The organism is Nocardia sp. NPDC004123, assembly GCF_053603795.1.
The window spans coordinates 55,729-226,972 of the sequence record NZ_JBSGGG010000018.1 but is presented as its reverse complement, the minus strand read 5'-3'; the positions used below and the strand labels follow the sequence as shown (position 1 = coordinate 226,972).

The 171,244-nt window shown below is 68.7% G+C and carries 153 protein-coding genes and 1 pseudogene (1 of these 154 cut by a window edge); 72 read left to right on the top strand and 82 right to left on the bottom strand.

The window, feature by feature from the left end; translation table 11 throughout:
* Positions 1 to 100: 100 nt before the first annotated feature.
* Both ACWEQQ_RS26865 and ACWEQQ_RS26860 read left to right on the top strand, forming a co-directional pair.
* Entirely contained in the window at positions 101 to 1,057 is a 957-nt protein-coding gene (locus tag ACWEQQ_RS26865) for an alpha/beta hydrolase (RefSeq protein WP_452350169.1), read from the top strand.
* Between the two features lie 36 nt (positions 1,058 to 1,093).
* Entirely contained in the window at positions 1,094 to 1,510 is a 417-nt protein-coding gene (locus ACWEQQ_RS26860; RefSeq protein ID WP_452350168.1) for a nuclear transport factor 2 family protein, read from the top strand.
* An 8-nt stretch (positions 1,511 to 1,518) separates the two neighbouring features.
* On the opposite strand, the gene ACWEQQ_RS26855 is transcribed toward ACWEQQ_RS26860, so the two are convergent.
* From ACWEQQ_RS26855 to ACWEQQ_RS26835, 5 genes are all read right to left on the bottom strand, one after another.
* On the bottom strand, positions 1,519 to 4,737 hold the full coding sequence (locus ACWEQQ_RS26855) for a BTAD domain-containing putative transcriptional regulator (RefSeq protein WP_452350167.1): 3,219 nt from the start codon (positions 4,735 to 4,737) through the stop codon (positions 1,519 to 1,521).
* 120 nt (positions 4,738 to 4,857) lie between these two features.
* The gene (locus ACWEQQ_RS26850; protein ID WP_452350166.1) at positions 4,858 to 5,445 is read right to left on the bottom strand and encodes a DUF308 domain-containing protein; all 588 of its coding nucleotides are present in this window, start codon (positions 5,443 to 5,445) and stop codon (positions 4,858 to 4,860) included.
* Positions 5,446 to 5,494: 49 nt separating this feature from the next.
* A complete protein-coding gene (locus ACWEQQ_RS26845) occupies positions 5,495 to 5,635 on the bottom strand; it encodes a hypothetical protein (RefSeq protein WP_452350165.1) in 141 nt (46 codons plus the stop codon).
* Positions 5,636 to 5,640: 5 nt separating this feature from the next.
* On the bottom strand, positions 5,641 to 6,549 hold the full coding sequence (locus ACWEQQ_RS26840) for an alpha/beta fold hydrolase (RefSeq protein WP_452350164.1): 909 nt from the start codon (positions 6,547 to 6,549) through the stop codon (positions 5,641 to 5,643).
* Complete coding sequence (locus ACWEQQ_RS26835; protein WP_452350163.1) at positions 6,549 to 6,977, bottom strand: hypothetical protein; 429 nt, start codon at positions 6,975 to 6,977, stop codon at positions 6,549 to 6,551. Before ACWEQQ_RS26835 ends, ACWEQQ_RS26840 begins: the two co-directional genes overlap by 1 nt.
* A 129-nt stretch (positions 6,978 to 7,106) precedes the next feature.
* Between ACWEQQ_RS26835 and ACWEQQ_RS26830 the strand changes: the two genes are divergently transcribed.
* Entirely contained in the window at positions 7,107 to 9,821 is a 2,715-nt protein-coding gene (locus ACWEQQ_RS26830) for an ATP-binding protein (RefSeq protein WP_452350162.1), read from the top strand.
* Between the two features lie 83 nt (positions 9,822 to 9,904).
* Positions 9,905 to 10,954: an alpha/beta fold hydrolase gene (locus tag ACWEQQ_RS26825; RefSeq protein ID WP_452350161.1), complete on the top strand. Its 1,050-nt coding sequence runs from the start codon at positions 9,905 to 9,907 to the stop codon at positions 10,952 to 10,954.
* 99 nt (positions 10,955 to 11,053) lie between these two features.
* Here the strand turns inward: ACWEQQ_RS26825 and ACWEQQ_RS26820 are convergent, their stop codons facing one another.
* From ACWEQQ_RS26820 to ACWEQQ_RS26795, 6 genes are all read right to left on the bottom strand, one after another.
* The gene (locus tag ACWEQQ_RS26820; protein ID WP_452350160.1) at positions 11,054 to 12,496 is read right to left on the bottom strand and encodes an aldehyde dehydrogenase; all 1,443 of its coding nucleotides are present in this window, start codon (positions 12,494 to 12,496) and stop codon (positions 11,054 to 11,056) included.
* The gene (locus ACWEQQ_RS26815; RefSeq protein ID WP_452350159.1) at positions 12,493 to 13,968 is read right to left on the bottom strand and encodes a dihydrolipoyl dehydrogenase family protein; all 1,476 of its coding nucleotides are present in this window, start codon (positions 13,966 to 13,968) and stop codon (positions 12,493 to 12,495) included. Before ACWEQQ_RS26815 ends, ACWEQQ_RS26820 begins: the two co-directional genes overlap by 4 nt.
* A 22-nt stretch (positions 13,969 to 13,990) precedes the next feature.
* Positions 13,991 to 14,437 (bottom strand): VOC family protein, encoded by a 447-nt coding sequence (locus tag ACWEQQ_RS26810; protein WP_452350158.1) that lies wholly within the window; start codon positions 14,435 to 14,437, stop codon positions 13,991 to 13,993.
* A gap of 34 nt (positions 14,438 to 14,471) precedes the next feature.
* The gene (locus ACWEQQ_RS26805) at positions 14,472 to 15,323 is read right to left on the bottom strand and encodes an alpha/beta fold hydrolase (RefSeq protein WP_452350157.1); all 852 of its coding nucleotides are present in this window, start codon (positions 15,321 to 15,323) and stop codon (positions 14,472 to 14,474) included.
* 1 nt (position 15,324) lies between these two features.
* Complete coding sequence (locus ACWEQQ_RS26800) at positions 15,325 to 15,531, bottom strand: hypothetical protein (protein WP_452350156.1); 207 nt, start codon at positions 15,529 to 15,531, stop codon at positions 15,325 to 15,327.
* A 165-nt stretch (positions 15,532 to 15,696) separates the two neighbouring features.
* Positions 15,697 to 16,536: a helix-turn-helix domain-containing protein gene (locus tag ACWEQQ_RS26795; protein ID WP_452350155.1), complete on the bottom strand. Its 840-nt coding sequence runs from the start codon at positions 16,534 to 16,536 to the stop codon at positions 15,697 to 15,699.
* 136 nt (positions 16,537 to 16,672) lie between these two features.
* Between ACWEQQ_RS26795 and ACWEQQ_RS26790 the strand changes: the two genes are divergently transcribed.
* Positions 16,673 to 17,374, top strand: a complete 702-nt coding sequence (locus tag ACWEQQ_RS26790; RefSeq protein ID WP_452350154.1) for an SDR family NAD(P)-dependent oxidoreductase — start codon at positions 16,673 to 16,675, stop codon at positions 17,372 to 17,374.
* Positions 17,375 to 17,535: 161 nt separating this feature from the next.
* Here the strand turns inward: ACWEQQ_RS26790 and ACWEQQ_RS26785 are convergent, their stop codons facing one another.
* Positions 17,536 to 19,134 carry a GMC family oxidoreductase gene (locus ACWEQQ_RS26785; protein ID WP_452350153.1) on the bottom strand — a complete coding sequence of 533 codons (1,599 nt, stop codon included), beginning with the start codon at positions 19,132 to 19,134 and terminating at the stop codon, positions 17,536 to 17,538.
* Between the two features lie 141 nt (positions 19,135 to 19,275).
* Complete coding sequence (locus ACWEQQ_RS26780) at positions 19,276 to 20,181, bottom strand: LysR family transcriptional regulator (RefSeq protein WP_452350152.1); 906 nt, start codon at positions 20,179 to 20,181, stop codon at positions 19,276 to 19,278.
* Positions 20,182 to 20,261: 80 nt separating this feature from the next.
* Between ACWEQQ_RS26780 and ACWEQQ_RS26775 the strand changes: the two genes are divergently transcribed.
* The 4 genes from ACWEQQ_RS26775 to ACWEQQ_RS26760 all read left to right on the top strand — a co-directional run bounded on the left by ACWEQQ_RS26775 (position 20,262) and on the right by ACWEQQ_RS26760 (position 24,920).
* The gene (locus ACWEQQ_RS26775; protein ID WP_452350151.1) at positions 20,262 to 22,616 is read left to right on the top strand and encodes a hypothetical protein; all 2,355 of its coding nucleotides are present in this window, start codon (positions 20,262 to 20,264) and stop codon (positions 22,614 to 22,616) included.
* A gap of 160 nt (positions 22,617 to 22,776) precedes the next feature.
* Entirely contained in the window at positions 22,777 to 23,658 is an 882-nt protein-coding gene (locus tag ACWEQQ_RS26770) for a sulfite exporter TauE/SafE family protein (protein WP_452350150.1), read from the top strand.
* Positions 23,659 to 23,918: 260 nt separating this feature from the next.
* Complete coding sequence (locus ACWEQQ_RS26765) at positions 23,919 to 24,218, top strand: hypothetical protein (RefSeq protein ID WP_452350149.1); 300 nt, start codon at positions 23,919 to 23,921, stop codon at positions 24,216 to 24,218.
* A gap of 111 nt (positions 24,219 to 24,329) precedes the next feature.
* Positions 24,330 to 24,920 carry a DUF4291 domain-containing protein gene (locus ACWEQQ_RS26760; RefSeq protein WP_452350148.1) on the top strand — a complete coding sequence of 197 codons (591 nt, stop codon included), beginning with the start codon at positions 24,330 to 24,332 and terminating at the stop codon, positions 24,918 to 24,920.
* On the opposite strand, the gene ACWEQQ_RS26755 is transcribed toward ACWEQQ_RS26760, so the two are convergent.
* The gene (locus ACWEQQ_RS26755; RefSeq protein ID WP_452350147.1) at positions 24,894 to 25,145 is read right to left on the bottom strand and encodes a hypothetical protein; all 252 of its coding nucleotides are present in this window, start codon (positions 25,143 to 25,145) and stop codon (positions 24,894 to 24,896) included. The two genes, ACWEQQ_RS26760 and ACWEQQ_RS26755, sit on opposite strands and share 27 nt — an antisense overlap.
* 2 nt (positions 25,146 to 25,147) lie before the next feature.
* Between ACWEQQ_RS26755 and ACWEQQ_RS26750 the strand changes: the two genes are divergently transcribed.
* Both ACWEQQ_RS26750 and ACWEQQ_RS26745 read left to right on the top strand, forming a co-directional pair.
* On the top strand, positions 25,148 to 26,497 hold the full coding sequence (locus tag ACWEQQ_RS26750; protein WP_452350146.1) for a carboxylesterase/lipase family protein: 1,350 nt from the start codon (positions 25,148 to 25,150) through the stop codon (positions 26,495 to 26,497).
* Positions 26,498 to 26,795: 298 nt separating this feature from the next.
* Positions 26,796 to 27,809 carry a fatty acid desaturase family protein gene (locus ACWEQQ_RS26745; protein WP_452340482.1) on the top strand — a complete coding sequence of 338 codons (1,014 nt, stop codon included), beginning with the start codon at positions 26,796 to 26,798 and terminating at the stop codon, positions 27,807 to 27,809.
* A 108-nt stretch (positions 27,810 to 27,917) separates the two neighbouring features.
* Here the strand turns inward: ACWEQQ_RS26745 and ACWEQQ_RS26740 are convergent, their stop codons facing one another.
* Entirely contained in the window at positions 27,918 to 28,403 is a 486-nt protein-coding gene (locus ACWEQQ_RS26740; protein WP_452350145.1) for an FKBP-type peptidyl-prolyl cis-trans isomerase, read from the bottom strand.
* A 116-nt stretch (positions 28,404 to 28,519) separates the two neighbouring features.
* On the opposite strand from ACWEQQ_RS26740, the gene ACWEQQ_RS26735 reads away from it, so the two are divergent.
* On the top strand, positions 28,520 to 29,410 hold the full coding sequence (locus ACWEQQ_RS26735; RefSeq protein ID WP_452350144.1) for a DUF5995 family protein: 891 nt from the start codon (positions 28,520 to 28,522) through the stop codon (positions 29,408 to 29,410).
* 66 nt (positions 29,411 to 29,476) lie between these two features.
* Here the strand turns inward: ACWEQQ_RS26735 and ACWEQQ_RS26730 are convergent, their stop codons facing one another.
* On the bottom strand, positions 29,477 to 29,896 hold the full coding sequence (locus ACWEQQ_RS26730; RefSeq protein ID WP_452350143.1) for a hypothetical protein: 420 nt from the start codon (positions 29,894 to 29,896) through the stop codon (positions 29,477 to 29,479).
* Between the two features lie 141 nt (positions 29,897 to 30,037).
* On the opposite strand from ACWEQQ_RS26730, the gene ACWEQQ_RS26725 reads away from it, so the two are divergent.
* Entirely contained in the window at positions 30,038 to 30,835 is a 798-nt protein-coding gene (locus tag ACWEQQ_RS26725) for an IclR family transcriptional regulator (protein WP_364614864.1), read from the top strand.
* A gap of 71 nt (positions 30,836 to 30,906) precedes the next feature.
* Positions 30,907 to 34,263 (top strand): annotated as a pseudogene (locus ACWEQQ_RS26720) (NAD-glutamate dehydrogenase); the annotation flags it as partial.
* A gap of 4 nt (positions 34,264 to 34,267) precedes the next feature.
* Here the strand turns inward: ACWEQQ_RS26720 and hutC are convergent.
* On the bottom strand, positions 34,268 to 35,023 hold the full coding sequence (gene hutC, locus ACWEQQ_RS26715) for a histidine utilization repressor (RefSeq protein ID WP_452350175.1): 756 nt from the start codon (positions 35,021 to 35,023) through the stop codon (positions 34,268 to 34,270).
* 197 nt (positions 35,024 to 35,220) lie between these two features.
* Between hutC and hutU the strand changes: the two genes are divergently transcribed.
* The 5 genes from hutU (at position 35,221) to hutH (ending at position 42,222) form a co-directional block, all read left to right on the top strand.
* Positions 35,221 to 36,891: a urocanate hydratase gene (gene hutU, locus ACWEQQ_RS26710; protein ID WP_452340487.1), complete on the top strand. Its 1,671-nt coding sequence runs from the start codon at positions 35,221 to 35,223 to the stop codon at positions 36,889 to 36,891.
* A 6-nt stretch (positions 36,892 to 36,897) separates the two neighbouring features.
* The gene (gene hutI, locus ACWEQQ_RS26705; protein WP_452350142.1) at positions 36,898 to 38,085 is read left to right on the top strand and encodes an imidazolonepropionase; all 1,188 of its coding nucleotides are present in this window, start codon (positions 36,898 to 36,900) and stop codon (positions 38,083 to 38,085) included.
* On the top strand, positions 38,082 to 39,041 hold the full coding sequence (gene hutG / locus ACWEQQ_RS26700) for a formimidoylglutamase (RefSeq protein WP_452350141.1): 960 nt from the start codon (positions 38,082 to 38,084) through the stop codon (positions 39,039 to 39,041). Before hutI ends, hutG begins: the two co-directional genes overlap by 4 nt.
* A gap of 117 nt (positions 39,042 to 39,158) precedes the next feature.
* Positions 39,159 to 40,568 (top strand): amino acid permease, encoded by a 1,410-nt coding sequence (locus tag ACWEQQ_RS26695; RefSeq protein ID WP_452350140.1) that lies wholly within the window; start codon positions 39,159 to 39,161, stop codon positions 40,566 to 40,568.
* Between the two features lie 64 nt (positions 40,569 to 40,632).
* Positions 40,633 to 42,222 carry a histidine ammonia-lyase gene (gene hutH, locus ACWEQQ_RS26690; protein ID WP_452350139.1) on the top strand — a complete coding sequence of 530 codons (1,590 nt, stop codon included), beginning with the start codon at positions 40,633 to 40,635 and terminating at the stop codon, positions 42,220 to 42,222.
* An 8-nt stretch (positions 42,223 to 42,230) separates the two neighbouring features.
* Here the strand turns inward: hutH and ACWEQQ_RS26685 are convergent, their stop codons facing one another.
* The 6 genes from ACWEQQ_RS26685 to ACWEQQ_RS26660 all read right to left on the bottom strand — a co-directional run bounded on the left by ACWEQQ_RS26685 (position 42,231) and on the right by ACWEQQ_RS26660 (position 52,734).
* On the bottom strand, positions 42,231 to 43,460 hold the full coding sequence (locus tag ACWEQQ_RS26685; protein ID WP_379383748.1) for an acyl-CoA dehydrogenase family protein: 1,230 nt from the start codon (positions 43,458 to 43,460) through the stop codon (positions 42,231 to 42,233).
* Positions 43,461 to 43,536: 76 nt separating this feature from the next.
* Complete coding sequence (locus tag ACWEQQ_RS26680; RefSeq protein ID WP_452350138.1) at positions 43,537 to 45,096, bottom strand: alpha/beta fold hydrolase; 1,560 nt, start codon at positions 45,094 to 45,096, stop codon at positions 43,537 to 43,539.
* A gap of 205 nt (positions 45,097 to 45,301) precedes the next feature.
* Entirely contained in the window at positions 45,302 to 46,135 is an 834-nt protein-coding gene (locus ACWEQQ_RS26675; protein ID WP_452350137.1) for a class I SAM-dependent methyltransferase, read from the bottom strand.
* Between the two features lie 185 nt (positions 46,136 to 46,320).
* A complete protein-coding gene (locus tag ACWEQQ_RS26670; protein ID WP_452350136.1) occupies positions 46,321 to 48,921 on the bottom strand; it encodes a DNA translocase FtsK in 2,601 nt (866 codons plus the stop codon).
* A 216-nt stretch (positions 48,922 to 49,137) separates the two neighbouring features.
* On the bottom strand, positions 49,138 to 51,990 hold the full coding sequence (locus ACWEQQ_RS26665) for a BTAD domain-containing putative transcriptional regulator (protein ID WP_452350135.1): 2,853 nt from the start codon (positions 51,988 to 51,990) through the stop codon (positions 49,138 to 49,140).
* Between the two features lie 126 nt (positions 51,991 to 52,116).
* Complete coding sequence (locus ACWEQQ_RS26660; RefSeq protein WP_452350134.1) at positions 52,117 to 52,734, bottom strand: TIGR03085 family metal-binding protein; 618 nt, start codon at positions 52,732 to 52,734, stop codon at positions 52,117 to 52,119.
* Between the two features lie 247 nt (positions 52,735 to 52,981).
* Here ACWEQQ_RS26660 and ACWEQQ_RS26655 point away from each other — a divergent pair, with 247 nt between their 5' ends.
* Both ACWEQQ_RS26655 and ACWEQQ_RS26650 read left to right on the top strand, forming a co-directional pair.
* The gene (locus tag ACWEQQ_RS26655; protein ID WP_379398493.1) at positions 52,982 to 53,371 is read left to right on the top strand and encodes a DUF4189 domain-containing protein; all 390 of its coding nucleotides are present in this window, start codon (positions 52,982 to 52,984) and stop codon (positions 53,369 to 53,371) included.
* Between the two features lie 38 nt (positions 53,372 to 53,409).
* Positions 53,410 to 53,970 carry a hypothetical protein gene (locus tag ACWEQQ_RS26650; protein ID WP_364614829.1) on the top strand — a complete coding sequence of 187 codons (561 nt, stop codon included), beginning with the start codon at positions 53,410 to 53,412 and terminating at the stop codon, positions 53,968 to 53,970.
* A 202-nt stretch (positions 53,971 to 54,172) separates the two neighbouring features.
* On the opposite strand, the gene ACWEQQ_RS26645 is transcribed toward ACWEQQ_RS26650, so the two are convergent.
* Both ACWEQQ_RS26645 and dapA read right to left on the bottom strand, forming a co-directional pair.
* Positions 54,173 to 56,188: a ribonuclease J gene (locus ACWEQQ_RS26645; protein WP_452350133.1), complete on the bottom strand. Its 2,016-nt coding sequence runs from the start codon at positions 56,186 to 56,188 to the stop codon at positions 54,173 to 54,175.
* Positions 56,185 to 57,093, bottom strand: coding sequence for a 4-hydroxy-tetrahydrodipicolinate synthase (dapA, locus tag ACWEQQ_RS26640; protein WP_452340498.1), 909 nt, complete (start codon positions 57,091 to 57,093; stop codon positions 56,185 to 56,187). The genes ACWEQQ_RS26645 and dapA overlap by 4 nt, the downstream gene beginning before the upstream one ends.
* Positions 57,094 to 57,239: 146 nt before the next feature.
* Here dapA and ACWEQQ_RS26635 point away from each other — a divergent pair, with 146 nt between their 5' ends.
* On the top strand, positions 57,240 to 57,689 hold the full coding sequence (locus ACWEQQ_RS26635) for a hypothetical protein (RefSeq protein ID WP_379383735.1): 450 nt from the start codon (positions 57,240 to 57,242) through the stop codon (positions 57,687 to 57,689).
* Positions 57,690 to 57,693: 4 nt separating this feature from the next.
* Here the strand turns inward: ACWEQQ_RS26635 and ACWEQQ_RS26630 are convergent, their stop codons facing one another.
* The 4 genes from ACWEQQ_RS26630 to ACWEQQ_RS26615 all read right to left on the bottom strand — a co-directional run bounded on the left by ACWEQQ_RS26630 (position 57,694) and on the right by ACWEQQ_RS26615 (position 61,240).
* Complete coding sequence (locus ACWEQQ_RS26630; RefSeq protein ID WP_452340500.1) at positions 57,694 to 58,740, bottom strand: hypothetical protein; 1,047 nt, start codon at positions 58,738 to 58,740, stop codon at positions 57,694 to 57,696.
* Positions 58,727 to 60,016 carry a sensor histidine kinase gene (locus ACWEQQ_RS26625; protein WP_452340501.1) on the bottom strand — a complete coding sequence of 430 codons (1,290 nt, stop codon included), beginning with the start codon at positions 60,014 to 60,016 and terminating at the stop codon, positions 58,727 to 58,729. Before ACWEQQ_RS26625 ends, ACWEQQ_RS26630 begins: the two co-directional genes overlap by 14 nt.
* Positions 60,013 to 60,711, bottom strand: a complete 699-nt coding sequence (locus ACWEQQ_RS26620) for a response regulator transcription factor (RefSeq protein WP_354839345.1) — start codon at positions 60,709 to 60,711, stop codon at positions 60,013 to 60,015. Before ACWEQQ_RS26620 ends, ACWEQQ_RS26625 begins: the two co-directional genes overlap by 4 nt.
* 76 nt (positions 60,712 to 60,787) lie before the next feature.
* Positions 60,788 to 61,240, bottom strand: a complete 453-nt coding sequence (locus ACWEQQ_RS26615) for a flavodoxin family protein (RefSeq protein WP_357006853.1) — start codon at positions 61,238 to 61,240, stop codon at positions 60,788 to 60,790.
* Between the two features lie 568 nt (positions 61,241 to 61,808).
* On the opposite strand from ACWEQQ_RS26615, the gene ACWEQQ_RS26610 reads away from it, so the two are divergent.
* Positions 61,809 to 62,996, top strand: a complete 1,188-nt coding sequence (locus tag ACWEQQ_RS26610; protein ID WP_452350132.1) for a cytochrome P450 — start codon at positions 61,809 to 61,811, stop codon at positions 62,994 to 62,996.
* 28 nt (positions 62,997 to 63,024) lie between these two features.
* Here the strand turns inward: ACWEQQ_RS26610 and ACWEQQ_RS26605 are convergent, their stop codons facing one another.
* Entirely contained in the window at positions 63,025 to 63,867 is an 843-nt protein-coding gene (locus ACWEQQ_RS26605) for an NAD(P)H-binding protein (protein ID WP_452350131.1), read from the bottom strand.
* A gap of 178 nt (positions 63,868 to 64,045) precedes the next feature.
* Between ACWEQQ_RS26605 and ACWEQQ_RS26600 the strand changes: the two genes are divergently transcribed.
* On the top strand, positions 64,046 to 64,525 hold the full coding sequence (locus tag ACWEQQ_RS26600) for a MarR family transcriptional regulator (protein ID WP_452340505.1): 480 nt from the start codon (positions 64,046 to 64,048) through the stop codon (positions 64,523 to 64,525).
* A 183-nt stretch (positions 64,526 to 64,708) separates the two neighbouring features.
* On the opposite strand, the gene ACWEQQ_RS26595 is transcribed toward ACWEQQ_RS26600, so the two are convergent.
* Positions 64,709 to 65,188: a DnaJ family domain-containing protein gene (locus ACWEQQ_RS26595; RefSeq protein ID WP_452350130.1), complete on the bottom strand. Its 480-nt coding sequence runs from the start codon at positions 65,186 to 65,188 to the stop codon at positions 64,709 to 64,711.
* 71 nt (positions 65,189 to 65,259) lie between these two features.
* Positions 65,260 to 65,907, bottom strand: coding sequence for a TetR/AcrR family transcriptional regulator (locus ACWEQQ_RS26590; RefSeq protein ID WP_452350129.1), 648 nt, complete (start codon positions 65,905 to 65,907; stop codon positions 65,260 to 65,262).
* A gap of 99 nt (positions 65,908 to 66,006) precedes the next feature.
* On the opposite strand from ACWEQQ_RS26590, the gene ACWEQQ_RS26585 reads away from it, so the two are divergent.
* Positions 66,007 to 67,419 carry a flavin-containing monooxygenase gene (locus ACWEQQ_RS26585; RefSeq protein WP_452350128.1) on the top strand — a complete coding sequence of 471 codons (1,413 nt, stop codon included), beginning with the start codon at positions 66,007 to 66,009 and terminating at the stop codon, positions 67,417 to 67,419.
* Positions 67,419 to 68,360 (top strand): alpha/beta hydrolase, encoded by a 942-nt coding sequence (locus ACWEQQ_RS26580; RefSeq protein WP_452350127.1) that lies wholly within the window; start codon positions 67,419 to 67,421, stop codon positions 68,358 to 68,360. Before ACWEQQ_RS26585 ends, ACWEQQ_RS26580 begins: the two co-directional genes overlap by 1 nt.
* 10 nt (positions 68,361 to 68,370) lie before the next feature.
* On the opposite strand, the gene ACWEQQ_RS26575 is transcribed toward ACWEQQ_RS26580, so the two are convergent.
* On the bottom strand, positions 68,371 to 68,841 hold the full coding sequence (locus tag ACWEQQ_RS26575; protein WP_452350126.1) for a VOC family protein: 471 nt from the start codon (positions 68,839 to 68,841) through the stop codon (positions 68,371 to 68,373).
* A gap of 70 nt (positions 68,842 to 68,911) precedes the next feature.
* Between ACWEQQ_RS26575 and ACWEQQ_RS26570 the strand changes: the two genes are divergently transcribed.
* The 3 genes from ACWEQQ_RS26570 to ACWEQQ_RS26560 are packed head-to-tail and all read left to right on the top strand — an operon-like array spanning position 68,912 to position 70,943.
* On the top strand, positions 68,912 to 69,568 hold the full coding sequence (locus tag ACWEQQ_RS26570) for a TetR/AcrR family transcriptional regulator (RefSeq protein WP_452350125.1): 657 nt from the start codon (positions 68,912 to 68,914) through the stop codon (positions 69,566 to 69,568).
* Between the two features lie 42 nt (positions 69,569 to 69,610).
* Entirely contained in the window at positions 69,611 to 69,898 is a 288-nt protein-coding gene (locus ACWEQQ_RS26565) for a hypothetical protein (protein WP_452350124.1), read from the top strand.
* 40 nt (positions 69,899 to 69,938) lie between these two features.
* A complete protein-coding gene (locus ACWEQQ_RS26560) occupies positions 69,939 to 70,943 on the top strand; it encodes a PHP domain-containing protein (RefSeq protein WP_452350123.1) in 1,005 nt (334 codons plus the stop codon).
* Positions 70,944 to 71,046: 103 nt separating this feature from the next.
* On the opposite strand, the gene ACWEQQ_RS26555 is transcribed toward ACWEQQ_RS26560, so the two are convergent.
* From ACWEQQ_RS26555 to ACWEQQ_RS26545, 3 genes are read right to left on the bottom strand one after another with little or no spacing between them, the layout of a single operon-like run.
* Positions 71,047 to 72,204 (bottom strand): lipase family protein, encoded by a 1,158-nt coding sequence (locus ACWEQQ_RS26555; protein WP_452350122.1) that lies wholly within the window; start codon positions 72,202 to 72,204, stop codon positions 71,047 to 71,049.
* Between the two features lie 51 nt (positions 72,205 to 72,255).
* Positions 72,256 to 72,840 carry a DUF6817 domain-containing protein gene (locus ACWEQQ_RS26550; RefSeq protein ID WP_452350121.1) on the bottom strand — a complete coding sequence of 195 codons (585 nt, stop codon included), beginning with the start codon at positions 72,838 to 72,840 and terminating at the stop codon, positions 72,256 to 72,258.
* A gap of 4 nt (positions 72,841 to 72,844) precedes the next feature.
* Positions 72,845 to 74,329 (bottom strand): DHA2 family efflux MFS transporter permease subunit, encoded by a 1,485-nt coding sequence (locus tag ACWEQQ_RS26545; RefSeq protein ID WP_452350120.1) that lies wholly within the window; start codon positions 74,327 to 74,329, stop codon positions 72,845 to 72,847.
* Positions 74,330 to 74,415: 86 nt separating this feature from the next.
* Between ACWEQQ_RS26545 and ACWEQQ_RS26540 the strand changes: the two genes are divergently transcribed.
* From ACWEQQ_RS26540 to puuE, 6 genes are all read left to right on the top strand, one after another.
* The gene (locus ACWEQQ_RS26540; RefSeq protein ID WP_452350119.1) at positions 74,416 to 74,862 is read left to right on the top strand and encodes a MarR family winged helix-turn-helix transcriptional regulator; all 447 of its coding nucleotides are present in this window, start codon (positions 74,416 to 74,418) and stop codon (positions 74,860 to 74,862) included.
* 88 nt (positions 74,863 to 74,950) lie between these two features.
* Positions 74,951 to 75,685, top strand: a complete 735-nt coding sequence (locus ACWEQQ_RS26535; RefSeq protein WP_379383699.1) for a GntR family transcriptional regulator — start codon at positions 74,951 to 74,953, stop codon at positions 75,683 to 75,685.
* A 75-nt stretch (positions 75,686 to 75,760) separates the two neighbouring features.
* A complete protein-coding gene (locus ACWEQQ_RS26530; protein ID WP_452340517.1) occupies positions 75,761 to 76,507 on the top strand; it encodes an aspartate/glutamate racemase family protein in 747 nt (248 codons plus the stop codon).
* Positions 76,504 to 77,718: a DUF6986 family protein gene (locus tag ACWEQQ_RS26525; RefSeq protein ID WP_452350118.1), complete on the top strand. Its 1,215-nt coding sequence runs from the start codon at positions 76,504 to 76,506 to the stop codon at positions 77,716 to 77,718. Before ACWEQQ_RS26530 ends, ACWEQQ_RS26525 begins: the two co-directional genes overlap by 4 nt.
* On the top strand, positions 77,715 to 78,746 hold the full coding sequence (alc, locus tag ACWEQQ_RS26520) for an allantoicase (protein ID WP_452350117.1): 1,032 nt from the start codon (positions 77,715 to 77,717) through the stop codon (positions 78,744 to 78,746). Before ACWEQQ_RS26525 ends, alc begins: the two co-directional genes overlap by 4 nt.
* Positions 78,747 to 78,819: 73 nt before the next feature.
* Positions 78,820 to 79,737, top strand: coding sequence for an allantoinase PuuE (puuE, locus tag ACWEQQ_RS26515; RefSeq protein WP_452340520.1), 918 nt, complete (start codon positions 78,820 to 78,822; stop codon positions 79,735 to 79,737).
* Positions 79,738 to 79,997: 260 nt separating this feature from the next.
* Here puuE and ACWEQQ_RS26510 read toward each other — a convergent pair whose 3' ends face one another.
* The 4 genes from ACWEQQ_RS26510 to ACWEQQ_RS26495 all read right to left on the bottom strand — a co-directional run bounded on the left by ACWEQQ_RS26510 (position 79,998) and on the right by ACWEQQ_RS26495 (position 82,554).
* On the bottom strand, positions 79,998 to 80,645 hold the full coding sequence (locus ACWEQQ_RS26510; protein WP_357006906.1) for an SRPBCC family protein: 648 nt from the start codon (positions 80,643 to 80,645) through the stop codon (positions 79,998 to 80,000).
* A 55-nt stretch (positions 80,646 to 80,700) separates the two neighbouring features.
* A complete protein-coding gene (locus tag ACWEQQ_RS26505; RefSeq protein ID WP_452350116.1) occupies positions 80,701 to 81,207 on the bottom strand; it encodes a hypothetical protein in 507 nt (168 codons plus the stop codon).
* Positions 81,204 to 81,959 (bottom strand): 4-hydroxy-tetrahydrodipicolinate reductase, encoded by a 756-nt coding sequence (gene dapB / locus ACWEQQ_RS26500; RefSeq protein ID WP_452350115.1) that lies wholly within the window; start codon positions 81,957 to 81,959, stop codon positions 81,204 to 81,206. Before dapB ends, ACWEQQ_RS26505 begins: the two co-directional genes overlap by 4 nt.
* A 139-nt stretch (positions 81,960 to 82,098) precedes the next feature.
* Positions 82,099 to 82,554, bottom strand: a complete 456-nt coding sequence (locus tag ACWEQQ_RS26495; RefSeq protein WP_452350114.1) for a MarR family winged helix-turn-helix transcriptional regulator — start codon at positions 82,552 to 82,554, stop codon at positions 82,099 to 82,101.
* A gap of 97 nt (positions 82,555 to 82,651) precedes the next feature.
* Between ACWEQQ_RS26495 and ACWEQQ_RS26490 the strand changes: the two genes are divergently transcribed.
* A complete protein-coding gene (locus ACWEQQ_RS26490; RefSeq protein ID WP_452350113.1) occupies positions 82,652 to 83,908 on the top strand; it encodes an alpha/beta hydrolase in 1,257 nt (418 codons plus the stop codon).
* 160 nt (positions 83,909 to 84,068) lie between these two features.
* On the opposite strand, the gene ACWEQQ_RS26485 is transcribed toward ACWEQQ_RS26490, so the two are convergent.
* Positions 84,069 to 86,222 (bottom strand): ArnT family glycosyltransferase, encoded by a 2,154-nt coding sequence (locus tag ACWEQQ_RS26485; protein WP_452350112.1) that lies wholly within the window; start codon positions 86,220 to 86,222, stop codon positions 84,069 to 84,071.
* A 73-nt stretch (positions 86,223 to 86,295) separates the two neighbouring features.
* Positions 86,296 to 87,291 (bottom strand): AraC family transcriptional regulator, encoded by a 996-nt coding sequence (locus ACWEQQ_RS26480; protein WP_452350111.1) that lies wholly within the window; start codon positions 87,289 to 87,291, stop codon positions 86,296 to 86,298.
* Between the two features lie 166 nt (positions 87,292 to 87,457).
* On the opposite strand from ACWEQQ_RS26480, the gene ACWEQQ_RS26475 reads away from it, so the two are divergent.
* The 8 genes from ACWEQQ_RS26475 (at position 87,458) to ACWEQQ_RS26440 (ending at position 97,688) form a co-directional block, all read left to right on the top strand.
* Entirely contained in the window at positions 87,458 to 87,808 is a 351-nt protein-coding gene (locus ACWEQQ_RS26475; RefSeq protein WP_452340543.1) for a carboxymuconolactone decarboxylase family protein, read from the top strand.
* A gap of 46 nt (positions 87,809 to 87,854) precedes the next feature.
* Complete coding sequence (locus tag ACWEQQ_RS26470) at positions 87,855 to 88,904, top strand: 3-keto-5-aminohexanoate cleavage protein (protein WP_452350110.1); 1,050 nt, start codon at positions 87,855 to 87,857, stop codon at positions 88,902 to 88,904.
* A gap of 118 nt (positions 88,905 to 89,022) precedes the next feature.
* Positions 89,023 to 90,360, top strand: a complete 1,338-nt coding sequence (locus ACWEQQ_RS26465; RefSeq protein WP_452350109.1) for an MFS transporter — start codon at positions 89,023 to 89,025, stop codon at positions 90,358 to 90,360.
* Positions 90,361 to 90,427: 67 nt separating this feature from the next.
* Positions 90,428 to 91,981 carry a long-chain-fatty-acid--CoA ligase gene (locus ACWEQQ_RS26460; protein WP_452350108.1) on the top strand — a complete coding sequence of 518 codons (1,554 nt, stop codon included), beginning with the start codon at positions 90,428 to 90,430 and terminating at the stop codon, positions 91,979 to 91,981.
* A gap of 64 nt (positions 91,982 to 92,045) precedes the next feature.
* Positions 92,046 to 92,870 (top strand): SDR family NAD(P)-dependent oxidoreductase, encoded by an 825-nt coding sequence (locus ACWEQQ_RS26455; protein ID WP_452350107.1) that lies wholly within the window; start codon positions 92,046 to 92,048, stop codon positions 92,868 to 92,870.
* 44 nt (positions 92,871 to 92,914) lie between these two features.
* Complete coding sequence (locus ACWEQQ_RS26450; protein ID WP_452350106.1) at positions 92,915 to 93,517, top strand: RBBP9/YdeN family alpha/beta hydrolase; 603 nt, start codon at positions 92,915 to 92,917, stop codon at positions 93,515 to 93,517.
* 16 nt (positions 93,518 to 93,533) lie between these two features.
* Positions 93,534 to 94,301: a hypothetical protein gene (locus tag ACWEQQ_RS26445; RefSeq protein ID WP_452350105.1), complete on the top strand. Its 768-nt coding sequence runs from the start codon at positions 93,534 to 93,536 to the stop codon at positions 94,299 to 94,301.
* A gap of 150 nt (positions 94,302 to 94,451) precedes the next feature.
* Complete coding sequence (locus ACWEQQ_RS26440; protein ID WP_452350104.1) at positions 94,452 to 97,688, top strand: protein kinase domain-containing protein; 3,237 nt, start codon at positions 94,452 to 94,454, stop codon at positions 97,686 to 97,688.
* A gap of 21 nt (positions 97,689 to 97,709) precedes the next feature.
* On the opposite strand, the gene ACWEQQ_RS26435 is transcribed toward ACWEQQ_RS26440, so the two are convergent.
* Entirely contained in the window at positions 97,710 to 98,825 is a 1,116-nt protein-coding gene (locus ACWEQQ_RS26435) for an alcohol dehydrogenase catalytic domain-containing protein (RefSeq protein WP_452350103.1), read from the bottom strand.
* 75 nt (positions 98,826 to 98,900) lie between these two features.
* Here ACWEQQ_RS26435 and ACWEQQ_RS26430 point away from each other — a divergent pair, with 75 nt between their 5' ends.
* Positions 98,901 to 99,557, top strand: a complete 657-nt coding sequence (locus tag ACWEQQ_RS26430; RefSeq protein WP_452350102.1) for a class I SAM-dependent methyltransferase — start codon at positions 98,901 to 98,903, stop codon at positions 99,555 to 99,557.
* A gap of 6 nt (positions 99,558 to 99,563) precedes the next feature.
* On the opposite strand, the gene ACWEQQ_RS26425 is transcribed toward ACWEQQ_RS26430, so the two are convergent.
* From ACWEQQ_RS26425 to ACWEQQ_RS26415, 3 genes are all read right to left on the bottom strand, one after another.
* The gene (locus ACWEQQ_RS26425; RefSeq protein WP_452350101.1) at positions 99,564 to 100,313 is read right to left on the bottom strand and encodes a hypothetical protein; all 750 of its coding nucleotides are present in this window, start codon (positions 100,311 to 100,313) and stop codon (positions 99,564 to 99,566) included.
* Positions 100,314 to 100,401: 88 nt separating this feature from the next.
* The gene (locus ACWEQQ_RS26420; RefSeq protein ID WP_452350100.1) at positions 100,402 to 101,838 is read right to left on the bottom strand and encodes a pentapeptide repeat-containing protein; all 1,437 of its coding nucleotides are present in this window, start codon (positions 101,836 to 101,838) and stop codon (positions 100,402 to 100,404) included.
* A gap of 370 nt (positions 101,839 to 102,208) precedes the next feature.
* Positions 102,209 to 103,453 (bottom strand): MFS transporter, encoded by a 1,245-nt coding sequence (locus ACWEQQ_RS26415; RefSeq protein WP_452350099.1) that lies wholly within the window; start codon positions 103,451 to 103,453, stop codon positions 102,209 to 102,211.
* Between the two features lie 93 nt (positions 103,454 to 103,546).
* Here ACWEQQ_RS26415 and ACWEQQ_RS26410 point away from each other — a divergent pair, with 93 nt between their 5' ends.
* Positions 103,547 to 104,008, top strand: a complete 462-nt coding sequence (locus tag ACWEQQ_RS26410; RefSeq protein WP_452346301.1) for an ArsR/SmtB family transcription factor — start codon at positions 103,547 to 103,549, stop codon at positions 104,006 to 104,008.
* Positions 104,009 to 104,123: 115 nt separating this feature from the next.
* On the opposite strand, the gene ACWEQQ_RS26405 is transcribed toward ACWEQQ_RS26410, so the two are convergent.
* The 7 genes from ACWEQQ_RS26405 to ACWEQQ_RS26375 form a co-directional block, all read right to left on the bottom strand.
* Positions 104,124 to 104,285 carry a hypothetical protein gene (locus ACWEQQ_RS26405; RefSeq protein WP_452350098.1) on the bottom strand — a complete coding sequence of 54 codons (162 nt, stop codon included), beginning with the start codon at positions 104,283 to 104,285 and terminating at the stop codon, positions 104,124 to 104,126.
* Positions 104,255 to 105,970 (bottom strand): protein kinase domain-containing protein, encoded by a 1,716-nt coding sequence (locus ACWEQQ_RS26400; RefSeq protein WP_452350097.1) that lies wholly within the window; start codon positions 105,968 to 105,970, stop codon positions 104,255 to 104,257. Before ACWEQQ_RS26400 ends, ACWEQQ_RS26405 begins: the two co-directional genes overlap by 31 nt.
* A gap of 84 nt (positions 105,971 to 106,054) precedes the next feature.
* Positions 106,055 to 107,395, bottom strand: a complete 1,341-nt coding sequence (locus tag ACWEQQ_RS26395) for a M16 family metallopeptidase (protein WP_452350174.1) — start codon at positions 107,393 to 107,395, stop codon at positions 106,055 to 106,057.
* Between the two features lie 85 nt (positions 107,396 to 107,480).
* Positions 107,481 to 109,742 (bottom strand): polyribonucleotide nucleotidyltransferase, encoded by a 2,262-nt coding sequence (locus ACWEQQ_RS26390; RefSeq protein WP_452345378.1) that lies wholly within the window; start codon positions 109,740 to 109,742, stop codon positions 107,481 to 107,483.
* Positions 109,743 to 110,161: 419 nt separating this feature from the next.
* Complete coding sequence (gene rpsO, locus ACWEQQ_RS26385; RefSeq protein WP_040859570.1) at positions 110,162 to 110,431, bottom strand: 30S ribosomal protein S15; 270 nt, start codon at positions 110,429 to 110,431, stop codon at positions 110,162 to 110,164.
* Between the two features lie 131 nt (positions 110,432 to 110,562).
* Positions 110,563 to 111,522: a bifunctional riboflavin kinase/FAD synthetase gene (locus tag ACWEQQ_RS26380; RefSeq protein WP_364614723.1), complete on the bottom strand. Its 960-nt coding sequence runs from the start codon at positions 111,520 to 111,522 to the stop codon at positions 110,563 to 110,565.
* An 84-nt stretch (positions 111,523 to 111,606) separates the two neighbouring features.
* Positions 111,607 to 112,200 (bottom strand): hypothetical protein, encoded by a 594-nt coding sequence (locus ACWEQQ_RS26375; protein WP_452350096.1) that lies wholly within the window; start codon positions 112,198 to 112,200, stop codon positions 111,607 to 111,609.
* A gap of 212 nt (positions 112,201 to 112,412) precedes the next feature.
* Between ACWEQQ_RS26375 and ACWEQQ_RS26370 the strand changes: the two genes are divergently transcribed.
* The 4 genes from ACWEQQ_RS26370 to ACWEQQ_RS26355 all read left to right on the top strand — a co-directional run bounded on the left by ACWEQQ_RS26370 (position 112,413) and on the right by ACWEQQ_RS26355 (position 116,817).
* Positions 112,413 to 113,957: an HD domain-containing phosphohydrolase gene (locus tag ACWEQQ_RS26370; protein WP_452350095.1), complete on the top strand. Its 1,545-nt coding sequence runs from the start codon at positions 112,413 to 112,415 to the stop codon at positions 113,955 to 113,957.
* Positions 113,958 to 114,016: 59 nt separating this feature from the next.
* Positions 114,017 to 114,754: a hypothetical protein gene (locus ACWEQQ_RS26365; protein WP_452350094.1), complete on the top strand. Its 738-nt coding sequence runs from the start codon at positions 114,017 to 114,019 to the stop codon at positions 114,752 to 114,754.
* A 120-nt stretch (positions 114,755 to 114,874) separates the two neighbouring features.
* Positions 114,875 to 115,981 carry a sulfite oxidase gene (locus ACWEQQ_RS26360; RefSeq protein ID WP_452350093.1) on the top strand — a complete coding sequence of 369 codons (1,107 nt, stop codon included), beginning with the start codon at positions 114,875 to 114,877 and terminating at the stop codon, positions 115,979 to 115,981.
* An 83-nt stretch (positions 115,982 to 116,064) separates the two neighbouring features.
* On the top strand, positions 116,065 to 116,817 hold the full coding sequence (locus tag ACWEQQ_RS26355; protein ID WP_452345383.1) for a metal-dependent transcriptional regulator: 753 nt from the start codon (positions 116,065 to 116,067) through the stop codon (positions 116,815 to 116,817).
* Between the two features lie 27 nt (positions 116,818 to 116,844).
* Here ACWEQQ_RS26355 and ACWEQQ_RS26350 read toward each other — a convergent pair whose 3' ends face one another.
* The 8 genes from ACWEQQ_RS26350 to npt (ACWEQQ_RS26315) all read right to left on the bottom strand — a co-directional run bounded on the left by ACWEQQ_RS26350 (position 116,845) and on the right by npt (ACWEQQ_RS26315) (position 123,536).
* Positions 116,845 to 117,144 (bottom strand): protealysin inhibitor emfourin, encoded by a 300-nt coding sequence (locus ACWEQQ_RS26350; protein WP_379398379.1) that lies wholly within the window; start codon positions 117,142 to 117,144, stop codon positions 116,845 to 116,847.
* A 25-nt stretch (positions 117,145 to 117,169) separates the two neighbouring features.
* Entirely contained in the window at positions 117,170 to 118,216 is a 1,047-nt protein-coding gene (locus ACWEQQ_RS26345; RefSeq protein ID WP_452345384.1) for a M4 family metallopeptidase, read from the bottom strand.
* Positions 118,217 to 118,235: 19 nt separating this feature from the next.
* Positions 118,236 to 119,183: a trypsin-like serine peptidase gene (locus tag ACWEQQ_RS26340; protein WP_452345385.1), complete on the bottom strand. Its 948-nt coding sequence runs from the start codon at positions 119,181 to 119,183 to the stop codon at positions 118,236 to 118,238.
* 249 nt (positions 119,184 to 119,432) lie between these two features.
* A complete protein-coding gene (locus ACWEQQ_RS26335; protein WP_452350092.1) occupies positions 119,433 to 120,167 on the bottom strand; it encodes an SDR family oxidoreductase in 735 nt (244 codons plus the stop codon).
* A 203-nt stretch (positions 120,168 to 120,370) separates the two neighbouring features.
* Positions 120,371 to 121,264, bottom strand: a complete 894-nt coding sequence (locus ACWEQQ_RS26330) for a LysR substrate-binding domain-containing protein (protein ID WP_452350091.1) — start codon at positions 121,262 to 121,264, stop codon at positions 120,371 to 120,373.
* Between the two features lie 75 nt (positions 121,265 to 121,339).
* Positions 121,340 to 121,735: an ester cyclase gene (locus tag ACWEQQ_RS26325; RefSeq protein ID WP_452350090.1), complete on the bottom strand. Its 396-nt coding sequence runs from the start codon at positions 121,733 to 121,735 to the stop codon at positions 121,340 to 121,342.
* A 173-nt stretch (positions 121,736 to 121,908) separates the two neighbouring features.
* The gene (truB, locus tag ACWEQQ_RS26320) at positions 121,909 to 122,862 is read right to left on the bottom strand and encodes a tRNA pseudouridine(55) synthase TruB (protein ID WP_452350089.1); all 954 of its coding nucleotides are present in this window, start codon (positions 122,860 to 122,862) and stop codon (positions 121,909 to 121,911) included.
* Complete coding sequence (gene npt / locus ACWEQQ_RS26315; RefSeq protein ID WP_452350173.1) at positions 122,862 to 123,536, bottom strand: 4'-phosphopantetheinyl transferase Npt; 675 nt, start codon at positions 123,534 to 123,536, stop codon at positions 122,862 to 122,864. Before npt (ACWEQQ_RS26315) ends, truB begins: the two co-directional genes overlap by 1 nt.
* Positions 123,537 to 123,773: 237 nt before the next feature.
* On the opposite strand from npt (ACWEQQ_RS26315), the gene ACWEQQ_RS26310 reads away from it, so the two are divergent.
* From ACWEQQ_RS26310 to ACWEQQ_RS26300, 3 genes are read left to right on the top strand one after another with little or no spacing between them, the layout of a single operon-like run.
* Complete coding sequence (locus ACWEQQ_RS26310; protein ID WP_452350088.1) at positions 123,774 to 124,319, top strand: (2Fe-2S)-binding protein; 546 nt, start codon at positions 123,774 to 123,776, stop codon at positions 124,317 to 124,319.
* Positions 124,316 to 125,323, top strand: coding sequence for an FAD binding domain-containing protein (locus ACWEQQ_RS26305; protein ID WP_452350087.1), 1,008 nt, complete (start codon positions 124,316 to 124,318; stop codon positions 125,321 to 125,323). Before ACWEQQ_RS26310 ends, ACWEQQ_RS26305 begins: the two co-directional genes overlap by 4 nt.
* A complete protein-coding gene (locus tag ACWEQQ_RS26300) occupies positions 125,320 to 127,566 on the top strand; it encodes a xanthine dehydrogenase family protein molybdopterin-binding subunit (protein ID WP_452350086.1) in 2,247 nt (748 codons plus the stop codon). Before ACWEQQ_RS26305 ends, ACWEQQ_RS26300 begins: the two co-directional genes overlap by 4 nt.
* Before the next feature lie 68 nt (positions 127,567 to 127,634).
* On the opposite strand, the gene ACWEQQ_RS26295 is transcribed toward ACWEQQ_RS26300, so the two are convergent.
* The 3 genes from ACWEQQ_RS26295 to ACWEQQ_RS26285 form a co-directional block, all read right to left on the bottom strand.
* Positions 127,635 to 128,588: a metallophosphoesterase family protein gene (locus ACWEQQ_RS26295; RefSeq protein WP_452345393.1), complete on the bottom strand. Its 954-nt coding sequence runs from the start codon at positions 128,586 to 128,588 to the stop codon at positions 127,635 to 127,637.
* An 85-nt stretch (positions 128,589 to 128,673) separates the two neighbouring features.
* On the bottom strand, positions 128,674 to 131,070 hold the full coding sequence (locus ACWEQQ_RS26290; protein ID WP_452350085.1) for an Ig-like domain repeat protein: 2,397 nt from the start codon (positions 131,068 to 131,070) through the stop codon (positions 128,674 to 128,676).
* Positions 131,071 to 131,097: 27 nt separating this feature from the next.
* Complete coding sequence (locus ACWEQQ_RS26285) at positions 131,098 to 132,780, bottom strand: Hsp70 family protein (protein WP_452350084.1); 1,683 nt, start codon at positions 132,778 to 132,780, stop codon at positions 131,098 to 131,100.
* Between the two features lie 49 nt (positions 132,781 to 132,829).
* On the opposite strand from ACWEQQ_RS26285, the gene ACWEQQ_RS26280 reads away from it, so the two are divergent.
* The 3 genes from ACWEQQ_RS26280 to ACWEQQ_RS26270 all read left to right on the top strand — a co-directional run bounded on the left by ACWEQQ_RS26280 (position 132,830) and on the right by ACWEQQ_RS26270 (position 135,371).
* Positions 132,830 to 133,354, top strand: coding sequence for a nucleotide exchange factor GrpE (locus ACWEQQ_RS26280; protein ID WP_452350083.1), 525 nt, complete (start codon positions 132,830 to 132,832; stop codon positions 133,352 to 133,354).
* Positions 133,355 to 133,417: 63 nt separating this feature from the next.
* Positions 133,418 to 134,206 carry an SDR family NAD(P)-dependent oxidoreductase gene (locus ACWEQQ_RS26275; protein WP_452345397.1) on the top strand — a complete coding sequence of 263 codons (789 nt, stop codon included), beginning with the start codon at positions 133,418 to 133,420 and terminating at the stop codon, positions 134,204 to 134,206.
* 19 nt (positions 134,207 to 134,225) lie between these two features.
* Positions 134,226 to 135,371, top strand: coding sequence for a Rieske 2Fe-2S domain-containing protein (locus tag ACWEQQ_RS26270; RefSeq protein ID WP_452350082.1), 1,146 nt, complete (start codon positions 134,226 to 134,228; stop codon positions 135,369 to 135,371).
* A gap of 69 nt (positions 135,372 to 135,440) precedes the next feature.
* Here the strand turns inward: ACWEQQ_RS26270 and ACWEQQ_RS26265 are convergent, their stop codons facing one another.
* Positions 135,441 to 136,859, bottom strand: a complete 1,419-nt coding sequence (locus ACWEQQ_RS26265; protein ID WP_452350081.1) for an MATE family efflux transporter — start codon at positions 136,857 to 136,859, stop codon at positions 135,441 to 135,443.
* A gap of 404 nt (positions 136,860 to 137,263) precedes the next feature.
* Between ACWEQQ_RS26265 and ACWEQQ_RS26260 the strand changes: the two genes are divergently transcribed.
* Positions 137,264 to 138,838: a DUF4139 domain-containing protein gene (locus ACWEQQ_RS26260; protein WP_452350080.1), complete on the top strand. Its 1,575-nt coding sequence runs from the start codon at positions 137,264 to 137,266 to the stop codon at positions 138,836 to 138,838.
* Positions 138,839 to 138,961: 123 nt separating this feature from the next.
* Here ACWEQQ_RS26260 and ACWEQQ_RS26255 read toward each other — a convergent pair whose 3' ends face one another.
* The 7 genes from ACWEQQ_RS26255 to rimP all read right to left on the bottom strand — a co-directional run bounded on the left by ACWEQQ_RS26255 (position 138,962) and on the right by rimP (position 146,187).
* Positions 138,962 to 139,948, bottom strand: coding sequence for a DHH family phosphoesterase (locus ACWEQQ_RS26255; protein ID WP_452350079.1), 987 nt, complete (start codon positions 139,946 to 139,948; stop codon positions 138,962 to 138,964).
* A gap of 7 nt (positions 139,949 to 139,955) precedes the next feature.
* The gene (gene rbfA / locus ACWEQQ_RS26250) at positions 139,956 to 140,408 is read right to left on the bottom strand and encodes a 30S ribosome-binding factor RbfA (RefSeq protein WP_452345401.1); all 453 of its coding nucleotides are present in this window, start codon (positions 140,406 to 140,408) and stop codon (positions 139,956 to 139,958) included.
* Between the two features lie 20 nt (positions 140,409 to 140,428).
* Complete coding sequence (locus ACWEQQ_RS26245) at positions 140,429 to 140,719, bottom strand: DUF503 domain-containing protein (RefSeq protein WP_040859602.1); 291 nt, start codon at positions 140,717 to 140,719, stop codon at positions 140,429 to 140,431.
* Between the two features lie 109 nt (positions 140,720 to 140,828).
* Positions 140,829 to 143,954 (bottom strand): translation initiation factor IF-2, encoded by a 3,126-nt coding sequence (gene infB, locus ACWEQQ_RS26240; RefSeq protein ID WP_452350078.1) that lies wholly within the window; start codon positions 143,952 to 143,954, stop codon positions 140,829 to 140,831.
* A 108-nt stretch (positions 143,955 to 144,062) separates the two neighbouring features.
* A complete protein-coding gene (locus ACWEQQ_RS26235; RefSeq protein ID WP_354839708.1) occupies positions 144,063 to 144,368 on the bottom strand; it encodes a YlxR family protein in 306 nt (101 codons plus the stop codon).
* Positions 144,369 to 144,520: 152 nt separating this feature from the next.
* Positions 144,521 to 145,570 (bottom strand): transcription termination factor NusA, encoded by a 1,050-nt coding sequence (gene nusA / locus ACWEQQ_RS26230; RefSeq protein ID WP_452345818.1) that lies wholly within the window; start codon positions 145,568 to 145,570, stop codon positions 144,521 to 144,523.
* The gene (gene rimP, locus ACWEQQ_RS26225) at positions 145,567 to 146,187 is read right to left on the bottom strand and encodes a ribosome maturation factor RimP (RefSeq protein WP_452345819.1); all 621 of its coding nucleotides are present in this window, start codon (positions 146,185 to 146,187) and stop codon (positions 145,567 to 145,569) included. Before rimP ends, nusA begins: the two co-directional genes overlap by 4 nt.
* A gap of 312 nt (positions 146,188 to 146,499) precedes the next feature.
* Between rimP and ACWEQQ_RS26220 the strand changes: the two genes are divergently transcribed.
* The 3 genes from ACWEQQ_RS26220 to ACWEQQ_RS26210 all read left to right on the top strand — a co-directional run bounded on the left by ACWEQQ_RS26220 (position 146,500) and on the right by ACWEQQ_RS26210 (position 149,175).
* The gene (locus ACWEQQ_RS26220) at positions 146,500 to 147,084 is read left to right on the top strand and encodes a hypothetical protein (protein ID WP_452350077.1); all 585 of its coding nucleotides are present in this window, start codon (positions 146,500 to 146,502) and stop codon (positions 147,082 to 147,084) included.
* Positions 147,081 to 147,515 carry a ferritin-like domain-containing protein gene (locus ACWEQQ_RS26215; RefSeq protein WP_452350076.1) on the top strand — a complete coding sequence of 145 codons (435 nt, stop codon included), beginning with the start codon at positions 147,081 to 147,083 and terminating at the stop codon, positions 147,513 to 147,515. Before ACWEQQ_RS26220 ends, ACWEQQ_RS26215 begins: the two co-directional genes overlap by 4 nt.
* A 229-nt stretch (positions 147,516 to 147,744) precedes the next feature.
* Complete coding sequence (locus tag ACWEQQ_RS26210) at positions 147,745 to 149,175, top strand: three-helix bundle dimerization domain-containing protein (protein ID WP_452350075.1); 1,431 nt, start codon at positions 147,745 to 147,747, stop codon at positions 149,173 to 149,175.
* 620 nt (positions 149,176 to 149,795) lie between these two features.
* Here ACWEQQ_RS26210 and ACWEQQ_RS26205 read toward each other — a convergent pair.
* Entirely contained in the window at positions 149,796 to 150,452 is a 657-nt protein-coding gene (locus tag ACWEQQ_RS26205; RefSeq protein ID WP_452350074.1) for a TetR/AcrR family transcriptional regulator, read from the bottom strand.
* Positions 150,453 to 150,542: 90 nt separating this feature from the next.
* Here ACWEQQ_RS26205 and ACWEQQ_RS26200 point away from each other — a divergent pair, with 90 nt between their 5' ends.
* On the top strand, positions 150,543 to 152,045 hold the full coding sequence (locus tag ACWEQQ_RS26200) for an MFS transporter (protein WP_452350073.1): 1,503 nt from the start codon (positions 150,543 to 150,545) through the stop codon (positions 152,043 to 152,045).
* A 128-nt stretch (positions 152,046 to 152,173) separates the two neighbouring features.
* Here ACWEQQ_RS26200 and ACWEQQ_RS26195 read toward each other — a convergent pair whose 3' ends face one another.
* Positions 152,174 to 153,277, bottom strand: a complete 1,104-nt coding sequence (locus tag ACWEQQ_RS26195; RefSeq protein WP_452350072.1) for a protein kinase family protein — start codon at positions 153,275 to 153,277, stop codon at positions 152,174 to 152,176.
* 221 nt (positions 153,278 to 153,498) lie between these two features.
* On the opposite strand from ACWEQQ_RS26195, the gene ACWEQQ_RS26190 reads away from it, so the two are divergent.
* Positions 153,499 to 154,179: a class I SAM-dependent DNA methyltransferase gene (locus ACWEQQ_RS26190; RefSeq protein ID WP_452350172.1), complete on the top strand. Its 681-nt coding sequence runs from the start codon at positions 153,499 to 153,501 to the stop codon at positions 154,177 to 154,179.
* A gap of 421 nt (positions 154,180 to 154,600) precedes the next feature.
* On the opposite strand, the gene ACWEQQ_RS26185 is transcribed toward ACWEQQ_RS26190, so the two are convergent.
* Positions 154,601 to 155,509, bottom strand: a complete 909-nt coding sequence (locus tag ACWEQQ_RS26185; RefSeq protein ID WP_452350071.1) for a LysR family transcriptional regulator — start codon at positions 155,507 to 155,509, stop codon at positions 154,601 to 154,603.
* Positions 155,510 to 155,580: 71 nt separating this feature from the next.
* On the opposite strand from ACWEQQ_RS26185, the gene ACWEQQ_RS26180 reads away from it, so the two are divergent.
* A complete protein-coding gene (locus ACWEQQ_RS26180) occupies positions 155,581 to 156,186 on the top strand; it encodes a carboxymuconolactone decarboxylase family protein (protein ID WP_452350070.1) in 606 nt (201 codons plus the stop codon).
* Positions 156,187 to 156,218: 32 nt separating this feature from the next.
* Positions 156,219 to 156,641 carry a tautomerase family protein gene (locus ACWEQQ_RS26175; protein ID WP_452350069.1) on the top strand — a complete coding sequence of 141 codons (423 nt, stop codon included), beginning with the start codon at positions 156,219 to 156,221 and terminating at the stop codon, positions 156,639 to 156,641.
* A gap of 174 nt (positions 156,642 to 156,815) precedes the next feature.
* Here ACWEQQ_RS26175 and ACWEQQ_RS26170 read toward each other — a convergent pair whose 3' ends face one another.
* Positions 156,816 to 157,070: a hypothetical protein gene (locus ACWEQQ_RS26170; protein ID WP_452350068.1), complete on the bottom strand. Its 255-nt coding sequence runs from the start codon at positions 157,068 to 157,070 to the stop codon at positions 156,816 to 156,818.
* Positions 157,071 to 157,349: 279 nt separating this feature from the next.
* Between ACWEQQ_RS26170 and ACWEQQ_RS26165 the strand changes: the two genes are divergently transcribed.
* Positions 157,350 to 157,895 carry a nitroreductase/quinone reductase family protein gene (locus ACWEQQ_RS26165; protein ID WP_452350067.1) on the top strand — a complete coding sequence of 182 codons (546 nt, stop codon included), beginning with the start codon at positions 157,350 to 157,352 and terminating at the stop codon, positions 157,893 to 157,895.
* 295 nt (positions 157,896 to 158,190) lie between these two features.
* Here ACWEQQ_RS26165 and ACWEQQ_RS26160 read toward each other — a convergent pair whose 3' ends face one another.
* Entirely contained in the window at positions 158,191 to 158,799 is a 609-nt protein-coding gene (locus ACWEQQ_RS26160) for a helix-turn-helix domain-containing protein (protein WP_452350066.1), read from the bottom strand.
* 111 nt (positions 158,800 to 158,910) lie between these two features.
* On the opposite strand from ACWEQQ_RS26160, the gene ACWEQQ_RS26155 reads away from it, so the two are divergent.
* Together ACWEQQ_RS26155 and npt (ACWEQQ_RS26150) are read left to right on the top strand one after the other, a co-directional pair.
* On the top strand, positions 158,911 to 159,729 hold the full coding sequence (locus tag ACWEQQ_RS26155) for an MBL fold metallo-hydrolase (RefSeq protein ID WP_452350065.1): 819 nt from the start codon (positions 158,911 to 158,913) through the stop codon (positions 159,727 to 159,729).
* 314 nt (positions 159,730 to 160,043) lie between these two features.
* Entirely contained in the window at positions 160,044 to 160,712 is a 669-nt protein-coding gene (npt, locus tag ACWEQQ_RS26150) for a 4'-phosphopantetheinyl transferase Npt (RefSeq protein WP_452350064.1), read from the top strand.
* A 171-nt stretch (positions 160,713 to 160,883) separates the two neighbouring features.
* Here the strand turns inward: npt (ACWEQQ_RS26150) and ACWEQQ_RS26145 are convergent, their stop codons facing one another.
* Positions 160,884 to 161,372, bottom strand: coding sequence for a DinB family protein (locus ACWEQQ_RS26145; RefSeq protein WP_452350063.1), 489 nt, complete (start codon positions 161,370 to 161,372; stop codon positions 160,884 to 160,886).
* 384 nt (positions 161,373 to 161,756) lie between these two features.
* Between ACWEQQ_RS26145 and ACWEQQ_RS26140 the strand changes: the two genes are divergently transcribed.
* From ACWEQQ_RS26140 to ACWEQQ_RS26130, 3 genes are all read left to right on the top strand, one after another.
* Entirely contained in the window at positions 161,757 to 162,437 is a 681-nt protein-coding gene (locus ACWEQQ_RS26140) for an SDR family oxidoreductase (protein ID WP_452350062.1), read from the top strand.
* Positions 162,438 to 162,463: 26 nt separating this feature from the next.
* Positions 162,464 to 163,078 carry an SDR family oxidoreductase gene (locus tag ACWEQQ_RS26135; protein WP_452350061.1) on the top strand — a complete coding sequence of 205 codons (615 nt, stop codon included), beginning with the start codon at positions 162,464 to 162,466 and terminating at the stop codon, positions 163,076 to 163,078.
* Between the two features lie 402 nt (positions 163,079 to 163,480).
* Positions 163,481 to 164,401, top strand: a complete 921-nt coding sequence (locus tag ACWEQQ_RS26130; protein WP_452350060.1) for a helix-turn-helix domain-containing protein — start codon at positions 163,481 to 163,483, stop codon at positions 164,399 to 164,401.
* 84 nt (positions 164,402 to 164,485) lie between these two features.
* Here the strand turns inward: ACWEQQ_RS26130 and ACWEQQ_RS26125 are convergent, their stop codons facing one another.
* Positions 164,486 to 164,695: a DUF397 domain-containing protein gene (locus ACWEQQ_RS26125; RefSeq protein ID WP_379384162.1), complete on the bottom strand. Its 210-nt coding sequence runs from the start codon at positions 164,693 to 164,695 to the stop codon at positions 164,486 to 164,488.
* A 1,159-nt stretch (positions 164,696 to 165,854) separates the two neighbouring features.
* Positions 165,855 to 167,846: an NAD-dependent DNA ligase LigA gene (gene ligA, locus ACWEQQ_RS26120; protein WP_452350059.1), complete on the bottom strand. Its 1,992-nt coding sequence runs from the start codon at positions 167,844 to 167,846 to the stop codon at positions 165,855 to 165,857.
* A 254-nt stretch (positions 167,847 to 168,100) separates the two neighbouring features.
* Between ligA and ACWEQQ_RS26115 the strand changes: the two genes are divergently transcribed.
* Positions 168,101 to 168,427, top strand: coding sequence for a YciI family protein (locus tag ACWEQQ_RS26115; protein ID WP_452350058.1), 327 nt, complete (start codon positions 168,101 to 168,103; stop codon positions 168,425 to 168,427).
* Positions 168,428 to 168,496: 69 nt separating this feature from the next.
* Entirely contained in the window at positions 168,497 to 169,273 is a 777-nt protein-coding gene (locus ACWEQQ_RS26110) for an SDR family oxidoreductase (RefSeq protein ID WP_452350057.1), read from the top strand.
* Positions 169,274 to 169,775: 502 nt separating this feature from the next.
* Here the strand turns inward: ACWEQQ_RS26110 and ACWEQQ_RS26105 are convergent.
* Together ACWEQQ_RS26105 and ACWEQQ_RS26100 are read right to left on the bottom strand one after the other, a co-directional pair.
* Positions 169,776 to 170,213, bottom strand: a complete 438-nt coding sequence (locus ACWEQQ_RS26105) for a GNAT family N-acetyltransferase (protein WP_452350056.1) — start codon at positions 170,211 to 170,213, stop codon at positions 169,776 to 169,778.
* Positions 170,214 to 170,478: 265 nt separating this feature from the next.
* On the bottom strand, positions 170,479 to 171,244 hold the 3' portion of the coding sequence (locus ACWEQQ_RS26100) for a wax ester/triacylglycerol synthase family O-acyltransferase (protein WP_452350055.1). Its footprint extends 698 nt past the window's final position; 766 of the gene's 1,464 nt are visible here — the last part of the coding sequence; its start codon lies beyond the right edge, outside the window; its stop codon occupies positions 170,479 to 170,481.

Here is a 171,244-nt window from a genome sequence, read left to right as displayed (position 1 = left end):
TTTCGAGCCTCGACAACAGGCAAAACCCGATCAGCTACACCCCACCGCCCTGGGCATCCAGGGCACCAACCCCAGACACCTACAAACTTAGGGAACCTCGATGACCACGGCACAGCGATTCCTGCAGGCCGATCCCGCCCGGCGTGAGCCGGTCCGATTCGCCAGTGGGACCGCGACCCTGGCCGGCCACCTGTACCGGCCGCCGGCCGCCGCACCCGGCGAGCGCACGCCGGGTGTGGTGATGTGCGGGCCGATCAGCAGCGTCAAGGAACAGACACTGCCGCATTACGCCGAGCGGTTCAGCGACGCCGGATACGCGGTGCTGACCTTCGATCCCCGCAATTTCGGTGAGAGCGAAGGGGAACCACGCCATCGCTACGACCCCAATCTGGTCATCGCCGACTATGCGAACGCCATCAGCTATCTACTCACGCGGCCGGATGTGGATCCGGAACGGATTGCGGCCGTGGGTGTCTGCATGGGCGGCGGCTATGCCGTCTCCGTCGGGGCCCGGGACAAGCGGCTGAGGGCCGTGGTGAGCATCGCCGGCGGGTACAACATCGGCGGGACCTTTCAGCAGGGCCTCGGCATCGAAGGCTTCGCGGCCTACTTCCGGCGGGTCAACGATCTGGTCCAGCACCAGTACGAGACCGGCGAAATCGCTTACATACCAACCATTGCCGAGGAGCTGACCGAGCAGATTCCGGTGGCGGTCATGCCGAACCCGGAGGCGTACGGCTACTACGACCGCACCAGCAGGACCGAAGCACCCAATTGGCCCCGCATGCTGACCGCGGATTCGCTCGAACCGTATTTCATCTACAACTCGATCGTGCACGCCCCGCTGGTCGCGCCCACCCCGCTGCAGATCATCCATGGCACCGGGGATACCGCACTGCTGCCGGAATATGCCCGCCAGGTCCACGATGCCGCCCTCGGGGTGAAGGAACTGGTCTGGATCGAGACCAGCAATCACATCGAACTCTACGACCAGGACCCTTACGTCTCCGAGGCCGTCGGCCACGCCCTGCGCTGGCTCGACCGCCACCTCGTCTGAGACGAATCATCCACCACGACAGGAGAACTCGACATCATGAATGCTGTGCAGGATCGGCTCGACATCATCGCGACCTGCTCCCTCATGGCCTGGCTCGCCGATCACCGGGACTGGGACCGGCTGGGCGAGGTCTTCACCCAGGAGGCCGTCCTGGACTACACCAGTCTCAACGGCGGCGAGCCGGTGACGCTGACACCCACACAGATCGGCGCCGCGTGGTCGCAGGTGCTAGGCAAGTTCGATGCGACCCAGCACGTGATCACCAACCATCTGGTGACCGTGGACGGCGACACCGCCGTCTGCACCGCCTACTTCCAGGCCACGCACGTCCTCGCCGATCGATTCGGCGCGCCGACATGGACATTGGGCGGAACCTATCGCTTCGACCTGACCCGCGGCGGGCGACTGGCGGATCCGCGCGGTCGTGATGACCGCGACCTGGGGCCGGGGTAACCGGGGGCTCATCGCGTAGCGTCCGCAATGGCGAGCGCGGCGTGTTCGGCCTCTATGAGCAGCGCCTCCAACGCGGTGGCGTCCCCTTCGCCCGAAATCCTCTCGAATGCCGTGTCGCCGAGCATGTTCCGGGCCAGGGCCACCGCGCGCTCGCCGTCCGGTCCGAGCACCGTGCGGCCCTCGCGCTGGTACTCCCGTCGCAGGATGCCGGTGATCCGCGCGGCCAGTTCGGGCAGGCCCGAGGCGAGAGCCGCCAGCGCATGCCCGAACGCCACGTCCAACAGCATCAACGGGGTCACGGAGACCGCATACTCGCGACAGATCCGCAGATGGTGCGCGGCGAACTCTGTCCGGCCCGCCTCGAGCAATACGTTCGCGTACGTGACACGCCAGTAGACCGGCGAATACATTCGCATGACGTTGCGGTGGTCGGTGATCAGCGGTGTGGCCGCGAAAACCGGCCCGAAGAGCTCGAGTGCGCGGTCGGTCCGCCCTTCCCGCCATGCCAGGTGGGCCTGGACAAGGCATCGGCTGTGTCCCAGGCGGTCGGTCAGCTCCGCGGGGTCGATGCGCTCGGCGCGGGCGAGATAGCCGGCGGCGCCCGCGACATCGCCATCGGCAAGATGCAGGTTCGCGGCGGCGGCCAATGTCCGGTACAGGACATCGGCACTGAGTTCGGCGGTCAGCAGTTCCGTCGCACGGCTGATCAACGGTGCGGCGCAGCCGACTCCATGCCAGATGGCACGCATTTGCGCCAGTGTGAGCAGCGCCGTGCTCAGCGTGCGCGGATCACCGGATTCGGTCAAGCAGTCCACGGCCGCTTCGAGATCGGTGAAGATGTGCGCGATCGGCTTGGCGTCGACATCCTCGAACGCCCGCAGTATCAGCGCATGGCCGCGTAGTCCGGCATCCTCGTCGATCGCGCAGCGGTCGAGCAGACTCGGATGGCCGCGGTGATGCTCCCGCAAGGCCAGGATCAGCACGAAGAACGGATGCACACCGCGTGGTTCGGCCATCGACACCCGGATCAGTTGTTCGAACTCGACGGAGGCGTCGGCAATCGACTCCGATACGACAGTCACTGTCGGTTCCGGGAATTCCTCGGCGTACCGGCACATCAGAAACGATCCCGTGCAGCCGGGCGGTATCCGCGCGCCTGCGACGCCGAGCACCTCGGATCGCCAGGCCGACACCTGGGCTCGCTGCCCGCGCAGCAACCAGTACAAGGCCAGATCACCGAACAGCCGGACCGCGAATTCCGGTGCCCGATGCCGCACCGCCCAGCCCAGAGCCGCTTCACAGTTGCCGTGTTCGGCGGCGAATCGGTGCAGCCATTCGTGCTGGGCAGGCCCACGCAATTCCCGCGCGCCGACCTCGCTGAAGTCGACGTACCACGCGGCATGCGCGCGTTCCCACCGCTCGGTCTCACCCACCCGGGCCAGTTCCTCCGCCGCGTAGGCGCGAATGGTGTCGAGCATCCGATAGCGGCGGCCGTCGAATTCCACCAATGACATCGCGACCAATCCGGCCAGCCGATCCGCGACGGCCTCGGCATCGTCGAAGTCTGTTCCGCACACCCCCACGACAGCCTCCAAGGTCGCGCCGCCGACGAAAACCGAAACGCGGCGGGCCAACTCGGCATCGGCGGCGGGCAGCAGCCCCCAGCTCCAGGCGACCATTGCCCGCAGCGAGCGATGCCGAGGCGCCGCCCCACGGGATCCGTTGGCCAGCAGGGCGAAACGATCGTCGAGCCGGTCGGCGAGCGCCCGCGGTGACAGGCCGTGCAGGCGGGCGGCGGCGAGCTCGAGCGCCAGCGGCACCCCGTCGAGTCTGCGGATGACGGCCGCGACCGCACGGCAATTGTCCTCGGACAGGTGGAAATCCGGCCGGACCGCGACAGCACGATCCATGAACAGCCGGACGGCGGTGCTGGCGGCGGCCTCCTCGACCGTCACATCCGCCGCGGGTACCGGCAGGGCCCGCAGCGGGTACAACTGTTCACAATCCACCGCCAGCAGCTGACGGCTGGTCGCGAGAACAGTCAGCAGCGGAAGCCGATCCAGCAGACTCACCACCAGATCGGCCGCCGCGGCGATCAGGTGCTCGCAATTGTCCAGAATGAGCAGCATCCGCCGCTGCCCCAGCATACGGACCAGCAGATCGATCCAGTCCTGGCCGGGCTCATCGGTGATCACGCCCGGTGCGACGGCGGCGAAAACCGCTGCCGCAACCGCATTCCGGACTCTGGCGCCCGGGCGTTCCGGCGTGACCGCCGACAGTTCGGCGAATGCGACTCCGTCCGGCCATTGTTCGGGACGTGCGAGTACCAGTTCGGTGGCCAGCCTGGTCTTGCCGATACCGCCGGGGCCGACCAGCGTCACCAGCCGGTGTCGCTCGAGCATCCCGGCGATCTCGGGGACCTCCGTGACGCGTCCGACGAAACTGGTGAGCCGTCGAGGCGACGCCGGCACGTCGCGGGGGACGCGGGGCGGTTCGGGTGGCAGATCGAGGTCCGCGACCGCGCGGCGCAGCACCGGCGACGGTTCGACCCCGCGTTCGGTGCGCAGCAACCGCTCGATGCGGCGGAACTCCTGCAGCGCATCGGATGTGCGACCGGCGGCGGCCAGCGCCGTCACCAGGCGAGCCGCCAGCGACTCCCGGAACGGGTGCGCGGCCGACTCGGCGGCCAGCCCGCGCACGACCTCCGCGGCCCGTCCGAGCGCGAGGAAGGCATCGGCGTGTGACTCGATCGCCGTCAACCGCCGTTCGGCGAGCACCTCGGCCGCGACGCGCAGCGCCGCGGTCTCGACGGCATCGCCGAGCGCCGGTCCGCGGCAGAGTCCCAGCGCCCGTTCCAACGCCCCCACGGCATCGTCCGGCCTGCCCTCCGACAGCGCATCGCGCCCGGCGTCGAGCAATCGCGCGAACCGAATCGCGTCCACCGCTTCGGGTTCGACCGCCAGCAGGTATCCCGGTTCCACCCACACCACGGCATCCTGCCCGGTGATCGCCCGCAGCCGTTTCACCAAGCTTTGCAGCGAATTCTCGGGTGAAACAGGCAGCTGCTCACCCCACACCGCATCGATCAGCCTCGATACCGGGACCACATTCCCGGCCTCGAGCGCCAGCATGGCCAGCAGCGCCGACAGCCGCGTCCCGCGCACCCCGGCAACCACCCCATCGCCGGAGATCACCTCCACCGCCCCCAGCAGCCTGATCCGAATCACCCTGTGCCACCTTCTGTTCCCGTTCGCCCGCCGACGGCGTCCAGGATGCGTTCCCCCGCTGGCAATCAGCCGTCAGTGTCGTATCAGCCGCAGATCGCAGAGGTGCACCGATGACATCGCCTATACCTGTCCGGTCATTCCCTGGGAGCGCGACTTCCAGACCAGTAGTGCGGCTTGGGCTATGAAGAAGATGCCGCCGCCGGTGGCGTAGACGGATAAGACATTCAGGGATGGGGAGGGGGCGGTGGCCTGGGCGACGTAGACGGCGCCGACCAGGAAGGACAGGCCGCCGGAGATGAGGGTGGGCCATTGTTTGCCCAGGGTGGGACCGCGCCGGTAGAGGCCGACCGCGATTTGAGCCGCACCGGATATCGTTGCCCAGATACCGAATACGGCCAGGACGGCGGCCACGCCGCCGGCGGTTCCGGCGATGCCCAGGGCGATGGCGGCCACGGTGCTCAGGGTGCCGTTGAGGGCGGTCACGCGGCGTTCGGAGCCCTCCGGTACCGCGAGCCAGTCGATGGCGGAGGACACCGCGTCGATGAGGGGGTAGGCGATCAGCAGGGTGAGCGCGACGGCGTTCAGGGGGTCGTGGGCCGCGGCGAAGGCCAGGGCCCATGCAATGGCCAGGAGGCCGCGGACCAGGGACAGGCGGATCAGCGACGAGCGCCCGGACATCGAAACAGGCTGTACCGCAGTGGTGTTCATGGAAACTCTTCCATTCGATCGGGGTGAGGCAGGAAAGGCGGTGGGATCGCTAGCCGATGAGATCCCGTGCGGTGGGTCCCCGCCCGTGCAGTACCGCGAGCTCGGCCCAGCTCCAGAGCGCCGCCGGACCAGCGAAAACCGTTGCCGCACTGACTTGCTCGCCCGAGCGGAACGCACGAAACGGAGACATGTCGATCACTCCTTGGGTGAGAAGACGAATTCCCGGACCGCGTGGTCGAAGCGCTGGGGTTCTTCCAGATGCCCCATGTGCCCGCTGTGCTCCAGGACGGCCAGTCGTGAATTGGGGATCAGTTCGTGCAGTTCCAGTCCCCAGCGCGGTCCGCAGATGACGTCGTGGCGGCCCACGATGACCAGGGCGGGGATGGTCAGGTTCGGCAGATCGGCGCGGTCGTCGACGAGATCGGGAGTCAGGTCCGCGTCCAGTCCCGAGATGTAGGTGGCCCGCAGCCCTTTCCGGAAGGCGGCCCACCGTTGTTCGCCGGCCCAGTAGTCGGCGAAATAGGACGGCAGGATGCCGCGCGCGACCGCGAGGGTCTGGTCGTCGCTCGAAATGGCCTGCATCGCTTCGAAGGCCGCGAGCACCTCACCCAGTTCGGGCCGGTCCGCGTGCGCGGCGGCGAACTCCTGGAGGCGGCGTCCGGCCTCGGCCCCGTGTTCGGGCCCGGTGACCGGTGCGCCCTCGTACAGGACGACACCCGCGACCCCGTCCGGCCGGTGCAGTGCGTGGTACGCGGCGACGAACGCCCCGTGCGAGTGCCCGAGCAGATATACCTCGGGCACGTCCAGGTGGTCGATCAGCCGTTGCAGTGCAAGGCTGTACCGCTCGCGGGTGTAGCCGTGCGGATGGGTGGGGAGGCGGCCGGATGAGCCGGTGCCGAGCGCCTCGACGTACACCATGGTCAGGTGTTCCTCGAGCGCGGGCATGCGCAGGTACTCCCAGAAGATCCCGGGGCCGCCGGGGTGAGCGATGCAGACAGGCCCACTCCCGTAGACGTGATACCGCTGGAGAATGCCGTCGGAATCGACGGTGTGGACGCCCGGCGCGAGCCGTCCGGTGCCTCGGATCGAGTGCGGCGCGGACATCACGCTGCCTGCAGCGGGCCGGCGAAGGACTTGCGCAGCGAGGACGGTCCGACCAGGGGCAGCAGTGCCGCCAGCAGCTTGCCCTTGAAGGCCTGCGGAGTCCGGGTCAGTTCGACATCGACCCGGGTGCCGCCCGCTTCCGGCGTGGCGCGGAAGACCCAGCCGCCGCCCGCGCCGAAGAGCTTGGAGTCCAGGGTGGTGATGGTGACGGTGTCGCCGTCCGGATCCCACTGGTAGCGGGCGCGTTCCCAGGCGGCGGCGGTGCCTTCGGTGACCTCGGCCCAGGTCTCGCCGCGGTCGTGGACGACGAAATGCTCGGCGTCGATGCTCGGCCACGCCTCGGTGCGGGTGGGGCCGAAGTCGGTGAGCACCCGCACGACCTCGGCGGGAGTCAGTGTGGACAGGAGATGAAAACGTACCGTAGCCATGGAAGAACCTTCGCCGCCACGGGCATGCCGCCGAATCAGTCAGTTGACGCTGGGGTGACGTAATCCTGTTTCGGTAGGGTCGCGACCGGTCCCGTACGTCGTCACGGGTCCGGGAGGAGAGCACCACCCATGCCGATGGTCGGACGAGACACCGAGCTGAAAGCCCTGGCCGCACTCGTGGACGGCCCCGGCGACCGGAGCGGCATCCTGATCGAAGGGGAACCCGGAATCGGCAAGTCATCGCTCGTCGAGGAGACGGTCGCCATCGCGGCCGCCACGGGGCTGCGGGTGCTTCGGACCGCGGGTGCGGAAGCCGAACACGGCCTCGACTACGCCGGGCTGCAGCGGCTGCTGTACCCGCTGCGCCGCGCGTTCGATGCCCTGCCGGCGCGCCAGTTCGAGTCGCTGACAACCGCCCTGGGCATGTCGGATGCCGTCGGCGAGCCCAGCCCCCACCTGGTGGGGCTCGCCGCCCTGACACTGCTGGCCGATCTGGCGGCCGAACAGCCGCTGCTGGTCGTCGCCGAGGACGTGCACTGGCTCGATCCCGCCAGCGCCGAGGTCCTCGCCTTCGTCGCACGCCGCATCGACTCCGAGCCCGTCGCCCTGGTCGCTACCGTGCGCGACGGCACGAACTCGCCGCTGCGCGAGGCCGAGCTGACCGCCATGCGGCTCGGCCCGCTGTCCGATGCGGACGCGAACGCCGTGCTCGACAGCACCGCACCGGAGCTGTCCGCCCAGGTCCGCCGCCGGGTGCTCGCCGAGGCGCACGGCAATCCGCTCGCCCTGAGCGAACTGCCCACGGCCGTCGGGGATCTCGCCGAACCGGTGCCGACCCTCCCGCTGACCGAACGCCTCGAACGAGCGTTCTCGGCGCGCAGTGCTGCGTTGCCCGAGCGCACCCGGTCGGCATTGCTGGTCGCGGCGCTCGACGACGGCGATTCGGTCGCCGAAACACTCGCTGCCGCAGCGATTCTCCTGGGGTCCGAGGTCGGGGCCGACATTCTCGCCCCCGCCGTGGCGGCCCGGTTGATCGATATCGGTTCCGGCACAGTGACTTTCCGCCATCCACTGGTCCGCTCGGCCCTCGTGGCGGCCGCCACGGCCGAGGAGCGCCGCCGCGCGCATCTGGCGCTCGCCGACCTGCTCACCGCGTCTCCGGATCGCCAGGTGTGGCATCGGGCGGCGGGTACCGCCGGAGCCGACGAGGAGGTGGCCGCGGCGCTCGAGGATGTCGCCGAACGGTCCCGGCACCGCGGCGGTGCGGTCGCGGCGCTGGAGCGGGCCGCCGCGCTCAGCGCCACCCCGGGCCGGCGCGCGGATCGCCTGTTGCGTGCGGCCGAACTGGCCGTCGACTCCGGTCACCGCGACACGGCCGACCGACTGGTCGACGCCGCGCGCACCCTCCCCCTCACCCCCGCACAGGAGGCCACCGCGAAGTGGCTGCTGAGCGGATTCGAGGACGGCATGCGCGAAAGTCCTTCGCGCATCGGCGAACTGGCCGCGCTCGCGGCCTCCGTCGCCGCCGACGGGTATCCGGATCCCGCGCTGCGGATCCTGTGGGGTGCGGCCATGCGGTGCTTCTGGTCCGAACCCGGGCCCGAGACCCGGCGCGCGGTCCTCGCGGTCGCCGACACCTTCGGCATTCCCGACGGTGACCCGCGCAAGCTGGCGATCGACTCGATCGTGGCCCCGTTCGAACGCGGCGAACAGGTGCTGCGCCACCTGCGGGCGCTGGCCGCGACCACGGGCCGCGATCCGGAGGTCGATCACTTTCTCAGCAGCGCGGCATACCAGGTCGGCGCCTTCGACCTCGCGGCGCAGTTCGCCGGCGCCGCCGCACCCGGATTCCGTTCCGCCGGACGGCTGGGGCTGCTGACCCGGGCCCTCGCGATCCAGGCCTGGAGCCTGGCCCGGCTCGGTGACCTCGCCGCCGCCGCGCCCATCGCGGCCGAGGCCGCGGCCTTCGCCCGCGAGACCGCGGCGCCGTTCATGCATGCGGTGGTCATCGCGGTACAGGCCGAAATCGCGGCTCTGCGTGGCGATTACTTGCAGGCCGCCGAGCTCACGGCGGACGCCGAACGGACCGGACTGGCCGCCGGTGCGCGGCCCGTGCTGGCCACCGTGCAGCTCACCCGGGGGCTGATCGCGCTCGGTGAGGGCCGATTCGACGACGCGTTCACCGATCTGGCCCGCCTCCACGATCCGCGCGACCCGTCGTATTCGCCGGCGCTGCGCGCGTGCTTCCTCACCGAACTCGCCGAGGCCGCGGTCCGCGCCGGGCAGACCGACGCGGCGGCGGAACTGTTGCGTGGCCTGGAACCGGTGGCGGAGTCCACGTCGTCGCCCGCCCTGCACATCGGAATGCGGTATGCCCGAGCGGTGCTCGCCGGTGACTCGGCCGGCAAGCTGTTCACCGCCGCGCTGGAGGCGGATCTCACCGGGTGGCCCGCCGAACGCGGCCGCCTGCATCTCGCCTATGGCGAGTGGCTGCGGCGGCAGCGCCGGGTGGTGGAGTCCCGCACCCATTTGCGCACGGCCCGAGAGACTTTCGATGCGCTGGGCTTCACGGCGTGGAGCGAGCGGGCCCGCCTGGAACTGCGCAGTGCGGGCGAATCGAGCCCGAACCGCGATCCGGATGCCCGCGAGCGGCTCACCCCGCACGAGCTGAGCATCGCGCAGCTGGCGGCGCAGGGGCTGACGAATCGGGAGATCGGGCAGCGGCTGTACCTGTCGCACCGGACCGTCAGCACGCACCTGCATCGCATCTTCCCGAAGCTCGGGATCAGTTCGCGCGGTGACCTCGCGGCGCTACTGCCGACCGGGGACGAAATGCCGCGATAGGCCGGTCGCAGTCGCTCATCCGACACCGATTACGTCATTCGACGCTCGCGACGGCGACCTCGCGCTACCTAGCGTCTGGTGACATGAATATCAGCAGACGATTTTTCGGTGGTGCGCTCGCAGCGGGCGCGGCAAGCCTGGCCGCGGCCTCGCTGAGCGCCTGCGCCACGGATTCCGCGACCGCGCCGGCGACCACGACTCCGGTCGGTACGGATCTGCGGAAGGGCTCGGGCGCGAATACGACACTGGGACCGATCAAGCAGATCGACGCCGGTGTCCTCAGTGTCGGCTACGCGGAATTCGGGCCCAGCACCGGGCAGCCCGTGATCCTCTTGCACGGCTGGCCCTACGACGCCTACAGCTACGCCGATGTCGGGCCGCTGCTGGCGGCGGCCGGGTACCGGGTCCTCATCCCGTTCCTGCGCGGCTACGGACCGACCACCTTCTTGTCCGCGCAGACCGTCCGCAACGGCCAGCAGTCGGCGATCGCGCGCGACATCGTCGACTTCATGGACGCGCTGCACATCGACCAGGCCGTGCTCGGTGGATTCGATTGGGGCGCACGCACGGTCGACATCATCGCCGCGCTGTGGCCGCAGCGGGTCAAGGCGATGGTCGCGGTGAGCGGGTACATCGTCACGCAGCAGGCGGCACAGCAGCAGCCGCTGCCGCCGGAGGCCGAACTCGGCTGGTGGTACCAGTACTACTTCGCCACCGAACGCGGCCGCCTCGGCTACACCCGCCATCGGCACGACTTCAACAAACTGATCTGGAAGCGCGCGTCCCCGGTATGGAATTTCGACGACGCGACCTACGACCGCACCGCGGCCGCCTTCGACAATCCCGACCATGTCGACATCGTCATCACCAACTATCGGTGGCGCTTGAGCCTGGCCCCGGGCGAGCCGCAATACGACGCCTACGAACAGCAGCTCGCCACCGGACCGGCCATCACCGTGCCCGCGATCACCATCGGCAGCGACTTCGACGGAGCGGCCAAGGACGGAAAGCCCTACGCCGCCAAGTACACCGGTAAACATGAGCACCGCGTCCTCGACGGCATCGGGCACAACGTCCCGCAGGAGGCGCCACATCCGTTCGCGCAGGCGATCATCGACGCCGACCACCTCTGAACAACCCGTGCACCGCCGGGCCCGGCAGCTGCCGCTGGGCCCGGCGGTTCGCTGTCCGGTCTCGCCGGACTCGATCGCACGCACCGCCTTACCAGGGTGTCAGACGGTGATCGTCTGATACTCGGTGTACTGACCCAAACCGACCGCGCCGTACTCGCGGCCGATGCCGCTGGTCTTGAATCCGCCGAAGGGGCCGTCGAATCCGATCGGCGCACCGTTGATGGTGACCGTGCCGGTCCGGATGCGGCGGGCAACGGCCAGCGCGGCGGCCTCGTCCGCCGACCAGACGCCACCGGAGAGTCCGTAGTCGGAGTCGTTGGCGATGCGCACCGCGTCGTCGATGTCGTCGTAGGCGAGCACGACCAGGACCGGGCCGAAGATTTCCGCACGGGCGATGCGCATGTCCGGGGTGACGTCGGCGAAAACAGTTGGGGTGACATAGAAGCCGTCCCGCAGTCCGGGCGGGACCTGCGGACCGCCACACACCAGGCGCGCGCCTTCGGCAATACCGGCCTCGATGTAATCGCGGACCCGCTGTTGCTGATCGCCGCGCACCATGGGCCCGATGAAGGTTTCCGGGTCGCGCGGATCACCGACCGGCAAGGACTCGACCAGCGCCGCCAGCGCCGCGACCACCTCCTCGTAGCGGGAGCGCGGGGCGAGGATCCGCGTCTGGGCGATACAGGACTCTCCATTGTTCAAGAGCGAGCCGAATTTCAAGCCGTTCATCACCGCCGTCAGATCCGCATCGGGCAGGATCACCGCCGGCGATTTGCCGCCCAGTTCGAGACTCACCCGTTTGAGCTGGGTGCCAGCGATGGACGCGATCCGGCGACCGGCCCCGGTCGAGCCGGTGAACGCGATCTTGTCCACGCGCGGATGGGAGATCAGGTACTCGCTCGTTTCCCGATCCGCGGGCAGCACGCTGATCACGCCCTCCGGCAGGCCGATTCGATCCACCAGCTCGGCCAGCAGACCCATGCTCAGCGAATTCTCCGGAGACACCTTCAACACCACCGAATTTCCGGCGAGCAGGGCGGGCAGGATCTTCGACGTCGCCGAGGAGAAAGGCGAATTCCACGGGATCACCGCCGCCACCACGCCGACCGGTTCGCGCCGGGCCACGCTGCGCACACCGATATCCGGGTCCGACGGGGTGAGCGTGTGCTCCCAGTCGAGATTCTCGGCGGCCGCGAGGTAGGCATTCGCCTGCCGGGTCAGACCGGCCTGGCCGGCCTTGGTGAACCATGCGGCGGAACCGTTTTCGTCGGTGATGAGCGCGGCGATCCGGTCGGCCTGCTCCTCGCGCAGCTTGTTGAACCGTCGCAGCGCCGCGATTCGCTCGGCGGGCGGGGTGTCACGCCAGACGCGACCCTCGAAGGCCGCGTGCGCCGCCGCCACCGCGCGGTCCACATCGGCGGGTTGCGCCTGCGCCGCCCAGCCGATGACCGATCGATCGTGCGGCGAGAGGATCTCCAGCAGTGCCGGTTCGCTGGGTTCGGTCCACGAACCGCCGACGTAGAGCCGATCGTAGGTGATCATCTGGTTTCTCCTGCGGTCGGCGAATGCTGTTGGTCGCGATAGGTTTCCAGCAGCCGGAGCCAGACTTCACTGATGGTGGGGAAGGACGGCACCGCATGCCAGAGGCGGTCGAGGGGGACCTCGCCGGCGATGGCGATGGTGGCCGAGTGCAACAGTTCGGCGACGCCCGGTCCGGCGAAGGTCGCGCCCACGATGACCCGGCGGTCCGGGTCGATCAGGACTCGGGCCCGGCCCCGATAGCCGGGATCGTGCTGGATCGCCCCGGCGACCCGGCCGATGTCGTAGTCGACGACGTCCACGTCGCGCCCGGCGCGCGCGGCGTCGTCGGTGGTGAGACCCACCGCCGCGATCTCCGGGTCGGTGAACACGACCTGCGGCACCGCTTCGAGGTCGGCGGTTCCCGCGTGGCGGCCCCAGCGTCCGGTGTCCAGTGCCAGCCCGCGTGCGCGGGCGGCGATGACCGTCCCGGCGATGCGGGCCTGGTACTTGCCCTGATGGGTCAGCAGCGCACGGTGATTCACGTCCCCGACCGCGTACAGCCACTCCCCGTCGACCGCGGTCACGGTGAAGGCGTCGTCGGTGGTGAGCCACTGGCCGGGTGTCAGGCCGATCGTGTCGAGGCCGAGGTCGTCGGTCCGGGGTGCGCGTCCGGTCGCGAGCAAGAGTTCATCGGCGACCAGCCGGGTGCCGTCGGCGAGGGTGAGGTGGATGCTGTCGTCGGGTCCGCCCGCGCGCTCGGCGGCGGTGATGGTGGTACCGAACCGCAGGTCCACTCCGGCGTCCTGGAGCTGCTCGGCGACCAGGTCCGCGGCGAAGGCTTCGACACGGCCCAGCAGCCGGGATTCGCGGGCGATGAGGGTGACCCGCGCGCCCAATGCCTGCCAGGCGGCGGCCATCTCGGTGGCGACGACTCCGGCTCCCAGAATCGCGAGCCGGTCCGGTACCGCCCGGGCGCTGGTGGCTTCGCGACTCGTCCACGGCCGCACGGCATCCAGGCCGGGCAGTGGCGGCAGAGCGGCCGACGTGCCGGTGCACACGGCCACCGCATACCGGGCGGCGAGCCGCACGGTCTCGCCCTCCGGCGTCTCGACCGTCACCCGCCGGGGTCCCGCGAGCCGGCCGTGGCCACGGATGAGTTCGACATCGACCGAGGCGAGCCAGTCGAGCTGGTCCCGGTCGTCCCAGTCGGCCACCATCCGGTCGCGATGCTTCAGCACCGCGGCCGCGTCGAGGGGTCCGGTGACCGCCTCCCCGACACCGGGGAAGCGGGCGGCCTCGCGGTAGAGCAGCGCGGGGCGCAGCAGCGCCTTGCTGGGTTCGCATGCCCAGTACGAGCATTCGCCGCCCACCAGTTCGGATTCGACGATCACGGTGCTCAACCCGGCGGCGCGGGTGCGGTCGGCGACATTCTCACCGACCGGCCCGGCCCCGACGACCACGACGTCGTAGGTACGAACTTCCTTGTCGGACATGAGGTTCCCTTCGATGGCCGAGTCAGCGGCCGGGTGCGCGCTGCGTGATTTCCTGCAGGAACCAGTCGTTGCCGTCCGGATCGGTGAACGCGGCGAACGATCCGTAACTGCGGCGCTGCGGATCCGCTCCGGGGACCCGGCTTTCGGTTCCGGCGTGGTGGAACACGCCGGTGGCATCGCGGAACGGTCCGTCCACGGCGATCCCGCGTCCGGTCAACTCCGCGACGGCCTTCTCGATATCGGTGACGATCAGATGCAGACCCCGCAGGGATCCGGGCGCGGCCGCGGTGACGCCGGTGCCGAAGATGATCGAGCACTCCGAGCCGGGCGGGGTGACCTGCACGACGCGATAACCGTCGTCCACGGGGAAATCGGCGTCGAGACGGAAGCCGAGGCCCTCGGTGTAGAAGACCTTGGCGCGGTCGACGTCGGCGACGGGCAGGACGACGACTTCCAGTTTCATATCCATGATTCGTGTTCTCCTCGAACGTCTTTCGCGATTGTCAGTGGGCGGAATGCTTGGCGGCCCGCTCGATCACCTCGGCCACCCGCTCGGGGTGCGAGACGGCCACCGAGTGCGAGGCCGCGATCTCGGTGACCTGTGCGTGCGCCCGCTCGGCCATGAACCGTTGTGCCGCAACGGGGATGTTGAGGTCCTGGGTGGTGATCACGTCCCAGCTGGGCTTGTCGGTCCAGGCGGCGACGGTGGCCTTCTCCTCGAGCGCGGCCTGCAGGATCGGGCGCTGGGCGGCGGCGGCCAGGGCGGCGCGGTCGGCGGGGACGTCGGCGGCGAACTGGTCGTGGAACTTGGCCTGCTGGATGTACAGGTCGGTGCCGCTGCTGCCGTCGGGATTGGTGAACGGGACCGGGTCGAGCGTGCCGGGCAGGGTGGACCCGGGGAACTTGTTGGTCAGCTCCAGCGCGGTCTCGCCGGGTGCGGGCAGGAACGCCGCCACGTACACCAGGGCCTTGACCTGATCGCTGCCTGCCGCGGCGGCGCTGATGACCGATCCGCCGTAGGAGTGCCCGACCAGCACGACGGGTCCGTTGATGTGGCTGACCAGCCCCCGCAGGGTGGTGGCGTCGGCGGCGGGCCCGCGCAGCGGATCGGCTGCCGCGACAACCGGATAGTGGTCCTTGCGGAGTTGGTCGATGACATCGTTCCAGCTCGATCCGTCCGCGAACGCGCCGTGCACCAGCACGATGGTCGGCTTCGGCGCGTCCTCGGTCGGTCCGGCATGGGTGGTGGTGCTCGCGGTGCAGGCGACGGCGAGGCTACCGGCCGCGACCGCCGCCGTGACCGCCGCGATCGCCCGGCCCGCGCGCCGCATCCGGGGGTGTCGAATGTCGACCATGTCATTGTCCTTTCGAGGTGAAGCACGTTGCGCGGCTTCCACTCTGGTTTCCGCTCCCCCACCGCCACATCTGTCGGCTGACGCCGACCATGACGTAGTCGTCACCCGGCGATCGATGCAGCGGCCAGGCCGGCGAGACCTGTGCGGGTGTGGCGCCGACCTCGGCCACCGGGCCGTCGGCGACGGCGTACTGGGATGTGGCTGTCATCGGTGGGACCCCCTTCCTCTTCGCGAGCCGTGAATCGCGGGCGCGAGCGTCCGCGTCGAGGAAGATAGCTTTCGCGGGAATGCCGCGGCGAGCGTCGGATGACGTAATTACTGTCGGTCAGGCCGAGTTCGGGTGATGTAGTCCGACGCCGTCCGGCCCGGATGATCAGCCGATGGCGGTTGCGGTTCCGAGGGCGGTGAGCAGGGAAAGGCGTTCGGCGTCCGCGCTGCCGGGCTCGGCGGTGTCGATCATGATTCGCAGGTCGCAGCCCGCCACCGTGAGGACAGCGCAGTCCAGGGTCAGGGCGCCCGCTGTCGGGTGGTCGATGGTCTTGACCGTGATGTCGTAGCCGGCGACGGCGCCGGACTCCCACCGTGCGGCGAAGCGGGGGCTGTGGGTGCGCAGGTCGGCGATGAGGTGGCGCAGGCGCTGGTCGGCGGGGTAGCGGGCCTCGGCGGCGCGCAGGTCGGATACCAGTGCGGTTTCGAGGGATTCGAGGGTGTCCGGTGCGTAGCGGCCGAGGGAGCCGGGGCCGATGAAATGCCGCCACACCCGGTTGCGTTCGTTGCCCCGCCAGGTCGTGGAATCGCCCAGCAGCGCCGCGCATGCCGGATTCGCTTGCAACAGTGTCCAGGACGCGTCGAAGACGGCGACCGGGATGCCGACCAGCCGATCCAGCATGCGTTGTACCGCGGGCGGGATAGAGGTCGGGACGGTTCCGGGCTCGGGCAGTACCAGTCCGGCCAGCCGATACAGATGCGCACGCTCGTCGGCCGACAAGCGCAAGGCCCGCGCCAGCGCCTCGACCACCTGGGGCGAGGGGTTGGATGCCCGGCCCTGTTCGAGCCGGGTGACGTAGTCGACGGAGATACCGGCCAGCAGCGCCAGTTCCTCACGGCGCAGGCCCGGCGCACGGCGCGCGCCATTCGCCGACAGCCCTACGGCGTCGGGCGATACCTGATCGCGCCAGCGCCGCACCGCTACTCCGAATTCCGCTGTGGCCATGGGATTCATTCTGCCCGTTCGCCGATCCGCTCACCGTCGGCGGATTGCGCGGAATCGACCGTCCCAGCCTGGTATCGACAGTCCCAGGAAGATCAGGCGACTGGCTGATGCCGCCGGGCGGCGCGAATCTGAGGACATGACAACAACACTCATCACCGGCGCCAACAAGGGGCTGGGTTTCGAAACCGCCCGTCGGCTCGTCGCGGCGGGCCACACGGTGTATGTCGGCAGCCGCGACGCCGAACGTGGGCGGCTCGCCGCGGCGGAAATCGGGGCACGCTCCGTCCAGCTGGATGTCACCGACGACGCGTCCGTCGCCGCGGCCGCGAAGATCATCGAGGCGGACGGCGGACTCGACGTCCTGGTCAACAACGCGGGCATCGATATCGAGGGCAATGGCGCGGTCGACCTGGCCGAGGTCACAGCCGACATGATGCGAACGGTATTCGACACCAATGTTTTCGGTGTCGTGCGCGTCGTGCACGCGTTCCTGCCGCTACTACGGCAATCCACCGCACCGGTCATCGTCAATGTCAGCAGTTCCCTGGCCTCGATGGCACGCGGCACCACCCCGGGCACCCATACCTACGCCTATCCCGGACTGTCCTATCCCGCATCGAAAACCGCACTGAACAGAATCACCGTGCAATACGCGAAAGCATTCCCCGATATTCGGATCAACGCGGTGGAGCCCGGATACACCGCGACCGACCTCAACGCCCACGCAGGCAACCAGACCGTCGAAGAGGGTGCCGAGATCATCGTACGGATGGCCCGCGTTCCCCAAAACGGCGCCACCGGAGGCTATTTCGATGCCTCCGGAACTTTGCCCTGGTAGCGCCCGAGGTCCCCGCGGCCTCGGCGATGACCGTCAGCGGCAAACTGTCCGGGTAGCCATCGACAGTAGAGGGAACCACACCGACAACTACGAATTCCTCGACGGCCGGTGGCAGGTGGTGTGGTCACAAGCCACACAGATCCGCTGAATTCCACACGGGCTCAGGCCAGGATGATCGAGGCGGCGTGTTCGCCGATCATCATGGTGGACGCGTTGGTGTTGCCGCCGACGATGCTCGGCATGATCGAGGCGTCGGCGACGCGCAGTCCGTCTACTCCGCGCACCCGGAGCGTCGGGTCTACGACTGCGCGGTCGTCTACACCCATGCGGCAGGTACCGACGGGGTGGTAGACGGTGGTTGCGCGGTTGGGGACTTCGGCGGCCAGCTCGGGGCGGGCGGGGTATTGCGGGCCCGGAGAGATCTCGGTGTCCACCGCGCCGATGATCGACTTCGCGGCCATGACCTCTCGGGTCAGCTCCATGCCGTACACGAGCGTGTCCACGTCGCGCTGCTCGGCGAGATAGTTGGGGTCGATGGCGGGCGCCGCGGTGGGGTCGGCCGAGGTCAGGCGCAGCGTGCCCCGGCTCTGCGGGTAGATCATCGTCACCAGGACGGTCAGTGACCGGCGCGGATCGGGGGTGTGGCGGATCGGGGCATCCTGATTGGGGCCGGGATAGCTCCACGGCAGCACGTGCAGTTGCAGATCGGGCGCCCCGGCCGCATGGGGGGTACGCAGGAAGGCGACGACTTCGAACACGCTGCGCGCCAGCCAGGTGCTGTTGTTGCGCAACGACTCCCGCAGAAACGCCCGGGCGAAATAGCCCGCGGACGAACGGCGCACGGCGGTCGGCATGGCGAAGGTCATCGGCACGAACAGGTGGTCGTGCAGGTTGTCGCCCACCGGGAGGTCGGCGACGACATCGATGCCGAAGGCGCGGAGATGGTCGGCCGGTCCGATGCCCGAGAGCATGAGCAGCTGCGGGGAGCCGAATGTGCCTGCGCTGACGATGATCTCACGCTCGGCACGCAGTACTTCATTGCCCTGCTCGGTCCGGTATTCCACACCGGTCGCCCGGCCGTTCTCGATCACAATGCGCGTCACGTGCGTATTCGGCAGCACGGTGAGGTTTTTCGGGCGATCGTCGAGATAACCGACCGAGGTGCTGTAGCGCAACCCGTTGCTGTTGCTCTGCTGGAAGATCGAGACGCCTTCCTGCTCGGCGCCGTTGTAGTCGGGGTTGCGCGGCAGATCGGTGGTTTCGGCCAGCGCCTCCATGAACGACTCCGACGCGGGCGTCAGATCGCGCGCCCGGATCACCTTGATCGGACCTGCGCCACCGCGGAACTCGCTGGCGCCGTCCTCGAACGACTCGAATTTCTTGAAGCTCGGCAGCACGTCCTCATACGACCAGCCGCTGTTGCCCTCGCCGGCCCAGTCGTCGAAGTTCCGCCGGTTGCCGCGCACGAACACCATGCCGTTGACCGAGCTCGAACCGCCGACCACCCTGCCGTGCGTCTGCGGGATGGTTCGGCCCAGGGCATGCTTCTGCTCGACGGTGTAGTGGCCCCAGTCGATCCGCTTCTTCAGCTGCGGCACGCTGTGCATCGGGCCGATCATGCCGGGCTTGCGCACCAGCCGGCTGTTGTCACGACCGCCCGCCTCGAGCAGCGTGACAGCGGCGCCGGTATCGGCCAGCCTGCGGGCAATAATGGCCCCGGCGCTCCCGGAACCGATGATGATGTAGTCCGTCGCCGCCATGACCAGCCCTTCTGTCCGCACAGGTCTCGCCGCGAGTCACCGACGAAACTGGAACATGTTGCGAAAGTACTCGAAAGCGGCCGCCCAGGAACCCGTTTCGGAGCACGGATAGGCGGAGTTGGCCCGGTTGGTGTCCGGGCATCACCGCGAGTGCACGGCGCTGAGCACGAATTCGTTCACGCACCGGACGAACGCCTGGCAAGCGGCCGAGACCGGGGCTCGGGGCGCCACCAGGTTGACCTGCCGCCGCAGTGCGGCGTCGGATACTTGCCGCAGCACCAGGCTCGCGTCCCGGTCGGCGTGCGACCGGGCGACGGACTCCGGCAGCAACGCCACGCCCAGACCCTGACGGACGAACTGGGCCACCTGCTCGACTCGGGTCACCTCGAACGCGACATGCCTTGTCACACTGGTGAATCCGCGGTCGGTCTCGTGGCGCAGGCCGTAGCCGGGCGGGAAGTCGATGAACGGGCAGGCCGCCAGGTCGTGCACGGAAACCGACGCGCCCGCCGACGCCGGATGATCGACCGGCAGCACCGCGACCAACGGCTCGCTCAGCAGCGGGGTGAATTCCACGTGCGCCATGGCCGATTCGACGGCCAGTCCCACGATCGCGACATCGAGTTTCCGGTCGCGCACCGCACCGACCAGCAGGTCGCTGCCGCCGCTGCGCAGTGTCACGCTCACTTCCGGATAGCGGGCATGGAAGGCCGCCATGAGCGCGGCGACGTCCAGCAGCTCCGGCGGCACCTCCATCAGCCCCACGGTCAACCGGCCGCGCACGGCGCCGTGCAGCGCTTGCGCGTCGATGAGGAGCCGGTCCACTCCGGCGAGCACCTGCCGGATCTGCGGGAGCAGCGCCTCCCCCTCCGGGGTCGGGACGACCGACCGGGTGGTGCGCGCGAACAGCCGCACCCCGAGTTCGTCCTCGAGTTTGCGCACCTGCTGGCTCAGCGCCGACTGCACGACGAACAGATCGGCGGCCGCCTTGGTGAAACTGCCGAGCTCGGCCACGGCGACCACATAGCGCAACTGCTGAAGGTTCATCCGATCAATCACTCTCGATGATGAATACGATCATATTTATACCTTGGACTGGATAGTTCGGGCGGCCCAGAATCATCGGCATGCCCACGCACCCCGATCTCCGACTCTCCCCGACGGCCCCGGTGCCGCTGCGCCCGCACGGCGGCCCGCGAGTCAACGATTGCTCGGATCCCGCTGTGCGCGAGCGCACTACCGGCGAGATCACGGCCCTGCCGTTCCTGGGAACGCTGACCTGCTCGGCCCACACCCTGACCGCGGGCGCGACGGAGGAACTGGTGCTGACCTACACCGTCGGCAGCTCCGGGATCGCCGACAGCGGATGGCTCAAGCTCTGCTTCCGGTACTACTCGGACTGGGACCTCCAGGTCGGTGACCCCGCCGGACGCGACTATGCCAGCGCGCGGCTGATACACCGCTCACTGATCGGCGGCGCGTCACCGGACAGCGCTGCCACCGCACAACGCCTGGACGTGCGCTACGACGTGAAGGGCGGCGAGCGCCCCTTCCAGAAATCCGTCCTCGTCCATGTGGTGGACGGGTACCTGCGGCCCGGTGATGTGATCGAAATCCGGCTCGGAGACCGGCGTTTCGGTGGTCCAGGTACGCGGGTGCAGACCTTCGTGGAGGATGCCTTCGCCTTCCATCTGTTCGTGGATCCGCTCGGCACCTCCCGCATGGCACACGCCGGCGCCTGCCGTCTCGCTATCGTGCCCGGCCCGCCCGAACGCCTGGTCGTGCACGGCCCCCGGCTGGTGCGCGCCGATGCCTGGGCGGTCGACCTGCACGCGCATCTGCAGGACCGCTGGGGCAACGCCTGCCGTGACCTGCCCGTCCGGCTGCGCGCCACCCGCGCGGACCGCACCGTCGCGACCGCGACCACGCCTGCGACGGGCTGGGCGCGCGCCACCCTCACCGTGCCGCCGGTCGGCGACATCGACGAGATCCTGGTGACGGCCGAATTCGACGGCGGCGCAGTCGCATCCGCGCGCTGCCACCTCGATACCATCGCCGACCTGCCGGCACCGCGCGCGTTCTTCGCCGACCTGCACGTGCACTCCGACGACACCGTCGGAACCCAGGACACCGCATGGAATCTCGCCTACGGACGCGAGATCGGCGCTTTGGATGTGCTCGGCTACACCGCCAACGACTTCCAGATCACCGACGAAACCTGGGACGAGGTGGTCGCCGCCTGCCGCCGCGCCGGGGAGGACGGCCGGTTCGTCTGCTATCCGGGTGTGGAATGGTGCGGCACCGCGGGCGTCGGCGGCGACCACAATGTCGTATTCCTCGGCGAGGACACCACTCTCGCCCGCTCGCTCAGCTGGCATGCGAACATGTCGAGCACCACGCCCGTGCCCGAAACCTGGCCCATCACCGAGCTGTACGCGGCCTACGACAAGGACCCCGACTCCTACTTGCTCATCCCGCACGTCGGCGGTCGGCGCGCCGTCCTCGACTGGCATCACCCGGAATTGGAGCGGCTGATCGAGGTCCACTCCACCTGGGGCTCGAGCCCCTGGTTCCTCGAGGACGCCCTCGCCCGCGGGCTGCGCCTGGGCGCCAGCGCCGCCAGCGACGAGCACCGCGGACGGCCCGGCAGCGGTGCGCCCGGCGCCAATATCTTCGGGGCGGCCGGCGGCCTGACCGGCGTGCTCGCACCCGAACTGACCGCCGCCGAGGTCGGCCGGACCCTGCGCGCCCGGCGCACCTGGGCCACCACCGGCGCCCGCGCCGTCGCCCTGCTGCGCTCCGGCGATCGGTGGATGGGTGACGATATCGTCTCCGCCGCAACCGAACTCGATGCCGAGTACGCCGTGTACGGCACCACCGGGTGGGAGGAGATACGGCTCTTCGACACCACCGGCGAGGTCTGGCGGCGCGACCTGCACGCCGAAACCGGCATGTCGGACACGCTCGTTCGCGTGCGCTGGGGCGGGGCCCGCCATCGCGATCGGTATCGCTGGGCGAGCTGGACCGGACGAATGCGGATCACCGGCACCGACGTCGTGGCCGCCGAGCCCTGGGCGGCCCTGCATCCCGAACAGCAGATCGTTGCAACCGGCGACGAGGTCACTTGGCACACAAAAACTTACGGCGCGGATATCGGCGTGGTCCTGACCCTCGGAGCGCTTGCCACCGCCCGCTTCGAGCTGGAGACGACCGTGCGCGAGGACGATCGGCGCGGCACGCTCGAGGTGACCGGTGCCGAGCTGATCCGGTCGGGCCACCGGGAACTCGCCATGGGCGGGCTCGATCTCCGGCTCCGGATCGAACGCCTCGCCGACCCGGCCGGGCTCCCGGTCAGCGTGCGCGGCGCCGTTACTCTCGCGGTGCCGCCGCGCGACAGTGCCGTCTACCTTCGCGCCCGCCAATTCGACGGCCACCAGGCGTGGACCAGTCCGCTGTTCCTCACGCGCACCGAAAACCTCTGAACCCCATGGCGATTCCCGCCCGCATCAGGCTGATCCGCCGCCTGCACATCGACCTGATGCGCATCACCACCGCATCGTGTGAGCCCTCCGGCACTCCTCCCCGATTCTCCGCACCGCGCGCCGAGACCGGCCGCGCGTCATCCTCAGAAGGCACACACACATGCATTCCCCCACCCTGGGCGCCGTCGGGCTCGTCATCGGGTTCTTCGTCGGCCTCACCGGCATGGGCGGCGGCGCCCTGCTGACCTCGGTGCTGGTCCTCGGCTTCGGCATCCCACCCCTGGCCGCCATCTCCAACGACCTGTTCGCCTCGCTCATCATGAAACCGTTCGCGGTCCCGGTTCACCTGCGCCGCAGAACAGTTCACTGGCGGCTGGCCGGGCTGCTCGCCCTCGGATCGGTCCCGTCGGCCTTCCTCGGCGCGGTCCTGGTCGGTGTGCTCGGCCACGCCGCGGCCGTCCAGAACAATCTGAAATTCGCCATCGGGGTCGGACTGACCCTGTCCGTCGTCTTCACCCTCGTACGCCAAGCGATCGAACGCGGACGGCAGAGCCCGCTCGCCACCGATGACCCGCCGCTGACGATCCGTCCCGTCCCGACCGTCCTGATCGGAGTCCTCGGCGGCCTGCTCGTCGGACTCACCTCCGTCGGCGCGGGCGCGGTCATGATGGCCGCACTGGTGATCGTCTACCCCACCCTGCGCCCCAACCAGCTGGTGGGCACCGACATCGTGCAGGCCATCCCCCTCGTCGCCGCCGCCACCCTCGGGCACCTGCTGTTCGGCGATGTTCGCCTCGCCCTCACCGGATCCCTTGTCCTGGGCGCGATCCCGGGCGTGATACTCGGCGCCCTCCTCTCCTCCTGCTCCCCCGCCGCGATCATCCGCCCCGCCTTCACCGCCGTCCTCACCGCCTCGGCCCTGGCCCTCCTCCACGCGACCATCACCGTCATCTCCCTCGCCGCGGCCTTCGCACTCACCGCCAGCGCCGTCCTCACCACCGCCAAGCCTCGAACAGCGGTGACGGCACAGCAGGTTTGCTGAAAACCAGACCAGCCATCTTGCAACCTTCACGAGATCGTGAAATCCAAAATCGTTACCAGCAAAGTGACAGCCATTCCGCCCCTTTTCCATGCTGAATCCGAACCGGTCATCTGTGCGAACCGGCAGGCTGCCGAGCGCATCAGGCCACCTGAGAAATAGCTACCTATCAGCACATACGCAAAAGGATGCGCACATTATGATGTGAAAATGACAGCGGCGGGGAAGCGCACGAAGAGAGGCACGAGAAAGGAACGAGGATCATGACCACACCCGAGCATGCGACGCACGCCGAGCACGACCACCATCACGGCGAAGGTTGCGGACATGTAGCTGTTCCACACAACGGCCACACCGACTACGTACACGACGGTCACCTGCACCGCGCACACGGCGATCACTACGACGAGTGCGAACCGACCGCGCACACCGCGCACGAAAGCCACGATCACGTCCACGGCGAGGACTGCGGCCACACCGCCGTGCCCCATGGCGACCACGTCGACTACATCCACGATGGGCACCGGCACGCACCCCACAACGGGCACTACGACGAACACTGATGATCCCGTTCGGCAGATGCGACGCGGCTTCAACGCGCCGCCTCACGAACGCCAGCCCTGTGGGTAAAGCAGTGGCAACCACGGCGTGCACGGCCATACCCTGCGTTCGTTATGAATCAGTACGAGATCCGCGCAGACTTCGACCGCGACACGATCGTCGTCTACCAGGCCTTCGACGAGGCCATCGCCTCCGCCGCTGTCGCAGCGCAACGCTTGGTCGAGCCCTTCTCACTCAATCGCATGACGTGGATCAAGCCGTCGTTCCGCTGGCTCATGCAGCGCAGCAACTGGGCCCGCAAGCCCGGTCAGGAACGCATTCTCGCCGTCCGGATCACCCGGGCGGGATGGGAAGAGGCCCTCACTCACGCAGTCCTCACCAGTCCCGAGCGGCGTGTCTACGCTGATGCCACAGCGTGGCGGGCGATGTTCAAGCACGCGCTCGTCCATGTCCAATGGGATCCGGAATACTCGATCCAGGGGGCGAAGCTCGACCACCGCAGCATTCAGGTCGGCTTGTCTCGAAACATCGTCGAACGCTACGTCAGCGACTGGACCGTAGAGATACGCGATTGCACTCCCCTCGTGCACCGGATCTCCGCACATCTGCGCGAGGGGCGGGCCGACCGCGCCAAGCGCCTCCTCCCTCCGGAGAAGCTCTATCCACTCGGCGAAGAACTAGCGAGAAGCCTTGGGGCCCTGTGACTTGCATTCGAGCACTGGTGGACGAATCCGGCGGCGCCGCGACCGAGTCAACTGTCCGAGGATTTCCGCTTCCTCGATCGCGTAACCGGAGTCGTAGACCAGACCGATCACGGTGTCGGCCACACGTTCGACGGTGATCATCGCGCCGGCGTAGGAGTAACCGGCCAGCACCGGGGTTGGGTCTGCGATTGTTTCCTTCGGCGGCACCGGCAGATTGGAGTTCACCGATGATCACAACGACGGACACGAAGAACGGCGTGCTGCGCGGGGCGGTCGAAGAGGGTGCCGTCGTGTTCCGGGGTGTGCCGTATGCGGAAGCCGATCGGTTCTGTGCGCCTGGACCGGTTCAGCCGTGGCGCGGGGAGTGGGACGCCACCCGGGACGGGCCGATCTGTCCGCAGTTGCCGTCGCGGCTGGAGGCGGTGATGGGCGTGCAGGAGGATCATGAACAATCCGAGAACTGCCTGAACCTGACGATCACCACTCCGGCGGTGGACGACTCGCTGCGACCGGTTCTGGTGTGGTTCCACGGCGGCGGGTTCGTCACCGGGGCAGGCAATTTGCGCTGGTACGGCGGGCATCGGCTCGCCAGCGAGGGCGATGTCGTGGTCGTGGGGGTCACCTATCGCATCGGAACGCTCGGGTACCTGCGTACGGCCGGGGCATCGGACGGGAATTTCGCTCCCGCCGACCAGCTCGCCGCATTGCAATGGGTTCACGAGAACATCGCGGCCTTCGGAGGCGATCCGGGTGCGGTGACGATCGCGGGTCAGTCCGCCGGGGCCCACAGTGTGCGTTGCCTGCTCGGAATGCCCCAGACCCGTGGGCTTTTCCACCGAGCCATCATTCAGAGCGACCCGACCGGCACGGTCGGGATCGGCAACGCCCGCATGGCGAACCGCGGCGGCCGGCGTTTCGTGAACCATCTCGGTAGCGACCCGCGTCAGGCATCGATCGCCTCGATTCTCGGCGCACAGGGCACGCTCATTGCCGAGTCCGGGGGCAGGCTGAAACTGATCCCCGCCTCGGGTCACATGACCGTTCCCGGCGTCGGCGTCATGCCCACCCAGGCGCAGTGGAACGCCGAGATCGACTCCCGTGCACAGGATCTGGACGTGATCATCGGCACCACAGCACAGGAGATGACCGCCTTCCATCGGCAGGTCCCATGGATACAGCGACTACGTGCGATTCCCGGTATCGGCCCGGCACTGGCCGATGCGATCGAACAGACGATCAGCGCCCTGATGTTCGGAATCCCGAGCCGCCGCTTGGCGCGCCGACTGAGCAAAGCCGGTGCCCGCGTATGGATGTACCGATTCGACTACCGCGCACCGGATTCCGGCTTCGGTGCCACACATTGCATCGAACTGCCGTTCGTCCTCGGCAGCGATGCCGCCTGGGCCGACGCGCCGATGCTCGCCGGAGCGGATCGACGCGAGCTCGACACCATCGGACGGCAGACGCGTGCCGCATGGCTGAGCTTCGTGCGCACCGGCGCCCCCGGCGCCGACCCCGAATGGTCGCCGTTCACCGCGCCCAAGCCCTGCGTCCGGCACCTGGGCGCAGCCGGCTGAGTCCGGTCAGCGGACGGTCGGCGTTCGGTCGCTGGATCGTGAACGGTCGCGAAATCGTCATGCAGATGTGTCGGTGCTTCGTATGTTCGTTCACCTGATGGTGACCGCGGCGCGACACGCTGGTGGCGGGTGCGCGGGCCCGCTGGCGGTGCCGTGCGCGGCCCGGGGCCGAATTCGGAATCCCGTGCGGCGCCCGCTCGCGGAGCGATCGCTGGACACCACGACAGCAGGATGTGCAGAACCCTTGGTAATCGACACGGTACGACACCGGCCGGCGGTGCAGAAGATCCCGCCACCGGTGAGGGCCGAATCCGCGCCGACGCGTGGTAGTGAGTACGCGGCCCTGTTGCGGCAGGTACGGCAGGCGGGTCTGCTCGACCGGCGAATGCGGTATTACGGGTGGAAAACCGCGTTCACCGCAACGGCTTTCGCGGCCGGATGGGCGGCAATGTGGGTGATCGGCGATTCGTGGTGGCAGCTGGGCACCGCGGTCTTCCTGGCCGCTGTATTCGCGCAGCTCGCGTTCCTCGGACATGATGCCGGGCACAAACAGATCTTCCGAACCCGCCGGGCCAACCATCTGTACGGGCTCATCGTCGGCAATCTCGCCACCGGGGTGAGCATCGGCTGGTGGACCAGCAATCACAACCGCCATCATGCGCACCCCAACACCGAGGGCGCGGACCCCGACGTCGCGGGAATCCTGGCCCATTCCGGCGAACGAGCGGTCACCGGAAAAGGCTGGCGGCGCTTCGTCTTCCGCTACCAGGCCTGGCTCTTCTTCCCGATGCTGTTCCTCGAGGCGGGCAGCCTGCACAACTCGAGCGTCCGCGCCGTGTTGAAATGGCCCATCCCACACCGTATCCGGGAGGGCGCGTTGCTCTCCGCACACGCGATCGCCTACCCGACCGCGGTCTTCCTGACGCTGTCACCGGTCAAGGCGCTGGTCTTCATCGCTGTCCAGCAGGGCCTGTTCGGCTTCTACATGGGCTGCACCTTCGCGCCCAATCACAAGGGCATGACCGTTCTCCCCGCGGGCGACAACACCGACTTCCTCCGCCGGCAAGTCCTGACCTCCCGGAACGTGCGCGGCGGGCCCCTGATCGATCTCGCGCTGGGCGGACTCAACTACCAGATCGAACACCACCTCTTCCCCTCCATGCCCCGACCCGCCCTCCGCAGCGCCCAACCCCTGGTCCGAGCCTGCTGCGCCGAACTCGCCATCCCCTACGCCGAGACCTCCCTCGTCGCCTCCTACAGCCAAGCCCTGCGCCACCTGAACACCGTCGCCCGCCACACCCGCTCCGGATAGCGCGGACCGATCCATCCAGCCGGCTTTCGGACGAGGCCCTGGCACGGCGGCAGGTTCGTGACTGCCGGCGGACACCGCGGGGTGACCGTGGCAGACAGCGCGCCTACCTCAGTGGTCGTGGTCGTCCTCGCCGTGCGGGTGGCCGTGGGCGAGCTCGTCCTCGCTGGCGTCGCGGATGTCGACGACCTTGACGGTGAAGTGCAAGCGCTGACCGGCCAGCGGATGGTTGGCGTCGATGGTCACCTCGTCGCCCTCGACCTGGCGGACGATGACGATCTGCGAATCGCCGTCCGGCGCCTCGGCGTGGAACTCCATTCCGGGCTCGAGCTCGTCCACGCCCTCGAACATGTCGCGGGGCACGGCGCTGACCAGTTCGGCCAGGTACTCACCGTAGGCGTCCTCGGGCTCCACCACGACGACCAGCTCGTCGCCGGTGCTCTTGCCCTCGAGGGCCTGCTCCAGGCCCGGCACGATGTTGTCCGCGCCGTGCAGGTACACCAGCGGCGCCTCGCCGACGGAAGTGTCCAACACCTCGCCGTCATCGGCCTTCAGCGTGTATTCGATGGAGACAACCTTGTCAGCGGCGATCGACATGGCGGTAACCCTTTCACAGAGGAATCCGGACCGCGCAAATGTATCCCGTCAACTTTCCGGCGCCTGCTCGGCGTGTCCGCCGGGCGCTCGCGGCCGCCCCTGCTAAGAACCCCATCGTGCCCGATGCATTTTGGCATTTCGTTGCCGCACTGTCCGTTTCCGCCACCGCAGTGGTCGCGCCCGCGACCGCACTCGCCGCACCACCGTCCACACCGGAATGCGCGACCACCCTGTCCGCCGCCGAGAACGACGAGATCGCCCGGCTCGCCGACACCGACACGCTCACCGGCGACGACGAACTCGCACGGCTCGAGGACGCCGTGTCCCGCGACCACCTGATCACCCAGATCCTCGAGCAGCACGCGGACCGCCGGGGCAGCTTCGCCACCGGTCTGGACGTCGTCGAGCAGCAGGCCGTGCTGCCCCTGCAGCGCGATCCGCAGGCGTTCGCCGACTCGGAGTACGCGCACCGGATCAGCTTCGATCTGCTGCGCCGGTTCCTCGACAATGTGCATGCCGAGTTCGGCGGCGGCACGCCGGAACCGCACTGGGCCAACTACTTCGCGCTCGCCGCAGACTGCGCGGCCTCGGCCGGCCGGGTCGCGCTCGCCGGCTACAACGCGCATCTGATCGTCGATCTGCCGCGGGCGGTCGCCGAGGCCGGATCGACACCGGCCGACGCCGGTGACTACTTCAAGATCGTGGCCAGCATCGCCCAGACCGGCGATGTCATCACCGAGCGGACCGACCGGATCTACCACGCGAACATGGGCCCGCTGTGGCGGTTCTACTTCTTCGGCGAAGGACTCGATCAGGTGCTCGGCCAGGGCGTCGCCACCAAGCCGCTGCTGGTCGCCGCCGACCTCGGGGCCAATGTGACGATCTTCGCCAACGGGCTCGCCCTCGCGAATCCCGCACTGACGACGGTGACGGCCGCGGAGATCGAGCTGGAGCGACAGACCACGGAACGCGCGTTCGACATCCTGGCCCGGCTCAACGGAATCTGAGATCGCATCGGGAGGCGAAAGCCACTGCCCGGCAGCGGCTTTCGACTGGCTCGCGCTATCGGCTCACTAGGCCGAGAGGCTGCTGAGGAGTCCCGCGAGGGGGTTGGACGCGGAGGAGCCGGAGCCGCCACCCGACGGGGTGCAATCGACGACGTTCACGGTGGTGGTCTTGGTGCTGACCACCTCCTGCGTCGCCTTGAGCGTGTGGGAACCGGTGGTGGTGGGCGTCCAGCTGAAGGTGGCCTGGCTGTTGGACACCTTGGAGTTGCCGACCTGGGTGTCGTTGTCGGTCAGCGACACGTCGAACAGGAACGAGGTCGCGGTGACGGCGACGGTGACGGTGGTGGCCTGGTTGACGCAGACCTGGCTGCCGCTGACCGTGATTCCGGTGACCAGCGCGCTCGCATCGGGGGCGGTCAGGGCGGCGACGGCGGCCGCGGCGCCGAACGCCGTCGCGCCGATTCCGGCTCGGCGGGAATTCTTCATGGTTGTGCTCCTCACGTATCGCTCACGACAGCGTGAGCAATGAGAAACGATAGCGCTTCACTGTTGCGATCGAAGCGGATTGCCCGAGACCCACTTCGCCGTCGCCACTGCCGATTCGGCGGCGCTGGCAGAATCCGGGGCATGGCCCAATCTTCGGTTTCGACCACGTCGCCGGCGGTCGGCCGGGCGCTCGACATCCTCGTCCGATTGGCCCAGGGTCCGGGCCCGGTCCGGGCCGCGGCGCTCGCCCGCGATCTGGGGCTGCCGCGCTCGTCGGTCTACCACATCCTGTCGGTGCTCGTGGACCGCGGATTCGTGGTGTACGTGCCGGGCGAACAGGCCTACGGACTGGGCGTGACATCCTTCGAGATCGGTTCGGCCTACCTGCGCCACGAACCGCTGGAACGGCTGGCTCAGCCGATTCTGCACCAGCTGGCCAGACAGCTCGGGCAGGCCGTGCATCTGGGCATCCTGCACGGCAACGAGACCGTCTACCTGCTCAAGGAACGCCCCGGCTCCGGTCCGGCCGCGGAGGTCTCGCTGATCACCGATATCGGGGTTCGGCTGCCGTCGCATCTGACCGCGAACGGGCGGGCGATTCTCGCCTCGCTGCCCGATGCCCAGGTAAAAGCCTTGTACGCCAAGCGTTCCGACTTCATCACCCGCACCGGGCGCGGACCCCGGACCTTGACCGAGCTGCGCCGGGACCTGGAACAGATCCGCGCCCGCGGCTGGGCCGAGGAGGTGGAACTGGTGACGGCGGGCCTGCGGTCGGTCGGCACGGCGGTGTTCGACCACAACAGCCGTCCGGTCGCGGCCCTCAGCACCACGTGGCGCACGCTGTCCTATCCCGAGCCGGAGGTGGTGGGCCAGGCTCTGCGGTGGGGTGCGGAGCGCCTGACCTCGCGAATCGCGGGGCAGGCACCGGTGGCGCGGTGACTCGGCACCCCTGCTTGTGAGGCCCCTCACAGCAGTTGTATGTTGCTGTATATACAACCGCCGCAACGGGGAGATTTCCGACAATGACGCAGGACTGGGACGACGACCTCTACGCACGTATGGCAGACCACACCCTGGCGAAGGCGTACTCCCGGTCCCTGCCCGAGTGGTACAAACACGATTTCGACCCCGCCCGGGCCGCCGCCGACATCGCCCGCATCGAAACGCTGCACCCCGACTCGTGCGACGTGGCCCTGCACCCACCCACCGGACGGGCGCGCGGGCGGTTGCGGCTCACGCTCTACATCGCCGGCGCGGCCGTCTCGCTCAGCCGCATCCTGCCGGTCATCCAGTCCCTCGGCGTGGAAGTCCTGGACGAACGCACCTACCCGGTCGACGATTCGGCCGGAAACCAATGCTGGATATACGACTTCGGCCTGGCCTTCGACAACGAACCGGCACCCGACGACGGCACGCACGCCCGCTTCACCGAAGCCTTCGCCGCCGCCTGGCGGGGCGACGCCGAGAGCGACACCTTCAACCGCCTGGTGCTGGGCGCGGGATTGGCCTGGCGTCCGGTATCGGTACTGCGGGCGTACGCGAAGTACCTGCGGCAGAGCGGATTCCCGTACAGCCCGGAACGGATCGCGGAAGTCCTGGCCGCACATCCCGAATCCGCGCGGCTGCTGACGCACCTGTTCCACGCGCGGTTCGCGCCGGACGGGCACTCCGCATCCGCCGAGGCCGATGTGACCGACCGGCTCGACGACGCCATCGGCCGGGTCGTCGGGCTCGAAGCGGACCGCATTCTGCGCGCCCTCACCACGCTGGTGCGAAACACGCTGCGCACCAACTACTTCGTGCGCGACGGCAATGCGACAGCACTGTCGATCAAGCTGGACCCGCAGCGAATCGACGAACTCCCCCATCCCAGGCCACGATTCGAGATCTTCGTCTACTCGCCCCGGGTCGAGGGTGTGCATCTGCGATTCGGCGCGGTGGCGCGCGGCGGCCTGCGCTGGTCGGACCGCAAGGAGGACCTGCGCACCGAGGTCCTCGGACTGGTCAAGGCACAGGCGGTGAAGAACGCCGTCATCGTGCCGGTCGGCGCCAAGGGCGGATTCGTCGTCAGACAACCCCCGCGGCCCACCGGCGACGACGCGGCCGACCGCGCCGCCCACCTGGCCGAGGGCATCGCTTGCTACCGGCAGTTCATCGCGGGCCTGCTCGACGTCACCGACAATATCGACGCGGCCACGGGCGCCGTGCTCCCGGCCCGCGACGTCGTCCGCCACGACGGCGACGACACCTACCTGGTGGTGGCCGCGGACAAGGGCACCGCGACCTTCTCCGATATCGCCAACGATGTCGCGGCCGGCTACGGCTTCTGGCTCGGCGACGCGTTCGCCTCGGGCGGGTCGGTCGGCTACGACCACAAGGCGATGGGTATCACCGCCCGCGGCGCGTGGGAGAGCGTCGAACGCCACTTCCACGAAATGGGCCGCGACACCGGCACCGCCGACTTCACGGTGGCCGGGATCGGCGATATGAGCGGCGACGTCTTCGGCAACGGCATGCTGCTCAGCGAGCACATCAGGCTGGTCGCCGCGTTCGACCACCGGCACATCTTCCTCGACCCGCAGCCGCGGGCAGCGGCCTCCTACGCCGAACGCCGGCGACTGTTCGAACTGCCCCGCTCGTCCTGGGCGGACTACGATCCCACCCTCATCAGCGCCGGCGGCGGGGTGTGGCCGCGATCGGCGAAATCGGTGCCCCTCAGTCCCGAAGTCCGTGCCGCCCTGGGGCTTCCGGAGTCGGTCACGGCGGCGCCTCCGAACGAGGTCATCCGCGCGATCCTGCGCGCACCCGTCGACCTGCTGTGGAACGGCGGGGTGGGTACCTACGTCAAGGCCGCCACCGAATCACACGCCGACGTCGGCGACAAGGCCAATGACGGCGTGCGGGTGAACGCCGCCGACGTGCGGGCCACCGTGGTCGGCGAGGGCGGCAACCTCGGATTCACCGCGCGCGGCCGGATCGAATACGCCTGCGGCGGAGGCAGAATCAACACCGACGCGCTGGACAACTCGGCCGGGGTCGACTGCTCCGACCACGAAGTGAACATCAAGATTCTGCTGGACGGCATGATGTCGGCGGGCCGGGTGGACCCGGCCGAGCGCGACGGGCTGCTGGCCGACATGACCGCCGAGGTCGGCCGGATCATCCTGCGGGACAACCGTTCCCAGAACCGGGTCCTGGGCGTGAGCCGGGCCGACGCGGCCGCCCGCATCGGCGTGCACGCCCGCATGATCGCGCAGCTGGAGACCCGGCGCGGACTGGTCCGGGCCCTGGAGGCACTGCCCGACGAGAACGAGCTCACCCGGCGCGCCGACAGCGGCCGCGGTCTGACCTCCCCGGAACTGGCGACCCTGCTGGCGCACGCCAAACTCGCGATCAAGGACGAACTGCTCGCCGGGGACCTGCCCGACGACCCCGCGATGCACGATCATCTGCTCGCCTACTTCCCCGCGTCACTGCGAGAACGTTTCGGCGACAGCGTGTCCGAGCACCCGCTGCACCGCGAGATCGTGGCGACGCAGCTCGCCAACGATGTGATCGACCACGGCGGAATCAGTGTCGTCTTCCGGCTGGCCGAGGACTCCGCGGCGGGCGGGCCGGACGTGGTGCGCGCCTATCTCGTCGCCACCCGTGTCTTCGGACTGCACCGCCTCTGGGACGACATCGCCGCCAGCGGACTGCCGGCGGCGGTGACCAACGGGCTCGTCCGCACCACGCAGCGGGTGCTCGACCGGGCGGTGCGCTGGCTGCTGGCCAACCGCCCGCAGCCACTCGACATCGCCACCGAGACAGCCAGATTCGCCCCGCGACTGGCGGCACACGCCCATCTGGTCCCGGAATGGCTGCGCGACCGTGAACTGGCGGACCTGCACGGCCGCATCGCCGACTCGATCGACGCCGGGGTGCCGCACGAGCTGGCCGCCCGGGTGCACCTGCTGCTCGACCAGTTCGGTTTGCTCGACATCATCGAGGTCGCCGACGCGGGCGGTCACGAGGTGGCCGACGTGGCCGGGCTGTACTACGCGCTGAGCCAGCATCTGGGCACAGTGCGCCTGCTGCAATCGGTTTCGCGACTGTCCACCGAGGACCGCTGGGGTTCGATGGCCCGCCTGGCCCTGCGCGACGACCTGTACGGATCCCTGCGCCTGCTGTGCCTGGCGCTGCTGGCGGACCGGCCCGATCCGGCCGAGCCGCCCGCCGATACCATCGCCCGGTGGGCGACCTGCAACGCCACCCGCATCCACCGGACCAGCTCCACCCTCACCGAAATCCTCGAGAGCCCGGCCGCCGATGTGGCCGCCATGTCCGTGGCGGTGCGTCAGATCCGCGGCCTGGTCCGCACCGGGTAACCCGTCAGGAAGTCTGCGCGTCGAAGGTTCCCGCGAGCCGGTAGCGGGAACCGGGATGCAGCAGCCGTGCCGAACTGACCAGCCGATCCTCCGACCACGTACGACGGCGGATCAGCAGACACGGCTCCGACTCGGCGAGCCCGAGCAGGGCGCACTCGTCGGGGGTCGGCAGCACCGCCTCCACCACATGTTCGCCACGACCGAGCGGAGCCACCGACACCAGGTAGGTGTTGGGTGTCGTGGTCGTGAAATCCTGTTCCAGATAGCGCGGCGCGAACTCGGGATTCACGAAGCGATCCTCCAGCTGGATCGGCAGTCCATCCTCGAAATGCACCAGCTTCGAATGGAATACGGGGCTGCCCTCGGCGACGCCGAGATCCTGCGCGATCACCGAATCCGCCGGTCGCTGCTCCAGCGACACCACCTCGGCCCGATGCCGGTGGCCCCGGTCCCCGATCTCGTCGGCGATATTGCGCACCTCGACCAGCGCCGAACTGACCTTCCGCTCGGCCACGAAGGTGCCGACACCGGTCAGCCGGACCACCAGACCGTCGGCGCTCAGCTCCCGCAGCGCGCGATTGATCGTCATGCGCGACAGTCCCAGCGCACCGACCAGCTGATTCTCCGACGGCAGCAGCTCGCCCTCCCGCCAGCGCCCCGAGACGATCTGCTCGGTGATCAGATCCTTGACGCGCTGATACGCCGGGGCTGCTCCACGGCCGCGAGCCCGATACAGCGACGCGATATCCACCTCGTCCATCGCCACATTCGTCACCTGTTCCACATCCTGCCCATCGGTGGACACCCGCCGGTTCGGGCCCAAGTGTATCGGCGCGCCGGGGCCGCCCCGCAGCGGTCAGGTGTCTCGGATCCGAGAATCTCTCGCGCCGACGCTGTTCCAGGCATCGAATCCGGGGTGTTATGGGCGTCACGATCAGCCCATACACAGGAGTCCCGATGACCACCAACCCCACGTCCGGCCCCCGCCCGGTCCGTGCGCCGCGCGGCACCGAACTGAACTGCCTCGGCTGGCAGCAGGAGGGCGCCCTGCGCATGCTGATGAACAACCTCGACCCCGAGGTCGCCGAGCGACCCGACGATCTGGTCGTCTACGGCGGCACCGGCCGCGCCGCCCGCAGCTGGGATGCCTACGACGCCATCGTGCGCACGCTGACCACCCTGAAAGACGATGAGACGCTGCTGGTTCAGTCCGGCAAGCCGGTCGGCGTGATGCGCACCAGCGAATGGGCGCCGCGCGTCCTGCTGGCCAACTCCAACCTCGTTGGCGACTGGGCCAACTGGGAGCAGTTCCGCAAGCTGGAGGCCGAGGGCCTCATGATGTACGGCCAGATGACCGCGGGCTCGTGGATCTACATCGGCAGCCAGGGCATCCTCCAGGGCACCTACGAGACCTTCGGCGCGGTGGCGCGCAAGCGTTTCGGCGGCACCCTAGCGGGCACCATCACCCTGACCGCCGGCGTCGGCGGCATGGGCGGCGCGCAGCCGCTCGCGGTGACCATGAACGACGGCGTGGCGCTGTGCGTCGACGTCGACGTCACCCGCATCGATCGCCGCATCGCGCACGGCTACCTCGACACCAAGGCCGAAAGCCTCGAAGCCGCACTGGAACTGGCCGTCCAGCAGCGCGACGCGCGGCAACCGCTGTCCATCGGCGTGGTCGGCAATGCCGCGGAGATCTTCCCGCGCCTGCTCGCCATGGGCGCGCCGATCGACATCGTGACCGACCAGACCTCGGCCCACGACCCGCTGTCCTACCTGCCGATCGGCGTCGACGTGGCCGACTGGCACCGCCGCGCCGCCGAGGACCCCGCCTGGTTCACCACCGAGGCCCGCAAGTCCATGGCCGCCCACGTCGAGGCCATGGTCGGCTTCCAGGACGCCGGCGCCGAGGTGTTCGACTACGGCAACTCCATCCGCGACGAGGCCCGCAAGGGCGGCTACGAGCGGGCCTTCGAATTCCCGGGATTCGTGCCCGCCTACATCCGGCCGCTGTTCGAAGAGGGCCTGGGCCCGTTCCGCTGGGCGGCCCTGTCCGGCGACCCGAAGGACATCGCCGCCACCGACCAGGCCATCCTCGAGCTGTTCCCGGAGAACGAGCACCTGAAGCGGTGGATCACCATGGCCGGGGAGAAGGTCCACTTCGAGGGCCTGCCCGCCCGCATCTGCTGGCTCGGCTACGGCGAACGCCACCGGGCGGGACTCAAGTTCAACGAGATGGTCGCCTCCGGAGAACTGTCCGCGCCGGTCGCCATCGGCCGTGACCACCTGGACTCCGGTTCCGTCGCCTCCCCCTATCGCGAGACCGAGGCCATGGCCGACGGCTCCGACGCCATCGCCGACTGGCCGCTGCTCAATGCCCTGGTCAACACCGCTTCCGGGGCATCATGGGTGTCGATCCACCACGGCGGCGGAGTGGGCATGGGCCGTTCCATCCACGCCGGGCAGGTGTGCATCGCCGACGGCACCGAACTGGCCGCCCGCAAGCTCGAGCGGGTGCTGTCCAACGATCCCGCCATGGGCGTGATCCGCCACGTCGACGCCGGCTACCAGCACGCGGCCGATGTCGCCGCCACGCGCGGCGTCCGAATCCCGATGCAGGAGAACTGAACTCACATGCACAACGAATCCGGGCAGTGGACGGTCATCGACAATATCGGCGCCCTGGTGACCAATGATCCCGAGATCGGCGCGGGCCCGCTCGGCGTGATCCGGGATGCCGCGGTGGTGCTCGGCGACGGCCTGATCCAGTGGGCCGGCCCGCGGACGCGCCTGCCCGAGGGCAGCGCCGGCACCCGGGTCGATCTGGAAGGTCGTGCCGCCCTGCCCGGATTCGTCGACAGCCATGCGCATCTGGTGTTCGGCGGTGAGCGGTCGAAGGAATTCGCGGCCCGCATGACGGGCGCGCCCTACAGCGCGGGCGGCATCCGGACGACCATCGCCGCGACCCGGGCGGCCACCGACACGGCGCTGAGCGCCAATGTCGCCCGGCTGGTCGCCGAGGCCCTGCGGAACGGAACCACCACGATCGAAACGAAGTCGGGCTACGGGCAGACCGTTGCCGACGAGTTGCGGAGCCTCGAGATCGCCGCCCGGCACACGGCGGAGACGACCCTGCTGGCGGCGCATGTCACGCCGCCGGAATTCGCCGGTCGCACCGACGATTACGTACGGCTGGTCATCGACGAGATGATTCCCGCGTGCGCCTCGCACGCCGGCTGGATCGACGTCTTCTGCGAGGAGGGCGCCTTCGACGCCGACCAGTCGCGTGCCGTGCTCGAGGCCGGTATCGCGGCCGGGCTCACGCCGCGGGTGCACGGCAACCAGCTCAGCTACGGCGCCGGCGTGCAGCTGGCGGCCGAGCTGGGCGCGGCCTCGGTCGATCACGTCACCTACACCACCGACGAGGACATCGAGGCGCTGGCGGCGAGCAGCACGGTCGCCACCCTGCTGCCGGGAGCCGACTTCTCCACGCGCAACAAATATCCCGACGCGCGGGCGCTGATCGACGCGGGCGTGACCGTCGCCCTGGCCGCCGACTGCAATCCGGGCACCTGCTACACCACGAGCATTCCGTTCTGCATCGCACTGGCCGTGCGCGAGATGCACATGAGCCCGGACGAAGCCGTGTGGGCGGCGACCGCGGGTGGCGCGGCGGCGTTGCGGCGCAACGACATCGGGCACATCCGGGTCGGCGCGCGGGCCGATCTGATCGCACTGGACGCACCCTCGCACCTGTACCTGGCATACCGGCCGGGAGTGGCGCTGGTGCGCGAGATCTGGAAGGACGGGCACCGGCTGTGACCGCTGTCGATCATCCGCCCGCCCCCTGGTCCGGCCGCGACGACGGCCCGGGCCCGGCACATCTGCGCTGGCACAGCGCGATGTCCCCGTTCACCCCCGAAACCCCGCCCGGGGCAAGCGTTCTGGTCGGATTCCGCAGCGATGAGGGGGTCCGCCGCAACAAGGGGCGGACCGGAGCTGCCGCCGGCCCGGCCGCCCTGCGGCAGGCACTGTCGTCCATGGCGCTACCCCGCCCGGCACGCGTCATGGACGCCGGTGACGTAGCGGTCGAGGACGGGGATCTCGAATCCGGTCAGCGACGGCTGGGCGCGGTGGTCACCGAATTGCTCGACGGCGGGCATTTCGTGACGGTGCTCGGCGGTGGGCACGAGGTGGCCTACGCCAGCTATCTCGGCATCGCCGCCGGGGCCGCGGTCGCGGCCGGTGCACGACTGGGCGTGCTCAACCTCGATGCCCATTTCGATCTGCGTGCCGACCCGACGCCCAGTTCCGGAACCCCGTTCCGGCAGATGGCCGAGGATGAGGCGGCAGCCGGGCGGGTGCTCAACTATGCGGTGCTCGGCATCTCGCAGCCGAGCAACACCGTGGCACTGTTCGACACGGCCGCGACGCTGGGAGTGCGCTATCGGCTCGACGAGGACTGCACCGTCGCGGATTCGCCCGGGGTGCGGGGTTTCGTCGAGGAGTTCCTGGGCACCGTCGATGTCGTGTATCTGACCATTGACCTGGATGTGCTCCCTGCACCGGTCGCGCCGGGCGTCAGCGCTCCGGCCGCGTACGGCGTGCCGCTCGAGGTGATCGAGCGGGTGTGTGACCTGGTTGCGGGCAGCGGCAAGCTGGCGCTGCTGGATGTGGCGGAGCTGAATCCGGAGCTCGATATCGACCACCGGACCGCGCGCACCGCCGCTCGGCTGATCCACCGGATCGTGACTCGGCGCGACGGCCAACTAGATTAGTTGCCGTTGTGTAACTACCCACTCTTGACACAGTTGTATAGACAGCCCTATACATATGTGAACGCACTCACAATCCCTGTCGGGCTGCGTTATGAACAACACCAGGGAGTCCGATCCGTGAAAGACATCTCCTCGACCCTGACCCGGGGTCTGACCGCCCGCCACATCCGATTCATCGCACTCGGTTCGGCCATCGGCACCGGCCTCTTCTACGGGTCGGCCGAGGCGATCAAACAGGCCGGCCCTTCGGTGCTGCTGGCCTACCTGATCGGCGGCGCCATCATCTTCATCGTGCTGCGGGCGCTGGGCGAAATGGCGGTCCGCAACCCGGTGTCCGGGTCGTTCGGTGAGTACGCCAGCCAGCACATCGGTCCACTGGCCGGGTTCATGACCGGCTGGACCTACATCTTCGAGATGGTCATCGTGCTGCTGGCCGACACCACCGCCTTCGGTGTCTACATGGGGTTCTGGTTCCCGGATGTCCCCCGGTGGATCTGGGTGCTGGCGATCGTCTTCTTCATCGGCGCGATCAACCTGCTCAACGTCAAGGTGTTCGGCGAGCTCGAGTTCTGGTTCAGCCTGATCAAGGTGGTCGCGATCATCGCCATGATCGCGGGCGGAACCGCCGTGCTGATCTGGGGATTCGGCATCCATGACACCAGCACCGGCCTGTCCAACCTGCACGCCGAAGGCGGATTCTTCGCCAACGGCGTGGGCGGCTTCCTCGGGTGCTTCGCGATCGTCATGTTCGCGTTCGGCGGTTCGGAGATCATCGGCGTCACCGCGGGCGAGGCGGAGAATCCCGAGCGGACGATTCCGCGGGCGATCAACACCGTCCCCGCACGGATCATGCTGTTCTACGTCCTGACCCTGACCGTGATCATGGCGGTCACGCCGTGGAACCAGATCGGCGACGAGGGCAGCCCGTTCGTGCAGATCTTCAAGAGCCTGGGCCTGGGGTCCGCGGCGACCGTGCTGAACGTCGTGGTGATCACGGCCGCGCTGTCGGCCATCAACAGCAATATCTTCGGCGCGGGCCGGATGATGTACGGCATGGCCCTGCGCGGGCAGGCCCCGGCCGTGATGCGGCGGGTCTCCCGCAACGGTGTGCCGTGGATGACGGTCGTGATCATGGTGTCGGCCCTGCTGGTCGGCGTGATGCTCAACTACCTGATCCCGGACCGGGTCTTCGTGGTCATCGCCTCCATCGCCACCTTCGCCACGGTCTTCGTCTGGCTGATGATCCTGGTGTCCCACTTCCGCTCGCGCCGGCAGATGAGCGTGGAAGAGGCTGCCGCGCTGAAGTTCCCGGTGCCGCTGTGGCCGTACCTGCCGATCTTCGCCATCGCGGGCCTGGCCTTCGTGATCGTGCTGCTCGCCTTCGACGCCGACACCCGGGTGGCGCTCGTCGTCGGAGCCGTGTGGCTGGTCCTGCTCGCCGCGGCCTACCGGCTGTGGTGCCGGCCCGCAACGCAACCCGCACCGGTGGCTCTCACGGACCCGGCGCCCGAAATCGCTCTTCCCTGACCGCACAGCTCTTCCTGAGCGCAGAACTCTTCCCTGACCGCAGATTGGATTGGACAACAACACGATGAACGCGAACACCCTCAGACTTTCCGAGCAGCACGCCGCGGCGGCATCCGACACCGAAGTCGTCGTCGGCGTCGGCGCCCTCACCTCCGAGGACGTGGTCCGGGTCGCCCGTGGCAATGCCACCGTGCGGCTGTCGGAGGACGCGCTCACCGTGATCGCGGCGAGCCGCACACGGATCGAGGCGCTGGCGGCCGAACCGAAGCCGGTCTATGGCGTATCGACCGGTTTCGGCGCCCTGGCCACCCGGCACATTCCGCTGGAACTGCGAACTCAGTTGCAACGCAGCCTGGTTCGCTCGCACGCGGCCGGTTCGGGGCCCGAGGTCGAGCGTGAGGTGATCCGTGCCCTCATGCTGCTGCGGCTGTCCACGCTGGCGACCGGCCGGACCGGCGTGCGCGTGGAAGTCGCCCGGGCGTACGCCGCGCTGCTGTCGGCGGGGATCACGCCGGTCGTGCACGAGTACGGCAGCCTCGGTTGTTCCGGCGATCTGGCTCCCCTGTCGCACGTCGCCCTCGCGGTGATGGGTGAGGGCATGGTCCGCGATGCGGACGGCACGCTCATGCCGGCCGCGCAGGCGCTGGCCGCGGCCGGCCTCGAGCCGGTGGTGTTCGCGGAGAAGGAGGGCCTGGCGCTGATCAACGGCACCGACGGCATGCTCGGCATGCTCGTGCTGGCCTGCCACGACCTGCGCCGGCTCTTCCGCCTGGCCGACGTGACCGCGTCGATGAGCGTCGAGGGCCTGCTCGGCACCGACAAGGTGTTCGCCGCCGACCTGCAGGCCCTGCGCCCGCAGCCGGGTCAGGCGCTCGCTGCCTCGAATATGGTTCGGCTGCTGCAGGGTTCGGGCATCGTGGCCAGCCACGCGACCCCCGACTGCACGGTGGTGCAGGACGCCTACTCGCTGCGCTGTGCCCCGCAGGTCGCGGGCGGCGCGCGCGACACCCTCGCGCACGCCGAACGGATCGCGTCCTACGAATTGTCCAGTGCCGTGGACAATCCGGTGGTCACCCTCGACGGCCGGGTGGAGTCCAACGGCAACTTCCACGGCGCGCCCGTGGCCTACGTGCTGGACTTCCTGGCCATCGTCGTCGCCGATGTGGCCAGCATCAGCGAGCGCCGCACCGACCGCTTCCTGGACCGGGCCCGCAACCACGGCCTGCCGCCGTTCCTGGCCGACGATCCCGGCGTCGACAGCGGCCACATGATCGCCCAGTACACCCAGGCCGCGATCGTCTCCGAGCTCAAGCGCCTGGCCGCGCCCGCGAGCGTGGACTCGATCCCCTCCTCGGCGATGCAGGAGGACCACGTGTCGATGGGCTGGTCCGCGGCTCGCAAGCTGCGTCGCGCCATCGACGGCCTGACCCGTGTGCTGGCCATCGAGGCCCTCACCGCGGCCCGTGCCCTGGATCTGCGGGCTCCGCTGGAACCGTCCCCCGCGACCGCCGCGGTCCGCGACCGGATTCGTGTGGTGGTCGAGGGACCGGGCGCCGACCGCTACCTGGCACCGGAGATCGAAGCGGTCGTGCAGCTGGCGGCCTCGGGCGAGTTGCTGGCCGGCGCCGAATCCGTGGTGGGCCCGCTGTCCTGAGCGCGGGGTTACCCGCCGAGCAGGCCCTTGGCGATGTGGGTGACCTGAATTTCGTTGCTGCCCGCGTAGATCATGAGCGACTTGGCGTCGCGGGCGAGCTGCTCCACCTTGTACTCGGCCATGTAGCCGTTGCCGCCGAAGAGCTGCACGGCCTCCATGGCGACCTCGGTGGCCGCGCGCGAGGAGTACAGCTTCATGGCCGAGGCCTCGGCGAGGGAGACCTTCTCGCCCGCGGCGGTGCGCTCGATGGCGTTGAACACCATGTTCTGCACATTGATTCGCGCGATCTCCATCTCGGCCAGCTTGAGCTGGATGAGCTGGAACTGGGCGATCTCCTTGCCCCACAGCTTGCGCGACTTGGCGTAATCGACACTGAGCCGGTGGCATTCGTTGATGATGCCCAGCGCCAGCGAGGCGATGCCGATGCGCTCGGCGGCGAAAGACTCCTTGGCACTGTCCTTTCCGTCGCCCTTGGCCGGATTCTCGGTTTCGCCGAGCAGCCGGTCGGGGGTGATGCGGACATTGTCGAAGAACAGTTCGCCGGTGGGCGAGGAGTTCATGCCCATCTTCTTGAAGGCGGCGCTCTGGGTGAAGCCCGGCATGCCCTTGTCGAGCACGAAGGTGAGCACCTTGCGGTCGCGACGGTCGGTGCCGTCCTCCTCGTCGAGCTTGGCGTAGACGACGGTGACGTCCGCGTACGGGCCGTTGGTGATGAAGGTCTTCCGGCCGTTGAGGATGTAGTCCTCGCCGTCGCGGCGGACGTAGGACTTCATGCCGCCGAAAGCGTCCGAGCCCGAATCGGGTTCGGTGATGGCCCAGGCGCCGACCTTCTCGAAGGTGACCAGCTCGGGCAGCCAGCGCTTCTTCTGTGCCAGGGTGCCGCGGCTGCGAATGGTGCCGACGGTGAGGCCGAGGCTCACGCCCATCGAGGCCACCAGGCCCAGGCTGATGCCGGCCAGCTCACTGTTCAGGATCACGCCCATGCTGCCGGATCCGCTGAACCCACCGCCGGACTTGCCCGGCTTGTTCTCGGCGCCACCCTCTTCCCGCGCGAAGGCCTTCTCCAGCCCTTCGCGAGCCAACTCGTCCAGTCCGAAGGTCGCGTACAGCTTGCGAATGGTGTCGAAGGGCGGCAGCGCACCACTTTCCAGCTGCTCGACGTTGGGCTTGATCTCCTTGTCGATGAATCCGCGCAGGGCATCGCGGAACATCAGGTCTTCGTCGGACCACTGGTACATGAAGTGAACTCCCGAGGGCTCGCCGGAACGGTTACCCTCGAATATAGAACACGTTCTATTTTGGCCGCCGGTGAGATCAGCCCGGCAGCTCGGCGGGCGGGTTGGGTGTGGTGATGGCCGCGGCCGCAGCCGCCGTGAGAGTGACATCGCCCGATTCGAGATAGCGCACGACCGCCGCGTCGACGGGCGAATTGCCGCGACCGAACGAGCCGTGGTCGGTGCCATCCACCCAGACCAGGGTGCCGTTCAGGGCGGCGGCCATGGCCGGACCGCCCGCGGCGGGGGTGGCGGTGTCGCGGGTGCTCTGCAGCACCAGCGGACGGGTCGCCAGGCCGGTGCCGTCGACACGGATGCGGTCGGACGAGGCGGGCCAGGCTCCGCAGAACGCGCCGGAAGCCTGCAGCCGGGAGAAGAAGGCGAAAATGCTCGCGCCGGAGACGAAGTCACCGATCGCGGCCGGGACCGCGGCCGGGTCCGGGGTTCCGGTGTCCTCGTTGCAGGTGATCGCGTCGTACATCCACTGGCCGGTCGGATCCAAGGCGGTCCGATTGGTCAGGTAGGTGAGGAATTCGGTGTGTTGCGGGTCGGCGCGGTACCGGCGCATCCCCTCGGCGAGATCCGGCCACAGGTTGCGCGAGTACACCGCGGTCGAGGCGGCGGCATAGGTCGGACTGGTCGTGCCGCTCGGATGCCGCACGGTCTGCACCAGATTCGCGATGCGCCCGGAGACCTCGTCCGCAGCGGGCGTCCGTCCCGGGACTGTGAGCGCACCGCCCGCACCGCCGAGCGCCGGATCGAGGCGGGCCAGCCAGCCGCCGCCCTGCGCGTCGACCTGCCGGACCCATTCGGCGGCAACGGCATTGCGTGTGGCGCCCAGGCCGTAGACGGAGTCGTTGCCGGCGATCCAATCGAACAGTTCGGTGAAGCCCGCCTCCCTGGCCCGCCAGCCCTGCGCGAATTGCTCCCGCCAATCCCACTGCGGGTTCACATTTCCGTCCACCACCAGGTGATCGACATGCGGGGCGAACAGGGTGGCGTACGCGGCGCCCAGGAATGTGCCGTACGAGCCGCCGTAGAAATCGATCCGGTCGGCGCCCAGGGCCCGCCGCGCCGAATCCAGGTCGCGCGCCAAGGTTTCGGTGGTGATGGTGCGCGGATAGCCGGGATCGGCGCTCTCGCACGCGGATCGGTCGGTCACCGGAATGACGACCATGGTGGTCGTCCTGCACTGCAGTGGCGTCGCCCACCGCAGCCCGCGCGGCTGCACCGCGATCTCATCGAACTCCCGATGCAGGTCGGGCACTGTCACGTTCCGGGGCGCCCAGAAACCCAGCGCGTCCGCACCCGGCCCGCCCTGGCCCGCGAACAGCACCCCGCGCTTGTGCACCGGATCGCTCGCCGGAATCCGGCTGATCGTGATGTCGATGCGCCGGCCGTCCGGCACTGCGTAATCCATCGGCACCGACAGGCCGGCGCACTCGGCATCGCCCGCCTTCGCCTCGGCCGGGCAAGGCCCCCACAGCAATTCGCTGCCCGGATCGGCGGCCGCCACCGGCGCGATCCCGGTGGCCATCACTCCGCAGGCGGCCGCGGCGGCCGTCCATAGCAACCACCGTGCCGAACGCACTCCACCCATCACTGCCCCTCCCCAAGGCGCGATCGAATCCGCCGCCACCCTACCTCGCATCGAACAACCATGTCCGGCACGGTGATTCCGCCGCACCGTGCCGCAGGCCGGACGGATCGGCCGGTTCGCGAGGTCCGGTCCGGGCAACCGGATCCGGGGCGCAGTGTGCGTGACAGGTTTGACTGTTGCGCGGGAAGTACAGCACCCTGTGCCGCTACGTGTGCTGCGGGCCGTCGAAAGCTCGCTCCGAAAATCGGAGCAGGGTGAGTGAGGGGCGCAGCGCGCGCACGACCGGGGCACTCGCGACCCGGCGCAGCAGTGGGGAGGCCCATCGGCCCCGGCCGGGCGGCGGGATGAGGTCCTCGGACGCAACGACTCCCGGAATTCGAGTGGGCAGCCGGCGCGCCTGACGGAGGGACTGGCTGGACGGCATCGGTGGGGCGGTATAGCGGTTGCTGAGGCGCACCCTGCCCTTCGTCGTCAGCGCGCTGAATACGCGTGGGATGGAATCGTAGAGGAGTATGCCGCCGGGGAAGTGTGCGGCCAGGTCCGCGATCAGCAGGTGGACCTCGGCAGGCGGGAGGTACATGAACAGGCCTTCGGCGGTGACCACCGCGGGGCCGGACGGCACTTCGTCGAGCCAGGACCGGTCGAGCACCGAGCGGGCCAGGCGGGTGATCGCCGGGGCCGGAGGTAGCAGTCGCTGCTGGGCGGCAACCATTTCCGGCAGGTCGAGGGAGAACCAGGCGGCCGCGGGTTCGCCCAGACGCCAGTACGTTGTTTGCAGCCCCTCGCCGAGTGCGACCACCGGCCCACCGGGGTGGGTGGCGAGGAAGTCGGCGATGATCTCGTCGATCACCATCGCGCGCAACGAGTGGACCTGGCTGGGTGGCCCGAATCGCTCGAAGTCCTCCCCGGCCAGTGCACGGTAGAGCCGCACCGCCTCGTCGTCGGCGTAGCCGGAATCCGAGCGTAGCGCCTCCTCGGCCCGGTTGCGCAGCGTCCACAACGCCGTCTCGGGCACGCCCGTCAGTTCGGCTTGGGTCATCTGCCTTCCCTTCCCACCGTGCGTGTTTCGCAATGAAGGCCGAGCGGGGGTGCCGTGATTGGCGGCAGTGGCCGAATCAGCTCGGCGGCTGCGCGTAAATTGTTGCCGGAAACAGTCATACGTGCACTATCCCTGCCGAGGTGTGTCGGTGGATTGAACAAATGTTCCCGGCGAGGACTGAGCGGCTAAAGGCCCTCGGGCTCAGCGTCATCCGAGGCGGGCGGCGCGCCGTCGCCGCCTCGGACGGTCCAGAGGAGGCCGTCGAGTTCGTCGGGTTTGATGAGGACGTCTCGGGCCTTGGAGCCTTCCGACGGGCCTACGACGCCACGGGTTTCCATCAGGTCCATGAGGCGGCCGGCCTTGGCGAAGCCGACGCGGAGTTTGCGTTGCAGCATGGAGGTGGATCCGAATTGGGAGGTGACGACCAGTTCGATGGCCTGCAGGAGGAGGTCGAGGTCGTCGCCGATGTCGGGGTCGACGTCCTTCTTCTCGCCGGCCTTGGCGGCGGTGACGCCCTCCTGGTAGTCGGGTTCGGCCTGGGTCTTGGCGAAGTCGACGACGGCGGCGATCTCCTCGTCGGAGATGAAGGCGCCCTGCAGACGGGTCGGTTTGCTTGCGCCCATGGGCAGGAACAGGCCGTCGCCCATGCCGATGAGCTTCTCCGCGCCCGGCTGGTCCAGGATGACGCGCGAGTCGGTCAGCGACGAGGTCGCGAAGGCCAGGCGGGACGGGACATTCGTCTTGATCAGACCGGTGACCACGTCCACCGAGGGCCGCTGGGTGGCCAGCACCAGGTGAATGCCTGCGGCACGGGCCTTCTGGGTGATGCGGACGATGGCGTCCTCGACGTCACGCGGCGCGGTCATCATGAGGTCGGCGAGCTCGTCCACGATGGCCAGGATGTACGGGTAAGGGCGGTAGACCCTTTCGCTGCCCAGCGGCGCGGTGATCTGGCCGGACTTCACCTTCCGGTTGAAGTCGTCGATATGGCGGACCTTGTTGGCCTGCATGTCCTGATACCGCTGCTCCATCTCCTCCACCAGCCAGGCCAGCGCCGCCGCGGCCTTCTTGGGCTGGGTGATGATGGGGGTGATCAGGTGCGGAATGCCCTCGTAGGGCGTCAGTTCCACCATCTTGGGGTCGATGAGGATCATGCGGACCTCATCGGGGGTGGCCCGGCACAGCAGCGAGACCAGCATGGAGTTGACGAAGCTCGACTTACCCGAACCGGTCGAACCGGCCACCAGCAGATGCGGCATCTTGGCCAGGTTGGCCGCCACGAACTCGCCCTCGATGTTCTTGCCCAGACCGATCACCAGCGGATGATGGTCGTTGTGGGTGCTCGAGGCCTTCAGTACGTCGGCCAGGCGCACCAGTTCGCGGTCCGCGTTCGGCACCTCGATGCCGACGGCCGACTTGCCCGGAATCGGCGCCAGCAGACGGACATTCTCGGTCGCCACCGCGTAGGCGATATTGCGGGCCAGGGCGGTGATCTTCTCGACCTTCACGCCGGGGCCCAGCTCCACCTCGTAGCGGGTGACCGTCGGGCCGCGCACGAAACCGGTGACCGCGGCGTCGATCTTGAACTGCACCAGCACCTCGGTGATGGCCTCGATCATGGATTCGTTGGCCGCACTGCGCTTCTTCGGCGGCTCGCCGTCGGTGAGCAGCGACAGCGACGGCAGCGTGTAATCGCCGTCCACCTCACGGTCGGTGACGAACTCCAGCTGCTGCGGCTCCGGCGGCGGCGGGGTCTGATCGACGACCTTCGCGATGGCCTTGCGCGGCTTGGGCTTCGGCTTCTCCTCCGGCGCGGCGATGTCCTTGGCGTCCTGCAGCGGCGGCTCGCCGATGATCTCGGTGACCGCGTCGGAACCTGAGAACTCGTCGGTCGGATAGTTCTCCGACGGCGTACGGCCGCGGCGCTTGCGCACCTCGGGCCGGTGCATCGGGAAGCCGTCGGCGTCATAGCCGTCGGGGTCGTAGAGGCCGCGTTCCTCGGAGTAGCTCTCGTATTCGTCGCCGCCCGCGCCGGTGCCGAAGATCTCCCGCAGCCGGGCGGGCACATCCCGCACCTGGGTGCCGGTGATCAGCAGCAGCCCGAAACCGATGGCCAGCATGAGCAATGGCACCGCCAGGAAGGCGCTCAGCCCCTGACCCAGCGGACCACCCACCACGTAGCCGACGAATCCGGCGGCGTGCGCGCGACCGTGCGCGTCGGACGGCGAACCCGCCGCCAGATGCCACAGACCCAGCACCGGCAGCCCGGCCAGCAGACCGCCCAGCACCAGCCGGGGCCGGATCTCCGGCTGCGGCTCGGTCCGCATCAGAATCACCGCGATGGCCACCGCCACGAACGGCAGTGCCGCCGAAGCGGATCCGGCCACCGCGCGCACCACGGCATCCACCCAGTGCCCGACCGGACCGCCCGCCGACATCCACACGGCCGCCGCGATCACGAAGGCGAAAGCCACCAGCCCCAGCGCGATCCCGTCGCGCCGATGCCCGTGCTCGATCTCCCCGGCCCGGCTGACCGCCCGCGTCGTCGCGCCCAGCCCCCGCGCCATCATGGTCCAGCCGCTGGTGACGCCCCGCCGAACCACCGCCAGCGGTGCGGTATTCGACCCGCGCCGCGGAGCGGGCCGCCGGGCCGGCGCCTTCCGTCCCGCTCCCCCGCGCCCCTTCGCGGGGGTGCGTGGGCTGCGAGCGCGGGCCTGTGCAGGAGCCTGCCCCCGCGTAGCCGCCGCTCGCGAACGTGACGTTCCGGTGCGGGCCTTACCTGCCATGCGTCCCAGGCTAGCCGCAACAGCACCACCCGGACCATCCGCAACACCCGGCCCACCCGAATCAGAAACCGTGGCGCTCACAACCAAAAACCCACGCCGACGGCGGGATTACCCGCCTCGAAGCGGCCCGAAACCACCCGTCACACCACGCCGTGCCCGGGCTGTACCGGCCCATTCGCGCGCCGGAAAACCGCCACGGCCTGCAGCGGGGCTGGATCAGCGAGTCGCGGGGAGGGCGGTCCAGGTGGTGAGGGCGGTGTCGAAGTCGGGGATCTGGGTGCTGGCGGTGCGGTAGCACTCGGCGGCGTCGAGGGTGCGGCCCAGGCGGCGCAGAGCCGTGTAGCGGACCAGGAGATTGTGGGTGTGGGCGGCACCGCCGGCCGAGATCCGGGTGGCCTCGGCGCGTTCGGCGTGGTCGGCGGCCTGGGCGTAGCGGCCGGCGGCCAGGTCGGCGCGCGCGGCGCGGGCGTGGATCACCGATTCGAAGCGGGTGTTGCCGAAGCGGCGGGCGGTGACCAGGGCGGCATCGAAAAGGCGGGCGCCGCGGTCGGCATCGCCCTCGCTGCTGAGAATCCAGGCGGCCTCGGTCAGGCCCCACACCACATTGCGGCGCACCCCGGACTCGTTGTCGCCGACCACCGCCCGGGCCGCGGCGGCCAGGGAGTCGCGGTTGCGGCCGGCCGCCGAATAGGCCCGGGCGAGCAGCGAATACGCGACGCGGACACACTCGGAGCTGTCGGCGCGCCGGTAGTAGGTGAGGGCGGTCGCGAAATGCGTTGTGGCGCGTGCCGGGTCGCCGTCGTGCAGAGCGAGCACGCCCGCGAAGCCCTGAATCGCGCCGGAGGTCCAGGGATCGATATCCGGATCGTCGTCGGCGAGCAGCCCACGCACGTGGACGGCCGCCGCGTGCGGCTCTTCCAGTTCCGCGGCCAGCGCGAAGACCAGCGTCAGCCGGGCCCGGCGGGCGGCCACCATGTCACCGTCGGAGGTGATGGCCTGCACCAGCTCTTCGAGAACCTTGACCAGGTCGACAGTGGCGTCACAGGCCAGCCCCGTCTCGGCGACGGTCAGCGCCAGGTCCGCCGCCAGCACCCGATGCCGGGGTGTCCCCGCGACCGCCAGCCGGTAGACGGCGGCCAGATTGCGGCGCTCGATGGTGAGGAAGCCGCGGGTCGAGTCCAGATCGTCGAGGCGGGTGCCGGGGTGCCCGGTGGGCGCGAGACGCAGCCGCAGGCCCGGATGCCGGACGCGCAGCACCGTTTTCATGGTGGCCAGGTAGTAGTCGAGCAGGCGGGCGGTGACATCGAGTTCGCGCTCGCGATCGGGACGGCCGAGCGCGAACAGGCGCATCAGATCGTGATAGTGGTAGCGGCCCCGGCCGACCGATTCCAGCATGCCGCGGTCCACCAGCTCCTCGCACAGGTCCTCGGCCACCGATTCGACGGTATCGAGGACCGCGGCGGTGGCGGCCAGCGAGAGCTCGGGCAGATCCGCGACGGCGAGCAGCCGGAAGGCGCGCGCCGTGTCCGGCGGCAGTTGCTCGTAGCCCGCGTGGAAGGCGGCCGTCAGCGCCAGGTCCCCGGCCCGGAAGCGGTCCAGGTCATGGCGTTCGGCCGCGAGCCGGTCCGCCTCCGAGACCACGGTCCACTGCGGCCGGGCCGCCACCCGCGCGGCCACGATGCGCACCGCCATGGGCAGCAGGCCGCACAGTTCCACGATGCGGCGCACCGCCTCGGGTTCGGCCGCCACTCGCACCGCGCCGACGATGCGGGTGAACAGGGTGACGGCCTCCTCGGGTTCGAGCACCGTCAGAGCCGCGGAGCGCACGCCGGGGAGGGCGGTGAGCGGGCGGCGCGCCGTCACCAGCACCGCGCAGCCGGAGTCCCCCGGCAGCAGCGGCGCGACTTGCGCTGCGTCGCAGGCATTGTCGAGCACGATCAGCAGGCGGCGGCCGCTGCTGGCGGACCGGAACAGCGCGGCCCGCTCGGCGACGCCGACCGGAATCTCCTTCTGCGCCACGCCCAGTGCGCGCAGGAACGCGCCCAGCACGTGCTCCGGTTCGGCCGGCGTCGCGCCCGCGCCGAACAGATCCATGTACAGCTGGCCGTCCGGGTACAGGTCCCGGATGCGGTGTGCCACATGCAGAGCCAGCGCCGTCTTCCCGACCCCGCCCATCCCGGAGATGGCCACGATCGGCCGGGTCGCGCCGAGCACGCCGCACAACTCCCGCACCAGATCCTGACGACCGGTGAAATCGGCTGTGTCGGGCGGCAATTGGGCCGGCCTGGGCGCGACGACGGCGATCGGCGCGGTCTCCGCTGCCACAGTGGGCAGCTCGTCGGCCAGGATCTGACGGTGCAGCTCCGCCAGCGCCGGACCCGGCTCGATGCCCTGCTCGGCCACCAGCAGCCTGCGAATGCGCTGATATTCCTCGAGCGCCTCGGTGCGGCGGCCCGCCCGGTAGAGGGCCGTCATCATGAGCCCGCGCAGCCGCTCGCTGTGCGGATCACCGGTGATGAGCGCGGCCAATTCGGCCATGGCGTGCGAGAAGTCGCCGCGTTGCACGGTGAGCTCGAGGAGATCCTCGGTGAGGACGCGATGCAGCCGCCGCAGCCGCGCACGTTCGGCCGCGGCCCACGGCCCGGGCACGCCGGTCAGCGGATCACCGCGCCACGCGCCCAGTGCGTCACGCAGCGCGACGTCGGCGGTCTCCAGGCAGCCGGCGGCACGCGCCTCGGCCGCCTCGCCACGCAACCGGTCGATGCGGTCGACATCCAGGTGCAGCGGCCCGTCCAGGCGATAGCCGCGCGCTTCCGACGACAGCGACACGGACTGCTGCACGGCCAGATGCTTGCGCAGCGCCCACGCGTAATTCCGGAGCGCGCCCACCGCCGAGCTCGGCCGCTCGGCACCCCAGATGCCGTCCACCAGTTCCTCGACCGAGACCGTGCGCCCGCGCGCGCACGCCAGCATGGCCAGCGCCGCCTGCTGTTTGGGCGGCATGGGCGGAATCGGCACGCCATCGGCCGTCAACTCGACCGGTCCGAGAACCGCCAGTTGCCAAGACATTGCCTACCACCTCATCACACACGGGCCGCTGCCGAGGACGCAAGCTACCGCTCGACGCGTGATCGTTTCATGACCGGTGGGCGCGCTGCCACTCCCGCCGGGCGGGCGGTCGCGACGGCGGACGGGTCAGACGCTGCGGTCGAGGGCGTGCACCAGTGCCACGTCGTCCGGAGCGCCGGTGGCCTCGAGCCGGACGGCATTGCGGCCGAACGCATGCAGCAGCAGCTCCGAGGGCGGCCCGGCCAGCACCACGGTGCGGTCACCGGCCTGGCGGGCGACGGTGCGGCGGCCGTCGGGCGTGGAGAGCGCGACAGTAACCGGTGATTTGCGATATGCCATGCGCGCCAAGCCCGTCAGCACCTTCCAGAGCTGGTTCTCATCGGCGGCGGACAGCGTGCGCGGCTCCCAGCCGGGCGCGGCGCGGCGGACGTCCTCGTGGTGGACGAACATCTCGGTGGTGTTCATCAGCGAGTCGACCGGGCGCAGCAGCAACGGCGGGCCGCTGCGCACTTCGTCGAGCAGGTCGGCGAACGGGCGCTGGGTGACCTTGCGCTGCACGCTGTCCAGATAGGAGGCGAAGGGCTTGAGCAGGATTCCGGGGGCGGCGTCGGGGCGGCGTTCCCGGACGACCAAGTGCGCGGCCAGGTCTCGGGCCGTCCAGTCACCGCACAGGGTGGGCGCGTCCGGGCCGGCTTCCGCCATCGCCTGAACCAGGGCCTGGCGCTCCCGTTGAGCCAAAGTCATAAGGGGAACCTTAATCGGGGATGTCGGAATGCGCACGACGGCGTTAAGGGAACCACCCGGTCCTTCATAAGGACGGCAGTTGATCGTGATCGCGGCTTCCGGTTGTGCCAGTGCGGCCGGCGGCGACGCCGCGCTCGAGGACACCGCACAAAACACAGATCCGGGTTGGCGTCAACCTTTCCGTATCGGTAGCTTGATCCCTCGGTCCATAGGGTCGTGGATTCGAAAGCACAAGAAGGGCAACACTTTGAAGAAGATTGTCAGCGGCGCAGCCGTGATGGTCGCGGCCGCCGGCTCCCTGCTGGCCGCGACCGCGGCTCCGGCCAATGCCTACCAGGACTACTACTACGGCGCCATCGCGCTGTCGCCGTCCACGGGTCATATCGGCTACTCCTACGACTATTCCGACAGCCCCTCGGCGCAGAACGCCGCCATGAGCTCGTGCCCCCAGGCCGACTGCCACATCGTGGCGCGCTTCGCGAACGGCTGCGGCGCGATCGCCTACTCGTCGCGCGACGGCTACTACACCTTCGGCGCGGCCTCCTCGCGCAGCGCGGCCAAGAGCCAGGCGCTGGGCCGGAACTCCGGCGACGCCACCATCATTCACTGGAACTGCACCACCGGCTACCAGCTCTGATCCGACGGCGCCATTCCACAACAACGGGGAGAATTTCGTTGAAGCACACCATCTTTCGCGCGACCGCCGCGCTGATGCTGGCCACCTCGGCCTTCGGCCTGGTCGCCTGCAGCAAGTCCGATGACAGCACCAAGGCCGCGTCCACCACCTCCGCGGCCGCCCCCGCCGGCAAGTTCGACGGCAGCACCGAGGGCGATGGCAAGATCACCGGCGCGGCCCCCGCCCCCACCACGGTCGCGGATCTGCCCAAGCCGAGCGTGCAGGAACTGAACGACAAGGTCACCAAGGCGTTCGACCCGTCCATCGACTCCAAGACCAAGACCGACTGGATCGAGGACGCCGCCCTCGACCCCCAGCTGGCCCAGAAGCTGGTCGACGCCGCCAAGGCCAACAACGTCACCATCAAGATCACCAACGTCGGCGACCCGGCGAACGGCAAGCTCAAGGCCGACGCCGACGTCACCATCGACGGCAAGCCGGTCCAGAACGCCACGGTCTCCTTCGTCGCCGACGGCAGCGACTGGAAGATCGACCACAACTACGCCTGCAGCATCGTCAAGGCCGCGAAGCTCGATTCGGCCGCCTGCCAGGATAAGTAAACTCGTGTAGTTCCCGCCCCCGGCGGAGTGCCGTCTCCGGACGAGGAACCCCCGGCGGGAGACCCGCCCAGTTTTGCCGCCCCCGACAGCAGCACCGTCGGGGGCGGAGCTGTGTTCGCAGCGGATTCGGCCGTGCGACAAGCGAAACCGCCCGAGCAGCGGAATACTGCTCGGGCGGTTGGGTTTTCGGTTGGGTGCCGGGTCAGACGCCGATGACCGTGGGGACGATCATGGGGCGGCGGCGGTAGACTTCGGCCACCCAGCGGCCCACCACGCGGCGGATGGACTGGGCGATGCGGTGGGTGTCGGTGACACCCTCGACCGCCAGGCGGTGCAGTTCGTTCTCGACGAGTTCCTGAGCGCCGGAGAGCGCCTCGGGGTCGTCGGAGAAGCCGCGGCCGCTGACCTCCGGCGTGCTGACGGCCTTTCCGGTGGCCGAGTCGACGGCGACGTTGATGGAGATGAAGCCGCCCTCGCCCAGGACCAGGCGGTCGGAGAGGGTGGACTCGCCGACGTCGCCGACCGACAGGCCGTCCACGTAGACCTGGCCGACCGGGACGCGGCCGGAGATGGTGGCAATGCCGTCCACCAGGTCCACCACCACGCCGTTCTCGGCCAGGATGACCCGCTCCTCGGGCACGCCGGTGGCCACCGCGAGCGCGCCGTTGGCGCGCAGGTGCCGCCACTCGCCGTGCACGGGCATGGCGTTGGTCGGGCGGACCGCGTTGTAGAGGTAGAGCAGCTCGCCCGCCGAAGCATGGCCGGAGACATGGACTTTCGCGTTCTGCTGGGTGACGACCGTGGCGCCCAGGCGGGCCAGGCCGTTCACGACCGCGAAGACCGCGTTCTCGTTGCCGGGGATCAGCGAGGAGGCCAGCACCACCAGATCGTCCGGGCGGATATTGATCTGGCGGTGGTCGCCGCGCGCCATGCGCGACAGCGCCGACAGCGGCTCACCCTGCGAGCCGGTGGAGATCAGCACCAGCTTGTGCACCGGCAGGTTGGCGGCCTGATCCAGGTCGACCACCAGGCCGTCCGGGATGTCCAGGTAGCCGAGGTCCTGCGCGATCTGCATATTGCGGACCATGGACCGGCCCACGAAGCACACCCGGCGGTCGTAGCGCTGCGCCACGTCCACCACCTGCTGGATGCGGTGCACGTGAGAGGCGAAGGAGGCCACGATGACCCGGCCCTTGGCCTTGCCGATCACATTGTCGAGCACCGGGCCGATCTCGCGCTCGGGCGTCACGAAGCCCGGCACCTCGGCATTGGTGGAGTCGACCAGGAACAGGTCGACGCCCTCGTCGCCCAGACGGGAGAACCCGGCCAGGTCGGTGAGGCGGCCGTCGAGCGGCAGCTGATCGAGCTTGATGTCACCGGTGTGCAGCGCGATGCCCGCGGGCGTGCGGATGGCCACCGCGATGGCGTCCGGGATCGAGTGGTTCACCGCGAAGTACTCGCAGTCGAACGCGCCGTGCTGGGTGCGCTCGCCCTCGGTGACCTCGATCAGGTTGGGCTGCAACCGATGTTCGCGGCACTTGGCCGCCACCAGGGCGAGGGTGAACTTCGCACCGATGACCGGAATGTCGCGCCGCAGGCGCAGCAGGAACGGCACCGCGCCGATGTGATCCTCGTGACCGTGGGTGAGGATGACCGCGGCGATATCGTCCATGCGGTTCTCGATCGGACCGAAGTCGGGCAGGATCAGGTCGACGCCGGGCTGCTGATCCTCCGGGAACAGCACACCGCAGTCGACGATCAGCAGCTTGCCGTCGTACTCGAAAACGGTCATGTTGCGGCCGATTTCACCGATGCCGCCGAGCGCGAACACCCGCAGGCCGCCCTTGGGCGCCTTGGGCGGGGTGCCCATCGCGTGCGGGTCGCGCGGGGCCGGGGCCGGCTCGCGATCGCGGCCGCCCTGCCGGGACCGGCCGCCGCCGCGTCGGGTGCGGTCACCGCCGCGGCCGCCACGGCCGCCACGCTCCCGAACCGGTTCGGCCGCAGCCGATTCCGTGCGCGGGGCGGCGGCCTTCACCGATTCCTGCGGCGCGGCAGCGGCCTTCACCGATTCCTGCGGCGCGGCAGCGGTGCTCGCCTGCGCGGCGGGTTCGGCCTGGGCCGGAGCCGGCGCGGGCTGCACGGGAGTCTCCGCAGCCGGGGCGGGCGCACCGGCGGCGCGGCTGGCGGTACGGCGGAGGCGACGAGCGGGGCCGGTCATGCAATCACCCCGGCCGCGCGCAGGTCCACCGCGAGTTCGTCGAGTTGATCCTGGGTCGGCATGAGTTGCGGCAGCCGTGGTTCCCCGGTCTCGACGCCGAGCAGGCGCAGCGAACCCTTGGTCATGGCGACGCCGCCGAGGCGGGCCATCGCCCGGTTCAGCGGGGCCATGCTGACATTGATCTCTCGGGCCCGCTGCACGTCGCCGGCGCGGTAGGCGTCGATCAGGGCGCGCAGGCGGTCCGGCACGAGATGGCCGATGACGCTGATGAATCCGGTCGCGCCGACCGACAGCCACGGCAGGTTGAGCACATCGTCGCCGGAGTAGAAGGAGAGCCCGGTCTCCGCGATCAGCTCGGCGCCGGCGCCCAGGTCGCCCTTGGCGTCCTTGACCGCGACGATGCGCGGGTGCTCGGCGAGCCGGCGAATGGTGTCGGTGGCAATGGGAATCACTGAGCGCGGCGGAATGTCGTAGAGGGTGACCGGCAGGTCGGTCGCGTCCGCGACGGCGGTGAAGTGGGCGAACAGGCCGTCCTGGCTGGGACGCGAGTAGTACGGGGTGACGACCAGCAGGCCGTGCGCGCCCGCGCGCTGCGCGTTGCGGGCCAGTTCGATGCTGTGCGCGGTGTCGTAGGTGCCGGCGCCCGCGATGACGGTGGCACGGTCGCCCACGGCGTCCACGACGGCATGCAGCAGATCGAACTTCTCGGACTCGGTGGTGGTCGGCGATTCCCCGGTGGTGCCGGAGATGGCGAGCAGATCGACGCCACGGTCGATCAGGCGGGCGGCCAGCGCGACACCGGCATCGACGTCGAGCTTGCCTTCGGCGGTAAAGGGGGTCACCATCGCGACACCTACTGTGCCGGACGCGTGCAGCTCGGTTCGCGTCGATTCACCGTTCGTCATAGTCAGAAGGCTACAGCCTCGCCGGAACGGGATTTGCATCGTTATACCCGAACCGCGCCCGGCGCGATGGCGATTCGCGTCAAGCGACCGCTTCTGGCGTCAGAAGTTTCCTTGAATGACGTCGGAGACGACGTCACACTGGTGTCATGGATCTCAACAAATACACCGCCCAGCTGCGCGAGAACCTGATTGCCGCCGCGGCACTCGGCGATGAGAAAACCCAGGCTACAGCCGCCGCCCTGGCCGCCGCCACCGAGAACTCCGCCCGGCTGGTCCTGCTGGCCGCGCTCTCGGAACTGGCCGCCGAGGTGAGCACGACTCTCCCCGACCGCACGGTGCACGTGTCGGTCGACGGGACCGATGCCCACATCGACGTGCGCAAGACCGCGGGCGAGGAGGAACACCCCACCTTCGACGAGGTCACCGGTGATATCAGCCGGGTGACACTGCGGCTGGTGGAGCAGATCAAAGCCCGTGCCGAGGAGGCGGCCGCGCAGAGCGGGCAGTCGCTGAACTCGTGGCTGTCGACCACCGTGCAGTCCGCGCTGCGCGACCAGATGAAGCGGGGTGGCCCCGGCCGCTGCGACGCACCGTGACCGATCAATCGGTGATGGTCGTGACCTTGCCGTCGGTGTCGATCTCGGTGCGGCGATCCTCGTCGGGGGCCGTCGCCAGCACCGTGGCCAGTACGTGACGGCCCAGCGGCAGCACCCGGACCGTGATGCGGCCGGCGTTGATGGCGTCGAGTTCCCTTGTGGCGGCATCGATCACGCGCTTGCGCACCCATTCGGGGACGCCCGCGAAACCGCCATCGTCGAGGAGCACGACCTCCACGCCGCGCGCCCGCGCACCCCGGGCCGCACCGCTGAGCTCGTCGGTGACCAGCTGCGGTGCGCGCAGGCCGTCGCGGAGTTCGGCTTCCAGCAGCCGGCATTCCTCACGTTCGGCGGCGGTCAGCTCCGCACCCTCGGCGATGCGTTCCAGGATCGGCCGGGCCACCCGGTCCAGGCGGGCGAGCTGACGCGTGCGCTCACTGTCCGCGGCGGCCATGGTGGCCTCGGCCGCGGCCCGCATCATGGCGTCCTCGCGCAGGATGCGCAGTGACCGCTGCATAGGGCGCATGACCGCGGTGAACACCGAGATGGCGGTGACGGTGCCGACCGGGACCAGCGAGCCGACCAGGGTGCCGGGTTGCAGATGCGAGCCCAGACCGAGAGTAACCAGCACCGTCGCGACGGCGATGACGCCGAGCCACGCGGTGCGAATCCGCCCGCGCAGCACCAGGACCGCGAGGACATAGGACGAGGCGAAGGCCGACCACACCGACTCGTTCGGCAGATCGTGGGTGGGGGTCATGACCGTGAGGGCGGTGGCGACCGGCGGTGCGGCCGCAGCGTACAACGCCACCGGGATCGGCAGCGGGTCCACGGGAATCGCGGTGACCAGCGCGCCCGCGCTGAGCATGAGCACGAGACTCGCGAAGGCCGCCCACGGCGGTGACTGGCCGAAATTGCGCATCATGTACAGCGCGATGACGGCCTCGAGGATGAGCAGGAACAGCCAGGCGGTGCTGCCGCGCAACCCGAGCAGATCGCGCAGCCCGAACCGGGGTTCCAGGTCGATACCGGAGCTGTCAGCGTGAGCCATCGCCACCCCATACCAGTGTCACGGTGGTGCCCTCGCCCGGCTGGGATTCCACGAACGCCGAGCCGCCGGCCAGCTGGCGCATGCGGCCCAGGATGCTCATGGAGATGCCGAGGCGGTCGGCGGAGACGGCGGCCAGGTCGAAACCCGCGCCGTCATCGCTGAAGACGATGCGAATGCTGCCCGCGCTGACCGTGGCGGTGACGGTGCGGCGCACCTCCCGGCCCGGAACGGCGGCGTGCCGCAGGCTGTTTCGCACCGCCTCGGTGAGCGCGGCGGCAATGGTGCTGGCCGAGTGCACGGGCATGCGCAGATCGTCGTAGCCGGGCCAGGTGCGGGTGGCGAAACGGACGCTCGGATTGATCTCCTGCACCGCGGCCCGCAGGAACAGCACCGCCGAGCGGGCGTCGAGCAGATCGGGATCACGCTGGGCGCCGCGGCATGCGTCGAGCTGCTCCAGGGTGCGTTCGGCCTGCCGTTGCAGCACATCGGATTTGGTGCCGGCCCGGGACGCCTCGAGCAGCGTGGAGAGCACGGCGTCGTGGATGAGGGCGGCGAAGCGAGCGCGCTCCCGGTCGCGGGACTGGGCGGCGGCCTGGGCGGCGGCGCGACGGCTGGTGATGGCGGATTCGCGGTCGACCCGGGCCGCGGCGCCGGTGGCGGCGGTGCCGCACCAGACGAACAGGGCCGCCAAACCCGCTGAGCGCAGGAAGTTCTCGGTCACATGCTGCGGGGTGACCGAGCTGAGCGTGTACACGGTGGCCAGCGCCGCCGAGGTCGCGGCGGCCAGCAGATAGATCACGGTCACCCGGCTGGACCAGGCCAGCACCGCCGCGGTGACCGCCAGCGCGGTCACCCGGTACGGCCACACCGTGGTGGCGTCCACGGTGTGAATTTCCAGCCCGAACGGGATGGAGGCCAGGGCGCCCAGGAAACTCAGTGCCGCACAGCCGCAGACGAAGCGGATGGCCCGCGGACCCGACACCGCCGACACCACGGCGATGATCGGATACCAGCCGAAGGCCAGCATCACCGCGGTCACCGTCCACCAGCCCGGCGCGTAGCGGCCCTGTTCGGCCACCTCCGGCAGTTCGACGCCGCCGACGATGATGCCGGCGATGCCGATGGAGATGCCCAGCCGCCGCATGATGCGGTCGTAGGCGGCGGTGGCCGGGTCCTCCCGCATGCTGAGGCGGGCGCGCAGGCGCTGGGTGAATGCCGCGAGGGACGGCATCGGCCGGGGTGCGGCCGGGGATTCCAGGGTGCCCGAGGCCGTCATGTCCGCGGATTCCGCTCGGGAACGGGCAGCCACCCGTCCTCGACGGCCCGCTTGTACAGATCGGTCTTGGTGGGGGCCGGGCGGCCGGCGTCGGCGTACTTCTGCCGGATGCGGCCCAGATAGTCGTTGACGGTCTGCTCCGACAGGCCGGTCATGCGGGCGACCCGCGAGGCCTTCTCCCCCGACGCGTACAGCTGCAGCACCTGCTGCTGGCGCGGGCTCAGCCCGACATCGGACAGCTGCGGGTCGCCGTCGATGGCGGCGGCCCAGTCGGTGGTCACCACCTGTTCGCCGTGCGCGGCCCGGCGTACCGCCGCGACCACGGTCGGCATGTCCTCGGACTTGCGCACCACACCCAGCACGCCCGCCCGGGCGGCCGACCGCACCAGGAACGGATTGTCCGCCCCGGTGAACACCAGCACCTCGATCCCCCGCGCCCGCAGCGCCCGCACATTGTCATCGGGCGAGGACCCGTCCGCGAGCCGCAGATCCAGCACCACCAGATCCAATCGCGGCCCCGCCGACAGCAATTCCGCCACGGTCCCCGCCGTGATCACCAACTCCAGATCGGCTTCCGGGGCCAGCATGGCCGACAACCCGATCGCCACCGACTCATGGTCCTCGACCAGCCCGATGCGGCGTATCCCCGACTCTTGCGCCTCCACGGCGGCCGTCACCTCTTCCCACACTCCCAAGTGACGTTCCCCGAGAACGCCCCCACGAGTATGACGGGCGAGCCGCCGAATATGTCAGCCACCAGAAATCGGGGGCTCAACCCATCAGCTGTGCGGCGATGGTGGCCCCCAATTCCCAGCAGCGCTCGATCTCCGCCTTCTCCGGCTTCGCCAACACGATCACCGGCGCGGCCGCTTTCTCCCAGCCGAGTCCGGTCGTCGCGCTCTCGACACTCCGTTCGGCCCCCTCGGTCCCTTGATTCCCGTGGATGTACAGCCCGTAGGGCCGGCCCCGGGTCGAATCCAGGCACGGGTAATAGAAGGTGTCGAATGCGTGCTTGAGCGCTCCGCTCATATAGCCGAGATTCGCGGGCGTCCCCAGCAGGTACCCGTCCGCCGCGAGCACATCACTCGCCGTCACGCCCAGGGCGGCCCGCCGTACGACGTCGACCCCTTCGATCTCGGGATCCGTGGCGCCCGCCACCACCGCCTCGAACATCTCCTGCATGAACGGCGACGGCGTGTGATGAATGATCAACAGAGTCGGCACGTCCCGAGCCTAACCCTCCTTTGCCGCCCAGCCCGGGCCCTCGGCCGTCCGGCGGCGGCCCCGATCCGCGCGTCGGTCGAGGCCGCGAGAGTTTGTAGTTCACATGGCGGTGAACGCGCTGCAACATCGGTCTGAACGCCTGAGCCGTTGTGGCCGAGCCGGTGTCGGACTCCATGTTCCCGCGCCTCGGCAATTGGCCGCGGCAGCGGCCGTGACCGGGGGCGATGACGGACGCAACCGTCGACCTCAGAGTTCGCTGCGCCTTCATCGAGGATTGCGGTAAGATTCCCGCATCACCGAAACACGTTCCAGCGAAACATATCTCACGAATGGACGTGTCCGGGAAGTGAACGCTGATCATTGACTCGAAACTGGAGTGCTGCTGGCGAACTGAAGACGGCATCGATGTATCCGATTGCCCGGCAAGTGGATACGCGCCACCAGCATTCCAGCAGCAATACCGACCGTTCTCGATCCTGTGTGATCGTTGCACCGAGGGTCGTGGAACTGGTCGCATTTCATCCGTCCATGGGAGCTACACCTTGGTAACTGACGTGTTCGAGGCCGCATGAGGCTGTATTCGCCCGAGTTCACCGCCGATCCCCGCACCGCGTTCGACCGGATGCGGCGCGAGCACGGCCACCTCGCCCCGGTCGAAGTGGCGGCCGGAGTTTCGGCGACGCTGGTGATCGGATACCGTGCGGCACTGCGTATTTTGAGTGATCCGGACCGCTTTCCCGCCGATCCGAGAGCCTGGGAGTCGAGCCTCCCCCAGAACTGTCCCGTCCTGCCGATCATGGAGTGGGGGACGATCGGTTCCGGCGCGGAGGAGGAGCACCGCACGCGCTATCGGCCCGCCTACCTCGAGACGCTGCGCGCCGTCGATCTCTTCACCTTGCGGCGTGAGGTCGAGGCCGCCGCGGTGCCGTTGATCAACGAATTCTGCAGTGCGGGAAAGGCCGACCTGCTCGACCAGTTCGCGGTGCCGCTGACCGTGCGGGTGGTCAACAATCTGCTCGGCCTGTCCCCGGAGGTCGGCGAGCGGGTGTTCGACGCGATGGCCGTCCTGCGCGACGCCCCCGACGAGGAGACCTCGGACCGCTACAACCAGCGCCTGACCGGAGACCTGCTGGAGGCGGTCTCCGCCAAGCGGCGCGAACCCGGCACGGACGTGATCTCGCGGCTCATCTCGCACCCGGCCGGGCTCGACGACGCCGAGATCGTGGCACAGCTCGCGGTCCTCTATGCCCGCGGCAGCGAGCCCACCTGGAATCTGATCGTCAATACGGTGCTGTTGATGTTGACGGACAAGCAGTTCCACGATGATCTGCTCGCCGGTGCGTTGACCGTGCGGGACGCGATCGACGAGGTGCTGTTCGTCAATCCCCCGCTGGCCAACTCCTGCGCCCGCTATCCCCGTCAGCCGCAGCTGGTCGAGAATGTGTGGGTGCCGGCCGACCACCCGGTCATCATCAGCTCGACCGGATGCAATTCCGATCCGGCGGTGGCGGGCGATCGCATCGGCAACCGCTCGCATCTGGCGTGGGGCGCTGGATCACGGTCGTGCCCAGCCCAATCCGTGACCCTGGTCATCGTGCAGGAGGCACTGGACCAACTGCTGGACGCGCTTCCCGAGATCGAATTGGCCATGCCCGCAGACCAACTCGAATGGCGGCCGAGCGCATTCCACCGCGCACCCGCCGCGGTTCCGGTGATCTTCCCGCCCGCCCTGCCGCTGGCCGTCCCGACCTCGTGAGTACCCCTACGGAATTCGGTGGATCCCTTCAGTTCTGGAATGCGGAGGTGTTCTCGTCGGCCCACTGCGCGAAGGTGAGCGCGGGCCGGCCCAGCAATTCCGCGACGGTGCCGGTGGTCGGGCCAGGGGTGCGGGCATAGTCGGCGAGCGAGCCGAGCAGCCGGTCCGGAACCTCCTCGGGCAAGCCCTGGGCCAGTAGCGCGGCCCGCACCTGGTCCGGCGCGACTTCGGCGAACGACAGGTCGGTGCCGAGGGCCTTGCCCAGGATGCGCACCTTGTCACGTTGGTCGAGTGACTCCGGGCCCGTGAGGACGTAAGCGCTTCCGCCATGGCCGGATTCGGTGAGCGCGCGAACCGCCACGGCGGCGATATCGCGCTGGTGGATCGGCGAGGTGGCCGCGGCGGCGTACGCACCGCGGACGGTTCCGGTGGCGCGCAGCTGCGGGGCCCAGGCCAGCGCATTGGCGTCGAAGTCCGCGCAGCGCAAGGCCGTCCATTCCAGGCCGGAGTCCCGCGCGGCCTGTTCCGCGGCCCGGAATCCGTCGGCGAAGCGCGGTTCTCCCGCCGGGTACTGCACCGTCAGCGCGGAGATGACCACGGCGCGGCGCACGCCCGCTCCGGCGGCCGCGCCCAGCAGGTCACCGGCCGCCGCTCCGGCCGCACGCGGGCTGATCAACACCGCTTCCGCGCCGTCCCACACCGGACCCAGCGAGCGCGGGTCCGAGGGATCCCCGCCGACCACACGCACATCCGCGGGCAGCGCCGCCCGCTGCGGGTTGCGGCTGACGGCGGTCACCTGCCGTCCGGATTCCAGTAGGAGCTGGATGGTTTCGCGGCCGACGACTCCCGTCGCACCGGTGATGACGATCATCGTGAACTCCAATCTTTTGTACGAAATTCATATAATTCAAAGCCTAGATGCTACGAGTTTCGTACTACAAGGTGAGCTGGATCACTCACTTGTCAGCACAGTCGCAGGTCGAGGCCCATCCAGCGCCAACTACGGGTGACGTAAAGTACGAAGCTCATACGAGCCGACGGGAGGCGTGGTGGGTGCGGCGGCGGATCGCGAAGAAGCCCGGCTGCGGCGGCGCGCAGCAGGCGATATCAAGGGCGCGATGCGCGGGCTGCGCAGCAACCTGGCCATGCTCAACCGTCAGGTCGGGGTACGCCTGGAACTGCGCGACGTCGACGTCGACTGCCTCGACGTGATCAACAGTCAGGGCCCCATCAGCCCCACCGCCCTGGCCCGCGCCGCAGGACTGCACCCCGCCACCCTCACCGGCATCCTCGACCGGCTGGAGCGCGGCGGCTGGATCGTCCGCGAACGCGCCGCCACCGACCGGCGCTCGGTCGTGGTCCGCACCCTCCCCGACCGCCTCGGCGAGCTCTACCACCTACTGTCGGGCATGAACAGCTCACTGGACGACATCTGCGCCGACTACACAACCGAACAACTCCAGCTCATCGCGGAATTCCTCCGCCGCAGCGCCATCGCAGGCCACGACTCCGGCCGCGAACTCCAATAACCGCCACCCACCTTCGCCCATCACAGAATCCCCACGGCGGCAACGGCACCCGCTTACGGTCACAACGCCCACCAGGCTCAGGTCCGGTCGGCGTCAATGGTGCAGCCGATGGGGCCGGAGCCCACCCTGTGTCGCTTGGACGTCGGCCGAGAATGTCCAGGTCCAGGAGTCTGTTCTGGCGACTCAGCGCCTGAAAAGTCGTCGCCACCAAGACCGTTCGGTAGCGATGGGTTCGAGCGGGGCGGAAACGCGGGGTGGGCGGGCGGATTTGCGTTCGGCGCGCCAGGTTTCGATGACGTCGTCGACCTTCAGGGGGCCGATCGGGACGTGGGGGCCGGTGGGCATGCGGAGGTAGTGGACTATGCGGTCGTTGAGGGAGGCCACGGTTGCGCGAACGTCCTGCTCGGAGAACATGTCCCGGACGGTCTCCTGGATTCGTTCGCGTTCCCGGCGGAGGATGATCGATTCGGGGAGGAGGGCGTCTCCGCCCAGGCCCTCGCGCTTCAGATAGTTGCGGAGCCACCAGTCTTCGTCGGCCGCACCGGGCGGGATGGGCTGGCCCGCGCCCTTCAAGTTGTCGAATTCGCCCCGCTCCGTTGCCTCGCGGACCTGCTTGTCGATCCACGATTCGAAGGAGAGCCCGGGCGATTTGCGCTCGGTCATGACCCGATCCTACCGATCACCGCGGGACAGCCGGGTGAGCGCGCGATGGCGAGATCCCTTCCGGCGCGGGGTCAGTTGCCGGCGCGGTAGGGGTCGAACACGGTGGTGACCAAGCGGTGGGCGGTGGCGACGGCGTGGTCGGCGTCGCCCTCTGCCAGGCCGAGCAGCGGGTCCAGGCCGGGGACGTGGGGAGCGAGGGCCAGGTGGGGCAGCATGAGCAGCAGCAGGGCGAGCAGGGCCTGGGTGTCGGTGCCGGGGCGGAGGGCGCCGCGCGCGGTCGCCACGTCGAAGAGGGGTTGCAGCACTGCCACGTAATGGCGGTTGACGGCTTCCCGGACGGCGGTGCGGGCCACGGGGTCGGGTTCGAGGTTGGCGGCGGCGGTCATCGCGCGCTCGAGCGGGTGGTCGTGGAAGTAGCGGATCCAGGCTTCGAGGAGGACGTCGAGGGAGCCGAAGAAGTCACTCTCCCAGTCGAGTTCGCTCACGGTCGCCTCCATGGTCGAGCGAATCCGTTCACTGGACAGTTCCGCCAGGTAGACGTACATGTCGGCCTTGTCGGCGAAGTACTGGAACAGGCTGCCCTTGGAGACGCCGGCCTCTCGGCAGATGGTGTTGAGGCTGCCGCCGCTGAACCCGCGGGCGGCGAATTCGGCCTCGGCGGCGGCCACCACGGCGGCCCGGCGCGGCGCGGCAAGCCGGTCCCAAGTTCCTGTCGGCATCACCGATCTCCTCTGCCCGCGGGCTATTGACTGTGCGACGGTTTCGATCCTACAGTGACCGGCGGTCATATGACCGCTGGTCATAAAGGAGTCCGAATCATGCCCACCAAGTCCAACGAGCCGGGAATCCGCGCCGACGAGCCGAGGGTCTGCGTCATCGGCGCGGGCTCCGCGGGTATCGCGGCGGTGAAGGTGCTGACCGAACGCGGCATCGACGTGCACTGCTACGAGCTGTCCGACCGGGTCGGCGGCAACTGGGTGTGGGGCAACAGCAACGGGGTGTCGGCGGCGTATCGGTCGCTGCACATCAACACCTCGCGTCAGCGCATGGAGTTCAGCGACTTCCCCATGCCCGCGCACCTGCCCGACTTCGCCCGTCACGATCAGATCGCCGACTACTTCGATGCGTACGTGCGGCATTTCGGTTTCGGCGACCGCATCCGGTTCCGCACCGGGGTCGACCACGTGCAGCCGCTGCCCGACGGCACCTTCCGCGTGACGCTGTCGAGCGGCGAGACCGTCGGCTACGACGCGGTGCTGGTCGCCAACGGCCACCACTGGGATCCCCGCCTGCCCGAGCCGATGTTCCCCGGCGCCAGCGAATTCCGCGGCACGATCATGCATTCGCACGCCTACACCGAGGAAGCGCAGCTGACCGGCAAACGGGTCGTGGTGCTGGGCATGGGCAACTCCGCGATGGACATCGCGGTCGATGCCTCGTATCACGCTGCGGAGACCTATCTTTCGGCACGCAGCGGGGTGCACGTGATCCCGAAGTACGTGTGGGGCCGCCCCTATGACCGGATCGGAGCGGCCGAATGGTTCCCGTCGTTCCTGCGCTGGCCGCTGGCCCGCAAGCTGATGGCCGCGGCGACCGGGCCGATGACCCGCTACGGGCTGCCCGCGCCGAATCACAAGTTCGCCCAGGCGCATCCGACCATGTCCAGCCGGATCCTGGATCGGCTCGCGCACGGGGCGATCACGCCGATGCCGACCATCGATCGCTTCGACGGCGACGAGGTGGTGTTCACCGACGGCCGCCGGGTGACCGCGGATCTGGTGGTGTTCTGCACCGGATACAAGATCAGCTTCCCGTTCTTCGACCCCGGCTTCGTGGACCCGTCCGGTGACAATCGGATACGCCTGTACCGCCGGGTCTTCCATCCGGAGGTGCCGGGTCTGTACTTCGTGGGGCTGGTGCAGCCGCTGGGTGCGATCATGCCGATCGCCGAACGCCAGGCCCACCTCATCGCCGACCACCTGCAGGGCCGCTATCACCTGCCCGGCCCGGCCGAGATGGAGCGGGAGATCACCACACACCGGCGCGGCATCCAGCGTCGCTACGTGGCCTCCAAGCGCCACACCATCCAGGTCGACTTCGACGACTACATGCGCGATCTGCGGCTGGAACGCCGCCGCGGCGCGCAACGCCCGGGTGGGCTCTCCCGGGTCGATCGCCCGACCGCGAGCGTCGCCGCCCGCCGCGCCCGCGACGGCGAGGCGGTGGCGTGATGCGCGAGAACACCACGGGCGCAAGCGAACACGAGGTGTGGTTCCCGTCCGGGGACGGGAACCACTGCGCGGCGACCCTCTATCTGCCGGAGCAGCTGCCCGGGAGCCGTCCGCCGGTGATCGTCATGGCGCACGGGCTCGGCGCGATCCGCGCGATGGGCCTGGCCGCCTACGCCGAACGTTTCACCGCCGCCGGATACGCCTGCCTGATCTTCGACTACCGCCACTTCGGCGACAGCGAGGGCATGCCGCGGTATCTGCTGTCGACCCGCCGACAGCGCGCCGACTGGGCGGCCGCGATCGCCTTCGCCCGGCAGCTGCCGCAGGTCGACGGCGCGCGAATCGTGGCCTGGGGCACCTCTTTCGGCGGCGGGCACGCCATCTACACCGCGGCCCGGCGCCCGGCCGGACTGGTCGCGGCCATCGCCCAGTGCCCGTTCACCGACGGCATCGCCTCCACCCTGGCCATTCCGCCGGTCAACTCGATCAAGGCCACCCTCGCCGGTGTCCGTGACATCGCCGGTGCGCTGTTCGGCCGCGCACCGCACATGATCACGACCGCCGGGCCCGTGGACGGTACCGCCCTGATGACCGCGCCCGACGCCGAATCCGGTTATCTCGCACTGGTTCCGCCGGGCACAGACTTCCGCAATGAAGCCGCGGCCCGCGTCGTCTTCGACATCCTGACCGATCGGCCCGGCCGGTTCACCGACCGCATCGAGGTGCCGATCCTGTTCGCGGTGTGCGAAACCGATTCCGTCGCACCGGCCGAGGCCACGCTGCGCTGCGCGGCCCGGGCGCCACGCGGTGAGGTCCGCACCTACGCCGACGGGCATTTCGACATCTACCGCGGCGCGGCCTTCGATCGCGTGGTCGCCGATCAGCTCGGCTTCCTGCGCCGTCACGTCCCCGTCACCGTCGACGGAGAGCCGCGGGCGTGACCGACCGAGGTCAGCGAGTCTCGTTGCGCTCCACGGCTTCCGCGGTTTCGCGGGCATTGTCGACGGTCAGCGGGTCGTCACCGAGCTCGGTGTGGGATTCGACGGTGTAGAAGCGCACTTCGTGGCCGTCGGGGTCGTGCAGCTCGGGGAGAATCCAGCCGATGGTGGCGAAATGGACGCCGGCATGGGATTCGCCGAGGGCGGTGAGATGCGCGGCCAGCGCCTGCATAGCTGGCCGGTCGGGTACGCCGATCGAGAAGTAGTCGAATCCGGCTGCGGCGGCGGCCTTTTCGGGATAGAGGCGCAGGCCGAGCATGGGACCGCCGGCCGGGTGATGCAGGGCGACACCCCTCAGGTCGCCCTGCTCACGGAATTCGACGCCGACGGTGTAGCCGAGGCGGCTGCGGTACCAGTCGATGGACCGTGCCAGATCGGACACGGGGAGTTTGAGGTGATGCACCCCGGCAAGTGTGGGGATCATTGCTGCTATCCTTTGCAGTATCAGTGTAATGATGCAGCATCGCTGTAGTGATGCAGTAAGGATGCAGCGAATGAGCCCCGGTGTCAAGAAGACATCTCCGCTATGGGACGCCCGCAAGGCCGAGACGGAACGGAAGATCCTCGACGCGGCGCGGCGGCTGTTCATAGCCGACGGGTACGCGGCGACCTCCCTGGCCGCGGTCGCCGAGGCCGCCGAGGTGGGCTCTCGAACCGTGTACCTACGCTTCGGGTCCAAGGCGGAACTGCTCAAACGGACAATCGACGTGGCGATCGTCGGCGACATGCAGGACATCGATGTGGCACACCGCGACTGGCACATCCGGGCCGCCACCGCGCCAACACTGGACGAACGAATCACCTCCTACGCGCGCGGCGCCCGCGAGCTCATGGAACGCGCCGCCCCGGTCATCGCCGCAGCGGTCGCCGCCGAGGCCAGCGAACCGCTGATCGCCGAGGCCGCCCAGGCCGGGCGCGCCGCCACACAGCAGCACATCGCCGACATCTGGCGTCGCATGCACACCGACGGCCTGCTGCATCCCGGCGCCGATCTGGACTGGATCATCGCCACCGCCGGCCCACTCGGCCAGGCCGACACCTACAACCTCATGGTCCGCACCCTCGGTATGGACCCGGACGGTTACGAGCGATGGCTCTCCGGCACCTGGCTGCGCCTGGCGACCACACCCTCTACGCTTCCGGAAGCCTGATCAACGCGCTGCGGAACGCAGTGTCCATGCTCGAGGAATGCCATGCAGCCCACCCGGCGCTCACTCAGAATCGCCCACACCATCGGAATCGCCATCGGCCTGACGCTGCTGATCGCCGGAATCGTCCGGCTGTTCCTGCCCCTGGAATGCTCCGGCCACACCCTCGAACCCGGGCAGGAATGCCACGACACCAACAAAGGCCGGCCGGTGGTCCGGACCTTCAACGAGCAACGGTCCCTGCGTGATTCGACGGACGGATTCCTCATCGTCGGCGGTCTGGTGGTCGCGGCGGGCTCAGCCGTTATGCTGCACCGCACCACACGCCCGTAACCGCGACCACTTCGCCGGGTTCCGCGGGCACACTGAAGGCATGGATCCTGTCGTCGCGCTGCGGATGATCGCGTTCTTCAAGGACCGGGCCCGGGAGGATTCCCGGCGGGTGATGGCCTATCGCAATGCCGCCGACATCGTGGAGGGGCTCGACGATACTGAGCGGGAACGGCTGGGGCGGGCCGGCGACTGGCAGTCGCTGCCGGGGATCGGGCCGAAGACGGCGGCGGTGATCGCGCAGGCGTGGGCCGGACGGGAGCCGGACACGCTGATCCAATTGCGGACCGCCGCAAAGGATCTCGGGGGCGGCGAGGTGCGGGCCGCGCTGAAGGGCGACCTGCACGTGCATTCGAACTGGTCGGACGGATCGGCGTCCATCACGGAGATGATGGCCACCGCGCAGGCACTGGGGCACGAATACTGCGCGCTCACCGACCACTCGCCCCGGCTTACCGTCGCCAACGGGCTCTCACCGGATCGGCTGCGGCAGCAACTGGATGTCATCGACGAACTCCGCGACCGGTTCGCGCCCATGCGCATTCTCACCGGCATCGAGGTAGACATCCTCGACGACGGCGCGCTCGACCAGGAACCCGAACTGCTCGACCGCCTCGACATCGTGGTCGCCAGCGTCCATTCCAAGCTGAAGATGGACGCCGCCGCCATGACCCGCCGCATGGTGCGCGCCGTATCCGGCGGCCGGGCGACGGTTCTCGGCCACTGCACGGGCCGCCTCGTCGAAGGCAACCGCGGCACCCGCCCGGAATCGAAATTCGATGCCGAACAGGTCTTTTCCGCTTGCCGCGACCACGGCGTGGCCGTCGAGATCAACTCCCGCCCCGAACGGCGCGACCCACCCACCCGCCTCTTGAACCTGGCCCTCGACCTGGGCTGCCACTTCTCGATCGACACCGATGCCCACGCCCCCGGCCAACTCGACTTCCTCGGCTACGGCGCCCAGCGGGCCCTCGACAACGGCGTCCCCGCCGACCACATCATCAACACCTGGCCACTCGACAAGCTGCTGAGCTGGGCCGGTTCCTAGCCCCGATCAAGATCATAGAGCTCTCAGCGCGGGAATTTGTCCGAGTCGCCGCAGTGAGAGCTCCCTGATCCTGTTACTCGGGGCGTGGGACGAACTCGGCGGATCAGTGCGGGCAGGTGGAGTGAAAGGGCTTGTTCGCGAACAGGTCTTCGATCCAGGACGACCACTGGGGTACGACGGTGGCGGGGGCGTCGTGGCCGCCGGGGACTGTGAGGTCGTGGACCGGGGTGCCCAGGGTGCACATTGTGGATATCGCGGCGGTGGACCAGGCGGTGTCGACCAGTTTGTCGGCGTCGCCGCGAGCTACGTAGGTGGGGAGTGGGGTGGCGGAGTGGGGGAGGTTCGTTCGGGATTGGAAGTCGGTGAACGGGCGGGCTGCGGCGTCGTCGGTGAAGGATGCCTCGGCGGGGGTGGCGGCCTGGCCGAGGGCGATGTCGGAGGGGGTGAGGGTGCCCGCGCAGGCGGATTCGAGATGCGGTGCGGCGGTGAGCAGGTCGCCGTGGAGGACCTGGTCGTAGCGGTAGTCAGGGGTGGTGTCACGTACTGCGGCAACGAGATACGGGATGATCAGGTATTGGTCGGGGGCGTTGAGGGTGCCGGTGCGGACGGTGTCGGCGAGCTGGAGTTCCAGGGCGGGTGACAGGAGGACGACGCCGTGGATGTTCAGCTCCGGCGCATAGGATTTCGCGGTTTCGGCGGCCGATTCGGCGGCGCGGCCGCCCTGTGAGACGCCGAGGAGCACGGTGTCGGAGGACAGCGGGAGGCCGGCGGAGCGGGCGGCGCGGATCGAGTCGAGGACGTCGTAGCCGGAGGATCGGGAGTCCAGGTATGGGGCGTTGCCGGGGCCGTCGAGGCCCTGATAGTTGGTCATCACCACGGCGCGATGCCCGGACAGGAGTCCGGCCACCGTGGTGGCGGAGCCGAAGAGGGTGGGCGAATTGGTGGGGGCACAAGCGCTGACGACTCCGGAGGTGCCGTGGGCGAAGGCGATGACGGGCCAGCCGCCGGCGGGGGCGTCCCCGGTGGGGAGGAAGACCGCGCCCGATACCTCGATCGGTTTCCCTGTCGGGGAGGTGGATTGATAGCGGATGTAGGTGGCCGAGGACATCGCGGCCGTCAGGGCGGGGTCGAGATTGCCCAGTGATCGCTGTGAGACCAGCTTCCCAGGAGATTCCGCCGTCGGTGTGGTCGTGTCGGAGGTGGCGCCGCAGGCGGTCAGAAATAGGGCAGCCAGTACCGGGAAGACAATCGCTGCTCGCATGCCGCTCCTTCGGATCGGGGTTCGATGACAGCCGCCTCGATTAACTCGAATCTAGCTGTTGCGACCGCCCCGGCCGGGGAAGGAGGTCAGCTGACCTTCGCAAGCGGACCAGGCGGACGGCGAGAGGTGGGAGCGGACGCGCGCGAAGAGCTCGTAGAGCCCCGCGCTGTATTTCGCTGCCAGTTCGGCGTTTTGCGCCAGCACGTCCAGCTCGTTGGCGATCGTCAGCTCCAGAAAGGCCCGGAAATCGGCCGCGGAGGGCTCGAATTCGCCGCCGGTGAAGCGGTCCCGGAACCGCACCGGATCCGCGTCGATACGGGGATAGACCGTTCCGCGATCACAGGCGGCGTACTGATAGATCCACCCCTCGGCCCGGGCGCCGACCAGCTCGACAACCGTTGCGCGATCGGATAATTCGACGAGCGAGACACCGAATCCGTCGGTGCCGTACACGGCGTGGGCCAGGCCGGCGAGCTGGAGGTCGCCGTCGTGTCCCCACGCCGCGAGGGTGTCGGCGACCCGGCCCAGGTGGGCGAGCAGCGTCCCGCCGGGATGATCGATGGTCTGTGTGCCGCGATCCCACAGGAACCGCTCGACGCGGTTCCTGCGGGATGCGAGGGATTCCGGCTCGTTCACCTGTTCATTGTCGCGCGGGAACCGGTTCGGCGGCAGCCGCTTTCACCCGCTGCTGCAGCCGGTACAGGACGAGCGACGCCGCGGACGCAGCCACCGAGAGGGCGGCGAGGACCCCGAAGGCGAGGTGGTAGGCGGACACCGGCGCCCAGCCGGATGACGTTGCCCGGGAGAGGATTACCGCCACCAGCGCCACCGCGACGGCGCCGCCCACCCGCTGCAGGATGTTCACGAAGGCCGTGGCGTCGGGCAGCTGCTCGTGCCGGACCGCCGCATACGCCGCCGAGACCAGCGGCATGGCGCCGACACCGGTGGCCAGACCCGCCGCGAACAGCAGGAATTGGATGAGGATTCCGTTCGCGCCGACCGGCAGGAACGCGAGCGGCAGTACGGCGCAGGCGATGGCGAGGTTGCCGAGCACCGCGACCCGGCCGCCGCCGAACCGGTCGGTCAGCCGTCCGCCCAGCGGCAGCATGATGATGCCGCCCAGGCCGTAGCTGAGCAGATCGACGCCGGTGCGAATGAGCCCGGTGCCGTGCAGCACCTGGAAGTACAAGGGCAGCAACACCATCACGCCGAACATGGCGCCGCCCGCGAAGAAGCTGGCGCTGGTGGCGGCCCGGAAAGCGTGGTTGCCGAACATCCGGATGTCCAGCAGCGGCCGTTCACCGCGCAGCGCACGGGTGATGAATCCGGCCAGGCTCGCGAGCCCGAGCACGACGGGCAGCCACACCGACGGCGAGGTGACCGACCCCGTGGTCCCGACCTCGGACAACCCGTACACCACGGCGGATACGCCGCCACCCGCGAGCACCAGCCCGATCACGTCGAGCGGCTGTGTCGCCACCCCGCTGGTCCGTGGCAGATACCGCAGCCCCAGCGCCCATCCGGCCAGTCCGAACGGAATGTTGATGAGGAACAACCACTCCCAGCTCCAGTGCGCCAGCATGAGCCCGCCGATGGTCGGCCCGATGGCGGGCGCGCCCACCACCGCGATGCCGACCACACCCATGACCCGGCCCATGCGCTGCGGCCCGGCCGCCTGACCCAGGATGGTCTGCCCGGCCGGGATCATGAGTCCCGCCGCAAGTCCTTGCAGGACGCGCATTCCGATCAGCCACCCCGCGGTCGGCGCGAAGGCGCACGCCGCCGAGGTCAGGGTGAAGGCGACCAGCGCCCCCATCCACAGCCGGGTGACGCCGACCCGCCGCGCCAGCCAGCCGCACACGGTGAGCGAAACACCGAGGGCCAGCAGGTATCCGCTCGCCACCCACTGGATCGTGGCCAGCGACGCACCCAGATCCGCGCCGATGGTGTGCAGCCCGATATTGACCAGCGAGGTGTCCAGCATGCCCATGACCGCGCCGAACACCACCACGCCGGCGGTGCGCCAGACATACGCGGGGATCTTGCCGGAATCGGCGGGCACGGGAGCCCGGGCGGGCGCTCCCCCGGCACCGGATGTCCTGGTGTCCGAACGCATTTGCGTCATCGGACCTCTCCTTCAATAGTTGATGAGCAACTCAATTGCAGAGCGTATCAATGATTGAGTAGCCCAACAATAGATATAATCAGCGGGTGCCCGAAGAACCTTCCATCCCAGCCGAGGCCCACCCCCCGAGCCTGCTGCGCCACCCGACCTACGCACTGGGCAAGCTGCACAAGGCGATGCACTCCCACCTCGGGACACCCCTGCGCGAGCACTGGGTGCTCACCTACCTCGCCGAGAGCAGTGAGATCTCCCAGCAGGAGATGGCCAACGTCCTGGAGATCGACCGCAGCGAAGTGGTGCGGCTGATCGACAGCCTCGAGAAGGCCGGTCTGGTCACCCGCACCCGCGATCCGCACGACCGCCGGAAATACCGGCTGGCTATCACCGCCGCCGGCAATCGGGTCCGCGCGGAGACCGATGCGAAGATCGCCGCCGCCACCGATGTGCTGCTCGCCCGCCTGACCCCGGCGGAAAGGGATACCCTGCACCGGCTTTCACTCAAGGCCCTGGGCTACGACACCGACGAGAGCTGACCCACACCCGGCCGGGCAACCGCCGCGAAATGGCTCACAACCGGTGATGGCTGTGAACCCGGTTACGCGTAGGGCTAGGGTTGGGGCCGTGCCTTCTCGACCCCGCCTACCCCGTTTGCCCCAGCTCAACCCGCCGCTGGACGCCCGCCGCGGCTACTCCCAGCAGGAGATTCTCGGCGAAATGCGCCGGCTGATCCTGGAGGGAAACCTGCCGCCCGGCACCGGTTTGCCGCTGGGCGAGATAGCACGCGAATTCACCGTGAGCGCCATTCCGGTGCGCGAGTCGCTGCAGACCCTGATCGGAGAGGGCCTGGTCGAGCACCGGCCCAACTTCGGCTACCAGGTCACCATGCTGACCGCCGACGAGCTGCGCGAGCTGTACATCGTGCGCGAGCGCCTGGAGTCCGCCGCGCTGGCCGCGGCCGTGCACAATGCCACCGAGGCCGATCATCAGCTGGCCCGCGAGATCCACGCCCGCCTCGAGCAGGCGGTGCTCACCGAGAACGCGGTGGCCTATCACCGCGAGACCCGCAACTTCCACCTGGCCCTGGTGCGCCCGTCGGGCATGCCGCGCGTGGTGCACATGCTCGAATACGCCTGGAACATCACCGAACCCGTGCAGCCCATGGTGCATGTGTCGACGATGGATCGCGTGGTGCTGCACGCCGACCACAGCAAGCAGCTGCAGGCCTTCCTCGCGAGGGATGCTGAAGCATTGCTGACTGCCACCGAGGGCCATCACGCACGCTTGAACGGCGTCCTCTCGCACCTGCCCACCGACACCGGCTTGTTCGCCGAACCCGCAGGTGAAGAAGATATATAACCCCTGAGCCTGGGGCTTTCGAACATATACGGTTCAAGCAACGCCGGAGCCATTTCTGTTCGATAGCGTGGATCCATGCGGATCCGGGTCATCAATCCCAACACCACCGCCGCGATGACGGCGCTCATCGGGGACAGCGCGCGCCTGGTCGCCGCGCCCGGCACGGTGGTCGACGCCGTCAACCCCGACATGGGCCCGGCCTCCATCGAGAGCCACTACGACGAGGCGCTGGCCGTGCCCGGCCTGCTGGCCGAGATCGCGCGCGGCGAGGCCGAGGGCGCGGACGGCTACGTCATCGCCTGTTTCGGCGATCCCGGCCTGGACGCCGCCCGCGAGCTGGCGCGCGGCCCGGTGATCGGCATCGCCGAGGCGGCCATGCAGGCGGCCAGCCATCTGGGCCGGAAATTCAGCGTCGTCACCACCCTCGGCCGCACCGCCGGCCGGGCCTGGGAGCTGGCGGAACGCTATGGTATGGAACGGTTCTGCGCGAACGTGCACGCCTGCGAGATCCCGGTGCTCGAACTCGAGGATCCCGAGGCGCGCAAGATCATCGCCGACGCCTGCCGCGAGGCCGTGCTGGCAGACAACTCGGACGCCATCGTGCTCGGCTGCGCGGGGATGGCGGACCTGTGCGAGTACCTGACCGAGGAGGTCGGGGTGCCCGTGGTGGACGGCGTCGCCGCCGCCACGCTGACCGTGCAGTCGCTGGTCACCATGAAGTTGCGTAAGTCCGGCCGCGGGGAATTCGCGGCCCCACTACCGAAGACGTATGTGGGATTGCTCGCCGATTTCGGCATCGAAGAACAGGAGGCTCAGGCGTGACGCTGCCACCGGAGACATGGAACGGGATCGAATCCCGTTTGCAGGCTGTGGATTCGGAGCTGCTGCGGCTCTATCCGGGCGACCGCCCGGGCCAGCCGGTGCACACCGCGTACGCCTCCGGCGCGGATGCCTCGATCGACCTGCCGGCCCAATGGGGCACGGCCGCACTGGAACTCGCCGAGAGCCAGCGGGAGCTGCTGGTCGGGCTGGCCGGCGAGGATGTCGTCGCACGGGTTTTCCGCACCCTGAGCGAGCGCCCCATCCAGGACCTGCGGCTGGACTTCGAGGACGGCTACGGCACCCGCGGCGACGAGGTCGAGGACCGCGACGCCCTGCACGCCGGCGCGGTGCTGAAAGCCCTTCCGGCCGAAGTATTCTCGCGCGGTATCCGCATGAAGGGCCTCACCACCCTGGAGTGGGCGCGCGCCGTGCGCACCCTGGAGAAGGTCCTCGAAGGCGCGGGCGGCGTGCCCGAGGGCTTCGTGTTCACCGTGCCGAAGATCCGCCATGTCGAGCAGGCCGATCTCACCGTGCAGCTGTGCGACGCCATCGAATCGGCCCACGGGCTGGCCGCCGGATCGCTGCGGTTCGAGCTGCAGATCGAGAGCCCGCAGGCCATCATCGCCGCCGACGGCACCGCCCCGGTCGCCCAGCTGATCCAGCGCTCGGCCGGACGCTGCACCGGATTGCACTACGGCACTTACGATTACAGCGCCGCCTGCGGTATCGCCCCGAAGTTCCAGTCGCTGGAGCACCCGGTCGCCGACCACGCCAAGGCGGTCATGCAGGCCGCGGCCGCCACCACCGGGGTGTGGGTGTGCGACGGCTCCACCCAGGTGCTGCCGATCGGCACCGACGCGGAGGTGCGCGCGGCGGTGTCGCGGCACTTCCGCCTGGTCACCCGCTCGCTCGAGCGCGGCTACTACCAGGGCTGGGACATGGGCGCGGGCCACCTGGTCACCCGCTGGCTGGCCACCTTCGCGTTCTTCCGCGAGGGGCTGGGCATCGCCGCCCCGCGCATCGGCCGCTACCTGGATCGCCAGGGCGGCGCGGTGATGGACGAACCGGCCACCGCGCAGGCGCTGGCGACCGTGGTGCTGCGCGGACTGGAGTGCGGCGCCTTCGAACCCGCCGAGGTCACCGCGATCGCCCCCAAAGCCACTGTCGAGGTATTGCATCAATTGCGAGAGAGGAAGATTCCGGCGCTATGAGCGACGTTGATTTCACGCTGCTTCCCGATCTGGCCGTGCGCACCCTGGGTGGCGCCGTGCTGTGGGCGAACGACGAGTCCTTCGCCGAGAAGGAGAACCTGATCCGGCCCGAGCAGGCCACCTACTCCCCCGCCACCTTCGGCCACAAGGGCCAGGTGTACGACGGCTGGGAGACCCGCCGCCGTCGCAGCGCCGCGGGCGACCACCCCGCCGGCGACGACTGCGACACCGCGATCGTCCGCCTGGGCGTGCCCGGCGTGATCAAGGGCGTCGTGGTGGACACCGCCTGGTTCAAGGGCAACTACCCGCCCGAGGTGTCGGTGGAAGCCATTGCGGTGGAAGGCAATCCGTCGGTCGACGAGCTGGTCGCCGCCGAGGGCTGGACCACGATCGTCGAGCGCGCCAAGGTGTCCGGCGATTCGCAGAACCCGTTCGCCGTGGACTCCCCCAAGCGCTGGACCCACGTGCGGCTGCGCATGTTCCCCGACGGCGGCATCGCCCGCCTGCGCGTGCACGGCGTGGCCAAGCCCGACCTGGCCTGGCTGGAGTCCGGCCCGTTCGACCTGGCCGCGGTGGAGAACGGCGGCCTGGTCGCCGACTGCTCCAACCGCTTCTTCTCGCACCCGCAGAACGTGCTCATGCCCGGCCGCGCCCGCAGCATGGGCGATGGCTGGGAGACCGCGCGCCGCCGCGACAAGAACACCAACGACTGGGTGCTGGTGCAGCTGGCCGCCGAGGGCGTGATCACCGCCGCCGAGATCGACACCTCGTACTTCCTGTTCAACAGCCCGGGCGCGGGCGCCCTCACCGGCATTCGCGCCGACGGCACCGAGGTCGAACTGCTGGGCCGCACCCGCCTGCAGCCCGACACCCGCCACCGCTTCCTGATCGACGCGGACGCGGCGGTCGTGCAGGTGCGCCTGGACGCCTTCCCCGACGGCGGCCTGGCCCGGCTGCGGCTCTTCGGCACCCTGACCGACGAAGCTCGGGCGCGGTTGCGCGCCGAGCTGGAAAATGACCTGGCGTGATCGGTCAGGGCCCGGAGGCGGAAGCTCGCGTAACCACGGAGGGCCCCCGAGCGCGCCGAAAGGATATGCAGCCATGAGCGATTTCGATCTGAACTACCCGCGGGACATGGTGGGCTACGGCCCCAACCCGCCGCACCCGCAGTGGCCGGGTGAGGCGAACATCGCGGTCAACTTCGTGCTCAACTACGAGGAGGGCGGCGAGAACAATGTCCTCGACGGCGACGAGGCCTCGGAGACGTTCCTATCGGATATCGTTCCGGCAGCGGCGTTCCCGAACCGGCACATGTCGATGGAGACCATCTACGAGTACGGCTCCCGCGCCGGACTCTGGCGGGTGCTGCGGCTGTTCGAATCCCGCGATATCCCGCTGACCATCTTCGGGGTGGCGCGGGCGCTGGAACGCAATCCGGAGGCCGTCGCGGCGTTCAAGCGCAATGGCTACGACATCTGCTCGCACGGTCTGCGTTGGATCTCCTACCAGATGGTGGATGCCGAGACCGAGCGCGCGCATCTGGAAGAGGCGGTGCGCATCATCACCAAGCTCTTCGGTGAGGCGCCCAAGGGCTGGTACACCGGCCGCGATTCGCCGCAGACCCGCGAACTGGTGGTGGAGCACGGCGGCTTCGTCTACGACTCCGATTCCTACGCCGACGATCTCCCCTACTGGGTGAAGGTCGCCGGCCAGGATCACCTCGTGCTGCCGTACACGCTCGAATCCAATGACATGCGCTTCTCCTCCCCCGCCGGATTCGCCAACGGCGAGGAGTTCTTCACCTATCTGAAGGACGCCTTCGACGTGCTCTACGCCGAGGGCGCGGCAGGTGCGCCGAAGATGCTGTCGGTCGGCCTGCACTGCCGCATCATCGGCAAGCCGGCGCGGGCCAAGGCGCTGGAGCGCTTCCTGGATTACGTGCAGTCACACGAGCAGGTGTGGCTGGCGCGGCGCATCGACATCGCCGAGCACTGGCGCACGGTGCATCCCGCGTCCTGACGCCCGGGAGAACCCGAAAACCACTGCGGCCCGGGGTGATTGCGCGATCACCCCGGTACCGGGAACGCCGGTGCGGCCGGAACCGCACACCGACTCTCCACCGGGGACCCGCCCGTCACGGGTGCCCGGATCTCCCTTCCGGTGTGGGGTACCGCCGGACGCATCGGCGGCACCACGAATACGGCCCGGAACCACCAGGTTCCGGGCCGTATTCGCGTGCCGGGCGATATCACCGCTCGCTGCTGTCGGGCGAAACCGCCTCAGAGCGCGCCGCTTTCGATATCGCGCTTGATGCCCTCCTGCGTCGCCTGGTGCGCGGCCACCCCGTTGCCGGCCGTGAAGTCGATCAGGGCCGCATCGGCAACGAAGGTCAGATGCTCGTTGACGGTGGTCGTGCCATCGCCGTTGTCGGCGAAGGTGATCAGCTGGTGGGTGGTCACGTTCGGGACGTCCCAGCTGTCGGTGGTGTAGTAGTGCTCGTCCGGGTGCAGGCGCTGCTCGGCCTGGGTGTGCCCGGGGAAGGTGACCGGGCCCATCGGAATGTCCTCGAGCGCGGTGAAATCCGCGATCTGCGTGTCACCGTCATCGCAGGTGCGGTGGACGATGATGTCCTTCAGAAACGAGTGGCGGCCGATACCGTTGCGGACATCGGTGTACACGTCCCACACCTTGTCCAGCGGCGCGGCGATGGTGACCGGCAGATCCACCTCGGTCACCGATCGGCCGTCGGCCGGATTCTGCTGCTCGGCCTCGTAGATCGACCAGCTGACCTGCCATTCCAGTTTGTAGTCGTTCTCCGACTCGATGCAGGACGGCGCGTCGTCCGCGCGTGCCATCGCCGACCCCACCGCAGGCGACCCCATCGTCGCGCAGGCTATCGCCAGCGCATAACCCACCTTGAACCTCACCGGGCGGACTTTACCCCGGTCGCAACCTACCGGCAGGTTTCCTGCGAAATCGCGGCTACCGTGCCCCGGGCCGGTCCCCACGCTCCAATTCCACTGCGCGCTTCATCATTTCGCGTGCGCGGGTGCGGTCGCCGGCGTAATCGTAGGCGCGGGCGGCGCGGTAGTTGGTGCGCCAGTTCTGCGGGTCCGCCTCGAATTCCTCCTTCACACGCTCGAAAAGCGCGTCGGCAGCAGCCTTCTCGATGCGCCCGGACGGGCGGCGCGGCAGATCGGAGACATCCAGCTCGCCGCCCTCCTCGTGCATGCGGCGGGCCAGGTGCTGGTGGGCGAAGGCGGCGCGGACACTGGTCGCCACGATCCACACGCCCAGCACCGGCAGGATGAACACGCCGATACCCAGGCCAACCGCGGCCGGCTTACCGGTGGCGATCAGGTCGATCCCGATCCGGCCCAGCAGCACGAAGTAGAACCCGAGCACCACCACCAGGGCCGCGATGAAACCGACCCGCTTGAAGACCTCGCGGCCGTTGCCGTCGGCGGGATTCGCGGCGGGCGTGCTCACAGGTCGAGCAGCGGGTCGATGCCCACGGTGAGACCGGGGCGCAGCGGCGTCTTGCGCACGCCCAGCAGCACACCGGGTACGAAGGAGGTGCGGTCGAGCGAGTCGTGGCGGATGGTCAGCGTCTCCCCCTGCGTGCCGAACAGCACCTCCTGGTGCGCGACCAGTCCGGCCAGCCGCACCGAGTGCACCCGCACCCCGTCCACGTCCGCGCCGCGCGCACCCTCCAGCTCCTGGCTGGTGGCGTCGGGGCTGCGGCCCACACCCGCCTTCTCCCGGGCCGCGGCGATGAGCGCGGCGGTCCGGAAGGCGGTGCCCGACGGCGCGTCCGCCTTGTTCGGGTGGTGCAGCTCGATGACCTCCACCGAGTCGAAGAAGCGCGCGGCCTGCTCGGCGAACCGCATGCTCAGCACGGCGCCGATGGCGAAGTTCGGCGCGATCAGCACCCCGACTTCCGGCTCGGCGGCCAGCCAGCCCTTCACCTGCTCCAGCCGCTCGGCATCGAAGCCGGTGGTGCCGACCACGGCGTGAATCCCGTTCTCCACCATCCACTTCAGATTGGGCATCACCACGTCCGGGTGCGTGAAGTCGACCACGACCTCGGTTCCGGCGGCCGTGAACGCCTCCAGCGAGTCACCCTTGTCGACCTGCGCCACCAGCTCCAGATCCGCGGCCGCCTCGACCCCGGCACAAATGGCCTGCCCGACCTTGCCGCGCGCCCCGAGCACACCCACCCGGATCCGGTTCGTGGTCACCTGGTCTCCTTCGCTATGACCGATCAAGGAACGGTTCGAGCCTATCGGGTCGGCGAAACGCCACGCCGCGCGGCCGTTTCGGACGAGTCGGCCACCGGCTACGGGGCACAGGTGCGGCCGGCCTGCTCCGGGTCGGTGGTCACAGCTGGTCGTAGACCGCGACGAGCCGGTCGAGGACCTCGGTGGCGGATCTCAGCGCGGCGATGTCCTGATCGGCCAGTTCGTCTCGCAGGGCGTCGGTCATGGCCGTCATGCGCTCGCGGCACCGGATGCGCCCGGCCTCGGTCAGCATGACCAGCACCGAGCGTTTGTCGCCGGGTGGGCGTTCCCTGGTGACGTATCCCGCCGCGGCCAGGCCGTTGACCAGCTGAGTGGTTGCGGCGCCGGTTGTTTCGGCCAGGGCAGCGAGTTGGCCGATCGTGAGCGGCCCGCGGTCGGCCAGCGCGCGCAGGGCGCGCGCATGGGTGAGCGACAGCGCCGTGGGTGATCGGGTCGCGCGCCCTCGGAGCCGGGAATCCGCCGCGCTGAGCCGGTAGGCGGCCCGGGCCAGCAGGTCGAGGGCTGTCGCGCGGTCCGCATCGAGGTCTTCGGTCACGGTGGGTTCTCCTGTCGGCGGATCGTGCGGGGTTGACAGCAGCTTAGTCTAAGTACTTAATAGATAAGTACTTAGTTTATTGACAGGAGCACTCACCATGACCACTCGATCCCTGGGCCAGAGCTGGGCCCTCGACATCGCCCTCGCCCAGGGCGGATTCGACGCCCTGCATCCACAGGCGAAGGGCACCATGGAGCAACTCGGTCACGACCACACCGACTTCGACAAGGTCTTCGAACTCGTGCGGAGCGGGGCGATGCTGCCCAAGGCGTGGGTGAGCATCGCCGCCCAGGCCGAGGAGCGCGCCGCCCACCATGAGCGAAACGGGTTCGCACGCACCGCCGCCGACCTCTACACCCGGGCGGCCGTGATGTGGGGCCGGGCCCAGTACTCGATCTTCGAGGCGGCCGATCCACGCAAACTCGCCTTCCGCGAGCGCACCAACCATTGCGTCGAACGGCTGGGGGAACTGCGCGGCGGACTGGTCCGGCGGGTGGCGCTGGACTTCGAGGGCAAGCAGATTTTCGCACTGCTGCATCTGCCGGCGGGGCCGGTGCATCGGGCTCCGGCGGTGATTCTCGGCCCCGGCATGGACATGATCAAGGAGGACTACATCGCCGCGGCCGAGCGGTACTACACCTCGCGGGGCGTGGTCGCGCTGTCCATCGAGGGTCCTGGGCAGGGCGAGAGCCGGGCGCACGGCCTGACCGTCGATCTCACCAACTATGAACGCGCCGTGCGGCATTACATCGACTATCTGAGCGAACTGCCGGAAGTGGATCCGCTCCGCATCGGCATGTTCGGCATCAGCATGAGTGGGTACTGGGGATCGCGTGCGGCCGCGACGGAGCCGAGGCTGGCGGCGTTGGCGGCCTTCGAGGCGCCGACCGGCGATTTCCGGACCATCTTCGAGCAGGCGCAGCCGACCTTCAAGAACAACTACATGTATATGGCGGGCTACGACGACGAAGCGGCCTTCGACCGGGATTTACGGGACCGGATGCCGCTGGATGATCTGGTCGGTGACATCGCGTGCCCGGTGCTGTACGGCATCGGCGAGTTCGACGAGCTGACCCCACTCGAACAGGCGCTCGCCAATTACGAACTCGTTCGCGCGCCCAAGGAGATTCGCGTCTACGAGGGCGAATTCCATCCACTGGGAGGCGTGGCGGCCGAAGTCTTCCGATTCGGCGCCGAATGGCTGGAACGAGCCCTGACCGGCGAATTCACGACGCCGGGACGCGATGTGCGGCACTACGTCCACCGCGACGGACGCACCACCGACGGCACCGCTGATCCGCAATGGTGGTCGGGCGCAGTGCCGTCGGCCATCCAACGGCTGCGCTCGGCGTGAGCACCGATCCCGAAGTCGCCTGCCGCTCAGCGTAATTGCGCGCTGAGCCCCGGTCCGAGTGCGGCACACCGCGAGCCGTTCGACATCCTGGCCGACCGGGACTCGAAAGGCCGGGTGCGCAAGGGATTCCATTGCGCGCCCGGCCTTTCGGGTCGGTGGACTAGCCGGTGTAGCCGGTCAGCTTGTAGACCGTGGTGTTGCCGATCTGCTGGGGTGTGAAGGTTGCGGTCACCCAGTCCGTGATGTCGGTGTGCTGGTTGCGACCGAAGCCACCCTGGTTGCCCGGGCCGCCCTGCTCGGGCTGGGCGCCTTGGCGGGTCGGCTGATCGGCGGGGTTCTGGCCGCCGCCCTGCTGCCGGTTGCGCTCGGCACCGGCGGGGGCGCCGGGATCGCGGTTGCCGTTTCCGTTGTCGCCGTTGTCGTTTCCGTTGCCGCCACGGTCGTTGTTGTTCTGCACGATGTAGTAGCCGATCTTGCCGGCCTTCACATCGGCTTGGAACTCCGCCAGGGTCGGGGTCGGATCGCTGCCGGAGAAGCCGCCGATGGCCATGACCGCCTTGTCGGTCTGCAACTCCAGGCCCGCCGCGGCGGAGGAGCCGTTGATCGCGGCCGCCCACGTCGAGTCGGATGTCTTCAGCAGGGCCGCCAGCTGCTGGTTGGGCTGGGACTCGCCGAAGCCGCCGCCCCGGCCGCCCGCGGCACTCGCCGGGCCGACGGTCGGACCGCCGCCACCGTGCGGGGTGGCGATGGTGGCGATCGAGTAGGCGGTCGCGCCGGACAGGCTCGCGAACAGGCCGAGCGCCAGTGCCGCGGCGCCGAGACGGCGGTTGTCCCGGACCCACGGCAGCACGAGCAGCACGGTCGCCACGACGGTCAGTGCCAGAACCGCCCAGCGCAGTTCGGGGTACCAGCCGCTGTTGCGGTGCAGCAGTACGAAACTCCACCCGCCGGTGGTCGCCACCAGCGCGGCCAGGCCGAAGCGACCGAGGATGGTGTCCCGCCCGGTCCACATCTCGTGGATGCCGACCGCGAACATGCCGGCCACGGCCGGTGCGATCGACAGGCAGTAGTACGGGTGCACGGTGCCGCTCATGTAGCTGAGCACGCCGCCGTCGATGAGGATCCACAGCCCGAACAGGATCGCGGCCGCCCGCACCAGGTCGGTGCGCGGCGCCCGGCCCCGCGAGACCAGCACCAGCACCATGGCCAGCAGCGCGGCCGGCAGCAGCCAGCCGATCTCGAAGCCGAATTCACCGGTGAACAGGCGTCCCACGCCGCGGACCTGCCCGCCGAAGCCGCCGAATCCACCGCCGCCGTGTCCGCCCGGACCGGCCTGCGCGGCCGTGTCCGCCGCGGCGGCCGGACCGGGTGCCGCAGTGGTCAGGCCGGGTGCCGCGGTGGCCGGGTCGTGCGGCGCGCCGCCGCCCGGAGCACCACGGTGGTTGCGGCCGAGCACGCGGGCGAAGCCGTTGTAGCCCAGCACCAGATTCATGAAGTTGTTGTCGGTCGACCCGGCCAGATACGGGTGGCTCGACGCCGGCCACAGCAGCGTGACCAGCACGTACCATCCGCTCGACACCACCAGCGCGACGAGCGCCCCGACCAGCTGCACGAGGCGGGCGCGGATCGGATTCGGCGCGGCGACGAGATAGACCAGCCCCAGCGCGGGCAGCACCATCAGGCCCTCGAGCATCTTCGCCAGGAACGCGAACCCCAGCGCCACACCGGCCAGCAGAATCCACTGGGTCGAGGCGCGTTCGAGAGCGCGAACCGTGGCGTACGCGCCGGCCATCATGAGCAGCACCATGACCGCATCCGGGTTGTTGAACCGGAACATCAACGCCGCGACCGGCGTCAACGCCAGCGCGGCTCCGGCGAGCAGCCCGGTGTAGTGGCTACCCGTCAGCCGCCGCACCGCGCCGTACAGCAGCCCCACCGCGGCCACCGCCATCAGGGCTTGCGGAATCAGCATGCTGGCACTGGAGAATCCGAAGATCTGCCCCGACAGCCCCATCACCCACTGCGACACCGGCGGCTTGTCGACGGTGATGAAGTTCGCGGGATCCAGTGAACCGAACAGGAGCGCTTCCCAGTTCTTCGACCCGGCCCACGCGGCCCCGGCGTAGAACTGATTGCCCATCCCATTGATGGTGATGTTCCACAGATACATCACCGCCGTCGCGACTAGGAGCGCGGCCAGACCGGCACGTTCGGCGGTCTTACCGCCGAACCGTCCGGCCTCCTGTGCAGCCGCCGCGGGCGGCGGCGGAACCACTGGCGGGTTGTCCTGGAGTGATGTGGTCACGCTGACCATTCAGCGCCCCGGAGTCCAATGAACCCTGTGAGCCCGCCGGGAGCTTCCGGTGAGCCGCGGCCGCAGCTGCGCCCTACTGGAGTCGGGGTGTGCGGATGTGGGTGGGGCTCTGGCCGGTGTGGTGGCGGAACCATCGGGAGAAGGCGCTCAGTTCGGAGAAGCCGAGTTCGGTGGCGATGGCGGTGAGGGTGCGGTCGTGGTGGGTGAGGTAGCGGTGGGCGAGATCGAGACGGGTGGTGTTGAGGAGGGTGGTGAAGGTTTCTCCGCTGCGGGCCAGGTATCGGTGCAGAGTCCGGCGGTCGATGCCGAGGCGGGCGGCGACGGTGGCGGCCGAGCACTGATGGGTGGGCAGCAGGGTTTCGATGATGGCGCGTGCCTGCTCGGCGGTGGATTCGCCGACCGGGGTCAGGGATCGCAGGTATTCGCGGGCATAGGGGCGGAGCAGGGGGTCGGCGAGCGGGTTGGCGGTGTCGAGGTCGCGGGTGTAGCACACGATGCCGTTGAAGCTCTGCTCGAATTCGATTGCGGGCCCGAGGATCCGGTGAGCATCGCCGCGTCGCTCGGGTGCGCCGTGGGTGAAGCAGACCGACAACGGATGCCAGTCCCGACCTAGGAGTTCTCGCAGGATGCGGCAGGTGGCGCCGACGGCGAGCTCGGTGGCCTGCCGGCCGAGCGAGGCGCCGGGTGCGGCCTGGATGCGAATGGTGGTCAGACTGTCGGCCTGGGTGAGGCTGGTGCGCAGCGCCTCATTGTGCAAGGAGATATAGCGGAGCGCGATCTGCAGGGCACTGCGAATATCGGGTTCCTCGCGGGCGACGAGCGCGACCGGCCCGAGGTTGGCCAAGCTGCGACGCTCGGCCAGGTATAGGCCGAACTCCTCGCAGTTCGCTTCGCGCGCAGTGCGTTCCAGCAGCAGATCCACCGCGGCGGCGGGCAGCCAGGTATCGCTGGCGCTGACCGCCCCGGCGCCGATGCCCACCGATCGCAACATCAGCATCGGGTCGACCCCCAAGGACAGGGTCAAATCGACATAGCCGGACAGGACGGCGCTTCGGATCATCGGAGCCATCGGCATCCCTCCTTCATGATGTCCCAGATTGTCAATCTTTCGGTCCCGATCAGTCAAACATGATGACTCGTGCACACATAGCGTGACGGCTATCACGTTCACCGCATCACAGGAGCTGCCCGTGACCACCGAGCCCGCGTCCGTGCCCACGCCCGTCGTCGACGCCATGCGCGCACAAGGAGCATGGAATCCGTTGTGGGACAAATTGTCCGACTGGGACCCGGAGTGGACCGAGCAATTCATGTCCATGGGTACGTTGCCGGTCCGCCGTGGCGTGCTGTCCCCACAGTTCGTGGAATTGCTGAGCATCGCGGTCGACGCCGCGTGCACCCACATGTACTCGCCGGGCGTGCGCCGCCACATTCGCGCCGCCCTGGAGCTGGGCGTGTCCCGCGAGGAGATCCTCGCCGTCCTCGAGCTGACCAGTGTGCTGGGCATTCACGCGTGCAACATCGGGGTCCCCGTGCTCGCCGAAGAACTCGACGCCTTCGAGCGTCGCCGCGCGCAACAGCGGTGAATCCGCTGCGGCAAAGCGCAACTCACCAGAATCAGGAAGGACGATCATGCACTATCTCGACGATTCGCTGCTGCCGGAGAACCAGGAGAAACTGGTCATCCAGGTAGCGCCGTACGGCCCGGAATTCCTGCCCGGAGACTCCGACGACATCCCGGTGACGATGGACGAGCAGATCCAGAAGGCGGTGGACTGCTACAACGCGGGCGCACAGGTGCTGCACGTCCACGTGCGGGAAGCCGATGGACACGGGTCGAAGCGGCTCGAGCTGTTCAACGAGATGCTGGGCCGCCTGCGCGAAGCGGTACCGGAGATGATTCTCCAGGTCGGCGGTTCGATTTCGTTCGCGCCGCCGGAAGGCGGCGACCAGGCGAAGTGGCTGGATTACGACACCCGCCACCTGCTGGCCGAGCTGGATCCGAAACCGGATCAGGTCACCATCGCCATCAACACCAGCCAGATGAATGTCATGGAGTTGCTCAGCGATGACGATATCGCGGACACCTCGCTGCAGAACCCGATGCTGGCCAGGGCGTATCGCGACATGGTGGTCGAGGCTGGGCCGGAGTTCTATCTCGAGCATCTGCGGCGGCTGACCGCGGCGGGTATCCAGCCGCACTTCATGCTCGGCTCGGTGCATCAGCTCGAGACCGTCGAGCGGTTGATCCGCCGTGGCCTCTACACCGGCCCGCTGGTGCTGAATTACGTGGCGATCGGCGGCGGCGCGGCGGGCCTGCATCCGGCGGACCTGTTCGAGTTCATCCGCCGCACTCCGGACGGCGCGGTGCTGACCATCGAAACGATCATGCGCAATGTCACCCCGATGTGCACCATCGCGATCGCGCTGGGCCAGCACGTCCGAGTCGGCATCGAGGACAACCTGTGGGGCCGCAAGGGCGAACGACGCACCTCGGTCGAACAGGTCGAGCAGATGGTGCGCATAGCCGACGAACTCGGCCGCGATGTGGCCTCCTGCAAGGAGGCACGCGACATCTACCTGTTCGACGAGATCTACTCCGGCACCGACGACGCGCTGGCCAAGATCGGATACCCGCCCAACCGGCAGCCCGGCCAGGTCGGATTCCTGTACCACGCTTGATCTTTCGCAGGTGAGTGGGCCGGTCGCACCCGGTGCGGCCGGCGCACCACGCAGATTTGTTCGTCGACAGGATCCGGCCGCGCCGGTCCGTCGGTTCCACCAGGCTCGAGGAAGCGCCATGGACATCTCCACCACCCCCACCGACTTGTCGGCGACGTCCGCCGGACCATCGCGAGCCCGCTCACGGAGCTTCCCGTGGGTCGTGTTCGGACTGACCTTCGGATTGATGCTGTCGGACTACATGTCCCGCCAGGTGCTATCGGCGGTGTTCCCGCTACTGAAAAACGAATGGGGACTATCGGATTCACGGCTGGGCTCGTTGAGCAGCATCGTGGCCCTGATGGTGGGGCTGCTGGCGTTCCCCCTGTCCCTGGTGGCGGATCGCTGGGGACGCGTGCGCAGCATGCTGATCATGGCGACGGTCTGGAGTCTGGCCACTCTGCTGTGCGCGCTCGCCACCGGATACGGGCAGATGCTGGGCGCGCGTTTCCTGGTCGGAGTCGGCGAAGCCGCCTATGGCAGCGTCGGTGCCGCGGTGATGCTGGCGGTGTTCGCCCCGCACCTGCGCGCCTCCCTGAGCGGTGCGTTCCTGGCGGGCGGCTCGTTCGGGTCGGTCCTGGGTGTCGCGCTGGGCGGTGTCGTCGCCTCGCACATCGGCTGGCGCTGGACCTTCGCCCTGATGGCCGGCCTCGGGCTGCTGCTGGTCGGCGCGTTCCGCACGGTGGTCACCGAATCCGCTTTGCGCCGACACACTTTCGCCGAATCACCGGCGACCGGCGCAGCGGCCGCCACGCCGACCGGCGGCGCGGTGCGGGCACCGCTCTCGAGCCTGTTCTCCTCGGTGTCGGTGTGGTGCGCCTACGTCGGCGGCGGTCTGCAACTGTTCGTCGCGGCCGTGCTGATGGCCTGGCTGCCGAGCTTCTTCAACCGCTCCTATTCCATGCCCACCGACCGCGCCGGACTTGTGGCCTCGGGATATGTGCTGCTCATCGGGACCGGAATGATCATGTGCGGCATCATCACCGACCGCGTCGGCCGACGGCACCCGATACGTCAATGGAGCACTGCACTGGTCTACTGCGCGGTCTCGCTGGTCCTGCTCACCATCGCGTTCAGCCTCGGCACCGGTGCCGCCCAGCTGACCATCCTGGCACTGGGAGCAGTGACCGCCGCCGGATCGGCGGGAGCGACGACCTCGATGGTCGCCAGCCTCACCCACGCCAGCCTGCGGGCGACCGCGCTCGCCACGGTGACCTTGGCCAACAACATCTTCGGGCTCGCCCTCGGGCCGCTGGTCGTGGGCCTCCTCGCCGACCGTTACGGGCTCGCCGCCGCGCTGCGCCTGGTTCCGCTCGCCTATATCGGCGCCATCGCCGCCCTGGCCGTGGGCAGATACGCCTACCCGGCCGGACTGCGCCGCCTCGCCCGATTGGAAACGAGCCGTCCGGCCGCCTGACCACGCCGCCCTGTCCGGCCGTTCGGCCGCAACCGCTCCGGTCCCATCAATTCCGTGAGGTCTTCCCATGCTCAATCTCGCTGTGCTGCTCGAAGACACAGCCCGCCGTCATCCGGGGCACGATGCCATCGTCGCCGGCGATCAGAGACTGACCTATGCCCAGGTCGACGCCGCCGCGAACCGGATCGCCCACCTGCTCGCCGCCCGCGACATCCAGCGGGGTGACAAGGTCGCGCTGTCATGCCCGAATCTGGCGTGGTTCCCGATCATCTACTACGGCATCCTGAAAGCGGGAGCAACGGTCGTACCGCTCAACATTCTGCTCAAGGACCGCGAAATCGCGTACCACCTCGACGATTCCGAGGCTAAGGCGTTCTTCTGCTTCGAGGACACCGCTGAGCTTGCGATGGGCGAGTACGGTCGCGCCGGATTCGACCGGGCCCCCAGTTGCCGCCACTTCTTCCTCATCGATTCCCCAGCCCCCGGGGAGGTCGGCGGGCCCGGCGAGCTGGCAACCATGCTGCGGGAATTTCCCGGCGAATTCGGCACGCGGGCCATGAATCCCGACGACACGGCGGTCATCCTCTATACCTCCGGCACCACCGGAACGCCCAAGGGCGCCGAGCTGACCCACGCCAACATGCTGCTCAACGCCTTCACCGCCAACCGGCAGTTCAGCAGCGATCCCGGGATCCACGACCGGCATCTGGTGACGCTGCCGCTGTTCCACTCCTTCGGGCAGACGGTCAACATGAACGCCGGGTTCTCCGTCGCCGCAACCCTCGTCCTGCAACCCCGCTTCGACGCCACGACGACACTCGAGCTGCTGCGCGCCGAACACATCACCCTGTTCGCCGGTGTCCCGACCATGTACTGGGCATTGCTCGACGCCCCCACCGGCACCGATGACGTAGGCGCGGTCGGCAACAGTCTGCGGCTGGCGATCTCCGGCGGGGCCGCGCTGCCTGTCGAGATCCACACCCGCTTCCGGCAACGGTTCGGGGTGACCATCGCCGAAGGCTACGGGCTGTCGGAAACCTCGCCTCTAGCATTGTTCGCGGACCTGGCCGACGAGCCGCGCCCCGGCTCGATCGGGCGACCGGTATGGGGCGTCGAGGTGCGCCTGGTCGACGACGACTGGCAGACGGTCACCGGCGAGCGCGCGGTCGGTGAGATCGCCATTCGTGGCCACAACGTGATGAAGGGCTACCACCGCAAACCCGGCGCAACGAGCGAAGTCATGCACGATGGCTGGTTGCGCACCGGCGATCTGGCCCGCTGCGACGCCGACGGCTACTACTACATCGTCGACCGTGCCAAGGACATGATCGTGCGCGGCGGACTCAACGTCTATCCGCGTGAGATCGAAGAAACGCTGATGACCCACGAAGCGGTGTCGCTGGCCGCGGTCGTCGGGATCCCGCACGAGCGCCACGGCGAAGAGATCAAGGCCTACATCATCGCCGCGCCCGGAACGGCACCGTCCGAACAGTCGCTCATCGGCTGGGCCAAGCAGCGCATGGCCGCCTACAAGTACCCCCGCCATATCGAACTCGTGTCCGCATTGCCGATGACCTCGACCGGCAAGATCCTCAAACGCGAACTCCGCGCCCACCACTGAAACCGCTTGCGCCGCAACATCATCACCGCCCGGACGTGAGACGGTAACCGAAAGGAAGAACACCATGCAGCTAGCCGGCAGAACTGCCGTCATCACCGGTGCGGGCCAGGGACTGGGCCGCGCCATCGCGGTCGCGATGGCGCACGCAGGCGCCGATATCGTCGCCTGCGACATTCGGCCCGACACACTCGCGACCGTCACCGATGAGATCCTCGCGATCGGCCGCCGCTGCATGCCGGCTCAGGTCGACGTTTCCGACCGGGCAGCGGTCGACGCGATGGTCGACGAGGCCGCCGACCGCTTCGGCGGGGTTCACATCCTGGTCAACAACGCTGCCCTGGTACCGGACTCACCGGCCGATGTAGCGCGCCGCAACCGGCACTACGCCTACCTGACCACCCCGATCGAGCGCCAATCCCTGGGCATCACAACAAGTCTCACCGACAACGACTGGCTGAGGTGGTGGGACGTCAACGTGCACGGCGTGTTCTGGTGCACCCGCGCCGCCTTGCGGCACATGGAGCCGCAGGGCTACGGCCGGATCATCAATATCAGCTCCGTCGCCGGGATCTCGGCGGCGAGCGCGCACAGCCCCGGCTACTCCGCCGCCAAGGCCGCGGTCGCCAGCCTCACCAAGACCGTCGCGCTCGATGTCGGCGGAGCCGGTGTCCTGGTCAACGCCATCGCCTGCGGTGGCGTCGCCACCCCACCATTCCTGGCATACCTGGCCACGGCCACCGAGGAACAGAAGAACAGCCTCTATCAGATGATCCCTGTCGGAAGACTGGGCACCCCCGAGGAATACGCCTCGCTGGCCGTCTACCTCGCGAGCGAGAACCACTATCTCACCGGGCAGATCATCAGCCCCAACGGCGGGGTCGTGATCTGAGCTGCGCGCTCGCGAACACCTGAAAGTCTTACCGGAGCATCGATTTGAACTACTCCCCCGAGCCCGCCGTCGTCATCGTCCCGGGGCTCAACGACCCGCCCCCGGGCCACTGGCTGCACCGGCTGGCCGCCACTGATACCCGCGCGCACACCGTCCCACGTCCTCCCGATGGCACACACATGGATCGGGACGCCTGGGTGGCAAGCCTGGAGACCACGGTGTCGGCCATCCCGGACGACCTCGTTCTGGTCGCGCACAGCGCCGGGGTTCTCACTGTCGTGCACTGGGCGGCGCAGCGGCCGAGCCGGCCGATCCGTGCGGCGTTGCTCGTCACACCGCCGGACTTCGAAAACCCGCCCACGGATGATCCGGGGATTCGGCGAATCGGCACAGCACATGGCTGGTGCCCCATCCCGCGCGGTCGCCTGCCGTTCCAAACCACTCTGGCGGCCAGCACCAACGACCCGTTCGCCAACGTCCGGCGGGTGACCGGGATGGCCGAAGCCTGGGGAAGCAGGCCGGTCGATCTCGGTCCGGTCGGGCACCTCGACTCCGCCGCCGGCTACGGGCCATGGCCGCGGGCCACCTCACTGCTGACCGAACTGGTCACGCGCACAAAGCCTTCCACCACGGAAGTACACCGATGAATCAAGGAAACACCCGATGAGGAAAACCACCACCGCCGTGCTCGCCGCGACCGCCCTCGCGCTGACCGCCGCGACCGCCAACGCCGCCCCGCAACCCGGCCACGCCGAAAATGCCGACGTCCATTACGAAGTCACGCGTCAAGGCGATGCCGCGCTGCTGACCATCAGCGGCGGAGCCTTGAAACTCGCCGGAGACCAACTCGTCCTCACCGATCCCACCGACCGGCCGGTCGCCGCGATCCCGCTCACCTACCGCATCGACAACACCGCCTACCCGATCGCCGCCCGAATCGACGGTGGCACAGCAACACTCACCCCCGACAAGACGGCCGGACAGCCCGTGCCGGCCGCGCAGGCCGTCACCCCCGACCAGACCATCACCACCGATCGGGCCGCCACCCAGATCGCCGAATCGTTCACTCCCCGTGACACCCAAGCCCTCGGCGTGTTCGCCCAGCGCGCAGCCATCGGAGCCGCCGTCAGCGCGGTCCTGGGCGCTGTTCTCGGCGCGGGCGTCGGGTGTCTGGTCGGTGCGGCCGCCGGTGCCGTGCTCACCAGTCCCGTCATGGCACTGCTCGTTCCCTTCGTCGGCGCCACCATCGCGGGCTGCGTCCTGGGTGCCGCCACCCTCGGCGCCGTCGGAACGATGGCCGGACTCGTCGTCGCCGGCGGGCCCATCACACTGTTCTCCGCGATCCAGTACTTCTCCACGATCCTTGCTCCCTGCCCGCCCGACCTCGCCTACTGCAAAGACCCCGCACAGGCCACCAACCCCGGCAAGTAACAACCCACGACGGTCCCCGAAACCGTCGGCCGCCACACCGGGATGGCCGACGGTAGGAAGGCCGCCTCCACCAGACGGCGAACAGCGTGCGGAGAACAGACCAGTCGGGATATTGTGGCTGGTGCCCGGTGGGGAGATCACGAGTGGCCGATGGTCGAGAGAGATCTGTTCATGACGCAGCGTGATGTCGATGTCGTCACGGAGTTGCGTGCTGCGGGTTTCGAGGAGGCCGAGGAGATCGGGCGGGGCGGTTTCGGGGAGGTGTACCGCTGTAGCCAGCCGGCTGCGGGTCGCACGGTCGCGGTGAAGGTGCTGACCGGTGAGCTGGATGAGAATCGGGAGCGTTTCTTTCGTGAGCAGCGTGCGATGGGGCGGCTGACCGGGCACCCGAACATCGTCGACATGCTCGAGGTCGGTGAGACCGCGAGTGGTCACCCGTACCTGGTCATGCCCTATCATGCGCGTGGGTCCCTGGATGCGCGCCTGCGCCGCGACGGTCCGTTGTCGCTGGCGCAGGTGCTGCACCTGGGGGTGAAGCTGGCCGGGGCGCTGGAGACCGCGCATCGGGCCGGGGTGTTGCACCGCGATATCAAGCCGGGAAACATCCTGCTCACCGATTACGGTGAGCCCGCGTTGACCGATTTCGGGATCGCCCATATCACCGGCGGATTCGAAACCGCGACCGGCACGATCACCGGATCACCGGCGTTCACCGCACCGGAGGTCCTCAGTGGTGACGCCCCGAGCCGGGCCTCGGATGTGTACGGGCTGGGCGCCACGCTGTTCTGTGCGCTGACCGGGCATGCGGCCTACGAACGCCGCAGCGGCGAGGAGGTCGTCGCGCAATTTCTGCGAATCACCCAGCAACCGGTACCGGATCTGCGGGAGCAAGGAATTCCCGACGACGTCTCCGCGGTGATCGCGGCGGCCATGTCCCGTGAACCACGCAGTCGCCCCACCGCCGCGGAGTTGGGCGAGCAATTGCGCCAGGTAGAGCGCGATCACGGTTTCCGGGTCGATGCGATGACGCTGCCGCCCGAACCGGCAGCCGAGCCCGCCTCGGTTGTCACGTCGGTGCCCGCGGGGAGTCGTACCGGGAACCTGCCGATCGAGTTGACCAGCTTTGTCGACCGGCGGATCCAGCTGACCGAAATCAAGAACCTGCTGGCGGGGTCACGTCTGGTGACGCTGACCGGTATGGGCGGGGTCGGCAAGTCACGGCTCGCGCTGCACGTCGCCGACAAGGTGCAGCGAAATTTCACTGCCGGTGTGCAATTGGTCGAGTTGAGTGATCTGCGCGATGAGACACTTGTGGTCGATGTCGTGGCCACCGCCCTCGGGCTGCGAAACCAGAGTGCCCGGCCGACGCTCGAGGTGCTGTTGGAGTTCTTGTCCGAGCGCAATCTGCTGCTGGTACTGGACAACTGCGAGCACGTGATCGATGCGGCCGCGGCGCTGACCGAATCGCTGCTGCGGACCTGCCCGCAAGTGCGGATTCTGGCGACCAGTCGAGAGGCACTCGGCGTCGGCGGGGAATCGGTGTTCGTGGTGCCGCCGTTGGAGATTCCCGATATGGCGAGCAACCCCGGGCTGCGTGTGGTGACCCGCCACGACGCGGTGACATTGTTCGCCGAGCGAGCCGCCGCGGCCGTGCCCGGCTTCGAGGTAACCGATGACTCCATGCTCAGTGTGGCCGGGATCTGCACTCGCCTGGACGGGCTGCCGCTGGCGATCGAGCTGGCCGCGGCCCGGCTCCGAACGATGTCGCCCGAGCAGATCCTGACCCGGCTCGACGACCGCTATGCGCTGTTGACTCGCGGGAGTCGTGGTGCCCCGATGCGGCAGCAGACCCTGCGGTGGTGCATCGACTGGAGCTATGACCTGTGCACACCGGCCGAGCAGCGGTTGTGGGACCAGCTGTCGGTGTTCGCAGGCACTTTCGAGCTCGATGCGGCCGAGCAGGTGTGCGGCGCCGATCCGACCGAGACGCAATTGCTCGACACCTTGTCCGCGCTGGTGGACAAGTCGATCCTGATCCGCGAGGAAACCGAGGGCACGGTCCGCTTCCGGATGCTCGAGACCGTTCAGGAATACGGCCGGGAGCAGGCCGAGGACAGCGGGAAATACCCGGAATACGTTCGACGGCATCGGGATTGGTGCGAGCGGTTGGCACTCCAGGTGGAAGCGGAATGGATCGGCCCGCACCAGCTGCAGTGGATTGCCCGATTGGAGCGGGAGCTGCCGAATCTGCGAAACGCGCTGGAATTCAGTCTGTCCGAGTCGGGCGAAACCGCGTTGCGGATCGTCACCGCCCTATACCAGTTCTGGACCTTGCGCGGGCGGCTCGGCGAGGGCCGCCGCTGGTACGAGCGCGCGCTGGCCCAATCGACCGATGCACCGCCGCTGAGTCGGGCCAAGGCTCGCTGCGGGGCCGCCACGATGGCCGTCCTGCAGGGTGACCTACCGGCCGCCGCCGAGCACGTGGCGCAGCTCGAGGCCCTGGCCGAGCAGACGGCGGACCCACTGGTCGCGGCCCTGCTCGCCCACGCCAAGGGAAACTATTTCCTCACGGGCGGTGCTGACAATCCGGCTGATGCGGGTACCGCCCTGCTGGCCGATGCCATCGACATCTACGAGGCATCCGGTGACCTCAAATCGCAGCTGGACGCCCGGATTTCGCTCGGCTGGGTTTACGCGCAACAGGGCGACATCCCGCGGGCTCTCGCGGGCCTCGAGAAGGCGCTCGCGATCACCGAATCCGCCGGTGAGACGGTGTATCGGTCGTGGGTGCTGTGGGCGATGGGATTCGCCGTGTGGCGAACCGGTGAGCCCGATCGCGCCACCTCTCTGTTGCAGGAGGGAATTCGAGCGGCCCGGCTGGTGTCCGATCCGGTCGTCGCCACCATCTGTCTGGAGGCGCTGGCTTGGATCGCGACCGAGCAGCGCGATGCCCGCCGCGCCGCTACCCTGCTGGGCGCCGCCGATACGCTCGGCCGCATCGGTGGCAGCTCCATCCCGATGTTGCCCAATATGCTCGTCTACCACGAGGAATTCACCCGCCGCAGTCGCGAGATACTCGGCGCGCGTGCCTTCGAGGCGGCCCATCGGGAAGGCGCCGCACTGAGTTTCGATGCCGCAGCGGGCTTCGCGCTCGGCGAGCAAGCCGAAGCGGCCGCGCCGCCCCGCCGTTCCGGAGGAAAACTGACCAAGCGTGAGCGCCAAGTCGCCGATCTCGTCGCGGACGGCCTGACCAACCGGGCGATCGCGGCCCGGCTGGTGATTTCACCACGCACCGCCAATGCACACGTGGAACATATCCTGACCAAACTGGGGTTCACCTCGCGCGCACAGATCGCGGCATGGGCCGCCGAACAGGCCGAACTCTGAACTGCGCCGGGATCGGGCGGGTCAGTCGAAGAGGATCACCTGGCGGAGGGCGTGGCCGGCGGCCAGTTCGTCCATGGCGGCGTTGATGTCTTCGAGGCGGATGTGGGCGGAGACGAGGCGTTCGACGGGGAGGTTGCCCGCGCGCCACATGCGGACGAATTCGGGGATGTCGCGGGCGGGGACGGCGGAGCCGAGGTAGCTGCCGATGATGGCGCGGCCCTGGGCTACCAGGGCGAGGGGGGAGATGGAGGCGCGGGCGTCGGGGGCGGGGAGGCCTACGGTGACGGTGACGCCGCCGGGAGCTGTTGCGGCTACGGCGGTTTCGAAGGCTCGGATGTTGCCCGCGGCTTCGATGACCGCCTCGGCCTGGATGGTGCCGGCGGCGATTTCCTGAGGGGTGTAGGCGGCGGTGGCGCCGAGTTCCAGGGCGGTCTTCAGTTTGTCGGGGACGGTGTCGACGGCGATGACCTCGCGGTCGGTGCCGGCGCGGAGGGCGGCGGCGACCAGGACGGCAGCCATGCCGACGCCGCCGAGGCCGACAACCATGATGCGGTCGGCGGGACCGGGTTTGGCCGAATTCAGCAGGGCGCCACCGCCGGTGAGGACGGCGCAGCCGAGGACGGCGGCCACCTCGGGTGGGACATCGTCGTCGACCGGGACCACCGAGCGGCGATCCACGACGGCGTGCGTGGCGAAGGCCGAAACACCCAGGTGGTGATGGACTTCCGCGCCGTCGCGCAGCAATCGCCTTCCGCCGGCGAGCAATTCGCCCGCATTGTTGGCGAGACTGCCGGGTTCGCAGGGGGTGCGGCCGTCGGTGGCGCAGCCGGCGCACTCGCCGCAGCGGGGCAGGAAGGTCATGACGACCCGCTGGCCGACGCGCAGGTCGCTCTCACCGGGGCCGACCGCCTCGATGCGGCCGGATGCCTCGTGGCCCAGCAGCATCGGCACCGGCCGCACCCGGTTGCCGTCCACCACGGACAGATCCGAGTGGCACAGCCCGGCCGCTTCGATCTTGACGAGCAGTTCGCCGGGTCCGGGTTCGCCCAGCTCCAGCTCGCTGATGGTGATCGGCTTCGAGTCGGCGAAGGGCGTCTGGGCCCCGATGCGTTCCAGGACGGCACCACGAATCCTCATGCGCCCGACGCTACTCCATCGCACCTTCCCAGACAGTGCGAAATCTGCTTCCATGGAGGCCGGACAGGAGCATCCATGAGCACATCGCTGACCACCGGCAATCGAGCCTGCAATCATGTGGTGACGCAGTTCTTCGGCACCGTCGCCCGCGCCTACGACACCGCCGCCCTGCAGCAGGTCGTCTACCGCCCGCCGCAGGATCAGGTCCTCGCCGAACTTCGCACCGCCGGATCGCGCCGCATCGCCGACATCGGCTGCGGCACCGGCATTCTCACCGCCCGCATCCAGCGCGAACTGCGCCCCGAGGCGGTCTACGGCGTGGATGCCTCGCCGGGCATGCTGGCCCAGGCCCGCGCCCGCTCCTCCGCCGTGCAGTGGCGGCAGGCCGCCGCCGAGCATCTGCCCTTCGCAGCGGGCGAACTGGACGCGATCGTGAGCACCAGCGCCTTCCACTTCTTCGATCATCCGGTCGCGCTGCGCGAATTCCATCGGGTGCTGGCGCCCGGCGGGCTCGTCGCCATCGCGACCATGCATCCCTCCGGCCCGACCTCCCGGCCCATTCAGCGGCTCACCCGCAGCCCGCGTTTCCCGGCCCACGCGACTTCACCGCGCGAGACCCGGAAACTGCTGCAGGACGCCGGATTCGAGGTCGTCGATCAGCGCAAGATCACCCGGCCGCTGCCGTCGTGGCTGATCCCCGACATCATCACCGTCGGACGGCGCGGGCGGTAATCGCGGTCACTTCCCCGGGTCGTCGCCGCCGCGGAAGCACACGGTGAGCTCGAGTTTGTTCCAGACCACCCAGACCGCGCCACGGCCGTCGCGCGGACAGCCCGCACCCGAGGTGGCGCCCTCGAGCACCGCGGTCGCCTGGACGATGTGGTCACCCGGAGTCCCGCAGGCGACCTTGGACGGGACATCCATATCGGCGGTGTCGTAGCAGACCCCGGTCCGCCAGTCGAAGGTCAGGCACAGGTGGTAGCGGGCCTTGCCGGTCTTGTCCTTGGGCGCGGATTCCAGCGTGTACAGCGGGCCCGAGCAGGGGTCCGGGCCGATCTGCAGCACCCGGTAGTTCGCGTCCACCGAGTTGCAGTCCGACGGCTCCGGCGAGCCGGCCTTCCAACTCGGTGCGCCGGAGGCGTCCTTGGCCTGCTGGATGGGCACCTCGACGCAGTCCCCCGCCTTCAGCGCGGCCATCGGATCGGGGGCGTCGGGCCTGGCGGAGGTGGTCGGCAGCCCGGCCTGCACGAGTTCCGGTGGCGCGGCAATCGCCTTGCCCGCGACGGTGTCCCGGGGCAGCGGCGAGATCATGGCGGTCATCGCGCCGAACACCAGCACCCAGCCGACCAGGGCCGAGCCCGCTGCCACCGCGCGCGTCCCGCGGCTCGCCCGATGCGGTGTCCGTCGCGCCCGGCTCGCGACCGTCGCCGCGAGGCAGAGCAGCAGCACCGCCACACCGGCAGCCCAACCGACGCCGTGGCTCCCCACCACACAATCCCCTGTCTCAACTCAACTCGTCTGCAAGCTATCCCACCGGTGAGCTTCGGGCAAAACCGGCGAACAGCCCGCGACGGGCTCAGGAGGCGAGTTCGGGGGTGGACTCGGCGAGCGCGGGCGGCCAGGGCGTCGGGGTGATATTGGCCGGTTTGGTGGCGGGGCCGGCGTCCCAGTCGAAGTGGACGCCGACCCATGCCCGGGGTTGTTCGAAGGTGATGGCGCGCGCGTCGAAGGAGACGCGGCGGAAGGAGATGTCGCCGAAGAAGTCGCCACCCGCGAAGGTCACCGACCGCCCCGCGAACACGGCATCGGCGAAGGAGACCTTCCCGTGGTACTCGGCCCGGGCGAAGGACACCTCCTGGGTGCGGCCGGTGCGCCACCGCACCTGCGCGCCCAGCCGGGCGCCGTCGAAGGAACAGGACTCGGAGTAGAAGCGGGAACCGGCGAAAGTCACCCGCGCGCCGGTGAATTCGGCACCGGCGAAGCTGACCCGGTCGCCGTCGAACACGGCGCGTTCGAAGGTGGTCAGGGCCGCGGCGAAGCCGGCCTCGGCGAAGACGGCGGGCTCGCCCGCGAAGGTGACGCGGTCGAATGCCGTTCGCGCGCCCCGGAATTGCGCGCCCTCGAAACTCACGCCGCCACCGAAAGTGGTCTCGGTGAAGGTGGCTCCGGCATTCTCGCGGTCGGTCCGGTCGACCTCGGTGTGCGCGAAGACCGCCCGGTCGAAGACGGCCATGCTGCGGAAGACGGCCCCGCGGAAGGTGACCCGCTCCCCCAGGAACCGCGTCTGCTCGAAGGACACGGTGCGGCCGCTGAGGAACATGGCGTTGGTGAAGCGGGTGTTGCGGCCCGCGAAGACGGCGTGCCGGAAGTCGGCGTTCTCGAACACGGCGTCGGAGAAGTCGAAATCACAGCCGCACCAGGGGGTTTCGGCAGCAGGACGCAGATGCTCGGCGATCACCCGCACGATGGTGTCGCGGACCTGCCGATCGTTCTGGCGATAGGTGTACACCCGTTCCACGGCCGTGCCGTGATCCTCGATGCGCTGCGATCTGGAGGCCAGGTGACTGGCCCCCTCCTCCGGTTGATACGGCAGCCGCAGGTACCCGCACAGCACATCCACGCACTGCTGCCGCCGCCAGCGGGCGGAGAATTCGTCGGCCACCCCGGCCATGGCGTAGACCCCGGCGATGCGCACCGCCACATCGGGATCCCCGAGCTGACGGGCGGCGGCCCCGAAGACATCGGCGAAACGCCCGCGCTCGGCATCACGCTGCCGCCGGTAGGCCACCACCAGGGCGACCGCTCCGAAGACACCCGCCGTGACGGCGAGCGAAATCTTGCTCAGATCCAGCTGATTCGGCGTCTCGGCCCGCGCGCCCAGGAAGTGCCACAGCACCCACCAGGTGACGCCCGCGACGGCGAGCCCGCCGAGCACGGCCACCACCGCCGACACCATCAGGCCCGATCGGTGTACCGTCCGGCTCACCACCCCACCGAACCTCCACCGCCGCATAGCCGAAGAATAGCGACCCCGGCCCGGTCACGCATCGGATGCGACAATTCCACCGCGACTTCGCGCACCCGAAAATCGCAACACGCCAAACCGTTTCACCGAGAATGTGGTGTGCCTGCGCGGCAGCAGCACAGAGTCGATGCGGCGCAGCACCGCCGCCGACCGGCAGCACCACCTCCGACCGACAGCACCACCTCCGACCGACAGCACCACCTCCGACCGACAGCACCACCTCCGACCGACAGCACCACCTCCGACCGGCAGTACCACCTCCGACCGGCAGCAGCGCCGTATCCGCCTGGTGCCGAATACGGCGTCCGCCCGGCGACACAGTGTCACCGGGCGGACGCAGGCACGGCCATTCGGGAAATCAGGCGGCCGTCGCTGCCTCCACGGGCTCCTCCACCTCCGAGGCAACGGCATTGCGGCGCAGCCCGATACCGGCGGCACCCAGGCACGCCAGCGCCACCACGACCACGAACCACGGGAACACCGTGCTCAGCCCCCAGGTGGTGGCCGCCCAGCCCGCCACCACGGTCGGCACCGCCATGGCCGAGTAGGCCAGCAGGTAGTAGGCGGACATGGTCTCGCCCCGCTTGTGCTGCGGGACAACGTTGGACAGGTGCCGCAGCGATCCGCCGAAGCCGAGCCCGAAGGTGCCGCCGAGGGCGAATCCGGCCAGCAGCACCAGCACCCAGTTGTGGGTGTTCAGCGCCGGAATCGTGATCACCAGCGCGATCGCCATGCCGATATCGCCGGCGATGGCCGCGCGCCGGGCCGGAATCCCGCCCGCGATGGCCTGCGCGATCGCACCCGCGGTCGCTGTCGAAGCCACCACCGCGCCGCCGAAGACCAGATTGTGGATGCCCGTCTTGGCCGAGGCCAGCGACGGATACAGCGACAGCAGCACGCCCAGCACCGACCAGGCCGCCATCACGCCCAGCGCCGAGAACCAGAAGTCACCGCGGATCTCCTGCGGCACAGCCGGTTTGGCAATGGTGATGCGCTGCTTCTGCCGCGCCCCGTGCGGCTCCCGCAGCGCCAGCACACCCGCCGCGATGAGCACGCACACCAGTGTGATCACCACATACGGCGTGCGCAGCGGATGCGGCGCGTACTGGGCCAGCACCGCCGAACCCAGAATCGCCACGGCCATACCGACATTGAAGGCCACCCCGGACAGCTGCCCGGACCGCGCGCCCTGCTGCGGCCGCAGATCCAGCAGTGCCGCCGCGCCCGCCACCACGGTCGCGCCGACCGCGGCCCCGTGCACCGCCCGGGCCAGCAGCAGCATGGCCACATTGTCGGCGAGCAGGAATACCACCAGGCCCACGATCATGAGCGCGAACGCACCCAGCAGGACCGGCTTGCGGCCCACCACGTCCGAGATCCGCCCCGAGACCAGTACCGCGCCCAGCGCCGCGACCGCGTAGGCGGCGAAGACGAAGGTCGTGGTGAGCGGGGAGAAATGCCAGCTCTGCTGATAGATCCCGTACAGCGGGGCCGGTGCGCCCGAAACGCCCAGTGCCACACCGCTGGCCGCGAGGACGAGCGCATAGGCCCAGGTCTGGCTGCCCTGTTCGGCTCGAGTCGTAACCACCGTTGCCGATGCCATCGAACCCTCCATCAGGTAAGTTTGATTATGATCGAACCAAACCCTACGCGGGGTTCGACGATTATCAAACTAGATATCCGAGTGAGGTAGCTCATGCCCGACACCGAAGCGCTGCCCGCGGTGGCCCCGCTGCCCGCGGTGCTCGGCGCACTACAGGACCCGATACGCCTGGAGATCGTCCGGCGCCTGGCCAGTGCCGGCACCCCGCTGCGCTGCAGCCTGACCTACGACGGCGTCAGCAAATCGACCGCCGCCCACCACTTCAAGATCCTGCGCGAGGCCGGCGTCACCGCCCGCGTCACCATCGACGGCAACACCCACCTGCGCCTGCGCTCCGCCGACCTGGACACCGCCCTCCCCGGCCTGCTCGCCGCGGTACTGGCGGCCGCGAATCGTGAACGCGATGACACTCCGGCCGGCGCGGACACCCCGGCCGGCGCGGGCGAGCGATTCGTGACCCGAGAACAGTTCGTGGCCGCGTCAGGCGCCGCGCCGACAGCTGATCTCGCGGCATTCCGGGCCGATCAGGACGCCGCCTGGCCGGGTCACCACTGACCAGCAGAACGATCTCGCCCGCACCACATCATCCCGCGGTGACCCGGGCGGCGGCCGATTGCGCACGCAGCGACTCGTTTTCGCGGCGCAGATCTTCGATCTCCGCGGTCAGCCGCTATTGCTCGGCGGCGGCGTAGCGGCGTTCCAGGGCGATGGCCTCGTCGAGGCGTTCCTTGGTGAAGCGGGGGCGGATGTATTTGACGCAGTTCCAGTGGCAGGCCTCGACGGTGATGACGATCGCCTCGATCAGGATCGGGTGAGCGGCAGGGACTTCCACCAGTCGACCACGCCGCTCGGGGTGGCCGGATTGCCCCGGGTGTACAGCAGGAACTTCTCCCGCGCGGGATCGTCGAAGAAGGTGGTGGCAAAGGCGGTGGAAGGCACGTCCGGAACGGAATCGAAGCGCAGATTGGTGTATTGCTTTGCGCCGCAGTACTCCTTGAAGGAGAGGTTCTCGAAGGTGCTGCCCGCCGGGCGGATTCGATTCGCCACCGCGCGGGCCGCCGCGCCCGAACCGTAGGCGAACAGGACGTACTCGCGGACGTCGTGGTCGGCCGAGTACTGGCAGTCCCAGGCCGCCGACCACCCTTCGAAGGCCCACGGCGGCAGGAAATCCTTGGTGTCGTGATCCACCACCCGGCAACTCGCGGCGCGAAAACCCGCACCGAGCTCGGGCGTCCGGGGAACCAGTCCCGGGAATTGCGCACTGATCTCGCCGATCTCGGCGACGGGCTCCTTCGGCTTCTCCGACTTGCCCAACGGCGTGAACAGGAAGACCGCCAGCCCCAGCGCGGCCGTCAGGCAGGTGCCGAGCAGCACCACCGTCCGCACCCCGACCGGCCAGCGGCGCATCGACCGCGGCGAAGTCGCCTCCGCCGGTGGCGCTTTCAGATGCCGGCCGGTGGGCGGCTCGAACAGGTCCGGGATGCCGACCAGCCGTCCCGAGCGCAATGCGACCGAGGACTGTGGCACCCGCCGCTGCCCCGAGGTCTCCGCCGGCGCCGCCCGGCGCGCGACCGGCGCCGATCGAACCGCGTTCGGATTCCCCCGGCGGACGGCCGGTGAATTCGCCCGGCGGGCAGGGGTTTCCGGGCCCCGCGCCCGCGTGGGGGCTTGCCCGGGGCCCGCCGCGACCCCGGCCGCCAGCGCCCGCTGCGCCGCCGCCGCGAATTCCGAACACGACGGGTATCGCTCTTCCGGATTCTTCGCCAGCGCCCGCGCCAGCACCGGATCCAGCGCCGTGGGCAGCCCGGGGCGCAGGCTCGCGACCGACGGCGGCCTGTCGTACAGGTGCGACTTGACGATGGCCCCGAGATCGGCGGCCGGGAACAACGGCACCCCGGTCAGCAGCCGAAACAGCGTGCAGGCCAAAGAGTATTGGTCCGACCGGTGGTCGACCGGGTGATTCTGCAGCTGCTCCGGAGCGGCGTAGGCCAGCGTCGCCATCACCGAGCCGGACCCGGTGAGGCGTCCGGTGTCCTCCTGCAGCCGCGCGATCCCGAAGTCGGTGAGCAGCACCCCCGCCTGCTGTTCCCGGGTCTCGCGGGCCAGCAGGATATTGGCGGGCTTCACATCTCGGTGCAGCACGCCCACCCGGTGCGCGTAGTCGAGGGCGGCGGCGGTGGCGGTGACGATCTCCACCGCCCGCTCGGGCGACATATCGGTCACCGCCTCGGCCTCGGTGCCGTCGACGTACTGCATGGCGATCCACAGCCGCCCGTGCTCGACACCCCGGTCGTACACCGTGACCACGCCGGGGTGATTGAGCCGCGCGGCGAGGTCGGCCTCGCGTTCGAAGCGGGTGTGAGTCGCGGTGTCGCCGTGGTACTCCGAGTTCAGCACCTTCAGCGCGATCCACCGGGGCAGCCGCGGATGCCGGGCCAGGTACACGGCCCCCATGCCGCCGCGCCCCAGCTCTCGCTCGATCACGTACCCGGCGAAGTTCTCACCTGGAGAAAGCACAACCCCTCCCATTCCGGCGAGGTGATCATAGCCACAAACGGGCATACCTCACCGGCGAGGCGGGACTACTGCCGAGTAGCGATCTCAGTCCACGAGATGACGCACGGCGGCGGGCAGGTCACGGGTGCGGCGGTAGGGTCCGGCCACCGCGACGCCGAAGGGGCGGGCGAGCAGGGCGGCCGCGATCCGGGAGACCTCATCCGTGGTGACTTCGTCTATGCGAGCGAGGGTTTCGGACACGCTGCGGTGGTTGCCGTAGCTGAGTTCCGAGCGGCCGATCCGGTTCATGCGCGAACCGGAATCCTCCAGCCCCAGCACCAGACCGCCCCGTAACGAACCCTTGGCGCGGGCGCATTCGGCGTCGGTGATGCCGTCGGCGGCCACCTCCTCGAGCACCCCGCGCGCCAAACTCGCGACGCGGCCCAGGTTTTCGGGCTGGCAGCCGAGGTAGACCGAGAACGCGCCGGTGTCGGCGAAGGTGTCGACGCTGGAGTACACCGAGTACGCCAGGCCGCGCTCCTCCCGAATGCGCTGGAACAGCCGCGAACTCAGCCCGCCGCCCAGCACCGTGTTGAGCACCGACAGCGGCCAGCGCTTCTCACCCTCGTGCCGGCCGAAGGCGCGGGTGCCGAACACCAGATGCGCCTGTTCGCTGTCGCGCTGGATGCGCAGCAGCTCCGGATTGCCGCGCGGCCGGAACCGGCCCTCGCGCCGCGGAGCGGGTTCCAGCCCGGATTCGAGCTGATTCCCGAAGGCGCGGTAGACCAGTTCGACGGTGTGCTCGTGCTCGATATTGCCGGCCACCGCCACCACCATGCGGTCGGGCCGGTAGCGGCGCTGGTGGAACGAGCGCAGCTGCTGGGCCTGCATGGCCTCGATGGTCTCGACACTGCCGATCACCGGGCGGCCGATCGGATGATCACCGAACAGCGCGGTGAGGAAGGTGTCGCCGACGATGTCCTCGGGATCGTCGTCGCGCATGGAGATCTCCTCCAGCACGACCTGCCGTTCCACCGACACGTCCTCGGCGCGGCACAGCCCGTTCATCACCACGTCGGTGACCAGGTCCACCGCCAGCGGCAGATCCTCGTCCAGCACGTGCGCGTAGTAGCAGGTCTGCTCCTTGGCGGTGAAGGCGTTCAGCTCACCGCCGACCGCGTCCATGGCCTGCGCGATATCCAGCGCCGAGCGCGAGGGCGTGGCCTTGAACAGCAGATGCTCGAGGAAGTGCGCGGCGCCGGCCACGGTCGGGCCCTCGTCGCGTGAGCCGACCCCGACCCACACGCCGATCGAGGCCGAGCGCACGCCCGGCACATGCTCGGTGACCACCCGTAGACCGCCGGGCAGTACGGTGCGGCGCACGCCGATATCCGTTGCGGGCGCTCGATTCTGGGCAACCACCAGTGAAGAGCCCCCCTGCTCCAGATTCCGGAGCAAGGGGGCCGTGTCTGTCGCGGCGCGCGCGGAACCCGCGCGCACCGCGGACTGCTTCTTCGTCACAGAGAAATAATTACTCTGCGTTCGCGTCGGCCGCAGCAGAGGCTTCGGAGTTGTCCGAATCCTCGTCGATCGGCACCAGCGAGATCTTGCCGCGGTTGTCGATGTCGGCGATCTCCACGCGGATCTTGTCACCCACGTTGACCACGTCCTCGACCTTGGCGACGCGCTTGCCGTTGCCCAGCTTCGAGATGTGGACCAGACCGTCGCGGCCCGGCAGCAGCGAGACGAACGCGCCGAAGGCAGTGGTCTTGACGACCGTGCCCAGGAAGCGCTCGCCGACCTTCGGCAGCTGCGGGTTGGCGATGGCGTTGATCGCGTCGATCGCAGCCTGGGCCGACGGGCCGTCGGTCGCGCCGACGAACACGGTGCCGTCGTCCTCGATGGAGATGTTGGCGCCGGTGTCCTCGGTGATCTGGTTGATGACCTTGCCCTTGGGTCCGATCACCTCGCCGATCTTGTCCACCGGGATCTTGATGGCGGTGACGCGCGGAGCGTAGGGGCTCATCTCGTCCGGGGTGGCGATGGCCTCGGCCATCACGTCCAGGATGGTGTGGCGTGCGTCCTTGGCCTGGTTCAGCGCACCGGCCAGCACCTTCGACGGGATGCCGTCGAGCTTGGTGTCCAGCTGCAGGGCGGTGACGAACTCACGAGTGCCGGCGACCTTGAAGTCCATGTCGCCGAAGGCATCCTCGGCGCCCAGGATGTCGGTGAGGGCCACGTAGCGGACCTCGTCCTCACCCTTGTCGTTCTTCACGGTGTCCGACACCAGGCCCATGGCGATACCGGCGACCGGAGCCTTCAGCGGCACACCGGCGTTCAGCAGCGACAGGGTCGAGGCGCAGACCGAACCCATCGAGGTGGAACCGTTGGAGCCCAGCGCCTCCGACACCTGACGGATGGCGTAGGGGAACTCCTCCTGCGACGGCAGCACCGGCACCAGCGCGCGCTCGGCGAGCGCGCCGTGGCCGATCTCGCGGCGCTTGGGCGAGCCCACGCGACCGGTCTCACCGGTGGAGAACGGCGGGAAGTTGTAGTGGTGCATGTAGCGCTTGGAGGTCTCCGGGCCGAGCGAGTCGACCTGCTGCGCCATCTTCACCATGTCCAGGGTGGTGACACCCAGGATCTGGGTCTCGCCACGCTCGAACAGCGCCGAACCGTGGGCGCGCGGTACCACGGCGACCTCGGCGGACAGCGCGCGGATGTCGGCCAGGCCGCGGCCGTCGATGCGGAAGCTGTCGGTCAGGATGCGCTGGCGCACAAGCTTCTTGGTGACCGAGCGGAAGGCAGCGCCCAGTTCCTTCTCGCGGCCCTCGAAGGACTCGGCCAGCTCGGAGAGCACGGAGAGCTTGATCTCGTCGATCTTCTCCTCGCGCTCCTGCTTGCCCGCGATGGACAGCGCCTCGTTCAGCTCGCGCTTGGCGGTGCCCTCGACGGCCTCGTAGGCGTCGGGCTGGTACGGCAGGAAGATCGGGAACTCTTCGGTCGGCTTGGCCGCCAGGGCGGCCAGGTCCGACTGCGCCTTGCACAGGCGGGCGATGAAGGGCTTGGCGGCCTCGAGGCCCTCGGCCACAACGGTTTCCGTCGGTGCGGAGGCGCCGTCGGCGATCAGCGCGAGCACGTTGTCGGTGGCCTCGGCCTCGACCATCATGATCGCGACGTCACCGTCGACCACGCGGCCCGCGACGACCATGTCGAACACGGCGCCCTCGAGCTGCTCCACGGTCGGGAAGGCGACCCACTGGCCCTCGATCAGCGCGACGCGCACGCCGCCGACCGGGCCGGAGAACGGCAGGCCCGCGATCTGGGTGGACGCCGAGGCGGCGTTGATCGCGACCACGTCGTACAGATCCTTCGGATCCAGCGACATGACGGTGACGACGACCTGGATCTCGTTGCGCAGGCCGTCGACGAAGGACGGACGCAGCGGCCGGTCGATCAGGCGGCAGGTCAGGATGGCGTCGGTCGAGGGGCGGCCCTCACGCCGGAAGAACGAGCCGGGGATACGGCCCGCGGCGTACATGCGCTCTTCGACATCCACCGTCAGCGGGAAGAAGTCGAACTGGTCCTTGGGCTGCTTGGAGGCCGTGGTGGCCGACAGCAGCATGGTCTCGTCGTCGAGGTAGGCGACGACGGAACCGGCGGCCTGCTTGGCCAGGCGGCCGGTCTCGAAACGAAGGGTGCGAGTGCCGTAGCTGCCGTTGTCGATCAGGGCGACGGACTCGAAAACGCCGGGCTCGACCTCGGCGGCGGAACTGGTCTGGGTGTCGGACATCTTTGTTATCTCAACCTCTCGTCTTCGCCGGGTCCAGCACGCATCGATCACGTGCGACCCGGCTCATGAGCCGTACCCGGCATGGGCGCGCGGCAGCCCTCCTGGCCACAGCGCGCACACCCGGCCCTATCCCCTTGGATACGGCGACGCGGAGGCGGTCATCGATCGAAGCCCTCCGGGCGCGCATGGTTCATCTCACTTCGCGCCCCGAAAAGCCACTACCGAAGACCGACGCCACGCGACGGGTGCATACGGCTCGTGTTGGCGTATACCCGGCCGATCCTCCCCCTCGTGGGGATACACGGCCACATATACGAAAGGCCAACGAGGAGATTCTATGCCTCCTCGTTGGCCGGTTCGTCAACTACCTCTGCCGACGAGGTGTGTCACCTCGCCGCGCCGAGGGTCCGCGGCTTGGGTCAGCGACGCAGGCCGAGACGCTCGATCAGCGAACGGTAACGCTCGATGTCCTTGTCCTGCAGGTACTTCGAGAGCCGCTTGCGACGACCGATCAGCGCCATCAGGCCGTGGCGGGTGTGGTGGTCGTGCTTGTGCTTCTTGAGGTGCTCGGTGATGTCGGCGATCCGCTTGGACAGCAGCGCGATCTGCGCCTCCGGGGAACCGGTGTCCTTCTCGTGCACGCCGTACTCGGCGAGGATCGCCGACTTCTGCTCAGTGGTGAGAGCCACAGATACTCCTTGTTTCAGTCCGCGCTCGAGGGACCGGACGAATCCGGTTGGGCGCCGCCGCGGACCACAGCAAACCCGACGGAAGAGCTTACCGGAGCGCCCGTGGTAGCGGAAATCGGCCCCGGGGAGCCCTATTCGCCGGTCTCGTCGTCGAGTACCTTGCGGGCCTGGTCGACGTCCTTGCCGATGGCCTCGACCAGCTCCTCGATGGACCCGAACTTCCGCATGCCGCGCAGCTGCTCGACGAAGTCCACGGCCACGTGCTTGCCGTAGAGGTCGGCGTCGAAGTCGAGGATATGGGGCTCGACGGTGCGGTTGCGGCCGTCGAAGGTCGGGTTGGTGCCGACCGAGATGGCGGCCATGTGGCGCTCGCCGGCCAGCGGGTCGCCGGGTTCGAGGACGGTGAACCAGCCCGCGTACACCCCGTCGGCGGGGATGGCCGCGTGCATGGTCGGGGCCACATTGGCGGTCGGGAAACCCAGGCCCTTGCCGCGGCCGTCGCCGTGCACGACCACGCCCTCGACGCGATGCGGGCGGCCCAGCGCCTCGGCGGCCGCGCCCACATTGCCCTCGGCCAGGCAGCCGCGAATGTAGGTGGAGGAGAAGGTGACGGCGTGCTCGCCGAGCAGCTGCACGCCGTCGACGTCGAAGCCGTAGCGGCTGCCGAGCTCGCGCATGGTGTCGACGGTGCCGGCGGCCTGCTTGCCGAAGGTGAAGTTGTCGCCCACCACGACCTCGGCCACGTGCAGCCGGTCCACGAGCAGTTCCTCGACGTACTCCTCGGGGGTGAGCTTCATGAAGTCGCGGGTGAAGGGCATCACCACGAACACGTCGATGCCGAGTTCCTCGACCAGTTCCGCGCGCCGGTCCAGGGTGGACAGCTGCGCCGGATGCGCACCGGGCCGCACCACGTCGACCGGGTGCGGGTCGAACGTCATGAGCACCGACGGAACGCCCCGCACCGCAGCGGATTTCACCGCACGGCTGATGAGCTGGGCGTGACCGCGATGCACGCCGTCGAACACCCCGATGGTGAGGACACACCGGCCCCAGTCCGCGGGCATCTCCTCGAGACTTCGCCATCTCTGCACACGGGAAGCCTACGCAAAGCGCGTCACAGACAATATTCGGCGGTGCGGATCTTCACGGCCGGAAGCATGTCCGTCACCCTGCGTTCACCACTCCGGACCGCCCGCCGGCGTGGCCCACCCGGAGATGAACCAGTGCTGGCGGCCGGTATCGGGTTCGTACCATCGGCGTGGAAGCCTTCCGACGTCGGCTCCATAGACATGGATACCGACGCAAGGGGTCTCGCTCCCGCAGTTGACTCGGTGGACGTCGTCGTCGATGGTGCAGCAGATCGTCACCTGACCGCGATGCCAGTCGTGCTCCACGGTCGCCACGAGCGGGATGTCCGGGGCTGCGGGTTTGACATAGCGGGTCTCGTGTTCGACACCGGAGTAGATCCCGACCACTCCCCAGGTCTCGTGTCCGTGGACGGGCGTGGTCTGACCGACATCCCACACCGCCGACACGATGCTGAACGATCCATCGGTCGCGACATGGAGCGGGTACACCACATAGTGGTCCGCATGCGGCTGCGTGAATTCGGGTGGAAGGGTGACATCCGAAGCCAACAGCGCCCGAAGCCGGTCGGCTACCAGAGTTGTCAGCCGGTGTTCGTCGCTGTTGCCGTGGACCAGGGCGTCCACGTCGCCGGCGAACCGGGTCAGATCGGTGGCACCGCGGCCGGTATGGATGCAAGTCATCGAGACTCCTCTCCGTCTCCTCGGTGGAGGCCGCTCCGATAAGCCCTTCAGCACCAAGTGATCAAGCCCTTTCAGCACCAAGTAGAGTCGCGCCGCGACCGTCGAACATGAGGAATTTGTCCCATTTTCGGGAGTACTACCAGCGGGGGCGGAGCGTCGTCTCCGAAACAGCGTCGGCGTAGCGTGAGTAGGCGCGACGACAGGAGACGATCGTGGCGCCGTTTGTTTCCAGAAGAGAGGTCCTGGCGGCACTTTCGATTGCGATCGATCTGGGCTTGGGCCAGCCGATGGAGCACATGCTGCGGTCCGCGGTCATCGGGACCCGGCTTGCCGATCTGCTGCGCCTGACCGAGGAGGAGCGGTCGGCCGTCTTTCATACCTCGCTGCTGATGTGGATCGGATGCCATGCCGATTCGCACGAGTACGCGCACTGGTTCGGCGACGACATCACGGTTCGCCACGACAGCTTCGCGGTGGATTGGTCGGGATTGCCGTATCTCCGTTTCCTGCTCCGCAATGTCGGACGCGGGTTGCCGTTGGGCAAGCGGGCGCAGATCGGCGCGACGCTGATCAAGGACGCCAGGGGCAACCTCGGCAAACTCGTGCGGTCACACTGCGCTTCCGCATCACTGCTGGCCGAGCAGTTCGGCCTGGGCGAGGAGGTCGCCGCCGCGCTGCGTTTCGCCTTCGAACGGTGGGACGGGCGTGGACTGCCGAACGGAGTTGCGGGCACCGACATCCCGATCGTGATGCGGGTCGTCCAGCTCGCCGATGTCGTCGAGGTGCCCCATCGCGCCGACGGCGTCGACGCGGCGATCACGGTGGCCCGCGGCCGAAGCGGCGGACAGCTCGACCCGCAACTGGTGTCCGTCCTCGCCGGCTCGGCACGGGACCTGCTCGGCCTGCCGGACGACGCGTGGTCGGCGGCCGCGGCCGCACTGCCCGATCCGGATCGGATCGTCACCGGCGCCGAACTCGATACGCTGTTGCAGGCGCTCGGCGACTTCGTCGACCTGAAATGTCCTTTCACCCTTGGTCATTCGCGTGGGGTGGCCGACCTGGCGCATGCCGCGGCGAGCTGCGCCGGACTGGGCCCGGCGGATGCGGACCTGATGCGCCGGGCAGGGTATGTCCATGATCTGGGCCGCATCGGCGTCTCCAACCACATCTGGGAGAAACCGGGATCGCTCACCGCCTCCGAATGGGAACGCGCGCAGATGCACCCCTACCTGACCGGCCGGATCTTGAGACGCGTGGGCGGTCTCGAGGCGGTCCGGACCGTCGCGGAACGGCATCATGAGCACCTGGATGGCTCGGGGTACCCGAACGGTCTCACCGGCGGTGCGCTCTCCGTGAACGACCGGCTGCTCGCAGCCGCGGTGGAATACCACAGCTCGCGGGAACCGCGACCGTATCGGGTGGCCCTCGACCCCGATCAGGCTGCTCGCCGGCTGCGCCGCGACGCAGCTGCCGGGCAACTCGAACCGACCGCGGTCGAGACGGTGCTGGAAGCCGCGGGACACCGGCGGTCCCGGCGACCCGCACGCCCGTCCGGTCTGACCCCCAGGGAGACCGAGGTACTGATCAACGTGGCCTGGGGTCGATCGAATCGGGAGATCGCGAAGGCCCTCGGCGTTTCGGAGAAGACGGTCCGCAATCACGTCGAACACATCTACAGCAAGATCGGTGTCACGAACCGGGTCGGGGCGAGCTTGTTCGCGACGCAGCACGGCATGGTCAGCCCGGTGTCACTGTGAACCGGAAAAAGGGGCGAATGCCTCATGACCACCCGGGCCGTCCCGACGACGATCGTTGCATGACGACCATCAAGAACCCCAGAGCCGCGGCGCAGGCGACGCTCGACCGACCGGCGCTCTGGCCTGGCACAGACGAACGGCTCGCCGGTTACGGCGTGATGGGTATGCCATTCGAAACCGGGGACTACCTGGCGCTGCGGCATTTCGCCGCCACGTCGATCGGTTCGGGCTATCGCGCTGTGTGGCACCGGAACCCGGCCGGCGAATGGACCTTCTACTCCGACGTGGCGCCGGAATTCAGCTGTGCCCGGTACTTCTCCGACGGCGGCTCGGCCACCACGGTCCGCACCCCGATCGATATCGAGTGGATCGGCCCGTACTCCTTGGAGGTCCGGATTCCCGGCATTCTCGAGTGGCGGATCGACCTGGAGGCCACCGGCCGTACCCGCCTGCTGAGTGCCGTGGGACGCCACACCCCGGCCGCGGTATGGCGCAGCGACCGTTGTCACCGGATCATGGCCAAAAGCGTGGGCCCGATGCTGCAGGTCGGGCATATCCGCATGAGCGGAACTACCCCGAACGGGCAGCACTTCGCGGCCGGACCGATGCTGATGTGGCTCGTCTCCGCCAGCCGGGCGCGGTTGCGCGGGGCCGATCTCGGCGCGCCCGCTCCGCTGCCACAGCAGCAGCAGCTCGGCGATTTCTGGCTGCCGCAACGCGGCGTGTTCGTCGTCGCGAAAGCCGCGTTCGAATCGTTCGACCCGGCCAGGCACTTGGCCCCCGCCGCCGCGGCGTGATCGCGGGCAACGCCGTCGGTCATCGATGTTCGAAGGCCGCGATTTCGACATCCGGATCGTTCCGGCGCCGGTAGGTTAGGGCCTGCGGGAAGTGAAACCAAAGGTCAGGAGTGTGCCTCGATGACCTGGACTACCGGCCCGGTCATACCCTGGATCAGCCCTCGGTCGGCCCACCGACAAGCCGTGGCGGCGGGCCTGGTCGTGATGTGCCGCGACCCGCTCAACGCCGAGACGCCGGTTTCCGAGCTGGGGGGCGGCGTCACTCCGAACGTGCGGTTCTACCAGCGGAATCATTTCCGGATTCCGGATCTCGACCCGGCCGACTGGCGGCTTCGGGTCGCCGGGCATGTCACACATCCGTCGACGTGGACTCTGCCGGACCTGCGCCGAATGCCGTCGCAGACGCGGATTGTCACCCTCGAGTGCGCCGGCAACGGCCGATCGGCCCTGGATCCACCGACGCCGGGAGAGCAGTGGGGACTCGGCGCGGTCGGCACCGCGGCATGGACCGGAGTGCCCCTGCTCGACGTGCTCGCGCAGGCGGGTCCCGCGCCCGGAGCCTGCGAGGTGGTGTTCCGCGGTGCGGACAGCGGGCCGGTCGACCGGCATTCGGGAACGGTCCGCTTCGAGCGCAGCCTCGACCTGACCGATGCCCGGCACAGCGGGGCGTTGCTCGCCTACGCCATGAACGGTGAGCCGCTGTCGGCCCTCCACGGCCGTCCGCTCCGGCTGGTCGTTCCGGGCTGGTACGGGGTGGCATCGGTGAAGTGGCTCACCGACATCGAGGTCCTCGACCATCGGTTCGCCGGGTTCTTCCAGACCGAAAAGTACTGCTACGAGTGGGAGCGCGGCGGGCAGGTCGTCACCGAGCCGGTGCGCCTGCAAGAAGTACGGTCCGTGATCACGGTTCCTGCGCCGAACGCCGTTGTGCGCCCCGGACCGCTCACCATCCAGGGTGTCGCCTGGTCCGGGCTCGCCCCGATCACCGGCGTCGAGGTCTCGATCGGCGGCGGGAGCTGGCAGCAGGCTCGATTGCGGGGGAAGCAACTGCCGGACAGCTGGCGCGAATGGGATCTCGTCACCGCTGTCGATGCCCCCGGAACGACGACCGTGCGGGTGCGGGCGACGGATGCGGCCGGCCACACCCAGCCCGACCAGCCCGCATGGAATCGGTTGGGGTACGGGGCAAACGCGGTCCACTGTGTGCCGATCCATGTCGCGCGATAGCGGACCCGCCCGCCGAACCGTGCTCCCTACCAGCGAGCGCGCCGATGTGTGAAACCGCGCGAGGTGTGCCTAAGCTCGGGTACGTGCCCGGAAAACGAGACATCGCCACCCGCCGCGAGCTGGCCGATCCGTCCGCACCTTCCGAACCCCACAGCAAGACCGCGACCGTCGCCCCGGTGCTGTCCTCGGTCGCCCAGGACTACCTGAAAGTGATCTGGACGGCGCAGGAGTGGTCGCAGGAGAAGGTGTCGACCAAGCTGCTCGCCGAGAAGATCGGCGTCTCCGCCTCCACGGTGTCCGAGGCCGTCCGCAAGCTCGCCGACCAGGGGCTGGTCGAACACGCCCGCTACGGGGCCATCACGCTCACCGAGGACGGCCGCCGCGCCGCGATCGCCATGGTGCGCCGGCACCGGCTCATCGAGACCTTCCTGGTCAATGAACTCGGCTACGGCTGGGACGAGGTGCACGACGAGGCCGAGGTGCTCGAGCACGCCGTCTCGGAGACGCTCATGGATCGCATCGACGCCAAGCTCGGCCACCCCGACCGGGATCCGCACGGTGATCCGATTCCCTCGGTGGACGGCGCGGTGCCCACTCCCCCGGCCCGCCAGCTCAGTGATTTCGGCGCCGGCGAATCCGGCCGGGTGGCACGGATTTCCGACTCCGATCCGGCCATGCTGCGCTACTTCGATTCGCTCGGCATCGCGCTGGACACACCCATCGCCGTGGTGGAGCGGCGCGATTTCGCGGGCACCATCGCGGTGCAGGTCGACGACCGCACGATCGACCTGGGAAGCATTGCGGCCGAAGCGATCTGGCTCAGCGAAGCGCACTGAACGGGCGGCCCGACAACTCTGTCGCGGTCAGGCGGGCGCGGCCGGAGTCGCCCGGGAGGTGAGGGCCGCGAGCAGCGAGGAGACCTCGGCGGGCACGTACGGCTGACTCCATCGATACGTCCGAGTCCGGGTTCCGTCGCTGACGGTGAGTTCGTAGCTGAACCCATCGGGAACACCGGTCCCGGCCGATCCGGCGGGGTCGCCGGTGAGCAGCCCCGCCGCGATCGTGGCATCGCCGGGCGGCAGGTCGGCGGCATCGACCTCGGCGGTCAAGTCCAGACCGGCCAGCCCACCCGACCGTCGATAGGCGATGCGTATCGGCGACATACGAACGAGCGTAGTCCCGATGCGATCACTGCACCGGAACCTTCACCGCGTCCCAGCCGGCCCGCACCGCGTCCGCTTCGGTACTCGTGGCACCGAAGCGGGTGCGCGCGTTCTTCAGCGTGAGGGTCGCGAAGCCGGTGAAGGTGCTGTTGGGCTTGAGCCTCGGGTCGTTGAGGGTTTCGTACCAGATCGTGCCCGGCGCCTGCCATGCCGGTCCGCCGATCGTGAGGGCGGTGACGGCGAACGCGCGGTTGGGGATTCCGGAGTTGATGTGGACACCCCCGTTGTCCGATGTGGTCTGCACGAAGTGGGCCATGTCCGCCGGCTGATTGTCGTGCTTGTTGGCGGTGCCCGGTGCTTCCATCGAGCGCAGCGCCGGTGTCAGCAACGGCCCCACGATATCGGCGCCGATGAGCCAGTCCGCCTGTGCGGCGTTCTGGCCCAGGTGGTACTGCTTGACCAGCGACCCGAACACGTCGGAGATCGATTCGTTCAGCGCACCCGACTCGCCCGAGTAGATCAGGTTCGCTTCGTGCTGGGTGACGCCATGGGTCAGCTCGTGGCCGATCACGTCGATTCCCCGGGTGGTGTCGGTCAGGATCTGGCCGTCACCGTCGCCGAAGAACATGTGCCCCTGACCGTCCCAGAACGCGTTGTCGAAGGCGGTGCCGTAATGCACCAGCCCGGCGATCGGCATACCCTGGCCGTCGATCGAATCTCGTTGAAACACATCCCAATACAGCGAGTAGGTGGCGCCGAAGCCGTCCCACGCCGCGTCGGCGGAGGCGTCCCCGGACGGCGGGTCGCCCTCGTGCCGCACCAGTGTGCCCGGACCCGGGCTCTCCGAGTGCCGCTGGTCGTAGATCCAGCGGTGCGGGGTGCCGCCGGCGGCGGCGAGCGCGAGCCGGACGGGCGCGACGAGCCGGGCGGCGACCTCGGCACGAGCTTGCCGGAACGAACTGTCCCGGTCCAAGGCCGTCAAGACCGCCAACCGCTGCTCGTGGGTCGCCTCCCTCGCCAGCGAGACCAGCAGGTCGGGCGGCAGAATGCAGGCGAGCGAATGCCTTCTCATGATGTCTCCCCCTTGGTTCTCAGGCGCGCACGAGGCTGCGGTTCGCCGGATCGGAGATCCAGTCGAGCAGGCCCTTGACGTCCTGGGTGAAGTACGGCCCGTATTCCACGGTGTCGCCGTCGTTGATGTGAAAACTCTGCAGCCCGTTCGCATATTGGCGCGCCGAACCGTTGAAGTCGGTGATCCACGGTCCGCCGCTGCTGCCGTGCTCCATATTGTCGTTGCTCAGCCCGATGGTGCCGGTGGTCGAACTGGATTGCACCGTGCCCAGGGCCTCATCCATCTTGTTGCCGTCGAACGGCGGGCTGGGTGTCGCTGGGTAGCCGACCGCGTCCCAGACCCGGCCCGCGGTGGCGGCGTTCCACAACAGCCCCAGCCAGCCCACCTGATTTCCCGGGGCGCTGTCGAACCAGATCATTCCGTAGTCGAAGGCGCGGTCCCCGTTCTGAGTCCACGCCGTCCAGGCCGCGGCCGAGTTGTAGTTGAAGCTGTAGGCCGGGTCCGAGGTGGCGCGACTGGGATAGGACGGGAAGAACGCCAGATTGGTGGACCAGTTGCCATTGCCGAAGACGCAGTGGCCGGCGGTGAGCAGGACGTTCGGCGCGACGAACGCCGCCGATCCGGCGAAGTTGCTGTTGTCCTGGGTGAAGAACAGCTTGCCGCAGGTGGTGTACGGGTAGGCGAGCGGGTTCAGTACCGGGTCGGCGTCGCTGGTGCCGCCACGGCCCGAATCTCGGTGCGCGCGTGCGGTTCCATTGTGACCCGCCGCAGTATGTCCGGCTTTTCCGGATGGCTGCGGTGCGATCGACTGCCGGGGCCGTGCGGCCTTACGCTCCCGCGGCAGCGGAACCGGGATGGCCGCGGCTCGGCGTTCAGGGGTCCAGTATTCTTCGCCGGCCTCGACTCCGGCCATGTCGGCCGGGCCGGATCCGACCACGTAGTTCTCGTTGTCGCGTGATGTGCTCATTGCGGTGGTCTCCTCTTCGGGCGGTTTCCAGCGGGGTCGAAATTGCGGGATCATCGAATGACCCAGCCGGAGAAGAAATTCGGAGGCCGCGAGAAGCCACAGCCCCCTCACCCCCGAGGCCGGTAATGGATGGGCCCGTTTCGCCCCTCTCCAGGGTGAGCCGGTCCGACCCGAAGGGCATGAGTACTCGGCTACTCGAATCGGCGCGTCGGCAATCGGGCAGCATCCGGAGAACCACCGGCGCCGAGATCAGACGAGGCGGTGCCCGCCGTCCACGTGCAGCACGGTGCCGGTGACGAAACCGTTGCCGATGACCGAAAGCACGGCGGCCGCAATGTCGTCCGGTCGCCCCAACCGCCTGGCTGGCAGCTTCTCCGCCATGGCCGCCAGCCGTTCCTGCTTGTCCTCCCAGGGCATCGACTCCCAGATATCGGTCAGCACCCAGCCGGGCGACACCGCGTTCACCCGAATCGGGCTCAGCTCCACCGCCAGCGCCCGCGTCAACCCCTCCAGCGCGGCATTCACCGCCGCCACCATGGCCCCGCCCACCGCCGGGCGGTAGGCGGCGATTCCGGAGATGAAGGTGAGCGAGCCGTTCTCCGTCAACCGCGCGTGCTTGGCCAGCAGCATCGACCCGATCAGCTTGGTCTCGAGAAAGCCGCGCCCGTGCTCGAAATCGAAGGTGGCGACGGGTCCGTACGCCCCGGCCAGATCGGCGGCGGTGGTGATCACATGATCGACGGTCCCGACGGTCTCGAACAACCGCGAAACCTGTTCCTCGTCAGCGACATCCGCGACGACGGCACTCACCTTCCCATTCCCGAGCTCCCGCACCGCGTCGGCCAGCCGCTGCTCCGACCGGCCGACGATGATCACCTCGTTGCCCGCCGCCAGCAGGGCGTCGGCGATCGCCTGGCCCATACCGGAGCCGCCGCCCACCACGACCGCCCGTCCGACCTGTGTTCCGAATCCGTTGTCTGTCATGCCATCTAGCAAACCGGCGGCGCACACCCCGCGTCCACGACGCGCGATCGAACAGCCGTGAGGCCGGGGCTAACACCGCAGGCCGCCCGCGTCCGTCAGCGCGGGCATGCCGCGAGCATGGCCGCCGGCGCCCGCTGGTCCGGGTCGGCGAACGCGGCCTCCTCCGGCGCGGTGGCCGTTTCTCGAAGTCGAGGCCTGGGCGGTCAGCTGGAACCGAGGCGGAGGCCGCCGGCGAGGGCGTCGGCCATGGTGTGCAGCAGGGGGTTTCGGGTGCTGGTGCGCCAGGCGGCGGCGTAGGTGATGACCAGTGGGCGGGGTTGCAGGGGCCGCCAGACCAGGCCGGGGACCGTCGCGGTGCGGGCGGAGCCGACGCCGATGGCCCCGGGGCGGAGCGGGAGCAGCTGCAGCATCTGGGCGTGGCTCATGGCGCTGTCGCTGAGGACGACGGTCGCGCCCCGCTCGCGCAATTGCGACAGCACCGAGTCGTGGACCTCGGGGGCGGCGTCGCGGGCGAACATGATGAGCTCGTGGTCGCCGAGGTGCGCCGGTTCCACCGAAACCGCTGCCGCGAGCGGGTGTTCGCGGGACATGACGATGCCGAGCTCCTCGTCGGCGATGGGGGTGCAGGTGAGGTGATCGGCCAGCCGGACCGGCATGCGCAGCACGGCCAGGTCGACCTCCTCCCGATCCAGCAACCGCGCCTGGTCGCCGCTGGTACCGGTGGACAGCGCGATGCGCACCCCCGGCTGGCGGGCCTTGAGCAGCGCCTCGAGCCGCCCCGGCAGCCAGGCGGGGGCGCCGTTCACGATGCCGAGGCGGAACACCGCATTGCCGGGCTGGGCGACCGCGCGGGTCTCGCGCAGCGCGGTCTCGGCCGCCTCCAGCACATTCCGGGCCGTCTTCAACAGCACCTCACCCGCGGCCGTCAGCTCCACGCCGTGACTGCCGCGGATCAGCAACGGTCCGCCGACCTCACGTTCGATGGCCCGGATCTGCTGGCTCAACGTCGGAGTGGAGATGAACAACCGCTCCGCCGCGCGCCGGAAATGCAACTCCTCCGCCACCGCCACGAAGTACCGCAACTGCCGCAATTCCACCCTTGAAGAGTAGGCGGCCACGCGGCCGCGCGAACAACCCGCCGGGCACCGGAATCGCCTCGCAATTCGGGGGCGCTACGCCCAGCCCGGGCTCGGGGCGGGGGAGGTGACGGTGGCCCAGCGTTCGGCGATGCGGCGGCCCTGGAAGCGCCACAGTACGAAGCCCTGGAAGCTGAGCGGCTGCCCGGTGGCGCGGTCGGTCCAGCGCCAGATGTTGCGGCACATCACCCGGTCGCCCTCTGCGAGCATCTCCACCACCCTGACGTGCAGGTCGGGCATGGCCTCGTACATGCCGAGCATCATCTTCTCGTCGCCGGTCAGGTCGGTGGGGCGGCCGCCGGGACCGTCGTGGTCGACGAAGTCGGGGGTCATATTGCGATGGATGACAGCGGCATTGCGCCGGTTCACGAACTCCTCGAAGTGGTCGGCGACGAACTGCTTCATGGATTCGAGGGAGAGGTCGGTGGGCATCTTCGCCTCCTCTGCGCGGCCGGGCGACCCTCTCCATGGTGCGCCCGGTCGCCCACGCGGCGTGAGGGATTGGGCAGCGCGATGTCGGCGATTGGGCAGCGCCATGCCAGAAGAGATCGGTCAGCGCCATGCCAGAAGAGATCGGTCGTGCCACGCCGGCAGACCGGGCCGCCTCAGAGATTCGCGGGGCGGACCACCATGACCGAGGAGGCGCGTTTGCCCGATTCCTGGAGCAGCGCGATGGCGTGCCCCTCGGGATCGACGGCGGCGTAGACGCCGGGCAGGCCGATCGGGTCCAGCCAGCGGCCGTTGCGCAGGTCTTCGGCCTGGGCGGCGGTGATGTCGCGGACCGGGAAGGCGGTGCGCACGGCCGTGTCGATGTCCAGGCTCAACAGCGGTTCGCCCGCCTCGGCGGCCGCGGCCAGCTGGTCCAGGGTGCGGGCGTGCTCGAGGGTGAAGGGGCCGACGCGGGTGCGGCGCAGTGCGGTGAGATGGCCGCCGACGCCGAGCTTTTCACCGAGGTCGCGGGCCAGGGCCCGGATGTAGGTGCCGGAGGAGCACTCTACCTCGACGTCGAGATCGACGAATCGGGTTGTGCCGGTGTCGATATCGCGGCGGGCGAGGACGTCGAAGCGGCTGACGGTGACGGGGCGCGCGGCCAGCTCCACGTCCTCACCGGCGCGGGCGCGCGCGTAGGCGCGTTCGCCGTTGACCTTGATGGCGCTGACGGTGGCGGGCACCTGCTGGATGTCGCCGGTCAATGCGGCGATGTGCGAGGCGATCTCGGCGTCGGTGAGATGCCCGGCCGCGGTGGTCGCGGTGACCTCGCCCTCGGCGTCGTCGGTCACCGTGGACTGCCCGAGCCGGATGGTGGCGGTGTACGCCTTGGTGGTCAGGATCAGCTGCCCCAGCAGTTTGGTGGCCCGTTCCACACCCAGCACCAGCACCCCGGTGGCCATCGGGTCGAGGGTGCCGGCGTGGCCGACCTTCTTGGTGCGCAACAGCCTTCGGCTCTTGGCGACCACGTCGTGGCTGGTCCAGCCGCCGTCCTTGTCGACGATCAGCAGGCCGCCGAAGGCGTCGACCAGCGGCGGCAGCTTCTCGCGCTTGGCCTGCACCGCGCCCATCAGGCCTCCACGATCGCGGTCAGGATGAGGCCGTCGCTGATCAGCCAGCGGCCGTCGAAGGAGGTCAGCGGACTGCCGCCGTCGGTGACCGAGCCGGGGACGAGCAGCTCGGTGTGGAAGGTGCCCGCGCCGCCGCCCGCGGACTCCTCGTCCACGGTGAAGGTGATGTGCGCGTCCTCGAAGCCCAGCCACCGGTCGGTGAGCGGGAACCACGCCTTGTAGGTGGCCTCCTTGGCGCAGAACAGCAGCCGGTCCAGATGCAGATCGGTGCCGGGCAGCACGGTCCGCAGCCACTGCCGCTCGGGCGCCAGGCTCACCGAGTCCAGGACGCCGTCCGGTAGCTGACCGTGCGGTTCGGCATCGATGCCGATGGACCGGAAGCGCAGTTTGTGGCCGAGCGCGGCGGCCCGGTAGCCGTCGCAGTGGGTGAGGCTGCCGATGATGCCGCGCGGGAACACCGGTTCGCCGGTGCCGCCCTTGCCGATGGCGACGGCGGGCTCCCCCAGCTGGGCCAACGCCAGCCGGGCGCAGTAGCGCGCGCCGATGAAGTCCCGGCGCCGCTTCTCGACCGCGCGGGCAATCAGGTGCTCCTCGCCGGGGTGCGGTTTCAGGTCCTCCGGGTACGCCGTCAGTTCGGCTGTGGCGACCCCGTTGGGCAGAATCCTGCCGAGTATGCGCGCCGACTCCGTCGCCGCGACTGCCCGCTCCTCGATGACCCGCCTCCTGCTCGCTTCCGGCACTGCCGAATCGAGCCTACCGGGCAGGCGCGGGCGGCTCCGCCGGTCATCCGGGAGCGCTCTTCGCCGGACACCGCCGCGAGTCCGTTGCTAGGCTTTTGCCAGCTCATATCCAATCCGCAGTCCGCAACCATCGCGGCGCTCCCGGCGAGTCCGCGAGGCAGGAGGCGCGATATGACCGTCGAACCAACGAAACGGACCGGCTCCGCGCCGGCCGGATTCATCGGTCCCACCCGCACCATGACCACCCTGCGCGTCAACGGCCACGACCACTACGCCGTGCTCGAACCCCGCACCAGCCTGCTGGACGCACTGCGCGAGCACCTGCACCTGACCGGCACCAAGAAGGGCTGCGACCAGGGCGCCTGCGGCGCGTGCACGGTGTGGATCGACAATCGGCGGGTGCTGGCCTGCCTGACCCTGGCGCTGGCCGCCGAGGGCCGCGAGATCACCACCATCGAGGGCGTGGCCGACGGGGACCGGCTGCATCCGGTGCAGCGGGCGTTCCTGGCGGCCGACGGATTCCAGTGCGGCTACTGCACTCCCGGCCAGATCATGTCGGCCATCAAATGCATCGAGGAGGGCCACGCCGAATCCGAGGCCGAGATCGCGGAGTGGATGAGCGGCAATATCTGCCGGTGCGCGGCCTATCAGAACATCCGGGAGGCCGTCTGCCGGGGCCGGGACGCCCTGCGGCGCGAGGACGGTGAGCTGCCGTGAAGCCCATCTCCTACGCCCGGCCGACCACCGTCGAACAGGCGGTGAGCACCGTGACCTCCAGGCCCGCAACGGTTTTCCTGGCGGGCGGCACCACACTGGTGGACCTGCTGCGCACCGGCGCGCTGGAACCGGACAATGTCGTGGACATCACCTGGCTGCCGCTGGGCGGAATCCAGCACACCGCCGACGGCGGGCTGCGCATCGGCGCGCTCGCCACCATGAGCGAGGTGGCGGCGGAATCCGGTGTGGCCGAACGCTATCCGTTCCTGTCACAGGCGCTGCTCCAGGGCGCGTCGCCGCAGTTGCGGAACATGGCGACCATGGGCGGCAACCTCATGCAGAAGGTGCGGTGCTCGTATTTCCGGGATCCCGCCAGCGCCTGCGACAAGCGCGATCCCGGGTCGGGCTGCGATGCGATCGACGGGTCGCACCGGGGGCACGCGGTGCTCGGGACCGGGCAGCGGTGCTTCGCGACCCATCCCTCGGATGTGGCGGTCCCGTTGACGGCCCTGGAGGCGACGGTCACCGTGTGGGGTCCGCGCGGGGAACGCACGATCGCCTTCGACGACTTCTTCCTGCTGCCCGGCCGCACTCCGCAGCTCGAGCATCCGATCGCCCCCGACGAGCTGATCACCCGCATCGATGTGCCCGCATTGCCGTTCGCCCGCAACTCGCACTATCTGAAGGTGCGCGACCGGGAGTCCTACGAGTTCGCGCTCGCCTCGGCGGCGGTCGCGCTGAGTGTCGCCGAGGGCACGGTGCTGGATGTGCGGATCGGGCTGGGCGGTATCGCGACCAAGCCGTGGCGGGCCCGGATCGCCGAGCAGTTGCTGATCGGGGTGTCCGCGACCCGGGAGAACTTCGACAAGGCCGCGGCGACCGAAGTGCAGGGCGCGGACACCTCGCATCCCATGAACGCGTTCAAAGCGGAACTGGCGCGGCGGACGCTGGTGCGGGCGCTGGAAACGGTGACACCGCAGCCGCTTTCGGGAGCGACGCGATGACCGCCACCGCGGCCCGGCCGCTGATCGGGCAGGGATTCGATCGGGTCGACGGGCGCGCCAAGGTCACCGGGGCGGCGCAGTACACCGCCGAGGTGCCGCTGCCCGGCCTGGCGCACGCGGTGATCGTGGGCGCGCGAATCGGAAGCGGCACAGTGCTTTCCATCGACAGCGGGCCCGCGCTCGCGGCGGGGGCGGTCGCGGTGTACACGCACGAGAACCTGCCGAAGGTGGCGGCCATCCCGTCGCAGTGGCCGTCCGGCTTCGGCGGGCCCGCGCCCGGGCAGACCTTCTTCCCCTTGCAGGACGCCACGATTCACTACTACGGCCAGCCGATCGCCGTGGTGGTCGCGGATACCTTCGAGTCCGCCCAGCACGCGGCCGAGCTGGTGACGGCCGACTACGACGCGCAACAGCCGCTCATCCGGCTCGAGGACGGACGCGACGCGCAGTATCAGCCGAAGACGGTCTTCTGCGGTCTCGTCCCGGCCGTGCAGTCGCGCGGGGACTTCGAGGCGGCGGCCGACACCGCGGTCCACACCGTCGACGCCACTTACCATTTCGCCGCCAACCACCACAATCCCATCGAGTGCTCGGCCACCGCGGCGAGCTGGGACGGCGACACCGTCACCGTGTACGACGCCACCCAGGGCGTGAGCGCCACCCAGGCCACGGTGGCCGCGTACCTGGGCATCTCACCCGCGAATGTGCGAGTGATCGCGCACTACGTGGGCGGCGGCTTCGGCGCCAAGGCCCTGATCTGGCCGCATGTCACGCTCGCGCCCATGCTCGCCCGGGAACTGGGCCGCCCGGTCAAGGTGGTGCTCACCCGCGAGCAGATGTTCTACGGCACCGGATTGCGGGAGGAACAGGAGCAGCGGGTCACGCTGACCTGCGACGGCCAGGGGACGTTCACCGGGTTGCGGCACCACAAGCTGTCCGTCACCTCACCGTTCGACGACTGGGCCGAGGTGTCGCTGGGCGTGGCCGGGCAGGCGTACGCGATTCCGCACTGGGACGGGCAGTATCGCCTCATTCGCGGCAACCTCATGTCGCCGACGTTCACGCGCGGGCCCGGCGAGGCCTCCGGCATGCTCGCCATGGAGTGCGCCGTCGACGAGCTGGCCGCCGACATCGGCATGGACCCCATGGCATTGCGATTGCACAATCACGCCACCATCGACCCGGCGAGCGGGCATCCGTGGAGCTCCGACGGGTACGCCGAATGCGTGCGCACCGCCGCCGAACGCTTCGGCTGGTCCAGCGAGACCGGGCGCGGTGCCCCGCGCGCCGACGGCCACTGGCTGCTGGGCTGGGGCATGGCCACCGCCGGATACCCGGTGTACGAGCCGGGACAGCCGCAGCGCGCCCATGCGCGCCTGCTCGCCGACGGGGCGCTGATCGTGCAGGCGGGCACCCAGGACTTCGGCACCGGCGTGGCCACCGCCATGGCGCAGGTCGCCGGGGACGCCCTGGGCGTCGAATTCGACCGCATCCGAATCGATATCGGCGACACCGACTACCCGAACATCGCGGCGGCCGTCGGATCGATGGGTGCGGGCATGATCAGCGCGGCCGTGCACACCGCGTGCACCGATCTGCGCAGGCAGTTGATCGCGCTCGCGGTCGGCGATCCGGAGTCGCCGCTGCACGGGCGGATCGCCCCGGAGATCGAGGCGCGCGGCGGGCGGCTGCGGGTGCGCTTCAATCCCGCTGTCGGCGAGACGTATTCGGCACTGCTGGCCCGGCACCATCTCACCGACCTGGAGACCATCGGCACCTGGCACCCGCCCACCGGCGATCTGCCGTTCGGGCGCATCAGTTTCGGCGCGCAGTTCGCCGAGGTGGCGGTGGATCCGGAACTCGGGCTGGTCCGGGTGCGGCGCATGGTGGGGGCCTTCGCGCCCGGGCGGGTGCTCAATGCCAAGCTGGCGCGCAGCCAGGTGCTGGGCGGCATGAACTGGGGGCTGTCGCAGGCGCTGCTGGAGGCGACGCTGCCGGATGCGCGCACCGGCGCATGGGCCAATCCGTCACTGCTGGAATATCTGCTGCCCGTCAATGCCGACGCACCGGAGGTCGACATCTCCTTCGTGGAGGTCAACGACGCGATCGTCAACCCGCTGGGTGTGAAGGGGCTCAGCGAGCTCGGCATGATCGGCGCGGCCGCCGCCATCGTGAACGCGATCGCGCACGCCACCGGTCGACGCATCCGCGAGTTCCCGGTGCGCATCGAACACCTGCTCTGAAAACCGGTGTGCCACCGGTGAATCGGGCCAGGCCACCGCGGCAACCGGCCGGCCCGATTCACCGGGTGTCAGACCCCGCGGCGGCGTTCGGCGGCTTCCTTCATCTTCAGAGCGGCGGCCTGCATTTCAGGGGTGATCTTGAAGTGGCCGCCCCACTCGTTGAGGGTGTCGCCGTAGTCGGGGACGGGGAGGATCTGGCGCAGCAGTTTGTCGGGGAGACCGCGCCGCTGCCATTCGCGGGGGTAGCCGAGGGAGACCTCTTCGAAGCGGACGCCGTCGTACCAGGTGGTGCGGGGGATGTGGAGGTGGCCGTAGACGGCGCAGACCACGTTGTAGCTGGTGTGCCAGTCGGAGGTGAGGTCGGTGCCGCACCACAGGGAGAACTCCGGGTACCACATCATGTCGACCGGCTTGCGCAGCAGCGGGAAGTGGTTGATCAGCACCAGCGGGGTGTCGGCGGGCAGGGCGTCGAGGCGGCGCCGGGTGTACTGGACGCGGGCGTGGCACCAGGCGTCGCGGGTCAGGTACGGCTCGGCCGAGAGCAGGAACTCGTCGGTGGCCACCACATTGCGGTCCTTGGCGATGGCCAGGCCCTCGGCCTTGGTCTTCGCGCCCTCCGGCAGCCAGGAGTAGTCGTAGAGCATGAACAGCGGGGCCAGGGTGACCGCGCCGCCGAACTCCTCCGCGCCCGCGCCCTCCCACACCGGGAACGGGTCCTCCGGCGTGACGACGTCCACATCGCGGCACAGCGAGACCAGGTAGTCGTAGCGGGCCGCGCCGTGCATCTGCACGGGATCCTTTGCGGTGGTCCACAATTCGTGATTGCCGGGCACCCAGATGACCTTGGCGAAGCGGCCCCGCAGAGTCTCCAGGGCCCAGCGGATGTCATCGGTCTTCTCGCCGACGTCACCGGCCAGGATGAGCCAGTCCTCGGGGGAATCCGCGCGGATCGCCTCGACCACCGGTTTGTTGCCCTGATGACCGACATGGATGTCGCTCACCGCCATCAACTTCGGAATCACCCAGCTCCGCCTCTCTGTTCGCGACCGGTCCTCGCAGCAACAGACCCGGCCCCCACCAGATTCCCATGCGGGGCCACAGCGGCTCTCAGCGCACCCAGCGAATCCGGGCGTCCGGGGCGAATCCAGCGGCGACAGTGAGAGTTCCGGTGGCATCGCGCCGGCAGGAAGCCACGGCGACGTGACAGGGCCGCGGGATCTCGGACGGGATCCGCACCCCGCCGTCGATCTCGTAGCGCATATTGGTGACCTTCCACCGGCGCGCCCGGGGATCCTCGGGATCCACCGGCGGGGCGTCGGGGCGGGCCACCACCATCACCTCGGTGATGCCGATCGGCCATTCGAAGACCAGCAGCCCGCGCTGTTCGGCCAGGCTGCGCGCGGTGGGCATACCGCTGGGCCGGTCGCCATCGGGCCCGCCACCCGCGGCATCCGGCTCGCCGCGCTGGGCCGTATCGCGGTCCGAATCCGCACCGGACCGGGCCATTTCGGAGGCCCGGCCGGAGACGGACGCCACCACCCCGTACACCGGCACCGGCCCGGTCGGCGCCCCGCCGTCCTCCAGCGCGGTGCCGCGGGTGCGGCCCACCACCCGCCACGACCCGTCGGCGAGCAGCCGCGTGACGCGATACTCCACCTGCGTGGTCCGCGACGGGAGCCAGGTGATCACCACCGTCCCGTCCGGCTTGCGGCTCACCGTCACCGTTCCCGGCGCGCCCACCTGCAATTCGGCCAGCGCCGCCAGCGCCTCGGCATGGTCGGCGCACACCTCGAGCACGGCCCGCACGGCCTGCATGCGCAGTCCCGGATCCGACGGCAGCGCCTCGAACAGCCGCCCCGCCTCCATCACCGCCGCCCGCGCCCGCCCGATCAGCAACTCCCGGCCCGCTCCCCGCGGATCGGGATTGGGCACGTCCGCCGCCCGCCGATCCAGGAAATCCAGATGCTCGCCCAGCGCCTCCACGAACCGCCGCCCCGCACAACAGGACACGGCCGCCCGCCAGTGCACGGCCGCCTCCGCCAGCACCCGCTCGACCTCTTCCCCCACCGCCCGCACCGACCGCGCCCCCGGACCGTCGTCCCCGACCGCGCGCCGCGCATCCGTGACGAATCCGGCCGCCTCCCTGGGCCGTCCCGCCCGCAACGCGGCCCGCGCCGCCCGCAACGCCGCCTCCCACGGCCGCCCCGCACCCGCACCGCTCGCCTCGCCCGTATAGGGCGTCCGCTGCCACTGCGCCGCCTCCGGCGCCTCTCCACGACCTCGAGCAGGTGCGCCACCGCCCGAATGCCATTGCCCGCCACCGGTTCCCGGTACGTCGCCGGTGTCGGAAGCGGCCGGACCCTCACCCCGAGGGTTGCTCGCGGGGTCGCGGCCGAATTCGCTTCCGGCGTCCGCGCCGGTCCCCGATGGAGCACCATTCCCCGCGGAGCGGGTCGAAGTCGTTGTGGCGGACCTGGTCTGCGCGGGCCCACCGGAGCGGGACGGGGCGGCGAGGTGTTCGCGGCCTTCGACGGTGGTGCCGAGTTCGTCGGTGAGGGTGATGAGGACGCGTTCGGCGGCGGCGCGGTCGAGGCCGGCGGCGATGGCGATGCCGAGGAGGTAGTCGAAATCCGCTGCTACCAGAAGATCTTCGACGAGTACGGCGGCGCGGACCTGGGGGCGGAGCTGGTCGGTGACCGTCTCGGTGATGGCGAGGAGGTAGGCGTCGACCATCGCGCCGCCGGGCTCGAGGATGTCGCCGATATGGATGAGGAGTTCGTCGAGGACCACGCGGATCCGGCCGGGCGGCAGTTCGCGGGTGCGGGCGCGCAGGGCGCCGGCGCGCAGGCGGATCTCGTTGGTGTGGTGGGCGGCGGCGAATTCCATGCCGAGCAGGGCCAGCAGGGTGGGGACCGGATCGCCGGGGAGCAGGCGCTCGTATTCGGCGAGGAGCGCGCGGATCTGCCGGCGGCGTTCGGAACTCAGGGCGGGCGCGGCGGGCGGCGATGCCGGTGCGGGCGCCTCGTCGATGATGCGGTGGCGGCGCACCCGGGCGGCGATCTCGGCCACGGTCAGCCCGCCCATCCGGCCGATGTCCTCGAGGCCGGGGATCTTGGCGGCGGGAATGCCGCCGTGCCGCGCCACCAGCCGCTCGATGGCGGCGTCGAGCATCTCGTAGCGCTCGGCCTCCCGCCGGGCCCGCAACTGCGTCACCCGATCGGCCTCGACGAGCCGGGAACCGGTGTGCAGCAAGGATTCCGAGAGCTCGGCGTGCGCGTCCACCAGCAGCCCGGCCAGCACCCGGTACTTGGGATGGTCGCGCAGCTTCTGCCAGAACGCCCAGACCGCCTCGACCCGCGCCGCCACCTCGGCGTCGCTCAGCCGCGCGGCCTCCGCGAGCGGAATGTCGTACAGCTCGAAGGCATCCGACTCATCGAGCCCGCCCCGGCGCTCGACGGCAGCGAGGACGCGCTTGCGGTAGTCATTGGAATCGAAGGCATGCATGGCTTGTCGTCGGACAGCGTATACCGGTCAGGAGTTGCGACGCCGGGTGCGCTGCAACTGATCCAGTTCGCGCTCCACGTCCGCCTGCGACAGGGTGGCCCCGGTCTGTACCGAAAGCGTCAGCGGCAGATCGGCATCCACATGGTAGGCGGTCACGTGCAGCACGCCGTCGAATCCCATCTCGAAGGTCACCCGGACTTCACTGCCCTCCGGATACCCGGGTGGAATGTCCCGAATCCTGCCCTCCACCAACACCTTCGTGTCCTCGGGCCGCGTCGACGCCGCCTGCCCCTGCTGCTCCACGATGGTCAGCTCGATCTGATCCTGGTCCGCCCGCACCGTCCCGTAGGACCGCCGCACGCGAATGGGCAGGGTCTGATTGCGATGCACCAGCCAGCTGGCCGCCAGCCCGTTGAACGGATCCAGCGCCAGCACCCCGAAGCCGCGCGACACCACCGTGTCCACCTGGATCTCGATCATGCGGCGCACCAGGCTCACCGGCTGCCCGAACGAATCGGCCACCCGCGCCAGCGAGGCCTCCAGATCGCCGGGATCCGCCTCGCTCAGCCCGGCGCCGTCGCGTAGTCGCCCACGGGTCACCAGATCCGCGGCCACCAGCCGCTCCATCTCCAGCTTCTCGCCGTAGAGCGCGGCCCCGCGCGCCACCGACAGATCCGGATCGCGCAGCTCACCGATCAGCCCGAATTCCTTGTGCAGCTGCTCGGCCACCATCGGCATCCGCGACGAGCCGCCCACCAGCAGCAGCCGATCCACCTGCCGGACCCCGCGCTGCCCGGCCGCGGCCAGCACCGCCTTGGTGAGATACACCGTGCGCCGCATGAGCGAGGCGGTCATGGCCTCGAGTTCGTCGCGGGTCAGCGGGATCACCGCCCGCGCGCCGTCGTGCGCGATCACCACCTCGGTGCTGTCGGCGGTGGTCAGCTCGCGTTTGGCCTGCTCGGCCGCCAGCACCAGCAGCTGCGAGCCGACCGAATCGTCCAGGGGGTCTTCGGCATCCGGATTGGCGGCGCAGAACCGCTGGGACAGGTGCAGCGCCAGCCGCTCGTCCCAGTCCGCGCCGCCGAGCTGATGATCGCCCTCCACGGCCAGCACCGAGATGCGGCGGTCGGCGAGTTCGATGACGGTGGCGTCGAAGGTGCCGCCGCCGAGGTCGTAGACCAGCACGGTCTCGCGCGCCGGCGACGCGCCGATCTCGATGCCGCCGTCCAGCCGCCCGAAACCGTAGGACAGCGCCGCCGCGATGGGCTCGGACAGCACGCCCGCCACCTCGAATCCGGCGTAGGTGCCGGCCTGAATGGTGGCCCGGCGCTCCTCGTCGCCGAAGTAGGCGGGCACTGTGATCACCACCCGCCGCACCGGTTCGCCGCCCGCGAATTCGGCATCGGCGGCAAGGCTTTTCAGAATGAGAGAGGAGACCGCGGGCGCCGACCACAGCTGCCCGTGCGCGCCGAACCGCCACTCCGCATCTCCCATGCGGCGTTTCACCAGCGTGCACACGTGATCGGGATCGAGGCGGGCCTGCCGGCGCGCGCCCTCCCCCACCACATGGTCGGTGGCGGAGGCGAACAAGACGACAGACGGGACGGTCGGTTCACCATTGAGCCCGATCAGCACTTCCGGCCGGCCGTCTGCGTCAATTGTGGCAATTGCCGAATTCGTTGTGCCCAGATCGATTCCATAGACCCCCACGACGGCGATGGTAGCAGCCGGGATCGACTACCGGGTCTATCGTTCGAGCATGACCGATCCATCCCCGGCGGCCACCCTCCCGGCCCTGCCCGTAGTGCCCGCCCCGACCGACCTACCGGCCACGACGCTCGACCGCATCACCGAACGCATCGACGACCTGGCCCGCGTCATCGCCCGGCAGGCCGCCACCATCGAGCGATTGGCCGACGAGGCGAAACTGAAGATCCGCGACGAGCGCGCCGAAGCCGACGCTCCCCTGATCCGCGACCTGTTCGCCCTGCACGGCCTGGCCCAGACCTTCGCCTCCACCACCGATTCGGAGCCGGACCGCCAGGGCTTCGAGACCATGAGCCGCCGGGTCGAGCGCATGCTGGCCGAGCGGGGCGGTGAGCTGGTGACGCCGTTCCGGGGCACGGACTTCGATCCGGACACCATGGAGGCCGCCGAGCTCACCGACACCGACGATCCGGCCGCCGACCGGACCGTGGAGTCGGTCATCCAGCCGGGGCTGACGATAGGAGATCGGTCCATCCGGCCCGCGAAAGTCGTTGTGCGCCGGTATCGCAGGGCCTGACCGTCCCCCACGGCCCGAAACTGACACTTGTTCCAGTAAGCGCAAGTGCTTAACCTCGGGCTCATGACCTATTCCGCCGCCACCGCGATCGTCACGGGTGCCGCCTCCGGCATGGGGAGAGCGCTCGTGACCCGGTTGCTGCAGGGCGGCGCGTGCGTCTATGCCGTCGACCGCGCGGTGGCGGGCCTGGACTCGCTGGCCGCGAGCAGCGCCGGCGACCTCACCACCATGGTCGCCGACGTCACCGACCGCGAGGCCCTCGCCGACGTGGTCGAGCGCGCCGTCGCCGAGCACGGGCGGCTCGACTTCATGTTCAACAATGCCGGCATCGTGGTCGGCGGCGATTTCGCCAAGATGACCGACATCGCCTGGAACCAGATCGTCGACGTCAACTTCTGGGGCGTCGTGCACGGCACCCAGCTCGCCTACACGCGCATGCTCGACCAGGGCGGCGGGCACATCGTCAATACCGCCAGCAGCGCGGGCGTCCTGCCGGTGGCGCGATCGGTCGCCTACACCGCCACCAAGCACGCCGTGGTCGGCCTGAGCACCGCGCTGCGCGCCGAGGCCGCCGAACACGGAATCAAGGTCAGCGTGGTGCTGCCGGGCGTGGTCGACACCGGCATCTTCGACAGTGCCGTGAACCTGCCCGGCTACGACTACCGCGCCTCCATCGACAAGCTGCCCTTCGCCAAGGTGAGGCCGCTCGCCGCCGCCGACGCGATTCTCGACGGCGTCGCGAAGAACAAGCAGTACATCAGTTTTCCCGCCTACAACCGCCTCATCATCGGGCTCAACAGGCTCCTGCCCGACGTGATGGCGCCGATCATCAATCGCGGAGGACGCACATGAATCAGCGTGGAGGACGCCCATGAAACAGCACTATCGCAGCATCGATGTCGGCGAGCCGATGACCCGATTCGCCCGGGGCTGGCACTGTCTCGGGCTGGCCGAGAGCTTCCGGGACGGAAAACCCCACTCGGTCAACGCCTTCGGCACCAAACTGGTGATCTGGTCCGACAGCAAGGGCGAGCTGCACGCCTTGGACGGGTACTGCCGGCACATGGGCGCGGACCTCGCCTACGGCAGCGTCAAGGACGACAATATCGCCTGCCCCTTCCACGATTGGCGCTGGCGCGGCGACGGCAAATGCGCCGCCATCCCCTATGCCCGCCGCGTTCCGCCGTTGGCGCGCACCAGATCCTGGATCACCTGCGAGGAGAACGGGCAGTTCTTCGTGTGGAACGATCCCGAGGGCAATCCGCCGCCGCCCGAGGTCGCCATCCCGCACATCGAGGGCATCGACACCGACGAGTGGAGCGACTGGGACTGGAACACCCTGCTCATCGAGGGCGCGCACTGCCGCGAAATCATCGACAACAACGTCGATATGGCGCACTTCTTCTACATCCACTACGCGTACCCGGTGTACTTCAAGAATGTGTTCGAAGGGCACGTCGCGACGCAGTTCCTGCACTCCAAGGGGCGACCGGACGTGCACGCGAAGTCGAACTACTCGCAGGAGATGTCGCTGTTGCGTTCGGAGGCTTCGTATTACGGGCCGTCCTACATGATCAACACCCTGCACAACGACTTCGGCGACAACACCGTCGAGGTGGTGCTCATCAACTGTCACTACCCGGTGACGCACAATTCCTTCGTCCTGCAGTGGGGCGTGAGCGTGCAGCGCATCAAGGGCCTGCCGCCGGAGAAGTCGGAGAAGCTGGCCAAGGCGTTCGGCAAGAGCTTCGGCGTCGGATTCCTGCAGGACGTGGAGATCTGGAAACACAAGACCCGCATCGACAATCCGCTGCTGACCCAGGAGGACGGGCCGGTCTACCAGCACCGGCGGTGGTACGAGCAGTTCTATGTCGATGTCGCCGACGTGAAGCCGGAGATGACCGACCGGTTCGAATACGAGGTCGACACCACCCACGCCAACGAGAACTGGCAGGCCGAGGTCGTCGAGAACCTCGCAAGGCAGGCCGCCGCCCAGGCGAACGGCGCGCCCGACTAGCTCCGGAGGGGGTGGCCGGGGCGCACTCCGCCTCGGCCGCCGATCCCGCTGCCGCCGAACGCATTTCTCCTAGGCGGCGCGGCGCGGCACCTCGGCCCCGACCCGCGCCCAGCGCCCGGACAGCGCCCGCCGGCTGACGGCGACCAGGCGCAGCAGCATGAAAGCGACCAGCCCGGTCCAGATTCCGCCGATCCCCCAGTCGTAGGCCAGCGACAGCCAGATCATCGGCAGGAACCCCAGCAGCGCCGACCCCAGCGTGGCATTGCGCAGGAACGCGGCATCGCCGGCGCCGAGCAGCACGCCGTCGAGCGCGAACACCACTCCCGCTACCGGGATCATGGCGGCGAAGAACCACCACACCACGTGGGTGCGATCGAGCACCGACGGATCATCGGTGAACAAGCGCGGGATCACCGAGTATCCGGCCGCGAACACCGCCGCCAGCAGCACCGAGAAGACCGTGGACCAGCCGGTGATCCGCCGCGCCAGACCCTGTGCGCCGCGCGTGTTTCCGGCCCCGAGCGCGGCACCCACCAGGGTCTGCGCCGCAATCGCCAGCGAATCCAGGGTCAGCGCAAGGAAATTCCAGATCTGCAGTACCAGCTGATGCGCCGCCACCGATGCCGCCCCGAACCGCGAAGCCACCGCCGCCGCCGACACGAACGACGCCTGGAACGCCAGGCTCCGCACGATCAGATCCCGCCCCAGCACCAGCTGCGCCTTCATGATCTCGAGATGCGGGGCGAGCGGCACCTTCGCCCGCCACAGCGCACTCACGAACAGCGCACCGGAAATCGACTGCCCCACCAGATTCGCGACCGCCGACCCCGCCAGCTCCATCCGCGGCGCCCCCAGCAGCCCGTGCACCAGCGTCGGGCACAACACCCCCGAAACCACCAGCCCCGCAACCACATACCTCAGCGGCCGCCGAGTCTGCTGCACCCCGCGCATCCACCCGTTCCCCGCCATCGACAACAGGATCAGCGGCACCCCGAACAACGCGATCCGCACCCACGACTCCGCCGCCCGCGCGATGTCGTCCCCACCCGCGATGGCCCGCGTGATCGGCCCCGCGCAGACCTGCACCACCAGCACGATCGCCAACCCCACCCCGACCGCGATCCAGCTCGCCTGCACCCCCTCGACAACAGCCGCCCGCTCATCCCCCGCCCCGTGCCGCCGCGCAGCCCGAGCCGTCGTCCCATAACTCAGGAACGTCAACTGCGAACCGACCTGCGCCAGTATCAATCCCCCGACGGCCAGCCCGGCCAACGCCAAGGCCCCCAGCCGCCCCACCACTGCCATATCGAACAGCAGATAAATCGGCTCGGCGACCAGCACCCCCAGCGTCGGCACCGCGATCCCGAGAATCCGCCGCGGCCCGGCCGCCGCAGCCTCAGCGCCCCGCACCGCTGCCGCGTCCTCCGCCGACGCGGCCACGAATGCCGGGTCCTCCCCGCCACCATCCACCACGCCGGCACTGCTCATCCGCCCACCATCCCACACCACCCCGACCCAGCCGCACCGCGCCGCCACCCCACCCTCGAACCCGCTGATCCGCCTGTCACCACCGCTTTTCCAGATCCCGCAAGCAGCGAGACCCGTGCCGCCGGCCACCGATCGAGATCCATAGTCAAGCAAATATATGTCCGTTTCCGCATCCGACTCACCAGCAGCGGCGTTCTCGCCGACCGCCTTCGGCTGGGTCAGCGGACCAGGTTCGCCACCGATTCCTCGGCCACCCGAGGGAACTCGCTCGCGACCCCGGACAACTCGCACCTGCGAATTCGGCTCCGGCAGACAGCTATTCGCGGTGCCCCTCCCCCGGCACGGTCGTATCGCCGCGCGTATTCCCGTCGACTCGCGACGGCTCCTCGGGCAGGCTGGGCGGCATGGTGGATCTCGAGACAACAATCGCGGCGGTGACGGTCTATCCGGATCGGGCCCGAGTCACCCGGTCCGGCAAGGCGACACTGGACGCGGGCGAACATCGCATCCGCGTGTCACCGCTGCCGCTGGAACTGCTGCGCGACTCGATCCGCGTCGCGGGCCGGGGCGACGTGACGGTCCTCGGGGTGGACATCATCACCGAACGGCAGCCCGAGCCGGACGACGAACAGATCGCCGAGCTCACCTCCCGCAGAAACGAACTGGATGCCGCGCTGGCCGAACTCGCCGACGCCGACCGCGCCGCCGACGCCCGCATCGAATTCCTGCAGCGCCTGGTCCGCAAGTCCGCCGGGCACCTGGCCAAGACGACCGACGAGCGGGTCATCGCCTTCGGCGACAGTCTCGAGGCGCAATACGGGGCCGTGCACGCCGGACGCCGCGACCGAGAACGCCTGCGGCAGGAGCACATTCTGGACAAGCGGGCGATCGAGCGGCGGCTGGCGGACCTGGGCCGCAAGAACCGCCCCGACATCCGGGCCGCGGTCATCACCGTCGACGCCGCCCGGCCGGCCACCGCCGAACTGGAACTGTCCTATGTGGTGCCCGGCGCGCGCTGGACCAGCACCTACGATCTGCGCCTCGACGACAGGGGCCTGAGCTTGCGCTGGTTCGGACTGGTGCGCCAGCAGACCGGCGAGGATTGGCCCGAATGCCGCCTCGAATTGTCGACCGCCCGCCCGGCGGTCGCCCTGGACGTGCCCGAACTGGCCCCCTGGTACCTCAGCACCACGCCGCCCGAGCCGAAACTCATGGCCAGGCGGCACGCTTCCCGGTCCGGGGACTCCGACGGCGCGAACCCCATGCTCGCCCCAGCCGCGCCCGCGCCCGCCGGCGCGTTCCCGCCACCGCCACCGCCGCCGCCCCCGGTCCGAGAAGCGGTCACAACCGTCGAGCACGGGGCCACCGCCGCCACCTACTCGCCGCAGCGCCCGGTCGCCATCGCCGCCGACGGCACCGAACACCGCACGCTGATCATCGCCCTCGACCTCGAGGCCGATCTGGATCACGTGACCGCGCCGATCCGCGCACCCGAGGCGATCCTGCGCGCCACCGCGCGCAACACCTCCGAGCACACCTTCCCCAAGGGCCGCGCGTCCCTGTTCAACGACACCGAATACGTCGGCGCCACCGATCTCGACCTCTGGGCCCCCGGCGAGGAACGCGAACTCGCCCTCGGCGTCGACGATCGCATCCGTGTCGAACGAGAACTGGTGCGCCGCAATGCCTCCAGGGCGACCCTCGGCTCGGCCCGCCGCGTCGAAATGGAGTACACGATCACCGTCACCAACCACGGCGCCCGCCCCACCACCGTGACTGTCCTCGACCGCCTGCCGGTCGCCCGCGACGCCACGGTCACCGTCCGCGACACGGTCCTGAAACCGCCCCCGACCGAGCGCGACGACCTCGGCATCCTCACCTGGAAACGCCACCTCGAGCCGCAGGACCGGACGGTCATCACCCTCGGCTACCGAGTCGAAGCCCCCAAGGGTGTCACCATCTTCGGCCTGCCGGACTGACCCGGCCGATCACCCGGGGCGTCGCCGTCATGGGCGCGTTGTTCGCCTACCTCACCCTGCGCGGCATCGGCGGGTCGACCAGACCGCGGTGACGAATCGAGCTGAGCGACACCGGGATCCGGGTCAGCCGAGTTCGCGGACAAGGTTCGCCAGCAGGTCCGGGGCCTGGCCGGTGGTGGAATAGCCTGCGGCGTAGCGGTGTCCACCGCCGCCGAGGGCGGTGGCGACGCGGGCGACGTCCAGGCCGGGTGAGCCGTCGGCGGCGTCGTGTGAGCGCAGGGAGACCGTCCAGTGGTCCGGGTCGGTGCGGGATTCCTTGAAGACCGCGGCGACCTGGGCTTCGGCAGTGGTGCGGATGAGGTCGATGATGCTCTCGACCTCTTCGGAGCGGACGGCCTCGGTGTCCTCGCGGCGGACGACCGCGTAGACCAGGCCCGCGCCGGCGGCGGCATCCGGAATCAGCTGGGCGGAGGCCAGGACCCGGGACAGCATGGGGAGCCAGGCGAAAGGATGGGTGTCCATCAGGGTGCGGGTGATGGCCGCGCCGTCGATGCCGGTGGCCAGGAGGCGTTCGGCCAGGGTGTGGGAGCCGGGGCGCACCCATTTGAAAGAGCCGGTGTCGGTGACCAATCCGGCGTAGAGGCAGTGCGCGATATCGCGATCGATGGGCTCGCCCCACGCCTCCAGGATGCGGGCGATGACGCCCGCGGTGGATTCGGCGGCCTCGTCCACGACATTGACCCGACCGAAGCGGGTGTTGGACCGGTGGTGGTCGATGACCAAAGTCGTTGCGGCGCTGTCCAATCGGTCACGCAGCGAGCCGAGCCGTCCGGCACTGCCGCAGTCCACGGACACCAGGACATCGACCTCGCGCGGCACCTGGTCGGCGCGGACCAGCAAGTCCGTGCCGGGCAGCGACCGCATGGACACCGGCAGTTCGGCCGGTTCGGCGAAGGAGACGACGACCGGGACCCCGCGGCGGCGCAGCACCTGCGCCAGGGCCAGCCCGCTGCCGACGGTATCGGCATCGGGCTGGATGTGGCAGAGAATCGTCACCGATTTCGCGGCCTCGAGAACCTCGACGGCAGGGGTGACATCGACGGGGGTCACGGCGCGGTCAGGCTTCGTCGTCGTCCTCGTCCTCGTCCGACTTGTACGGGTCCGCCTCACCCGCGTAGTTCGCGCCGACCGCCACCTGCGCCACACGCGCGTCGGAGGCGCGGGCCTTGGCCAGCAGCTCCTCCATCTCGCGGGCCGCGTCGGGCACGGTGTCGAGCTTGAACGCCAGCGTCGGAGTGAACTTCACCCCGGTGCCCGCACCGACCTTGGACCGCAGAATCCCCGCGGCCTTCGACAGGCCGGCGGCGGCTTCCGCAAAATCGGGTTCGGCGTCGAGGGTTTCGCCCATGACGGTGTAGTAGATGGTCGCCTCGCGCAGGTCACCGGTCACCTTGGCGTCGGTGATGGTGACGAACCGCAGTCGCGGATCCTTGATCTCGTACTCGATCGCCGTGGCGACGATGGACGAGATGCGCTTCGCGAGTCGGCGTGCTCGAGCCTGATCAGCCATGCCGAGCCCTCCTCACTTCTTCAGTCTTCGGGTCCGAAGACGCGACGGCGTACCGCCAGCAACTGTAACTCCGGACGATTGGCGACGTGCCGTTCACATTTGTCCAGCACCTCGGTCAGATGATTCATGCCGTAGCTGACCATTGCCACACCGAGCAATGCCCGGCGATACCGGTCATGATCTCCGCCCTCGGTGACACTCACCTCGAACCGCTTCAGGTCGGCGAGGATGGGGCGGATGACAGAGCGCTTCTCTTTCAGTGAATGCACATCACCGAGCAAGATATCGAACTCGAGCGCTCCGAAGAACATCTTTTCAGTCATATGAACGCGCCCCGGGGAATGCGCGCACGGTTACCCGGAAAGGGAAGGGGCACAACCCCGCCGGACCCGGAGGCCCGGCGGGATCGTGTACTGCTTCCTAGTCGCGCGGCTTCTCCCGCAGCTCGTAGGCCTCGATGATGTCGCCGTCCTTGATGTCGTTGAAGCCCACGGTCATACCGCACTCGTAGCCTTCGCGGACCTCGGTGACGTCGTCCTTCTCGCGACGCAGCGACTGGATGGTGGTCTCGGCGACCACCACGTTGTCGCGGATCAGGCGCGCCTTGGCGTTGCGCTTGACCGAGCCCGAGAGCACCCAGCAACCCGCGATATTGCCGAACTTGGAGGACCGGAAGATCTGGCGGATCTCCGCCCGACCCAGCTCGTGCTCCTCGTAGATCGGCTTGAGCAGACCCTTGAGGGCCTTCTCGATCTCGTCGATCGCCTGGTAGATGACCGAGTAGTAGCGAATGTCCACGCCTTCGCGGTTCGCCAGCTCGGTCGCCTTGCCCTCGGCCCGGACGTTGAACCCGATGATGATCGCGTTCGACGCCGACGCCAGGTTGACGTTGGTCTCGGTGACGCCACCGACACCGCGGTCGATGACGCGCAGCCGCACCTCGTCGCCCACATCGATACCGAGCAGCGCCTCTTCGAGGGCCTCGACGGTACCGGAGTTGTCGCCCTTGAGGATCAGGTTCAGCTCCGAGGTCTCCTTCAGAGCGGCATCCAGATCTTCCAGGGAGATCCGCTTGCGGCTGCGCGCGGCCAGGGCGTTGCGCTTGCGAGCGTTGCGGCGGTCGGCGATCTGACGCGCGATGCGGTCTTCCTCGACGACGAGCAGATTGTCACCCGCGCCCGGCACCGAGGTGAAACCGATGACCTGGACGGGCCGCGACGGCAGCGCCGCCTCGACGTCGTCGCCGTGCTCGTCGACCATCCGGCGCACGCGACCGTAGGCGTCGCCCGCCACGATCGAGTCGCCGACGCGCAGCGTGCCGCGCTGGATGAGCACGGTCGCCACCGGACCACGACCACGGTCGAGGTGGGCTTCGATGGCCACACCCTGCGCGTCCATGTTCGGGTTCGCCCGCAGATCCAGGGCCGCGTCCGCGGTCAGGACCACGGCCTCGAGCAGCTGCTCGATGTTGGTGCCCTGCTTCGCCGAGATGTCCACGAACATGGTCTCGCCACCGTATTCCTCGGCGACCAGACCGTATTCGGTCAGCTGCTGGCGAATCTTCTGCGGGTTCGCGCCTTCCTTGTCGATCTTGTTGACCGCCACCACGATCGGCACGTCCGCGGCCTGCGCGTGGTTGATGGCCTCCACCGTCTGCGGCATGACGCCGTCGTCGGCCGCGACCACGAGGATCGCGATGTCGGTGGCCTTCGCACCACGGGCACGCATGGCGGTGAACGCCTCGTGACCGGGGGTGTCGATGAAGGTGATGAGACGGTCGTCGTTGTTGACCTCGGCCAGTACCTGGTAGGCGCCGATGTGCTGGGTGATGCCGCCGGCCTCGCCCTCACGGACGTTGGCCTTACGGATGGTGTCCAGCAGTCGGGTCTTACCGTGGTCGACGTGACCCATGACGGTCACGACCGGCGGACGGACCTGCAGGTCCTCCTCGTCGCCGTCGTCCTCGCCGTAGGTGAGGTCGAAGTTGGCGAGCAGCTCGCGGTCCTCGTCCTCCGGGGAGACCACGTGCACGACGTAGTTCATCTCCGAACCCAGCAGCTCGAGGGTCTCCTCGTTCACCGACTGGGTAGCGGTGACCATCTCACCGAGGTTGAACAACGCCTGTACCAGCGAGGCCGGGTTGGCGCCGATCTTCTCGGCGAAGTCGGACAGCGACGCGCCACGGGCGAGGCGAACGATCTCGCCGTTGCCGCGCGGCAGCCGCACGCCACCGGCGATGGGCGCCTGCTGGTTCTCGTACTCGGCGCGCTTCGCCCGCTTCGACTTACGACCCTTGCGGGGAGCGCCACCCGGACGTCCGAAGGCACCCGCGGCACCGCCGCGACCACCACCCGAACCGGGACGGCCACCACCGCCGCCACCACCGGGACGACCGCGGAAACCACCGGGAGCGCCACCGGTACCGGCACCGGCGCCGGCACCCTGACCGCCACCGGGAGCGCCGCCGCCGCGGTAGCCACCGCCACCGCCGCCACCGGGACGACCGCCACCGGCGCCGCCCGGACCACCCGGACGCGCCGGACGGCCTGCGCCACCCGGACCGGCCGGGCGCTGAGCGCGCGCGGGCATGGCACCCGGGTTGGGCCGAGGCGGCATCGAGCCGGGGCTGGGGCGCGGGCCACCCGGACGGGGACCGCCCTGACCGGCCGCGGCCGGCCGCTGACCACCCTGACCCGGGCCGGGGCGCGGACCGCCCTGACCGGGACCCGGACGCGGGCCACCCTGGCCCGGACCCGGACGGGGACCGCCCTGCGGACCGGGACGCGGACCACCCTGGGCCGGACCCGGACGGGGACCGCCCTGATGCTGACCCGGACGCGGACCGCCCTGCTGCTGGCCCGGACGAGGAGCCGGACGCGGCGCCGGACGCTCCGGAGCCGAGGAGAACGGGTTGTTACCGACCCGCGGCGGCTTCGGGCCCGGCTTGGGTCCGGCCGGACGCGGGGCGCCCTGCTGAGCCGCCGGGGCGCTGCCCTGCTGCGCGGGACGCGGGGCCGGGGCACCCGGACGCGGCGCGTTCGGACGCGGGGCCTGCGGAGCCGGAGCGGACGGGGTAGCCGACGCGGAAGCCGCTGCGGGAGCAATGCTTTCGCGAGCAGCGGGCTTGACGGCCGCCGCCTCTCCGGGCCTACCCGGGGCTGCCGGACGGGCAGCCGGAGCCTCGACCGACTCGGCGCGGGCAGCCGGAGCCACCTGCGGAGCCGGGGCCGGAGCCTGCGGCGCGGGGGCCGGAGCCTGCGGCGTCGGGCGGGGGCCCGGACGGGGACCGGCACCGGGGGCGGCCGGCTTGGCGGCCGGACGCGGGGCGCCATCACCACTGGGCTTGGGGGTCGCCGATTTGGCGGTTCCATTGGACGGGGTGCTCTTGGGTGCGAGCGACTCCCGCAGTCGGCGCGCGACGGGTGCTTCCACCGTCGAGCTCGCCGACTTTACGAACTCGCCCTGCTCCTTGAGCCGCGCGAGTAGTTCTTTGCTCGTGACACCGAGTTCCTTAGCCAACTCGTGCACGCGGGCCTTGCCTGCCACTGCTCTCCTCACTCAGAGGTCGAGCGCAGCAGCCCGTTTCACGACGGGACGCGCGCACGACCTCGACTAATTTCGAAGGCCGATCATTTCTGGGACTTCACGGTTTGCTCATGAGTGCTCGTGCCTGTTCTCTACGTAATGCTCCAGGGCTGAGATATCCAGATGTCCGGACACTCGTAGTGCTCTGCCGAATGCTCGGCGCCGAACTGCTTGACTCAGACAAGCCGAAGAGGGGTGCAACCAGGCACCCCTTCCGGGAAGTCTGTGCCGCGGATCCGGAATGACCACAACGTCCTGCCCGGAGGCAGACCCTTGCGCCACGACCCGCATCAGATCGGCGGCCAGCTCGCGTCTGCGACATCCGATGCAGGTCCGGACGGGTGCCGATCTTGCTGACACCCGCTCGGCGCGCAGAGAAGCCGAAGACTCGCGCTGAGCCTGCGTCCACTCTACCGCTGTCACGTCCCGATCTCCGCATCCGTACCCCTTGGAAGTTACCAACCTGTCATCCCAGGGGTCTGTTTCACAAATCTCAGGACCGACCGGGCCGGATCGATCCGGCAAGATCAACCCCGGTGGGCCTCGCCACCGCCGGCCGCCGCCGCGGGACGCACACCACCCTGAACCTCGGGCGCCGCATCGGAACGAATGTCGATGCGCCAGCCGGTGAGCCGGGCCGCCAAGCGGGCATTCTGGCCCTCCTTGCCGATGGCGAGGGAGAGCTGGAAGTCCGGAACCACCACCCGCGCGGCGCGGGCCTCGGGGTCCACGATGGTGACGGATACAACTTTCGACGGCGACAGCGCATTCCCGACGAACGAGGCCGGGTCCTCGGCGTAGTCGATGATGTCGATCTTCTCGCCGGCCAGCTCGCTCATCACATTGCGCACGCGCTGGCCCATCGGGCCGATGCAGGCGCCCTTGGCGTTGACGCCGGGGACCGTCGAACGCACGGCGATCTTGGAGCGGTGTCCGGCCTCGCGGGCCACGGCCACGATCTCCACCGAGCCGTCGGCGATCTCGGGGACCTCCAGCGCGAACAGGCGGCGCACCAGGTTGGGGTGGGTGCGCGAGAGGGTGATCTGCGGACCACGCGGGCCGCGGGAGACACCGACCACGTAGCACTTGATGCGGTCGCCGTGCTCGTAGGTCTCGCCCGGCACCTGCTCGGCGGGCGGGATGACCCCTTCCGCGCCATGGGCTTCCGAGCCGATGCGGACCACGACGGTGCCGCGGGCGTTCATGCGGGCATCGCGCTGCACCACACCGCCGACGATGTCACCCTCGTGGGTGGAGAACTCGCCGAAGGACTTCTCGTTCTCGGCGTCGCGCAGCCGCTGCAGCACGACCTGGCGGGCGGTGGTGGCGGCGATGCGGCCGAAACCTTCGGGGGTGTCGTCCCATTCGGAGATGACGTTGCCGTCGGTGTCGAGCTCGCGGGCCATCACGCGCACGACACCGGTCTTCTGGTTGATGTCGATGCGGGCGTTGGGCTGGTGGCCCTCGGTGTGCCGGTAGGCGGTGAGCAAGGCGGACTCGATCGCGGAGATCACCGTCTCCATCGAGATCCCCTTGTCGGCGACAATCGCGCGCAGGGCTTCGATTTCGATGTTCATTCCACGATCCCTTCGGTCAGTGAATCGGACTCTGCTGCTTCGTTTTCGGATCCCTCCGGCGCACCGGGCTGGGGACGGCCCGGCGCTACTCCCCCTGCGAGTTCCAGTTCGGCCACGCCGGGTGGACTGAATTCCACCTGCACGACGGCGGATTGGATATCGGCGAGCGGCACCGTCACCCGGTGTGGCTTCCGCTTGCCGCCGAGGACCAGGGCGACGTCGGTCTCGGTGACGACGCCGGCGCGGGCCTCGAACGTGGTCTTGCCCTTCTCCTCCGGTGATTCGGCGCCGGGGCGCAGCACGATCTTCACCTTGCGACCCTGGGCGCGCCGCCAGTGGCGCGGGGAGGTGAGGGGCCGGTCGATGCCGGGGGTGGTGATCTCGAGCAGGTAGGCGGTCTCGCCGAAGTCATCGGCGTCGTCGAGGGTCTGCGAGATCTCCGAGCTGAGTTCCGCGACCGCGTCCAGGTCGGGAGATCCGTCGCTGTCGACGGTGACCTTGAGCTTGGCCTGCGCTGTACCGGCAGCCGAAATCGCGACGCCTTCGAGGTCGAATCCTCGGCGTTCGACGAGCTCAGCAACTAGCTGGCTCACCCTTTCCTCGGTCGGCATCGGCATGTGGGGCGGCTCCTGGTTCAGTTGTCACGGGTTGAGTTGTCGGTATCGATACTGGTCGGGCACGGTCGGCAGACCCGTCTCCGCCCTCGGGAGGGAGGATTCGGCGAAATGCCGTGCCGAAGGTCTAGCGTAACGCGCGGAAAGAGTGTAAAGGACCAGCCAACTCGCTCGATTTCGGCATGGTCGGCGCTGTGGTGCTGACGGCGTGTCCAGCACGACGCGCCCATGACGGTTCCCCGTCGTTCCAGATCACAGCCTATCCGACGGCCCTCATGCAGCAAGCTGTCCGCGACGGCTGGCACCATGTATGCCGTGCCCAGCAGTCAGAGCGGCCTTCCGGCCGATGTCGTCGGTCTCACGGTCCCGCCGGACCGAACCGGGTCCTTCCCCACCCCCGAACCTCCCCTCCCCGCCGTGAACCGCCGCAGCGCGCTGCGGCTGGCCGGTGGCGGCGCGCTGGCGGTGGCGGCGGTGGGCGCGCTGGCCGCCTGCACCAGGAACGACACCCCTGCGGCTCCGGATCCGCTGATCGCGCAGGAGACCTCGGCCCGTACCGACGCGGCCGCCGCGACCGCCGCCATCGCGACCTCTCCCGACAAGGCCGGTGCACTGCAGACCATCGCCACCCAGCGCACCGCGCACGCCGATGCCCTGCGCACCGAAATCGACCGCGCCATAGGTGTTTACGGCGACGGCAGCACCCCCAGCCGCCGCACCCCGCCGGTCACCCCGACCGCGCCCGTGCCGCCTCCGGGCGTCGCCGTCCTGCGCACCCAGCTCCAGCAGTCCCAGCGTTCGGCCGCCGACCTGTCGGCCCAGCTCTCCGGCTACCGCGCCGGTCTTCTCTCTTCGATCAGCGCGTCGTGCGCTACCCACGCGGGGGTTCTCCTGGCATGAACACAACCGACCAGCAGGCACTCATCGATGCGTTGAGCGCCGAATACGCCGCTGTCTACGCCTACGGCGTGATCGCGGCCTACGCCAACCACGACCGCGACAAACTCGTCGCCGAGTACACGGCATCCCACCGCGCCCGCCGCGACGCCACCATCGACGCCCTGAAGGCTTCCGGCGCAACGGTTCCCGAGCCCGCCGCCGCCTACACCTCCCCCATCCCGGTGAACGACCCGATCCCGGCCGCCAAGCTGGCGGTGACCGTCGAATCCGACGCGGCGGCGACCTGGCGCTCGGTGGTCGAACGTGCCGGCAACCCCGATCTCCGCCGCACCGGTATCGAGGCGCTCACCGAATGCGCTGTGCGCCTTGCCACTTGGCAGTCGATCCTGGGCACCAGCCCGGCCACCGTGGCCTTCCCCGGCCAAGCCTGAGGCCGCGGCGGCCCATCGCCGTGCCGCGTGAGGCAGTGGATCGCACCGCCTTCCGACGCGGATCGCACCGTCTTCCGACGCCGAGGTCACCGGGAATTCGCCGGACCCGCACTTGCCGTTTCCGTTTTCGATCACGGATCGGCACCCGCCGCCGATAGGGTCCGGTCGGCGCGGCTTGTCGCAATTTCCTGCCGTGCAACGGAATTCGGTGTGAGGTCGAGGAGATGCTGTGGCGGTCGATGCTGCGCGGGAAGAGAAGGCACTGCGGGAGGTGACGAATCGCCTGGTCGAGGACTATGGCGAGGCGCATCCGGCAGAACGGGTCGAGGCCGTGGTGGGGGCGGTGCGCAAGCGGTTCGAGGGGCATTCGGTGCGCGAGTTCGTACCGATTCTCGTCGAGCGGATTGCGCGGCGGGAATTGGATCCGAAGCGGTCCATGAATGCTGCTACGGAGGTGGATCTGACCAAAGCGGCGGTCGGCGAGGAGGGTTCGCCGGATGGGCATCCGGCGGAGACCACGAGCGTATTCGCCGCTGTCGCAGGGCGATTCGTTCCGGCTCGGCTGGTCGAGAACAAGCGGGCGCTGAGCGTGGTCGCGGCGGGTGTCGTGGTGGTGCTGGCGTTCGCGGTGATCATGGCTGTGCGGCAACCGGATTCGACGTCGGGAACCACCGCCGCGCCGGCCCTGACCACTGTGCACGGTGTGGCCGGCTCGGAGAAGTCGGCGTTCTTCGACGATCCCAAGGTGGCCGACGCATTGGCCAAGCACGGATTCAAGCTGGACGTGGAGCCCGCGGGATCCCGGCAGATCGCCACCTCGGTGGATCTGGGGAAGTACGACTTCGCCTTCCCGTCCAGCTCGGCCGCCGCGGAGCTGGTTCAGCGCAAGAGCGGAGTGACCGGCAAGTACGTGCCGTTCTCCTCCCCCATGGTCATCGCCACCTTCAAGCCGATCGCCGACCTGCTGACCCAGGCCGGGATCGTGCAGCCCGGCGCGACAACGACTTTCGACGTCGAGAAGTATCTGGCGCTGGCCGAGAAGGGCGTCCAGTGGAACCAGCTGGAGGGCAATTCGACCTATTCGGTGCCGAAGAACGTGCTGGTCTCCACGACCGATCCGCGCACTTCCAACTCGGCGGCCATGTATCTGGCGGTGACCGCCTACGTCGCGAATGACAACACCATCGTGCGCGGTGCCAAGGCGGAAGACTTTGCGGTGTCCCGCGTTTCGCGCCTGTTCACCCGGCAGGGCTTCACCGAATCCAGTAGTGATGGCCCCTTCAAGGACTACCTGTCCAACGGCATGGGCACCGTCCCGATGGCCTGGATCTACGAGGCCCAGTACGTCGATGCGGCCGTGCACAACCAGCTCAAGCCCGACATGGTCCTGATGTACCCCAAGCCGACGGTCATGTCCCAGCACACCGTGGTCCCCCTCGACGACAAGGGCGACCAGATCGGCAAACTCCTCACCACCGACCCCGACCTGCAGCGCCTGGCCGCCGAACACGGCTTCCGCCCCACCGACGTGGCCCTGTTCACGAATACCACCGCCGCCCACCAGGTCCCGGTCGACGTCAACCTCGTCAACCAGGTCAGTCCACCCGACTACGACACCCTCGAACACCTCCTCGACGGCGTCGCCAAGTCCTACAACTGAGCGCCCGAGTCTCCCGGCCGCGCAGCACCGAAGGGATTGCGCGGCCCTCCGGAAAACCGCTGACCCGGTCCGGTTCCATCCGGCGACGAACCCGGTCCGAATTCCTCCGGGACGAGTCGAACGAAGCGTCAGGGGATGCCGATGAGCTGCGAGCAATTCTGAACGCGTCGCAGTCGCCCGAACCCCGCGATATTCGCCGCATGTGAAGCATGAGATCTCGGCGCTGCGCCCCTCGACAGCGCCGCCGAGTCCTGATAACTGACAGCTCGGACCACGGTTACGGAACCACGAGACCCCGCAGGGCTGTGGCCGTGAATTCGTCTAGCGGATAGGACAATTCGATGGCCAGTTCGGACAGGGTGACGACGGCGGGCGCGCCGCAGGTGGCCATGGGTTGAACATCGACAGCAGCAGTTCGGTAGGCGGTCTCGACCAACCGCGTCGGGCGAGCACAGTAGACCGAGCCGAAAGCCCCCGCCTGAATCAAGCATCCGGCGTCGGTGCGGCTCGGCACTGTCCAACGGCCTTCCCGCTCAGCGGTTCCGGCCCCGATCTTCGGTGTGACAGATTCGCGAATCAGCCGCCGATCCTGGCCACGCCCCGGGCGCAGCATGGCGATGTCAATCGAGTCGGCCGTAGATCAGGCGCAGAATCGCCTCGGCGAGGTCGTCGATGCTGCTGGGCATGTCATCCGGGGGCGCTGCGGACAGCTGGGAGAGCCGCCCGTCGCGCATGAGCGCGACCAGGCCCGCGAGCGTTGCCGAGTCGATCCCTTCGGGAGCGAGCCCGGCCGAACGGTCGCGGTCGATCTTGGCCGCGAGCCCAGTGGTGAATCGTGCCTGGATGCCGGCGATGAACTCGGTCAGCGGGGGGTAGCTGCTGTCGTAGCCCTCGAGCGAACAGACGAGGATCGCGCTGTTGTCGTGCCAGATCTCGGCCGCTCCGCTGAGCTGGGCGCGCAGGAGCTCCCGCTGCGGGCCGGTGGACGGCAGCCAGACGTGGGTTTGCGCGTAGCGGTCGCTCACGTCCTCCATGAGGCGCGCGAAGACCGCCTGCTTGGAGGGGAAATAGAAGTAGAAGCTGGTGCGTGAGATGCCGGTCGCGTTGGTGATGTCGTCGACGGTCAGGTTGGCCATCGGCTTCTTCGTTAGCAGCTGGCGAGTCGCGTGCAGGATCTGGGCCTCGCGCTGATCGCCCTTGGACATGGTGCCGCGGCGGCGGAGACCCTCGGTCGTGTCCTGGGTCCGGTTCACTCCGTATCCGCCCTTCTGCGCCATGACCTCACCCTAGAGCGATTTTCATTCCGGCTATCGACGTGGCGTCTATCATAATCGACACTGTGTCGATTCCAGCGTAGCGTGCCAGCAATGACCTCTCCGCTCGAGCTCCGGCGCGCTTCATCGCCGACCGCGATCGTGCTGACCATGGCCAGCACTGTGTTTCTTCTGGCCATGGCCCAGACGCTGCCCGTACCGGCGCTGCCGCAGATCGGTCTGCAACTCGGGGTCTCGGCGACGACCGTCGGATGGGTGACGACGGCGACGATGTTGGCCGCCTCGGCGCTGACGCCGCTGCTCGGGCGACTGGGTGATGTCTACGGGCACAAGCCGGTCGTGCTGTCGACGCTCGTGGTCACGCTGGCCGGCAGCCTGCTCGCCGCATCGGCGCACAGCATCGATCTGCTCATCGTCGGACGGGCCCTGCAGGGAGCCAGTTTCGGCCTGTTCCCGCTGGCGATCAGCGTGCTCCGTCACGAACTTCCCGCCGAGCGCCTGACCGGGGCGTTGGCCATCACCGCGTCGACCCTGGGCGTGGGCAGCGGTGTTGCGCTGGTGGCGACGGGTCTGCTGACGCAGGGCGGCGCCGACTACCGCCGCATCTTCTGGCTGTGCGTCGTGTTGACGGCGATGGTGCTGGTGCTGGCGTTGGTGGCGCTGCCGCGTCGCGCGGGGCAGGGCGGCCGTGTCGATTATGTGGGTGCCGCGGTCCTCGGCACCGGTCTGGTCTGTCTACTGCTGCCGATCTCGCAAGGACACGAATGGGGTTGGGGCAGCGCACGAGTGATCGGGCTGTTCGTGGCCGCGGCGATCGTGCTGACCGGGTTCCTGCTGCTGCAGTCCAAGCTGCGTGAGCCGCTGGTGGCGACCTCGCTGCTGGCGCATCGGCCGGTCGCGGTGACCAACCTGGCCAGTTTCTGCGTCGGTTTCGCGATGTTCAGCGTGTTCCTGGGGGCGACCTATTTCGTGGCGACGCCGCGGGCGCTGGCGGGGTTCGGTTTCGACGCCTCGGTGCTGCGCACGAGTGTGGCCTTCATGCTGCCGGGCGCCGTGGTGTCGGTGGTGATGGGTCCACTCGCCGGACGTCTGGTCGGGCGGATCGGCCCGCGCTTCGTGCTGCTGCTCGCCAGCGTCATCGGCCTGTGCGCTCTCACCGCCCTGGCGTTGCTCCACGCGACGAGCGCGGAAGTCGTTGTCGCACTGGTCGTCGCGAATGCCGCGATCGCGATCGCCTACGCCGCCATGCCCGCCCTGCTGGTCGCCAATGTCGCACCGCACGAGACCGGCATCGCCAACTCGATCAACTCGATCATGCGCACCGTCGGCGGCGCCATCGGCAGCGCGCTGGTCGTCACGATCCTCACCAGCGACACCCTGCGCCACGCCCTGCCCCACGGTGCCGTCGTGGCCCTGCCCGCCGAAGGCGCCTACCGCATCGCCTTCTTCACCGGCGCGGCCTTCTTCGCGGTGGCAGCACTCCTGGCCGGATTCGGCCTCGGCCCCAGCAGCCGACGCCTGACCCGGCACGAGGTCGACGAGGACATCGCCCTGGCGAGCGCCGGCGAGTTCGCCACAGCGTCGACCAGCCTCTGACGATCGGGCCCGAGGTCCAATTCGGGCGCAACGCGGCACCGCAGGAAGTCCTGTGGAGTCAGTCAGCCCGAGATGGCCTCAGTCCGTTTCTCTTCCGACGAAACTGCGTGACCGGTTCGAGCAATGCACTACGCTCGACGGTCGCGATCTGACCCCTCCACCTCGTTGAATCGGTACTCCGCCAGTCGATTTTCCTTGTAGGCCAGGTCGATTCGGGCGTGCGGGAACGGCGCCCTCTTGCTCCGAGCGAGCAAGTCGCGGTGAAATCCGTTGAGGATCATCGCGGCCTGGGCATGGCGGTCGATGATTGGGATGAGCTCGAGTGAGATGTTGTCCGTTCTGCGACCCGCAATCCAATTGCCCAGGAGCGCTTCGTATTCGGATTTGTCGCATACCTCGCCGAACAGGTAATGGGCTAGCAGGTGGTTGGCGGTGTAGCACTTGTCGTACAGGCTGTGGCAAGCGAGGAACTCGGCTTCGGCCGGAGATAGGTCGAACTGGGAACTGAGGGCTAGGCCGAGGTCGGCGAAATAGATCAGACGCCCGTCGGTCAGAAGGTTGGCGAAATGCGCATCGAAGTGGGTGAATCCATGATTGCTCAGGAAGGCGGTTCCTCGAGCCAATGCCTCCGCCGCCCACTGATACGTTCCGGCTTCACTGCGATGGCCGGTCAGCCAGTCGGCAAGAGTGCACGGTATGTATTCGAGGAGGAGCACGAGGCTGAATCTGGACTCGCAGATTGCGGTCAACCGGCGATGAACCGCGAGCGAGCCGTCCCAGTGTGCGACAGCGCCTTCCACGCCGCCGAACTCGTCCGCGAAATCCCGGGGTGCGATATCGGGTAGCACTCGCCAGTGGTACATGAGCGGGAAGCCGACATAATCGTGTTCGAGTACCCAGCCCGTAGTGATGATGTGCGCCATCAGCTCCCGCCAGGCTCCGAAACCCGTCGAGCCCAGTCCGTACTGATAGAACGCGGGCAGGCCGAAGATGTTCGCCGTCGACCGCACATGCTCGGGTCGCAACTCCCACTCGGTCAACGGAACTCGCTTGACGAATACCCGTATCCCGTCGAGGTCGACCACCGTCGATCGCCCGCCGATTCCGGACCTCTCGAGCGTCCCTGCCGCCATGATCTGTTCGAGCGCACGGTCGGGCGTCCCTGACAGGTGGCTGCGTGTCGTCGCGTATCGAGCCAACCTGGCGGAATACAACGAATCTGCATCGTGCACGGACACCCTCGCTAGTGACTGTCCCAGAGTACGAACGATTGGAGATCGACTCTACGCGGACCCAACTGTCACCGGTGGCGCACCGGTACTCGGCAGTCGGAGACGACCCCCGAATATCAACAGCTCTAGTTAGACAGGATCGACTGTGGTGCAGTCGATCTCGACTTCGCTGAACCAAAGCGTCGTCCATTCGGGCTGGTGGGTAACCTGCGATCGTGGGAATGGGACCGAACACTGATGGCTGGCTGGAAGACACGCGGGCGTCGTACGACACCGTCGCTGCTAGTTATGCAGACCTGACGCGTCACCTTCTGGATGAAACACCCGAAGAGCGCGCTGTCCTGGCGTTGTTCGCCGATCTGGTGCGGGCCCAGGGTGGGGGGCCGGTTGCGGATGTGGGATGCGGGACGGGGAGGATCACGGCTCACCTGCGTCAACTGGGCACGGACGTGTTCGGAATCGACTTGTCGCCCGGAATGATCGGGGTAGCTCGGCGTGATCACCCCGACCTCCGGTTCGATCTTGGCTCGATGACGAACCTCGCCCTGGAGGATGCCTCGATGGCCGGCCTGGTCGCGTGGTACTCGCTGATCCACATCCCCGACGATGAGATCGGTTTGGTCTTAGCGCATTTCCAGCGGGCGCTTCGGCCCGGCGGGCCGCTGCTACTGGGCTTCCACGTCGGAGACGAGTCGCAGTTGATGACCCATGGCTATGGCGGGCACCAAATGAACCTCTGTGTCCACCGTCGCCAGCACAGCCAAATGCGTGCGTGGCTAGAGGATGCCGGTTTCGTCGTCGAGGCATCCAGAACTCTCACCTCAGCCGAGAGCAAGCTCGGGGGGATCATTCTCGCGCGCCGCCAGAATTGTCGATCCAAAAAGGTGATCACGCCGTTCTGAGCCACGGATGCAACAAGCCTCGAGGCCGCTCTCACATTCTGCCCTTTTCGGATCGCAGTCATGGACGAATCCTCGTAGAGGGCGGTCTGTTTCGCACATCCACCGGCTTCCGAGCCGATCGATCAGCGGCAGTTCCGGACGTTTCCCGCTGAGCATGTGCATTCATATATTTGCCGTACTCGGGTGAATCCGGTTCGAAGCCTTGCTGGTTCCAGCGTTGAGCGTTCCAGCGTTCATCGATTCGGGCTTGATGGCACGCCCCGAGCACCTCGGGCCGGTAGATCAGCGCGACCCGCCAATTGCCGAGGTATCGAGCCTGGATGTGGGCGGTGACGAACCGCCGTCGGTGAGCTGTGCCGACAACGGTCACCACCTCGTGGCCCTTACCCACGAAGCCGCCGATCACACGGAGTTCGGCGGGTTATTCGGCGATGTCGGCGGCGTGGGTATGGAGGGCGTGGACGAGGGCTCGGGTCGGCTCCGTGGTAGGGCCGGGCAAGCGAACCACGCTGACGCGCCGTCGTTCCTCGGGGAGGTCGTCGATGCTGACGAGGCGGACGCCGGGCGGGATCGCGGACAGCAGGGTCGCGGGAACGGTGGTGATGCCTGCTCCTGCTGCGACCAGGTGCAGTTTGGTCAACCAGTCACGGGCGGTGTGCTGGACGTGGGGCCGTCCGGGCAAACCCGGCCAGACGCCCAACAGCGGCTCATCGATGCCGGCGGGGCCGGCAATCCACGTCTCGCCGGCGAGATGCTCTGCTGAGACGCTGGTGCGGTCAGCGAACCGGCCGTTCGCCGGAACCGCCAGGACCAGACGGTCTTCCAGCAGCGGTTCTGCCCACAGGGAAGGATCGTCGGTGTCGGGCGAGCGGTGCGGTGGCCGCGAGGACAGCACGGCGAGGTCGAGGGTGCCGGCGCGCAGTGCCCGCACCAGCGATGGGGTTGTGCCCTCCCGGGTGGTGACCCGGATGTGAGGGCGTTGCCGATGCAGGGTTGCCAGGGCGCGAGCCACAAGGACCGCTCCCGCGGCAGGGAAGAAGCCGAGCCGCACCGGGCCGCTGTCGTCCTCGGCACCGTGCAGCTCTCGATCGGCCGCATCCAACGCATCCAGCGCCGTCACCGCGTGTCGCAGTAGGGCGACGCCCGCCGAGGTCGGCCGCACGCCGCCGGGATAGCGGTCGAACAGTCGAACGCCGGTGGCCTGCTCCAGGGCCGCAACCTGCCGGGAGACCGCCGACTGCGTGTATCCGAGCGAATGTGCCGCGGCCGTGAAGGTGCCTCGCTCGGCCACTTCACGCAGAACCCGCAGCCCAACTACCGAGACGTCCATGAGTAATCAGCATATCCAGTATGCGAAGCATTCGCTTTCCGAATGGCAGCTCGGTACCTAACGTGCAAAGCGTGAACGAGCAATCCACCACCGGAGCCGCCGAACTGGGCGGGCGGTTGCCCCTCCTTCTCCCCGATGCACTCGACGGGGCGCAGCGCGCCGTCCACACCAGGCTGCGAAACACTCGCCTGCGCACCGCGGAAGAGGCCGGCTACCTGGCCGCGCTGCCCGACGGGCGGTTGATCGGCCCCTTCAACGCCATGCTGCGCAGCCCGGCCTTAGCCCAGCCTCTGCTGGAGTGGGCCGAGGCGATCGCCCGAGCCGACATCCCGGCCGACATCCGTGAGGTGGTCATTCTCACCGTCGCCGCTGAGTGGGGAGCCGAGTACGCGCTCTACGCCCACACCGCAGGCGCCGGGTACGCCGGCGTGCCCGAGACCGCGATCGCAGCGCTGAGGCACGGAGACACGCCTCTGGGTCTGCGCGCCGAGGCCGATATCGCCCACCGTCTGGCCATCGCTCTCGTCCGCGATCACCAGGTTCCAGACGACCTCTATGCCGACGCGGTGACCGCATTCGGCATCGACGGCCTTGTCGCCCTGGTCAATCTCGTCGGCCAGTACCTCAACACCAGCGCGCTGCTCGCCTGCTTCCAGGTCCCCGCGCCCATCGCCTGACTCACCACACAACGCACCGAAAGGAAACGACAATGCCGCTGATCACCATCTACCTACGCCAGGGAACCACGCCCGAGTACCGCCGAAACGTCTCCGCCGCCCTCCACAAAGCCATGGTCGACGTCTTGAAGATCCCCCAGGACGACCAGTTTCACGTCTTCCTCGAGGTCACACCCGACAACTTCCACATGCAGCCGATCGTGTTCGGCCTGCCGCGCGGTGAGCGCACCATGCTCATCCAGCTGTCCTTCAACCAGCGCACCGCCGAGCAGAAGAACGAACTGTTCCAGGAGATCGTCGCCAATCTGCGGGTGTTCGCCGACGTCCCGGAAGAAGACATTCTGATGATGATCCTCGAAACAGCCCGCGAGAACTGGTGGGCCGCCGGCCGCGTCGTCGACCCGGAAACCGGCTACGACGCGCGCATGACCGACATTCCCACCACCGCAAAATGATCCGCGCTGCCGTCCGGCCCCAGATCCACGCGTATGGGCGCGATCTTTCGCGATCAAGGGATGAGCACGGACCACGCCCGCGGGCATTCGCGGACGTTCGAATGCGTCGATCCACAGGACCATCGCAAGACTGAGACATGTGAAAGCACGTGCATGCCACCTGGTTTCACTGCCTCAGGAGGCGGCGGGGTCGAGGCGATCGTCGTCGAAGTCGAAGAACCGCTGAGCGGCGAGTGACCAAGCTATCGGCTCGCAGTGTCCGGCGGCTCTTTCGGAGGCGGTGAAGCAGACCAGCTTCTTCTCGCCCGGGATCATGCCGTACAGGCGCTGCGGCCGGCCGGTGAAATACCCCTCTTCGTCGGGATCGGCGATGGTACCGGTGTCGTGATCTGCGCGGCGACGCCGTCGACCGGCCAAAGGATCGCTCATCGGCATGAGCGCACACTGCCCGTGGCCGAGATGACCTCTGCCCGTTGATCTTCCGATGCCCCGCGCTGGCCGGTTCGGTCAACGCGGTATGCGGCAGGAGCGGACATTCGTTGTGGCGCATGTAGGCGTCCGTGCCGGGCTAGCGCGGCGTCGAGCGAGCTTGTGCAGACGCTCGGGCAGACGGATCTTCGATGCGGCAGCCTGGCGCGCAAAATCCTTGTGCGCCGACCGAATTGAACTACTATGCCATGTAGTAGTTCAATTCGGAGGGGGTCCACCATGAAGATCGCCGTCGCTGGCACCACCGGAGCACACATGTTGCGCTCGAGACCGGTCGATGCGACCGGTCGGCCTGGATGGTTCGCAAGGGCTTACTCGGCTCTCGCCGCCGGTCGCCTGCCGAGATTGATCTCTCGTCACTTCGCGTGGAAGCTCGATCCGCTGTTGCTGCGGCTCACGCGCGGCCGCCTGGCAACGACGCTCATTTTCCCGACGGCGGTGCTGGAGACCGAGGGTGCCAGGACGCGCGCACGGCGACGCAACGCCGTCATCTACTTCACGGACGGCGATCACGTCGTCATCGCGGCGTCCAACGCGGGCAGTGCAACCAATCCTGGTTGGTACTACAACCTTTTGGCCAATCCCGATGTCGTCTTTGCTGGGGCCCCTATGCGCGCGACAGTGATATGCGACGAGGACGAGCGCCGACGACTCTGGACCATCGCCGATCGGGTTTTCCCGGCCTACATCCCGTACCGTCGGGAGGCGGGCCAGGCGGGCCGAACAATCCCGATCATCCAACTGACCCCGCTCGACAAACCTTGATCGACCGGCACTCGAACGGCAGCCCCAGCCAACCGGATTCTCCGCTCGGCTGGGCAAGTACTCGCTCATCGGCATGTCAGTGCATTCGGCCGGCCGGGGCGAGCCGCGCCGTATGCGGCAGGGCAGCGCTTTTCGTCGATCTTGCTGAAGCGCCGATGGCAACCAGACACGTTAGGTGGCGACAACCAGCGACGAGTGGGGACGGGCGTGGCAGCCCATGGAAGCGGCCATGCCTCGCCGGGCACCGTACTTATCCCAATTCGACACGGTGGTCGGCTATTCGGATCTGGGCGGTTCAGGTTCTGCGCGAGATGAACATGATGTATTCGCAGGGCGCGTTCGTTCGGTTGGCGAAGCCGTGGTCCGCGTCAGCCTGGAGGAACAGGGAGTCGCCTGTGTTCAGGGTCTCGCTGATGCCGCCGATCGCGACGGTGAGGGTGCCTTCGAGCACCACGAGTTGCTTCTCCGTGCCCGGCGGATACGCGGGCAGCAGCCCGGTGGAGACGTGTGCGGGGAGGTAGTGGGCGACCATCTCGGCTCCTCCCGCGCCCGGGGCCGCTGACACCATGTGCCGTTCGAAGCCGGTTTCCGGGTCACGGAAAACGGGGCGGTCGTTCTTGCGCAGGACAACGGCCACACCAGACGCGGCAGCAGCCGCCCCTCCGATCAGGTCCGAGAGCGACGCGTCGAGCGCGTGGGCGATCCTGGATGCGACGCCGATCGTCGGGCTCTTCTCACCGCGTTCGACCTTGGACAGCATCGCCCGGCTGACCGACGACTGTGTGGAGAGCTGCTCCAGCGTCAGGCCCGCCTCCTCGCGGCGTCGTCGCACGTTGGCGCCGAACGCGCCGGCCAGGTCGTCACCGCGCTGCGGTTCGGCCGCGTTTCCGTCTTGCTCGACCACCATGCTCCTCGATCGCTGGGTACCTTGCTGCCCACAGTGTAGATTTCTACTAAAGAAGATGTAGTCTTCTATCGGAGACGCGCGATATGCGCCCAACACGACGGAGATTCCATGCGATTGATCTCGAGTGGCCAGCACCATGCGACGTTCGAATTCGGTGATCTGCAGGTGATCTCGTTGCGGGACGGGTACATCGACATGCCGCCGACACGGCTCCGAGACGAGGATGGGCGCGAGCTCGTCGAGCTGCCGGCCGTCGTGCCGCTGGCCGGCGACAACTTGCGGCTGTCGGTCAACGCCTTCTTCGTCACCGACGGCACGCGGTCGGTTCTCATCGACACCGGCGCGTCCAACGTCTGGCACGACCCCACCATGGGATTGATCTACGACGCGCTCGACGAAGCGGGAATCGACCGCGCGCATGTCACCGATGTGGCCATCACCCACAGGCACGAAGACCACGTGAGCGGCCTGATCGCGCCGGACGGTGCAGAGGCGTTCACCAAACTCGAGCGCGTGTGGATCGGCGCGGGCGACACCTCGGTGTTCACCGGGCGGCTCGAACCCATCCGCGACCGGGTCGTACCCGTGTCGGAGAAGGTCGCGATCAACGACTGGACCACCGCGATCCCGACACCGGGCCACACACCCGGTCACACCGTCTACGACGTCAGGAGCAGCACCGGCCACCTTCTCGTCTGGGGCGACACCGTTCACGTTCCCACGCTCCAATTCGATCAGCCGAACGTGTCCTGGGAGCTCGACGGCAACCAGTCCCAGGCCCGCGCCGCGCGAGCGGCCCTCCTCGAACAACTGACCCAGCCACACCACTTCGTAGCCGGCGCCCACCTCGACTCACCCGGCATCGCCCGCGTAACCCCTTCCGGCGATGGTTATGCGCTGGAATACCTCGCACCACCGATCGGCTGATCGGGCTTGTCGGCCCCGGGCCGCGCTCGCGATGGCGGCATCGAAAACACTTGCTGCAAAAGGGAATCCGGCGACCACGCTGGCGACGCCGCCGCCAGCACCAAGCCCGCTTCAGCCACTGCCGCCGCGGCGACCCAAGGCGGGCCTACATTCTGATCGCTCATCGGCAGTAGCGGATGTTCTGCACCGCACCGGGCTCCGGCCGCTGTCGCCTCGCGCTGGCCGGTTCGGTCAGCGCGATATGCGGCACTACAGCGCATTCGCGAGGCGCTTGCAGCTGCCCGCAATGCGTTGTGCCGCTACGCTCGTAGGCGATGATCGAGAAGATTTTTTCTTCCGGTGTCGCGACGGCTGAGCTGCTCGAATACCCGGAGGACCTCAAGCCCCACCCGGCCGAAGAGCATCTCATCGCACGATCAGTGGACAAGCGGCGCCGAGAATTCATCGGATCCCGGCACTGTGCCCGTCAAGCACTTCAGCCGCTAGGTGAGCCAGCTGTCGCGATCGGCAAAGGTGAGCGCGGAGCGCCGGTATGGCCTCGCGGGATCGTAGGCAGCCTCACCCACTGCGAGGGATACCAGGCTGCTGCTCTGGCTCATCACCTGCGGTTTCGATCGGTTGCGATCGACGCTGAACCGAATGAGAGCCTGCCCGATGGGGTACTCGATTCCGTGGCACTGCCGCAGGAACGAGAGTGGTTGCAGACCAACCCCTCTGGATTGAACTTGGACCGAGTTCTCTTCTGCGCCAAGGAAACGACCTACAAGGCGTGGTTTCCGCTAACCAAGCGCTGGCTCGGATTCGAGGACGCGCACGTCACTTTCACTGTCGATGAGGAATCAGGCGGCGACGGCGCGGGCACGTTCCATACCGAGCTGCTGGTATCGGGGTGGGTCATCGACGGCGGGTCACCGCTGCACTCGTTCGATGGTCGCTGGAGGATCGAAGACGACCTGATCCTGACAGCGATCGCGCTCAGCTGATACCGACGCATCAAATTCTCGGTCATTGGCATGAGCGCGCATTACCGGCGGTCGTACGGCACTCTGCCCGTTGATCTTTCGCTGCCCCGCGCTGGCCGGTTCGGTCAGGCGGCATGCGGCATGAGCGATCACTTGCACCGACTGTCGTTGGATTGTCGTGCGGCACAATGCTCAAGGATGTTCGATCTGCTCGCGCAGAATGTCACCGTGGCCGGCGTGACGTGCGAAGTCCTCGATCAGGAACAGATAGATGAATCGCAGGCTCACCTCGCCGAGGCGGGGGTGGGTCCGCACGTCGTCGAGGTCGAAGTCGGCGGCGATCGCTCGGGAACGTTCGCTACCGCGGTCGAATTCGGCGATCACGTCGGCCACGGTTTCGTTGTCGTCGACGACGAAACTGGCATCGCCCGGCGTCGTGCCGCCGTCGCATTCGCCCTCGGGTAGACCCGCCAGGACGTGCTGGAACCAGATCCGCTGCGCGACTGCGGCGTGCTTGACCAGTCCGATCGGGGTGGTCATCGACGCGACGAGGCGACGGCGGGCGTCCTGTTCGGACAAGCCGCGCAAAGTGTTGACCAATTCGGCGCGGTTGCGGTCGAGCATGTTCTCGAGCATTCGACGTTCATCGCCGAGAGTGATTCGTGGTCTCGACCAGGTCATTGCCGACTCGATCCTTTGATTGGGCTGAATCTGCCTGTCGTACTTGTGGTTCTGTTCTCGGTACCTGCTCGAGGAGTCCTCGTAACCGGTCGGCCGAAGGATATGGCGGCACCGAAATCATCCGCAACTCGGCATGGGCGGATGGTTGAGATGTCATCGAACGCTACGACACACCGATTGCCTCCGAGGCCGATGCGCTCGTGGCCGAGAACGCGATACCTCGCCCGCTCTGCATCGCCGTGCGCGAGGCACTATTGCTCAACGGCCGCTGAGCACGAAACTCCAGCGCCTGTCGTCGAACCCGCGAAGCTTCGAGGGCCTTGCCGACTCCGTTGAGCGAAAGCGACTCGACGACTTGGCGATTCGGCGGCAAGATCGATAGTTATGAGCGATATCGCGCTGGTCACCGGCGGCAACCGCGGGATCGGCCGGGAAGTCTGCAGGCAGCTAGCCGAACTCGGGTTCACTGTGCTGCTGGGCGCTCGGTCGGAGGAAGCCGGAAAGACCGCCGCCGCAGAGGTGGGGGCGTTCCCATTGCTGCTGGATGTCACCGACAACGCCAGTGTCGTGGCGGCGGCCCGGGAAGTGGAAGGCGTGCACGGTCGGCTGGATGTCCTGATCAATAGTGCCGCAATCACCTACGACACCTGGCAGCGCGCGGCGACCGCGGACCTGGCGGTCGTGCACGAGGCCGCGGAAACCAACCTCTACGGGCCCTGGCGTATGGTTCAGGCCTTCTTGCCGTTGCTGCGCAAGAGCTCCCATCCCCGCATCGTGAACGTTTCCAGCGAAGCCGCCTCCCTCACCGGCATGGGTGGCGGCACCCCCGCCTACAACACAACCAAGGTGGCCCTCAACGCTCTCACCCGCATGCTGGCCGCCGAGCTGCGCTCCGACCACATCCTGGTCAACTCCATCTGCCCGGGCTGGGTGGCCACCGATATGGGCGGCCCCGGCGGCCGCCCTGTCGCCGAGGGTGCGGCCGGAATCGTCTGGGCCGCAACCCTGCCCGACTCCGGCCCAACCGGGGGCTTCTTCCGCGACGGCCACCCCCTGCCCTGGTGACAAGTTTTCCGCAACAGAGGAGTTTCATGAGGTACCTGGTTATCGGAGGCACGGGCCGCACCGGCCGGCAAGCCGTCGACTTGCTGCGCAATCTCGGTCACGAGGTGGTCGTCGGCACCCGGCGTCCTCGGGACGAGCAGAGCGTCGCGGTCGACCTGGCGGACCGGCTCGATCCCCGGTTGCTGGCCGGCGTCGACGGCATCATCGTCTCGGTCGAGCCGCCCGTGGATGACGCGGCCGCCGAGGCGGTGATGCACACCGGAGTCGGACAGCTCGCCGAACTGGCCGCCGCACAGAAGATCCCCGTCGTTCTGATCTCCCAGATCTACATCACCCGCGCCGCCGAACATCCCGACATGGCAGGCATCATCCGCGCTCGTGGAGCCGGTGAACAGGCGCTGCGGAACAGCGGCACACCCTATGCGATCGTCCGGCCCAGCTGGCTCACGAATTCACCTGCCACCGGTGCGCATCTCGAACAGGGCGATCGCGGCGACGGTCGCGTCAGCCGCGAGATCGTTGCCCAGGCAGCGGTCGCGGCCCTGCTCTACCCCGAATCCCAAGGCAAGACTTTCGAACTGTATGACGGGCATACCCTTGTGGACTGGCCCACGGCTTTCACAGCCCTGATCGCTGATTGACCCGAACTGGCCGCCATCCGGCATTACGGCGCCTTCGGTCAGCCCCGGATGGTCACGGCCAGTTGATCTTCCGTCCCCCGTGCCGGCCGGTTCGGTCAGCACGGTCAGCGGATGCTCGCCTATGGCTGCCCAGGCAGGCGCAGCCGGTTCGCCATGGGATTGTGTGGCCGCTGGCCACCCCCAGAAGCCGATGAGGTCTTGGTCGGCTGCCTTCGATTCGCGCAGCCACTCAACGATGCCTCGACCGTAACCGTCGCGGCAGTCGGGATCTTCGGCAAGCCTGCTCTCCCAATGGTTCAGCTCCTCGGTGCGCTCATGTGTCCGATCCCACACCCCCTGATTCCCGTTGCGACCGGCCGAGTCTTGACTCGCATGAATCAAGATGATTCGATCTGAATCATCATGGTTCCAGTGAATCAACCGACAGAGGGCGCGACGGTCGCGGCGGCGACCGCCGCGAATTCCGTTGCGCGCCAGTCGCACCCGCGCCAGCAGTTGGCCGCGGAGCTGCGCCGGTTGCGAGACATGGCCGGAATCTCCGGGCGGGAGTTGGCCAAACGAGTCGGAATCAGTCAGTCGACGTTGTCTCGGATCGAAGCCGGCCACGTGGTTCCCCCACTACCGCAGGTGCTCGACTGGGCCAAAGCGGTTGGGGCAGAAGCGGATTCTCAGGATTCTTTGCGCACCCTCACCGCAGCGGCGCACTCGCCCGAGGTGCAGGACTGGGCGGCCTCACTCGCAGAGCGCCCGCATTTGCAGGACGACGTACGGGCATTCGAGGAGGACGCGCACGTGGTGCGGAACTTCCAGCCCGCACTGGTGCCGGGTCTGCTCCAGACCGCCGACTACGCCCGCCGGGTGTTCGCCACTTTCGATCCGCCCTATACGCCCGACGCTCTGGCGGCCGCGCTCGCCGCGCGCCTGGATCGCCAGCGTGTGCTGTACGACCCCGCGAAGCGCTTCGAATTCCTGATTACCGAAGCGGCCCTGCGCTTTCGGCCCGGCCCGCATCGCGTGCTCCTCGCGCAACTGGATCGGATCATCTCGATCGAGACCCTCGATACGGTCAGCATCGGGGTGATACCGCAGGATATCGAGGCGAGCACCACGATCCCGCACGGTTTCGTCATCTACGAGAACGAGGACCACGCACTCGCCTCGGCGGAACCGATCCCGGGAAGCATGGTCACTCGCGGCCCCGAACTTGTCGACGCCCATCGCCGCCGCTGGGTGGCTTTGACTCGAATGGCCGTATTCGACGCCGATGCCCGCGTATTCCTCGCCGAACTCCGGGACGAAATCCACGGCATCGTAACCAATTGACCTGTTTCCAGCGGCCGTCGAGGGGTCGGCCGCACGTGGGGGTGGTGGTGTCGCAGCGAACTCGCTGCGACACCACCTTTCCCGTCAGAGGCCGAAATCGAATTCGCCGGCCCGCACACCTGACATGAACGCTCGCCATTCAGATTTCGTGAACCACAGTGTCGGGCTGTGCCGATCCTTGGAATCACGCAATGCGATCCGGCCTTCGTGGTACGCGACCTCGACGCAATCGCCGCCACCGTAACTGAAACTGCTCTTGGCGAACCTCGGGCCGCGATGCTCCCCGCGAATCATATTGCGGTTCATGGCATTCATTCCTTCCCCCGGAGGGCCACTCCCCATGGCCCTTCGTCCGAATCACTTACGACAAACACAGTGCTATCCGAACCACCGGCCGCGCAACCGAATTCGTCCCCGCCCGCGCCCCGACACATCGAAATGCTCATGAACGCAACTCTACGGCGACCCACCGACAAACCACCGTGGCGCATGGATCGCAGGTACGAGATGCCTCGGCTGCAGGCGGGCCGCTCCGTGGCTACCAGCCGCCAGTTCAGGCTGATATCAGCGGAAGTCCGCAGGTCACGACCGCGTAGGTTCGAACCCACTCACCGAGACCCAACGGAGAACCGGCACCCGGCCACACCCGGATACCGCATCGACAAGACCCCCACCCTGGTAACAGCGCAGACCGACGCCGGCAAACAGCAGGCACGATCGGCCCTGTGCCACCAACCACCGGTCGGATACCCTCAGCGAGTCGATCCCGCGCGGACCCGCCGGTCGGTCAGCGGGGCCAGCGGCCCTTCCGTCCGCTGCCGACAACCCAGCACCCGTCCGAGTTGCCCTCGGAACATTGACCTTCCGACCGAACCACGTGGCCGATTCCAACTGCGCAGCATGCGGCGGAATGGGGAGTTTCGTCGATTGAGGAACAGTTCGAACGCCGCAAAGATCAAGTGTGAGCAGGAGATCGACTGCCTCGCGGATTCTACCCGTCGCCGGCCGACCCGGTCGGGACAGTGCAGCCGCCCTGCTGGCGGGTGCCCCAACTGTACGGCGGTTCCAGGTGCCGCCCGGCCTTCCGATAGGCGGGGACGGCCCGGACGCTGCGGAGACGGCGTCCGGGCCGTAGGGCCCTGGCACTGCATGCGCTGCCCAGCGCTACCGCTGGGCACCGGAGGTCCTACGGAGAGTCACCGGGGTGACGGGAGTCTGAGGTCCGCCACCGGTGACCCGAGGGGTGTGTATTTCCTGCGCGGTGCCGCGCGCAGTGCGCCGCACAGTGCCCGGGCGTTCCCGGCAGCACCGAAGTACGGCCGGTGCCAACGAGTTTCACGTATCCGATCCGGCCGTGCATTTCGGAAACCCTGGTAGGCACGGGAGGTCGCCAGTCTGGCACAACCGGTCGGCCTGCAATGCTGCGGCGCGCATCGCCCCGCAATTGGAGGGTCTAGACGACCTTCGCGGCGATGAGCAGATTCCAGATTTCTGCTTGGTCGACGACCGCGACACCGAGTTTCTCCGCCTTGACCAGCTTGGCCTCACCGACTCCCCCACCGGTGATGAGCATGTCGGTGTTGGCCGAGACCGACGACGCGGCTGTCGCGCCGGCTTTCTCGCACAGGCGCTGGAATGTCGGGCGCGCGACTTTCTCTCCGGAGCGCGGGTCGCTGATGGCGCCGGTGATCACGACCGTTTTGCCTTCCAAGGGCGCGCCTGCCGCGACGACCGGGGGAAGGTCTTCCTCCCGAACGTCCAGGCTGACACCGGCTTCTCGGAGCCGCGCCAGTTCCGGGCGCAGGCGGGTGAGGTGCGCGGCCAGGGAGGCAGCGACTTTCGGGCCGATGTCCTCGACCGCCACCAGGCGTTCCTCGCCTGCGTCGGCGACCTCTTCCAGGGAGCCGAACCCGGCTCGGGCCAGGCGCGCGGCGGTGCCGTCGGAGGCCATGGGGATGGCCAGGCCGATCAGTGCGCGGCGCAGGCCGACCTGGCGGCTGGCGTCGATCGAGTCGATCATGCGCTGCGCCGAGATCTCGCCGACGCGGTCGAATTCGAGCAGGCGTTCCTTGGTCAGCGTGTAGAAGTCCGACGGGCGCTCCAGGATTCCGGCCTCGGCGAGACGTTCGATCCACACCTGCCCGATGGCGTCGATGTCGGCCGCCGCGCGCGACGCCCAGTGGATGAGCCTGCGCACCGTCTGCGCGGGACAGGAAACGTTGGTGCAGAACAATTCTCGGCTATTGCCCTGCTCGGTCACCGGCTGCCCGCAGGACGGGCACACGGTGGGCGGCACGATCTCGCGCTCGGCGCCCGTGCGCTGGGAGGCGTCGAGTACGCCCGCCACGAACGGGATCACGTCGCCCGCGCGGCGCACCAGCACCGTGTCACCGATCTTGATGTCGCGGGCGCGGATCACCTCCTGATTGGCCAGCGTGGCCTTGGTGACCGTGGTGCCGCCCACGAACACCGGCTCGAGCCAGGCGACCGGGACGATCTTGCCCGTCTTGCCGACGTCCCAGACCACGTCGTCGAGCACCGTGGTCTTCTCCTCGGCGGCGAACTTGAACGCCAGCGCGCCACGCGGGGAGTTCGACCGAGTCCCCGCCGCCGCGTAGGCGCCGCGGTCGGCCAGCCGCAGCACCGCGCCGTCGAGGTCGTAGTCCAGCTCGCTGCGGCTCTGCTCGATCGCGGTGATCGCTGTCTGCGCCTGTTCGGCATCGGCGCAGTGCCGCATCTGCGCGCCCGCGATGCCCAGCGCCCGCAACCCCTCCTCCAGGTCGACCGCGGCGCTGTCGGGCGAGGTGTCCAAGTCGAAGCCGAAGAACTGCAGGCGCCGCTCGGCGACCGTGGCCGGGTCCTTCGCCCGCAGCGTGCCCGCAGCGGCGTTGCGCGGATTGATCAGCGGCTTGTCCGGATGCGCGGTGTTGTAGGCGGCGAAGGTCGACCGCAGCATCACCGCCTCGCCCCGCACCTCCACCCGCCCCGGGACGTCGATGCGCTCGGGAACACCATCGACCAGCGCACGGACCAGCACGGTCACATCGTCACCGGTGGTGCCGTCACCCCGGGTCACCGCACGCACCAGCCGCCCGTCCTCGAAGACAATGGCCAGTGACAACCCGTCGAGCTTGGGCATCACCACGACCGGCTGCCCGGGAAAGCGGGCGAAGAACGCCGCGACCTGGTCGGGCTTGGTCGCCTTCTCGAGTGACAGCATTGGACGCGAGTGCCGGATCGGGGCGTGCAGCACCGCGGGCGCGCCGACCTGCTCCAGCGGATTCGGGTCGGGCGTGAGGTCGGGATGTGCCTCGATCAGGCCACGCAGTTCGTCCTCGACCGCGTCGTATTCGGCGTCCGCGACCAGCGGCGCACCCTGGTAGTAGGCGTCACGCAGCGCGACGATCCGGTCCGCGAGTTCTTGGATACGTTCCCCAGTTTCCACGACCCCCGACGCTACCGACACTCACCGACACCAGAGACTCGCAGTAGGTCACCACCATCCGGACGGCCGTCGTGGCTGAGCACGATATCTGCCGCAGAGGTTGGTTTCATGGTGGCGATTGGCTCAACTTGTCCAGCTCGCTGGAGTCTGAGGGCTCTGTTGTGGTGACCCGGTACGGGAAGCGGGGGTTGTCTGCGGCGCGTGAATTGGCGCACCGTTGACAGGGGTCGCACCCGAGTACCGAGGAGGCTGAAATGTGGTACTTGACGTTGCACCGATGGCTTGGCGATCGAGACACGGCGACCGACAGCAGCCTCGACGATCACCTGGCCTGGATACGCGAGCAGCAACTGGCCGGCAAGGTGTTGTTTTCCGGCCCGAGCCTCGACGGCGAACTCGGAATCATCGTCTTCGGGCGTATGTCCAGGGCCGAGCTCGATGACCTGTGCCGCAAAGAACCGTTCGTCGCCCGTGGATATCGCGGCTTCGAAGTAATCCCGCGGGAAGTCCACCAGATTCTTGGGATCGGCGGATTCGACGTCAAGACGCTTACGGCGATGACCCGTTCCGAGCGAGCGTAGGGATAGACATCGAACGTCCTGCTCTAGAGCCGAATCATTCGTCCGAACGATTTCGTTGAGGAGTGAACCATGAGCGATTCTCCACGTCTGGCCGGCAAGCGCACACTGGTTACTGGTGGCGGGCGCGGCATCGGGGCCGCGATCGCGCGCCGGCTGGCCGCCGATGGTGCCGCGGTCGCGGTCAACTACGTCTCGAACCGGTCGTCCGCAGACACGCTCGTCGCCGAGCTGACCGACAAGGGCTACCAGGCAGTGGCATTGCGCGCCGACGTCAGCGACCCCGACCAGACCCGGGCGCTGGTCGATCAGGTGGTCGCGGCGTTCGGCGGGCTGGACATCTTGGCCAGCAACGCGGGCATCGAGCATTTCGGAGCGCTGGAGTCGATCACTCCCGCAGACTTCGAACGAGTGTTTCGCACCAATGTGGCCGGCCAGCTGTTTGCCACTCAGGCGGCAGCCGCGGCGATGACCGCCGGTGGGCGCATCCTGCTCACCTCGTCGATCAGCGCGCGCATCGGTGTCTACCAGCACACCTTGTATGCGGCCAGCAAGGCGGCGGTCTCGGCGATGGTACTCAACCTGGCGCCCGAACTCGCCGAGCGCGGCATCTCGATCAACGCGATCGCCCCGGGTGGCACCGCCACCGACATGGCTGCCGAAGTAGCGAACCGCTACATCCCGCCGGCGCTGCGCGACGCGCCCGCCGAGGCGGTCATCAAATCGATGACCGCGCTCGGCCGCCTAGCCGAACCCCATGAAATCGCCGCGGTCGCTGCGTTCCTACTCTCCCCCGACGCCTCCTACCTCACCGGCACCACAGTCGAGGCCGCCGGCGGCCAGCGATAATCGCGCTCTCTGAGAAGCCGCATTCGCAGCACCGCCGCTCGGTAGCTCGCTTCCGGCGCAACGGAAGCCGTTGCGCCGGAAACGCATTCACCCGACCCGTGGAACCGAGAACACTCAGCCGTTTCGACGCCTTCTCGCTCGAATCGCCAAGGCGTATCGGCCTTCTCGTCGTGTCGCACAGGTCCACCGCGGCCCTGGCAGGGGCAGCCGAATAGCCGCCTGCCGCAGCGCACTTGCTCGCGTACGAGCTCAGGCCCTCGCTCGCGAATACCCCATCTCCCGCGCACCTGGGCGGTCAGCCGCGTCAGACGTATCTACTGCGGTGCCAACGAAAGCATGAAAGACATCATCGCCCGCACCCCTGTGACAGGGCTGCACTCGCCTCGGCAGTTGTGGAAGGTCTGCACCGCACCGGGTTCCGGCCGCCGACGCCCCGCGTTGGCTGGTTCGGTCAGCGCGCCATGTGGCTAAGTAGTGCGCTTGTCGAACTGCCCGCGCGGGATCAATCGGTCGGAGCGAAGCGATAGACCCGTGATTCGCGCGGTTGGAATCCGAGCCGCTCATAGAGGCGGTTGGCGGCCGAGCGCGAAGCTCGCGAAGTCAGATCCAGCGTCCGTGCACCGGCGGCACCAGCCCGCGTCTTGGCCTCCTCGATCAAGGCCGCAGCGATGCCTTGACCGCGGGCCGAGTCATCGACCACCACATCTTCCACTCGCGCTCGGATGCCCGACGGGATCGGGAACATCACCAAACTCAACGTCCCGACAATCTTTCCATCGCTCCGTGCGACCAGGACGGTGGTCGACTCCGCAGAGGCCAACTGCGCCAGCGCTTCTCGACTCAATCGTTTCGCCGTCGCCGACAGTTGAGGCAGCAGTCGGTCGAAAGCCTCCACGATCTCGTCGTCGACCTCGGTCAGTGTTTCCACAGTGACAGCCACCACGGCACTGTACTGCGGGCCCACACCCACCGCCTTCTTCGAGCCCAGCGAGCGACACTTGCTTCGCGCACCATGCAACACGAGCGGATGTTCGCGCCGATCGCCGCTGGATCCTCGATGACCCCCGGTGCCGCGACAATGCACTCGGCCGACCACAGGTAACCGAGCAGCAACTCGGCGTCACCCTCTGACAGCGTGTCCGGTGCGGCGTCGAACCTTGCCCGGCGTTGCCGCTGGCATCGCTGATTCGATAAGGCGGGATCGGTCACCGCGGTGACCGACGCGGGGTAACCGGTGCGTCAGGTGTCGGTACCGACGCCGTGGCACCAGCCCGACCGCCCGTCTCAGACCCGAGGATCGGATGCTCGAGGTCATCGAGTGCATCGCGCACTCCGCGGGCGAACACCTCCACGTCCGGGCAGCTGTCCTGGTCAGCGGCGGCAGTGAAGTTGAGCTGGCCGGCGTACGACAGGGCGGCGACGACAAGCGTCAGGTTGCCCATGGGTGGCAGCACGGGGAACACCTCCAGCAGCGGCGCGCCGGCGAGATACAGCCGCATCGGCGGACCCGGGACGTTGCTCACGACCAGGTTCACTGACCGCTGCCGCGGAAACAGCCGGTACCAGATGCGCTGGCCGGCAACGAATCTGAAGATCCCGCTGCCCGCCTCGGGGCGAGCCTTGCCCCTCCGTGCGCTTGTCTCTGCGGCGATCAACGTGAGCCTGCACGACGAGTCCGGCTCACCGACCGGCAGCGGGACCATCATCCATCCGGGCGTGTTGCCTTGCGCTTCCCCGGGCCGCGCATCGTGGTGCGAGATGGTCACCATCGCGCGCTGGACGAGCCCGTGGACATCCTCGCCGCGGCTCGCCAGCAGCTGGCGCAGGCCACCGGCAACCGCGGTCAGCACCACGTCGTTGACCGTGGCGTGATGTACATGGGCGACGAGTTTGATGGCGTCGAGGCGGCCGCGGACAATGGCCAGTCGGCGCTCGTGGCCTACGGCGTGGTTGAGACTCGTTCGTGGGGCG

Coding starts and splice junctions, on each gene's coding strand:
- ACWEQQ_RS26340 (WP_452345385.1), bottom strand. CDS start 119,183: ATGAGCACATCACGCGACAACGAGAACTACGTGGTCGGATCCGGCCCG.
- ACWEQQ_RS26480 (WP_452350111.1), bottom strand. CDS start 87,291: ATGGCTCCGATGATCCGAAGCGCCGTCCTGTCCGGCTATGTCGATTTG.
- ACWEQQ_RS26390 (WP_452345378.1), bottom strand. CDS start 109,742: ATGTCCGACACCCAGACCAGTTCCGCCGCCGAGGTCGAGCCCGGCGTT.
- ACWEQQ_RS26865 (WP_452350169.1), top strand. CDS start 101: ATGACCACGGCACAGCGATTCCTGCAGGCCGATCCCGCCCGGCGTGAG.
- hutU (WP_452340487.1), top strand. CDS start 35,221: ATGACCACCAACCCCACGTCCGGCCCCCGCCCGGTCCGTGCGCCGCGC.
- ACWEQQ_RS26165 (WP_452350067.1), top strand. CDS start 157,350: ATGAAGATCGCCGTCGCTGGCACCACCGGAGCACACATGTTGCGCTCG.
- ACWEQQ_RS26115 (WP_452350058.1), top strand. CDS start 168,101: ATGTGGTACTTGACGTTGCACCGATGGCTTGGCGATCGAGACACGGCG.
- ACWEQQ_RS26725 (WP_364614864.1), top strand. CDS start 30,038: ATGGCCCAATCTTCGGTTTCGACCACGTCGCCGGCGGTCGGCCGGGCG.
- ACWEQQ_RS26760 (WP_452350148.1), top strand. CDS start 24,330: ATGAATCAGTACGAGATCCGCGCAGACTTCGACCGCGACACGATCGTC.
- truB (WP_452350089.1), bottom strand. CDS start 122,862: ATGGGCGCGGTGCAGGCCAAGCGCGAGAAGCTGCCGCCGCTGGTCGAC.
- ACWEQQ_RS26300 (WP_452350086.1), top strand. CDS start 125,320: ATGACCGCCACCGCGGCCCGGCCGCTGATCGGGCAGGGATTCGATCGG.
- ACWEQQ_RS26110 (WP_452350057.1), top strand. CDS start 168,497: ATGAGCGATTCTCCACGTCTGGCCGGCAAGCGCACACTGGTTACTGGT.
- ACWEQQ_RS26415 (WP_452350099.1), bottom strand. CDS start 103,453: ATGGCATCGGCAACGGTGGTTACGACTCGAGCCGAACAGGGCAGCCAG.
- dapA (WP_452340498.1), bottom strand. CDS start 57,093: ATGACGAACGGTGAATCGACGCGAACCGAGCTGCACGCGTCCGGCACA.
- ACWEQQ_RS26135 (WP_452350061.1), top strand. CDS start 162,464: ATGAGGTACCTGGTTATCGGAGGCACGGGCCGCACCGGCCGGCAAGCC.
- ACWEQQ_RS26490 (WP_452350113.1), top strand. CDS start 82,652: ATGACCACTCGATCCCTGGGCCAGAGCTGGGCCCTCGACATCGCCCTC.
- ACWEQQ_RS26470 (WP_452350110.1), top strand. CDS start 87,855: ATGCACTATCTCGACGATTCGCTGCTGCCGGAGAACCAGGAGAAACTG.
- ACWEQQ_RS26665 (WP_452350135.1), bottom strand. CDS start 51,990: ATGTCTTGGCAACTGGCGGTTCTCGGACCGGTCGAGTTGACGGCCGAT.
- ACWEQQ_RS26365 (WP_452350094.1), top strand. CDS start 114,017: ATGACGACCATCAAGAACCCCAGAGCCGCGGCGCAGGCGACGCTCGAC.
- ACWEQQ_RS26155 (WP_452350065.1), top strand. CDS start 158,911: ATGCGATTGATCTCGAGTGGCCAGCACCATGCGACGTTCGAATTCGGT.
- ACWEQQ_RS26805 (WP_452350157.1), bottom strand. CDS start 15,323: ATGGTCGACATTCGACACCCCCGGATGCGGCGCGCGGGCCGGGCGATC.
- ACWEQQ_RS26260 (WP_452350080.1), top strand. CDS start 137,264: ATGGTGGATCTCGAGACAACAATCGCGGCGGTGACGGTCTATCCGGAT.
- ACWEQQ_RS26565 (WP_452350124.1), top strand. CDS start 69,611: ATGCAGCCCACCCGGCGCTCACTCAGAATCGCCCACACCATCGGAATC.
- ACWEQQ_RS26860 (WP_452350168.1), top strand. CDS start 1,094: ATGAATGCTGTGCAGGATCGGCTCGACATCATCGCGACCTGCTCCCTC.
- ACWEQQ_RS26800 (WP_452350156.1), bottom strand. CDS start 15,531: ATGACAGCCACATCCCAGTACGCCGTCGCCGACGGCCCGGTGGCCGAG.
- ACWEQQ_RS26175 (WP_452350069.1), top strand. CDS start 156,219: ATGCCGCTGATCACCATCTACCTACGCCAGGGAACCACGCCCGAGTAC.
- alc (WP_452350117.1), top strand. CDS start 77,715: ATGAGCGACGTTGATTTCACGCTGCTTCCCGATCTGGCCGTGCGCACC.
- ACWEQQ_RS26780 (WP_452350152.1), bottom strand. CDS start 20,181: ATGAACCTTCAGCAGTTGCGCTATGTGGTCGCCGTGGCCGAGCTCGGC.
- ACWEQQ_RS26795 (WP_452350155.1), bottom strand. CDS start 16,536: ATGGCCACAGCGGAATTCGGAGTAGCGGTGCGGCGCTGGCGCGATCAG.
- ACWEQQ_RS26125 (WP_379384162.1), bottom strand. CDS start 164,695: ATGATTCGCGGGGAGCATCGCGGCCCGAGGTTCGCCAAGAGCAGTTTC.
- ACWEQQ_RS26205 (WP_452350074.1), bottom strand. CDS start 150,452: ATGGCGCAGAAGGGCGGATACGGAGTGAACCGGACCCAGGACACGACC.
- ACWEQQ_RS26670 (WP_452350136.1), bottom strand. CDS start 48,921: ATGGCAGGTAAGGCCCGCACCGGAACGTCACGTTCGCGAGCGGCGGCT.
- ACWEQQ_RS26595 (WP_452350130.1), bottom strand. CDS start 65,188: ATGACCGAGCGCAAATCGCCCGGGCTCTCCTTCGAATCGTGGATCGAC.
- nusA (WP_452345818.1), bottom strand. CDS start 145,570: ATGAACATCGAAATCGAAGCCCTGCGCGCGATTGTCGCCGACAAGGGG.
- ACWEQQ_RS26445 (WP_452350105.1), top strand. CDS start 93,534: ATGAGGAAAACCACCACCGCCGTGCTCGCCGCGACCGCCCTCGCGCTG.
- ACWEQQ_RS26815 (WP_452350159.1), bottom strand. CDS start 13,968: ATGTCCGACAAGGAAGTTCGTACCTACGACGTCGTGGTCGTCGGGGCC.
- ACWEQQ_RS26765 (WP_452350149.1), top strand. CDS start 23,919: ATGACCACACCCGAGCATGCGACGCACGCCGAGCACGACCACCATCAC.
- ACWEQQ_RS26680 (WP_452350138.1), bottom strand. CDS start 45,096: ATGGGTGGAGTGCGTTCGGCACGGTGGTTGCTATGGACGGCCGCCGCG.
- ACWEQQ_RS26485 (WP_452350112.1), bottom strand. CDS start 86,222: ATGGTCAGCGTGACCACATCACTCCAGGACAACCCGCCAGTGGTTCCG.
- puuE (WP_452340520.1), top strand. CDS start 78,820: ATGAGCGATTTCGATCTGAACTACCCGCGGGACATGGTGGGCTACGGC.
- ACWEQQ_RS26440 (WP_452350104.1), top strand. CDS start 94,452: ATGGTCGAGAGAGATCTGTTCATGACGCAGCGTGATGTCGATGTCGTC.
- ACWEQQ_RS26410 (WP_452346301.1), top strand. CDS start 103,547: ATGCCCGACACCGAAGCGCTGCCCGCGGTGGCCCCGCTGCCCGCGGTG.
- ACWEQQ_RS26530 (WP_452340517.1), top strand. CDS start 75,761: ATGCGGATCCGGGTCATCAATCCCAACACCACCGCCGCGATGACGGCG.
- ACWEQQ_RS26420 (WP_452350100.1), bottom strand. CDS start 101,838: ATGCGGCGGTGGAGGTTCGGTGGGGTGGTGAGCCGGACGGTACACCGA.
- ACWEQQ_RS26685 (WP_379383748.1), bottom strand. CDS start 43,460: ATGTACCAGTGGTCCGACGAAGACCTGATGTTCCGCGATGCCCTGCGC.
- ACWEQQ_RS26835 (WP_452350163.1), bottom strand. CDS start 6,977: ATGGCTACGGTACGTTTTCATCTCCTGTCCACACTGACTCCCGCCGAG.
- ACWEQQ_RS26145 (WP_452350063.1), bottom strand. CDS start 161,372: ATGACCTGGTCGAGACCACGAATCACTCTCGGCGATGAACGTCGAATG.
- ACWEQQ_RS26190 (WP_452350172.1), top strand. CDS start 153,499: ATGGGACCGAACACTGATGGCTGGCTGGAAGACACGCGGGCGTCGTAC.
- ACWEQQ_RS26730 (WP_452350143.1), bottom strand. CDS start 29,896: ATGAAGAATTCCCGCCGAGCCGGAATCGGCGCGACGGCGTTCGGCGCC.
- ACWEQQ_RS26825 (WP_452350161.1), top strand. CDS start 9,905: ATGAATATCAGCAGACGATTTTTCGGTGGTGCGCTCGCAGCGGGCGCG.
- ACWEQQ_RS26460 (WP_452350108.1), top strand. CDS start 90,428: ATGCTCAATCTCGCTGTGCTGCTCGAAGACACAGCCCGCCGTCATCCG.
- ACWEQQ_RS26645 (WP_452350133.1), bottom strand. CDS start 56,188: ATGACCGGCCCCGCTCGTCGCCTCCGCCGTACCGCCAGCCGCGCCGCC.
- ACWEQQ_RS26270 (WP_452350082.1), top strand. CDS start 134,226: ATGAAACAGCACTATCGCAGCATCGATGTCGGCGAGCCGATGACCCGA.
- ACWEQQ_RS26290 (WP_452350085.1), bottom strand. CDS start 131,070: ATGCATGCCTTCGATTCCAATGACTACCGCAAGCGCGTCCTCGCTGCC.
- ACWEQQ_RS26635 (WP_379383735.1), top strand. CDS start 57,240: ATGGATCTCAACAAATACACCGCCCAGCTGCGCGAGAACCTGATTGCC.
- ACWEQQ_RS26790 (WP_452350154.1), top strand. CDS start 16,673: ATGACAACAACACTCATCACCGGCGCCAACAAGGGGCTGGGTTTCGAA.
- ACWEQQ_RS26360 (WP_452350093.1), top strand. CDS start 114,875: ATGACCTGGACTACCGGCCCGGTCATACCCTGGATCAGCCCTCGGTCG.
- ACWEQQ_RS26770 (WP_452350150.1), top strand. CDS start 22,777: ATGCATTCCCCCACCCTGGGCGCCGTCGGGCTCGTCATCGGGTTCTTC.
- ACWEQQ_RS26830 (WP_452350162.1), top strand. CDS start 7,107: ATGCCGATGGTCGGACGAGACACCGAGCTGAAAGCCCTGGCCGCACTC.
- ACWEQQ_RS26215 (WP_452350076.1), top strand. CDS start 147,081: ATGAACACAACCGACCAGCAGGCACTCATCGATGCGTTGAGCGCCGAA.
- ACWEQQ_RS26575 (WP_452350126.1), bottom strand. CDS start 68,841: ATGATCCCCACACTTGCCGGGGTGCATCACCTCAAACTCCCCGTGTCC.
- npt (WP_452350064.1), top strand. CDS start 160,044: ATGATCGAGAAGATTTTTTCTTCCGGTGTCGCGACGGCTGAGCTGCTC.
- ACWEQQ_RS26750 (WP_452350146.1), top strand. CDS start 25,148: ATGATCACAACGACGGACACGAAGAACGGCGTGCTGCGCGGGGCGGTC.
- ACWEQQ_RS26580 (WP_452350127.1), top strand. CDS start 67,419: ATGCGCGAGAACACCACGGGCGCAAGCGAACACGAGGTGTGGTTCCCG.
- ACWEQQ_RS26430 (WP_452350102.1), top strand. CDS start 98,901: ATGAGCACATCGCTGACCACCGGCAATCGAGCCTGCAATCATGTGGTG.
- ACWEQQ_RS26185 (WP_452350071.1), bottom strand. CDS start 155,509: ATGGACGTCTCGGTAGTTGGGCTGCGGGTTCTGCGTGAAGTGGCCGAG.
- ACWEQQ_RS26245 (WP_040859602.1), bottom strand. CDS start 140,719: ATGTTCTTCGGAGCGCTCGAGTTCGATATCTTGCTCGGTGATGTGCAT.
- ACWEQQ_RS26545 (WP_452350120.1), bottom strand. CDS start 74,329: ATGACGCAAATGCGTTCGGACACCAGGACATCCGGTGCCGGGGGAGCG.
- ACWEQQ_RS26785 (WP_452350153.1), bottom strand. CDS start 19,134: ATGGCGGCGACGGACTACATCATCATCGGTTCCGGGAGCGCCGGGGCC.
- ACWEQQ_RS26570 (WP_452350125.1), top strand. CDS start 68,912: ATGAGCCCCGGTGTCAAGAAGACATCTCCGCTATGGGACGCCCGCAAG.
- ACWEQQ_RS26590 (WP_452350129.1), bottom strand. CDS start 65,907: ATGCCGACAGGAACTTGGGACCGGCTTGCCGCGCCGCGCCGGGCCGCC.
- ACWEQQ_RS26345 (WP_452345384.1), bottom strand. CDS start 118,216: ATGAGAAGGCATTCGCTCGCCTGCATTCTGCCGCCCGACCTGCTGGTC.
- ACWEQQ_RS26840 (WP_452350164.1), bottom strand. CDS start 6,549: ATGTCCGCGCCGCACTCGATCCGAGGCACCGGACGGCTCGCGCCGGGC.
- ACWEQQ_RS26775 (WP_452350151.1), top strand. CDS start 20,262: ATGCCCACGCACCCCGATCTCCGACTCTCCCCGACGGCCCCGGTGCCG.
- ACWEQQ_RS26350 (WP_379398379.1), bottom strand. CDS start 117,144: ATGTCGCCGATACGCATCGCCTATCGACGGTCGGGTGGGCTGGCCGGT.
- ACWEQQ_RS26630 (WP_452340500.1), bottom strand. CDS start 58,740: ATGGCTCACGCTGACAGCTCCGGTATCGACCTGGAACCCCGGTTCGGG.
- ACWEQQ_RS26335 (WP_452350092.1), bottom strand. CDS start 120,167: ATGACAGACAACGGATTCGGAACACAGGTCGGACGGGCGGTCGTGGTG.
- ACWEQQ_RS26310 (WP_452350088.1), top strand. CDS start 123,774: ATGACCGTCGAACCAACGAAACGGACCGGCTCCGCGCCGGCCGGATTC.
- ACWEQQ_RS26375 (WP_452350096.1), bottom strand. CDS start 112,200: ATGACTTGCATCCATACCGGCCGCGGTGCCACCGATCTGACCCGGTTC.
- ACWEQQ_RS26820 (WP_452350160.1), bottom strand. CDS start 12,496: ATGATCACCTACGATCGGCTCTACGTCGGCGGTTCGTGGACCGAACCC.
- ACWEQQ_RS26675 (WP_452350137.1), bottom strand. CDS start 46,135: ATGACCCAAGCCGAACTGACGGGCGTGCCCGAGACGGCGTTGTGGACG.
- ACWEQQ_RS26280 (WP_452350083.1), top strand. CDS start 132,830: ATGACCGATCCATCCCCGGCGGCCACCCTCCCGGCCCTGCCCGTAGTG.
- ACWEQQ_RS26610 (WP_452350132.1), top strand. CDS start 61,809: ATGAGGCTGTATTCGCCCGAGTTCACCGCCGATCCCCGCACCGCGTTC.
- ACWEQQ_RS26660 (WP_452350134.1), bottom strand. CDS start 52,734: ATGACTTTGGCTCAACGGGAGCGCCAGGCCCTGGTTCAGGCGATGGCG.
- ACWEQQ_RS26605 (WP_452350131.1), bottom strand. CDS start 63,867: ATGATCGTCATCACCGGTGCGACGGGAGTCGTCGGCCGCGAAACCATC.
- ACWEQQ_RS26585 (WP_452350128.1), top strand. CDS start 66,007: ATGCCCACCAAGTCCAACGAGCCGGGAATCCGCGCCGACGAGCCGAGG.
- ACWEQQ_RS26845 (WP_452350165.1), bottom strand. CDS start 5,635: ATGTCTCCGTTTCGTGCGTTCCGCTCGGGCGAGCAAGTCAGTGCGGCA.
- ACWEQQ_RS26435 (WP_452350103.1), bottom strand. CDS start 98,825: ATGAGGATTCGTGGTGCCGTCCTGGAACGCATCGGGGCCCAGACGCCC.
- ACWEQQ_RS26325 (WP_452350090.1), bottom strand. CDS start 121,735: ATGCCCACCGACCTCTCCCTCGAATCCATGAAGCAGTTCGTCGCCGAC.
- ACWEQQ_RS26810 (WP_452350158.1), bottom strand. CDS start 14,437: ATGGATATGAAACTGGAAGTCGTCGTCCTGCCCGTCGCCGACGTCGAC.
- hutC (WP_452350175.1), bottom strand. CDS start 35,023: ATGGACGAGGTGGATATCGCGTCGCTGTATCGGGCTCGCGGCCGTGGA.
- rimP (WP_452345819.1), bottom strand. CDS start 146,187: ATGCCGATGCCGACCGAGGAAAGGGTGAGCCAGCTAGTTGCTGAGCTC.
- hutH (WP_452350139.1), top strand. CDS start 40,633: ATGAACGCGAACACCCTCAGACTTTCCGAGCAGCACGCCGCGGCGGCA.
- ACWEQQ_RS26130 (WP_452350060.1), top strand. CDS start 163,481: ATGGTTCCAGTGAATCAACCGACAGAGGGCGCGACGGTCGCGGCGGCG.
- hutI (WP_452350142.1), top strand. CDS start 36,898: ATGCACAACGAATCCGGGCAGTGGACGGTCATCGACAATATCGGCGCC.
- ACWEQQ_RS26625 (WP_452340501.1), bottom strand. CDS start 60,016: ATGACGGCCTCGGGCACCCTGGAATCCCCGGCCGCACCCCGGCCGATG.
- ACWEQQ_RS26265 (WP_452350081.1), bottom strand. CDS start 136,859: ATGAGCAGTGCCGGCGTGGTGGATGGTGGCGGGGAGGACCCGGCATTC.
- ACWEQQ_RS26455 (WP_452350107.1), top strand. CDS start 92,046: ATGCAGCTAGCCGGCAGAACTGCCGTCATCACCGGTGCGGGCCAGGGA.
- ACWEQQ_RS26560 (WP_452350123.1), top strand. CDS start 69,939: ATGGATCCTGTCGTCGCGCTGCGGATGATCGCGTTCTTCAAGGACCGG.
- ACWEQQ_RS26465 (WP_452350109.1), top strand. CDS start 89,023: ATGGACATCTCCACCACCCCCACCGACTTGTCGGCGACGTCCGCCGGA.
- ACWEQQ_RS26200 (WP_452350073.1), top strand. CDS start 150,543: ATGACCTCTCCGCTCGAGCTCCGGCGCGCTTCATCGCCGACCGCGATC.
- ACWEQQ_RS26170 (WP_452350068.1), bottom strand. CDS start 157,070: ATGAGCGATCCTTTGGCCGGTCGACGGCGTCGCCGCGCAGATCACGAC.
- rbfA (WP_452345401.1), bottom strand. CDS start 140,408: ATGGCTGATCAGGCTCGAGCACGCCGACTCGCGAAGCGCATCTCGTCC.
- ACWEQQ_RS26275 (WP_452345397.1), top strand. CDS start 133,418: ATGACCTATTCCGCCGCCACCGCGATCGTCACGGGTGCCGCCTCCGGC.
- ACWEQQ_RS26475 (WP_452340543.1), top strand. CDS start 87,458: ATGCGCGCACAAGGAGCATGGAATCCGTTGTGGGACAAATTGTCCGAC.
- ACWEQQ_RS26555 (WP_452350122.1), bottom strand. CDS start 72,204: ATGCGAGCAGCGATTGTCTTCCCGGTACTGGCTGCCCTATTTCTGACC.
- ACWEQQ_RS26140 (WP_452350062.1), top strand. CDS start 161,757: ATGAGCGATATCGCGCTGGTCACCGGCGGCAACCGCGGGATCGGCCGG.
- ACWEQQ_RS26850 (WP_452350166.1), bottom strand. CDS start 5,445: ATGAACACCACTGCGGTACAGCCTGTTTCGATGTCCGGGCGCTCGTCG.
- ACWEQQ_RS26740 (WP_452350145.1), bottom strand. CDS start 28,403: ATGTCGATCGCCGCTGACAAGGTTGTCTCCATCGAATACACGCTGAAG.